224 protein-coding genes and 2 tRNA genes (1 of these 226 running past the window's edge) are annotated in these 224,759 nt (G+C 64.7%); 115 read left to right on the top strand and 111 right to left on the bottom strand.

Going from position 1 to position 224,759, the window contains the following annotated elements:
* Positions 1–830, top strand: the 3' portion of a protein-coding gene (locus CV102_RS09995; protein WP_148857853.1) for a YncE family protein. It extends 553 nt beyond the left edge of the window; the window shows 830 of its 1,383 coding nt (coding positions 554–1,383); the start codon falls outside the window, past its left edge; its stop codon occupies positions 828–830.
* 30 nt (positions 831–860) lie between these two features.
* Here the strand turns inward: CV102_RS09995 and CV102_RS25890 are convergent, their stop codons facing one another.
* The 3 genes from CV102_RS25890 to mobA all read right to left on the bottom strand — a co-directional run bounded on the left by CV102_RS25890 (position 861) and on the right by mobA (position 3,608).
* Positions 861–1,016: a hypothetical protein gene (locus CV102_RS25890; protein ID WP_187432919.1), complete on the bottom strand. Its 156-nt coding sequence runs from the start codon at positions 1,014–1,016 to the stop codon at positions 861–863.
* 133 nt (positions 1,017–1,149) lie between these two features.
* Entirely contained in the window at positions 1,150–2,877 is a 1,728-nt protein-coding gene (ilvD, locus tag CV102_RS09990; protein ID WP_148857982.1) for a dihydroxy-acid dehydratase, read from the bottom strand.
* A gap of 104 nt (positions 2,878–2,981) precedes the next feature.
* Entirely contained in the window at positions 2,982–3,608 is a 627-nt protein-coding gene (mobA, locus tag CV102_RS09985) for a molybdenum cofactor guanylyltransferase (protein ID WP_148857852.1), read from the bottom strand.
* A 298-nt stretch (positions 3,609–3,906) separates the two neighbouring features.
* On the opposite strand from mobA, the gene CV102_RS09980 reads away from it, so the two are divergent.
* The 5 genes from CV102_RS09980 to CV102_RS09960 all read left to right on the top strand — a co-directional run bounded on the left by CV102_RS09980 (position 3,907) and on the right by CV102_RS09960 (position 8,918).
* A complete protein-coding gene (locus tag CV102_RS09980; protein WP_148857851.1) occupies positions 3,907–5,067 on the top strand; it encodes a glutathione-independent formaldehyde dehydrogenase in 1,161 nt (386 codons plus the stop codon).
* A 94-nt stretch (positions 5,068–5,161) separates the two neighbouring features.
* Positions 5,162–6,853 (top strand): ATP-dependent DNA ligase, encoded by a 1,692-nt coding sequence (locus tag CV102_RS09975; protein ID WP_148857850.1) that lies wholly within the window; start codon positions 5,162–5,164, stop codon positions 6,851–6,853.
* 390 nt (positions 6,854–7,243) lie between these two features.
* Complete coding sequence (locus CV102_RS09970; protein WP_148857849.1) at positions 7,244–7,543, top strand: hypothetical protein; 300 nt, start codon at positions 7,244–7,246, stop codon at positions 7,541–7,543.
* Positions 7,544–7,600: 57 nt separating this feature from the next.
* On the top strand, positions 7,601–7,732 hold the full coding sequence (locus CV102_RS26995) for a hypothetical protein (RefSeq protein WP_267903118.1): 132 nt from the start codon (positions 7,601–7,603) through the stop codon (positions 7,730–7,732).
* 196 nt (positions 7,733–7,928) lie between these two features.
* Complete coding sequence (locus tag CV102_RS09960; RefSeq protein ID WP_148857847.1) at positions 7,929–8,918, top strand: mRNA 3'-end processing factor; 990 nt, start codon at positions 7,929–7,931, stop codon at positions 8,916–8,918.
* Between the two features lie 34 nt (positions 8,919–8,952).
* Here CV102_RS09960 and CV102_RS25885 read toward each other — a convergent pair whose 3' ends face one another.
* Complete coding sequence (locus CV102_RS25885; protein ID WP_187432918.1) at positions 8,953–9,120, bottom strand: hypothetical protein; 168 nt, start codon at positions 9,118–9,120, stop codon at positions 8,953–8,955.
* Between the two features lie 157 nt (positions 9,121–9,277).
* Here CV102_RS25885 and CV102_RS25880 point away from each other — a divergent pair, with 157 nt between their 5' ends.
* A complete protein-coding gene (locus CV102_RS25880; protein WP_187432917.1) occupies positions 9,278–9,436 on the top strand; it encodes a hypothetical protein in 159 nt (52 codons plus the stop codon).
* Here CV102_RS25880 and CV102_RS09955 read toward each other — a convergent pair.
* A complete protein-coding gene (locus CV102_RS09955) occupies positions 9,431–10,585 on the bottom strand; it encodes a CobW family GTP-binding protein (RefSeq protein ID WP_148857846.1) in 1,155 nt (384 codons plus the stop codon). The two genes, CV102_RS25880 and CV102_RS09955, sit on opposite strands and share 6 nt — an antisense overlap.
* A 131-nt stretch (positions 10,586–10,716) precedes the next feature.
* Between CV102_RS09955 and CV102_RS09950 the strand changes: the two genes are divergently transcribed.
* Together CV102_RS09950 and CV102_RS09945 are read left to right on the top strand one after the other, a co-directional pair.
* Positions 10,717–11,700 (top strand): beta-ribofuranosylaminobenzene 5'-phosphate synthase family protein, encoded by a 984-nt coding sequence (locus CV102_RS09950; RefSeq protein WP_148857845.1) that lies wholly within the window; start codon positions 10,717–10,719, stop codon positions 11,698–11,700.
* Positions 11,701–11,839: 139 nt separating this feature from the next.
* The gene (locus tag CV102_RS09945) at positions 11,840–12,169 is read left to right on the top strand and encodes a transcription factor S (RefSeq protein WP_148857844.1); all 330 of its coding nucleotides are present in this window, start codon (positions 11,840–11,842) and stop codon (positions 12,167–12,169) included.
* 21 nt (positions 12,170–12,190) lie between these two features.
* On the opposite strand, the gene CV102_RS09940 is transcribed toward CV102_RS09945, so the two are convergent.
* Complete coding sequence (locus CV102_RS09940) at positions 12,191–12,589, bottom strand: MaoC/PaaZ C-terminal domain-containing protein (RefSeq protein ID WP_148857843.1); 399 nt, start codon at positions 12,587–12,589, stop codon at positions 12,191–12,193.
* 104 nt (positions 12,590–12,693) lie between these two features.
* Here CV102_RS09940 and CV102_RS09935 point away from each other — a divergent pair, with 104 nt between their 5' ends.
* From CV102_RS09935 to CV102_RS09925, 3 genes are all read left to right on the top strand, one after another.
* On the top strand, positions 12,694–13,242 hold the full coding sequence (locus tag CV102_RS09935) for a hypothetical protein (protein ID WP_148857842.1): 549 nt from the start codon (positions 12,694–12,696) through the stop codon (positions 13,240–13,242).
* 63 nt (positions 13,243–13,305) lie between these two features.
* Positions 13,306–14,916 (top strand): DNA polymerase Y family protein, encoded by a 1,611-nt coding sequence (locus tag CV102_RS09930; RefSeq protein ID WP_148857841.1) that lies wholly within the window; start codon positions 13,306–13,308, stop codon positions 14,914–14,916.
* Positions 14,917–15,037: 121 nt separating this feature from the next.
* Positions 15,038–16,360, top strand: coding sequence for a J domain-containing protein (locus CV102_RS09925; RefSeq protein WP_148857840.1), 1,323 nt, complete (start codon positions 15,038–15,040; stop codon positions 16,358–16,360).
* On the opposite strand, the gene CV102_RS09920 is transcribed toward CV102_RS09925, so the two are convergent.
* The gene (locus CV102_RS09920; RefSeq protein ID WP_187432916.1) at positions 16,357–16,989 is read right to left on the bottom strand and encodes a uracil-DNA glycosylase family protein; all 633 of its coding nucleotides are present in this window, start codon (positions 16,987–16,989) and stop codon (positions 16,357–16,359) included. The two genes, CV102_RS09925 and CV102_RS09920, sit on opposite strands and share 4 nt — an antisense overlap.
* Positions 16,990–17,251: 262 nt before the next feature.
* Between CV102_RS09920 and CV102_RS09915 the strand changes: the two genes are divergently transcribed.
* A complete protein-coding gene (locus CV102_RS09915; RefSeq protein ID WP_148857838.1) occupies positions 17,252–17,743 on the top strand; it encodes a metal-dependent hydrolase in 492 nt (163 codons plus the stop codon).
* Between the two features lie 39 nt (positions 17,744–17,782).
* Here the strand turns inward: CV102_RS09915 and CV102_RS09910 are convergent, their stop codons facing one another.
* A complete protein-coding gene (locus CV102_RS09910) occupies positions 17,783–18,667 on the bottom strand; it encodes a COX15/CtaA family protein (RefSeq protein WP_148857837.1) in 885 nt (294 codons plus the stop codon).
* Positions 18,668–18,806: 139 nt separating this feature from the next.
* Between CV102_RS09910 and CV102_RS09905 the strand changes: the two genes are divergently transcribed.
* On the top strand, positions 18,807–19,910 hold the full coding sequence (locus tag CV102_RS09905; protein WP_148857836.1) for a M24 family metallopeptidase: 1,104 nt from the start codon (positions 18,807–18,809) through the stop codon (positions 19,908–19,910).
* Positions 19,911–19,940: 30 nt separating this feature from the next.
* On the opposite strand, the gene CV102_RS09900 is transcribed toward CV102_RS09905, so the two are convergent.
* The 5 genes from CV102_RS09900 to CV102_RS09880 form a co-directional block, all read right to left on the bottom strand.
* Entirely contained in the window at positions 19,941–20,585 is a 645-nt protein-coding gene (locus CV102_RS09900; protein WP_148857835.1) for a helix-turn-helix domain-containing protein, read from the bottom strand.
* Positions 20,586–20,783: 198 nt separating this feature from the next.
* A complete protein-coding gene (locus tag CV102_RS09895) occupies positions 20,784–21,929 on the bottom strand; it encodes an ABC transporter ATP-binding protein (RefSeq protein WP_148857834.1) in 1,146 nt (381 codons plus the stop codon).
* A gap of 36 nt (positions 21,930–21,965) precedes the next feature.
* The gene (locus CV102_RS09890) at positions 21,966–22,877 is read right to left on the bottom strand and encodes a carbohydrate ABC transporter permease (RefSeq protein WP_148857833.1); all 912 of its coding nucleotides are present in this window, start codon (positions 22,875–22,877) and stop codon (positions 21,966–21,968) included.
* 53 nt (positions 22,878–22,930) lie between these two features.
* The gene (locus CV102_RS09885) at positions 22,931–23,938 is read right to left on the bottom strand and encodes a carbohydrate ABC transporter permease (RefSeq protein ID WP_148857832.1); all 1,008 of its coding nucleotides are present in this window, start codon (positions 23,936–23,938) and stop codon (positions 22,931–22,933) included.
* Between the two features lie 20 nt (positions 23,939–23,958).
* Positions 23,959–25,245: an ABC transporter substrate-binding protein gene (locus CV102_RS09880; protein WP_148857831.1), complete on the bottom strand. Its 1,287-nt coding sequence runs from the start codon at positions 25,243–25,245 to the stop codon at positions 23,959–23,961.
* 207 nt (positions 25,246–25,452) lie between these two features.
* Here CV102_RS09880 and CV102_RS09875 point away from each other — a divergent pair, with 207 nt between their 5' ends.
* A complete protein-coding gene (locus CV102_RS09875) occupies positions 25,453–26,088 on the top strand; it encodes a DUF4013 domain-containing protein (protein ID WP_187432915.1) in 636 nt (211 codons plus the stop codon).
* Between the two features lie 59 nt (positions 26,089–26,147).
* Here CV102_RS09875 and CV102_RS09870 read toward each other — a convergent pair whose 3' ends face one another.
* Positions 26,148–27,341, bottom strand: coding sequence for an AGE family epimerase/isomerase (locus CV102_RS09870; protein ID WP_148857829.1), 1,194 nt, complete (start codon positions 27,339–27,341; stop codon positions 26,148–26,150).
* Between the two features lie 123 nt (positions 27,342–27,464).
* Here CV102_RS09870 and CV102_RS09865 point away from each other — a divergent pair, with 123 nt between their 5' ends.
* Positions 27,465–28,439 (top strand): Gfo/Idh/MocA family protein, encoded by a 975-nt coding sequence (locus tag CV102_RS09865; RefSeq protein WP_148857828.1) that lies wholly within the window; start codon positions 27,465–27,467, stop codon positions 28,437–28,439.
* A 67-nt stretch (positions 28,440–28,506) separates the two neighbouring features.
* Here the strand turns inward: CV102_RS09865 and CV102_RS09860 are convergent, their stop codons facing one another.
* The 7 genes from CV102_RS09860 to CV102_RS09830 all read right to left on the bottom strand — a co-directional run bounded on the left by CV102_RS09860 (position 28,507) and on the right by CV102_RS09830 (position 35,467).
* Positions 28,507–29,589: a glutamate--cysteine ligase gene (locus CV102_RS09860; RefSeq protein WP_148857827.1), complete on the bottom strand. Its 1,083-nt coding sequence runs from the start codon at positions 29,587–29,589 to the stop codon at positions 28,507–28,509.
* Positions 29,590–29,667: 78 nt separating this feature from the next.
* Positions 29,668–30,978 (bottom strand): hydroxylamine reductase, encoded by a 1,311-nt coding sequence (hcp, locus tag CV102_RS09855; RefSeq protein ID WP_148857826.1) that lies wholly within the window; start codon positions 30,976–30,978, stop codon positions 29,668–29,670.
* A 128-nt stretch (positions 30,979–31,106) separates the two neighbouring features.
* Positions 31,107–31,751: a fibrillarin-like rRNA/tRNA 2'-O-methyltransferase gene (locus tag CV102_RS09850; RefSeq protein ID WP_148857825.1), complete on the bottom strand. Its 645-nt coding sequence runs from the start codon at positions 31,749–31,751 to the stop codon at positions 31,107–31,109.
* A complete protein-coding gene (locus CV102_RS09845; protein WP_148857824.1) occupies positions 31,744–32,628 on the bottom strand; it encodes an NOP5/NOP56 family protein in 885 nt (294 codons plus the stop codon). The genes CV102_RS09850 and CV102_RS09845 overlap by 8 nt, the downstream gene beginning before the upstream one ends.
* 71 nt (positions 32,629–32,699) lie before the next feature.
* On the bottom strand, positions 32,700–33,383 hold the full coding sequence (locus tag CV102_RS09840) for a DUF2391 domain-containing protein (RefSeq protein ID WP_148857823.1): 684 nt from the start codon (positions 33,381–33,383) through the stop codon (positions 32,700–32,702).
* A 76-nt stretch (positions 33,384–33,459) separates the two neighbouring features.
* On the bottom strand, positions 33,460–34,587 hold the full coding sequence (locus tag CV102_RS09835) for a DUF63 family protein (protein WP_148857822.1): 1,128 nt from the start codon (positions 34,585–34,587) through the stop codon (positions 33,460–33,462).
* A 76-nt stretch (positions 34,588–34,663) separates the two neighbouring features.
* Complete coding sequence (locus CV102_RS09830; protein WP_148857821.1) at positions 34,664–35,467, bottom strand: inositol monophosphatase family protein; 804 nt, start codon at positions 35,465–35,467, stop codon at positions 34,664–34,666.
* Positions 35,468–35,722: 255 nt separating this feature from the next.
* Here CV102_RS09830 and CV102_RS27210 point away from each other — a divergent pair, with 255 nt between their 5' ends.
* The gene (locus CV102_RS27210) at positions 35,723–36,403 is read left to right on the top strand and encodes a site-specific integrase (RefSeq protein ID WP_148857820.1); all 681 of its coding nucleotides are present in this window, start codon (positions 35,723–35,725) and stop codon (positions 36,401–36,403) included.
* Between the two features lie 30 nt (positions 36,404–36,433).
* Here CV102_RS27210 and CV102_RS09820 read toward each other — a convergent pair whose 3' ends face one another.
* The 3 genes from CV102_RS09820 to CV102_RS09810 all read right to left on the bottom strand — a co-directional run bounded on the left by CV102_RS09820 (position 36,434) and on the right by CV102_RS09810 (position 38,307).
* On the bottom strand, positions 36,434–37,420 hold the full coding sequence (locus CV102_RS09820) for a hypothetical protein (RefSeq protein ID WP_148857819.1): 987 nt from the start codon (positions 37,418–37,420) through the stop codon (positions 36,434–36,436).
* Between the two features lie 434 nt (positions 37,421–37,854).
* A complete protein-coding gene (locus CV102_RS09815) occupies positions 37,855–38,034 on the bottom strand; it encodes a hypothetical protein (protein WP_148857818.1) in 180 nt (59 codons plus the stop codon).
* A 190-nt stretch (positions 38,035–38,224) separates the two neighbouring features.
* Positions 38,225–38,307: transfer RNA gene (locus CV102_RS09810), tRNA-Leu, on the bottom strand.
* A gap of 533 nt (positions 38,308–38,840) precedes the next feature.
* Here CV102_RS09810 and CV102_RS09805 point away from each other — a divergent pair.
* The 7 genes from CV102_RS09805 to CV102_RS09775 all read left to right on the top strand — a co-directional run bounded on the left by CV102_RS09805 (position 38,841) and on the right by CV102_RS09775 (position 43,191).
* Positions 38,841–39,335, top strand: coding sequence for a DUF309 domain-containing protein (locus CV102_RS09805; RefSeq protein ID WP_148857817.1), 495 nt, complete (start codon positions 38,841–38,843; stop codon positions 39,333–39,335).
* 132 nt (positions 39,336–39,467) lie between these two features.
* Positions 39,468–40,265, top strand: coding sequence for a succinylglutamate desuccinylase/aspartoacylase domain-containing protein (locus CV102_RS09800; protein ID WP_148857816.1), 798 nt, complete (start codon positions 39,468–39,470; stop codon positions 40,263–40,265).
* Positions 40,266–40,366: 101 nt separating this feature from the next.
* Complete coding sequence (locus tag CV102_RS09795) at positions 40,367–40,924, top strand: YeeE/YedE family protein (protein ID WP_148857815.1); 558 nt, start codon at positions 40,367–40,369, stop codon at positions 40,922–40,924.
* Between the two features lie 157 nt (positions 40,925–41,081).
* Positions 41,082–41,549, top strand: coding sequence for a DUF6691 family protein (locus CV102_RS09790; RefSeq protein ID WP_148857814.1), 468 nt, complete (start codon positions 41,082–41,084; stop codon positions 41,547–41,549).
* A 179-nt stretch (positions 41,550–41,728) separates the two neighbouring features.
* A complete protein-coding gene (locus tag CV102_RS09785; RefSeq protein ID WP_148857813.1) occupies positions 41,729–42,076 on the top strand; it encodes a glutaredoxin family protein in 348 nt (115 codons plus the stop codon).
* A gap of 118 nt (positions 42,077–42,194) precedes the next feature.
* On the top strand, positions 42,195–42,773 hold the full coding sequence (locus CV102_RS09780; RefSeq protein WP_148857812.1) for a DUF7110 family protein: 579 nt from the start codon (positions 42,195–42,197) through the stop codon (positions 42,771–42,773).
* Between the two features lie 100 nt (positions 42,774–42,873).
* Positions 42,874–43,191 (top strand): DUF7577 domain-containing protein, encoded by a 318-nt coding sequence (locus tag CV102_RS09775; protein WP_148857811.1) that lies wholly within the window; start codon positions 42,874–42,876, stop codon positions 43,189–43,191.
* Between the two features lie 292 nt (positions 43,192–43,483).
* On the opposite strand, the gene CV102_RS09770 is transcribed toward CV102_RS09775, so the two are convergent.
* A complete protein-coding gene (locus CV102_RS09770) occupies positions 43,484–44,701 on the bottom strand; it encodes a metal-dependent hydrolase family protein (RefSeq protein WP_148857810.1) in 1,218 nt (405 codons plus the stop codon).
* A gap of 184 nt (positions 44,702–44,885) precedes the next feature.
* Positions 44,886–45,638, bottom strand: a complete 753-nt coding sequence (locus tag CV102_RS09765) for a hypothetical protein (RefSeq protein WP_148857809.1) — start codon at positions 45,636–45,638, stop codon at positions 44,886–44,888.
* A gap of 384 nt (positions 45,639–46,022) precedes the next feature.
* Between CV102_RS09765 and CV102_RS09760 the strand changes: the two genes are divergently transcribed.
* Positions 46,023–46,274 (top strand): hypothetical protein, encoded by a 252-nt coding sequence (locus tag CV102_RS09760; protein ID WP_148857808.1) that lies wholly within the window; start codon positions 46,023–46,025, stop codon positions 46,272–46,274.
* A 62-nt stretch (positions 46,275–46,336) separates the two neighbouring features.
* Here the strand turns inward: CV102_RS09760 and CV102_RS09755 are convergent, their stop codons facing one another.
* Positions 46,337–47,002 (bottom strand): phosphate ABC transporter permease, encoded by a 666-nt coding sequence (locus CV102_RS09755; protein WP_148857807.1) that lies wholly within the window; start codon positions 47,000–47,002, stop codon positions 46,337–46,339.
* 221 nt (positions 47,003–47,223) lie between these two features.
* Between CV102_RS09755 and CV102_RS09750 the strand changes: the two genes are divergently transcribed.
* Positions 47,224–48,195, top strand: a complete 972-nt coding sequence (locus CV102_RS09750) for a phosphoadenosine phosphosulfate reductase family protein (RefSeq protein WP_148857806.1) — start codon at positions 47,224–47,226, stop codon at positions 48,193–48,195.
* 132 nt (positions 48,196–48,327) lie between these two features.
* Here the strand turns inward: CV102_RS09750 and CV102_RS09745 are convergent, their stop codons facing one another.
* From CV102_RS09745 to CV102_RS09725, 5 genes are all read right to left on the bottom strand, one after another.
* Entirely contained in the window at positions 48,328–48,519 is a 192-nt protein-coding gene (locus tag CV102_RS09745) for a DUF7333 family protein (protein WP_148857805.1), read from the bottom strand.
* 98 nt (positions 48,520–48,617) lie between these two features.
* Positions 48,618–49,367, bottom strand: a complete 750-nt coding sequence (locus tag CV102_RS09740; RefSeq protein WP_148857804.1) for a hypothetical protein — start codon at positions 49,365–49,367, stop codon at positions 48,618–48,620.
* A 72-nt stretch (positions 49,368–49,439) separates the two neighbouring features.
* Positions 49,440–50,282, bottom strand: coding sequence for an aldo/keto reductase (locus tag CV102_RS09735; protein WP_148857803.1), 843 nt, complete (start codon positions 50,280–50,282; stop codon positions 49,440–49,442).
* A gap of 68 nt (positions 50,283–50,350) precedes the next feature.
* Positions 50,351–51,775: an amidase gene (locus CV102_RS09730; protein WP_148857802.1), complete on the bottom strand. Its 1,425-nt coding sequence runs from the start codon at positions 51,773–51,775 to the stop codon at positions 50,351–50,353.
* A gap of 96 nt (positions 51,776–51,871) precedes the next feature.
* A complete protein-coding gene (locus tag CV102_RS09725) occupies positions 51,872–52,618 on the bottom strand; it encodes a proteasome assembly chaperone family protein (protein WP_148857801.1) in 747 nt (248 codons plus the stop codon).
* A 114-nt stretch (positions 52,619–52,732) separates the two neighbouring features.
* Here CV102_RS09725 and CV102_RS09720 point away from each other — a divergent pair, with 114 nt between their 5' ends.
* The 4 genes from CV102_RS09720 to CV102_RS09705 all read left to right on the top strand — a co-directional run bounded on the left by CV102_RS09720 (position 52,733) and on the right by CV102_RS09705 (position 56,824).
* On the top strand, positions 52,733–53,641 hold the full coding sequence (locus CV102_RS09720; protein WP_148857800.1) for an RsmB/NOP family class I SAM-dependent RNA methyltransferase: 909 nt from the start codon (positions 52,733–52,735) through the stop codon (positions 53,639–53,641).
* The gene (locus CV102_RS09715; protein ID WP_148857799.1) at positions 53,641–54,186 is read left to right on the top strand and encodes a DUF7122 family protein; all 546 of its coding nucleotides are present in this window, start codon (positions 53,641–53,643) and stop codon (positions 54,184–54,186) included. The genes CV102_RS09720 and CV102_RS09715 overlap by 1 nt, the downstream gene beginning before the upstream one ends.
* Positions 54,187–54,242: 56 nt before the next feature.
* The gene (locus CV102_RS09710) at positions 54,243–55,559 is read left to right on the top strand and encodes a PQQ-dependent sugar dehydrogenase (protein WP_148857798.1); all 1,317 of its coding nucleotides are present in this window, start codon (positions 54,243–54,245) and stop codon (positions 55,557–55,559) included.
* A gap of 95 nt (positions 55,560–55,654) precedes the next feature.
* Positions 55,655–56,824: a zinc-dependent alcohol dehydrogenase gene (locus tag CV102_RS09705; protein WP_148857981.1), complete on the top strand. Its 1,170-nt coding sequence runs from the start codon at positions 55,655–55,657 to the stop codon at positions 56,822–56,824.
* Between the two features lie 30 nt (positions 56,825–56,854).
* On the opposite strand, the gene CV102_RS09700 is transcribed toward CV102_RS09705, so the two are convergent.
* Both CV102_RS09700 and CV102_RS09695 read right to left on the bottom strand, forming a co-directional pair.
* Positions 56,855–58,429 (bottom strand): DUF790 family protein, encoded by a 1,575-nt coding sequence (locus CV102_RS09700; protein WP_148857797.1) that lies wholly within the window; start codon positions 58,427–58,429, stop codon positions 56,855–56,857.
* 77 nt (positions 58,430–58,506) lie between these two features.
* Complete coding sequence (locus CV102_RS09695) at positions 58,507–59,979, bottom strand: sodium/proline symporter (protein ID WP_148857980.1); 1,473 nt, start codon at positions 59,977–59,979, stop codon at positions 58,507–58,509.
* A gap of 410 nt (positions 59,980–60,389) precedes the next feature.
* Between CV102_RS09695 and CV102_RS09690 the strand changes: the two genes are divergently transcribed.
* The 4 genes from CV102_RS09690 (at position 60,390) to CV102_RS25875 (ending at position 62,761) form a co-directional block, all read left to right on the top strand.
* Positions 60,390–60,758, top strand: a complete 369-nt coding sequence (locus CV102_RS09690) for a sensory rhodopsin transducer (protein ID WP_148857796.1) — start codon at positions 60,390–60,392, stop codon at positions 60,756–60,758.
* Between the two features lie 2 nt (positions 60,759–60,760).
* Positions 60,761–62,059, top strand: coding sequence for a D-arabinono-1,4-lactone oxidase (locus CV102_RS09685; RefSeq protein ID WP_148857795.1), 1,299 nt, complete (start codon positions 60,761–60,763; stop codon positions 62,057–62,059).
* Complete coding sequence (locus CV102_RS09680; protein ID WP_148857794.1) at positions 62,056–62,454, top strand: sensory rhodopsin transducer; 399 nt, start codon at positions 62,056–62,058, stop codon at positions 62,452–62,454. Before CV102_RS09685 ends, CV102_RS09680 begins: the two co-directional genes overlap by 4 nt.
* Positions 62,455–62,623: 169 nt before the next feature.
* Positions 62,624–62,761 (top strand): hypothetical protein, encoded by a 138-nt coding sequence (locus CV102_RS25875; RefSeq protein ID WP_187432913.1) that lies wholly within the window; start codon positions 62,624–62,626, stop codon positions 62,759–62,761.
* A 63-nt stretch (positions 62,762–62,824) separates the two neighbouring features.
* Here CV102_RS25875 and CV102_RS09675 read toward each other — a convergent pair whose 3' ends face one another.
* The 3 genes from CV102_RS09675 to CV102_RS09665 all read right to left on the bottom strand — a co-directional run bounded on the left by CV102_RS09675 (position 62,825) and on the right by CV102_RS09665 (position 66,070).
* Positions 62,825–63,529 (bottom strand): DUF4336 domain-containing protein, encoded by a 705-nt coding sequence (locus CV102_RS09675; RefSeq protein ID WP_148857793.1) that lies wholly within the window; start codon positions 63,527–63,529, stop codon positions 62,825–62,827.
* Between the two features lie 78 nt (positions 63,530–63,607).
* Entirely contained in the window at positions 63,608–64,516 is a 909-nt protein-coding gene (locus CV102_RS09670; RefSeq protein WP_148857792.1) for an AEC family transporter, read from the bottom strand.
* Positions 64,517–64,603: 87 nt separating this feature from the next.
* Positions 64,604–66,070, bottom strand: a complete 1,467-nt coding sequence (locus CV102_RS09665; protein ID WP_148857791.1) for a DEAD/DEAH box helicase — start codon at positions 66,068–66,070, stop codon at positions 64,604–64,606.
* Between the two features lie 151 nt (positions 66,071–66,221).
* On the opposite strand from CV102_RS09665, the gene grpE reads away from it, so the two are divergent.
* From grpE to CV102_RS09625, 8 genes are all read left to right on the top strand, one after another.
* The gene (gene grpE / locus CV102_RS09660; protein ID WP_148857790.1) at positions 66,222–67,118 is read left to right on the top strand and encodes a nucleotide exchange factor GrpE; all 897 of its coding nucleotides are present in this window, start codon (positions 66,222–66,224) and stop codon (positions 67,116–67,118) included.
* 439 nt (positions 67,119–67,557) lie between these two features.
* Positions 67,558–69,498 (top strand): molecular chaperone DnaK, encoded by a 1,941-nt coding sequence (gene dnaK, locus CV102_RS09655; protein WP_148857789.1) that lies wholly within the window; start codon positions 67,558–67,560, stop codon positions 69,496–69,498.
* Between the two features lie 323 nt (positions 69,499–69,821).
* The gene (gene dnaJ, locus CV102_RS09650; protein WP_148857788.1) at positions 69,822–70,985 is read left to right on the top strand and encodes a molecular chaperone DnaJ; all 1,164 of its coding nucleotides are present in this window, start codon (positions 69,822–69,824) and stop codon (positions 70,983–70,985) included.
* Positions 70,986–71,101: 116 nt separating this feature from the next.
* Entirely contained in the window at positions 71,102–72,232 is a 1,131-nt protein-coding gene (locus tag CV102_RS09645; RefSeq protein ID WP_148857787.1) for a sugar-transfer associated ATP-grasp domain-containing protein, read from the top strand.
* Between the two features lie 157 nt (positions 72,233–72,389).
* Positions 72,390–73,142, top strand: coding sequence for a hypothetical protein (locus tag CV102_RS09640; RefSeq protein WP_148857786.1), 753 nt, complete (start codon positions 72,390–72,392; stop codon positions 73,140–73,142).
* A gap of 112 nt (positions 73,143–73,254) precedes the next feature.
* Positions 73,255–73,824: an NAD(P)/FAD-dependent oxidoreductase gene (locus CV102_RS09635; RefSeq protein WP_148857785.1), complete on the top strand. Its 570-nt coding sequence runs from the start codon at positions 73,255–73,257 to the stop codon at positions 73,822–73,824.
* A 100-nt stretch (positions 73,825–73,924) separates the two neighbouring features.
* A complete protein-coding gene (locus CV102_RS09630; protein ID WP_148857784.1) occupies positions 73,925–74,434 on the top strand; it encodes a YciE/YciF ferroxidase family protein in 510 nt (169 codons plus the stop codon).
* Positions 74,410–75,261, top strand: coding sequence for an alpha/beta fold hydrolase (locus tag CV102_RS09625; protein WP_148857783.1), 852 nt, complete (start codon positions 74,410–74,412; stop codon positions 75,259–75,261). Before CV102_RS09630 ends, CV102_RS09625 begins: the two co-directional genes overlap by 25 nt.
* Positions 75,262–75,303: 42 nt before the next feature.
* Here CV102_RS09625 and CV102_RS09620 read toward each other — a convergent pair whose 3' ends face one another.
* Positions 75,304–76,374, bottom strand: coding sequence for an alpha/beta fold hydrolase (locus CV102_RS09620; protein ID WP_148857782.1), 1,071 nt, complete (start codon positions 76,372–76,374; stop codon positions 75,304–75,306).
* 122 nt (positions 76,375–76,496) lie between these two features.
* Here CV102_RS09620 and CV102_RS09615 point away from each other — a divergent pair, with 122 nt between their 5' ends.
* Positions 76,497–76,865: a hypothetical protein gene (locus tag CV102_RS09615; protein WP_187432912.1), complete on the top strand. Its 369-nt coding sequence runs from the start codon at positions 76,497–76,499 to the stop codon at positions 76,863–76,865.
* Positions 76,866–76,905: 40 nt separating this feature from the next.
* On the opposite strand, the gene CV102_RS09610 is transcribed toward CV102_RS09615, so the two are convergent.
* Positions 76,906–77,838, bottom strand: a complete 933-nt coding sequence (locus CV102_RS09610; protein ID WP_148857781.1) for a formyltransferase family protein — start codon at positions 77,836–77,838, stop codon at positions 76,906–76,908.
* Positions 77,839–78,104: 266 nt separating this feature from the next.
* Here CV102_RS09610 and CV102_RS09605 point away from each other — a divergent pair, with 266 nt between their 5' ends.
* The 3 genes from CV102_RS09605 to CV102_RS09595 all read left to right on the top strand — a co-directional run bounded on the left by CV102_RS09605 (position 78,105) and on the right by CV102_RS09595 (position 80,367).
* Positions 78,105–78,386 (top strand): ubiquitin-like small modifier protein 1, encoded by a 282-nt coding sequence (locus CV102_RS09605; protein WP_148857780.1) that lies wholly within the window; start codon positions 78,105–78,107, stop codon positions 78,384–78,386.
* Between the two features lie 83 nt (positions 78,387–78,469).
* Positions 78,470–79,399 (top strand): hypothetical protein, encoded by a 930-nt coding sequence (locus CV102_RS09600; protein ID WP_148857779.1) that lies wholly within the window; start codon positions 78,470–78,472, stop codon positions 79,397–79,399.
* A gap of 242 nt (positions 79,400–79,641) precedes the next feature.
* Positions 79,642–80,367 (top strand): alanyl-tRNA editing protein, encoded by a 726-nt coding sequence (locus CV102_RS09595; protein WP_148857778.1) that lies wholly within the window; start codon positions 79,642–79,644, stop codon positions 80,365–80,367.
* 136 nt (positions 80,368–80,503) lie between these two features.
* Here the strand turns inward: CV102_RS09595 and CV102_RS09590 are convergent, their stop codons facing one another.
* From CV102_RS09590 to CV102_RS09575, 5 genes are all read right to left on the bottom strand, one after another.
* A complete protein-coding gene (locus CV102_RS09590) occupies positions 80,504–82,087 on the bottom strand; it encodes a S1C family serine protease (RefSeq protein ID WP_148857777.1) in 1,584 nt (527 codons plus the stop codon).
* Positions 82,088–82,356: 269 nt separating this feature from the next.
* Positions 82,357–84,309 carry a S9 family peptidase gene (locus CV102_RS09585; protein ID WP_148857776.1) on the bottom strand — a complete coding sequence of 651 codons (1,953 nt, stop codon included), beginning with the start codon at positions 84,307–84,309 and terminating at the stop codon, positions 82,357–82,359.
* A 360-nt stretch (positions 84,310–84,669) separates the two neighbouring features.
* The gene (locus CV102_RS09580) at positions 84,670–84,960 is read right to left on the bottom strand and encodes a PadR family transcriptional regulator (protein ID WP_148857775.1); all 291 of its coding nucleotides are present in this window, start codon (positions 84,958–84,960) and stop codon (positions 84,670–84,672) included.
* Positions 84,961–85,384: 424 nt separating this feature from the next.
* A complete protein-coding gene (locus CV102_RS25870; protein WP_187432911.1) occupies positions 85,385–85,522 on the bottom strand; it encodes a hypothetical protein in 138 nt (45 codons plus the stop codon).
* 916 nt (positions 85,523–86,438) lie between these two features.
* Positions 86,439–88,103 (bottom strand): aldehyde ferredoxin oxidoreductase C-terminal domain-containing protein, encoded by a 1,665-nt coding sequence (locus CV102_RS09575; RefSeq protein WP_148857774.1) that lies wholly within the window; start codon positions 88,101–88,103, stop codon positions 86,439–86,441.
* 312 nt (positions 88,104–88,415) lie between these two features.
* On the opposite strand from CV102_RS09575, the gene CV102_RS09570 reads away from it, so the two are divergent.
* Positions 88,416–89,015, top strand: a complete 600-nt coding sequence (locus tag CV102_RS09570) for a GNAT family N-acetyltransferase (RefSeq protein WP_148857773.1) — start codon at positions 88,416–88,418, stop codon at positions 89,013–89,015.
* A 16-nt stretch (positions 89,016–89,031) separates the two neighbouring features.
* Here CV102_RS09570 and CV102_RS09565 read toward each other — a convergent pair whose 3' ends face one another.
* Positions 89,032–89,274 carry a hypothetical protein gene (locus CV102_RS09565; RefSeq protein WP_148857772.1) on the bottom strand — a complete coding sequence of 81 codons (243 nt, stop codon included), beginning with the start codon at positions 89,272–89,274 and terminating at the stop codon, positions 89,032–89,034.
* A gap of 56 nt (positions 89,275–89,330) precedes the next feature.
* On the opposite strand from CV102_RS09565, the gene CV102_RS09560 reads away from it, so the two are divergent.
* The 5 genes from CV102_RS09560 (at position 89,331) to mce (ending at position 96,429) form a co-directional block, all read left to right on the top strand.
* Complete coding sequence (locus CV102_RS09560; protein WP_148857771.1) at positions 89,331–89,657, top strand: hypothetical protein; 327 nt, start codon at positions 89,331–89,333, stop codon at positions 89,655–89,657.
* A gap of 94 nt (positions 89,658–89,751) precedes the next feature.
* Positions 89,752–91,431 (top strand): acyl-CoA mutase large subunit family protein, encoded by a 1,680-nt coding sequence (locus CV102_RS09555; protein ID WP_148857770.1) that lies wholly within the window; start codon positions 89,752–89,754, stop codon positions 91,429–91,431.
* Between the two features lie 860 nt (positions 91,432–92,291).
* Positions 92,292–93,131, top strand: a complete 840-nt coding sequence (locus CV102_RS09550) for an aldo/keto reductase (protein ID WP_148857769.1) — start codon at positions 92,292–92,294, stop codon at positions 93,129–93,131.
* An 83-nt stretch (positions 93,132–93,214) separates the two neighbouring features.
* Positions 93,215–95,911, top strand: a complete 2,697-nt coding sequence (locus CV102_RS09545) for a PAS domain S-box protein (RefSeq protein ID WP_148857768.1) — start codon at positions 93,215–93,217, stop codon at positions 95,909–95,911.
* A gap of 134 nt (positions 95,912–96,045) precedes the next feature.
* Positions 96,046–96,429 (top strand): methylmalonyl-CoA epimerase, encoded by a 384-nt coding sequence (mce, locus tag CV102_RS09540; protein WP_148857767.1) that lies wholly within the window; start codon positions 96,046–96,048, stop codon positions 96,427–96,429.
* Between the two features lie 27 nt (positions 96,430–96,456).
* On the opposite strand, the gene CV102_RS09535 is transcribed toward mce, so the two are convergent.
* On the bottom strand, positions 96,457–96,915 hold the full coding sequence (locus tag CV102_RS09535) for a hypothetical protein (RefSeq protein WP_148857766.1): 459 nt from the start codon (positions 96,913–96,915) through the stop codon (positions 96,457–96,459).
* Positions 96,916–96,976: 61 nt separating this feature from the next.
* A complete protein-coding gene (locus CV102_RS09530) occupies positions 96,977–97,189 on the bottom strand; it encodes a hypothetical protein (RefSeq protein ID WP_148857765.1) in 213 nt (70 codons plus the stop codon).
* A 180-nt stretch (positions 97,190–97,369) separates the two neighbouring features.
* On the opposite strand from CV102_RS09530, the gene CV102_RS09525 reads away from it, so the two are divergent.
* Positions 97,370–99,544 (top strand): GH32 C-terminal domain-containing protein, encoded by a 2,175-nt coding sequence (locus tag CV102_RS09525; RefSeq protein WP_148857764.1) that lies wholly within the window; start codon positions 97,370–97,372, stop codon positions 99,542–99,544.
* Positions 99,545–99,578: 34 nt separating this feature from the next.
* Here the strand turns inward: CV102_RS09525 and CV102_RS09520 are convergent, their stop codons facing one another.
* From CV102_RS09520 to CV102_RS09505, 4 genes are all read right to left on the bottom strand, one after another.
* Entirely contained in the window at positions 99,579–100,931 is a 1,353-nt protein-coding gene (locus CV102_RS09520; protein ID WP_148857763.1) for a glycoside hydrolase family 68 protein, read from the bottom strand.
* A gap of 89 nt (positions 100,932–101,020) precedes the next feature.
* On the bottom strand, positions 101,021–102,175 hold the full coding sequence (locus CV102_RS09515) for an SPFH domain-containing protein (protein ID WP_148857762.1): 1,155 nt from the start codon (positions 102,173–102,175) through the stop codon (positions 101,021–101,023).
* A 123-nt stretch (positions 102,176–102,298) separates the two neighbouring features.
* Positions 102,299–103,099, bottom strand: a complete 801-nt coding sequence (locus CV102_RS09510) for an alpha/beta fold hydrolase (RefSeq protein WP_148857761.1) — start codon at positions 103,097–103,099, stop codon at positions 102,299–102,301.
* Positions 103,100–103,157: 58 nt separating this feature from the next.
* Positions 103,158–103,826, bottom strand: a complete 669-nt coding sequence (locus tag CV102_RS09505; protein ID WP_148857760.1) for an FAD-dependent oxidoreductase — start codon at positions 103,824–103,826, stop codon at positions 103,158–103,160.
* A gap of 158 nt (positions 103,827–103,984) precedes the next feature.
* Between CV102_RS09505 and CV102_RS09500 the strand changes: the two genes are divergently transcribed.
* From CV102_RS09500 to CV102_RS09485, 4 genes are all read left to right on the top strand, one after another.
* Positions 103,985–105,739 (top strand): 2-oxoacid:acceptor oxidoreductase subunit alpha, encoded by a 1,755-nt coding sequence (locus CV102_RS09500; RefSeq protein ID WP_148857759.1) that lies wholly within the window; start codon positions 103,985–103,987, stop codon positions 105,737–105,739.
* The gene (locus CV102_RS09495; RefSeq protein ID WP_148857758.1) at positions 105,739–106,605 is read left to right on the top strand and encodes a 2-oxoacid:ferredoxin oxidoreductase subunit beta; all 867 of its coding nucleotides are present in this window, start codon (positions 105,739–105,741) and stop codon (positions 106,603–106,605) included. The genes CV102_RS09500 and CV102_RS09495 overlap by 1 nt, the downstream gene beginning before the upstream one ends.
* 817 nt (positions 106,606–107,422) lie before the next feature.
* The gene (locus tag CV102_RS09490) at positions 107,423–107,800 is read left to right on the top strand and encodes a helix-turn-helix domain-containing protein (RefSeq protein WP_148857757.1); all 378 of its coding nucleotides are present in this window, start codon (positions 107,423–107,425) and stop codon (positions 107,798–107,800) included.
* 181 nt (positions 107,801–107,981) lie between these two features.
* A complete protein-coding gene (locus tag CV102_RS09485) occupies positions 107,982–108,305 on the top strand; it encodes a hypothetical protein (protein WP_148857756.1) in 324 nt (107 codons plus the stop codon).
* A 178-nt stretch (positions 108,306–108,483) separates the two neighbouring features.
* Here CV102_RS09485 and CV102_RS09480 read toward each other — a convergent pair whose 3' ends face one another.
* From CV102_RS09480 to CV102_RS09470, 3 genes are read right to left on the bottom strand one after another with little or no spacing between them, the layout of a single operon-like run.
* Positions 108,484–108,693, bottom strand: a complete 210-nt coding sequence (locus CV102_RS09480; RefSeq protein WP_148857755.1) for a hypothetical protein — start codon at positions 108,691–108,693, stop codon at positions 108,484–108,486.
* Positions 108,693–110,081 carry an NrfD/PsrC family molybdoenzyme membrane anchor subunit gene (gene nrfD, locus CV102_RS09475; protein ID WP_233710660.1) on the bottom strand — a complete coding sequence of 463 codons (1,389 nt, stop codon included), beginning with the start codon at positions 110,079–110,081 and terminating at the stop codon, positions 108,693–108,695. Before nrfD ends, CV102_RS09480 begins: the two co-directional genes overlap by 1 nt.
* Positions 110,078–111,388, bottom strand: a complete 1,311-nt coding sequence (locus CV102_RS09470) for a 4Fe-4S ferredoxin N-terminal domain-containing protein (protein WP_148857754.1) — start codon at positions 111,386–111,388, stop codon at positions 110,078–110,080. The genes nrfD and CV102_RS09470 overlap by 4 nt, the downstream gene beginning before the upstream one ends.
* Positions 111,389–111,585: 197 nt before the next feature.
* Here CV102_RS09470 and CV102_RS09465 point away from each other — a divergent pair, with 197 nt between their 5' ends.
* Genes CV102_RS09465 through CV102_RS09455 form a run of 3 tightly spaced genes read left to right on the top strand, consistent with a single transcriptional unit; the run spans position 111,586 to position 114,266 of the window.
* Entirely contained in the window at positions 111,586–113,160 is a 1,575-nt protein-coding gene (locus CV102_RS09465; protein WP_233710659.1) for an ethylbenzene dehydrogenase-related protein, read from the top strand.
* 6 nt (positions 113,161–113,166) lie between these two features.
* Positions 113,167–113,619 (top strand): hypothetical protein, encoded by a 453-nt coding sequence (locus CV102_RS09460; protein WP_148857753.1) that lies wholly within the window; start codon positions 113,167–113,169, stop codon positions 113,617–113,619.
* Positions 113,616–114,266, top strand: coding sequence for a hypothetical protein (locus CV102_RS09455; protein WP_148857752.1), 651 nt, complete (start codon positions 113,616–113,618; stop codon positions 114,264–114,266). Before CV102_RS09460 ends, CV102_RS09455 begins: the two co-directional genes overlap by 4 nt.
* A 47-nt stretch (positions 114,267–114,313) precedes the next feature.
* Here the strand turns inward: CV102_RS09455 and CV102_RS09450 are convergent, their stop codons facing one another.
* Both CV102_RS09450 and CV102_RS09445 read right to left on the bottom strand, forming a co-directional pair.
* Positions 114,314–114,970, bottom strand: a complete 657-nt coding sequence (locus CV102_RS09450) for a helix-turn-helix domain-containing protein (protein WP_148857751.1) — start codon at positions 114,968–114,970, stop codon at positions 114,314–114,316.
* Positions 114,971–115,070: 100 nt separating this feature from the next.
* The gene (locus tag CV102_RS09445) at positions 115,071–115,694 is read right to left on the bottom strand and encodes a helix-turn-helix domain-containing protein (RefSeq protein WP_148857750.1); all 624 of its coding nucleotides are present in this window, start codon (positions 115,692–115,694) and stop codon (positions 115,071–115,073) included.
* Between the two features lie 164 nt (positions 115,695–115,858).
* Between CV102_RS09445 and CV102_RS09440 the strand changes: the two genes are divergently transcribed.
* The 6 genes from CV102_RS09440 to CV102_RS09415 all read left to right on the top strand — a co-directional run bounded on the left by CV102_RS09440 (position 115,859) and on the right by CV102_RS09415 (position 120,833).
* A complete protein-coding gene (locus tag CV102_RS09440; protein ID WP_148857749.1) occupies positions 115,859–116,875 on the top strand; it encodes a P-loop NTPase in 1,017 nt (338 codons plus the stop codon).
* 147 nt (positions 116,876–117,022) lie between these two features.
* Entirely contained in the window at positions 117,023–117,799 is a 777-nt protein-coding gene (locus tag CV102_RS09435) for an electron transfer flavoprotein subunit beta/FixA family protein (RefSeq protein ID WP_148857748.1), read from the top strand.
* A complete protein-coding gene (locus CV102_RS09430) occupies positions 117,796–118,821 on the top strand; it encodes an electron transfer flavoprotein subunit alpha/FixB family protein (protein WP_148857747.1) in 1,026 nt (341 codons plus the stop codon). Before CV102_RS09435 ends, CV102_RS09430 begins: the two co-directional genes overlap by 4 nt.
* Positions 118,818–120,173: an FAD-dependent oxidoreductase gene (locus tag CV102_RS09425; RefSeq protein WP_148857746.1), complete on the top strand. Its 1,356-nt coding sequence runs from the start codon at positions 118,818–118,820 to the stop codon at positions 120,171–120,173. The genes CV102_RS09430 and CV102_RS09425 overlap by 4 nt, the downstream gene beginning before the upstream one ends.
* 1 nt (position 120,174) lies before the next feature.
* A complete protein-coding gene (locus CV102_RS09420) occupies positions 120,175–120,486 on the top strand; it encodes a ferredoxin family protein (protein ID WP_148857745.1) in 312 nt (103 codons plus the stop codon).
* A 113-nt stretch (positions 120,487–120,599) separates the two neighbouring features.
* Positions 120,600–120,833 carry a hypothetical protein gene (locus tag CV102_RS09415; RefSeq protein WP_148857744.1) on the top strand — a complete coding sequence of 78 codons (234 nt, stop codon included), beginning with the start codon at positions 120,600–120,602 and terminating at the stop codon, positions 120,831–120,833.
* A 140-nt stretch (positions 120,834–120,973) separates the two neighbouring features.
* Here CV102_RS09415 and CV102_RS09410 read toward each other — a convergent pair whose 3' ends face one another.
* Complete coding sequence (locus CV102_RS09410; protein ID WP_148857743.1) at positions 120,974–121,630, bottom strand: DUF6517 family protein; 657 nt, start codon at positions 121,628–121,630, stop codon at positions 120,974–120,976.
* 152 nt (positions 121,631–121,782) lie between these two features.
* On the opposite strand from CV102_RS09410, the gene CV102_RS09405 reads away from it, so the two are divergent.
* Positions 121,783–122,904, top strand: coding sequence for a pyridoxal phosphate-dependent aminotransferase (locus tag CV102_RS09405; RefSeq protein WP_148857742.1), 1,122 nt, complete (start codon positions 121,783–121,785; stop codon positions 122,902–122,904).
* Positions 122,905–122,965: 61 nt separating this feature from the next.
* Here CV102_RS09405 and CV102_RS09400 read toward each other — a convergent pair whose 3' ends face one another.
* The 4 genes from CV102_RS09400 to CV102_RS09385 form a co-directional block, all read right to left on the bottom strand.
* Complete coding sequence (locus CV102_RS09400) at positions 122,966–123,376, bottom strand: DUF7475 family protein (protein WP_148857741.1); 411 nt, start codon at positions 123,374–123,376, stop codon at positions 122,966–122,968.
* A 94-nt stretch (positions 123,377–123,470) separates the two neighbouring features.
* A complete protein-coding gene (locus CV102_RS09395; protein WP_148857739.1) occupies positions 123,471–125,252 on the bottom strand; it encodes a proton-conducting transporter transmembrane domain-containing protein in 1,782 nt (593 codons plus the stop codon).
* Positions 125,249–126,892 (bottom strand): proton-conducting transporter transmembrane domain-containing protein, encoded by a 1,644-nt coding sequence (locus CV102_RS09390; protein WP_148857737.1) that lies wholly within the window; start codon positions 126,890–126,892, stop codon positions 125,249–125,251. The genes CV102_RS09395 and CV102_RS09390 overlap by 4 nt, the downstream gene beginning before the upstream one ends.
* Before the next feature lie 48 nt (positions 126,893–126,940).
* On the bottom strand, positions 126,941–128,407 hold the full coding sequence (locus tag CV102_RS09385; RefSeq protein ID WP_148857735.1) for a proton-conducting transporter transmembrane domain-containing protein: 1,467 nt from the start codon (positions 128,405–128,407) through the stop codon (positions 126,941–126,943).
* A gap of 183 nt (positions 128,408–128,590) precedes the next feature.
* On the opposite strand from CV102_RS09385, the gene CV102_RS09380 reads away from it, so the two are divergent.
* From CV102_RS09380 to CV102_RS09365, 4 genes are all read left to right on the top strand, one after another.
* Complete coding sequence (locus tag CV102_RS09380) at positions 128,591–129,556, top strand: NADPH:quinone reductase (protein ID WP_148857733.1); 966 nt, start codon at positions 128,591–128,593, stop codon at positions 129,554–129,556.
* A 119-nt stretch (positions 129,557–129,675) separates the two neighbouring features.
* A complete protein-coding gene (locus tag CV102_RS09375; RefSeq protein ID WP_148857731.1) occupies positions 129,676–130,530 on the top strand; it encodes a helix-turn-helix transcriptional regulator in 855 nt (284 codons plus the stop codon).
* 273 nt (positions 130,531–130,803) lie between these two features.
* Positions 130,804–131,352: an OsmC family protein gene (locus CV102_RS09370; protein WP_148857729.1), complete on the top strand. Its 549-nt coding sequence runs from the start codon at positions 130,804–130,806 to the stop codon at positions 131,350–131,352.
* Positions 131,353–131,365: 13 nt separating this feature from the next.
* Positions 131,366–132,136 carry a methyltransferase domain-containing protein gene (locus CV102_RS09365; RefSeq protein ID WP_148857727.1) on the top strand — a complete coding sequence of 257 codons (771 nt, stop codon included), beginning with the start codon at positions 131,366–131,368 and terminating at the stop codon, positions 132,134–132,136.
* Between the two features lie 16 nt (positions 132,137–132,152).
* Here the strand turns inward: CV102_RS09365 and CV102_RS09360 are convergent, their stop codons facing one another.
* On the bottom strand, positions 132,153–133,160 hold the full coding sequence (locus tag CV102_RS09360; protein ID WP_148857725.1) for a TIGR04024 family LLM class F420-dependent oxidoreductase: 1,008 nt from the start codon (positions 133,158–133,160) through the stop codon (positions 132,153–132,155).
* A gap of 165 nt (positions 133,161–133,325) precedes the next feature.
* Here CV102_RS09360 and CV102_RS09355 point away from each other — a divergent pair, with 165 nt between their 5' ends.
* Positions 133,326–134,672 (top strand): sulfatase family protein, encoded by a 1,347-nt coding sequence (locus CV102_RS09355; protein ID WP_148857723.1) that lies wholly within the window; start codon positions 133,326–133,328, stop codon positions 134,670–134,672.
* 50 nt (positions 134,673–134,722) lie between these two features.
* Here CV102_RS09355 and CV102_RS09350 read toward each other — a convergent pair whose 3' ends face one another.
* Positions 134,723–135,172 (bottom strand): ester cyclase, encoded by a 450-nt coding sequence (locus CV102_RS09350; protein WP_187432910.1) that lies wholly within the window; start codon positions 135,170–135,172, stop codon positions 134,723–134,725.
* 112 nt (positions 135,173–135,284) lie between these two features.
* A complete protein-coding gene (locus tag CV102_RS09345) occupies positions 135,285–135,584 on the bottom strand; it encodes a hypothetical protein (protein WP_148857719.1) in 300 nt (99 codons plus the stop codon).
* A 467-nt stretch (positions 135,585–136,051) separates the two neighbouring features.
* Here CV102_RS09345 and CV102_RS09340 point away from each other — a divergent pair, with 467 nt between their 5' ends.
* Both CV102_RS09340 and CV102_RS26560 read left to right on the top strand, forming a co-directional pair.
* Positions 136,052–137,455, top strand: coding sequence for an FAD-binding oxidoreductase (locus CV102_RS09340; RefSeq protein ID WP_148857717.1), 1,404 nt, complete (start codon positions 136,052–136,054; stop codon positions 137,453–137,455).
* A gap of 93 nt (positions 137,456–137,548) precedes the next feature.
* Positions 137,549–138,520: a plastocyanin/azurin family copper-binding protein gene (locus CV102_RS26560; RefSeq protein WP_233710658.1), complete on the top strand. Its 972-nt coding sequence runs from the start codon at positions 137,549–137,551 to the stop codon at positions 138,518–138,520.
* A 125-nt stretch (positions 138,521–138,645) separates the two neighbouring features.
* On the opposite strand, the gene CV102_RS09330 is transcribed toward CV102_RS26560, so the two are convergent.
* A complete protein-coding gene (locus CV102_RS09330; protein WP_148857715.1) occupies positions 138,646–140,337 on the bottom strand; it encodes a thiamine pyrophosphate-binding protein in 1,692 nt (563 codons plus the stop codon).
* Between the two features lie 110 nt (positions 140,338–140,447).
* Between CV102_RS09330 and CV102_RS09325 the strand changes: the two genes are divergently transcribed.
* From CV102_RS09325 to CV102_RS09295, 8 genes are all read left to right on the top strand, one after another.
* Entirely contained in the window at positions 140,448–141,362 is a 915-nt protein-coding gene (locus tag CV102_RS09325; protein ID WP_148857713.1) for a YncE family protein, read from the top strand.
* A gap of 77 nt (positions 141,363–141,439) precedes the next feature.
* Complete coding sequence (locus CV102_RS09320) at positions 141,440–142,300, top strand: UbiA family prenyltransferase (protein ID WP_148857712.1); 861 nt, start codon at positions 141,440–141,442, stop codon at positions 142,298–142,300.
* 197 nt (positions 142,301–142,497) lie between these two features.
* The gene (locus CV102_RS09315) at positions 142,498–143,142 is read left to right on the top strand and encodes a LysE family translocator (protein ID WP_148857710.1); all 645 of its coding nucleotides are present in this window, start codon (positions 142,498–142,500) and stop codon (positions 143,140–143,142) included.
* A gap of 763 nt (positions 143,143–143,905) precedes the next feature.
* Positions 143,906–144,373, top strand: coding sequence for a GNAT family N-acetyltransferase (locus tag CV102_RS09310; protein ID WP_148857708.1), 468 nt, complete (start codon positions 143,906–143,908; stop codon positions 144,371–144,373).
* Between the two features lie 201 nt (positions 144,374–144,574).
* Entirely contained in the window at positions 144,575–145,063 is a 489-nt protein-coding gene (locus CV102_RS09305) for a type II toxin-antitoxin system death-on-curing family toxin (protein WP_148857707.1), read from the top strand.
* A 25-nt stretch (positions 145,064–145,088) separates the two neighbouring features.
* On the top strand, positions 145,089–145,229 hold the full coding sequence (locus CV102_RS25865; RefSeq protein ID WP_187432908.1) for a hypothetical protein: 141 nt from the start codon (positions 145,089–145,091) through the stop codon (positions 145,227–145,229).
* A 784-nt stretch (positions 145,230–146,013) separates the two neighbouring features.
* A complete protein-coding gene (locus CV102_RS26555; protein ID WP_233710657.1) occupies positions 146,014–146,280 on the top strand; it encodes a hypothetical protein in 267 nt (88 codons plus the stop codon).
* A gap of 255 nt (positions 146,281–146,535) precedes the next feature.
* On the top strand, positions 146,536–146,862 hold the full coding sequence (locus CV102_RS09295) for a hypothetical protein (protein WP_148857705.1): 327 nt from the start codon (positions 146,536–146,538) through the stop codon (positions 146,860–146,862).
* Positions 146,863–146,986: 124 nt separating this feature from the next.
* Here CV102_RS09295 and CV102_RS09290 read toward each other — a convergent pair whose 3' ends face one another.
* The gene (locus CV102_RS09290) at positions 146,987–148,165 is read right to left on the bottom strand and encodes a redox-regulated ATPase YchF (RefSeq protein ID WP_148857974.1); all 1,179 of its coding nucleotides are present in this window, start codon (positions 148,163–148,165) and stop codon (positions 146,987–146,989) included.
* Positions 148,166–148,326: 161 nt separating this feature from the next.
* On the opposite strand from CV102_RS09290, the gene CV102_RS09285 reads away from it, so the two are divergent.
* On the top strand, positions 148,327–148,737 hold the full coding sequence (locus tag CV102_RS09285) for a DUF2267 domain-containing protein (RefSeq protein ID WP_148857703.1): 411 nt from the start codon (positions 148,327–148,329) through the stop codon (positions 148,735–148,737).
* 43 nt (positions 148,738–148,780) lie between these two features.
* On the opposite strand, the gene CV102_RS09280 is transcribed toward CV102_RS09285, so the two are convergent.
* A complete protein-coding gene (locus CV102_RS09280) occupies positions 148,781–149,512 on the bottom strand; it encodes a GNAT family N-acetyltransferase (RefSeq protein ID WP_148857702.1) in 732 nt (243 codons plus the stop codon).
* Between the two features lie 248 nt (positions 149,513–149,760).
* Here CV102_RS09280 and CV102_RS09275 point away from each other — a divergent pair, with 248 nt between their 5' ends.
* Entirely contained in the window at positions 149,761–150,213 is a 453-nt protein-coding gene (locus CV102_RS09275; protein ID WP_148857700.1) for a hypothetical protein, read from the top strand.
* 429 nt (positions 150,214–150,642) lie between these two features.
* Here CV102_RS09275 and CV102_RS09270 read toward each other — a convergent pair whose 3' ends face one another.
* The 3 genes from CV102_RS09270 to CV102_RS09260 all read right to left on the bottom strand — a co-directional run bounded on the left by CV102_RS09270 (position 150,643) and on the right by CV102_RS09260 (position 154,772).
* Positions 150,643–151,332 carry a helix-turn-helix domain-containing protein gene (locus tag CV102_RS09270; RefSeq protein ID WP_148857698.1) on the bottom strand — a complete coding sequence of 230 codons (690 nt, stop codon included), beginning with the start codon at positions 151,330–151,332 and terminating at the stop codon, positions 150,643–150,645.
* Positions 151,333–151,522: 190 nt separating this feature from the next.
* Positions 151,523–153,811 (bottom strand): catalase, encoded by a 2,289-nt coding sequence (locus CV102_RS09265; protein WP_148857696.1) that lies wholly within the window; start codon positions 153,809–153,811, stop codon positions 151,523–151,525.
* 187 nt (positions 153,812–153,998) lie between these two features.
* A complete protein-coding gene (locus CV102_RS09260) occupies positions 153,999–154,772 on the bottom strand; it encodes an enoyl-CoA hydratase/isomerase family protein (RefSeq protein WP_148857694.1) in 774 nt (257 codons plus the stop codon).
* Positions 154,773–155,148: 376 nt separating this feature from the next.
* Between CV102_RS09260 and CV102_RS09255 the strand changes: the two genes are divergently transcribed.
* The gene (locus CV102_RS09255) at positions 155,149–156,354 is read left to right on the top strand and encodes an outer membrane protein assembly factor BamB family protein (RefSeq protein ID WP_233710656.1); all 1,206 of its coding nucleotides are present in this window, start codon (positions 155,149–155,151) and stop codon (positions 156,352–156,354) included.
* 737 nt (positions 156,355–157,091) lie between these two features.
* On the opposite strand, the gene CV102_RS09245 is transcribed toward CV102_RS09255, so the two are convergent.
* On the bottom strand, positions 157,092–159,569 hold the full coding sequence (locus tag CV102_RS09245) for an ATP-binding protein (protein WP_148857688.1): 2,478 nt from the start codon (positions 159,567–159,569) through the stop codon (positions 157,092–157,094).
* A gap of 220 nt (positions 159,570–159,789) precedes the next feature.
* On the opposite strand from CV102_RS09245, the gene CV102_RS25860 reads away from it, so the two are divergent.
* Positions 159,790–159,948 (top strand): hypothetical protein, encoded by a 159-nt coding sequence (locus tag CV102_RS25860; protein WP_187432907.1) that lies wholly within the window; start codon positions 159,790–159,792, stop codon positions 159,946–159,948.
* Between the two features lie 305 nt (positions 159,949–160,253).
* Here the strand turns inward: CV102_RS25860 and CV102_RS09240 are convergent, their stop codons facing one another.
* The 4 genes from CV102_RS09240 to CV102_RS09225 all read right to left on the bottom strand — a co-directional run bounded on the left by CV102_RS09240 (position 160,254) and on the right by CV102_RS09225 (position 163,800).
* The gene (locus CV102_RS09240; RefSeq protein ID WP_233710655.1) at positions 160,254–160,769 is read right to left on the bottom strand and encodes an FxLYD domain-containing protein; all 516 of its coding nucleotides are present in this window, start codon (positions 160,767–160,769) and stop codon (positions 160,254–160,256) included.
* A gap of 155 nt (positions 160,770–160,924) precedes the next feature.
* The gene (locus CV102_RS09235; RefSeq protein WP_233710654.1) at positions 160,925–161,464 is read right to left on the bottom strand and encodes a zinc-dependent metalloprotease family protein; all 540 of its coding nucleotides are present in this window, start codon (positions 161,462–161,464) and stop codon (positions 160,925–160,927) included.
* A 563-nt stretch (positions 161,465–162,027) separates the two neighbouring features.
* The gene (locus tag CV102_RS09230; protein ID WP_148857682.1) at positions 162,028–163,356 is read right to left on the bottom strand and encodes an MFS transporter; all 1,329 of its coding nucleotides are present in this window, start codon (positions 163,354–163,356) and stop codon (positions 162,028–162,030) included.
* 21 nt (positions 163,357–163,377) lie between these two features.
* Positions 163,378–163,800, bottom strand: coding sequence for an arsenate-mycothiol transferase ArsC (locus tag CV102_RS09225; RefSeq protein ID WP_148857680.1), 423 nt, complete (start codon positions 163,798–163,800; stop codon positions 163,378–163,380).
* 105 nt (positions 163,801–163,905) lie between these two features.
* On the opposite strand from CV102_RS09225, the gene CV102_RS09220 reads away from it, so the two are divergent.
* Genes CV102_RS09220 through CV102_RS09210 form a run of 3 tightly spaced genes read left to right on the top strand, consistent with a single transcriptional unit; the run spans position 163,906 to position 166,275 of the window.
* A complete protein-coding gene (locus tag CV102_RS09220) occupies positions 163,906–164,478 on the top strand; it encodes a hypothetical protein (protein ID WP_148857678.1) in 573 nt (190 codons plus the stop codon).
* Positions 164,479–164,509: 31 nt separating this feature from the next.
* On the top strand, positions 164,510–164,992 hold the full coding sequence (locus CV102_RS09215; protein WP_148857675.1) for a DUF892 family protein: 483 nt from the start codon (positions 164,510–164,512) through the stop codon (positions 164,990–164,992).
* Entirely contained in the window at positions 164,989–166,275 is a 1,287-nt protein-coding gene (locus tag CV102_RS09210) for an ethylbenzene dehydrogenase-related protein (protein ID WP_148857674.1), read from the top strand. The genes CV102_RS09215 and CV102_RS09210 overlap by 4 nt, the downstream gene beginning before the upstream one ends.
* A 397-nt stretch (positions 166,276–166,672) precedes the next feature.
* Here the strand turns inward: CV102_RS09210 and CV102_RS25855 are convergent, their stop codons facing one another.
* The 4 genes from CV102_RS25855 to CV102_RS09195 all read right to left on the bottom strand — a co-directional run bounded on the left by CV102_RS25855 (position 166,673) and on the right by CV102_RS09195 (position 168,666).
* A complete protein-coding gene (locus CV102_RS25855; RefSeq protein ID WP_187432934.1) occupies positions 166,673–166,834 on the bottom strand; it encodes a hypothetical protein in 162 nt (53 codons plus the stop codon).
* Positions 166,824–166,994, bottom strand: a complete 171-nt coding sequence (locus tag CV102_RS09205; RefSeq protein WP_148857673.1) for a DUF1059 domain-containing protein — start codon at positions 166,992–166,994, stop codon at positions 166,824–166,826. The genes CV102_RS25855 and CV102_RS09205 overlap by 11 nt, the downstream gene beginning before the upstream one ends.
* 428 nt (positions 166,995–167,422) lie before the next feature.
* Positions 167,423–167,597: transfer RNA gene (locus tag CV102_RS09200), tRNA-Trp, on the bottom strand.
* A gap of 46 nt (positions 167,598–167,643) precedes the next feature.
* Positions 167,644–168,666 (bottom strand): DUF5794 domain-containing protein, encoded by a 1,023-nt coding sequence (locus CV102_RS09195; RefSeq protein WP_148857672.1) that lies wholly within the window; start codon positions 168,664–168,666, stop codon positions 167,644–167,646.
* Positions 168,667–169,082: 416 nt separating this feature from the next.
* On the opposite strand from CV102_RS09195, the gene guaB reads away from it, so the two are divergent.
* Complete coding sequence (gene guaB, locus CV102_RS09190) at positions 169,083–170,582, top strand: IMP dehydrogenase (RefSeq protein WP_148857671.1); 1,500 nt, start codon at positions 169,083–169,085, stop codon at positions 170,580–170,582.
* A gap of 81 nt (positions 170,583–170,663) precedes the next feature.
* On the opposite strand, the gene CV102_RS09185 is transcribed toward guaB, so the two are convergent.
* The 6 genes from CV102_RS09185 to CV102_RS09160 all read right to left on the bottom strand — a co-directional run bounded on the left by CV102_RS09185 (position 170,664) and on the right by CV102_RS09160 (position 176,407).
* Positions 170,664–172,328: an AMP-binding protein gene (locus CV102_RS09185; protein ID WP_148857670.1), complete on the bottom strand. Its 1,665-nt coding sequence runs from the start codon at positions 172,326–172,328 to the stop codon at positions 170,664–170,666.
* A 58-nt stretch (positions 172,329–172,386) separates the two neighbouring features.
* On the bottom strand, positions 172,387–172,998 hold the full coding sequence (cmk, locus tag CV102_RS09180) for a (d)CMP kinase (RefSeq protein ID WP_148857669.1): 612 nt from the start codon (positions 172,996–172,998) through the stop codon (positions 172,387–172,389).
* A gap of 63 nt (positions 172,999–173,061) precedes the next feature.
* Positions 173,062–173,529: a hypothetical protein gene (locus CV102_RS09175; protein WP_148857668.1), complete on the bottom strand. Its 468-nt coding sequence runs from the start codon at positions 173,527–173,529 to the stop codon at positions 173,062–173,064.
* Positions 173,526–175,121 (bottom strand): sodium:solute symporter family transporter, encoded by a 1,596-nt coding sequence (locus CV102_RS09170; RefSeq protein ID WP_148857666.1) that lies wholly within the window; start codon positions 175,119–175,121, stop codon positions 173,526–173,528. The genes CV102_RS09175 and CV102_RS09170 overlap by 4 nt, the downstream gene beginning before the upstream one ends.
* The gene (locus tag CV102_RS09165) at positions 175,114–175,614 is read right to left on the bottom strand and encodes a hypothetical protein (protein WP_148857664.1); all 501 of its coding nucleotides are present in this window, start codon (positions 175,612–175,614) and stop codon (positions 175,114–175,116) included. The genes CV102_RS09170 and CV102_RS09165 overlap by 8 nt, the downstream gene beginning before the upstream one ends.
* A 262-nt stretch (positions 175,615–175,876) precedes the next feature.
* Entirely contained in the window at positions 175,877–176,407 is a 531-nt protein-coding gene (locus tag CV102_RS09160) for a cupin domain-containing protein (RefSeq protein WP_148857662.1), read from the bottom strand.
* 142 nt (positions 176,408–176,549) lie between these two features.
* On the opposite strand from CV102_RS09160, the gene CV102_RS09155 reads away from it, so the two are divergent.
* Positions 176,550–177,035, top strand: coding sequence for a twin-arginine translocation signal domain-containing protein (locus tag CV102_RS09155; RefSeq protein WP_148857660.1), 486 nt, complete (start codon positions 176,550–176,552; stop codon positions 177,033–177,035).
* Between the two features lie 278 nt (positions 177,036–177,313).
* On the opposite strand, the gene CV102_RS09150 is transcribed toward CV102_RS09155, so the two are convergent.
* The 5 genes from CV102_RS09150 to CV102_RS09135 form a co-directional block, all read right to left on the bottom strand.
* Positions 177,314–179,053 carry a YcaO-like family protein gene (locus tag CV102_RS09150; RefSeq protein WP_148857658.1) on the bottom strand — a complete coding sequence of 580 codons (1,740 nt, stop codon included), beginning with the start codon at positions 179,051–179,053 and terminating at the stop codon, positions 177,314–177,316.
* A 50-nt stretch (positions 179,054–179,103) separates the two neighbouring features.
* Entirely contained in the window at positions 179,104–179,547 is a 444-nt protein-coding gene (locus tag CV102_RS09145; protein WP_148857656.1) for an RNA-binding protein, read from the bottom strand.
* Positions 179,548–179,619: 72 nt separating this feature from the next.
* Entirely contained in the window at positions 179,620–179,832 is a 213-nt protein-coding gene (locus CV102_RS09140; RefSeq protein WP_148857654.1) for a DUF1918 domain-containing protein, read from the bottom strand.
* Positions 179,833–179,924: 92 nt separating this feature from the next.
* Complete coding sequence (locus CV102_RS25850; protein ID WP_187432906.1) at positions 179,925–180,101, bottom strand: hypothetical protein; 177 nt, start codon at positions 180,099–180,101, stop codon at positions 179,925–179,927.
* Between the two features lie 107 nt (positions 180,102–180,208).
* Complete coding sequence (locus CV102_RS09135) at positions 180,209–180,889, bottom strand: type 1 glutamine amidotransferase domain-containing protein (RefSeq protein WP_148857652.1); 681 nt, start codon at positions 180,887–180,889, stop codon at positions 180,209–180,211.
* 149 nt (positions 180,890–181,038) lie between these two features.
* Here CV102_RS09135 and CV102_RS09130 point away from each other — a divergent pair, with 149 nt between their 5' ends.
* Positions 181,039–181,494, top strand: coding sequence for an Hsp20/alpha crystallin family protein (locus CV102_RS09130; RefSeq protein ID WP_148857650.1), 456 nt, complete (start codon positions 181,039–181,041; stop codon positions 181,492–181,494).
* A 27-nt stretch (positions 181,495–181,521) separates the two neighbouring features.
* Here CV102_RS09130 and CV102_RS09125 read toward each other — a convergent pair whose 3' ends face one another.
* Complete coding sequence (locus tag CV102_RS09125; RefSeq protein WP_148857648.1) at positions 181,522–182,526, bottom strand: DHH family phosphoesterase; 1,005 nt, start codon at positions 182,524–182,526, stop codon at positions 181,522–181,524.
* 310 nt (positions 182,527–182,836) lie between these two features.
* Between CV102_RS09125 and CV102_RS09120 the strand changes: the two genes are divergently transcribed.
* Positions 182,837–184,018 (top strand): thiolase domain-containing protein, encoded by a 1,182-nt coding sequence (locus tag CV102_RS09120; RefSeq protein WP_148857646.1) that lies wholly within the window; start codon positions 182,837–182,839, stop codon positions 184,016–184,018.
* Positions 184,015–185,445, top strand: coding sequence for a zinc ribbon domain-containing protein (locus CV102_RS09115; RefSeq protein WP_148857644.1), 1,431 nt, complete (start codon positions 184,015–184,017; stop codon positions 185,443–185,445). The genes CV102_RS09120 and CV102_RS09115 overlap by 4 nt, the downstream gene beginning before the upstream one ends.
* 10 nt (positions 185,446–185,455) lie before the next feature.
* Here the strand turns inward: CV102_RS09115 and CV102_RS09110 are convergent, their stop codons facing one another.
* From CV102_RS09110 to CV102_RS09100, 3 genes are all read right to left on the bottom strand, one after another.
* Complete coding sequence (locus CV102_RS09110; protein ID WP_148857642.1) at positions 185,456–186,454, bottom strand: ornithine cyclodeaminase family protein; 999 nt, start codon at positions 186,452–186,454, stop codon at positions 185,456–185,458.
* 61 nt (positions 186,455–186,515) lie between these two features.
* Positions 186,516–186,731 (bottom strand): hypothetical protein, encoded by a 216-nt coding sequence (locus CV102_RS09105; protein ID WP_148857640.1) that lies wholly within the window; start codon positions 186,729–186,731, stop codon positions 186,516–186,518.
* A 389-nt stretch (positions 186,732–187,120) separates the two neighbouring features.
* Entirely contained in the window at positions 187,121–187,549 is a 429-nt protein-coding gene (locus CV102_RS09100; protein ID WP_148857638.1) for a DUF3054 domain-containing protein, read from the bottom strand.
* Between the two features lie 370 nt (positions 187,550–187,919).
* Between CV102_RS09100 and CV102_RS09095 the strand changes: the two genes are divergently transcribed.
* Positions 187,920–188,573, top strand: coding sequence for a J domain-containing protein (locus tag CV102_RS09095; protein ID WP_148857636.1), 654 nt, complete (start codon positions 187,920–187,922; stop codon positions 188,571–188,573).
* Here the strand turns inward: CV102_RS09095 and CV102_RS09090 are convergent.
* The 7 genes from CV102_RS09090 to hisC form a co-directional block, all read right to left on the bottom strand.
* Positions 188,567–189,178 (bottom strand): toll/interleukin-1 receptor domain-containing protein, encoded by a 612-nt coding sequence (locus CV102_RS09090; protein WP_148857634.1) that lies wholly within the window; start codon positions 189,176–189,178, stop codon positions 188,567–188,569. The genes CV102_RS09095 and CV102_RS09090 overlap by 7 nt on opposite strands.
* A gap of 63 nt (positions 189,179–189,241) precedes the next feature.
* A complete protein-coding gene (locus CV102_RS09085) occupies positions 189,242–189,640 on the bottom strand; it encodes a hypothetical protein (protein ID WP_148857632.1) in 399 nt (132 codons plus the stop codon).
* A 47-nt stretch (positions 189,641–189,687) separates the two neighbouring features.
* Complete coding sequence (tpiA, locus tag CV102_RS09080) at positions 189,688–190,332, bottom strand: triose-phosphate isomerase (RefSeq protein WP_148857630.1); 645 nt, start codon at positions 190,330–190,332, stop codon at positions 189,688–189,690.
* A gap of 70 nt (positions 190,333–190,402) precedes the next feature.
* Entirely contained in the window at positions 190,403–190,954 is a 552-nt protein-coding gene (locus CV102_RS09075) for a multiprotein bridging factor aMBF1 (protein WP_148857628.1), read from the bottom strand.
* Between the two features lie 63 nt (positions 190,955–191,017).
* Positions 191,018–191,629 (bottom strand): CDP-alcohol phosphatidyltransferase family protein, encoded by a 612-nt coding sequence (locus CV102_RS09070; protein ID WP_148857626.1) that lies wholly within the window; start codon positions 191,627–191,629, stop codon positions 191,018–191,020.
* On the bottom strand, positions 191,626–192,150 hold the full coding sequence (locus CV102_RS09065) for an adenylate kinase family protein (protein WP_148857624.1): 525 nt from the start codon (positions 192,148–192,150) through the stop codon (positions 191,626–191,628). The genes CV102_RS09070 and CV102_RS09065 overlap by 4 nt, the downstream gene beginning before the upstream one ends.
* Positions 192,147–193,271: a histidinol-phosphate transaminase gene (hisC, locus tag CV102_RS09060; protein ID WP_148857622.1), complete on the bottom strand. Its 1,125-nt coding sequence runs from the start codon at positions 193,269–193,271 to the stop codon at positions 192,147–192,149. Before hisC ends, CV102_RS09065 begins: the two co-directional genes overlap by 4 nt.
* Positions 193,272–193,615: 344 nt before the next feature.
* On the opposite strand from hisC, the gene CV102_RS09055 reads away from it, so the two are divergent.
* Entirely contained in the window at positions 193,616–194,209 is a 594-nt protein-coding gene (locus tag CV102_RS09055) for a GNAT family N-acetyltransferase (RefSeq protein ID WP_148857620.1), read from the top strand.
* Between the two features lie 93 nt (positions 194,210–194,302).
* Here the strand turns inward: CV102_RS09055 and ligA are convergent, their stop codons facing one another.
* Positions 194,303–196,075: an ATP-dependent DNA ligase LigA gene (ligA, locus tag CV102_RS09050; RefSeq protein ID WP_148857618.1), complete on the bottom strand. Its 1,773-nt coding sequence runs from the start codon at positions 196,073–196,075 to the stop codon at positions 194,303–194,305.
* Positions 196,076–196,189: 114 nt separating this feature from the next.
* On the opposite strand from ligA, the gene CV102_RS09045 reads away from it, so the two are divergent.
* From CV102_RS09045 to CV102_RS09015, 7 genes are all read left to right on the top strand, one after another.
* Complete coding sequence (locus CV102_RS09045; RefSeq protein WP_148857617.1) at positions 196,190–197,752, top strand: hypothetical protein; 1,563 nt, start codon at positions 196,190–196,192, stop codon at positions 197,750–197,752.
* A gap of 209 nt (positions 197,753–197,961) precedes the next feature.
* Positions 197,962–198,762, top strand: a complete 801-nt coding sequence (locus CV102_RS09040; protein ID WP_148857615.1) for an aldo/keto reductase — start codon at positions 197,962–197,964, stop codon at positions 198,760–198,762.
* 90 nt (positions 198,763–198,852) lie between these two features.
* Positions 198,853–199,845 (top strand): 2-phospho-L-lactate transferase, encoded by a 993-nt coding sequence (cofD, locus tag CV102_RS09035; protein ID WP_148857613.1) that lies wholly within the window; start codon positions 198,853–198,855, stop codon positions 199,843–199,845.
* A 1-nt stretch (position 199,846) separates the two neighbouring features.
* Positions 199,847–200,605, top strand: a complete 759-nt coding sequence (locus CV102_RS09030; protein ID WP_148857611.1) for a tRNA-dihydrouridine synthase — start codon at positions 199,847–199,849, stop codon at positions 200,603–200,605.
* 57 nt (positions 200,606–200,662) lie between these two features.
* Positions 200,663–201,358 carry a nitrile hydratase subunit beta gene (nthB, locus tag CV102_RS09025; RefSeq protein WP_148857609.1) on the top strand — a complete coding sequence of 232 codons (696 nt, stop codon included), beginning with the start codon at positions 200,663–200,665 and terminating at the stop codon, positions 201,356–201,358.
* Positions 201,355–201,984, top strand: a complete 630-nt coding sequence (gene nthA, locus CV102_RS09020; protein ID WP_148857607.1) for a nitrile hydratase subunit alpha — start codon at positions 201,355–201,357, stop codon at positions 201,982–201,984. The genes nthB and nthA overlap by 4 nt, the downstream gene beginning before the upstream one ends.
* A complete protein-coding gene (locus CV102_RS09015) occupies positions 201,981–202,382 on the top strand; it encodes a nitrile hydratase accessory protein (RefSeq protein ID WP_148857605.1) in 402 nt (133 codons plus the stop codon). Before nthA ends, CV102_RS09015 begins: the two co-directional genes overlap by 4 nt.
* 50 nt (positions 202,383–202,432) lie before the next feature.
* Here CV102_RS09015 and CV102_RS09010 read toward each other — a convergent pair whose 3' ends face one another.
* On the bottom strand, positions 202,433–203,647 hold the full coding sequence (locus CV102_RS09010) for a sensor histidine kinase (RefSeq protein ID WP_148857603.1): 1,215 nt from the start codon (positions 203,645–203,647) through the stop codon (positions 202,433–202,435).
* A 579-nt stretch (positions 203,648–204,226) separates the two neighbouring features.
* On the opposite strand from CV102_RS09010, the gene CV102_RS09005 reads away from it, so the two are divergent.
* From CV102_RS09005 to CV102_RS08970, 7 genes are all read left to right on the top strand, one after another.
* Entirely contained in the window at positions 204,227–206,113 is a 1,887-nt protein-coding gene (locus tag CV102_RS09005) for an outer membrane protein assembly factor BamB family protein (protein ID WP_187432905.1), read from the top strand.
* A 163-nt stretch (positions 206,114–206,276) separates the two neighbouring features.
* Positions 206,277–206,747, top strand: a complete 471-nt coding sequence (locus CV102_RS09000; RefSeq protein WP_148857598.1) for a hypothetical protein — start codon at positions 206,277–206,279, stop codon at positions 206,745–206,747.
* A gap of 175 nt (positions 206,748–206,922) precedes the next feature.
* Positions 206,923–208,434 carry an outer membrane protein assembly factor BamB family protein gene (locus CV102_RS08995; RefSeq protein WP_233710653.1) on the top strand — a complete coding sequence of 504 codons (1,512 nt, stop codon included), beginning with the start codon at positions 206,923–206,925 and terminating at the stop codon, positions 208,432–208,434.
* Positions 208,435–208,658: 224 nt separating this feature from the next.
* On the top strand, positions 208,659–210,599 hold the full coding sequence (locus CV102_RS08985) for an outer membrane protein assembly factor BamB family protein (protein WP_148857596.1): 1,941 nt from the start codon (positions 208,659–208,661) through the stop codon (positions 210,597–210,599).
* A 117-nt stretch (positions 210,600–210,716) separates the two neighbouring features.
* Positions 210,717–211,568, top strand: coding sequence for a triphosphoribosyl-dephospho-CoA synthase (locus CV102_RS08980; protein ID WP_148857594.1), 852 nt, complete (start codon positions 210,717–210,719; stop codon positions 211,566–211,568).
* A complete protein-coding gene (locus CV102_RS08975) occupies positions 211,565–212,197 on the top strand; it encodes a DUF447 domain-containing protein (RefSeq protein ID WP_148857592.1) in 633 nt (210 codons plus the stop codon). The genes CV102_RS08980 and CV102_RS08975 overlap by 4 nt, the downstream gene beginning before the upstream one ends.
* Positions 212,198–212,299: 102 nt before the next feature.
* A complete protein-coding gene (locus CV102_RS08970; RefSeq protein WP_148857590.1) occupies positions 212,300–212,491 on the top strand; it encodes a 30S ribosomal protein S17e in 192 nt (63 codons plus the stop codon).
* 125 nt (positions 212,492–212,616) lie between these two features.
* Here the strand turns inward: CV102_RS08970 and CV102_RS08965 are convergent, their stop codons facing one another.
* A complete protein-coding gene (locus CV102_RS08965) occupies positions 212,617–212,880 on the bottom strand; it encodes a hypothetical protein (RefSeq protein WP_233710652.1) in 264 nt (87 codons plus the stop codon).
* A gap of 270 nt (positions 212,881–213,150) precedes the next feature.
* On the opposite strand from CV102_RS08965, the gene asd reads away from it, so the two are divergent.
* Together asd and CV102_RS08955 are read left to right on the top strand one after the other, a co-directional pair.
* On the top strand, positions 213,151–214,185 hold the full coding sequence (asd, locus tag CV102_RS08960; RefSeq protein ID WP_148857586.1) for an aspartate-semialdehyde dehydrogenase: 1,035 nt from the start codon (positions 213,151–213,153) through the stop codon (positions 214,183–214,185).
* A gap of 177 nt (positions 214,186–214,362) precedes the next feature.
* A complete protein-coding gene (locus CV102_RS08955) occupies positions 214,363–214,761 on the top strand; it encodes a DUF7344 domain-containing protein (protein ID WP_148857584.1) in 399 nt (132 codons plus the stop codon).
* 35 nt (positions 214,762–214,796) lie between these two features.
* Here the strand turns inward: CV102_RS08955 and CV102_RS08950 are convergent, their stop codons facing one another.
* Positions 214,797–215,228 (bottom strand): universal stress protein, encoded by a 432-nt coding sequence (locus CV102_RS08950; protein WP_148857583.1) that lies wholly within the window; start codon positions 215,226–215,228, stop codon positions 214,797–214,799.
* 161 nt (positions 215,229–215,389) lie between these two features.
* Complete coding sequence (locus CV102_RS08945; protein ID WP_148857581.1) at positions 215,390–216,391, bottom strand: D-2-hydroxyacid dehydrogenase; 1,002 nt, start codon at positions 216,389–216,391, stop codon at positions 215,390–215,392.
* A gap of 124 nt (positions 216,392–216,515) precedes the next feature.
* Here CV102_RS08945 and CV102_RS08940 point away from each other — a divergent pair, with 124 nt between their 5' ends.
* Both CV102_RS08940 and CV102_RS08935 read left to right on the top strand, forming a co-directional pair.
* A complete protein-coding gene (locus tag CV102_RS08940) occupies positions 216,516–217,901 on the top strand; it encodes an NAD(P)/FAD-dependent oxidoreductase (protein ID WP_148857579.1) in 1,386 nt (461 codons plus the stop codon).
* A gap of 39 nt (positions 217,902–217,940) precedes the next feature.
* The gene (locus CV102_RS08935) at positions 217,941–218,822 is read left to right on the top strand and encodes a cytochrome c oxidase subunit 3 (RefSeq protein ID WP_148857578.1); all 882 of its coding nucleotides are present in this window, start codon (positions 217,941–217,943) and stop codon (positions 218,820–218,822) included.
* Positions 218,823–218,843: 21 nt separating this feature from the next.
* Here CV102_RS08935 and CV102_RS08930 read toward each other — a convergent pair whose 3' ends face one another.
* The 3 genes from CV102_RS08930 to CV102_RS08920 form a co-directional block, all read right to left on the bottom strand.
* A complete protein-coding gene (locus CV102_RS08930; protein WP_148857576.1) occupies positions 218,844–219,026 on the bottom strand; it encodes a hypothetical protein in 183 nt (60 codons plus the stop codon).
* A 258-nt stretch (positions 219,027–219,284) separates the two neighbouring features.
* Positions 219,285–219,851, bottom strand: coding sequence for a hypothetical protein (locus CV102_RS08925; RefSeq protein WP_148857574.1), 567 nt, complete (start codon positions 219,849–219,851; stop codon positions 219,285–219,287).
* Complete coding sequence (locus CV102_RS08920) at positions 219,848–222,130, bottom strand: DUF6789 family protein (protein WP_148857573.1); 2,283 nt, start codon at positions 222,128–222,130, stop codon at positions 219,848–219,850. The genes CV102_RS08925 and CV102_RS08920 overlap by 4 nt, the downstream gene beginning before the upstream one ends.
* Positions 222,131–222,346: 216 nt before the next feature.
* On the opposite strand from CV102_RS08920, the gene coxB reads away from it, so the two are divergent.
* On the top strand, positions 222,347–223,123 hold the full coding sequence (gene coxB, locus CV102_RS08915) for a cytochrome c oxidase subunit II (RefSeq protein WP_148857571.1): 777 nt from the start codon (positions 222,347–222,349) through the stop codon (positions 223,121–223,123).
* Between the two features lie 483 nt (positions 223,124–223,606).
* On the opposite strand, the gene CV102_RS08910 is transcribed toward coxB, so the two are convergent.
* Together CV102_RS08910 and CV102_RS08905 are read right to left on the bottom strand one after the other, a co-directional pair.
* A complete protein-coding gene (locus tag CV102_RS08910; RefSeq protein ID WP_148857570.1) occupies positions 223,607–223,864 on the bottom strand; it encodes a HalOD1 output domain-containing protein in 258 nt (85 codons plus the stop codon).
* 128 nt (positions 223,865–223,992) lie between these two features.
* Positions 223,993–224,415, bottom strand: coding sequence for a DUF7344 domain-containing protein (locus CV102_RS08905; RefSeq protein ID WP_148857568.1), 423 nt, complete (start codon positions 224,413–224,415; stop codon positions 223,993–223,995).
* Between the last annotated feature and the right edge of the window lie 344 nt (positions 224,416–224,759).

Genomic DNA, 224,759 nt, shown 5'->3' with positions numbered 1-224,759 from the left:
ACGAGATCGTCGTCGACGGGGAGATCGAGGGCCTCACCGGCGAGGAAGGTGCCCCGATCTGTCACCAGTTCGACCACAACGGGCGGTCGATCCACACGCTCGGTCCGAGCTACCACGACGGCGGGCTCGTCATCGTCGACCACGACGAGTTCACGGTCGACGCGGCCTTCTCCAACGAGGAGCTGCCGACCAACTGTGGGACCATGCCCCACCCCGAGGAGAACAAGTTCTACCTCACCGCCGGCCTCCCCTCGGACCCCGAGGCCGACGAAGAGCCCGCCGCCTCCGGCGTCGGCGCGTACTACGTCCTCGACGCCGACGAAGACGAGATCATCGTCGAAGAAGAAAGCACCGAGGGCGTCGACGCGCACGGCTTCTGGTTCACCCCCGACGGCGAGGAGCTGTGGGTCCTGAACCGCGAGACCAACGACGGCGTCGTCGTCGATCCCGAGACCGACGAGGTCATCGAGGAGATCGACGCCTACGGCGAGAACCAGTCCGACGACCCCGCAGAGAGCGACGCGCCCGACATCATGTGGTCCTCGCCCGACGGCGAGTACATGTTCGTCAGCCTGCGCGGTCCCGCGCCGCTCTCGGGCGACCCACACGCCGCGACCGGCGTCATCCCCGGCTTCTCGGTGCTCGACGTCGAGAGCCGCGAGATCGTCGCAACTGTCGAACCTGATCCGATCGGCGAGTACGACGAGGAAGAGATTCAGGCCGCACAGGACGAAGAAGAGGACGCACCGTCGATTCCGGACTTCCACGGACTCGGTGTGCGCCCGGTCGGCGACGTCGACTCCGAGATTCCGAACTCGCCACCGTTCTAACGCGATTCAGCACTCGGTACGACCGCGGGCTCAGTTTTTGATGACGACAGGCGGTGGCAGGTGCAGGGAGTCGACCGTATGACCGGTTTCGACGAAGTGTTCGATCGCCTGCTTCGAGACCTCCTCTTCCGTATAGCCGTCCGCCGTACTCAGTTGCCAGTCACAGTCGAGGCAGTACTTACACATTGCTCGTGTTCACGTGTGAGTCAGTGACCAGCTATGGAAAACCCGTTGCAAGCCAGCGAAAGCCACGTTGGCAACGGGGCGTGTCACGAAAACAATTACAACGGCGGTGCCGGCCACTCGCAGGACGACCGCCCTACTCCCGTTTGACGCCGGGGTTCGTCACCGCTCCGTTCGACGCCGAGTCGAAGTCGCGAGCGAACTTCGCGAGGACACCCGCGTCGTAGGCCGGCTCCGGTCGGGTCCACTCCTCGCGGCGGTTGGCGAGTTCGGCGTCGTCCACGTCGACCTCGAGGGTGCGATCGGGGATGTCGACGGTGATCTCGTCGCCCTCCTCGAGCAAGCCGATCGGACCGCCGACGAACGCCTCGGGCGCGACGTGGCCGATCATCGGGCCGCGGGTGCCGCCGGAGAACCGGCCGTCAGTAATGAGCGCGACGTCATCCTCGTGACCGGCGCCGACGACGGCCGCAGTCACGCCGAGCATCTCCCGCATGCCGGGTCCGCCGCGGGGCCCCTCGTTGCGGATCACGATCACGTCGCCGCTCTCGATGTCGCCCTCCTGGACGTACCGCATGGCGCCCTCCTCGTTCTCGAAGATGCGGGCCGGACCCTGGTGGTAGAACTCGTCGTCGCCGGTAACCTTGAGCACCGCACCGTCGGGCGCGAGATTCCCCGTCAGGATCTTGATCGCGCCCTCCGCTTCCTTCGGGTCGTCGACGGGGTAGAGGAAGTCGGACACAATTTCGTCGTCGGCCGGCATGTCGAGCGTCTCGAGTTCCTCCGCGATCGTCCGTCCCGTCACGGTCATGGCGTCGCCGTGGAACAGGTCGGCCTCGAGTAGCCGTCGGACGACGACCGGAACGCCGCCGAGTTCGTGGAGGTCGTTCATCACGCTGTCGCCGCCGGGCTGGAGGTCGGCGATCTTCGGCGTCCGCCGCGAGATCTCGTCGAAGTCCTCGATCTCGAGGTCGACGTCGGCCTCGCGAGCGAGCGCCAGCAGGTGAAGGACGCCGTTGGTCGAGCCGCCGATAGCGGTCTGCAGGGCGATTGCGTTCTCGAACGACTTCCGCGAGAGGATGTCGGAGGGACGACGATCCTCCTCGACGACCTCGACGGCGAGTTCGCCGGCGCGCCGGGCGACCTCGTAGCGCTCTTCGTCCTCGGCCGGGGGCGACGCGCTGCCGAGCGGGGCGAGGCCGAGCGCCTCGGAGATCGAAGCCATCGTGTTCGCGGTGAACATCCCGCCGCAGGAGCCCGCGCCGGGGCAGGCGTGGCGCTCGAGGTCGTCGAGTTCCTCGGCGTCCATCTCACCGGTCGCGTAGGCGCCGACGCCCTCGAAGACCTGGACGATAGTGACGTCCCGGCCGTCGTGCTCGCCGGGCATGATCGAGCCGCCGTAGAGGAAGACCGAGGGGAGATCCGTTCGAATCGCAGCCATCATCATCCCGGGAAGGTTCTTGTCACAGCCCGCCACGGTGACGAGACCGTCCATGCGCTCGCCGAAACTGACGAGTTCGACGCTGTCCGCGATGAGTTCCCGGGAGATCAGCGACGCCTTCATCCCTTCCGTTCCCATCGAGATGGCGTCCGAAATCGTGATCGTCCCGAACTCGATCGGCATCCCGTCGGCGTCGTCGACGCCCTCGAGCGCCGACTCGGCGACGTCGTCGAGGTGAACGTTACACGGCGTGATATCTGCGGCGGGGTTCGGGACGCCGATCATCGGCGACCCCAGGTCGTCGTCGTCGAACCCCATAGCCCGAAACATCGCCCGGTGGGGGGCGCGGTCGGCCCCTTCGGTCACGTCCCGGCTCTGCAACCGCTCGTCCTTTCCGTGGTCGAACTGATCCTCGCTGCTCATGGTCGGTTCTTGCATCGAGGAGGCATAAGTCACCCTTTTTTCTCAATCGTTGCTGGCAGAGGGCCCGATCCCGTCGGCGGTTTCGTCGCGCCGGGAGAGACCGTCTACTCCTCGAGCCTCGATTCGGCCTCTCGAAGCGCCTCCTGCGTGTCGATACTCTCGAACGTCTCGCCGGAGATCCCCTCGAGATCGTCCTCGTCGACGACGGCGTAGTCGAGTTTCTCGAGCGCGGCGAGGATCCGTCCGTCCCCGTCCTCGAGCGCCTCTGCGCAGGCGTCGGCCATCGCATCCGCCCGGTAGACGGCCTGGGTCGTCTGATACCACTCGTCCTCGAGCTGGACGACCGCGCCGTCGCGGCCGCGCGCACGGTCGTAAAGCAGTTCGAAGAGAGCAGGGTCGACGAACGGCATGTCACAGGCGACGACGGCGGCGTACTCCCGGTCGACGGTCTCGAGGCCGACCCGGATACCGGCCAGCGGCCCCTGGTCGGGGACCGGATCGGTCGCGATACGGGTAGACGCCTCACAGCCGGCCAGCGCGTCTCGGATCGCGTCGACCTGGTCCTCTCGGCAGTTGACCACGATCTCGTCGGTTACGCTGGCAAGCCGATCGACGACCCGTCGGATCATCGGTGTCCCGGCGAGATCCGCGACCGCCTTGTCGGCTTCGCCGAACCGCGTCGAGTAGCCGCCCGCGAGGACGACCCCGCCAAGTGAGTCGGTTGTCGTCACGTCGCTAGCTACGGCAGGACGATAGTAAGAGGGTCCGGTTCGTTTTCGGGCCGGGATCGCTCGAGCCCGTCGACGGCCGAGCACGATGAGTTTCGTCCGTCGGCCCGCGCCTTCCACGGAATGTGTCGTCCCTGATCCACCCTGCGTGACCTCTTCGGTGACGTTCGTCGTCGCCTATCCGTTCTATCACGGAAAACGGTTCGCCCTGCAATTTTCATAAGCCGTGGCCATTGCTTCACAATAACCTTTACGAGCGAGATGGTGGTGGGTAGTTTGCGAGGGTTGATACCACATGTCAATGAACGCTGTCGTATACCAGGGCCCGCACGACGTGGCTATCGAAGAAGTAGACGAACCAGAACTCGAGCATCCGAACGACGTCATCGTCGACATCACGACGTCGGCGATCTGTGGGTCGGATCTCCACATGTACGAGGGTCGAACCGCCGCCGAAGAGGGGATCGTCTTCGGCCACGAGAACATGGGGACCGTCAGCGAGGTCGGCGACGCTGTCACGACGCTCGAGGAGGGCGACCGCGTCGTCATGCCGTTCAACGTCGCCTGTGGCTTCTGTCAGAACTGCGAGGACGGCTACACCGGCTTCTGTACCAACGTCAACCCCGGCTTTGCCGGTGGTGCCTACGGCTATGTCGCGATGGGGCCGTACAAGGGTGGACAGGCCGAGAAACTCCGCGTCCCGTACGCCGATTTCAACGCGCTGAAACTGCCCGAGGGTGACGAACACGAGGATTCCTTCGCGCTGCTCGCGGACATCTTCCCGACTGGCTGGCACGGCACCCGGCTGGCGAACCTCAAACCCGGCGAGTCGATCGCCATCTACGGCGCCGGCCCCGTCGGCCTGATGGCTGCCTACAGCGCGAAGATCCAGGGCGCCTCCGAGATCTACGTCGTCGACCGCGTCCCGAGTCGACTCGAGATGGCCGAGGACCACTGCGACGCCCACGCGATCAACTTCGAAGACAACGATCCGGTCGACCAGATCGTCGAACAACACGGCGACGAGGTCGACAAGGGCGTCGACGCCGTCGGCTACCAGGCGATCGATCCCGAGACGGATCCGGGCGACGACGCCTACGACCCCGCCCGTGAGAACCCGGCGGTCGTGCTCAATCAGTTGATCCAGACGGTTCGCCCAACCGGCGAGATCGGCGTCCCGGGGCTGTACGTTCCCTCGGACCCCGGCGCACCCGACGAGATGGCCGCACAGGGCCGACTCGGCATCGACTTCGGGAAACTCTTCGAGAAGGGCCACAAGTTCGGTACCGGCCAGTGTAACGTCAAGGAGTACAACCGCCAGCTCCGCGACATGATCATCGAGGGCCGGGCGGATCCGAGCTGGGTCGTCTCCCACCGGGTCGACCTCGACGAGGCCCCCGAGATGTACGAGCGCTTCGACGACCGCGAAGAGGGCGTCGTGAAGGTGCTGCTCGAGCCCTGAATCCGACGATCGACGACGACTTTTTTCGGCGACTCCCGCCCGCGAGCGTGCCGGCTGCGAAGTTTTACGTCTCGCCTTCGTACTTCAGTCGTTCATGCAGTACGCCGACCTCGTCGAGTCCTACTGCCGGATCGAAGCGACAGCGTCGACCGACGAGAAGACCGCGATCGTCGCTGCGACGCTCGAGGATGCGACGACCGGCGAGTTCGAACTGCTGCTTCCGCTGTTCCGAGGGGAGGTGACGCCGGCGTACGAGCAGGCCGAACTCGGCATCTCCTCGAGTCTCACCCTGGAGGCGATCGGCAAGGCGACCGGCGTTCCCGAAGCCGAGATCGAGACGACCTGGCGCGAGACCGGCGATCTCGGCACCGCCGCGGCCGAGGCCGTCGCGAACCAGACCCAGCAGACGCTCGTCTCGACCGAGCTGACCGTCGAGTCCGTCTTCGAGACGCTTCGGGAACTCCTCGAGTACGCGGGCGAAGGCAGCCAGCAGGACCGGATCGACGCCGTCGCGAGTCTGCTGTCGAACGCGGATCCCGAGGAAGCGCGCTACGTCGTCCGCACCGTCCTGGGCCACCTCCGGATCGGCATCGGCGAGGGGACGATCCGGGACGCGATCGCCCAGGCGTCTCTCGACGGGAGCGACGAGGCGATCGAGAGCGTCGAGTACGCCTACCAGCTCACGAACGACTACCCGCTGGTCGCCCGAACGGCCCGAGAGGCGGGCGTAGACGGCCTTCGTGACCTCGAAATCGAGCTGTTCCGACCGCTGCAGGTGATGCTCGCCGATTCGGCTGCCGACGTCGAGGACGGGATCGAGACCGTCGCGTCGAGCGACGGGCCGCTGCTGGCCGAGTACAAGTACGACGGCGTCAGGATCCAGCTCCACAAGGATGGCGAGGAGGTGCGGGCGTTCACCCGCCGCCTCGAGGAGGTTACCGCACAGTTCCCCGACATCGTCGAGAACGTTCGAACGCACGTCGCAGCCGACAGCTGCGTGCTCGAGGGAGAAGTCGTCGGTTACGATCCCGACTCGGGCGATCTGACGCCGTTCCAGGAGCTCTCGACACGGATCAAGCGCAAACACGATATCGAGGCGGCGGCCGAGGAGACGCCGGTCATCGTCTACCTGTTCGACCTGCTCTCGATCGAGGGTGAGTCGCTGCTCGAGCGCTCGCTCGACGAACGGCTCGAGCGTCTCGACGCCTGTTTCGATCCCGAGACGTGGGAGATCGAACCCGCACAGCGCGTTCGGTTCGATCCGGCGGATCCCGACCCGGCCCGTGAGCTCTACGCGGACGCCCTCGCCGCCGGCCACGAGGGGCTGATGGTCAAGAACCTCGAGGTCCCCTACCAGCCGGGTCGGCGCGTCGGTTACATGTTAAAGATCAAGCCAACGATGGACCCCCTCGACGTCGTCGTTACTCGAGCGAAGTACAGCGAGGGGCGCCGGAAGGGGCAACTCGGTCGACTCTACCTCGCCTGTCGCGACGCCGAAGCCGACGAACTACGCGAAGTCGGCCGGCTGGCGACGGGGTACACTGACGAGCAACTCGCCGCCCTCACCGACGACCTCGAGCCGCTGATCACCGAGACCGACGGTCGGGCCGTGACGCTCCGGCCCGAGGTCGTCCTCGAGGTCGAGTACGAGGAGATCCAGTCCTCGCCGACGTACGACTCGGGGTACGCGCTGCGATTCCCTCGGTTCGTGCGTCGACGGGAGGACCTCTCCGCGGCGGACGTCGACACGCTCGAGCGGGTCGAAACGCTCTTCGAGCAGCAGTAGCGTTTCGCCCGATTTCCAGGCGACACTGTTTCACTTTCACCGCGGCTGGCGACGGTTTATCCGGCTGCCACTCGTGACTAGAGATGCCCGATTCCGACGGCAAACGACTGGTTTTGCCGCGGAGTACCGGATAGCCGTACCGTCGGACGGAGTGGCAACGCTCGCGATACTCACGGTCACGAGCGGCGACCGTCACGACCCCCTATCGGGTGGAACGATCGACGCTCTGGAACCACCGAATGCGACGGATGAACCCCCCGTCCAGCCGAATCTCACGGATCTCGGTACGGCGGAGCGGTTCGAACACAGATCGGCGACGACGGCGTCGAAGAATCGATCGAAGCGACAGCTAGCTCGCGTTGCGCCGCAGCGAACCCCTGAAGATACTCCATGAACGAGTTCGACCCTGATACCGACGGACGCACCGACAACGCCGCCTCGAGCGACCGACCGCGCACCGACGGCGAAGCGCTGATCCGCGAGGCGGACGCGCAGACCGATATTTGCGAGGAAGACGACGACCCGTGGACCGGTCCATACATCGAGTACGGGAGAGACGGCACCCCCACGGGGACGTGCTACTCCAGGTGTCGCGGCTGCGGGCGCGAGGTCCTCGCGGGAATCGACAAGCGCACCGTTTCACACCGAGACGAGTGCCGATTCGGAGCTGAGCGCTATAGTAACAACTGAAACGATTTACACACTGATCGCACGACAGCTGTGCGATCAGGTGTGCATTGATTTTCAGTGGCTACTATAGTGTCCGACCTCGGAATCGTCATGATCGTCGTCGGGCTATCGCTGATGGCCCTCTCCGGCCTGCTCGTTCCCGTCGTCAGGTCCGGCCTCGAGTACGGGTCCGGAGGGATCGACCGATGACCGTCGGCTGGCGCTCGCCGTTGGGTGGTCCTCGATACGACGGTCCGGTGGGCGGCGAGCGAGTACGTGACGACCGCCGCGCCGAGCGACTCGAGCGAGAATCGACGCCGAGCCGACGATCGGGTGCGGATACGAACGCCGCGACCGACCGCAAGCACGCAACCCATGGCCGTCTCAACCGTACCACGGGGTAGCGATGCGTCGAGTACGCCTCGGTGACGGTATCCGGTTCGACCTGACGAGCGGTGAGACCGTCGTCTGCGACGGAGAGCGCTCTGCCGACGGCGTTCGTGTGCTGAGTCACGCCCACGGCGACCACCTCTACCGGGAGGATCCGGGCGCGGTGATCTGTTCGGACGTGACCGCGGCGCTCGCACGGACTCGGCGCGAGGAGACGCCGCTCGAGCGGACGACCCACCCCGCCGTCGATCTCCATAACGCCGGCCACGTCCCGGGCTCGCGTGCGGTTGAAATTACGGATTCCGACGGAACGACCTATCTCTACACCGGCGACTGCTCGACGCGGGACCGGTTCTACCTCGAGGGGTTCGACCCCGACGTCCTCGACGTCGACGTCCTCGTCGTCGAGGCAACCTACGGCGAACCGGAGTACGTTCTGCCGCCCCAGGAGACCGTCGAGACTGATATCGTCGACTGGCTCGACGACACGGACGAACAGCCGGTGCTCATGTTCGGCTACACGCTCGGGCGGGCCCAGGAGATCCAGGTGCTTGCGAACCGGTCCTCGCGGGATCGGCTGTTCGTCACGCGAGCCACGGAACGGATCAACGAAGTCGTCGAAGACCACTACGACGTCGAGTTCGACGCGCGCCGGTACCGCGAGGACACGGATCTCGGCGCCGGCGACGTGCTGGTCCTGCCCTCCCAGACGAGCAAACTCTCCTTCGTCGACGCGCTCGTCCGGGAGTACGACGCCATCAAGGCGGGCTTCTCGGGGTGGGCGATCGACGATAGCTTCCAGTATCGCGGGGACTACGACGTGACGTTCCCGCTCTCCGACCACTGCGATTTCACCGAACTCGTCGATGTCGTCCGCGGCGTCGATCCCGACCTGGTCTACACCCAGCACGGCTCCGCCGCGGAACTGGCGACGCACCTCGAGATTGTCGAGGACTACGAGGCGTACCCGCTGGTCCGCAACCAGCGGTCGCTCGGCGACTTCTGAGTCGGTCGGAAAACTGGCTTCGGTCTCGGACGCGCTACCGTCGAAGCCAGACTCGGGGGTGCTCCTCGCGGAGGTGGTCTTGGTATCGTTCGATCAGGGCGGGATAGGTATCGTCGACTGCGTGCCAGTCGCAACGGTCGCAGAATCGTTCGACGACGTCGGTCGTACTGCCAACGTAGGCGCCGTTTCGCTTCGTGTTCATAATCGGTCTCTCGGCGGAGTGCCGTCAGGTAGGCGCCCTCGGTAGCGTACCGTTATGGACCTTTGGATCGGCGGTCGAACCGATTCCCTCGGCGACCGAGTGCTCGACCGACACGGCGACAGAAAGGCGTATATCGGCCTCTGTGTTATCCTCTCGTGTGTGCCAGTACTGTAACTACTCGTTCACCGACGGCTGGGGGCAACTGCTCGAGTACGACGACACCTACCAGAACGCTATCGCGGAGACGGCGACGACCCAGTCGACTCACGGCTTCCACGAGTCCTGGGACGAACTCAGCGACGAACTCGAGTCATAACGGGAACGGGTCGGCCCAGTTTTCGTCGTCGACCCGCTCGTCTGTATCCACGAGCATCGCCTCGAGTTCTTCTCGGATCCGTTCTTCGTCGATTCCGCTGCCGATGAACACCAGTTGCGTCCGCCGGTCGTCGTCGGGTCGCCACTCGCCGATCGGACCCGCCTGCACTGCGGGTCCGGCCTGACTGAGGCCGATCACCTCGTCGTGGCCGGCGACGTGGCAGACGCCCTTCGCCCGGATGATCGAACCGTCCCACTCCTCGAACCAATCGCCCAGTTCGTCGGGCCGAAACGGCTCGTCGGCCCGGAAGACGAACGAGGAGACGCCGTGGAGGTCGGCGGCGCGCTGGGCGGGATCGTGACCGTGGCTGTGTGCACCGTGGTCGTGCGCTTCTCCGTCGTCTTCGTGATCGTGGCTTTCGCCACGCAGTTCGCGTTTCCACCCCTGCGACCGCTTCGCCTCCTCGAAGTCGAACCGACCGGTTCCGAGGACGAGGTCGGGGTCGACCTCGCTGTAGCTCGTGCGGACCCGCTCGGCCCTGGGCTGGAGCCGGTCGACGACGGCTTCGATCTCCTCGAGGACGTCGTCGGGGACCATATCCGTCTTGTTCAACAGGAGGACGTCACAGAACTCGATACTCTCGACCAGAACCTCGCTCAGCGGCCGCTGCTCGTCCGGCTGGGCGTGTTCCGGCAGAGATTCGCCGGCGTCGAACTCCTTCCAGAAGCCGTAGGTATCGAGGACGGTGACCATCGTATCCAGTTCGAACAGCTCCGTCGGATCGATCTCGCTCGCCTCGGTTCCCTCGGTGAACACCTGCGCCACCGGGATCGGTTCGCTGATTCCGGAGGACTCGACGAGCAAGTATTCGAACTCCCGGCTCTCCGCGAGTCGCCGGGCTTCGGCGAGGAGATCCCCCTGTAACCGACAGCAGATACAGCCGTTCGAGAGATCGATTATTCCCTCGTCTTCGTTCTCGCGAGCGATCAGGTCCGCGTCGATGTTGACCTCGCCCATGTCGTTGACGATGACCGCGATCTCGCGCCCCCCGGCGTTCGTCAGCAGGTGATTGACCAGCGTCGTCTTGCCGGCGCCGAGATAGCCGCTCACGACGGTCACTGGGATTCGATCGGCTTCGGAGATCGTCATGTGGTATCACGACCCACGACAGGCTAGCTACTAAATTGGGCGGGTGGATTCGGTATCGGGACGCGATCGTCGTCAGGCGTTGCCAGCGTCGAAATCCCCTTGCCCGGCCGGTCCCTAGCGCGGGAACAGAGATGGCGACGGCAACCGTCAGCGCCGGTGCGCGACTCCACGTCGGCTTCCAGAACCTCTCGCTCGCCCGCAGACGCCTCTACGGCGGGATCGGCGTCGGCCTCGAGGAGCCGCGGGTCACCGTCAGCGCCGAGCCAGCCTCGAGCGTCGACGCCGACGACGCGCTCGTCCGCGAGTACGCCGAGCGGGCCGTCGAGGTGCTCGGCGTCTCCGGCGTCGCCGTCGCGCTCGAGGAGCGACTCCCCCGCCACGTCGGCCTCGGCAGCGGCACCCAGCTCGCGCTCTCCGTGCTCGCCGCGACGGCGGCGGCGCACGACCTCGAGCCCCGGATCCGCGAGCACGCGCCGGCGATGGGTCGTGGCGGCCGCAGCGGGGTCGGCGTCGGGACCTTCGAAGACGGCGGGTTCGTCGTCGACGCCGGCCACCCAACCAGCAGGTTCACGACCGAGCCACCCGCGGAGGGCGACTGGACGGTCCCGCCGGTCGTCGCCCGCCACCGGCTCCCCGACGACTGGCGGTTCCTCGTCGTCGTTCCGGACGCCGATCCCGGCCGCAGCGGCGAGAACGAGGACGCGAGCATGCGGGCCGTCGTCGAGCGCGCCGACCCGGCCGTCGCGGACGAGATCGCCGGCGTCGTCACCCGGAAGCTGCTGCCGGCGGCCGCGGAGGGGCGACTCGAGGCGTTCGGCGACGCCGTCAGCGAGATCGGCCACAAGAACGGCGCCTGGTACGCGGACGCCCAGGGCGGCGTCTTCCGGCCGCCCGCCGGCGAACTCGTCGAAACGCTCGAGGACTGCCCCGTCCTCTCCGGCGTCGGCCAGTCGTCGTGGGGCCCGGTCGTCTACGGTCTGACGGACGTTCGCCACGCCAGGGAGGCGAAGGGCGCTGCGCGAGACGCGCTCGAAGAGCGCGGACTTGGGGGAGAAATCGTCCTCTCGGCGCCGGCGACCGACGGCGCGGAAATCGATCCCGCTGATCGGCGGTAGTCGGGATTCGACGGCGCGTCGACCGGGCGCTAAGCTGTCATAAGATATTCAAAATCGAGAGTGTCGGTAGCTGACGTGCGTCGACGAAAGCTGCTGGCGAGCGAGGGAGTTTTGTCGCTGTACGTCCGTACGTGCCGGTATGCAGTTTTGCGACGACTGCGGCTCGATGATGAAAGCGGACGGCGACCGCATGGTCTGTACGAACGAGGACTGCGGCGCCTCGAACGAGCGAGACCGCGAGAGCGAAAGCGAGTTCGTCACGACCGAGTCACAGATCGACGACGACGTGATCGAATCCAGCGAAGACGCGAACTTCGAGGGGAAGCCGAAGGCGACCGACGTCGTCTGCGACGAGTGTGGCAACCAGGAAGCCTGGTACACGCTCAAGCAGACCGCCTCGGCCGACGAGCCGCCGACGCGCTTTTTCAAGTGCACCGAGTGCGGAAAGCGCTGGCGCGGCTACAACTGAGGACGCGTTCTCGAGGCGTTATCAACCGTCGTTCGACCCGTCGTCCCAGACGACCCCCTCGATGGTCGCCGTGAGAACGGTGTCTCCGTGGGCGTTCTCGCAGACGACGTCCGCGGTCAGGTCGTAGCGGTCCTCGCGCCTCACGACGTCCTCGTACAGCCACCTGCACGTGATCGACTGCCCGGTGTAGACCGGCTGGCGAAACTCGAACGTCATCGACGAGGCCAGGACCTCGAGGTCACCCCCGATCTTCGTCGGCAGCGTCGCCGTCAATAGTCCGTGTACCAGCAGTCGTCCCTCCGGATCGGGGTCGGTGTGTCGGGACTGGGTGTCCTTCGAGAGGGCCGCGAACTGCCGGACCTCCTCGGTCGTGAACGTTCGCTCGAACGTGTGCGTCTCGCCCTCAGTCGGTTTCGTCATAGAGTCGTTCTGTAGACGTCTTCACGGCGACCCATATAGTCTCGTCCGCGGCGTGGGTCGCGGCGAGGACAACACACTTGTCAATCGAGGAGAAACGACGACCGATGAACCGTCGTGTCCTCCTCGCCGCCCTCGGAACGGTTCCCCTCGCCGGCTGTTCGCTGCCGGCGCTCTGTGCACGTCCCTCCTTCCGAGACGACCGCCTCGAGTTCGACACGCGGCAGTTCGCGTCCGTCGGTCGGTGGTGGCACGACCAGGGAGCGATCCTGGCGACGCGACCCGAGCACGTCGACCGGTTCGAACCGCCACCGGAGGTCGACGAGCAGCTCGACGCGGAACTCGAGGCGGACGAACGGGCGTTTCTCGGGGAAACGGACTTCGACGAGTCGATCGTCGTGGGACTGCTCGTCGCCTCATCCGGGCAGTCCTCGGACGCCAGCGTCACGCACGTCGTCCGCGACGACGACCGCGTCCACTGCTACGTCTGCATCCGCCGGAAGGGGCGAACCGACGATCTGGCCCCGCAGGGTCGGCTGGTTCGGATCGACGAGTCGTGGAATCCGGAGACCGTGCGCGTGACGTTCACCGACGGGCGCGACTCGACCGAGACGTTCGACGCGGACGGAACGGGAGCGGAGATCGCCGGTCGGTGATTCCAGAACTCCCCCACGCCGACGGCGCAACGTTCACAACCGTGCGGTCGAACCCTCACACGAATGCCAGACGGGCCGCGACTCCCCGGCGTCGAACGCGACGAGGACGAAGAGGATCCCATCATCCTGCACGTCGACGCCGACTGCTTCTACGCCGCCTGCGAGCGACTGCGCGAGCCCGAACTCGAGGGCGAACCCCTCGTCGTCGGGATGGGGTACGAGCCGGGCGAGACCGTCGGCGCCGTCGCCACCGCCAGCTACGAGGCGCGCGAGTTCGGCGTCGAGAGCGCGCAGGCGATCTCGAGCGCGCTCGAGCGACTTCCCCGTCGCGCAGCCCTGGAGGACGAGGCGCAACGCGCCTCGGAAAACTCGAGCGGTGCGAGGCCCGAACGAAGTGAAGGCCTCGACGAGGCGAGTAGCGCGGAACGACGTTCCGCGGACCGTTCGAGCGGGCAGCGAGGCGGCGGAGCCGCCTCGAACGGGACGGCAAAGCCGTCCCCCGGCCCGCGAGAAGACGGGGAGGAACGACCCGCGAGCAGGTCACCGCCAGAGCCCGAGGAAACCGGCCACTACCGACCCGTGGACATGGACTACTACGAGTCCGTCGCCGAGGAGGTACAGACCATCCTCCACGAGTGTGCCGACGTCGTCCGCGAAGTGAGCATCGACGAGGCGTACCTCGACGTCACTGACCGGACGGCGTGGGAGGTCGCCGACGGCTTCGCCCGCCACGTCAAAGACCGCATCCGCCGGGAGGTCGGCATCGTCGTCAGCGTCGGCGCGGCGCCCACGATGAGCGCGGCCAAAATCGCGAGCGACTACGACAAGCCCGACGGGCTGACCGTCGTTCGCCCCGGCGAACTCCGGGAGTTTCTCGCCCCGCTCGAGGTCGACCTGCTCCACGGCGTCGGCCCCGTGACGGCCCGCGAGTTGCGGGAGATGGGCCTCGAGACGGCCGGCGACGTCGCGGCGGCCGATCCGGAGCCGCTGGTCGAACGGTTCGGCGAGCGCGGCCGAGAACTCTACGACCGCGCCCGTGGAGACGACGACCGGCGCGTCGAGCCGAAAGGCGACCCCAAGAGCTTCTCGCGGGAGTCGGCGTTTTCCGAACCCGTCGAGGATCCAGAGCCGAAATACGAGCAGATCGAGACGCTCGCGGCGGCCGTCGCCGACCGCGCCCAGCGGGAAGGGGCGCTGTACCGGACCGTCGGCGTCAAGGCGGTCACGCCGCCGTACGACGTCAACACGCGCGAGCGGTCGTTGCCCGGACCGATCGACGACCCCGCGCTCGTCGACAGAATCGCTCAGGGCCTCTTCGCCGAGTTCGAGACCGAACCGGTCCGGAAAGTCGGCGTCAGGGTCGCGAACCTCGAGTTTTCCGCGGCCGATCAGGCCAGTCTCGACGGCTGGGAACGAACTGGAAGTGACGGTGATCCGGACGAACAGCGGCGGCCGGACGATGGCGGAACGGACGGCGACGGAACGAACGACCGCGAGACGAACGAACGAACGGCGACGAACGAGCAGGCATCGACAGACAAACAGGCACCGGCGGACGAGCAGGCACCGGCGGACGAACAGGCACCGGCGGACGAACAGGCACCGGCGGACGAACAGGCGCCGATGGACGGGGGTCGCCCCGCTGGCCAGTCCTCGCTCGAGGACTTCTCCTGAATCGTCGTTGCCGGCGAAAACGGGTTGGTCGCGAATATAGCCGAAAATGAATATCGGTAACACTGAAATTATAACCCCCCAGTCACAACTACGGTGTAAACGGTACCGTCCCCGAATTCACATGACAGAGGACTTCTACGATCTGCTCGAGATCTCGTCCGACGCCTCCCAGGACGAGATCAAGGATGCCTATCGGGAACAGGTCCGCGTCTATCACCCGGACCACAACGACGACTCGCGAGCACGGGCGCAGTTTACGGCGATCAAGAAGGCCTACGACATCCTCGGCGATCCGGTCGAGCGCAAGGCCTACGACCGACTCGGTCACGAGACCTACGTCGCGAAGCGAACCAGCGGACTTCCCTCGCCCGACGTCTGGCGGAGCGACGACTCGAGCGACGAGGACGACGAGGACGACGATGCGGACGCCGAGGCGACCGCGACGGCGGGCGCGTCGGCGGCCGGTAGTTCGGCGACCGGTGGCTCGACGACGTCGACGGGATCGGGGTCGGCGGCCGGTTCCGGCGCCGGATCGGCGAGCGGAACGACGACCTCGAGCGGATCCACCTCGAGCGGGTCCACCTCGAGCGGATCGACGGCGAGTAGCTCCTCGCAGACTGCGGGGGCCGCCGGAGCCGCCGGGACCGCTGCGGGTTCGACATCGAAGCGTCGAGAGTCGAGAACGAGCGACGGAACGGACACCGAGGCAGCGCGCGAACGTACGGCCGGGACGACCGGCGCGACCGCGACGAGCGCCGATTCGACGGCCGACAACGCGGTCGTCCGCTGGTGGCGACGCCAGAACTTCGGACTGCCGCTTCTCTGGCTCTCGCTCGTCGTCTACGTCGCGGGGCTCGGTCAGTTCGCCAGCGCGAACACTGGTGCCCTCGAGACCCTCCGAAACGAAGTAACCGCCGTCGGCGCCGACCCTGGAGAGCTCCTGGCGGTGCTCGAGAGCGGGCGATACGGTCTCGAGACGACCGTCGGCTTCGTGACCGGCGCCGAACTCGTGGCGCCCCCGCTCGAGCCGATCCAGTGGTACGGCGGACTGGCGGGCGTCGTCGTCGCCACGCTCGCGGCGGTGCTCGTCGCACGGTTCGTTCGCGAGGGCGACACCTGGCGTTCGGTGACGATCGACGAAACCATCGTTGTCGCCCTCGCCGTGGGGACGACGACGGCGCTGGTCGGCGGACCGCTGCTCGCCGGAACGGTACTGCTGCCGCTGCTGTTCGGCGTGATCGTCTTCAAGACGAGACAGGGGCCCGGCTGGACGCCCACCTACCTGTACGTGCTCCCCGTCCTGGCACCCACAGCCGGATTCGCCGCTGCAATGGCGGGACACGCCACGCTCGTCGTCGATCTCGTCGCGTTCGTGCTCGTCCCGGTCGTCGGTGCGCTGTGTCTGCCGATCCGGGCGACGATCCGGACGCGGTTCGGTCGCTAGCCGACCGTCGTCGCGACGCCCTTCGTCTGGCGGTAGTCACGGCCCAGGATCGCCTCGAGTCGCGCGACGAGCGCCTCCCGCTCCGTATCCTCCCACTCGGTCGGCTCCCTGATCGGCACGATCAGGAACCCCCGGCCGCGAATCTCGGTCGCGTGGAGGGCCGCCATATCGAGGTCGATCCGGTGTCGCTGAGTCGTGTACTCCCGAAGGACGTGATCCGTCGCCTGCTCGCCGACCGGCATGAGGATGTGGGCGTTGATCGCCCGCAGTTCGGCGTCGAAGTACCGCTCGAGGTCGTCGTACTCCTCGTCGGTCGGCGTTCGGCCGTCCGGCAGACGGCACATGTGGATATAACTACAGAACAGGTTCTCACAGATCGGTTTAGCTGGCGGACCGCTCACGAAGCCGACCGCTCTGAAGACGTCCTGGAGGGCGCGGCCCGAGTCGGTTCCGGTGAACGGAACGCCGGTTTCGGCACCGCCGTGGCGGCCGGGGTAATCGCCGATCAGGTGAAAGTCCGCGTTGGCGTCCCCGTAGCCGAAGACGGCGGTCCGGTCACCAGGCGGGGTCCGGTCGAAGGGCGGTCGCATGCCGAACGGATTGCTGGTCCTGTCGGTGACGTTCTGCACGGGTATAGGGAGGGAATCGATGCCCATAACCGCCGCGGTTAATCGTCGTCACCCCGCTTCGATGCAGGGTTCGCCGACTCGGTACCTGGATCAATCGCGGTGTCATCGGGTCGTGTCTCGGTGCGGACGGTCGAACCGACGACCAGCGAATCGAGCGGTTAGATCGCTACGGCTGGTAAGTTCACGTCGACGATACGGCCGTACTGTCCCGGCTACACCGCGGGCGGTGGACTTATAATCCAACGCCGAGTATCTGTCGAAGATGTATCAGGTTGGCCATTACGGTGCGTCTCTGGCTGCGTACGCGCCACTCGGTGCCAGCGTCGCCATCGCCGGTCACGAGGCGGCCGCTATCGTCGGCGGTCTCCTCTGCGTCGCCCTCTCGACGCTCCCCGACGTCGACCATCAGGTGCCGTTTCTCGAGCACCGCGGGCCGACTCACACCGTCCTGTTCGCGCTCCTCGTCGGCGCCGCACTCGCCGCCGCTGCGGCTATCCTCATCGATGCGGCGTCGCCGCTCGTGGACGTTGCGTTCGTCGCGTTCGCGTTCGCCGTCGGCGTGCTCTCGATCGTCTCACACCTCCTCGCGGACGCGCTGACGCCCATGGGGATCCGTCCGTTCTGGCCGGTCTCCCGGCGGCGATACACCGTGAACGTGACGCCGGCAAAGAGCCCGGTTGCCAACTACACGCTGTTCGTGGTCGGCGTCGGTGCCGTCCTGGCTGCCGGTGCGGTCGTTATCGCGACCGGCTGACCGAACCGCGAGTCGAAAACGAGAGTCGGTAGCGTAATCCTACGGCGAAGGTGCGTCTCGAGACGCTTCTGCGGTCGATCGGCTCCGCCAGATTCCGATGACGAACGCGACGAGGAGGGCGAACGCGACGACGAGATAGAGCTGGTCGAGGGCGGGGCTGAACGTCATCACGGCGCGTCGTCCGAGGTAGGTGACCGCAAGCGCCAGCACGGTCGTGCCGGCCAGCAGGCCGAGCAGCGGCCGGTCGTCGAGCCGCCACCGGCCGACCATCGTGGCGACGATGACCGACGTGATCAGCGCGAGCGTCACGCCGTACTGGAGCAGCTGGATCGTCGGGGTGTAGTCCGTCACGACGCCGAGGTCGGTCGGGCTGAGTGCGACGTGCAGCGGTAGTGCGACGAGTCCGAGTCCGAGCGCGCCGGCGACGTGACCGGCGCGGAGTTTCGCCTTCCAGACGAGGACGGTCGCGACGACGAACATCGAAAAGATAAGCACCGCCGTCCAGAAGTGCAGCGAGAGGATCTCCATCTCGTACTGGAGGACCGTCTCGCGGCCGAGGTAGACCTGGATCGGCGTCAGGACCATCCCGCCGACGACCAGCGCCGTCACGCGCTTGTCTATCGACGGCGAGCGCCAGGCTGCGAGTGCGGAGCCGATAATCGCGAAGCCGGCGAACATCGCGACGAAGCGGTGGAACCACTCGTAGAAGCTGGGGAGGTTCGCGGGCAGCAGGTTGTACGGCCCCGCGTCGCACTGAGGCCAGTTCGCTTCGCAGGCCAGTCCGGCGCCGGTTGCTTTCGCCGCGACGCCGAGCAGGATCGTCGCCGCGACCAGCGCGAGCGTCGCTGCCAGCAGATGCGGGAAGCCGAACCGGGCGATCAGCGGGCGGAGTCTGTGACCGGAAGTGTGGCTATGAGTCGACACGAACGTTCTGGCGGGGGTTAGGACCACCCGTATTTAGATTGCCCGAGTCGAAGCCGGCTCCGCCCGGATTCGCCTCCCCTGTCCGGCAGAGACCGAACCGGTTCGTCGGATTCAAGAACCACCCACGCCAGCACCCGACATGGACAAGCGCGCGCGACTCGAGCGCTACCTCAAGGCGCACGAACTCGAGTCGGTCTGGTTCGCCCGGCCGAACTCCTTCGCCTGGCTCACGGGCGGCAACAACGTCGTCGACCGCGAGGGTGACGCCGGCGTCGCGGCCGTCGGCTACGACGGAGCCACCGCTCGGATACTGACGAACAACATCGAGGCCGACCGAATCGCGGCTGAAGAACTGCCGGACCTCGATGCGGACGCCGTGTCGATCGAACGGTTCCCCTGGCACGCGTCGTCGCTGCACGAGGAGATCGCGGCCCGGACCGACGAGGGGCGGGCGGCCGCCGACATCGACGTCCCCGGGCTCGAGCGCGTCGACCCGACGGGACTGCGCCAACCCCTAACCGAGCGCGATCGCGAGCGCTACCGCGAGTTGGGGCGAGAGACGGCCGCGGCCGTCGAATCGGTCTGTCGAGAACTCCAGCCCGAGGACACCGAACACGAGGTTGCGTCGGCGCTCAAAGTCGCGCTCTCGGCGCGCGACATCGAGGCGCCAGTCGCGCTCGTCGGCGGGAGCGACCGCGCGACGCGGTACCGCCACTACACGCCGACGGAGGCCGAACTCGGCGACTACGTCCTCGTCTCGGTCACGGCCGAACGCGCGGGGCTGCACGCGAGCTGTACCCGTACCGTCGCCTTCGATCCGCCGGAGTGGCTGGAGGACAGACACCGCGCCGCGGCCCGCGTCGAGGCGACGGCGCTCGCAGCGACGCAGACGGCGGCGACCGACGACGGGACGGCCGGCGACGTCTTCGGCGAGATCCAGGACGCCTACGCGGCGGTCGGCTACGAGGGCGAGTGGGAACACCATCACCAGGGCGGTGCCGCCGGCTTCGCCGGTCGTGAGTGGATCGCGACGCCGGACCACGACGCGACGGTCGAGTCGCCGATGGCGTACGCCTGGAACCCGACGGTACAGGGCGCGAAAAGTGAGGATACCGCACTCGTCACCGACGACGAGATCGAGGTGTTGACGGCGACCGGCCGGTGGCCGACGGTGACCGCCTCGGCGGTCGACCGCGACGCGACACTCGAGCGGCCGGCCGTCCTCGGCCTCGAGGACGACTGACGGCGTTGGGCGACTGAGGGCGTTATTCCTCTATTCCTCGACCGGATCGTCGGTCTCGTCCTCGTCCAGCGGCTCTTCGGCGTCCGGATCGACCGTTTCGATCTCGACGTCGTCCTCGAGCGAGATGGGGTCTGTCTCGTTCCCTTCGGTTGCCGTCGGCGTCGTGTCGTCGACGGTGATCTTGACGGGTTCGAGGTCCTCCTCGAGTGCGGGCGGTTCCTCCGACTGGCGATCGAGGACGCGATCGAGCGTGAAGATCGTGTTCAGTTCCCGCTGTACCTGGTCGACGACGCCGCCGACGAGTTCGCTCGGCTGGATCGCCGTGTACTCGTAGGGATTGTTTCCGGCCCCTTCGCTCGCCCGTTTCTCTCGGCTGACACGGTCCTCTTCGTGAAGTTCGGCGAGCGCCTCGCGAACGGTGCTGGGGTAGAGTCCGGTTCCCTGTGCAACTTCCTCGGAGGTACTGCCGGGCTCCGCCAGCAGGTGGACGTATATTTTTGCGCGCGTTTCTGTGTCGAGAATCCACGACAGCAGATCGACGATCCGCTGGTCGACTTCCTCGACGGCCGCGCTCCGCCCGTCAGCCGTGTCGCCGACGAGGTCGTCCACCTCGAGCGGTTCGTCGTCTCCGACTCGCTCCTCTCCCGGGTGTTCCTCGGTGTCATCTGAAGCCATGTCTCCTCCCGTGGATGACGAAGCTTCGTGCGGGGTTAAACCTTTGTGGGGGCGTTCACCCCGTTGCCGATAACAGCTGTATCGACGACGAGACTGGTTTGCGGGCGGATCGAACCACCGTCGCGAGCCGAGTACGAGTCCGCGTTCGCGGTCAGCAGACGTTCGTCCCGAACCGTCGACTCCCGTCTTTCGGTCGTATCAGATGTGTGGCTCGAGCAGCTTCTCTTCCTCGTCGATCTGACGGTTGTGCAGTGCACGTCCGCTCTTCCGATCGAAGAGGTGAACCGCGGACTCCGGGAGACGAGCCGTGTACTGCTCGCCGGAGCGAACGTGTCGCATGCCGCCGACGATCGCGTTGATCGTTCGATCGCTCGCCTCGAAGGTGGCGAGAAGGTTGTTCTCGTTCCCCATCGGTTCGACGACGTCGACCTGGATCGGAAAGTCGTGCTCTCCGCCGCCTCCCTCGACGATTTCGACGTCTTCCGGACGAATGCCGAGGACGAGATCGGTTACGTCGTCGAGGTCCTCGCGGATCGAGGCCGAAATCGGGTACTCGAGGCCGGTTCCGTCCAGGAGGAGGCGGTCGTCCTCGCGGGTCACGTCGAAGAAGTTCATCGAGGGTTCGCCGATAAAGCCGGCGACGAAGAGGTTCTTCGGCCGGTGGTAACACTCCAGTGGCGTTGCCACCTGCTGGAGAATACCGTCGTTGAGGATCGCGATGCGGTCGCCCATCGTCATCGCCTCGGTCTGATCGTGGGTGACGTAGACCGTCGTCACGCCGAGTTCGTCCTGGAGCCGCTGGAGTTCCATGCGCATCCCCGCCCGAAGCTTGGCGTCCAGGTTCGAGAGGGGTTCGTCCATCAGGAACACCGCGGGATCCCGGACGATCGCACGACCGAGGGCGACCCGCTGTTGCTGTCCGCCCGAAAGCTCGCTCGGCTTGCGATCGAGCAGCTCGTCAATTTCGAGGAGGGTCGCGGTGTCGTCGACGTACTCGTTCATCGCATCCGCGCTGAGATCCGTCGACTCCTCGAGTCCGAATCGCATGTTCTCTCGGACGGTCATGTGGGGGTACAGCGCGTAGTTCTGGAACACCATCGCGATGTCCCGCCGCTGGACCGGGACGTCGTTGATGACGTCGTCTCCGATCGCGATGTCGCCGTCCGAGACGGTCTCGAGGCCGGCGATCATCCGCAGCGTCGTCGACTTTCCACAGCCGGAGGGGCCGACGAGAACGAGGAACTCGCCGTCGTCGATGTCGACCGACACCTCGTCGACCGCGACGATCTCGTCGTCGCCGTCGTCGAAGCGTTTCGTTACGTTATCGAGTGTAAGTCGTGCCATTGGTATCTATAGTGATAGTTGGAGTATCGTACTCGTTCACGATGCGCCGGAGATTCCCTGGGCGAACTGTCGTCCGAAGACGATGTAAATGATGATCGTCGGCAGGGCAGCGATGAACGCGCCGGCCATCTGGATGTTGTACTGCTGGGCCATCGACCCCTGCAGTTCGTTCAGCGACTGCGTGACCACGTAGTTCGACCGCGCGGTGACGAGCACCAGCGCGAACAGCAGGTCGTTCCAGACCTGCGTGAACTGGTAGATCAGCGTCACCGCGAACATCGGCATCGACAGCGGCAGAACGATCCGTTTGTAGATCCCGAATGCGCTCGCACCGTCGATCTTCGCGGCTTCGATCATCTCGTCGTCCATCGTCTTGTAGTACGACCGAAAGAGGATCGTACAGATCGGGATCCCGTAGGCCGTATGGGTGATCGTCAGTTCGATCAGGTCCGCCCGATTCGCGAGGAACGGGGCGAACGCGAGCAGTCCCGCGAGGTCGACCGCCGACCAGAACTGCCGGAGCGGCACCAGTACCGACTGGTAGGGCAGGAAGACGCCCGCGAGGAAGATCACGAGAATGCCCACCTGGCCGCGCCAGGACAGCTTCGTCAGCCCGTACGCCGCGAGGCTGCCCAGCGTCGCCGACAGGATCGTCGCCGGAACGACGAACAGCATACTGTTGACCAGTCCGCCCTGCATCGTCGCCAACGCCAGTTCCCAGGGCTCGAGGGTGAACCACTCCGGTGTCGGTGGTATCAGCGGTGTCGTCTGAAGGAAACCCGTGTCCGTTTTGAACGCCGTCGTCAGTCCACCCCACAGCGGCGAGAGGTAGAAGGCGATCAACCCAAGCAAGACGGTGTAGAGGGCGGCCCGTTGCGTGTCGAACCCCTTGAGGGCACTCGTCTCCTGTTCCCTGCTCGTCGTCTCCGCGGATTCAGCCGCGGTCATCGGTGTTCGCCTCCGTCGTGCGTTGCGTCGGTCGTCTCGATCGATCGTTCCATTCAGAGATCACCTCGTTTGTACTGCATGTACAGGTACGGGCCGACGACGGCGAGCGCCATCAGGAAGAGGATGGTCGCGACCGCCGCGCCGTAGGCCCACTGGGTCCGCGAGAAGGCCACCCGGAACATCATCACCGCGAGAATGTCCGCGGATCGACCGGGAGTGTCCCCGAACATCACGAAGATGAAGTCGAAAGCCTTCAGCGCGAAGACCATCAGCACGACCGCTGCCGACGTCGTCGCCGTGCTGAGTTGCGGGACGATGACCCGCCAGTACATCTTGAACGAACTCGCGCCGTCGACTTTTGCCGCCTCGTAGTGTTCGTCCGGAATCGCGCGCAGTCCGGCCAGGTAGACGACCATCGCGTAGCCGCTGAACTGCCAGGTGAGCGCGAAGATGATCGCCGCGAGTCTGGTCCGGGGATCGCCGATCCAGTTCATCGTGAGGAAATCGAGGCCGAGTCCGCTGAGGACGACGTTGATCGTCCCCGTGCTCGGATTATACATCCACGACCAGAAGATAGCCGTGACGACGAACGACAACGCCATCGGCAGCAGGTAGATCGTTCGGAACGTGTTCTCGAAGCGGATGTTCTGGTCGACCAGGATCGCGAGCACGAGGCCGATGAGCAGCGAGACCACGGTGAACGCGACCAACAGGACGACCGTGTTCCGAAACGCGGCGACGAACGACGGATCGTTCGGCATCTGCGTGTACATCTCGAGCGAGAGATCCGTGTACACCGGCTGCTCGAGGCCGCTCCAGTCGGTCAGCGAGATGAGCAGGTTCCAGCTGATCGCGCCGTAGACGAACAGCCCCATCAGGAGCGCCGGCGGGAGCCAGAACGGCAGCGCCTGAACGGCGTCGCTGTGGCGCATCTTCGAAAACCGACCGCTCCGCTCCGTCGTCGTTCCGCCGTCCGTCCGCACGCTCCGCTCACCGTTTTGCTCCGTATCGGTACGTCTCCGGCGAATACGGTCGAGTAACCGCCGTATGTCAAAGTCCATGAAACGTTTGCCCGTGTCCTCTAGAAGATTCCGACGAGGTCCTGCGTCGTCTCGTCAGGGTCCCAGTTGTCGGTAAACACGGCGAAGGCTTCCTCGACTTCGCTGGCCTGGGCGGGCTCGAGTCCGCTGCCGTGAGAGACCGACGTAACCTGCTCGTCGGACGCTTCGAAGTCCTCCATCTGATCCTGCAGGAACGGCGGGAACTCGTCCGTCGGGACGTCGGTCCGCGGCGGGATGGACCCCTTGGGCGGGTTGAATCGCTCCTGGGCGTCGACGGTCGAACAGTACTCGACGAACGCCTCGGTCGCCTCGGGCGAGGGGTTGTTCGCCGGCATGACGAACGAGTCCATCACCAGCGTGTAGACGCCGTCAGTTCCTGGGAACGCCGCGTAGTCCCACTCCTCGCCGTACTCGAAGTCCTCGGCACCCTGGTACTCGCCGGCCGCCCAGTCGCCGTTGTGGTGGAACGCCGCGTCGCCGGTGATCACGCCGGCGTTGGCCTCGTCCCACGAGACCGTGCCCGCGTCCTCGTTGAAGTACTCGCTGTACTCCTCGAGGAGCGACAGCGACTCGTTGATCTCCTCTTCGAGATCCGCCGCCTCTCCGTCCAGGAACTGCTGGAACGTATCGACGCCGTGCTGTCCGGTGAAGACGACCTCCCAGAGCTGGAGCGTCCCCCAGGGCTCCTGGGTCTGCTGGGCCAGCCCGACGTAGCCCGCATCGTCGGCCGTCTCGAACGCTTCGAGGAGATCTTCGGGGCTCTCGATGCCGTCGATGTCGACGCCCGCGTCGTCGAGCACCTCGGTGTTGTAGAAGATGTTGTTCAGTCGGTGGATGTTGATCGGTACCGCGACGATTTCACCCTCCGGGCTGGACGCCTCGACGACGCTCTCGAGGTAGGCGTCCTCGGCACCGTCCTCCCAGTGGTCGCCGACGGGCTCGAGCGCGTCGGCGTCGGTGTAGGTCCGAAGCGCCTCCCCGGGCCAGATCTGGAACGTTCCCGGCGGATCCTCGTCCAGGACGCGGGTCTGAACCTCGGTGTCGATCGCCGTTCCAGCTCCACCGGGAGCCGGGTTGGGATTGGCCTCGTAATCCGTTTCCTCCTCGAACCCATCGACCAGCGCGTTGAACGCCTCTTCCTCCCCACCTGCGGTCCACCAGTGGACGATCTCGAGTCCGTCGCCGTCCCCGTTCCCTTCGACGTCCTCGGGATCCTCGTCGTCCACGCACCCTGCGAGAGCCGCGGCTCCCGCTGCGCCGGTCGCCAGTAGATACTGTCGACGTGTGGCTGAGCGTCTATTTGCCATAATCTACCACAGGCTGAGTAGCCGCCCATAATAAAGTTAAGCATCTTTACTCAATGTTGAGTATTTATTGATACACTCGACCGATGAACTAACGACCACGTTGGCCCGTGTCGCGGGTCCTGGCGAAGCGCGCAGCGTCTCGAGACGTCGGATGCGATGGAATCTGCTCCCGGAAGACACAATGCGAGGTACGCACGAGACGACCGTATGGACGACGCACTGCGGTATCCGCTGCGCGGCGAGCACGCCGAGAAGGCGCTGCTGGCCGCATGGATCTGCGTGTTCGTTCACGCGATCGTTCTTCCGTTCGTCGCCCTCGTCCCCCTCGCCGGCTACGCCGCGTCGGTGCTCGCGACGGCGCCGCAATCGGATCCGCCGCCGTTTCTCGACCGTCGCGTCCTGTCCCGAAGCGTCGGGGCGATCGGGCTGGGAGTCGGCTACCTCGCCGTTCCGCTCGCCACCGCGCTGGTGACCGTTCGGCTGCTTCTCGGCACGGGCCGGGCACCGACCGGCGGTGACGCTATCGTCGTTCTCGTCGGTTCGACGGCGGTTCTGTTCGTCCTCGCGGTGGCCGTCTACCTGTTGCCCATCGCCCTCGCGAACTACGCCCGATCGGGATCGATTCGCGCCGGATTCTCTGGTCTCGGAACTGTTGCGGGCCACACCGCCTACTTCGTCGGCTGGTGCTCGGGAATCGTTCTGCTGTTGCTCGGAGTCGCCGTCTCGAGCGCGCTCGTCGACCTCGGCGGTTTCGCGCTCGTCGCTGGCTCGTTCGTCGGTGCGTACGCGACCGTCGCCGCGGCGCGACGAATCGGCCGAGGCTACGCCGCCGCGACGCGGTAACGGCCAGGTACCGAATCGACCGAAACCCGAATGTAGAGCGGCTTACTCTTGCACACACTCTACTCGAAGGCGGTCGGCTCGGCCTCGAGCGCCCGCATCGCGAGCCAGCAGTTCGTCAGCGGGTGGTAGCCCGGTTCGACCGCCGGACCGTGATTCGGCCCGTCGCGCTCGTGCTCTCGAGTCAGTCGCTCGTACCAGTTTCCGTACCGGGGATTGCGCAGGTGCTCGAGCGAGTACTCCCAGAGCCGGTCGTACCACGAGCCGTAGCTCTCGTCGTGGCGACTCAGCAGCGCGCTGGCACCGATGGCCTCCGTGTGGACCCAGCCGTACTTGTCGGCGACGATCGGCTCCCCGTCGGCGTCGACCGTGTAGTAGAGCCCACCGTGCTCGTCGTCCCAGCCGAGTTCGACGGCCGCGTCGAACAGGTCGCGGGCTCGCTCGAGCAGCCACTCCTCCGATCGATGATCGGCGAGTACGGCGAGCAGTTTCGCCCACTCGGCGTGGTGGCCGGGCTGGTATCCCGGCGGACGGAACTGGTGGCGCGGGCTGTCCTCGTTGTAGGAGAGATCCGGCTCCCACTCCGCTGTGTAGTGTTCCCAGAGGAGGCCGTCGGTCGCCGCCGTGACCTCGCGGGTGAATCGGTCGGCGATGGTATAGGATCGCTCGAGATACCGCTCGTCGCCGGTGGCCTCGTACGCCGCGAGCAGGGCCTCGCAGGCGTGCATGTTGGCGTTCTGTCCGCGGTAGGCTGACAGCTCCCAGTCCGGGGTGGCCTGGTCCGCGTACAGTTCGTGATCCGGTTCCCAGAAGCGTTCCTCGAGGACGTCGAACGCGCGCTCGAGTTCCGCACGCCCACCGGGAATCCCGGCCTGCGTGGCCCGCGCTCCCGCGAGCAGGACGAACGCGTGCCCGTAGCAGTGTCGCGTCCGGTCTCTCGTCTGACGCCCCTCGAGCAGCCAGTCGTACCCCTCGCGGTCGTCGTCCCAGTGTTCGTTCGACAGAAAGCGCAGGCCGTGTTCGGCGGCGTACCGACACCAGTCGGGGCCGTCGGCGAGAACGCCCAGGCTGAAGTTGTGGACGCCCCGCGCCGTCGCGACGAGGTGTTTCGTTCGCGCGTCGTAGACGTGGCCGTCGCGTTCGTCGAGTTGCGCGACGTAGCCGCCGACGGCGGTGTCGATACAGTCCGGGTAGTAGAAGTTCAGGACGTCTCGGAACTGGTGACGAAGTCCCGCTCGAGTCCGGTAGATCGTCATGCGAACCGGTACCGAGTGCGATCACATAGTGATTCTGGGTGGGCGAGTACGGCTCCCCGGGGTCGGCGCCAGCGCGCGTCGAACATCCTCCGACTTTTTCCGGTCGGAAGCGGTGGCCACGGTATGGAGTTTGGCATTCTCAGCACGGCAGGAATCGCCCGGAAGTCGGTGCTCCCTGCGATTCGAGCGAGCGAGCACGACGTTGGCGCGATAGCTTCTCGGGACGGCGACCGGGCTCGGGCCCTCGCGGACGAGTTCGACGTCCCCCGAAGCTACGATTCGTACGACGACCTCCTGGGCGATTCGCAACTCGACGCGGTTTACGTCCCGGTCCCGAACGCGCTTCACGCCGAGTGGACGAAACGAGCGGCCGACGCGGGCGTAGATATCCTCTGCGAGAAGCCGCTGGCGGTCGACGCGGACGAGGCTCGCGACGTCGCCGCGTACTGCGAGGAGCGAGACGCGACGCTCATGGAGGCGTTCATGTACCGCTACCACCCTCGAACCGAACGCGCGATCGAACTCGCACGCGAGGGACTGGACGACGTTCGATCGGTCTCCGCCTCGTTCAAATTCGCGCTGTACGGCGATCCGGAGAACGTCCGCCTCGACGAAGCCCTCGCCGGCGGATCGCTGATGGACGTGGGCTGCTACGCCGTTTCGGCTGCGCGCCAGTTCCTCGGAGAGCCGGACCGAGCGTACGCCCACACCCACGACTCGCGGAACGCTGGCGTCGACACGGAGCTCGCGGGTATTCTCGAGTACGACGACGGCTCGTCCGCCCGGATCGCTTCGGGCCTCGACACCCCGAAGGTGCAGCGGTACCGCGTCGAGGGACCCAACGGCTGGATCGAGGTCGAGGACGCCTTCGACGCGCCGCTCGAGGAGCCACTCGAACTGGAGTACCGGATCGGCGGTCGGCACGCCGTCGAGACCTTCGATCCCGTCGACCACTACCGGCTGGAGGTCGAGCACTTCGCTCGCTGCGTCGAGGAGGGCGTTCGACCGCGAACCGACGCCGAGGAAGCGATCGCGAACATGCGAGTGATCGACGCGCTGTCCGAGAGCGCCGAGCGCGGCGAGCCGACGGAGCTCTGAGTACCGCTCGCTCGATCTGACGTCGGTTCAGCACCTTCGCGAACGGGTCGAACGTCGGCGGAAAAGTCTACGACGCCTCGAGAAGCAGCGACTCACAGAGGGCGTCGGGCCCCTCGCTCTCGAGCAGCCGGCGCTGTCTCTCGGCACCGCTCTCGCCCTCGTAGACGCGCTTGATGCCGTCGATCCCCAGTCGCTCGCACTCGCGGTCGACGAGTTCGCCGAGGTCGACGGTGCCCTCGAGATCGCGGTCGATAAACGCGACGTCACGACCGTGGCGGATCGCGCGCCACTTGTTTTCGTCGAGTAGCTCCCGCCGGTGTCGGTGGCCTGGCGTCCCGTCCTCGTACTCCTCGGCGAGCGTCTCGACGAGCGCGTGGGCGTACTCGACGAACGCCATTACGACGTCGGGATCGGCCTGTCCGTCCGGTGTGCGGAGTTCGACCGTGCCGTGAGCCGTGTGCGGGCGCACGTCGTACCAGAGTTCGCCGCGGTCCTCGATCGCCTTCGTCTCGAGCATCCGTCGCTCGAACCGATCGAAGGCGTCGAAATCCTCGAACGCGGTCGGCATCCCCGTGTTCGGCAGCCCCTCGAAGATCTTCGCGCGCGCGGACTGGAGCCCGGTGTCGAACCCGTTCCAGTAGGGCGAATTTGCCGACAGTGCGAGCATGACCGGCATGAACCAGCGCAGTTCGTTGGCGATCCAGACCGCCTTATCGGCGTCGTCGACGCCGACGTGGACGTGGACGCCGGCGGTCGTGTTGCGGTGCTGTGGATACTGGATCCGGTCGAGTTGGGAGCGGTAGCGAGGCTTCTCGGCGTGCTCGAGTTCGCGCCACTTCGCCAGCGGGTGCAGGCCCGCCGCCGCGATGTCGTAGCCGTGACGGGTGGCATACTCGACTAAGGCCCGGCGGACCTCGAGCAACCGCTCGCGGGCGTCGCCGGGCGTTTCGATCAGGGGTGTCTGGGTCTCGATGACGCACTTGAACAGTTCGTGATCGAGCCGATCCGCGAGGATCTCCGGCGGCTCGTGTTCGTAGACGAGTTCGTCGGTGCCGCTCGTCGGGCGGCCGCGCTCGTCGACGACGTAGAACTCCTCCTCGATCCCCAGTGTGCCCATGCGCGTGAACGATTCCGGCGACCCGCGTTCCATCGGTTCTCCGTTTCGGCCCCGGTAGTAAATACGGTTTGGAGTCGGCTCGAGCCGCCGGCTTCGTCGCCGAAACCGGACTCAGTCGGCCGCAGCCGGCTGTTCAGCCCCGAGCATCGCCCGCAGGTCGCGCTCGGGCTCGTCGATCGGCCGCAAGCCGAACTCCTCGTGGAGCAGGTCGACGTTCTCGGCGGTGAGGAACTCCGGCACCGTCGGACCGATCCGGATGTCCTCGACGCCGAGGTTGAGCAGGCCGAGCAGGACGGCGATCGCCTTCTGCTCGAACCACGAGAGCACGACGGAGAGCGGCAGGTCGTTGACGCCGCAGTCGAACGCGTCGGCGAGTTCGGCCGCGATCTTCACCGTCGAAATCGAGTTGTTACACTGCCCCAGGTCGATGTACCGCGGGATCTCGGTGCCGGGAACCGTCCCCATCTCGAGGTCGTTGAACCGGAACTTGCCACACGAGGTCGTGAGGACGACGCAGTCCTCGGGAATCTGGCGGACCAGTTCGCGGTAGTAATCCCGTCCCGGCGTGGGGCCGTCACAGCCCGCGACGACGAAGAAGCGCCGGAGTTTGCCGGACTCGACCGCGTCGACGATTTCGTCGAGTTGGTCGAGTACGGGCTCGTGGTGGAAGCCGGTCGTGACGGTCTCGTCGCTCGCCCAGTCGGCCGCCGGCAGCGCCTTCGCCTTCTCGATCACCGGGCCGAACTCGTAGTCGTCGATCGAGTCGACGCCCTCGAGGCCCGTCAGTCCCGTCGTGAAGAAGCGGTCGCGGTACTCGTCTTTCGGTGGCTGGACGCAGTTCGTCGTGCCGACGATCGCGCCCGGGAACTCCGCGAAGAGGAGGCGCTGGTCGTGCCACGCGCCGCCGACGTTCCCCTCGAGGTGGTCGAATTTCGCGAGTTCGGGGTAGCCGTGGGCGGGGAGCATCTCCGAGTGGGTGTAGACGGAGATCGGCTCGTCTTCGGTCTGCTCGAGCAGTTCTTTCAGCCCGTAGAGATCGTGGCCCGTGACCAGGATCGCCTTCCCGTCGACCTCGTTTTGCGGCACCTCGGTTGGCTCGGGGACGCCGAGTTCGGTCGTGTGCGCCTCGTCGAGCAGTTCCATCACGTCGACGGCCGCCCCGCCGGCTCGCATCGCGAGGTCGACGTGATCCTCGACGCTGAAGTTGACGTTCGTCAGCGTCGAGTACAGCGCCTCGTGGACGACGGCGTCGACCTCGGGGTCGCGGTAGCCCATGTCTCGAGCGTGGGTCGCGTACGCCGAGATGCCCTTGAGCCCGTAGACAACGAGTTCCTGGAGCCCGTTGATCTCGGGTTCCTTGCCGCAGACGCCGCGGACCGTACAGCCGCCGTCGGGAGTCTGCTCACACTGGTTGCAATCCATGTTCGTCACTCGAACCGACAGCAGAATAAGGGCCACAGCAATTCCCACGGCGTCGTAATTGGTCCAAAGACGTTCGCTCCATAGTTTATACGACCGCGACGAGCCGAACGTCCTCGGATGAACAGTCGTTAGCGCGGCCGCGCGACGATCCCAAGGTGGTCCGTGTGGTACTCGTCGAGGCGTTGCGTCTCGAGCAACTCGTACCCCTCCGCCAACTCCTCGCGAACGTCGTCGAACACGTCGTTCGGATCGCGCGTCACGTCCTCGCTCCTGGCCTTGACGGCGAGCAGGAGTCGGCCGTCCTCGGCGAGGAAGCGCCGGTTCTCGAGGGCGACGCGGGCCTGTCCGCGGGTCGCGACGTCCTGGACGATCACGTCGACGTCGGACTCGACGACGTGGGCGTAGGTTTCCGGCTTTCGCGCGTCCTTGAGCAGCGGGAAGAGCCGCGGTCGGGTGTCGACCGCCTCGAGCAGGTCCCGCACGGGACGGGCCGCGAACTCGACGGCGTAGGTCGGGCCGGCGAAGTCGGCGACGTGGCTCACCGTCGTCCCGCTGGCGGCGCCGAGGTAGAGTACGGTCTCCTCGTCGCCGCCCTCGAGTCCGGTATCCATCTCGAGGTCGAGCATCGCACCGAGCTTCGACCGGGTGGGGTTCCAGGCGCGCCACTCCCCCTCGGTCGGTTCGCCGTACACCGACTCTCCGCGCGTCGCGAGGCGGGTCGTTCCGTCGAACTCGCGGCGTTCGACGCCGGCGGGCAGTTCTCGGTCACTCATCGGCGTCACCCCCGGTCTCGTCGGCGTCGTCGTCGACCGTCCGGGACTGGATCGTCTCGATGCGCTCGGTCAGTTCGGCCTCGAGTTCGGGCTTGCGCTCGCCCGAATAGTGATCGACGCGAGCCCCGATAGAAAGCTTGCCAGCGAGTGCGCGAGCCGCCGACCCCCGGTTCTCGGGGTGGGTTCCGCGCACCGCGTCGTGCGTGTAGATGATGCCGTGCTTCGGCGAGGGGGCGTGTCCCCGCAGGTGGGCGAACAGAGCGTCTTCGGCGCCCAGCACCTGGACCGTGCCGCTCGGCTTCTTCGCCAGGTTCTCGAGACCGCCCGCAAGCGAGATCAGTCTGGCCCCGAGCACCGGTCCGGCGAGGGCGGCGAGGTTCGGCGCGACGGTCGGCGTCTCCCGTTCGACGTACTCCCGGAGTTCCTCGGCCTCCTCGGCGAGCGAGACGACGCGCTCGGCCAGCGAGCGGACGCGAGGGTGATCGACCTCGCGATCGGTCTCGGTTACCAGCTCTCGAGCGTAGGCGACGCCGGTTCCCGCCTCGGGATCGATCGTGCCGCCCCACTCGGCCAGCCGCTCGGCGAGTTCGTTCGCCGTCCGATGACAGTCGTCCATCGCCCGGATCGCGTGGACGAGCTGGCGGTCGTCGGCCCGTTCTCGCCGTTCGACGGCGGCGCGAGTCGCGGCCGTCGTCGCCTCGTGAAGCCGATCGTAGTACTCGTCCTCGTCGCTCGCGAATCCCGCCTCGAGCGCACGGCTCGGCCAGTCCGCCGGCTCCGAAGCCGTCCCCTCGGCGATCGCGGTAGCGCCGGCCTTGAGATCGTCGGGCTCGAGTCCCGCGAACCAGCCCGTGTCCGCGGCTGAATCCTCTGTCATACGTTGCTCTTGCATCTCGCGGCCGTAAGTCGTTCCCGATCCGGTGGCGAACCAGCGGGCGCGCGGGTCGGCTACCGATCCGGGCTGACGATGTCGTCGAGGTTGTCGATCGTGACGTCGTGGCCCTCGCTTTCACCCGGCAGAATGTCCCCGAGCGCGGCGCCGAAGGCGCCGGCCGTCCAGATGACCGTGATTCGCGCGAACGCCTCCGCGGTCGTCGGCCCCTCCTCGAAGATCCGGCCCCACATGACCATCAGTCCGGCCGCGGTGAGAAACGAGATCCCCAGTACGCCGACCAACCGCCGGGGAACGAAGCCGAACAGCGGTTTCGTCACGCCCACCTTCCGAATATCGGTCCAGTAAATCAGGCTGGTCGTAAGCAGAAGGATAAAGAAGATGTTCGAGAGCAGAAAGATCGGCACCCCCGAGACGGTGAACGCCACGAAGTGCTCGGCGATCTCGAAGACGCCGTCCTCGACGAGCAGCGGAAGTGCGAGAAGGATGCTTCCCACGAACGCTTCCGCCATATCGCGGGCGGTGTACTTTCTGATCCCGTTTTCGACAGCGTCCAGGCCAGGGATGCGACGAGCCACGTGCATCGTCTTCTGAACCTGCTCGCGCTCGGCCGGATCGTCGACGAGTCCCTCGAGTTCCTCGAGGTGCTCGAGCAAGTGATCGACGTCGGGGTCGGACGGACGGTCGTCCCACTCGAGAGGTGGGTCGTCGTTCTCGGTTCGCGAGTTCGTACTGGACATCCAGCAACGATATCCGCGACCGACGGGAAAAACACGTCGACTGCGCTCGAGGAGAAGAGGGGGCGGCGCGGTCGGTTCAGACCCCGAAGGTGGCCCGCAGCATGTCGCGGGTGCCCGGTCCGAGGCCGACGGCGACGACGGCGATCATGAGCAGGTAGGCGAACCGGGGGCTCTCGTCGAATATCTCGTCGTTGAAGAGCGCGATCACGACGACCGCGGCGCCGAGTTTCACGAACAGGAACGGCCAGGCGGCGCCGGTAACGCTGACGATGCTCTCGGGGAGAAGCGCGCCGGTGTAGTCGACGATTGCGGCGTTGATCGGATGTTTCGGGACGAGGTTACGCGGGAGACCGAAGACGGTCGCCCAGTCGAGGCCGATGACGTTCGCGACCCCGTCGACGGCGTGGGCCCAGATGACGACGGCCCCCATGAACCGGGTGCCACTGTTGATCTCCGGAGCCAGTTTCTCGATCGCGAACCAGGTGACCGCGGTCGCGATCGTCGCGCCGACGAGCGTCGTCGCCAGCAGGCTCCCGTAGAACGACGCGTACGGCTCCGCGTACGCGAGGTAGCCGAGATAGCCGACCGTGATCGTCAGTGCGGCGGTCCCGATGCCGAACAGCGGATACTCGTATCCCGAGACGTAGTCGTTTCTGTCGAGCCAGACGGACGATACGACCGCGGCGAGGGCGATCAGGAAGACCGTGAAGTAGATCAGCGGGCTGATGAGGAAGCCCGACCACGGGAGCTGGATCGCCAGTTCGCCGGTTTCGCGGTAGGCCGCGACGTTCGCGTCCTCGACGACGCGCAGGGCTCCGCCGAACAGCATGAACGGGAACAGGCCGTAAAAGCCGGCGCGGTAGCGCTCGATCTCGAGCCACTCGATGATGAACCCGATCCCGATCAACAACAACAGCAGCGTCGGGATGTAGCCGGCGTAGGAGACGAACGTGTACCCTGGTTCGGCGGTCGGTCCGGCGTCAGCCGGTGCGTCGCCACACGGGACCTCGGCGCCACCAGCCCACGCGACGCAGTTCCAGCCGTGGGCGTCGGCGACGACCGGTCCCCAGTAGTACTGCCAGATGAGATCGACGTACACCCGCTGTGGAAACAGCAGCGCCAGGGCTGCGACGCCGACAGCGAGAGTCACGACGGTTGCGGCCCAGACTCGCTGGGCCCCGTACCGTTCGATGTACTCGTCCATACCCGATATCCGTTGGAGCGACCGCTTACCGTTTCCGGTTTTCAGTCCGAGAAAATGCGGCCCTGTACGTCGATCCTTACGCGTCGATCCTGCGAGCGGCCTCGAGCAGTTCGTCGTGGATCTCGCCGTTCGAGGCGACCAGTCCGGTGCTGTCGTGGCGCCAGCGGTCGCCCTCGAGATCCGTGACTCGCCCGCCGGCTTCCCGGACGAGATGGACGCCGGCGACGGTATCCCACGGGTTCGCCTGCAGGTTCGTCGTGATCCCCTCGAGAGCTCCCGAGGCGACCATCGCGAGTCCGAGCTGGGCGCAGCCAAACCGGCGCATGTCGCCGAAGCGGGTGACGATCTCTCGGTTCGCAGCGGCGTACTGGTCGCGGTGGTCGAAGTCCCACCAGATCGTCGGCGAGACGGTCGCCGCCTCGGGATCGTCGCAGTCGCTGACCGAGATCGGCTCGTCGTTCCGGACGACGCCGTCGGGACCGCTCAGGTAGCTGTCCGAGAGGGCCGGGCAGATCGTCGCGGCGCCGACCGGTTCGCCGTCGACGACCGCCGCGACGGCGGTCCCGAACGAGCGGATCCCCCTGACGAAGTTGTTCGTGCCGTCGATCGGATCGACGATCCACGCCGGACCCGAGTCCGGGACCTCCTTCAGTTCGTCCTCTTCTTCGCCGACGATGGGGTCGTCCGGAAACTCCTCTCGGACGACGTCGATCACGGCCACCTGGGCGTCGCGATCCGCCTGCGTGACGACGTCGGTCTTGCCGTCTTTCTGTTCGACCTCGAGCGTCGTGCGAAACGCGTCGCCGGCGATCGCTGCGCCCGCTCTGGCCGCACGAGCGGCGACCTCGGCTCGGCGAGCGGCCTCGTCGGAATCACTCATTGCCCAGTCTGAGGGGGCCGGCGTGAAAAGGTATCACGTTTCGTGATGACCGTCGTCCAGGTCGACGATCGCACGAGTTCGGCGCCGTGGCTCGAGAGTCGTCGTTTCGGAGAAGTTTGCAAGGGCAAGAGGTGCTCTCTTGCCGCACTGGTTGCCAGTGCGAGGGGAGGGAATCGAATCGATATTGACAGATTAGTTTTATTTCTATATTTATGAAGGTCTATCAGAGATACATTTTAATTATTGTTGAGGCCCATGATGGGTATGGTCAGACACAGCCACCAAGACGCCGTCTCTGAATCCGAGTTTGACCAACTCGTGAAAGCGACTGACGAACTCGAGAAGCCATACGACGCCGAGTGTCTTTTTATTCTCGTTGCAGCGGGTCGGCTTGGGCTGCGTGCAGGCGAAATCGTACACCTTCGCGAGGGGTGGGTTGATTGGAATACGAAGCAGATCCACATTCCGCGGTTCGATCCGTGCGATCACGGTAATAACGGATCGGTTTGCGGGTACTGTAGGAGCCAAGCACAACTCGCTGTTGAAAATGGAACGTACGAAACACTCGAAGAAGCGCTCAATAATTGCTGGGAGCCCAAATGCGAGAATTCGGCGAGAATAGTCCCGTTCGACTTCGATCTGTTTGTCGAGTCTGTTATAGAGAAATTCTTCGCTGATCGTGACCGATACCCACACTCGCGTGCATCCGTCAATCGGCGTGTCGATCGGGTCCTCGAGGCTGCTGGTTTCCCGTCTGAGTGCTGCTATCCACATTCGCTAAGGGCGACTGCGGCGAGCTGGCACGCATATCGTGGATTACCAGCACCGGCACTCCAATCCCTCTTTGGGTGGTCGAACATCCAGTCTGCGCAAAAGTATATTCGGCTCTCTGGCGGCCCAACAGCAAAGGCGCTAAAAGAAACCCACTCAGATTAAATTCGATCAGTAGGTTGTCGTCGTTTAGTATTAGGAATTCCCCCATAGCAGGACGATTATAAATAATACTACAGGAATCAGATATCCTGCCGAGAAGCCGGTTGAATTGCTCTGTGCCGGGACTGCGGCTCCCCCCATCGGAGCATCTACGGATTCGTTGGCTGGTTCTGTGGACCCATTGATAAATTCTGCTGAGCGATTGTATACCTCTGTAGATTTATTGAAATCGCCTACCGATTCGTAGAAAGTCTCTGGGTCAATATTAATCTCAACATCGTACTCGAGGTCGTTGGCAGTAGCCCGGAGATGTTCGAGTTCACCAACGACGAATTCGACTCTATCTTCCGAAGCCAAACCATACGGCACGGCACGGAGTGCCCAATGAAGCTCGCTCATCGCGAGAGCGATACAGCCGTTGCACCCGTGATTGGCATACCGGAGAAACGTGCGGTTCGATACGAATCGCGTGCCGTTCCACGCCATCTGATAAGGGGCAGTGGATTGCCAGAGTGCGACTTCTAATCCGAACGCTAAGGTGGCATAGAGAAAACTCTCGATGTCGTCTGAATCCGGATCGTCTTCGATTGCGCATGCTCCCGCTTGGAGGTTATTGAGGCTCCCGACGAGCGGTGTGAACCTGGTTAGTCTGTCTACTTCGTTTCCTATTTCCTGAACCTGAGATTCGGTAATTGCAGTCGTGATGTTGTGCTCGTTAAGAATACGAATCCCAAATTGGACTCGCCGGATGTGGTGGTTTATCCGATCGACCTCAGTAACGATCTCGTCTGTCGTTTCGTCGGACACTCTCTCCTCGACACAGAGTGCGTCAGCACATTCAGCGATAACCTGCTTGCGGTCCGTTCGGTCCACTTTACGAAAACTGTCGAAGTAGATCTCAGCTATAGAATCCTGGGAAGAGGCTTCGGCGGTTGACGCAGACCCGACTGCTGCAACGGGTGCTGCGCCTACAGAACGCATGAAATGACGTCGGCCTATCGACTGCTCTTCTGTCCCCATATACTGAAAGTCTGTTTAGTTGTTATAACTGAAGAAACAAGAATCTATGCTTCGAATAGATGGAGGAATCGTCTCGCTATCGATTGTTCAGAGGTTTCAGAGAGGGAAACACGTTCCGGCGAAAAAGAAGGGGAGTTATCTCAAATATCACAGGCGAATTTTTTACACCCCCTTCCCAGACACCTACAGACCGGCGGTACAGCGTCTCTACCTTAATCGGTTTGCGTGACTCCTACCCCTACGCAATATAGACAGGGTAGATTTAGGGTCTCCACTCGACACCAGAACGGAATTCGTAGGGTTCGGAGCCCAAGACCGCGCCCGCTGTACTCGTCGCTCTTCGCCAAGTGCATTATGCAATCGTCGGCGTGATCGTGGGTGACGATCGTCGTGAAGCCTTCTCGGTCCCAGATGAATCGCTCGAAGACACCGATCTAATACATGGTTCGTTTGACGGTGTCCTCGGCATAGCCGTCTACTCGATCAGGATTCTTTCCGAAGATGCTCAGCCACTCTGCGAAGTCCCGTCGGTAGGTCTCGTAGATGACTCGACGCTTGTCGTTGAGATAGTCTTCAGTGGCCTTGGGGATGAGCTGGAAGCCAAACTCGGTCATGGTGGGACCTTCCGAGAGTACATCCAACCGAGTCGGACGTTAGTCCACTTCCAAAGTCGCCGCTGTACAGTGGTTTGCGTATTATATTGAATCGACGCGGACGTCGTGGATACGTCTCCACGGACAGTGATCATCGGCGCGCAGAAGTTTGCGAGGGCAAGAGGTGCTCTCTTGCCGCACTGATTGCCAGTGCGAGGGGAGGGAATCGAACCCACGAACTCCTACGAGAGCGGATCTTGAGTCCGCCGCCGTTGGCCGCTTGGCTACCCTCGCACGCATGTGATCGTTCGAGAGAACCGTATGAATAGTCTACGGTTTGGCTTACGCCTGTGGGGGTAATTCGAGTTCCTGCCCGCTCGAGAAACTATCGCTAACCGGTTCGGAGTGATACCGCGTTTCGCAGTTGTGGCACACGTACCCGCCGTCGACGTGTCCAAAGAGTCGCTCACCACAGCCCTGGCACGCCCCGTATGGATATTTCATCTAGTCGAATACATTCACGGTATAGATAAATACTTTTCTTATGATATATTATTTTTCGTGACTGTGTACTCAGGCTGCGGGACGCTCTCTCAGTTCGTCCGCCAGGTGGAAGAAGACGAGTTTTCGCCACCATATCGGGCAGTTCCGAACGGCGAGCCCACTTGGCTCTATAGGTAGCAACCGGAGTAATACTCTAACTTCCTATATGTCGTACTGCGCTCCGAGGCGACGAGCGAAAGTCACCCTACGCTCGAGAACGGAACTAACAGTGAGATGCGAGTCGTATCGTCCACACGCGCCGTCCGATCCACCACCGATCACCGATGACCGACCACACGAGAGATCACAGCGTTGCGCCGCCGATTGCGGGTAATCCGACCGGCTGGGATCCCGACCGCGTCGAGTCCAACGGCTGGGAGCACGGGACGCTTCGACGCGCCGTCGTCCACGGCGTTCGCCTGTTCAACGACGGCGCGTTCCACGAGTCTCACGACTGCTTCGAGGCCGAGTGGTACAACTACGGCCGCGGCACGACCGAGAGCGCGTTTCTCCACGGGATGGTCCAGGTCGCCGCCGGCGCGTACAAACGGACCGATTTCGAGGACGACGGCGGAATGCGGAGTCTCTTCGAGACGGCACTACAGTACCTGGAGAACGTGCCGAGTGACTACTACGGCGTCGACGTGATCGAGGTCCGGACGACGTTGGCGAACGCCCTCGAGGACCCGTCGCGGATCGACGACTGGCAGATTCCACTCGACGACGACCGGCCGACCGCGCGCCCGATAGAGTACGAGTTCGTCGAGTCGCTCGAGTAGGACGAACGCCTACGCGTCGCGTGCCGCGTCTCATCTCCGTTCTCCCGCGGTGGCCGAACCCGTTCGTCGTCGTTTCAGTAACTGGTATTCTGGACCGAATCGCATTTGAGGCCGAAGTTCGTATATTTGGTAATGAAAGTTGCACAGCTCGGGTCGGGAACGCCGGAAATCGCAGTTGTCGGAGGGATTCACGGAGACGAACCCTGCGGCGTTCGCGCTATCGAGCGGCTTCTCGACGAGAACCCGACCGTCGAACGCCCCGTGAAACTCGTCGTCGTGAACGAGGAGGCACTCGAGCGACAGGTGCGGTTCGTCGACGAGGATCTCAACCGAGCGTTCCCCGGCGCTCCGAACGCGAAGACCCACGAAGGACGACTCGCCGACCGGCTCGTCGAGGAACTCGAGGGCTGTCTCTCGTTCTCGATGCACTCCACGCAGAGCCACGCAGAACCGTTTGCCATCGTCAACGAGGTGACAGAGACGGCAAAGGAGATCTGTCCACAGCTTCCCGTCCAGGCGATGGTCGAGACGAGTAACTTCGCGGAAGGACGGCTCTTCTCCGAGATCCAGACCATCGAGGTCGAGTGTGGCCTCCAGGGATCGGAGACCGCCGCACAGAACGCGGATCGACTCACTCGAGCCTTTCTGACTGCCGTCGGCGCGCTTCCGGGCGATACGGTCGGCCGCGATCTGCCGGTCTACCGGCTCGTCGAGTGTATCCACAAGGATCGGGCCGACACCTACGAGGTCTTCGTCGAGAACTTCACGGAGGTCGATCCCGGCGACGCGTTCGCCGCGGCCGACGGCCAGAAACAGGTCGCGAACGAGCCGTTCTACCCCGTTCTCATGTCCTCGAACGGCTATCAGGACGTCTTCGGCTACGCCGCAGAGAAGCTCGACGTCCTCACCGACTCGAGTACGGCGGACTGACGGTCGTCAGTTCGTGCCACCAGCACGGATGCCGTCGGAGAAAACGGACAGTGTTCCCCGCGACGGAGGATTGATACGCCGACACCCCATTCTCCGGAATGATGACAGCAACAGCACTCTTCGTCGCCCTCCTCGCGGAGCTGTTCCCGAACGGGATCAGCCACTACGCGATCGGTGGGCTGCTGGTCGGCGTCGGAACTGCCGTGATCTATCTCGGCACCGGGATTCCGGCCGGGGCGAGCACGTTCCTCGAGTCGACGCTCTCCTACGGCTCGAGCCTCTCGCGGTTCCAGCAGTATCGGCCCTCTCGAGACTGGCGCGTCGTCTTCACGTTCGGAATCGTCGCCGGAGCGGCGATCTACGCCGCCACGTTCCAGAGCGGACTCGTCGGGAGTTCGCTCCACCAGCCCGCGACTACGGGAGAGCTCCGGGATGTCGGCGGCTTCACGATCTGGCTGACGGACGTCCAGCCCTGGCGGCTGTTCCTCGGCGGCATCCTCATCGGGATCGGGACCCGCCTCGGGAAGGGCTGTACCTCCGGCCACGGCGTCTGTGGCGTCGGCTCCGCCTCGAGCGCGTCGTTCGTCGGCGTCGCGACCTTCCTGCTGATCGCGATCGGAGTGGCACAGTTGGTGCAGGCCCTGGGGGTGAGCCCGTGATGAGCGAGAGTCTCGTGCGAGACTCTCGGAGAAGCGAGCGGAGAGCGGAGCGAGCCGCGGGATTTGCGCAGCGCGAAACTCTCGGACCGGTGAGCGGTGAGCGAAGCGAACCGCGAGCCGCGAGACGCGAACACCGGCGGTACCGGAGGTGTGAGCGATGAGCGCCGAACACGAACAACACCCGCTGTTCATGCCGCTGGTCTTCGTCGGCGGGCTGATCTTCGGGTTCGGACTCGGCTTCAGCCACATGGCTCAGCCGGAGGTCGTCCTGAACTTCCTGCAGCTTTCGGATCTCGGTCTGCTGTTCGTGATGCTCGGCGCAGCGGTCGTGACGGGGATCACTTTCTTCGGCGTCAAGCAGTTCCGAAGTAAGGCACCGCTGACCGGCGCGGTCTACGGCCGTCGGCTGAAGACGCTCGACAAAAATGTCGTCGTCGGCGGCGGCATCTTCGGCGTCGGCTGGGGACTCTCGGGAATCTGTCCCGGCGCGGCCTACGCCAGCCTCGGCGTCGGTAACATCTTCATCCTCTACGGCATCGCCGGCATGTTCGTCGGAGCCTACGTGCAGGGCTTCTGGCGCTCGGCGCGCGCCGACAGCAGTGCTCCGGCGACGACCGCCGACTGATCCCAAACGAGTCCGCCGGTCGTCACCCTCGCTCGAGCCGTCCTTGACTGACGTTCGTACCCCTATCGACCGATCTGGAACGTTCGAAGCGGTCTCGAGGGGGTTGGTACCGCCGTGACGGATCGTCGACAGAACTGCAACGACGCAAGGCCTATCCCCCTTACGGACATACGGCCGGTATGGACTTCCCACCGAACCAGGGTCTCGATCAGGAAGAAGTCGACGAGCAGGTCGCGGAGACCATCGAGGAGAACGATGTCGTTCTCTTCATGAAGGGAACGGAACTGATGCCACAGTGTGGCTACTCCCGGAAAGCGCTCGGTCTCATCGACCAGTACCGCGACGACTACGAGACCGTCGACGTCCTCGAATCACTCGACGAGTATCGCGCGGCGCTGTCGGATCACAGCGACTGGGAGACGATCCCCCAGACGTTCGTCGACGGCGAGTTCGTCGGCGGTTCGGACATCCTCGAGGAGTTCGAGGAACGCGGCGAGCTGGCCGAAACGCTCGGTCAATCGGAATAGCTTACCCGCCATTTGAGTTAAATTTATTCGTGTGGATGGTTTTCGGAGTTAATAGCAGATCATATAAGCCACGCGTACGTACTAGAGGGTAGCGACCGTCCCGCACACCTTCCCACCTATGCCCACAGAGGAATCCAGACACGTTTATCGGCTGCACTCGACCCTCGAATTGCCCCTCGAAGACCTTCACGACCACATCGACGAAGCAACGTTCCCGGAGGGAATCACGGATGTAGAGATTACCCGACGGAACAACACACTCATCCTGAAGGCCGTCTCCGAGGACGACTCGGTAAGCAAGTACACACCCACCGCACAACTCAAGGCGAGCGTCACCGAGAACCGCGTCTACGAGGAGGATCCCGACGAGCGCCGGAACACCTTCCGCTGGGACGAGGAAGAGGAAGAGATCGAATCCGAACTCGTCGAGTTCGCCGCGTTCAAGGGCGACCGCGAGACGGTACTGCAGAACTCGCTGTTGCAGTACGAGATGTTCCTCGTCCTCTGTGAGATCGCCGAAGCCGCCGAGAAGGGGACGCTGACCGCGATCTCCGAGCGCGACGGCGACCTCGACGCGACGCGAATCGTCGAGGGCGAGCCGCGTCCGGCCGACATCGAAGTCGTCGAAGGACCGCGAGACGGCGGTTCGGGCCAGGGCGGCGTCAACTGGCGCGACAACAAGTTCATTACGGACTGAGCGCACCCAGCGTACCAGTTCAACTGGTCGGTGAGAAAATCGGTGTCAGTATCGGTACCTGACGATAGACGTATCGCCATCGTTGCCGTACCGAGTCCACATGGACGATCCGAGTACGTACGGGATCGTCGGCCGACTTGCGCTCGCGGTGTTCGTGATTATCGCCCCGACGATCCTCTTTTTAGGACTGGTCCGCGGACTCGAGCGACTGCGAGACGACGACCTCATCAACGAGTGGGCCCGGAGCCGGGGCGCCGAGAACGAGATCACGACGAACGACGACGTCCTCGCGGTTCTGGCTGGAGGACTCGAGTTCGAACGCGCCGATGCCTCGAGCGTTCACTGTCCCGCGTGTGGCGTTACGAACCGAACCAGTATGCGGTACTGCCGCGAGTGCCTCACTCGCCTCCCCTCGTAGCCCGAGGAGACGACTCAGCGCAACACACGATCCCAATTTAGCTTACGACACGCGGCGAAAATCACCGTCACCGCACGTACAGTCCGCAGCGACGCCGATCGGACGGATCGTCCCGTCTGGCTTCTGCTCCGAGACGTAGACCGAGTCACAGACCTGACACACTGCCACAACCTTCGAAGCGGATTTTGCTCGGCTCATACCCAGACAAAAGACCTCTTCTCGCTTCACCATTGCTCCAACGTAATTTGGGCGGAGAACGAACGATCGCGTTCCAGGTAGCCAAAACGGATGCTCAGATTTCGGCGGGGTTACCGCCACAGTACACCGCTTCGACCGCACGAACGGCGGTGATATCCTCGAGCGGATCGCGGCCGAGTGCGAGCAGGTCGCCGCGGTTGCCGGCCTCGAGGGTCCCAATGTCGTCGGCGGGAACGGTTTCGGCGGCGACCCGGGTCGCGGACTGGAGCGCCTCGTGCTCGTCCATGCCGATCTCGTCGACGAACAGCTCGAGTTCGAGGGCGTTCTCGCCGTGCGGGACGAGGTCGGGGCCGAGGAAGTCCGTTCCCGTCGCGATGGGGACGCCGGCCTCGTAGGCGCGCTCGACGGAGGCAAAGTGGGCTTCGCTGGCTCTTCGGGCCTTCTCGAGACCGTACTCGGGGACACCGTGGTCGCTTCCCTTCTCGATCAGGCGGTGCATGATCGAGAGCGTCGGGACGAAGATACCGCCAGTCTCGTGGAAGAGGTCGATGCACTCCTCGTCGAGCGAGAAGCCGTGTTCGATGGTGTCGACGCCGTTTCGCAGCGCGGCCTTGATTCCGGGCGCACCCTGGGCGTGGGAGGCGACCGGGATGCCGACGCGGTGGGCTTCCTCGACGAAGGCACGGATCTCGGCGTCGGTGAACTGACTCTGGTCGGGAGTGTCCTTCTCGCTCAAAACGCCGCCGGTCGTCATGATCTTGAGCACGTCGACGCCGTCGCGGATGCGTTTGCGGGCCTCCTTCCGACACTCGTCGGCGCCGTCCGCGAGCGTCGCGAGTGACTCGTCGGTGTTCGTCATCCACTCGTAGGGCAGGAAGTGAGCGTCGCCGTGGCCTCCGGTCTGGCTGATGCTCTGTCCGCTTGTGAAGATCCGAGGACCAGGAATGGTTCCTTCGTCGACGGCGTCGCGGAGGCCGATTCCGGTGGTCGAACCGACGTCCCGAACGGCGGTGAACCCCGCCGCGAGGAGGTCCCGGAGGTCGGCTGTCGCCCGGGCAGTCCCCAGTTCCGACGACTCCGTGATCCACGAGAGCGGGTCCATCTCGCGCATCCCCTGGAGGTGGAGGTGTGCGTCGATGAGCCCCGGCATGACCGCCGGATACTCCTCGTGTTCGGCTCCACCCGGCGCGCTGACGTCCTCTTGCGTGCCGACGGCGTCGATCGTCCCCTCGTCGTCGAAGACGACCCGTCCGTCCTCGATCGGTCGCTCGTCCCGGCCCGTGATGAGCACGTCCGCGTCAACAACTCGCATAGGGTGGGGTTGTGAGAGGAATCTCATATCTCTTGTGAGTCACAGAGGACGGGCCGTTCCAGCCACGACAGTACGCGGACCGCCGGCGGCAATCTCGATCAACCGTTGTCACTGCTCGGGGTTCGTGACGACGGAACGACGAAGCACGTTACGGATAGATACTTCCAGCGAGACGAGACTCGGCTTAGCTCGAGGGGGAACGGCTCAGCGGAACGCTCGGCGAAGGCGAGTCGCTTCGAGAGAGCGAGGCGCTGAGTTCGCGGTCCAGTTCCGCGTCGGTGTCGGTGACGAGCTGTATCGACTGCCCGTCGACAGTGGTGATCGTGATCCGTGTCTCCCGGCGACGGTGCAGTCCGATCCCGTCGAACGCTGTGGCGTACCGGGGACCGTACGCGGAGAGCACCACCCCACACCCCGTCGCGAGGGCGAACAGCGGCAGAGAGACGCTCGAGGAGGCGACCGCGGCGGCGACGAACGCGCCGAGTGTGAGGAGGCCGACCCCGACGAACAGCTGGCGATTCGCCTGCCCGTTCCCAGTGGCCCTGCGAACGCGCTGGGTCGACACGACGGCTACGGCGGTTACGGCTGCGAGAGCGACCGTGAGCGAGCCATCGACCAGGCCGGTGCCCGAGGCGGTTCCGACGGCGACGAAGAGGAAGACGAGTGCGAGGAACCCACCGACCAGCCCCGCCAGAACGGCGTCGCCGGTCCGGTACTGGTACTCCCACCTGGTTTGCGGGCGACTCCGGACCGAACTCATGTACTCGTATCTGACGTCGGTAAATGCACCCGTCTCCGAGACGCACAGCAGTCGTCGATCGGTGAGGCCGATGGTCAGCCGTCCCGGCGTGAATCCCTCGAGGAGTCTCCCGGTCGTGAGAACCCGCACTGATTCGTCGTCGACCACGTGACTCGCGAACCGATCTTCCGCGGGCATCGTTGTTCGTTCCTGGACCGGCAATCTACAAAGTAAGCCACACCATTCGCGGGGGCGAGCGCGCGACAGCCCAACGGATAACACAGCGCTGGCGTCTCGACGAATCGAAACGTCCGTCGAAGACGGGTAGCCGCCCCGACGCGGTTTTCTGACGTTAGACCGCCATTATATAATCCGTTCCACGATATTCAGTACGCCAATATTGTAGCGACAGCCAATACAAACGAGCCGTTGAAGTATCCATGTCAATCCGCGTGGCTGGCTGGTCATTCATCAAACAGCGATCCCGACGGACGTTCGTGGTGAGTATCGCTGCAACAGCTCGTCGACGGTGGCTACCGGAACGGCGCGTGGACGGCCAACATTACGGATCCGCGGAACCCGGTGACGACCGAACGGGACGCGACCACCGAGGGTGCAGAGATCGCCACCGACCACGAGGACGTCGGCGTCGTCCCCTCGACGCCGCCGTTCGCCTGGGGCGCCGTCTACAACGAGGCGCGTGACTTCGTCTTCGTCAGCGACAGCGTAACCGGCGCGTTCACGTTCCGGCCGTCCGCGAAACCGGCCCGGGGTGAAGACGGCGGTGGGCCGGGGAACTACTACGACGTCGACGAGGGACAGACGGACGACTAGCCGTTCGTCGGCGATCTCTGTTTACTTCACAGAAGGCCGATAGCTGATCGGTCGCGACCGCGTTACCCTGCCGGCTCTGGCTCCTGTTCGTTGTGGCGGCCTGGGAGCACCGTTGCACCCGGCAGCAGCCGTGCGATCCGCGTCACGTAGCCGAACGTGAACAGGCCGAACTGCGAGAGGACGCCGAGCGCGACCAGCCCCAGAAACAGCGGAGAGGCGACCTCGAACAGCAACGGATCGAGCGTCAGCGACTGCCGTGCGGCGGCGAACTGCTCGAGCGTGAGCGATCGAGAGGCGAACGCGGCCCCGACGACTGCAGTGATCCCGACCATCGTCCACTTCGTGAGGAGCATGCCCAGGAACGCGGCGACGAGGCCGGCGACGAGCGCGACGCCCCACTCGAGGTACCACTGGTGGTCAAGGACGGCCGGTGCGACCAGGGCCATCGTGAGCAGCGTGCCGACGACGAAACTCATCAGGGCGACTGCGGCCGACAGCAGCAGGTAGCCGAGGAGGCCACCCGCGAGCGCTCCGAGGAGGATCGGTGCCCCGGCGGCCACGGCTCCCTCGAGACCGATCGCAGCGCCGACCGACGGGCCGACGAGGTAGCCACCGCTGCCGCCGAGGAAGAGTCCCAGGACAACGACACCGTACACCGAGAGCGCGGCGCCGGAGAACAGGAGGACGACGCCGCCGAGAACGAGGCCGAGCGCAACACCGTCTATCATAGACTGACAGTAATCATAAGAAATAGATAAATTCTTTGTTTCTTGAATTACGGAGTGGGTTCGGATCGATACCCGAGTCTCGAGTGCCGAAGCGACGAAATCCCAACCGGGATCGTCGACGAGAGTGGGCGTGACGGTGAGACGACCCGTCCGAAATTCCGTCAGAGGTTTCCGGTCCCAAAAACGGTTTAACCGTCCTAATTATATCTAATTACAGCACGATGACCGAGAACTTCCCTGATTACGTCGACGTCGACTACGAGGACGGTGAGGGCGAAAATCCCGAGGATTATCCGCACATCAACGACAAGATCGAGAAGGCCGTCGAAGTGACCCGACAGGGTCTCGAGCAGTACGAGAACCCCGCCGTCATGTGGACCGGCGGAAAGGACTCGACGCTCGTCCTCTACTTCGTCAAGGAGGTCGCCGACCGCTACGACCTCGAAGTACCGCCGGCGATCTTCATCGACCACTACCAGCACTTCGACCAGATCCACGACTTCGTCGACGACTGGGCCGAGAAGTGGGATCTCGAGGTCATCTACGCGCGCAACGAGGACATCGGCGAGTACGTCGAGGCGAACGATCTCACGCCCGGCGACGACATTCCCGTCGACGAGCTCTCTGAGCACAACCAGCACCATATCGACGACATCCTCGAGTACGAGGAAGACACCTTCCCGTTCCTGCTCGACACCTACGCCGGCAACCACCTGCTGAAGACGGTGGCGCTCAACGACGCACTCGAGGAGCACGACGTCGACGGCGTCATCTCCGGCGTCCGCTGGGACGAACAGGAGGCCCGCGCCGACGAGACGTTCTTCTCGCCGCGCCACGACCCCGACATCTATCCGCCCCACGACCGCATCCAGTCCATCCTGCACTTCGAGGAGGCGGCCGTCTGGGAAGCGTTCTGGAACTTCGTCGTCCCGGACACCGTCGAGGAGTTCCCGGACGAGGGCTACGTCCCCGAGAGCAAAGACGACCTGCCGGACGATCTCGAACCCGAGGACACGCCGGTCTCGCCGAAGTACTGGGAAGGGTTCCGCTCGCTGGGCAGCGAGATCAGCACCGAGAAGACCGAGGACGAGCCTGCCTGGCTACAGGACCTCGAGGGAACGACCGAGCGCGCGGGCCGCGCCCAGGACAAGGAGGACCTGATGGAGCGCCTGCGCGACCTCGGCTACATGTGAGCTAGCGGACGATCTTCTGGACGGTGTCCCCTCTTTTTCCGGTCGTGTACCGGTGAACGAGACGAACGGTGCCTGACGTCGAGTGCGTTCGGCGCCCGCTCGCTCGGGAAAACGAAGTTACTGCTCGGCGATTTACGGCGTCGCCCGATGCTCGCCGTATTTCATGCCGATCGCGAACATGAGCGCACCGAAGATCACCATCGACGGCACGACCATCATCAGAACGGTGTCCGTCGCCATCATGTTCGAAACGAGCATACCGACGGTGGCGATCGCGATCACTGCGATGAACGTGGCCGCCGTCGTTGGGAGATCGAATTCCATGCACGACGGTACAACGCGGAGTCTCAAATGGTATCGGGAACCGGCAGTGCGATCAGGCGGAATGTCGGGTACCAGAGAACAGTCAGCCAGCGATGTTCTCAGCCGGACGGCCGCACGAGGTTCGCCAGCGCGACGACCAGTCCGAAGAACCAGCCGAGTGGGAACGAGATCCCGACCCACATTGCGGCGTAGGCGGCACCCTCGAGTTCGTAGTTGGCACGGAGGAACTCGTTGAGTCCGCCGACGACCAGGACGTTGTCGAGCGCCCAGACGGCGAACTCGTAGCTGGGTTCGAGGACGACTCCCTCGAGCGACGGCGTGACGAGCGCGGCGACGACCGGCGGCAGGAACAGTGCCGTCATCGCGAAGGGATACGCGAGCACGACCGAGACGGCGCGGCCGCCCACTTTCGAAAAGACTGCGGCGAGCGTCGTCGAGACTGTCGCGACCCCACTCGCTGCGGCGATCGCGAGGAACGGCCCGAACTCGAGTTGAATATGTGCGATAACTGTTAGTGTTCCCCAGCCGAGAAGCGCAATCGCGGTGACGCCAGCAACGCCGAGTCTGGTCCTGGTCGAGTCGAGTTTCGACGCGTAGTACCGGGTCGCGAGACCGATGACAGTGAGCGGATACAGCAGGACGAGACCGAGTGCGCCGAGCGTACTCCAGCAGTAGTAACCGATCTTCTGTACGAGCGTTTCGGGTTTCCATTTCCCCATGACGGAGTGGCCGCGGCCACGCTGTCTGGGGAAGACGAGTTCCATCCAGGCACCGTGTAACCGCTGGACGTCGGTCCTGACCGCACCGACGACCCCACCACCGCCGCTACGCCGTGAGCGGGTTGACATATGGAACGCAAAAAACTACTGAACCGTAAGTTTTCCTGCTTATTCTCTATTTCCGAGATATAGACCGACGTCTCAGTTCCAGGGACCGAAATCGGGATCGACCTCGCGTTTGGTCTCGTCGATCGAGTCGATCGTGTCGATATCGTCTCGATCGAGTTCCAGCGCGAGCGACTGCCAGTTGTCGCGGAGGTGCTCCTCGCCCGTCGCCTTCGGAATCGCGGTGACACTCTTCTCGCGCAGCCAGGCGAGGCTCACCTGTGCTTCGCTGACGTCGTGTCTCGCCGCGACGTCCTGAATTTCCGGCTGGTCGAACACCGCACCACGGGCCAGCGGCGAGTAGGCGACGACGTCGACGTCGTAGTTCGCACAGGCCTCGCGAAGCTCCGGCTGCTGGAGCAGCGGGTGCAGTTCGACCTGGTTCGCCACGATAGGCGCGTCACAGATGTCGATGGCCGCCTCGAGTTGCTCCGGGAGGAAGTTGCTCACGCCGACGTTCTCGATCAGCCCCTCGTCGTAGAGCTCCGAGAACGCCGCGAGCGTCTCCTCGGCGTCGTACGTCCTCGCCGGCCAGTGGACGTACAGCAGGTCGACGCTCTCGACCCCGAGTCGGTCGAGACTCTCTCTGGCCGTCTCGAGGACGTCGTCGTACGCCAGGTTCGAGATCCAGATCTTCGTCGCGAGGAACACGTCCTCCCGGTCGACGTCGGCGCTGGCGATTCCCTCACCGACGCTCTCCTCGTTGTCGTACGCCTGCGCCGTGTCGATGTGACGGTACCCCACGTCGAGAGCGTTCCGAACGCTCTCGGCACACTGATCGGGGTCCTCGTTCTGCCAGGTGCCGAGGCCGAGCATCGGCATTCCGTTCGCCGTCGGACAGGTACCCGGCGCAATCGTCTCTGCATCTTCGATTCCCATGCACGGAGCGAGGGCCAGCGCGCGAAAATGGGTTTGGGTTGCGGTCGATGACGGGGGACGACGGGCCGTTACTTGGACACCCGATCCCAGGGACGTTCGCGCTCGAGTGCGCTGCTTCCTGCGAGGACGGCGTCGTCCTCGAAGCGTCGACCGACGAACTGGATGCCGACGGGATGACCTCGATCCGTGAGTCCCGCCGGTGCGGAGGCCGCCGGATGGCCGGTCCAGTTGAACGGCCAGGTGAGCGGCCACTCCCAGGCGTCGGTTGCGAGATCCTCGTCTAGCTCCACGTCGACTCTCGAGAGCGTCGGCGTCACCAGCAGATCGTACTCCGCGAAGACGTCAGCTACGGCCTCGAAGACGTCCGTTCTGACGAGGGTCGACCGGGCGACGTCTTCGGTTCCGACCGTCTCGCCGCCGCGGATCATCGCGAGTAGACTGTCGGCCACCTCGTCCGGATGGTCGCGGAGATCGATTCCGTGGACCTCCTCGACGAGCGTCGCGCTCTCGAGCATCGCCGTCGCGTACGTCGACGTCACGGTGTCCGTGAGTTCCGCCATCGAGTAGCCGTGATCGATCGACACCCTCTCGACGGTCGCACCCGCGGCCTCGAACGCGCCGAGCGCGTCCTCGACGACCGCGCGCACGTCGTCCGCAACCGGGAAGACCTCGAGATCCGGACTGTAGGCGATGCGGTAGTCGTCGATCGACCGACCGACTGCATCGCGGTAGTCGATCTCGACGGGAACGCTCGCGGGATCCGCCGAGTGCGGTCCGCTCAGCACGGAAAGGAGGAGGGCAGCGTCCTCGACGGTACGGGTTATCGGCCCCGTCGTGATGTGATGGGTCTGGCGTCCGAACGTATGCGGTCTCCCGCCGCCCGGAATCAACCCGAACGTCGGCTTGAACCCGTACACTCCGCAGGCGGAAGCCGGGATCCGGAGGGAACCGCCCGCATCGCTGCCCGTCGCGATCGGTACCATTCCCGCGGCCACCGCCGCGGCGGACCCTCCTGACGATCCACCGGCGTTGAGATCCGTATCGATCGGCGACGCCGTCGGCCCGACGAGTTCGTTGTCGGTCGTCCCCTTGTGCCCGAACGCCGGCGTGTTCGTCTTCCCGATCACGATCGCTCCGGCGTCCTCGAGTCGCTCGACGATCGCCGACGTCTCCGGGGCGACGTAATCGTCGAAGAGCACCGATCCGAAGGTGTGTCGGACGCCCGCTTTCAACGCCCCGAGGTCTTTCAGCGCCAGCGGGACGCCGTGGAGCGGTCCGACGTCCTCGCCGGCCTCGAGCGCGCGGTCCGCTTCGGCAGCGGCCTCACGCGCGTCCGCCGCACAGACCGTGACGAACGCGTTGATCTCCTCGTCGCGGTCGTCGATCCGCTCGAGCGACGCTTCCACGGCTTCGGTCGCCGTGACGTCTCCGTCCCGGACCCGGGCCGCGAGTTCGGTCGCAGAGACGCGGGTGAGGGCCGTCTCGTGTGACATGCAACTAACCGAACAGGTCGCACACGATCAGCGTATCGGATCCGTTCTACGGAGCAGTGGACGGACGGCGGGTGCAGTGGACGGACGACAGGCTCGTTACTGGTACATCCGCAGCGGCTGGGCCTGGGAACTCTCGTCCTGACTCATCTCCTGCATCTGTCGGGCGAACTGCTCTCGTTTCTCCCGGATCTCCTCCGCGCGGTCGACGAGATCGGAGACGTCGATCGAGACGTCGGCGATCGGCGCGATCCCCTCCTCGAGCAGGACGCTCGCGGCCTCCGGATCGGGGAACTGCCGGCTGGAGCCGACGATGAGTCCGACGCTGTCGTGTCCGTACTGTGCGGCACGATTGAGCAGGGCCCCCGTCGGACCGCTGACGACGCCGTCCTCGGGCGGGACGTCGATATCGTGCTCCTCGAGCGTCTCGGTCTCGTCGCCGGTAGCGATGCCGTACAGCGACGGGCGCCCCTCCCCGTCCCGTTCGGTCGGGAGCCCGCTGAGGTAGATCGGGCGAACCTCCCGCTCGGTGATCCAGCCACTCACGCAGTTGGCGACGCTCTCGACGGCGTCGGAACCGATCGGCGCGTCGCTCTGGAGGGCGAACAGGTCGTGTTCCTCGCTGACGTACATCCGAACGGGTGGACGCGCCTGCCCATCGCCACCGCGGTAGACCCCGATCCGCGGCAGCCCCTCGCAGTCGAGACTGGCGTAGTACTCCATCTCGAGTTCCCGAACGAGGTGGTCGGTCGCGATCTTGCCGACGAGCCCGACCCCCGGAAAGCCCTCGACGAGCGTGGGGTTCTCGAGCGTTACCTCGGGTCCCTGGAGCTGAATCCCGGTCATACGAAGACAGTTGTGAGAGAGTAGCATAAAGACGACGCCGGCGACTCACACGGGACTGCCGTCGCTGCTGGCGCTTCGAAACCCACAAGCGACGGGCGATCGAACTCGGACGCAATGGAGCCACTCGAGCGGTATCGACCGATCATCGACGATTTCGAGGCGTTTCTCGCGGCCTGTGAGCGGCCGCTTGGCAACGCGGTCCGCGTGAACACGATCAAATCCTCGGTCGAGCGAGCGACGGCCGCCCTCGAGGAGGAGGGCGCCGAGTACGAACAGGCCGACTGGAACCCTCGCGTCCTGCGGCTCGAGACCGACTCGCCGGGGTCGACGTGGACGTCGTTCCACGGCTTCACCCACGGTCAGGAGGAGGTGTCGGCGGTGCCGCCGGTCGTCCTCGACCCCGAACCCGGCGAGCGCGTCTGGGACTGCTGTGCCGCACCCGGCGGGAAGGCGACCCAGCTCGCGGCGCTGATGGACGACCGCGGAACCGTCGTCGCGAACGACAACAACCTCGGCCGGATTTCGGCGCTGCGGTTCAACGCCGAACGGCTGGGCGCGACGAGCCTCGCTGTCACGAACGACGACGCCCGCAACTACTCGCTCGAGCGCTTCGACTTCGACGAGTTCGACCGAACGCTCGTGGACGCCCCCTGTTCCTGCGAGGGGACGATCCGAAAGAACCCGGACGCGCTCGACAACTGGTCCGAGGGCCACATCTCCTCCGTCGCGGGCATCCAGAAGGGCATTCTTCGACGCGCGATCCAGGCCACCCGCGAGGGCGGCACCGTCGTCTACTCGACGTGTACGTTCGCGCCAGAGGAGAACGAGGCTGTCGTCCAGCACGCCCTGAATCGCGAGGACTGCCGGGTCGTCGACTTCGACCTCGGCCTCGAACACTCGCCGGGGCTCACCGAGTGGGAGGACGACAGCTACGACGAGAGCCTCGAGCAGGCGGCGCGGATCTACCCCCACCAGAACGACACCGGCGGCTTCTTCGTCGCGAAACTGGAGGTGACCGCCTGATGGCGGACGAACGCGCGGACGGCGCAAGCGAGGGCGAACTCGAGCAGAACGACGGCCAGCAGTTCGGCCGCCTGCCGGAAACGGCGGCCGAACGGACCGTCGAAGGCCGGGCCAGCCGCGAGGCGGTCGTCGACTACTTCGCGGATCGCTTCGGCATTCCGCCGGAGACGTTCGACGACTACACGTTCTGGGAGAAGGGTGCCGGCAAGATCTGGATCTACGGCGGCGACGCTCCCTCGCCGATCTCGATCGAGGCGATCGGGATGACCTGCTTGCGCACCCGCCAGGAGCACTGGAAGCCGACGACGGACTTCGTCCAGCGGTTCGGCCGCCACGCCAGCGACTGTGTGATCGACCTCGAGCGCGAGGAGGCCCGCCGGTTCGCCGCCGGCGAGGATCAGGACCTCGAGTGGTGGAACGGCGACTGGGGGTACCTGATCGCCGCCCACGAAATCGCGGGCGAGCGCGAACCCCTCGGTATCGGGCTGTACGTCCACGGCGAACTGCGCTCGATGGTCCCCAAGGGGCGACAGCGGGACCTGTAACGGGTCGGTCGTCGCTCGGCGACTTCTTTTTCCGAACGGTCGGCGAACGAGTAGCTGTGCCAGCGTACGTCGAGAACTCCTCGAGAAGAGCGCTACTCGCCGCGGTCGGCGCGACCGTACTCGGCGGGTGTACGTCGGTGTTCGACGACGAGGGATCGGACTCGAGCGACGAGAACGACGTACCGTCGAACGACGGTGCGGCGGATCTCGACTGGGAACTCCCGGAGGGGTCGCCGCTCGAGCCCGCCGTCGAACCCGAACCCCTCGTCACCGACCTGGCGGTCCCGTGGGACCTCGCGTTCGCCCCGACGGACGAACTCTACGTCACCGAACGCGAGGGGCGCCTGCTGCGATTCGAGACCGAGGCGGTGCTCGAGGCCGGCGGCGATCCGCTCGACGCGACGGACGTGGCGGACGAGAATCGGTGGGAACTGCCGGGCGACCACGCGCAGGGCGTCGCCGTCCATCCCGACTATCCCGACCCAGCGTTCGTCTACGTCTACTACGGCTCGAGCGAGGACAACCGCGTCGGCCGGTTCGACGCGAGCGCGGCCGAGCCACTCGAGACGCTCGAGGTGCTCGTCGAGGGGATGGAGGGTCACCACACGATCGGCGGGCGTATCGCGTTCGGTCCGGAGGGCGACCTCTGGATCACGGACGGGACCTCCGAGGAGGATCCCGCGCAGGACCCGGGTCGGCTCGGCGGGACGATTCTACGGCTGACACCCGACGGCGACCCGTCAGACGAGAATCCGGATCTCGAGGACGCCGATCCGCGGCTGTTCACCTCCGGCCACCGCAATCCCCAGGGGCTCGCCTGGCTGCCCGACGGGACGCCGCTCTGTACCGATCACGGGCCGACCGGCCGGGACGAGATCCAGCGGCTGCGGCCAGGCGCGAACTTCGGCTGGCCGGTCGCCCAGGGCGGCCCCGACGACGAGGAGTACGAGAGCTACGACGACCACGAAGAGTACGAGCCGCCGCTGGTGAACACGGGGCCGGAACTGACCTGGGCGCCCGCCGGCTGCGTCTTCTACGAGGGCGACGCGATCTCCGCCTGGCGCCACCGGTTGCTGGTCGCGACCCTCTACGGGACGCACCTGAACGTCGTCACGCTACTGCCGCCCGACGCCGAACAGCCGCCGCTGGACGGGGAGTCCCGGCGGCACGACGCCGCGTGGCTCGACGAGAGCTACACCGCGACCACCCACCGCGTGCTGGACGACGACCTGGGTCGGATTCGACACGTAACGCAAGCGCCGAACGGCGACGTGCTGGCGGTCACCTCGAACCGCGACGGCGGGGCAGGGTTCGACGAGGATCGATTTCCCCGTGATCGGGACGACGTACTGGTTCGGATTCGAACGGCGTAAGTCGTCGAATTCGGCGGTCTGCTGCACAAACAGGGGTTCTCTTTAATTGAAAGCTTGGCGACGGTTGCTAGCGTAGATATACAATGGATGGCACGATGCAAGCGCTCACCTGGCACGGCGAACAGGACGTCCGCGTCAGCGAGGTTCCGAAGCCCGAGATCGTCAACCCGAACGACGCGATAATCGAGATCACGGCGACCGCCATCTGCGGCTCCGATCTCCACCTCTACAACGGCTACATGCCGTCGATGCGAGAGGGGGACATCATCGGTCACGAGCCGATGGGCGAGGTCGTCGAAGTCGGCGACGAGGTCGAAACCCTCGAAGTGGGCGACCGCGTCGTCGTCCCCTTCACCATCAGCTGTGGCTCCTGCTGGTTCTGCGGAAGCGATATGTACTCCCTCTGTGACAACTCGAACCCGAACGCCGAAATCGCCCGGAAGGTGATGGGCCACTCGCCGGCGGCCCTGTTCGGATACTCCCACATGTTGGGTGGTTACGCCGGCGGGCAGGCCGAGTACCTGCGAATCCCGTACGCCGACGTCGGGCCGGTGACCGTCGACTCCGGCCTGCCGGACGAGCAGGTGCTTTTCCTCTCGGACGTCTTCCCGACGGGATACATGGCCGCCGAAAACGCCGATATCGAGGAGAACGACACGGTCGCGGTCTGGGGCTGCGGAGCGGTCGGTCAGTTCGCCATCCAGAGCGCCTGGATGCTCGGCGCCGAACGAGTGATCGCCATCGACCGGATCCCCGAGCGCCTCGAGATGGCGCGAGAACACGGCGACGCGGAGACGATCGATTTCGAGGAGGACGACGTCTACGACCGGCTCATGGAGATGACCGGGGACCGCGGGCCGGACCGGTGCATCGACGCGGTCGGAACGGAGGCTCACGGTACGGGCCTCGTCGGCTTCGCCGATCAGGCCAAACAGGAGATGCACCTCCAGGAGGACCGTCCCCACGTGCTCCGGCAGGCGATCAAGTGCTGTCGGAAAGGTGGCACGCTCTCGGTTCCCGGCGTCTACCTCGGGCGTTCCGACAACCTCCCGTTCGGCCCGGTGATGAACAAGTCGCTGACGGTGAAGACGGGACAGACGCACGTCCAGCGCTATCTCGATCCACTGCTCGAGAAGATCGAGGAGGGCGAGATCGACCCCTCGTTCGTCATCAGCCACCAGGCGTCGCTCGAGGACGGACCGGAGATGTACGAGACGTTCAACGAGAAGGAAGACGAGTGCATCAAGACCGTGCTGACGCCCTGAGGGCGCTACGCCGGGGATGCACGCTCGAGGTCAGTCACGTTCGACCAGCGTCCCCCCGGCGAGCCCCTCCCACTCGACGCGGTAGCCGAGTTCGGCGAGGATCGCACTCGAGTCACTGATTTCGTACGCCTCGAGCGTCGCTTCGGCCGCCGAGAGCGAGATTCCGGTCTCGATCTCGTCGGCGAGCGACTCGAGCACCGCCGGCCGTACCAGGGTCCGTCCCACCAGTTCGTGCTCGGGGAACGAGACGTCCGCCAGCGCGTCCTCGCTCACGCCGCGGCGGGCGGCGAGGGCCTCGAGCGAGACGACGTCCTCGTCGGGACACAGTTCGTCTGGAAGCGCGGCCGCGCTCTCGGCGACGAGCTGGCGTTCGTACTCCCGGAGCACGTCCGCGACGTCTTTCAGTCGGACCGTCCCCGTGTAGGGGATCGCCCGGAAGTCCCGCGCGGCAATCTCCTCTCCGACGCCGAGGGACTCGTCGACGGCGACGATCAGTTCGACGTCCTCGAGCCCCGCGAGCTGTCCGAGCTTCTTCTCGACGTACTCGGGCGTCCAGAAGCCCATAATTTCGAAGAACACGCGGAACTCGCCGTGCTCACCGTCGGACGAGTCCGACGAGCCGCTGCGGGCACCGCCCGCAGGACGGTAGTCGAACGCGAAGTCGGGGATCATCACCCGCGTTCCCGTCGCGAGCGGCTCCGGTTCGCGCACGAGGTCCCAGTCGAGATCAAGATTCGAGAACCGGGCGGCGAAATCTGCCTCGACGCCGCTGTCGAAGGAGACGTCGGCGACGGGTTCGGCGTTCGGCACCCGGACGGGGTCCTCGTCGGAGAGGGTGAGCGTGCGCTCGGTGCCGCGGTCGTCGATCGTCGCCTCGAGGGACCACTCGTCGGCTTTCGCGACCGTCCGCAGCAGTCGGGCGAAGCGCGTTCCGTACCGGCGGGTCGCCCGAAAGAGGTGGGTCGGGCCGGTGACGATGACTTCGCGGTCGCTTAGCGCAGTCCCGTCGGTCTCGCCGGTCCGCCGGATCTCGTACATCAGCCGCAGCCGCTTGATCGCCGACACCAGCGCCTTCGGATCGCTCGAGCGGACCCGCAGTTCGGTCGCGTCGAACAGCGCCGTCTGGGCCATCGAGAGGTTGTACTGGGCGACCAGTCCGTCGGGGTCCCACCGCGGCTCGACCGCGGTGAGCACCTGACGTTCCTCGAGGTCGGCGTACAGCGTCCGCTCGAGATCGTCAGCGGAGAGGTCGAGACCCTCGGCGCCGCGTTCGAGCGCCATCGCCCGCTCGTCTTCCGTGACGACGCCGACGGCTTCGGCCGCCTCGAACGTGGCTTTTCGGGCGCGTTCGGGCTCGACCGCCGCGTCGGTCTCGAAGATCGCGTCGCGCTCGAGCAGCGCCGAGAAGCCGCGCACGAGTTTGAAGTGCTCCGCATCGCGCTCGAGATCGGTAAGTGCGGTCTCGAGGTCCTCGCGCGGCTTCTCGACGTGGCCCTGGTACGTGCCGATGACGCGGGCGGCGAGCGGACGGTGCTCGCGGCCCGCGAACTGGGGGTGATAGCCGCCGCCAGCCCGCGAGACGCGAAGCAGGTCCTTCGTCAGCATCTACGTCTGCGTCCGCGCGGCGAACGCAAAAGTGAACCGGCATCGCGGGACGCCTTCCGAAACCAGGGTCGATGGGGTCAGTCGTCCGCAGGTTGTCTCCCGCCCGACGTCGGTTCCGGAACGCCGGCGACGTCGGCGCCGGTGCTCGAGGTCGCGAACGTAACGACGACGATCACCGCGATGCAGACAGGCCAGACGAGGATCGGGAAGTAGTCCCCGGCGAAGTACAGGTTACCGATCGACGCTACGAGCCCGGCGACGATGCCGGCCAGGATCGCCTCGCCGGTCGTCCGCTCCCAGAACAGCATGAACAGCAACGGCAGTCCGAACGTCGCGCCGAGGCCGACGTAGGCGAACTCGATGATCTCGAAGATGGTCCCGGGCCGAACGAAGGCGAGGGCGACCCCGCCGAGCGCCAGGACGCCGACCGTTCCTCGGCCGAGCAGAATGAGTTTCGACTGGCTCGCGTCCGGATCGATCTGTTCCTCGTAGAACCGCGTGAAGTCCGACGACGCGACGAGCAGCATCGAGTCCGATGTCGAGAGGATCGCGGAGACGATCGCCGCCAGCAGAATTCCGGCGATGACCGCGGGGAAGAAGTCGACGATCGCCATCATTGCGACGTTCTCCGGGTTGTCGACGGAGCCGTAGAGCACGCGACCGGCCGCGCCGATGAACAGCGGAACCGTGAGTCGGAGCGACTGGAAAGCGACCGCGATGGTCGCCGCAGGACTGAGCAGTCGTTCGGACCGGATCGCCTGGAGACGCATCAGCGAGTGGGGCTGACCGATAGTGCCGAACGCGAACGTCACCCACGCGAGCGTCCCGACGAGCAGGGCCTGTCCGGCGAGACCGCCGGTCATGTCGAACAGCGCCCCGTTGTCGACCGCCGCCGCCTCGGTGACGAACGCCGACCAGCCGCCGATTTCGGCGATCATCAGTACCGGCAGCGTCACCGCAGCGACGAAGATGAGGATCCCCTGAAAGACGTCGGTCCAGATGGAGGCGTTGAATCCGCCGAGCATCGTGTACAGGCCGACGACGACGCCGCCGACGGCGATCGCGATCCCGTAGTTGATCCCGATACCGGTGTCCATCGCTTCGCCGACTGCGATGACCTGCGCACCGATGTACGCGCCCATGAACACGAGGATCGAGAGCGTCGCGACGACGCGAATGTACGTGCTGAGTCGCTCGTCCGTGACCGCCAGCGAGAGGTGGTCGGCGATCGTGATGCTACCGAGGTCCTCGGACTGACGGCGGAACCGAGAGCCGACGTACCGGTACATGAAGATGACGAGGAGGATCATCGTTATCGAGAACCACAGCCCGTTGAGACCGACCGTGAACCCGACGCTGACCCAGGCGAAAAAGGTCCACCCGCTGGCGACCGAGGAGACTTCGGAAATGGCCACCGGCCACGTTCCGACGTCCCGACCCGCGAGCAGGTAATCCGAGAGTCGGTTCGTCTCCGTCGTGAGGAAAAAGTACGCGCCGATGACGAGCAGGATGAGCAGGTACACGCCGAACGTGAGCTGTATCGTCGACAGCACGTTATCGCCTCCCGAGTACCGACACGTAGCCGTCGTTTCGCGTTCGGTCGATCCAGTACAATGCGAGCGTCAGTAGCGGAAGGAGTATCATCGTGAGAACTGCCACGGCACTCCCCGTTGTCAATCCCAGAACCATGACTGGAACTGGCACACACCTTCGACATATACTTACCGACTTTATACACTACACCGGGCTAACACGATCGTATACCGGGTTTCATCGATAACCTCGAGTGGATCGCGACGGATCTCGAACTCGGCGTCAGCGGGTCGTTCATCTGTGACGGCAACACGAATCGGGAGGATTCGTCGATGCGCCCGTTCCACGGGGTTCGCTCACCACACTTGAGGCTACAGGCCGATGCGTTATCCGCACGTTCGTCGGACGGTACACTGAGTGAGAATCGATGACCGGCAAGCAAACGTGGGCGATCCCGGAGGGGTACATCCCCGAAGGGAGCACCGGCCCCGAACCCGAGATGACCAGCCACGAAACGGTCTGCATCCTGAACACGAACGACGAGGACGCGACCGTCGAGATCACCGTCTACTTCACCGACCGCGAACCCATCGGCCCGTTCGAGCGAACCGTCCCCGCGGAACGAACCGCACACTTCCGGTTCAACGAGTTCGAGGACCCCGAGGAGATCCCGAAGGGCGAGGACTTCGCGAGCGTGATCGAGTCGGACGTGCCGGTCGTCTGCCAGCACACGCGACTCGACTCGCGCCAGGCCGAAAACGCGCTGCTCACGACGATCGCACACCCGGGTGAGTGACCGTGGATCCGGAATCGCCGGACGAGGCGGACATCGAGGAGTGGACCAACTGGTCGGGAAGCGTCTCCTTCGAACCCGATCGGATCCTCGAGCCCGAAAGCGAGGACGAACTCCAGGAGATCGTCCGGCAGTGCGCCGAGGAGGACAGGACTGTCCGCGTCGCCGGTGCAGGACACTCCTGGACCCCCGTCGTCAGAACCGACGACATCGTGGTCTCGCTGACGAACATGACCGGGGTCGTCGACCACGACCCCGAGGCGAAGACGGCGACGCTGTACGCCGGGACGACCCTCGAGGAGGCCGGGACGAAACTGCACGACCGGGATCTGGCCCTGCCGAACCTCGGCGACGTCACGATGCAGACCGTCGCCGGGGCGTTCGGAACGGGCACGCACGGCACGGGTCCCGAATTTGAAAACCTCGCCGGGTCGCTCGTCGGCGGTCGGATGGTCACCGGATCGGGCGAGATCCGGGAATTCAGCGCCGAGGACGATCCCGACCTGCTGCGGGCCGCCCAGGTCTCGCTCGGAACGCTCGGGATCTTCACCGAGGTGCAACTGGACTTGCAGACGACCTACAAGATCCAGCGACGCGAGTACTGTACGACCTGGCGGGAGTGCCGGGATCACATCCCGGAGCTGATCGAGGAGAACCGCAACTTCGACTTCTACTGGTACCCCCGGTCGGACGAGGTGAAACTTCGCCTGCTCAACGGGCCGGGCGGCGGCACCGATCACGACGACCTCTCGTACGCGACGCTCGTCGAGACCCAGACCGGTTGGTGGCAGGGGGTCATCCCGGAACACGACGACATCGGTCGCGAGTTCGACGAGATGGAGTACGCCCTGCCAGTCGAGGACGGCCTCGACTGCTTCGAGCGGGTGCGCGAACGCGTGCGCGAGAACTGGCGGGCCGACGTCGGCTGGCGGCTGCTCGTCCGCACCGTGGCGGCCGACGACGCCATGCTCTCGACCGAGTACGAGCGCGACGTGATGACGATCTCGTGCATCCAGAACGCCGAACTCGACCACTGGGAGTACTTCGAAGACATCGAACCGATCTTCCGCGAGTACGACGGCCGCCCGCACTGGGGGAAGAAACACACGCTCCGCGCGCCCGAACTGCGCGAACTGTACCCCGAGTGGGATCGGTTCCAGGAGATCCGCCGCGAGCTGGATCCCGACGGCACGTTCATGACCGACTACCTCGAGGACCTGCTGGCGAACGACGACGAATCGAACGCCGACGACGCGGACGGAGAAGCAGTACCCGACGATCGCACGGAGGCACGACAGAGATGACTGACTCGACGAACGAAAACGACGAGCGACCGATCGGAAAGACGCGCTGGGAGCTCCCCGGCGGACACGTCCCCGTGGACAGCATCGGTCCGGAACCGGAGATGGTCAGCCACGAGCAGCTGTGTCTGCTGAACGCCGGCGACGAGATGGCGACGCTCGAGGTGACGCTGCTGTACGCCGACGGGCACGAAGCGGGGCCGTACCCGCTCACCGTCGCTCCCCGACGCGTACGGCACGTCCGTATCAACGACCTGATCGACCCGTACGCGCCGCCGCTCGGCGAGGAGTACGGGATCGTGCTCGAGTCGAACGTCCCGGTCGTCGTCCAGTGGAGCCGGCAGGACACGCGCCAGACGGAGAACGCGGCGCTCTCGACGATCGCGTACGGAGAGTGAGTTCTCCCTCCTTCTCGGAACAGTCCCGAGCCAGGCGGTCGGTGAACGTTGGTAACCCGTCGCCGGTGGCTCTCACTACCATGCGTGCCTTGTACAATAATGATTGTTAGTTCGTAATGTGCAAACTAAATTTGCGAATGCGTAAATAGCCCTGGCCCGAAACTCGAGTATGGACGAAATCGAACCGCGAGATCCGATCACCGGTGTGCCGATCGAACAGGACGACCCCCAGGTCTACCTCCCCGGGACGCCGACCGTCTCGTTCACGAGGTACCTCGAGCTGGCCATCAACAGGCTGTTTCGCTGAGACGGGACCGTCGAAATCGACAATTGGTGTCGTAGTGCGCCCGTCGTCGACGCGGCTCACCTGCTATCGCCATCCGCTCACGGAGGGGTCCAGTATCCAGTCGAAGCCGTCGATCACGGCCTGTTTTCCGCCGGTCTCGACGATCTCCCCGTGCCCTGGAATCACCCGGTCGAAATCCCACGCCAGGAGATCCCGAATCGACCGGCGGAGTGTCGCCTCGTTTTTCACCGTCAGCCGATAGTCGAGGGTGGGTCGAACGCGCTGGTACACCCCTGCAATCCGCGCCATGAGTCGCGTTTTCAGCGGACTATCTGCCCCGATAGGATACCCGACGTCGCCGAGAATGACCGTCCCGCTCGGCCGGTGGAAGAACGCGATCTCGGTGAGCCACCGATTCCCGAGGATCGCGACCTGATCGATGTCGGGGGCCCAGCGCGGATCGGGCGTGTCCCCGAGCAGCTGATCGAACGTCAGGTCGGAGCGGCGGACCTCGAGTCCCGGCGCGGCGAGCAGTTCGGCTCGAGGGTACGCCTCCCGGTACTGCTCCATGTAGAGATGGCCGTGAAGCTTGCTCGCCGGGGCCACGAAGCGAACCTCCCCCAGGTCGTCGAGCGCCGACCGGAGCGCCGGCGTCAACTCGGCGGGCGACTGGACGAAGAGCCCGCCGCTCGAGAGCCGGATGACGGTCATGATCCGACCGATCTCGAACCCGAGAAACCGAAGCGGTTCTTCGTACGTCCAGAGCTGGTGCCCTCTGTGTTCGAGCATACTGCATCCACGACGGAGCGGCTCGTAAAGCTGCGTCCGAGTAGCTCGCCCGCGAAGGACGAGTGCATCCGCGAGCGCTCACGTGATCAACGTGATCAGGACGAACAGCGTCACGATCGAGACCAGCGTCGTGGCGAAGACGTTCAGCGACGCGAACTCCTCGTCGCCCTCGAGTTCGGCGGCGAAAACGTACGTCGAGACGGCGGTCGGCGTCCCTAGCATTACGACGGAGGCGACGAACGTCGCGGTGTCGACGGCCAGCGCCGAGAAGACGATCCACGCGAGCACGGGCATGGCGACGATCTTCAGCGCGACGACGGAGCCGGTCGCGCCGTAGTCGACCGACGGGAGGTCGATCTCGAGTGATGCGCCCACGCAGAGGAGGGCAAGCGGGAGCGCGAGCGATCCGACGGCGTCGAGGCCGAGCACGACGGCTCCCGGGAACGTGACGCCGATCGATCCGATCGCGAGGCCGGCGATCAGCGACAGCAAAACGGGGTTCGCCGCCAGCCCGCGTATCTCCTCGGCGAGTTCCGCGTCGGCGCCGTTGACCGTCGACAGGACGAGAATCGTCAGCGGCACCTGTACGAGGGTCACGACCCCGAGAATCACGCTCGCGATCGCGGTTACGTGGTCGGCGAACGTCGCCGCAACCAGGGGCAGTCCGAGATAGCCCAGGTTCGAGTGGTACGACTGAACGATCGCGACGCTCTGTCGGCCGCTCGTCTCCTGATTACGGTGGACGACCCACGCGAGTCCCGCCGTCGTGAACAGCACGAGCAGCAACCCCCCGACCAGCGCCAGCGACAGCAACTCGCCGATCGCCTGATCGTAGGTGGAGACGAAGATGAGCGCCGGGAGCGCGACGTAGTAGGCGACGGCATTCAGTTTGTCGGTCCGTCCAGCGTCGAGAATACCGGATGCTCGGAGCCCGGTCCCGACGAGGAGGACGACGAGCAACGCCAGCAACCGGACGAGAATCTCCATGTTCGTCCGGAGTCGACTCGGACTTTTCTACCGTGGGGCTGGCTATGACGGCGTGGTGGCGACGACGGTAGAACGGTTCGCCAGCAGTTAGTCCCGCCTGCGGTTCGCCGTCCGCTCTTCGCTGGTGTCCGCGGCGACGATCTCGTACAACATCGCTCGACTTCCGTCTTCCTTCGGCCGCAGAATGCGTCCGAGTCGCTGGGTGAACTCCCGCTCGCTGCCGCTTCCCGAGAGCACCACCGCGACGTTCGCGTCGGGGACGTCGACCCCCTCGTCGAGAACGTTCGACGTTCCGATTCGGGTGTACGTTCCCTCGCGGAAGCGCTCCAGGATCTCCCGCCGTTCCGCGGCACCCGTCTGATGGGTGATCGTCGGGACGAGGAATCGCTCGCTGACGTCGTACGCGAGGTCGTTGTACGCCGTGAAGACGATGATCCGCTCGTCGCGGTGGTCGTCGAGGATCTCCTCGAGCGCGTCGACCTTGGCCCGACTGCCGTAGACGATCTCGCGGGCACGCTGGCGCGCGAGCAGCGCCTCGCGGGCCTCGGGATCCGAGCCCGAGCGCTTGACGAGTTCCTGGTAGTCCGAGCCGCTCGAAAACTGGATGTTGGACCTCGCGAGGTAGTCCGCGAAGACCTCCTGATTCCGGTCGTACGCCTCGCGTTCGTCCGGGGTGAGCGACACCTCGAGTCGCTTCACGTCGTAGGGGGCCAGGTGGTCGCCCGCCAGTTCGTCGGGCGCGATGCGGTAGACGCGCGGGCCGACGATCGTTTCGATTACCTCGTGAGCACCGTCGGGACGTTCGAACGTCGCGGTGAGCCCCAGCCGTGCGGGAGCGGCGAGCAGGCGCGCAATCTCGCGGTACCCCTCGCCGCCGAGGTGGTGGACCTCGTCGAAGACGACGAGTCCGAAGCGGTCGCCCACCGAGTCGGCTTTGAGGTACGCCGAGTCGTACGTCGACACCGTGATCGGCTCGAGTCGCTGCTCGCCGCCGCCGAAGCGGCCGATCTCGCACCCGAACTCGCGCTCGAGTTCCCGCTGCCACTGCTCGAGCAGATCGATCGTCGGAACGACCACGAGCGTCGGCACGGCGAGGCGTTCGATCGCCTTCAGCGCGATGACGGTCTTCCCGCTCCCCGTGGGGAGTTCGAGGATGCCCGCGGGAGCGCGCTCAGCGGGTGTCGTTCCGTCGCGGTCGATGTCGCTCCACCGATCGGTCTCGAGCCACGCCGAGAGCGCCTCGCGCTGGTACTCGCGGAGTTCGTACGCGGACCGAAGGTCCGAGAGTGGTTCGGCGTCGAGCACGCGATCCTCGAAGGCGACACCGTGCTGAGAGAGCGCCACACGGCAGGCCGCGTAGCGAAACGCGGGCACTCGCCAGCCGTCCGTCCGTGGATCGGGCTCGAGTTCGGGGACTCGCTCTCGGATCGTCGACGCGAGTGCGGACTCGAGCCCGTCGAGGCGGACGGTCCCGTCCTCGTACCGGAGTTCGACCGCGGGATCACCCCTCGTCTCTGGCGACGTCACGCCCGGTACTCCGCACGGGACCCACATATACTGTCGGCCGTGGATCGGCGAGATGGAGTCGCCGGCCGATTTCGGCGATTCCCACGGACAGCGACGGCCGATCGTCTCCCTCGTCGGATCGATTCCGCAGCGAGGGTGGACCTCAACCCTTTTATTACCGCTGTTCGTTGACTGGGACATGAGCGAAGACGAGGGCACGAACGCGTCCGCCCAGGGTGTCCCGTCCGAGGACCGATCCGACGACGGCGAACCGGCCGACGTCGAGGCCGAGGGGACGACAGGGGAATCGGAGTCGGAATCAGCGGCCGAGTCGACGGCCGCCGAGTCGGACGCGAGCCAGGACGAGACGGCGGTTCCCGAAACGAGCGAGGACGTCCAGGAACTCTTGGACCGGATCACCGAGCACGACGACGACCTCGCCCACCAGGTGAACGGGATCGTCGACGAAGCGCGCCAGCTCAACGAGACCGTCGCCCAGCAGCGCGAGGAACTCGAGGATCTCGACGAACGAGTCGAGGAACAGGCCGAAACGATTGACGAACTTCGGACCGAACTCGAGGAGTCCGAAGCCGAGGTCGACGACCTGAAGAACCGCCTCAAGCGCAAGCAGGCCGACTTCCAGAACTACAAGAAACGCGCCAAAAAGCGTCAACAGCAGATGAAAGACCGCGCGACGGAGGACCTCGTCGAGCGACTCGTCGGCGTTCGTGACAACCTGAAACGCGCCCTCGAGGAAGAGAGCGGCGACGCCGAGAGCCTGCGCGACGGCGTCGAGATGACGCTCCGGGAGTTCGACCGCGTGCTCGAGGACGAGAACGTCTCGGAGATCACTCCCGACCCGGGGACCGAGGTCGATCCCCAGCGCCACGAAGTGATGATGCAGGTCGACAGCTCCGAGCCCGAAGGGTCGGTCGCCGACGTCTACACGCCCGGCTACGAGATGGGTGAGAAAGTGATCCAGAACGCCCAGGTGACCGTCTCCAACGGCACCCTCGAGGCGACCGGTGAAGACGAAGCGTCCGATTCGGAGAACGGATCGGCAGACGACGGATCCGAGACGACCGACGCCGAGTAAGTTTTCGAAGCGGAACCCCCGTTCCGGACCACTGTCGACGCAGTCTCGTTTCCATAGCGAGCACAGTTCTCCGGCGGTGTTCTACAGTACACCAACAGTGACCACGGTTTTCCAGAAGTGACCACGGTTCTCTAGCGGTCACTCCACATGCAGGTGCGCCCACCTGTAGTTGGTCCTATCGTCACCATCAGTTGGTCCCGCCGTCACTGTCAGTCGGTTCCGTCATCACTGGTCTCGCGCCGGCGAGTGGCTACCGACCGCTGGAGCGAACTCGAGCGAACGGGAGAACGGATTTGAACTGTCGACGCCAGAAATCGAAATCCCCTCAGAACCGACAGGGGACCCTCTCCGACATCCTAAGACGTTAAATTCTATAATCCAAAGTGCGCCGATCTTCTGTGACAAGCTTTAAACCAAAGTGAGCACAACCCCTCTCGTGATGGCGAGCAACAAGATTCTCGGAGTCGACCTTGGGACGACGAACAGCGCGTTCGCGGTGATGGAAGGTGGCGATCCGGAGATCATCGTCAACGGCGAAGGCGAACGGACGACACCCTCCGTCGTCGCGTTCACCGACGACGACGAACGGCTCGTCGGCAAACCCGCCAAGAACCAGGCTGTTCAGAACCCCGATCGGACGATTCAGTCGATCAAGCGCCACATGGGCGAGGACGATTATGCGGTCGAGATCGAGGGCGAGGAGTACACGCCCGAAGAGATCTCGGCGATGATCCTCCAGAAGATCAAACACGACGCCGAGGAGTATCTCGGCGACGACGTCGAAAAGGCCGTCATTACGGTTCCCGCCTACTTCAACGACAAACAGCGCCAGGCGACCAAAGACGCCGGCGAGATCGCCGGCTTCGAGGTCGAGCGCATCGTCAACGAGCCGACGGCTGCGTCGATGGCCTACGGCCTCGACGACGAGTCCGACCAGACCGTGCTCGTCTACGACCTCGGTGGCGGTACTTTCGACGTCTCTCTTCTCGATCTCGGCGGCGGCGTCTACGAGGTCGTCGCAACCAACGGTGACAACGACCTCGGTGGCGACGACTGGGACGAGGCGATCATGGATTACCTCGCCGAGGAGTTCGAGGCCGAACACGGCGTCGATCTCCGCGAGGACCGGCAGGCGCTCCAGCGCCTGAAAGACGCGGCCGAGGAAGCCAAGATCGAACTCTCCTCGCGCAAGGAGACCGAGATCAACCTGCCGTTCATCACGGCGACCGACGACGGTCCGATCCACCTCGAGGAGTCCATGACGCGGGCCAAGTTCGAGTCGCTAACCCAGGACCTGATCGAGCGCACGGTCGAGCCAACCGAGCAGGCGCTCGAGGACGCCGGCTACGAGAAGGACGACATCGACGAGGTTCTCCTGGTCGGCGGTTCGACCCGGATGCCCCAGGTCGCGGAGAAGGTCGAGGAGCTGACGGGTCAGGAGCCCCAGAAGAACGTCAACCCCGACGAGGCCGTCGCGCTCGGCGCGGCGATCCAGGGCGGCGTTCTCGGCGGCGAGGTCGACGACATCGTGCTGCTCGACGTCACGCCGCTCTCGCTCGGTATCGAGGTCAAGGGCGGCCTCTTCGAGCGACTCATCGAGAAGAACACGACGATTCCGACCGAGGAGTCGAAGATCTTCACCACCGCGGCGGACAACCAGACCTCGGTGCAGGTCCGGGTCTTCCAGGGCGAGCGCGAACTCGCCGAAAAGAACGAGATGCTGGGCGAGTTCCACCTGAGCGGCATCCCGCCGGCCCCCGCCGGAACGCCCCAGATCGAGGTCACGTTCTCCATCGACGAGAACGGGATCGTCAACGTCTCCGCCGAGGACAAGGGCACCGGTACCAGCGAGGAGATCACCATCGAGGGTGGTGCCGGCCTCTCCGACGACGAGATCGAGCAGATGCAGGAGGAAGCCGAGAAACACGCCGAGGAAGACGAGAAGAAGCGCCAGCGCATCGAGGCGCGCAACACCGCCGAGGCGACGATCCAGCGCGCCGAGACGCTGCTCGAGGAGAACGAAGAGGAGGTCGACGACGACCTGCGCGCGGACATCGAATCGGCCGTCGAGGACTTAGAGGAGACGATCGACGACGACGATGCCGACGCCGAGGACATCGAGGAGGCGACCGAGACCCTGAGCACGGAGCTTCAGGAGATCGGCAAGCAGATGTACCAGCAGGAAGCCGGCGCCGCAGGTGCCGGCGGCGCTGCAGGTGCTGGTGGCGCCGCAGGCGGTGCGGCCGGTGCCGGCCCCGGCGGAATGGGCGGCATGGGCGGCGGCCCGAACCCGGGTCCGGGCGGTGCGGCTGCTGACGGCGAGGACGAGGAGTTCGTCGACGCCGACTTCGAGGACGTCGACGAAGACGACGACGAGTAACGCGAGGGGTCGTTTTCTTCGTCGTCAACTAACCGCTGCGGTCGAGTCGCAAGCGCTGCACCCGCGAGCGACCAGCGGGAGCGAGCGGATTTTTCATCGAAGTTTTTGCGCCCAGCGCGGGATCAAAGGTCCCGCGAGCCGTGCGAATAGTGCGAGACCGAAGTCTCGCATACCGTGCGAACGGACGCTATGCGTCCGTGAGCAGAGGGCACTTCGTGCCCGTGAGCAGAGAGAGGTGAGCGAGCAACGCGAGCGAACCCGAGGCGGAAAAACTTCGGAACGGTCGTTTCAAGTGTCTCAACCGAGTACCGGTGGAACAACGAATGAGCGAGGACTTCTACGACGTTCTCGGCGTGAGTCGCGACGCCTCTGCCGAGGAGATCAAGCAGGCGTACCGGAAGAAGGCCACCGAGTACCATCCGGACGTCAGCGACGATCCTGACGCCGAGGAGAAATTCAAGAAGATCCAGAAGGCGAAGCAGGTCCTCACGGACGAGGAGAAGCGCGACGCCTACGATCAGATGGGACACGACCGCTACGAGCAGGCCGAAAAGCACGGCTACGACGCCAGCGACGCCGGTCCCGGCGGGATGGGTGGCGGCCCGTTCGGCGGGATGGGCGGTGGCGGCGGGATGGGTGGCGGCGGTCTCGGCGACATCTTCGAACAGGTCTTCGGCGGCGGTGGCGGCCGCGGTCGACGGCGGCCGCGGAAGGGTCGCGACCTGCGAACCGGACTCGAGATCACGCTCGAGGAGGCCTACGAAGGTGTCGAGAAGCAGTTCACGGTCGAGCGGCCGGAGGAGTGTGACGTCTGTGACGGCGAGGGTCATCCGCCGGAGGCGGACGCCCAGACCTGCCCGGAGTGTCAGGGTCGCGGGCAGGTGACCCAGGTTCAGCAGACGCCGCTCGGGCGCGTCCAGCAGACGACGTCCTGTCCCCGCTGTGAGGGCGAGGGGACGCTGTACTCCGAAACCTGCGGCGAGTGTCGCGGCGAGGGCTACGTCCGCGGCGAGGCGACGCTCACGGTCGAAGTGCCGGCGGGAATTCAGGACGGGCAGACGCTTCGCATGGAGCGCGAGGGGGCGCCGAGCCCCGAGGGTGGTCCCCGCGGCGACCTGCTGATCGACGTCGCCATCGCCGAGCACGAGCAGTTCGAGCGGGAAGGCGACGATCTGCGCTACCGACTCCCCATCTCGTTCCCGCAGGCGACGTTCGGGGACACGGTCGAGGTGCCGACCCTCGAGGGGAGCGTCGAGTTCGAGGTTCCGGACGGGACCCAGAGCGGCGAAACGTTCCGACTCAAGGGGAAAGGGATGCCGCGTCTTCGCGGCCGCGGACAGGGCAACCTCTACGTAAAGGTCCAGATCGTGACGCCCGACTCGCTCAACGAGGAGCAACGCGAGGCGCTCGAGGCCTTCGCCGAGGCCGGCGGCGACGAGATCGACGTCAACGACGGCTTCTTCGAGAGAATCAAGCGAGCGTTTTAACAACTTCCCAACATCGCGACGCGGCGGTAAGGGGGTAACGACGGACTGTTTCGATCGTGTAACCACGGTCGCTACCCAGTGTATAAGTATATGGTAACGGCTGATAGCTGTCCTCGATGAACATCCGCGAGGCATATCAGACCGCAAACCGGGTGCGCAATCTGGTCCGCGACGAGCGACAGGACGGGCAGATGTTCGACTTCACGCCCAGAGAGCGTCTCTGGCTCTACAGACGGCGGTTTTTGAGCAAGTCGGGTGTGCTCTACGATTTCGACACTTACGAGCCGACGACGTATCTCGACGATTATCAGCGGTACATCCGCTCGGGTCGGATCAACGGCCACTGGGGCGCGCTGATCGACAACAAACTCGCCTTTCACCAGATCCTCCGCGAGTTCCCGTCCTACCGGTCGACGGTGTACGGGCTGCTCAAGGACGGTCAGTTCCACGTGTTCGAGTCGGACGACGACGGAGCGATCGCGAGTGACGGCGGTATCGAACTCGAACATCCGTCCGACCCCGAGTCCTCGCGGCCGTCTGTGGATCCGGTCGAGTGGCTCGACGGGACCCTCTCGGACGGAGATCGCCTCGTGCTGAAGTGGTTCAGCGGCGGCGGCGGAAACAACGTTCACTTTCTCGAGCGCGAGGACGGACGATACCTGTACGACGGCACGCCGGTGAGTGACGCCGAACTCGCCGAGGCGCTCGCGGATCTCGAGGACTATCTCGTCTGTGAGTTCGTCGAACAGGACGAGTACGCCGACGAGTTGTATCCCGACACGGTAAACACGATCCGGGTTCTCACGATGTACGACGAGACTGCACAGGAGGCGTTCATTCCGATCGCAGTCCAGCGAATCGGCACCAGCAACTCCGTCCCCGTGGACAACTTTTCGAAGGGTGGGTTGAGCGCGGAAGTCGACCGAGAAGCTGGAGAACTCAGCGCCGGTGCGCACTACTACCACGAGGACTCCGTTAGCTGGCACGAAACGCATCCCGAAACGGGCGCTCGTATCGAGGGAACCGAGATTCCCGGCTGGGAAGAGATCCGTGACAAACTGCTCGAGATCGCCAACACGCTCTCACACATGCCCTACGTCGGCTGGGACATCGTCGTCACGGGCGACGGCGAATTCAAGATCATCGAGGGGAACAGCCGGACGGGCGTCGCCGCGATGCAGGTCCACCGCCCGCTCCTGGCCGACGATCGGACCCGGCGATTTTACCAGCGACACGACGTCGTCTGATCGGCGACGTCACCCTCCCCCGTCAGAAAATCCACGGCCTCGACGAGTCGAGGGGGAGGCGCGACGGACGGTTCGAAATGTCGCCACCGACGACGGGGCGGGGTGATCTCGACGACGAACTCGGCGGACTTTTGAGTCAGTGCACGAATCTCCTCGTATGGAGACGGTCGACGGTCTACTGACGCGCGATCGACGCGACGACCGGACGGCGTTGGTCGACGCGACCGGCCGCGAGTTCGACGTCCACTGGCTCTGTACGACCTCCTGGAAGGCCGGCAACTTCCTCCGCCACTCGGGCGTTCGGGAGGGTGTCACCGTCGGGGTCGTCGGCAGCGGCCCGCTCGCACTGCTCGCATTTTTCGGAACGACGTTGCTCGAGGGCACCACGCGGTTCGATCCGCCGACGGATCTCACTGACGACGCCGACTTCCGAACCCTCGTCGCACCGACCGAGGACATCGGATCGTACGAGCTGCCGCCCGGGGCACAGCGAGTCTGCTACGGTGACGATCCCGACGAACCCGGCGTGCATCACTTCGACGCCGGCCTCTGGAGCGAGAATCCGTCGTTCCCACCGCTCTCGATCGATCCCGAGACGGCGCTCCTGACCGACGGCAACCGGTGGGTGACTCACGAGGAGGCGCTCGAGGCGGCCCGCGAAGTAGTCGACGCGCACGGACTCGAGACGGGAGACCGCGTCGTCGTCAGAGCGTCGCTCTCGGACCCGCGGGCCGTGGTCGCCGGCGTGATCGCGCCGTTGCTCGCCGAGAGTGTCATCGTCCTCACTGAGGGCGAGCACGCGGACGAAGACGTAGTAACCGAGGACGGCGACGGACGAGGCGAGATCGCCGTCTCGAGCGAACCGGTTCCCGAACCGGACCGAATCGATCTGAACGCCGTCGATCTCTGAAACGGGCGGGGACCTCGAACTTGCGTCGTCCGTGGGGGAGAGCTGTTTTGCTCGAGAAACGTCTGTTCTGACGACAGAATCGTTTACCACGGCTCTCGTGGTGGCTTCCGGTATGCCAGACGTTGCCATCGTCGGCGGCGGAACCGCCGGGTTGAGTGCAGCACTGTTCACCGCGAAGAACGGCCTCGAGACCGTCGTCTTCGACACCGACGAGACGTGGATGCACAAGGCTCACCTGTTCAACTACCTCGGCATTCGAAGCATCAGCGGCGACGAGTTCCTGACCCTCGCCCGAGGGCAGATCCAGGACCGCGGCGCTGACCTGCATATGAACGAAGAAGTGACCGACGTCGAGGAGACGGCCGACGGGTTCCGGATTGAGACTATGGACAGCGAGTACGAGGCGACGTACGTCGTGCTCGCGACTGGCGCGGATCGATCAATCGCGGAAGAGATGGGGTGTGCGTTCGACGGCGATACCGTCGACGTGAGCCTCAGCATGGGAACGAGCGTCGAGAACTGCTACGCGACGGGCGCGATGGTTCGAGCCGAAGAGTGGCAGGCCGTCATCGCCGCGGGCGACGGCGCCACGGCGGCGCTCGACATCCTCAGCACGGAGAAGGGCGAACACTTCCACGACTTCGACACGCCGGCGGACGTTCCCAGGTTCGAGTCGGGGTAACGACGAGCGACAACGGACGAGTGCAGACCGAGGATCGGCCGACGAACCTGCGTGTTCGGGGCAGAAGATTATCCACGTGGCCGGTGGTGAACACAATGATATGAGTATCGACACACTCCACGAACTGTTCGTTCACAAACTCCGCCAGCAGTACTACATCGAACAGGAACTCGTCGAGACGCTCGACGAGATGGCGATCAATGCGACGAACGATCGGATGAGCCAGGGGTTCGCCGACCATCGCGACGAAACCCGGACCCAGGTACAGCGCCTCGAGGAAGTGTTCGATGCGCTTGGCGAGCGGCCGGAAACCCAAGACGTCCCGGTTCTCGACGCGCTGGAGGAAGAGCGCCAGACGTACGAACGCCAGATCGAGGACGACGACCTGCTCGACATGGTCTACCTCAATGCGGGCATGATGACGGAGCGGATCGAGATGACGGCGTACGAGGGGCTGTCGATGATGGCAACCGAACTCGAACTCGACGACGAGGTCCACAAGCCACTCGAGTCGAACTACGACGAGGAGAAATCGGCCTACCGCGAACTCGACACGCTGGCGACGGCCTCGGAGATGAAATCCATATGGGATCGTCTGACACCCTCCTGAAGCCGTTGACGCTCGGAACCGATACCGGGGAGCTTCCCGGCGGTCACCCGTACGTCAAAACCGGCAGCGGATCGCGATCGCTCGTCATCATGCCGGGGTTCGGTGACGCGATGTTCGCCGGTAGCTATCCGCCGTTCGCGGGAATGGCGCTCGCGCCCTACGTCGCCCGCTATCTCGACGAGTACACGGTCTACGTGCTCAGCCGCCCCCGGGGACTTCCGGCGGGATACGACGCCGACGACGCCGTCGCGACGCACGCGCGAGCCCTCGAGGCGATCGGTGACTCGAGCGACGCCGTCGACGTTATCGGTATCTCGATGGGCGGGCTGATCGGCCAGGCGCTCGCCCGGAAGGAGCCCGACCTGGTCGACCGACTCGTCGTCGCGAACAGCGCCTGCCGACTCGACGACGACGCGCGATCGACCGTCCGACAGTTCGAACGCGACGCCCGCGAGCACGACTGGGCCTCGATCCGATCGAAGCTCGCCACCGCGATGTTCACCGACGGTCGCGCGATGGTCTATCCTCTCGTGCTCCAGACCGCCGGACGCATGTTCCAGCCGCGTCCGGCGGACCCCGCTGACGTCTGGCGCTCCCTCGAGTTCATCCTCGAGTTCGACGGCTGTGACGAACTCGCGGCGATCGACCAACCGACACTCGTCTTCGGCGGCGAGCGTGACCCGTTCTTTACGGCGCCACTCGCACGGAAAACCGCCGCCGAGTTACCGAACGGAGAACTCGAACTCGTTGCAGGCGCGAAACACGGCGCGTTCCACGAGCGCAAGTGGCGGTTCGACTCGCGCGTGCGATCGTTCCTCGAGCGGTAACGCAGTCCGAACGGTGGACGCGGTGAGCGCGATCGGTCGCGCTCAAGAACTTCGTTCCTCGAGCCAGTCGGCGATCCGCGGCCACCCCTGTTCGTGGGCTACCTCCGCGACCGAGAGCCCGACGTGACCGGTCGGGAGCTCGACGATTGCCGTATCGTCGCTCTCGATCTCGTCGAGGAACGGCACACTCGCCTCACGGGGGACGAACTTGTCCTCCTCCCCGAGGACGAGCAACACCGGCATCTCGATCGCCGAGAGGTCGACGCGACGACCGCAGAGCCGCCACTCGTTTTCGAGCAGTCGGTTCTCGACGAGCAACTCCTCGACGAACTCTCGGTACGTCGTCGCCGGGAGGTTCGGGCCGCCCATGGTCCACTCGAGTTTCCGGCCCTGTTCCTCGACGAACTCGTCGTCGTCCAGCTGATCCCAGAGCCGAAGCGGCGTCGTCACGGTGTACTCGACCGGCTTCCGGAGCGCGAACGCGACCTCGAGCAGCGGCGTCGGAACGGCATCGAAGGCGTCGGCGACCTGTTCGGGATCGTGCTCGGCAGCGAGGGCCCGAAACAGGTCCATCCCCGCTTCGGTGTCGAAATCCAGCGGCGGCCCCTGCAGCACCAGCGTCCGGACGCGATCCGGAAACAGCGCGGCGTAGGCGGCCGCAAGCGGAGCCGAAGTCGAGTACCCCAGCAGGTGAACCGACTCGGTAGCGTGCGTCTCGCAGACGACGTCGACGCAGTTCGCGAGAAATCGCGTGACGTAGTCCCCAAGAGTGAGTGACCGATCGATCGGGGAGGGGTCACCCCAGTCGACGACGTAGACGGGAAAGCCACGCTCGAGGAACGTCCCGACGACGGTTCGCTCCGGCGAGAAATCGAGGATCGACGGATCGTTGATGAACGCGTAGGCGATCAGTACCGGGACGTCACGGGTCTGTTCTCCCTCCGGTTCGTACCGTCTGAGTCGAACCGGAGACTCTTCGTAGATCACGTCGTACGGCGTCTCACCCGGTTCGGCGGCGGTTAGCTGGAGCGTCCGGTACGGCGCCTGCCCGAGCTTTCGCGGCGTTCGTGCAGTCCGGTTAGCGACCTGGCGTGAGAACTCGCAGGGATCCATGCAGTGGTTGATTCCAAAGACGTGCCCGTCGTTCTTCAGGCGCGTCCTTGCACAGTGACGTGTCGTGTAGGTTGCAAGCACAGTGGCTATACCCAGCAGTGTCCAACCGCCGATGAAAATCCATGACGAGAGACTCATCGGAACCTGCCGGACTGGACCCCGACCGGAGACGCGCGATCAAACTATCCGGCCTCGCGGCGGTCGGATCGATCACAGCGCTTGCGGGCTGTGGAGATGACACGCCCGGCGAGGAGCAAGAACCGGACGAAGATCCCGACTCGGAGGAACCCGACGACGAACCGGCGGAGCCGGAGGGTGACGATCCCGAAGACGATCCGACGGAGGAGGAGACGGCCGAAGACGATGAGAACGAAAACGGCGGCCTCGAAGAGGACGAGAACGGCGAGGACGTCGAAGACGAGGCGAACGGTGTCGACGGTGAAGACGACGAGAACGGCGAGGACGACGAAGATGACGAGGCAAACGGGTGAGAACGGCGGCGTGAACGGTTATAGCCGACTGGACCGATCCTCAGTCTCCGCGCGGTGACGATGGCGTCGAGCTAATCGGCGTCTCGGTCGACTCGCGTTTTTTCCCGAGTCGTCGCTGCACCCGTCCGACGAGATTCTTTAGCAGGATCCGTCCCGAAAACGACAGTTTGTGTCGCCGTTTCTTGTAATAGATCTCCCCTAACTCCTCTTCGGGGACGGTCGCCGGTTCGAACGTCGGGTCGTGTAGGTTACTGACCCCTTCGGTCAGAAGATCGATCTGCAGTGTCGCGGCTCGATCGAACACGTCCCACAGCGTGGCGCAGTCGTCGATAGCGGTATCGTCGTACGCGACGATTTCCCCGCCGTCGATCGACTCGTTCAGTCGCTGGAGCGTCGCACCGCACCGACGTCGTCCGTCGTGGAATATCGGCGGCGGGCCCATGCCGCGGTACGAGCGAATGTCGGCGGGGTGGAAGCTCAACACACCGTGTTCCGGCGCGTCGAGGATCGGCCCTCGGATGAGTCCGAAGCCGAAGAGAACCAGCACGTCACACTCCGCCGCGACGCGGTCGACGACCTCCTCGGGGAACTCGTACCAGGCGCCGTCCGTCTGTGGATCGCATCGAACGTGATCGGCATCGGCGAGGCAGTCGATGCTCTCGATCGAGTGACGCCGCCAGAGCGGTCGTTCGCCGTCGATCAGTTTGGCGAGGTTTCGCTCCGCGAGGACGAGCGACCACGCCTTCTGTTCCCTGCAGAGGTCGAAAAACTGCCGTGCGTCGTCCAGGGAAATTCGATCGCGCGTGTTCCACGATTCGGGTTCCTCGATCCGCTCTGCCTTCTGTGCGTTGCTGACGACCAGCGGGAACGTGACGTCCCGTTCGGCCTGTAGTCGCTCGAGTGCGTGCACCTGCCACTCGTTGAGGTACGGATCGGCCAGGATACCGACCCGCTTCGGTCCGGTTCGTGTCATACCAACGAACATCTGAGTCGCCCCTCTTAGTTACCGCCTGCATGCGGCCCAGTTTCGTAGTTGAGCGAACGTATCGCGACAATCGGCCCTCGACGGTACGAACTACCTAGCACCGGTAAGGAGACCGTATCACGAACGTGGTGGATCCCTACGAAGCGACAACCGTCGGCGGTCGCGGGTGCTCGCCGGGTACAGATACTCGAGGAGAAAACCGTGCTGTACCCCTGGGAGAAGTCATAAGATCGATCGCGACGAACACTCGAGGCGTGCAAATCGAGTGTCTGTTCTTCGGCCCGTTCCGAGAGGACGTCGGCGAGAAGACGGTCCATTACGAGACGACGGCCGACACCGTCGGCGAACTACTCCGCGAACTCGAGGCCGAATTTCCGTCACTCGAGGGTCGACTGGTGAACGACGAGGGAACCGGTCTCGCGGGACGGACGGTCGTCACGAAGGATACGAAGAACGTGACTCACCTCGAGGGGCTCGAGACGCCCCTGGAGGAGGACTCCGTCATTCGACTGGTTCCATCGGTGTACGGCGGGTGAGTGGAGGGACGAGCCAACTCAGTACGGCCCACGGTGGCAGCCTCGTGGACCTGATTTTTCATCGCGCGCGTCGAAGGTGCGGTATGGAAACTGAATCGTTCTGGGACGATCTTCAGGCACAGTGTGAACGCCTCGAGCCGGGTGTAGCGCTACTGACCCCAGTCTCCGAGCGCGCGTTCGGGATCGAGTCGATCGAACGCGACCGGATCGTCGTCCAGTTCGGCGACAGCGGCGAGGAGCGACCGCTCTGGCGGGAGCAGTTCGAGGTCTTCCTCGAGCGACTCGCGGGCGGTTCGGTCCCCGTCGACGACCTTCCGCCGAGCGTCGAACCGTACGCCAGCGTGGTGACCCTGTCGGCGGAGTACGCCGTCGAGGACGACGCCATCACGAACGACCCCGAGGGGGCCGCCGCCGGCGAGAGTCCGTACCTGATCCCCGCTGCCGAGGCGCGGACGCCGCCGGAGCGCGTCCGCGACGACGCGCTGTTGCTCGCCGATCACCTCGAGCGATTCGGGATGGACGATCCGACGTCGCTGGACACCGAGTCGCTAACGGACCGGTACGTGCTCCTTTCGGACGTCCAGCGCGGCGCCGACAGACTGCGCCGCGAGGTCCGGGAGCCGCTGCTCGAGCGACTCGGCCCCGACCAGCAGCTTCACGGCCACTTCGGAAGCGTTCGCCGAACGACGCGCGAGCGGCGTCGAACGAAAGACGAGGAGGACGTGTTCGACGCCCTCGACGAGCGGGGCATTCCGCGCGAGTGGGTGCTCGGCATCGATCGGGACAAACTGGACGTCGTGCTGGCCGTGACAGACCTCGAGGAGGACGAGGTGTACGACGTCGACGAGCAGGTGTACGCCCAGAAGACGACGACCGACGAGAGCGAGAAGTACTCGCGGCTCGAGGGGCTCGCGAACCGCCTGGCCGAACTCGAGGGTGAGGACGGCGAGGAGCTGCGCGACGAGTTGGCAGAGATCGAAGATCGGCTCGAGGAAGCGCTTTCGGCCGGGTAACGATGCTATCGCTTCCTGTCGGCCATCTATGAAGAAAGCAGGCCGAGTGCCCTTCCGCGCGCCGCTGTTGGCATAATTTATCACCGGTGCGACAGTCCCCTCGGTGTACAGAACGCATCTCACCCTCGTTGGACCTCCGCGAGTGAGGGGTCCGCCCGACAGACCGAAAATCGGACACCCGCGTCACAGCGGCCGGCGGACGACCGGTAGCGTCTTTACACTGCCGCGTGCAACGCCGACCCATGACCGACCTCCGCTATCTTCCCGACGCGGACGACGTGACGACGTTTACCGCCACCGTCACCGGAACGACCCAGGACAGCGTGATCCTCGACGGGACGTACTTCTATCCGGAGGGAGGCGGGCAACCCGCCGACTGCGGCAGCCTCGAGTGGGACGGCGGTTCCGCCGAGGTGACCGACGTCAGAAAGGATCACGGCGAGGTGCGCCACGAAATCGACCTTCGGGAGGGTGACCTCCCTGCCGAGGGAGCGACGGTCGAGGGCCGGATCGACGAGACGCGTCGCCGTCAGTTGCGCCGGATGCACACCGCCCAGCACGTCGTTTCCCGCGTCGTGCTCGAGGAGTACGGCGCACGCACCGCCGGAAACCGGATCTATCCCGACCGGTCGCGAATCGACTTCGAACCCGCCTCGTTCGACGACGACGATCTCGCGCGCATCGAGCGTCGCTCTAACGAGGCCATCGACCGTGACCTCGCAGTCGTAAAGGAAAACCGTCCGCGGGCGACCGTCGAGGCGGCAGTCGACGAGGGTCGTGCGCTCCTCGATCTGATCCCCGAATCCGTCGATCCGCTTCGCGTCGTCGAGATCGAAGGGTTCGATCTGTGTCCGTGCGGCGGCACGCACGTCTCTCGGCTCGGTGAAATCGGCCGCGTGAACGTCACGGACCACGCGTCGAAAGGCGAAGACGTGGACCGAATCGAATTCGAACTCGCGGACGCGTAGCGGACGGAGTCACCACCGCGGTAACGGGACGGAACAGAACCGATTGTTCGCTCCTCCGTTCACGGGAACGATAGTCGATACAGAACCCGTCTGAACGCTTCGCGTTCCGCGAACGGCGTTAGCCGCGGGGGTTCATTCAGTCTCGGTGGTGAAACGCAGCCAGGATGCGGTCGAGGGCAACTCGGTCGCGTTCGTCGACGAGATGGACGAACAACACGAGCACGAACGACCGGCCTCGCGGCTCAGCGACGAGGGTGACGGTCGCCGATCCGGTATCGCCGCAGCCGCCTTGCAGTTGTGAGACGCCCGTATAGAGCCCGTCGTCGTAGGGGGCCAACTGGGTGACCGGGCAGTGCTGATTCCGCAGTTCGGCCAGAATCCGCTCGGCGTCGCGGTCGAGCGCCGACGAGAGCAGGATCCAGAGGCCCGGCGTCCGGAACGTTCCCTGGAATCGCTCGAGGTCGGGTGCGGCGACCAGGCTCGGGCCGAGGTCGGTTCGCCCGTAGGTGCGGTCGGTCCACTCGGTCGGCACGTCGAGCCAGATCGTTCCGGTTTCGTCGGTGACCGTCGCGTACTCCGCGTACGGATCGTCAGAGCGCTCGAGCACCGGGGTGGCCAGGTCGACGGCCGGCTCGAGCGCGTCGCCGTTGAGCGCGCCGGTGAGGAGCGTTCCGTCGCGGTAGACCTGCAACGGTAGTTCGTCGGTGAGATCGGCCGCGTCTAACGCGGCGCAGTACTCGCGAACGGTGCCGTCTCGCCCAACGTGCGCGTTCGCGACCGCGGTGAGCACGTCTCCAGGCTGAATACCGACGGCGCTGGCCAGACTGTCGGACATGACCGACGACACCCGGATCCCGGCCGGGAAGCGGTCGTCGGTAGGAACGGCGACGCCGTGGATACCGATCGAGGTCGGCGCCGTCCCGCGACGGACTGTCTCGACAACCTCCCTCGCGACCGTCGCTCCGATCGCGAACTGCTCCGTCTCGTCGACCGTCGCGAACGGGTTGGTGGCCGCGTAGTTGACGCCGACGACACGGCCGTCGGCGGTGACCAGCGGGCCGCCCGAGTTCCCGCCGCGAAGCTCGGCCGTATGTTCGATCTCGGCGTCGATGGCGACCCAGGCGTTCGCCGTCTTGGTGGTCCTCGAGATCGTTCCGTCGGTCGGTGCGTACGAGTCCCCGTCCGGAAAGCCCAGCGCCCACACGTCGAGTCCGCGTTCGGGCAGGTCACCGTACCACGCGAGGTGTGCGTACTCCTCGCCCGCCAGTTCGAGGACCGCCAGATCGGCACACTCCGCGACACCGAGCACGGTTACGTCGGGCGACGCCTGCGTTCGACCGACGGAAACGTCGAGCGAGTCGACGCCGGTCACGACGTGGCTGTTCGTCACGACGATACCCGACGGATCGATCACGAAGCCGGATCCAAAAACGGGGATCGGTTCGCCGCCCTCCTCCGCGACCGCTCGATCCGTACTGATCCGCACGACCGCCTCTCGAGCCTCGTCGACGCTCCTCACTTGTTGGCTGCCGTCCTCACTCCTGAACGTCGTCTCGTCGGTCCGGGCTCCATCGGCGCGCCGACCGCCTGTCGTCCCGAGACAGCCGGCGGCGGCGACCGTACTACCGACCGCGAACCGCCTCAACACGTGTCGCCGATAGCTCGACGCGGCATCGCGTCCGTCTGATGCTGTCCGATCGGGTTGGCCTGCGTCCGTCATACTCTCGGTTTCGGTGATCGGTCTCACATCGGGTCGCGCGGCGCGTACCGGTTCGGTAGCCGGTGCGACTAGAGGATCCCACGAGGACAAATGTAGTTTCGGGGGGACCTCGAACGCGAAAACCGGGTCGTTCGACTCCGCTCGGGGAGTCGGTCGAAACCTGTGATATCTCCTGCAGAACCATCATCGATCGAAAAATCCGCACGGTCCGGAGCGGAACACGACGACTCTCGAGTCGATCAGTCGACGATCGATACGCGCTCTCGACTTCAGTCGTCCGACCGTCGACCACGTACCATCTCGAGGTCGACGCGCCGCTCGAGGAAGTCGGTGAGCAGCCGGAACAGCCGGAGTTTCTGGTCCTGATCGGAGGAGGCGTGGCCCTCCTCGCCGAGTTCGCGGTACTCGAACGTGCCGTCCTCGCCGGCCTCGAGGCCGCGCGCCTCGAGGGCCTCGCGGAAGATGCGGGCCTGCGAGACGGGGACCCGCCGGTCGTTGACGCCGTGGACGATGCAGATGGGCGCGTCGAGGTTCTCGACGTGCGTGACGGGCGAGCGTTCCGCGTACAGGTCGGGGTTGTCCTCGGGCGTTCCGAGGTACTTCTCCATGAGTTCGGTCCGGAAGTGGGGCATCGTGTTCTCGAACATGTCTTCGAGGTCGGTGAGCCCGATCCAGGCGATGCCGGCCTCGTAGAGTTCGGGGTACTGGACGAGTTGCCAGTACGTCGAGTACCCCCCGTAGGAGCCGCCGAAGACGACCACGCGGTCCTCGTCGAGCCAGTCGTAGCGCTCGAGGGCGTACTCGACGGCCGTCGCGACGTCGCCCTGCTCGGCGCCGCCCCAGTCGTCGATCAGTTCCTCGACGAACTCCCGGCCGCGCCCGGACGAGCCCCGGTAGTTGACCTGCAGTACCGAGAAGCCGTGAGCGGCGAGCACCTGCGTGTAGAGGTCGAACGACTTCGTATCGCGGGCGCGGGGCCCGCCGTGGGGGTTGACGATCAGCGGTGAGCGACCGGAACGGTCGCGATCCTCGTCGGAGCTGCGCTCCGACTGCGGCGACGGTCGCTCGCCGGAGTCGTACAGCAGCGCGCCGATCTCGAGTTCCTCGTAGGGATCGTGCTCGACCGCCGTCGCGGGCGTCTCGGGAACGCCGTCGGACGAGAACGTAAAGTACTCCGCGTCGGCGAACTCCTCGGGTTCGAACGGGCCGTGTTCGGCCTCGACCAGCGTCTCGTACTCGTCGGTACGAAGGTCGTAGACGAGCAGTTCGGTTCGCCGGGTCGGACTGGTGTGCTCGAGGAGGATCCGATCCTCGTCGATGCTGATGCCCGCCGGCCCCATCCCGCCAACCGACGTGACGCCCTCGGGAACGTCGAGTTCTCGCCGCTCGCCGGTCTCACAGTCGTAGACGACCGGGATGGAGACGGCGTCGCGAGCGCGCGACGCGACGAACCGATCTCCGTCGGGGAGGAACGCGACGGCCTGTTCCTCGTACGTCCCGTCGCCGTACCAGGTGACGTCGTCGCTCTCGAAGTTGTAAACGCCGATTCGACCGAGATCCTCGGTATTGTCGCCGACCAGTAGCCGTCCGCCGTTGGGGCTCCAGTCGGCCGGCGTCGCTTCCGCGCCGACCTCGCCGATCTCGAGGTTTCGCGACTCCGAGCCGTCGGCGTTCGCGACGTAGACGTCTTCGTTGTCGTAGTCGTCGGTCTCGTTGGTCGCGTACGCGATCCGCTCGCCGTCCGGAGAGAGCCGTGCGGCCCCCGCCGCCCGCTCGTAGTCGGTCACCTTGGTCGTCTCTCCCGTCGCACGGTCGTGACGGTAGACGTTGAACTGCCCGTCGCGGGTCGAGCCGAGCAGCAGCGTCTCGCCGTCGTCGCCGACGTCCTGGATGACGACCTGGCCGTCCATCTCGACGATCGGTTCGACCGTCCCGTCGCGCGAGAGCGCGTAGACGTCGTTCTGTTCGTCGCCGTCCTCGTCGAGGTGGAAGAAAACGCGGTCGCCGTCTGCACCCCAGGACACGAACCATCGCGCGTTCCGCGGCACCTCGCCGTCGGACCACCGCGTTAGCTCGCCGGAGTCGACGTCAACGACGTGTAGTTCGTTTCGGCCGGTGATATCGTAGTAGAGTGCGACCTCGCCACCGGCCGGGGAGACGGTCGGGTGGGCGATCGTCGGGAGCCGTGCGAGTTTCTCGAGAACGTCGTCGTGGTCGTTCATCGTTCGTTCGTCTCGTCGACTCGACTTAGTTATGGGTCGAGTCCGTCCCAGTCGACGAGTGATCTGTAACCGACAGTACAACTCCGAGTACGGCGCCGGCTACGGGCAGAAAATGGAAACAGAAACGGAACCACAGAGGTGCGGGACGAGCGAGAGCGACTCGAGCGGGTCGCGACGAACGAGGTTCGTCGTCGGGAGCGTCTCGAGTTCGGCCGCAGTGAGTAGCCCGGTGTGAGCCGGCTGTAACTCACGATACGGCCGTGAGTTGTGAGCCGGCTACGGGTCACGATGGGGCTGCGATGTGTCTGTTCTGACTGTGATCCGCGACCGATCGATACCCATCAGTGCGGGGCGTGACAGCTACGACTCCGAGAGCAACTCACCGACGTACTGCTGTTCCCAGTCGTAGCGGGCCTCGAGTTCGCGCTGTCCGCGTCGCGTCACGGTGTAGAAGTTCGTCCGGCGATCGACCTGTCCCTTCTCGACGAGCCCTTTGTCGACGAGAGTGTCGAGGTTCGGGTACAGCCGGCCGTGGTGAATCTCCTTCTCGTAGTACTTTTCCAGTTCGTCCTGGATCGCCAGTCCGTGCGGTTCGTCCTGGCCAACGATCACGTACAGCAGGTCGCGCTGAAAGCCGGTCAGATCATACATGTCTGGTTAATTGAGCTGTCGGTATAATACAATATCGGAATCGTGTGAGAACGATCGTCTTCAGACGGCTTCCGAAGGGAGTTCTCCGGCAGCCGTTTTCGAAACGCGTTCTCGACGGAGAGCCACTGCAGTTCTCGAGAGACCCACTTCGCGGAGTCGGCCGCTTCGGTCGCGGTTGCGTTCGCTACGACCGAAAGTCAGTTTACACTCAATCGTTCGACGGTTGGACGATCGGTGTGTAACTCGTTTCAGTTGTCACTCCTCGAGAACGAGGGCAACTGTCGAAGAACGGGGCGTATCGTACGGAAAACGGGGGTCGGAACGGATCGTCGAACCTCCTCTCACAACGTCGGCTGGAAGCCATTTCCGGGACGACCGCCGGATGGTTCGCGGTCGTCTCAGTAACCCGCTACAGCCGACGGTATCAGGCGAGAATCACGACGTCCGCGTTCCGACACTCCGGGCAGACGCGCGCCCCACCGACTCCGTCGTTCTCGAGGATCATCCAGTTCAGTTCGTTCGCCTCACCGTGCCAGCCACAGTTTCGACACTCGGAGTTCATCGGACGGAGTACACCGTGCGAGAGGATAGCACTTTTTCAGCGAGAGCGGACGATCAGGCGTTGCGACAGTGGCTGCGGTGTTACCGCTCCAGCACGCGAAACGACGTCGAACCACAGGAACACGCGGCGGTACCGATCGGGCGTACCGCTCCGTTCGTCGACTGGCGGACCGCAAACATATTGCCACACTGTTCACACGTGCCTGCGCCTCTCGTCTTCGACTCAGATGCCATACCATAGTTACGACCGTCGAACGGGATAAACGAACTGTGAACACGAAAGGAGTAGCCGGCGGATTGCTACTGACGTGACAACGCGGTCGGCGCAGTTTCCCGAATCGAGTACCGAAGGACAGCTGTGTTCGACGTCTGACGATCGCTCCACCGTAACGATGGACGGAACGGAGCGAAGGACGGAGACGGAACAGAGACGAACCACGAACCGGTCTCGAGCGCCATCGTTTCTCGCCCCGATCGCACTCGAGATGGCTCTCCGCGCTCGTATCGTCCGCGTTCGAGAAGATGCCACCGTCGGTTCGAAGAACTGCAGCGGGGTACAGTAGTCGACCGTTCAGGGCCGTGGTGACGACCGAAGCGGTCAGTCGAGGCCACAGCCACGTCCCAACTGCGAGTTCGTATAACCCTGCTCGAGCAGCCCTGCTCGAAGCAACCTAGAGGTGGGTCGGCACGATGATTAATCTTTGGGCCAAAATAGTTGCTAATTATGACTGTATGGGAGATTCGACGGACGAACTCCTGGGTGGAACCGATCGCAACTCGAGAACTCATACGCTGAGTTCCTGCCTCCCCAACTCCACAGCACCAGACGGGCGAGGACGAGTGTAAGCAGGGTCGATCACTCCACCCAGCAGGGCGTCTCTTGACCCGCAACCGGGCAACCGCTCTTGAGCGCCGAATCAGTCGGCAGACGGGGCGTTCGGCTCGATCGTCTCGTCCGGAACGGTACCCTCCGGCCAGCCTCGAGCCGCGTAGTACTCCTCGATCGCGTCCTCGAGGTCAGGGATCTCGTACGGCAGATCGTCCGCGTCCCGGCCGAACCCGCGCTGGTTGTTGAAGTGGCGCTCGAGGCGGACGGTCTCCGCGCCGACGTCCATGAGTTTCTCGTGGTCGGCGTCGAACAGGGCCTCGAGGCGGTCGTCGGTGACGTAGTCGCCTCCGAACGCGCAGACGACGCCCGTATCCCGGAACGCGGCCGCGTTCTCCTCCTCGACGAGTGTTTCGGCCTTCCCGAGCGTCCCTTCGGGGTCGAGTTCGCCGCTGTACTCGAGGCTCAGCATTCCGGCGTACATGTGATCTGCGCCGCGATTTGCGACGGCGTAGGAGAGCCCCTGTCCGTGGAGCACCCGTCCGTCGTGGGCGGCGAACTCCATCCCCTTGACGGTGTAGTTGTCGACGCCGAGTTCGTCGTGGACCCGGTCGACGCCCTCGGCGAGCGCGTCGCCGACGCCCTCGCGGTAGGCGATCCGTTCGGTGATCTCCTGGGCGAGTTCCGCGTTACCGAACTCGTCCTCGCTTTTGAGGTAGGCCGCGACGGTGACGCCGGCCGAGATGGTATCCATTCCGAGCGTGTCACAGAGTTCGTTCGCCTTCATGACGTCCACGATATCCCCGACGCCCTGGCACGAGCCGAACGAGTAGACGGTCTCGAACTCGGGCCCCTCGGTCTCGACACCGCTCTCCTCGTCTCTGGTCGGGAGTTTGCAGGCGTAGGCGCAGGCCGAACACGCGCCCTTCTTGTACTTCTTTTCCTCGACGGCGTCGCCACCGATGTCGGCGGCGTGTTCGAACTCGTACTCCTCGAAGTATCTGGTGGGAAGCGAGAAGTTCTCGTTGATGAACTCCGTACCGCCGGTCGTCCCCTGCCGTCGCATCTGGTCGTCGGACTGGGCGGCCTCCCGGTGGACGTCCATCTCCGGCGGGTTCGGGATCTCGAGTGGCGGTTCGACGTCCCCGTCGAAAGTGACGCACTTGACGTTCTTCGCCCCCAGTACCGCGCCGAGGCCGCCGCGGCCGAACGCCCGCGAGTCGAACGTCATCACCGACGCGAACCGGACCAGGTTCTCACCTGCAGGACCGACCGCGATACAGTGCTCGGCGCCGAGGTCGTGCTCGGCTGCGACGTAGTCGGACGTTTCGGGGACGGTTGCCCCTTCGAGTTCCGGCACTTCCTCGAACTCGACGCCCTGGTCCGTGACGTGAACGGCGAGCAGTTCGTCGCTCTCGCCGGCGATCTCGAGGACGCTGATCCCCGTCGAGACGAAGTTCCGCGAGAGGTAGCCGCCCGCGTTGGTCGAGACTAAGCCGTCGGTGAGCGGCGAGAGCCCGGTCATGTTCATCCGACCGGTAAAGGACATCTGGGACTGCTGGAGCGGGCCGGTAGAGAGATACGCCCGATTCTCCGGACCGAAGGGGTCGGCGTCGAACGGGATGCGTTCGTGGGCGAGAGCGGTCGCCGCCGCTCGCCCGCCGACGTAGCTCTCGAGCAGGTCGTCGATGGTCGTCTCCGTGGCGGTCCGCTCACCGACGTCGACGGTGAGCAGTGGGCCTGTCGCGTGAAGCATACCCAGAGGTTACGGACGAGAGACCTTAGCTGTAGGTCACGCGACAGGCGGAGTCGTCGACGCAGTCACGGCGTTGCGGTCGGCGTCGAGAGATCGTATGGGCTGACTGCAACTCGGCGATTCACTGCGCCGATAGCGTCGAAATCCGGGTTTACTCTACTGTCCGTCCGATACGCGCGTAAGCACGACGGAAAGGACGATGCCGATTCAACCAGATGGACGGCACAGTACCTGCTCCGGAACACGCTGTGCCGCAGGGTCGGTTCTGGAGCCCCACAAACGCTTTTGGTGGCAGATAGCCTAGATCCACTCATGTACGTGCGGGACGCGAAAAACAGGGAGGAGGTCTGGCTGCTCGATCACATCGAGTCGATGGGGCTCGACGACACGGCGTTCCGCTCTCGTGACTACGTCGTCGCGATCGACGAAGTGTCCGGCGAGAAGGCGGGCTTCGGACGGATCCGCGTCCACAAGGTCGACGCCGAACACGAGGACGAGCGCGCCGAAGTCTGTGAACTCACCAGCATCGGCGTCCTCGAGGGCTGGCGCGGCCAGGGCGTCGGTGCACACATCATCGAGCGCCTCGTCGAGTACGCCGGCGACGAGGGGTTCGACACCGTCTACTCGCTGACCGGCGAGAGCGCCTACCTCGCGCAGTTCGGCTTCCGACGGATCAACGAAAAACAGCTTCCGGAGCCGCTTCAGGAGCGGCTCTCGGAGAAGCGCGACCGAACCGATCCGGACGCGGTGCCACTCGAGGTAGAGATCGATCGGTTCCAGATGCCCAATCGGCTCCGGGAGGCGTTCAAGCAGGCCTCGGAGCAGCGTGAGGAAGACGGGACCGACGAGACGGCCGAGGACTTCGGGATCGATCCCGATACCGCGACCTACAAGTACGATACGGGCCGCTGAGGGCAGTCACAACGGCTTACGGCTGGCCCCCGGGATCGTGCGGCTGTCGGTCGAACCCGTGGCGGAACGCGATCCAGGCGACCGCAGTGATAAAGAGGATTGGGGGCACGATCGCGAACGCCCAGAGCGGATCCAGCCCCCACCGGAGCAGGATGACGAGGTTGAACAGGCCGACTGCGAGAAACGGAGCGACGTAGAGGGCTGCTCGGCGGCGATTGCGCGATCCCTCGCTCGTCGGCAGCGCCGTCTCCGAGTCCATGATCGGCCCCACGACGGCACGAAAGAAAAAGGCCGCGGCGATCCAATCGAGGGGTGATGGCCTCCGACGATCGATCCGGTGTGCGGTCAGCGGCCGACGACGACGACGGCACCGACGGCGTCCGCGTCTGGCTCGTCGAGCGTACCTACTCCGACGACGAACTCAATCTCGTCATCCTCGTTTACGCGACCGAGGACGGTCGCCGTTATCACCGCCGAGAGCGCGCGTTGACGAGTTTTACCGGGCCCGCCAGGGAGACGAAATCGAGCCTCGAGGTCTCGCCGGACGAACTGGGCACCGTCGACGATCCCGCTGAGCGGGACCGGTACGCCAACGAGGCCTCGAGGATGGCCGAGCGGTACGAGCCCGACGACGCCGTCTGAGCCGGGTTTTCGCTCACAGCCGGTGGGTATCGAATCCCACAGAATTGGTCGCGTACATTAACCTTGAAGCCCTCTCCGACCATCGGTAACTATAATGTTCGATTCCGAGGAACTCGAGGAGATCCGCGAGGGCCACGAGGAGTGGCACGAGGAGGAGGTCGAACCGGTGCTCGAGCGGTTCGGTGAGCGCAAGGAGACGTTCACGACCGACACGGGGGGCCAGGAGGTCGACCGCCTCTACACGCCGGCCGACGTCGACGACCTGGACTACCGGGAGGACCTCGGCTATCCCGGCGAGCCGCCGTACACGCGCGGCGTCTACTCGACGGGCTACCGCGGCCGGCTGTGGACGATGCGCCAGTACGCCGGCTTCTCGACCCCCGAGGACACCAACGAGCGCTACCACTACCTGCTCGATCAGGGCCAGACAGGGCTCTCGATGGCGTTCGACCTGCCGACGCAGATGGGGTACGACTCGGACGCCGCCATGGCGGCCGGCGAGGTGGGGAAAGCCGGCGTCGCGATCGACTCGCTCGCGGACATGGAGACCGTCTTCGACAGCATCCCCCTGGACGAGGTCTCGACCTCGATGACGATCAACGCGCCCGCCTCCGTGCTGCTCGCGATGTACATCGCGGTCGGCGACAAGCAGGGCGTCGACCGCGAGGAGCTACGGGGAACGATTCAGAACGACCTCCTGAAGGAGTACATCGCCCGCAACACCTACATCTACCCGCCCGGGCCCTCGATGCGGATCATCACGGACATCTTCGAGTTCTGCGCCGCCGAGACGCCGAAGTTCAACACGATTTCCATCTCTGGCTACCACATCCGCGAGGCCGGTTCCACCGCGGCCCAGGAGCTTGCGTTCACGCTCGGCAACGGCATCGAGTACGTCGAGGCAGCCATCGAGGCCGGACTGGACGTCGACGACTTTGCGCCCCAGCTGTCGTTCTTCTTCAACGGCCACAACAATATCTTCGAGGAGGTCGCCAAGTTCCGCGCGGCCCGTCGGATGTGGCACGACATCATGGAGGAGCGCTTCGACGCGGAGAACCCCAAGTCGAAACAGCTGAAGTTCCACACCCAGACCGCGGGCTCGATGCTCACCGCCCAGCAGATCGAGAACAACGTCGTCCGCGTGGCCTATCAGGCCCTCGCGGCGGTGCTCGGCGGAACCCAGAGTCTCCACACGAACGGGAAGGACGAGGCGCTCGCCCTGCCGACTGAGGAGTCCGTCCGGACCGCCCTGCGAACCCAGCAGATCCTCGCCCACGAATCCGGCGCGGCCGACACGATCGACCCACTCGCGGGCAGCTACTACGTCGAGTCCCTGACAGACGAGGTCGAGGAAGACGCCTACGAGATCATCGACGAGGTCGACGAGCGCGGCGGGATGCTCGAGGCCGTCGAGCAGCAGTGGGTCCAGCGACAGATCCAGGACACCGCCTTCGATCGCCAGAAGGAGATCGAAGAGAAAGAACGGATCATCGTCGGTGTCAACGAGTTCGAGGTCGACGAGGATCCCCAGATGGACGTCGAAGAGGTCACCGAGGAGGACGAACAGCGCCAGATCGATAGCCTCCAGTCGATTCGCGCGGAGCGCGACGACGAGGCCGTCGACGCGACGCTCGAGGCCCTTCGCGACGCTGCAGCGGGAGACGAGAACGTCATGCCGTACATCGTCGACGCGGTGAAGGCGTACGCGACGGTCGGCGAGATCTGTGACGTGATGCGCGACGAGTTCGGCGAGTACCAGCCGGGAGCCGTCTGAAGACGGAGTACGAACGCATCGAGGGCGGCGGACGCACTGAGGGCGGCAAGAACACAAGCGGTCACCGCGAGATCGATCGCTCGACGAGGTGGACGGAGTCGTCGAGCGCCATCGTGAAGTCCCGTCTCGAGGGCCGTCGGCCCTCACGACACGTAAACAGTAGTTGGTACCACGGTTATTGGTAGCACGGTTTGTTTATTCAGTGGGTCACGTGAAACTCACGTTACGTGCACGGGAACGACGTCTCACTTCGGTCCGGCCCCCCCTCCTGCGGTGGCGCGCGCTGTCGACCAGCCGAACGCCAGTGAGGGCGGTCGACGACAGTGTGCGAGGGGCGAACGAGCGGAACGCGGCGTCCTCAGAAGTGTGGTACACTTCTGATGGGCTGCGAGAATCGCTGTGCGATTCTCGAACGCTACGCGCCGCGGAGCGGCGAACGGCCAGCGGCCGTGAGCCCGGCAGCGAGTGAGTCGGCTGGGGAGGGTGTGGCCATCCCGTGTGTTCGTGCGAGCAGGACCTGTTCCCGGAGCGAGTACCCCGAAAGCCCCTGGCCCCTTTCAGTCCTACCCGATAGCGGCTGATCGGCACTACAGACTCAACGCCGGACGTTCTATGCGCATCTGTCGGTACCGAATCGACCAATTTAGTTTCAGGCCCGATTCTGAACGACGAAATCGCGCTACTATCGACTGTAAAGGAAAGGCGCCTGTAGAATCGCAGAGGTCGACCATCACTGCACAACGTGTACTCGAGTACTCGAGTACGGTTTCGTCGGCGCGTTCAGACTGCCGGGACCGGGGAAAAGACATCCGGGACGTCTCAACCGAATACTCAATAGCGACAGCGGCGAACGACCTTCCGTGCGTACCGATACCACAACCGAGACCGTAACCGCACAGGGGGTCGACGTTCCGGCGCTCGGCTTCGGCACCGCCCGGATGACCGGCGACGAGTGTCGCCGCGCGGTCGAGACCGCCCTCTCGGCCGGCTACCGACACGTCGACACCGCCCAGATGTACGACAACGAGGACGCGGTCGGCGACGCGCTCGAGGCGAGCGACGTTCCCCGTGAGGACGTCTTCGTCGTGACCAAGGTCAACACCAGCAACCTCGCGTACGACGACGTCCTCGAGTCGACCCGCGCGAGTCTCGACCGCCTCGGCGTCGACGCGGTCGACCTCCTGTTGATCCACGCGCCGCGAGATCACACGCCGCTCGAGGAGACGCTCGGCGCGATGAACGAACTACAGGAGGAGGGTGCTGTCGACCACATCGGCGTCAGCAACTTCTCGGTCGAGCAACTCGAGCGCGCCCGGGAGCGTTCGGAGACCCCGATCGTCACAAACCAGGTGAAGTACCACCCCTACCACCGGCAGGACGACCTCCTGTCGTACTGCGTCGACGAGGAGATCCTGCTGACCGCGTACAGTCCACTCGCGGAGGGTGCCGTGGTCGGCGACGAGCGCCTCGAAGAGATCGGCGACCGTTACGACAAATCCGCCGCCCAGGTGGCCCTGCGGTGGCTGGTCCAGCAGCCGTCCGTTGCCGCGATTCCGAAGGCCGCGAGTCGCGAGCACATCGAGGCGAACGCGGACGTCTTCGACTTCGAACTCTCGGCCGCCGAGATGCGGACGGTGTTCGAACTGACCGAACGGAGCCTCGCGTCGAAAATCGCGAACAGAATCGGACTGACGAAGTGAGGGACGCCTCGGGACGAGATTTTTTGTTGTCCCTACGACATCTGGACAGAGAACTTATCCGGATCACGAGGCACGATACTGGTATGGACGACCGCGGGGGGTCTGCTAAGGAGGCGTTCTGGGGTGAAGAGGACGAAACAGAGGCGCTGAAACGATATCGAACGCTGGTGAACACGGTCGACGACGGAATTTTTCAACTCGACGCCGAAGGCCGGTTCGTCGCGGTCAACGATGTCGTCCTCGAGACGACGGGATACGCGCGCGACGACCTTCTCGGCGAGCACGTCTCGATCATCGTCGACGAGGAGCAGGCAGAGCAACTGGGGCGCGAAGTCCGAAGACGGCTCGAAACCGGCGTGGACGACGACACCACGTTCGACCTCGCAATCGAGACCGCAGACGGCGACACCGTTCCCTGTGAGTTGCGGTTCAGCCTCCTCGAGACCGACGGCGAGTTCGAGGGAACCGTCGGCGTCGTTCGAGACGTCGACGACCGTGATCGCAGTCACGATGCGTTCACGTCGATCTGGGAGAGCTACAAGTCGATCTCCGCCGTCATCGACGAAGCCGAGGTCGGCGTGTTCATCCTCGACGAGACGTTCGACGTCGTGTGGATCGACAAAACCATCGAAGAGTACTTCGGCGTGGATCGAACCGAGATCATCGGTCGAAACAAACGCGCGGTCATCGAGGACACGATTCGAGACCGCCTCGCCGATCCAGACAAATTCGCGGATACCCTCTCGGCGACCTACGACGACAACACGTATATCGAACAGTTCGAGTGTCGAATCACACCCGGTCCCGATCGAGCGGAGCGCTGGCTCGAACACCGGAGCAAACCCATCGAGTTCGGCCAGTACGGCGGCGGTCGCGTCGAACTGTACTACGATATAACCGACCAGAAGGCGTCGGAACAGGCCCAACAGGCGAGCGAACAGCGGTTTCAGTCGCTGGTCGATGCGGTCGAAGAGTACGCGATATTCATGCTCGACCCCGACGGGCAGGTCGTCAGCTGGAACGAAGGGGCTGCACAGATCAAGGGCTACGATTCGGCGGAGATCCTCGGGGAGCACTTTTCGGTTTTTTACACCGACGACGATCGGGCGAACGGCATTCCCGAGCGGAATCTCACGCAGGCGAGAGAACGCGGCTCCTTCGAGGACGAAGGCTGGCGCGTCCGCTCCGACGGCTCGGAGTTCTGGGCGAACGTGACGATTACGGCCATCCGGGACGAGGGCGAGCTACAGGGGTACGCGAAGGTCACTCGAGACATGACCGATCGGCGGGCGCGGGAGCAGCAACTCCAGCGCGAACGCGACCTGACCGAGCAGATTCTGGAGACGAGCCCGGTCGGCATCGCAGTCGTAAACCCGGACGGGTCGACCAGCCGGGCAAACGAACGGATGACGGAACTGCTCGGAATTCCGTCGGCTGAGGCCCTGGAGTACACTTCGGGCCAGCGGGACATGTTCGACGCGAGCGGCAACCTGCTCCCGATCGAGGAACGGCCCGCGGCCCAGGTCTTCGAGACAGGTGAGCCCCTGTACGATCGAGAACTGGTAGTCGATCCGCCGGACCACCAGCAGACGTGGCTGTCGATAAACGCGACGCCGATCACCGACGACGGTGGAGAGCCCGAGCAGGTCGTCGTGACCGCGACGGACATCACCGAACTGAAAGAGCTGGCACAGCGCCACAAACAGGAGCTAGAGGAGCGCGAGAAGGAGCTCACCGCCGTCCAGCTCGCCACGAGCTTGCTCGAGACCGGCGACCAGCCGGTCGACGAGTTGCTCCAGGAGTTCGTCGCGGAACTCCCACGATCCTTCCGGTATCCGGAGCGGACCGCCGCACGCGTCTCGATCGGCGAGCACGAGGCAACCACCGACGCGTACGAGCCCCTCGAGCGGAAGATCACCACCCACACCAGTACGGCGAACGGCACGCCGATCAGAATCGACGTCGTCTACCTCGAGGAGCCGCCGGAGAACGAGACGGAGACGTTTGTCGACGAAGAGCGGGAGCTGATCGGCACGCTCGCGACGCTCGTGAAGTTTCATTTCGAACGACGGGAGTACATCGACGAGCTACAGGCCGAGACCCGACGCCTCGAGCAGTTCGCCTACGCCGCCAGCCACGACTTACAGGAGCCGCTGCGGATGGTCTCGAGCTACCTCCAGCTCCTCGAGCGACGGTACGACGACGCACTCGACGAGGACGGCGAGGAGTTCCTCGAGTTCGCCCTCGACGGCGCCGAGCGAATGCGGGCGATGATCGACGGGCTGCTCGCGTACTCCCGGGTCAAGACGCAAGGCGATCCGTTCGAGCCGGTCGATCTCGAGGTGGTCCTCGACGACGTCGTCTCGGATCTCGAGATGCGGATCGCGGAGAGCAACGCCGAGATCACTGCCGAGGATCTCCCGTCCGTCTCGGGAGACGCCAGCCAGCTCCGGCAGGTGTTCCAGAACCTGCTGAGCAACGCGATCGACTACAGCGATGACGTCCCGCGAATTCACGTCTCGGCCGAACGACGGGGGCCGGAGTGGGTCGTTTCCGTTCGCGACGAGGGAATCGGTATCGAGCCCGACGAGCAAGACCGTATCTTCGAGATGTTCAAGCGCCTCCACAGCCGCGACGAACACGGCGGAACCGGCATCGGACTCGCACTCTGTGAACGCATCGTCGAGCGCCACGACGGCGACATCTGGGTCGACTCCGAGCCCGGCGAAGGATCGACGTTCTCGGTTACGCTTCCGGCCGTGGACGAAGACGGGGAGTGAGCCCGGCTGAGCGGGCCGTTCGATCACGCGTCCGAATCTCGATTTCGCGTTCGAATACCCGCGCCGCGACGTACGTGTCGCGGGATTGTCCGAACAGTAACACTCTCACCGCAGTAGCTCGAACTCCTTCCTCGATGCACTTCGACCACGCAGGGATCGCGACCGACGACGCACGGAGTCTCGCGGAACTGTACGCGGACCTCTTCGGCCTCGAGATCGCACACGAGGAGGAGTTCGACGGGATGCGTGTGGTCTTTCTCGACTGCGACAACGGCTACTTCGAGTTACTCGAGCCGCTCGAGGACGGAACGATCTCGCGCTACCTGGAGAACGACGGCCCGGGGATCCACCACCTCGCGCTCGCGACCGACGATATCGAGGCCGCACTCGAGACCGTCCGAGAGCACGGCGTCGAACTCGTCGACGAGGAGCCGCGACCCGGGGCGTGGGGCCACACCGTCGCGTTCCTGCACCCGAGGGACACCGGCGGCATCCTGATCGAGTTCGTCGAACACTGATCGTTGCCGCCCGTCCGATAGCGTGACCTATCGGTCGGCGGCCACGACGTCGACCGTCTCCTCACTTCGGTCGTAGACGACTTCGACGCGGTCGGGCTGGTGACCGTCGAGGTCGAGCCTGGCCTCGTACTCGACGACACCCAGACACTGGACGCAGATCGCCTCCTCCTGGCGGCCGACCTCGATCCAGACCTCGAGCGTGTCGCAGTCCGAGTCGGCCACCACCGGCACGAGTTCGAGTTCGTGACACGGCGTCGGCGTTCTGATCAGCCCTTCGACGATCACTCCCTCGTCCGTGAACCGGATCGTCGCCTCGTCTTCCTCGTCGCTGGCACAGCGCTGGTCGCGGCGCTCGAGCGGGTGCTCGTCGCACTCCAACTCGCCGGCAAATCGGCGGATCGGGGCACGTTCGACCCCACAACCCCCGAGCGTGGCGATTCCGCCGAACCCGCTGGCCGTGCAGGCGAGTAGCTCGCGCCGCCTCATACTAGATCTCGCCACCTCGCAGCATAAACTCCTTTGCCGCGAGTTCCGTTTCGCGGTCGGATTACCGGAGCCGGCGAGCCAGTCTGAGGAGCAGCGAGACGGCCGTTCCGATGCCGGGGATGCGCGACGAGAGCGCCGCGGCCGCGAGCAGCAGTAGGCCGCTCTTCGGTCGGCCTCGAGCGAACGCGATCGCCGCGTCGATCACCGTCGAGACGATGCTGAGCTTGTTTATAGACGATCCGTCGGTGCCCGAACTGGTGGCGTGGATGGTCATCATCTCTCGTCCAAATAGAGGGACTCGACGATCAAATAGCACGTCCTTGCTTGGTCCACCAGGAATCTCTCTGGGTGCGGATATCGGTGGCGAGTGGGCGTGTAGGAGGCGAAGAGACTCGGCGCCGTCACCGGTCCACGTCGGCACTCCTATAACTGTCCAACGCTGCGTTGCGTGTAGATGAGTGATCTAGCAGCGACCGTCGGGTTCCTGGTCGACGGCGACCGTTCACCGGAGCAGCACGCGGCACTCGAGTGGTGTGCCGAGGCTGGGATCGACGCGGATACTGTCTCACTCGCCACCGTCGCGACGGACGGCACCGTCCCGTCGGGGTACGATGCCCTCTGGTGGCACCGCGCCGAACCGGTCGCGGACGCCGCTGCACTGCCGGACGCAAGCGAGCCGATCAGGACGTACGTCGAGGAGGGTGGCGGGCTGTTGCTCACCCTGCGGGCGCTCGAGGCCGTCCCGACGCTCGATATCGACCCCGTCGGCCCCGACGTCTCGTCGCTCGAAGAGCCGACGACGACGACCGGTCTCCTCTGGAAGTCCCTCTACGACGATCATCCCGCCGTCGACGGACTGGAGGGGCTTCGCATTCGGACGCGAGCGCCGGAGGGAGTGCAGCCGTCGACGCGGTACGAGCGCGTGCTTCCGGAGCGCGGGACCGTCCTCGCGAGTACCCTCCACGAGGACCGTGAGGCTCCCCACGAAGTTGCGCTGGTCGGCTGGCGAGTTGGAACGGGCGACGTCGCCGGCCTCGGAACCGGGATCCAGTTCGACGGGCCGGCATCCGACGCGGCCGCGCAAAACCGAACGCGCCTGCTGTCGAATCTCCTCGCGGTCCTCGGCGACGGCGAGCGACGACTCCTCGAGCGAGAACCGAGGTCGGTCGAATCGCTGAGGTCGAACCGGGAGAAACTCGTCGGCGATCATCACCGGCCGCAGTATCACCTCTCGCCGCCCGGAGACTGGCTCAACGATCCGAACGGCCTGATCAAGTGGAACGGGACCTACCACGCGTTCTACCAGTACAACCCCGGCGGACCGTACCACGGGACGATCCACTGGGGCCACGCGGTGAGCGACGACCTGGTGACCTGGGAGGATCGACCGATCGCGCTGACGCCCTCGCCGGACGGCCCGGACCGGGACGGCTGCTGGTCCGGCTGTGCGATGGCGGTCGACGGGACGCCGACGATCATGTACACGGGCGGTCGCGACGACGTACAACTGCCCTGTCTGGGGACCGCGACCGACGACGACCTGAACGGCTGGGAGAAGTCTGCGGAGAACCCGGTCATCAACACGATTCCCGTCGAGCCGCCGCTGCGATCGACCGAACACTGGCGAGCGGAGTTTCGCGACCACAACATCTGGTACCAGGACGGCACCTGGCACCACCTCATCGGCTCCGGCGTCGAGGACGGCGGCGGAACCGCGCTGTTGTACACGGCGGACGACGACATGACGAACTGGACCTACCACGGTCCGATCCTGGTCGGCGACCCCGACCGCGACGGCGAGATGTGGGAGTGTCCGGAACTGCTCGACCTGGGCGAGAAACAGCTCCTCCACATCTCGAACTACGAGGAGGTTCGGTACTACCTCGGCGAGTACGAAGACGGCTCGTTCGACGTCGAGCGAGACGGCCTCCTCGATCACGGCGTCTACTACGCCCCGCAGTCGCTTCGCGACGACGACGACCGCTGGCTTACGTGGGGCTGGGTGAAACCGGACAGGAGTCCCGCGGCCCAGTGGGACGCCGGCTGGTCCGGTACCCTGTCACTCCCCCGGCAGGTGGATCTCGACACTGACGGGAAGCTTCGACAGCGGCCCGCGCCCGAACTGACCGAACTCCGGGAATCGCACGCGTACGGCGGCGAGGCGGTGCTCGAGGACGAACGCCAACGGCTGCCGGTCGACAGCCGCTCGTTCGAACTCCGGGCCGAGATCCAACTCGACGACGCGTCCGAGTTCGGACTCACGGTCCGCGAGTCGCCGGACAGCGAGGAGGAGACGCTGATCCGGTACACGAGAGAAAGCGACGTCGTCGTCGATCGATCGGCGTCGACGACCGATCCGCGGGCGTCGGATACGCCCGTTTCGATGCCCGTCACGCCGGTCGACGGCGCGCTCTCGCTTCGCGTCTTCGTCGACGGCTCGGTCGTCGAACTCTTCGCGAACGAGCGCCACTGCCTCACGACCCGGATCTTCCCGACGCGCGAGGACAGCGACGGCATCTCGATCTACGCGGCCGACGGGACGGCCGTCGTCGACGAACTCGACGTCTGGCAGATGGGATCAGCCTGGCCGACGGCACAGGCGGAAGCAGAACGGACGGTTCAGCAGTAAGCGCGACGAACGGGATTCGAATTCGGATTCGGTTTTAGTACTCGCCGTCGCCACCCTCGTCTCGACGGTGCGACGAGAGCAGCGGCGGAAGATCCTCGGCCGGAAGCGGCAGGTGACCGTGCTCGAGCGCGCCGAGCACGCGACTCTCGGTGCCGTCGAGGGCCAGCCGAACCGTCGGAGCCAGCGTGCCGCCGAACCGCCGCTGCTGTTCGTTCGGCGGCAGGTGGGCCACATCGTCCAGCGAGAGGCCGCGCAGATCGTAGTAGTTGAAGAAGCTACTGACGAGGAGCTCCTCGCGGTGTGGGTAGGCGAGCCAGGAGTAGGTCTGGAACGGGGCGCTCGCCGGGTTCGTGAGGACGAGTCCGGACTCGTTCAGCGGCTCGTACTCTCCTCGCAGTGAGTCGGCGACGAAGCCGTAGAGCGCGTCGTACCCCTCGAGTCCCGCCGCGAAGGTGTGCTCGTGACTCGAGAGGAACAGGTAGTACTGGTCGTCGCGGACGACGACGTGCGGGCGCTCGAGTTCCTGGTTCGTGCCGACGCCCTCGAGGATCGGCGACTGGATTTCCCACTCCGTCGGGTCGCCAGAGGGCGAGACGGCGATACCGACGCTGCCGTTGAACTCGAGGTGTTCCGGTTCGGCGTCGAATCGCTCCTCGAGTGCGGGGTCGGGAATCGGCGTGTTTGCCTCGAACAGCAGACAGGTCTCGCCGGTCTGGGGATCCTCGAAGAACCACGGGTCGCGGAAGGTGTAGATCATTCCGCGGGACTGGTCTTCCTGCTCGTACATCGTCCCGTCCGGACGCAACAGGACCTCGTGATCGAACGGGCCCGAGATCGAGAGCCCGTTCTCGTCCGTCTCGACGGTTCCGCCAGAACCGACCGCGATCCGCTGCGTGTAGGTCAGTTCGGTCTCGTCGCGCGTGCCGGCGGCGGTGTAGTAGACGTAGAGCTGACCATCGGCGTCGTAGAGCGCCGATCCCGCCCACTGGCGCGAGCCGAGTGCGCCGCCGTCGCCGGACTGCGTCCGGCTGCTCGCGGTGCGTTGCTCTGCGCCGTCCTCGAAGACCGGTCCGCCGCAGGTCCACTCGCGGCCGTCCCGGGAGTAGAAGTAGCGAATCGTCGCCACGTCGTGGCGCTTCCCGGGGAGGAGTTCGCTCGAGGCCGTCAGCGAGAAGATGACGCGGTAGCCGTCGATTTCGGCGATCGAACCGTCGCGATTCCGGAGAAACCAGGTGTCCCAGATGTGTAGATCGGGGTCGACGTCGTTCTCCGGCGGGTAGACGACTGGCGCGATCGTCTCGTCGCTTCGCCTGATCGCCGCCGCCTGCGATCGCGTCCACTGCGAGATCGGACGCTCGTCGGGGTCGGACTGTGACTCGTTCAGCATGCACTCACATCCGCTGGTATACTGAAAAACGGTTCTGATTTCCGGTCTCGAGATCCGCCTGGCTACGCCGGAGTTCCTCGAGCGGTCTTCTAGCGGTCCGACGACTCCGACTCCTCACCCGGCATCGCGTCGACCTCGTCGGGATCGCTGACGCTGTCCGGATTCTGGCCCATGTCCTCTCCCTCCTGGATCGCCTGGGCCTCCTGTTCCATCGCCTCGACGTCCATCTCGAGATCCTCGTCGATCTCGCCGAGGATCTCGCTGATGTCGTCGAGACCGATCAGTTCGCGGGTCTCCTCGTCGAAATCGAGGCTCTCGAGGTCCGCGCCGTCCTGTCTGACGTCGCTGCCGGAGAGGTGTTTCCCGTAGCGGCCGACCATCGAGGTGAGTTCCTGGGGCATGACGAACGTCGTCGATTCGCTCTGACCGATCTCGGTCAGCGCGTCCATCCCCTTGTCGATCACTGCCCGTTCGCCCATCGACTCGGCGGAGCGAGCGCGGAGGACGGTCGAGATCGAGTCACCCTGCGCTTCCAGGATCTGGCTCTGCTTCTCACCCTGGGCGCGGATGATGTTCGACTGCTTGTCACCCTCCGCTTTCTCGACGGCGCTGCGGCGTTCACCCTGTGCCTCGAGGATCATCGCGCGGCGCTTCCGTTCGGCGGAAGTCTGTTGCTCCATCGCTCCCTTGACGTCTCGCGAGGGCGTGACCTCGCGGACCTCGACGCTCTCGACGCGGATCCCCCACTCGTCGGTGGGCTCGTCGAGTTCCTGGCGAATCCGCTCGTTGATCATCTCGCGCCGGCTGAGCGTGTCGTCGAGTTCCATGTCACCCAGCACGGCGCGCAGCGTCGTCTGGGAGAGGTTCGAGACCGCCTTCTTGTAGTTGTCGACCTCGAGGAACGCCCGTTTGGCATCCATTACGCGGATGTAAACGACGGCGTCGGCCGTCACGGGCGAGTTGTCCCGCGTGATCGCTTCCTGGGTCGGCACGTCGATCGTCTGGGTTCGCATGTCGAACGTGTAGACCCGGGAGACGAACGGCGGTACGATGTTCAGCCCCGGCTGGAGCAGTTTGCGATACTCCCCGAAGACGGTCAGTGCACCCCTGTTGTAGGCGTCGACGATCTCGACCATCTGCCAGACCGTGATGGCGGCGACCGCGACCACGAGCAGGCCGACGAGCAGTGTCGGTTCAGCGAATACCTCCTCGAGTTGCAAGGGCGTGGGTACCAGCGCGCTCATTGTTCGTTTCAGGGACTCTGGCCGAATAACTCTTCGTTCAGTTATCTGTGAATGATTGTCCAGCACACTCCCGACGAGTCCCCGTGGGCGCACCGACGGAGCGTCCGAGCGAGGACGCGTTCGTCACAGCGAGTCGACGAACCGGCTCAGCACCCGGTTGAAACGGTCGGGTTCCTCGAGCGGCGGGCAGTGTCCGCTGTCCTCGAAAAGTTCGAAGCTCCCCTCCGGAACGGTCTCTGCGACGTGTCTGACCGACGCCACGGTCCCCCGCTTTTCGTCCGCGCCAGCGCACGCCAGCAGCGGGACGTCGATTTCGGGGAGCACGCCTCGGTAATCACGTGTGAGCGCATCGAAGAGAATCGCGCTCTTGATCGGCGCCGGCGTGCGCGAGAGTTCGTCGAACTGCATGGTTCTCGTTTCGGCCGCGGGCGGTTCCTTGTACAGCTGTTCCCCGAGGCGTTCGACGAGGCTCGTACGGTCCCGCTGGGCCAGCCCGAGCGTCGTTTTGAGCCCGTCCAGGTCGGTGAGTCCGTGTTCGTAGTCGTCCCACCGAAACCGCGTGGCCTCCATGTCGACGTCCACCAGTCCTCGAACGTCCTCGGTGCCGAACTGGTCGACGTAGTCCCAGGAGACGAGCGCGCCCATCGACCATCCGACCAGAACGACGTCCTCGAGGCCGTGTCGGTCGAGGAAAGCGCGAACGTCGCGGGCGTACTGTGCGACCGTGTGCCCCAGTTCCGTCTTCTCCGACCGCCCGTGTCCCCGGAAGTCGATCCCGATCGTTCGATACTCGCTCGAGAGCGCGGTCAGTTGGGGCTCGAAGAACCTGTGACTCGCCATGACGCCGTGCAAAAAGACGATCGTGGTTCCGTCACCCGCATCTTCGTAGTAGAGATCCGCCCCGTTGGACTGGCTGTACGGCATAGTAGAGGGGTCCACGACGGCCAGGGGCAAATAGTCGACAGACCCCTTTGCGGCCTCGCTACCCGAAGTTCTCGATCAGCGCCTCGTCGGAATCGCCGCCCGCGTCGTCGATCGTCTCTGCGACGAACGTGACGAAGTCGTGGAAGCCGAAGGCGTAGACCTGGCCCTCCTCGAGGTGGGCCTCGATCGCGTCGGCCAGTTCCTCCCCGTCGTCCTCGTCGACGAAGACGACCGTGACCCCCTCGTCCTCGAGATTCTCGAGTCGGTCGACGTGAGCCGGCTCGTCGTCCTGGTAAACGACGACCGCCTCGTGACCTGCCTCGTGGGCTGCTTCGGCGATCGAAACTGCGGGGCCGACGCCCGGTCCGCCCGCGACGGCGACGATGTCCCGGTCCCGCTCGTACGTGATCTCGCCGAACGGCCCGTCGACGTGGACGGTCTCGCCGCCCTCGAGGTCCGCGAGCCACGGCGAGAGATCCCCCTCAGGGTCGATGCCGACCGTGATCTCGAAGGTGTCCCCGACCGACGGCGACGAGAGCGTGTAGTGACGCGCGACGACGTCGTCCTCGTCGGCATCCGTATCGTCTCCCGGCACGGCCCGAAGCAGGACGAACTGTCCCGGAAGCGCGTCGAACTCGTCCGGCGTCTCGAGTTCGAGTGCGACGGTGTCCGGTCCGACCTCGCGTACCGATTCGACGGCGACTGGCGTCCCCTCTATATCGACCATGTCGAAACAGTCCAGTGGCGGAGTGAAAAGCAGTTCCGTTCGCACCGGCGAGGAGCCGTGACGGCCGGCTCGAGTAACGATATACTCGGGAACGAGTCAGTAGTTCGGTGGGGGTTTCAGAAGCCTTTTCATTTACTGGGGGCAAGGTGCTTCATAACATGGCTGAGGACCTCAACTGGGCGATCGGAGGCGAAGCTGGCGACGGCATCGACTCCACCGGTAAGATCTTCGCTCAGGCACTGTCGCGTGCCGGACGACACGTATTCACCTCGAAAGACTTCGCGTCGCGGATCCGTGGCGGCTACACCGCCTACAAGATCCGTACATCAGTCGACGAGGTCCAAAGCGTCGTCGACCGACTCGACATCCTCGTTGCACTGACTCAGCGAACGATCGACGAGAACCTGGACGAACTCCACGAGGGGAGCGCCGTCATCTACGACGGCGAACGCTCCTGGGACGCTGAGATTCCCGAGCACGTCAAGGGCGTCGACGTTCCGCTGAAGTCGATCGCCGAGGACGCCGGCGGTTCGATCATGCGCAACACCGTCGCGCTCGGCGCGGCGTGTGAGATCGTCGACTTCGACGTCGAGTACCTGGACGAGGCACTCGAGAAACGCTTCGGTGGCAAAGGGACGAAGATCGTCGACAACAACAAGGAAGCCGCCCGACTCGGACAGGAGTACGTCCAGGAGAACTACGACGTCGATCATCTCGGCTACGATCTCGAGACGACCGACAGCGATTACGTCCTGCTCAACGGTGACGAGGCGATCGGGATGGGCGCGATCGCCGCCGGCTGTCGGTTCTACGCAGGCTATCCGATCACGCCGGCGACGGACGTGATGACCTATCTCACGGGCCGACTCGAGGAGTTCGGCGGCCACGTCGTTCAGGCCGAGGACGAACTGTCGGCGATCAACATGGCGCTCGGCGCCGCTCGCGGCGGTGCGCGCTCGATGACGGCGACATCAGGTCCCGGCATCGACCTCATGGCCGAGACCTTCGGACTGGTCGCGACCAGCGAGACGCCGCTGGTCATCGTCGACGTCATGCGCTCGGGCCCCTCGACCGGGATGCCGACGAAACAGGAGCAGGGCGACCTCAATATGACGCTGTACGGCGGCCACGGCGAGATTCCGCGGTTCGTCGTCGCCCCGACGACCATCTCGGAGTGTTTCTGGAAGACCGTCGAGGCGTTCAACTTCGCCGAGCAGTATCAGACGCCGGTCTACGTCGTCGCCGACCTCTCGCTCGCGGTGACCGAACAGACGTTCCCGCCGGAGGCGTTCGACATGGACGAGGTCGAGATCGATCGCGGCAAACTCGTCGACGAGGACGAGATCGACGAGTGGCTCGACGCCCAGGGTCGGTTCCGCGCCCACGCCGTCACCGAGGACGGCGTCAGTCCGCGTGCGGTCCCCGGGACGACCGACGGCGCCCACATGAGTACGGGTCTCGAACACGACGAGCTCGGTCGCCGAACCGAGGAACAGGACGAGCGCGTCCAGCAAGTCGACAAGCGAAACCGCAAGGTCGAGACGGCCAAAGAAGAGGAAGACTGGGACTACCGCGAGTTCGGAAACTCCGACGCGGAGAACCTCGTCATCTCGTGGGGATCGAACGAGGGTGCGCTCGTCGAAGCACTCGACTACCTCGAGGACGAAGGCGTCGACGTCCGCGTCATCTCGGTACCGTACATCTTCCCGCGACCGGACCTGAGCGAGGAGGTCGAGGCCGCCGACGACGTGATCGTCGCCGAGTGTAACGCGACTGGACAGTTCGCAGACCTCATCGAACACGACGTACTTACCCGCGTGAAGCGCATCAACAAGTACACCGGCGTCCGCTTCAAGGCGGACGAACTCGCCGAAGAGATTACGACCAAACTCGCGGAGGAGGTGCCAGCATAATGAGCTCCGACGTACGATTCACTGACTTCAAATCCGACAAGCAGCCCACGTGGTGTCCCGGTTGCGGCGACTTCGGGACGATGAACGGTATGATGAAAGCCCTCGCCGAGACCGGCAACGACCCCGACAACACCTTCGTGGTGGCCGGGATCGGCTGTTCCGGCAAGATCGGGACCTATATGCACAGCTACGCCCTCCACGGCGTCCACGGCCGTGCGCTCCCGGTCGGGACCGGCGTCAAGATGGCCCGCCCCGACATCGAGGTCATGGTCGCCGGCGGTGACGGCGACGGCTACTCGATCGGTGCCGGTCACTTCGTCCACGCCGTCCGCCGGAACGTCGACATGTCCTACATCGTCATGGACAACCGGATCTACGGGCTGACGAAGGGACAGGCGTCGCCGACCTCGCGCTCGGACTTCGAGACCTCGACGACCCCCGAAGGACCGAAGCAGCCGCCGGTCAACCCGCTCGCGCTCGCACTCGCCTCCGGCGCCACCTTCATCGCACAGTCGTTCGCGTCGGACGCGCTGCGCCACCAGGAGATCGTCCAGGAAGCGATCGAACACGACGGCTTCGGCTTCGTCAACGTCTTCAGTCCCTGCGTCACGTTCAACGACGTCGACACCTACGACTACTTCCGCGACTCGCTGGTCGACCTCCAGGAGGAGGAAGACCACGACGCGAACGACTACGAGGCGGCCAAGAAGGTCATCCTCGACAGCGAGAAGGAGTACCAGGGCGTGATGTACCAGAACGAGAACTCCGTGCCGTACCACGAACAGCACGGCGTCACCGAGGACATGTCCGAGATCCCGGACGGCGCGCCCGAGGACGCCATGGACCTCGTCCGCGAGTTCTACTGACGACGGACGCAGTTTCGGTGCGGTTTTTTGTCTTCTCGAGGCCATTGCTGTTGGCTAGGACCGCCTCTCGCATCGCGGGGAGGAGAACCGCACGTCGTTCAGCACGGACCGCGTCGTTCGCAGAACGATTTTCGCAACTATCCCGATACCTGACAGACCAGAGTACCGGAGGTGTTTTGTAGCGACAGGAGAGAAGACCAAGTAGACGGCACGGTCAGCAGCCACCTTTCGGCATGCGTGGTTTCCACGCGTGCTTCCCGTTGTTGACCTACCCCGTCACTTCTACTACCCACGAGCGACTGCTATTGCGCCCCCGGAAGACACCGAACTGATAACGTCAGGGAAGCGCACGTAGGTAACAGTAATTGGCAAGACGGTTTCTTTATTCAGTATTGGTACTGGTAACGCTCGCGCCAAAACACGTCCGCAAAAGAGCGGTTCGACGCTGACGCTGATCGTTTGTTCGACCGATCGCTGGTCGGTCTCGTGTGCTTCGTAGTCGGTGTCCGCGAGTGCCCCATCCGTCGAAGCGACGCGGTCGGCGTCGAACGTCCCTCGAGCGCAATATAAACGGCTGTATTATTTAGCGGGAAGCCGAGGACCGTAGCGAACCAACGACCACCTATGGGAACGAGTGTGATTATCGCCGACAGGGGGCCGTCGCGAGGAGGCCCGAGACGGGTCAACCCGTCTCGAGCCGAGCGACGCGCTCGAGGCGGACCGCCAAGATCGGAGCGGACGGGTCAACCGGACACGTGGCCGCCGGACCGCGGAAGCGAATACACGTTACAAACGGTCTCTGGACGGGGTGGGACGAATGAGTGACACGTCATCGGCGGACCAGCTCAGGGTCTCGATGGTCGTCTCGGACATCGATTCGACCCGCGAGGTCCTCTCCTGTATCGACGACGTCGGTGCGACGGTCCGGCCGGAAACGCTCGAGGTGAAAGACCCGCGACGCGGCGCTATCGGGGTCGACCTGAGCGACGTGACGCCGAAGCAGTGGGAGGCGCTCGAGCTGGCGTTCGACCGCGGCTACTACGACAGCCCACGCGCGGTGGGACTGAGCGAACTCGCGGACGACCTGTCGATCTCGAAGTCGGCGGTCTCCCAGCGGCTCCGCGCGGCCGAATCGACGCTGGTTCGGGCCGCCGTAACGGCGACCCGGTCGACGGTACCGGAAGCCAGCGAGTAGCGGCCGGTCGTGGTCGGAATCGAGGGCGGGAATCGGCGGTCGGTCACCACGAATTCTTGCGAAAGCAAAACTGTCGCGAGCATCGCGAGGGCGCAATGTCGGCAGGAGATGGGCGTATCGGTCAGCACCGGAACCCGGGAACCGGCGAAACTGCCACGGTGCTGGTGACTCATCGATCCGTATGGCCGAGCAATCGACCAGCGACACCCAGCCGGAACCGCGCGCCGTGGTCAGGTACGGGCCGGACGGCGTGGAGATCGAACGGATGAGCGAACAGCTCCAGGCCGACGGCCCTCGAGACGGAACGCTCGAGGTCATCCAGTCGGTTACCGGTCAAACACTGAGTGACGAGCCGTTCGGGTCCCACGCCGGGACGGTCCACCAGTTCGAGGACGTCACTGTCGTGCACGTGCCCGACGGCGAGGGCGGGACGGTCGCCACGTTCGAGGGGGCGGCAGCGGAGCGGGCGGTCGAGGCGCTGCTCGAGCGAGTTCGGACAGTTTGAACGTTTTTTGGGCGTCTTTCGTCGCCGCTGGCCGTCACCGTCGGTTCGTGCGTCTTCGTGGCCAACACGAGCGGAACGTCGTCTGCGGACGAACGAAAAGTGCGGGGAGGCGTTCGCTCGAGGTGAGAGCGGACACCGAACCGTCGATCTGCGCGATCGACGGTGCCGGACTCGGCGATCAGACCGTCGTGATCAACGAAATTACCAGTCCCGTAACCGCAAGTCCGGCGACGATCAGCACGGTGAAGCCGATCATGTAGCCGACGGTCAGTGCGACCGTCCGGTACTCGCGCGGTCGTCCGACGAGCCAGCCGGCGAACATCACGTACACCGGGAGCAGGACGACCCCGAAGATCACGAGCAGGCCGATGTGTGTCGTGGTGTGCATCAGTTGACCTCCGTGTCTGGTCGGGTTGCATCTTCGCTCGAGTCGTCGGTCAGGGGTGGATCACCCATCCTGGGCGTCGTCTCGTCGTCGTCGACCACCTCGAGTTCGACCATCGGAATTATCTTGCCGATGACGACGAAGCCGAGGCCGACGACGACGATGGTACCGAGGACGAGCGACCACTCCACCCAGTTAGGGAAGTAGAATCCGGCGGGGTAGAGGTTCGTCAGCGGCGGTATCGACGGGTGCATCAGTCCTTCGACGATGAACATCACCTTCTTGTTGAGAATCGAAATCGCGATGACAGCGGATGCGATGGTGAGTCGCCCCACGCTGAACAGGCTCGGACGCAGAAGCTGGGCGACGAGGTAGATGAAGGCGGCGCCGAGACCGAGGACGGCGATCCAGAAGAACGGCAGACTGACCATCGTCGCCGTGATGTCGCCGACGTGGTGGGGTGCGAGGTACGCGCCCGTGAGGACGTCGTGGACGACGAACCAGAGGGTCGCGAGCGTCAGGAGCGCGAGCACCTTCGAGAGATCCCTGAAGATGGCGTCCCGGATGAAGTCCTCCCAGCCGTAGGCGAACCGGAAAATGGCGATCGTCACGACGACGAACGCCATGGCGCTGGTCAGCGATTCGATCAGCATTGACGGCCCGGCGGCCGCGCCGAACCAGCCCGGCTGGGCGGCGATGAGGCCGAACAGCCACGGCACGACTCCGCCGGAGAGCAACGGCACCAGCGCGAGGATGGCGACGGCGAGCCACCACAGCAGCTGCTCGACTTTCTCGCTCTCCTCGGGCCTGTACCCGATCAGGATGACCGCGTAGATCGGATCGAGCCAGTACGGTAGCCGGTCTCTGATCTCGTAGATCTCGTCTCTGAGCGAGAGCGTGAGATACGTCAGCGTCAACACGAGGTAGAGCGTGATGACGGCGATGTCCCAGGCCAGCGGCGAGTGGTGGACCGTAAACGGCCACTGGACGATCGTGTTGAAGATTCGGTCAGGTCGGCCGAGGCTGAACACGATACTCGTCGCCGCCATGCCGAGCGCGAGCACCGTCAGGACCTCGGCGATCCGGGCGATCGGTGCGAACCGCTCGAGTTTGAAGACGCGGACCGCGGCGGAAATGGCGATCCCGCCGTGGGCGATGCCGATCCACCAGACGAACGCGCCGATGTACAGGCCCCAGGGGACGCCCCCAGAGACGCCCCAGTCGCCCAGGGACGTCGTGTGCATGAGCCCGCCGCGCAATTGCACGAACCAGGCGAACAGCATCCAGAGCGTCCCGAGCGCCAGCAGCGCCAGCAGCACGAAGTGCCCTTTCGTCGCGCTGGTCAGCGGCTGCAACACGCGATCCGCGCCGGTTTTTCCGTCGAGACTCACTCGCCGTCACCTCCGTTCTGGGACTCTGCGAGCGTCTCCATATCGAGATCCTCGTAAGTGTAGGGCCCGTCGACCGGTTCGGCGTCTTTCGTGGGTTCGGTACCGAGATAGACGACGTTCGGCTCGGTTCCCTGCTGGTCGAGCAGGCTGAACCGCGACTCCTCGTCGTTCTCCCGGAGGTACGCTCGAGGATCGCTCTCCGGATCGTTCATGTCCCCGAAGTGGATCGCGTCGACCGGACAGTCGTCCTCGCAGGCGGTGGTGCCGCGCTGTGCGGAGTCGTCCTGGCGGTGGACGCAGAACGTACACTTGCCCATGACGCCCGTCGGCGGCGGCCCGCCGACGGTCTCGCCGCGCTCGTCGGTCGCCGAGCCGGTAAACCCGGGCGACTTGTCGGTCGGCTCGCCCTTCCCGAGGAAGTTGACGCCATACGGGCACGCGACCTCGCAGTACTTGCAGCCGATGCAGGTGTCGTAATCCGTGAGCACGAGGCCGTCTTTGGACCGCTTGTGCCGGGCCTGGGTCGGGCAAACGTACGTACAGGACGGCTCCGAGCAGTGCTGGCACGGCCGCGGCATGTACTCTTCCGTCACGTCGCCGAACTCGTCTTCCTCGTACCGGAAGACGTGCATCCAGTGCGTTCCCCGATCCGTGTCGTTCTCCTGCTTACAGGCTTCGACGCACTTCAGGCAGGCGATACAGTGATTCATGTCGATCGCCATCCCCAGCTGGACGTCGTTGCCGTCCTCGCCGCTAGTTGCGTCCGCGGTAGTCGACTGCGCGGCGCCGTCGAGACAGCCTGCGAGTCCCGCCGTCATCCCGACCGCGGCCGCCGCACCAGCCGACTTGAGGATTCCTCGACGCGAGGGGACCGGCCTCGAGTCGGTTTCGGGAACGCTCGGGAGGGGGGACCCGTCTGCGCTCGAGGTCGCCGTTCGAGTCGAAGACTCGTACTCGATGCCGCCGGCCTCGGTCGTCGGGCGCTCGTCGACGCCGAACTCCTCGTAAACGTCGTCGTGATGTTTCTCGTTGAACTCGGCTCTCGTGAGTTCGCCCTGCGCGAGTCGCAACGCGTCCCGCGAGAGTTCGACGCCGAGTTCCGTGTCGAAGTCGACGTCCTCGAGCATCTCGACTGCTCGGCGCTCCCAGTCCTCGTCGAGGTCGTCGACCGTCCACTGGTCGCCGAGATCGGGCATCTCCGACCCCACCGCCTCCGCGTCGGCGTCACCGCCCGCCTCGAGGCCCGATCCCGCCGTCTCATCGCCGTTCGTACCGCTGCGACGCGGCGGATCACTGCCCGAACTCATCTGGATACCCTCCTCATAGGTGATACTCGAGCAGGCCACCGGGTAGGACTGCTTGTGGAATGTACAGTAGTTTAAGTGCTCGAGCGAAAACCCGAGAGATAATATCCGAGTTGTCCCGGAGAATAAAACCCAGGAGCTTAAAAATCGCTGTATACTCCAGAACAATTCGAATCCCCGACGGGTGAGAACGCTCGAGTATGACGACAGACCGTAATCAGTCGGACGGGGCGGACGACGACAGGGTCGACGTTCCGGCAGACGAAGCGGGGACGGTGCTGGACGGGAAACCGACGCTTCCCGGCGGAACCCCGAAACCGCTCCGGCGACGGTTCCTGAAAGCGATGGGTGCGACGGCAGTGATGGGAGCGAACGCGGGCTGTCTCGGACTCTTCAGCGACGACCCGGACCGGGCGGCCGCCGACGAGGACGGGATCGACTACGCCGAAATCGAGAACTTCAAACTGGACTGGGTCCCGAAACAGATCATCAAGAACCTGAACGTCAAGATGGCGTTCAACAGCGAGCAGTTCTTCTTCCGGTTCAACTGGGAGCAACCGGATCGCGGCGGCTGGCTCCACGACTACATCGTCTACGAGGACGGGGAGTGGACCCAGTACCTGAGTCCGGATCCGTGGGTCGCCGACGGTGATCACCCCGATCACAGGGGGTTCTACGAGGACCGCGTCACGTTCCTGCTGGACGACGGCTCCGTCGAGGGATTCGAGAACTTCGGCGGGTGGATGACGGTCCACATGGGGACGCGAAGCCTCCCCGGAGAAGCGAGCGCCGAGGAAGTCGAGAGCGACCCCCACTTCGGCGACGACGGACTCGGACGTAACGACATCCGGAAGTACCTTCCGCAGTCGCGCGAGGGCGAGTGGTGGGAGAGCACGCCGTGGGACGCCGTCAGGCCCCAGGAGGAACTCGATGAGTTGAAAGAAGACGGCGTCTTCGTCGACCTGCCGATGTTCCGAGCTCACCGGAGCAACCCGATGGAGTACGGTACCGACCACCACATTCTCGACTACCGCCACGGCGACGAGGGCGACAACACGTTCGGGACGCAAGACTGGGACGAAGCGGACGGCCCGGAGTACATGTTCGACCCCGAGATCGTCGAGGACGGCGCACTCGACATCGAGCGACTCCGAGAAGCCGACTACCGCCAGGACCTCTTCTACTCGGAGAGCGACGAGTGGCTGGGCGAGTACGAGCCGTACTACCTCCACGAGGACTGGATGGTCGAGTTCGACCCCGAGGTGGCCGAGCAGGAGGGGGCGGCGATTCCGCGGCGGCCGCTCCAGGAACCGGAGGGCAGCGCCGCCGACTGGCGAGCCCGCGGTATCCACGACGACGACGCGGGCGAGTGGACCGTCGAAATGTGGCGTGATCTGGAGACCGATCACCCGGAGGATACGAAACAGCTCGAGCCGGGCGAGGTCTACGACTGGATGCCCGCCATCCACCACGGCTACAACGCGCGCTGGCACTGGGTCGCCTATCCCTACAAGATGGGACTCGGTCGCGGAACGGACGCCGACTTTCACGCGATCCAAATCGAGGGCGAACCGGACTGGGACGAGATCGAGGAGTACACGATCCCGCTGATCTACCCGGGAATGGTCGACTGGACGTGGCTCACCAGCAAGGAGCACCGCGGCTACATCCCGACCCGGAACAACGAGATGTCGATCTGGGACGTCCACGAGAACCCCCGCCGGATGGCCGCGATGGTCCTAGGGAAGGAGATCGGCGAAGATCCGCGCCGGTGATCGACGATGACGATCCCGATCGAGCGACTCGAGTGCGAGCCGTCCGGATCGCAAGCGACGACACCGCGGGACGGCCGCGACGGACGGTGTGATTCGATGTGCGCGGACTGTCGCCGAGCGCTGGCGCTCGAACGGCTGCGACGGTTCGCCGCCGAAACGAGGCGGGCGGCGGTCGACCGGGCCAGACGGGAACTCGGTGACGACGGTGAACTGTCCGCCGAACAGGAGCGGATCGTCGAGGCCGTCGCGACGAGGATCACGGGCCGGCTCCTGGTGGAGCCGGCGGCGGCGCTCTGTCGGGACGACGACGTCGACGCCGAGACGGTCGCCGCGATGCTCGAACTGTTCGAGCTGGATACCGCGGCCAGTAGCGCCAGCAAGGAGCCGGAGGCGGAGCAAGGCGAGCAAACGAACGACGGGCCGTCGTCTCGATGCGACTCTCCGAGAGCCAACTCATGAAAAGGCGCGTCGACGCCGACCGCGCGATCGGACTCGCGCTCGTCGCGGCAGGGTCGGTATCACTCGCGAACCCGGCCTGGCTGGGCGCGGTCACGATCTACCCGGGGACCGGCTGGGGATTTCTCCCCCTGTTTCACGCGATGCTTTCCGCGTTCGGGCTGCTCGCGATCGCCGCCGGGCTGTTTGCGCTTCGAGCACCGCGGTGGCCACCCTCGCGTCGCCAGCTCGTCGCCCTCGCCGTCGGGACGATCGTCGCCGTCCCGCTCTACGCCCGCATACTCGCGATGACGATCGGAACCGACGGCGCGGCGATCAACGGATACGAGTACCGCCAGGCCTTCGTCGCGTCGCTTCTCGTCGCGACGTTCGTCGCCGGCTGTGCCACCGCGACGCGGCGTCGTGCGCTCATCCGACTCGCGCTCGCCGTTCCGGTCGTCCCGACCGGATTCGTACTCCTCGAGTGGCGGTCGGGCGCCCTCCTCGAGCCGGTGCTCGAGGGTCACTTCTTACTGACCGGCGCCCCGATCGGAGTGCCGTATCTCGGTCCGGCGACGTTCGTTGCGGCGTTCACGCTCGGCTTCTGGGCGGGGCAGCCGTCGTCCACAGCCGGTGGGCGCTCGCCTGCGTCCTCCGGTGACAGTGTGTGAGCGGATGGTGCCTGAGCGACCGATTCGACTCGGCTTGGCTCGCGGACTCACCGAGCGAATGCCATCCCGGACTCCCGTTCGAACAGCGACGTGATCAGGTTCGATTCGACCGCCGAGAGCCGCTGGGAGACCGCCGACTTCGAGACGTCGAGCGCGTCGGCCAAATCCTCGAGATCGGCCCGCCGCGGCGTTTCGTAGTATCCCTCTTCGACGGCGATGAGGACGGCCTCGCGCTGTTTAGCCGTGATACCGCTGGCCTCGATTTCGATCCATGATTCCTCGCTTTCTCCGCACGGGGCGGTGATCCGTCGCAGTCGGACCGTCGCTCCGGTCGCCCGCAACCCGTCCACGATCGTCTCGAGCGTTGCGCGGTCGAGGACCGTGAGTTCGACCTCGAGCGATCCGTGCTCGACACGCTCGATCGACGCGACATACTCGTGGGATCGAAAGACCGGACAGATACACCGGTCGTGAACGGGTCCGCCGACGAATCGTACGCCGGCGTCGCCCTCGAGTTGCACCGTCGATCGACACTCGCAGCCGTCGCAGTCGTCCCCCTGACAGACGATGTTCTGACTCACGTCCTCCCCCCGTGAACCGGACGCGAGCAGCGTGCAGTCGGCTTCGGGATGCGGTTCGATCGTGAATATCGCTTGAAAATGCCCCCCGATTCGTTCGTCGTTCGCCACACCTTCTTGCAACATCGTGATACGCAAACGGGAGGGGTCCATATAAAAAGAATAGCTAACTGCCACGGTCCGGGAACGTCGCTTCGCCGCGAGCGCGCCGAGCGTCGCGTCCCGGTCAGTTCGTCACAAAGGAGCGTATCAGGGTTAATTCCACGGCGTTGAGCCGCTGGGAGACCGCCGACTTCGAGATGCCGAGCGACTCCGCCAGATCGGTCAGCGTCGCGTTCCGCGGTCGGTCGTAGTAGCCGAGCTCAATCGCCAATTCCACGGCCTCGCGCTGTTTGGCCGTGATATCGGCCGCGTCGATCTCGAGCGTCGGGTTCTTGTCGTCCGACTGATATGATAGGCGTCGCAGTCGGACCGTCGCACCGGTTTCTTCGAGCGCCGAGACGATCTCGCTGAGCAGCGCCCGGTCCTCGACGACGATCGAGACGACGAGTGAGCCGTTTTTGACGCCGGTGACGTCGAACACGCAGTCGTACTGGCTGACGGTTCCACAGACACAGGCCGTCGTGGTCTGTGACGACACGTAGGACCGCTCGTACTCGCCGTCGTCGACGACCGTGACTTCGCTGTGACAGTCCCCGCCACCGGTGAGACTCTGCGTGACCGACGCGGCGTCCGGCGCCTCCGACACGACCCGGCAGTCGGCCGTTCCGGCGGGTTCGACCTCGAGGGTCACCCGGAGCGGCGACCGTTCCGGACTCCCTGCCGGTTGCTGGGCGGATGTGACTGACATACGTGTTACTCCCATGGCCACGTCGGTATAACCGGAAGCAGATTCTTACTCTGTGGGGACGGTCTGAACGTGTTCACGCCGCGTTTCATATCCTGGGAATCGTGGGCGTCGCTTTCGGCGTCTCGTGACAATCTCCACGCGAGAGGGGAGACCCTGGTGAGAGAATGGATACGACACGTCACTTGCAGGATCGACTTCGCCAGGTCGAGGATCCGGAGTTGGGCACAGATATCGTTTCACTGGGCCTCATGACGGACGTCCGCGTCGACGACGGCGTCGCCACCGTCTCGCTGGCGTTCAACGCTCCGCTGTCGCCGGCGGAGTGGACCATGTGTGACGAGATCCGTGCGCTCTGTCAAGGGATCGGCCTCGAGCCTCGAGTCTACGCTGATACGAGCACCGGCGGCGTCTTCCCCGACGTGAAAAACACGATCGCAATCGGAACGGCCGAACCCGACGCCGAAACGTCGCTCCTCACGGCGAACCTGGCCGCGGCACTCGCGTCGATCGGCGCTCGCGTGGGCGTGTTCGACGTCGGCCTCGACGCCGATCGGAAGACGTGGCTCGAGCGCGTCGCCAGGCCCGACCTCTCGGTCGACCCGATCGAACCGCCCGCCGTCGAGGGGATTTCGGTCGTTCGACTCGAACCCGCCGTTCCGACCGGCGACGCGCTGCTGAAGGGGGCGGTGGTCCTCGAACTCGTCCTCCCGGCCGTCGTCGAGTCGCTCGAGTGGGGATCGCTCGATTACCTGCTCGTCCGCCTCCCGCGGGGGACCGGCCGGAGCACGGCGGCCGTCGCCGAGCAGATCCCGATCGACGGGGCAATAGCGGTCTCACCGGTCGCGACCGACTCCTCGCTCCCCCGGACGGCCGTTCAGGAACTGAACGCGCTCGGGGCGGCGGTAATCGGCGCGGTCGAAACCGTCGACACCGGCGAGTCCGACGGCGACGAGCCTGCCAGGCGTCCCGCTGCACTCGACTGTCCACACCTCGGAACCGTCCCGCTCGATCGGAGCACGCTCCCGACGGCAAGCGACGAGCGAGCGGACGAGCCGTTCGTTCGCGAGACCGAAGGGGCGAGTGTGCTCGAGCGGTCGCCGTTTCGGGAGCTCGCGGTCTCGGTCATCGATCGCATCGGGGCCGTGAACCGCCGCTCCGTCGCCGACCGCCAGTTCGCGTGAGTCGTCGCATCGGCGCCAGCCCCGGGGCGACGGCGCGGCTCTGACCTCGTTATAATCGTATTGACGTGTGAAGGTCGTTCCCATTCGATTAGAAGGATCGCAGTAGCTCACCTGTCTGCCGCGTCAATAGCCGCATGTGATGAGAGTATGACATGGACAATCGCTGTCGGAGTCAAACAGGTGCCCGACGCCGACGAGGTCGGTATCGACCCCGACACGGGACGGCTCGACAGAGCGAGCGCACCCGCAGTGATGAACGGGCCCGATCGGCACGCGCTCGAGGCGGCCCTGACGATCCGCGATCAGGTCGGCGGCGAGGTGATCGCGATGACGATGGGGCCGCCGAACGCGACGAGCGTCCTCGAGGAGGCCGTCGCGATGGGCAGTGACGACGCGGTCCTGATCTCCGATCGGGCCTTCGCGGGCAGCGACACGTGGCCGACGAGTCTCACGCTCGCCCGCGCGGCCGAGGCGCTCGAGGCCGACGTCGTCGTCTGCGGCGAGGAGACCACAGACTCCTCGACGGGGCAGGTGCCGCCGGGAATCGCGGCGCACAACGGCTGGGCGCAGTTGACCTACGCCGAGGCGGTCGACGCCCGGCCCGAGGAGGGGCGACTCGCCGCCAGACGCGACGTCGAGGGAGGTTACGAACTCGTCGCCGCCGAGCTGCCGGTCGTCGTCGCCGTCGCGTTCGGCGAGTTCGATCCCCGGCCGGCTCCCCTCCACCGCAAGATCTACGGCGAGAACGACTTCGAGCCGACGGTCTGGGACGCCGAGGCGCTGGGAATCGAAGACGAGGTCGGACTCGACGTCTCGCCGACCTCGGTCGGCCGGATGGAGACCGTCGATCCGGTCGAGCGAAAGGGCGAGGTGGTCGACGAGGTCGACGGCTTGCTCGAGCCGATCGCGGAGGTGAGAGCATGAGCGATGACGCGGTCGACGTCGGCGAGTACGAGGACGTCTGGGTGTTCGTCGAGGAGCACGGCGGCGAAGTCATGCCCGTCTCCTGGGAGTTGCTCGCGGAGGCGGCGAAGCTGACCGAGACGACCGGCGACGACCTCGTGGCGCTGGCGATCGGGGAGGGCCTCGAGACGGTGGCCGACGAGGCGCTCGCCCGCGGCGCCGATCGGGTCCTCGTGGCCGACGACCCGGTCTTCGAGCCCTACCGGGCGGACCCGTACGGCGAACAGTTCCGCGCGATGGTCGAGGAGCGCAAACCCTCGATCGTGTTGATCGGCGGCACCCACACGGGCCGGGACTTCGCGGGCCGAGTCGCCGTCCCCGCCCATGCCGGGCTCACCGCCGACGTCACTGAACTCGACGTCGACGACGAGGGGATCCTGCAGGCTCGCCGCCCGGCGTTCGGCGGCGACGTGCTCGCGACGATCCTCTGCGAGGAGCACCGCCCGCAGATGGCGACGATCCGACCGGGCGTCTTTGAGGCAGCCGCCCCCGACCCCGAGCGGGTCGCCGACGGGGACGTCGTGAGCGTCGACGTCGTCGTCGACGAAGCCGACGCGATCAGCGAGGTGCTCGAGCGCGAGGTCGGCGACACCGCCGACATCACCGAGGCCGAGCGGATCGTCGCCGTCGGTCGCGGGGTCGAGGGCGACCTCGAGCCAGCACGGCGACTCGCCGAAGCCCTGGACGCCGAACTCGCGGCGAGTCGCGCGGCGGTCGACGAGGGGTGGGTCGACGGCGCCCGACAGGTCGGACAGACGGGCAAGACCGTCAGGCCCGACCTGTACGTCGCGGTCGGCATCAGCGGTGCGATCCAGCACGTGGAGGGGATGAACAAGAGCGGCACGGTCGTGGCGATCAACGACGACCCGAACGCACCGATCTTCGAGCACGCCGACTACGGCATCGTGGGCGACCTCTTCGAGGTCTGTCCGGCGCTGGCCGATCGGCTCGAGGGCGAACCGATCCAGGAGGTAACAGGATGACACCAGAACTCGACACTGAGACGCGAGCGGCGCCGAACTACGACGACCAGTTCGACGCGATCGTCGTCGGCGCGGGGCTGGCCGGCAGCGCCGCGGCGCTGACGATGGCCAGTCGCGGCCTCGAGGTGCTGATCGTCGAACGGGGGTCCTCGCCGGGGGCGAAGAACGTCTTCGGCGGCGTCCTCTACACGCCGACGATCCGCGAACTGACGGAGTTCGACGACGCCCCGCTCGAGCGCTACGTCGCCGAGCGCCGGTTCAGCATGCTGAGCCGGGACGACGAGACCGCCGTCTCGCTGCGGCCGGGCGAGTGGCACCGGGAGCCACACAACGACTCCTACACCGTGTTGCGCGGAGAGTTCGACGAGTGGTTCGCCGAACAGGCTGTCGAGGCGGGCGCGACGCTGGTGACGGAGACGACCGTCACCGGACTGGTCCGCGAGCGGGGTCGCATCGTCGGCGTGGAGACCGACCGACCGGACGGAACGATCAGGGCGCCCTACGTCGTCCTCGCCGAAGGCGGCAACTCGCTGGTCAGCGAGGGCGCGAACCTCAAGCCGACCGAGAGCCGGGAGAACGTCGCCGTCGCGGTGAAGGAGGTGCTCGAGTTCCCCGACCGGGAGGGCGTCATCGAGGACCGGTTCCGGTTGGTCGACGACGCCGGCGTTTCCTACCACTACTTCGGCGAGGGCGCCGTCGGCGACGCCTTCGGCGGCGGGTTCATCTACACCAACGAGGAGACGGTGAGCGTCGGCGTCGCCTACCGGATCGAGGACGCCGTCGCTGCCGACCAGTCGCCCGAGGAGACGCTGAACGCGTTCAAGACCCACCCGGCCGTCGCCCCGCTGGTCCGGGACGCCCGGACCGTCGAGTACAGCGCGAAGACCATCCCCGAGGGCGGTGCCGAGAGCGTCCCCGACCTCGTCCACGACGGCGGGGTCATCGTCGGCGACGCGGCCGGACTGGTGCTCAACAACGGCGTCCACCTCGAGGGGACGAACATGGCCGTCGAGAGCGGCTACCACGCCGCCAGGGCGATCGCCCGTGCGGCCGACCGTGGACGAACCGACGCCGCCGCGCTGCGGGCGTATCCGGAAGCGCTCGAGCAATCGTTCGTCGTGCAGAACCTGGAACGGTACGCGTGGCTGATGGACGCGGTCGAGGCCGACCGCGACCTGCTGTTCGAGGAGCTTCCGCGGGCGTTCGCCGACGCCGGGACGGAGTACTTCCGGATGGACCGACAGCCGAAAGAAGTCCACGCTGACGACGCAAAGGACGTGGTGCTCGACGCCCTCGGCGGGTGGACCGGCGCCGCGAAACTGGCCCTGCGGTACCGAAAGGTGGTGACCTGAGATGAGCGCCGACTCCCCAACCCAACAGATCGAGAACGACTCGCTCGAAGACCGACTCTACACCGTCAGGTACGACGACCCCGGCGACTCGCACCTCGACGTGAAGGTGCCTGAGGTCTGTGCCGAGTGCGAGACGAACGACTGTGTCAAAGTCTGTCCGGCAAACGTCTGGCGCGAGGGCGAGGACGGCGTCCCGCAGATCGCCTACGAGAACTGCCTCGAGTGCTCGAGTTGTCGATTCGCCTGCGGGTACGACAACGTCGTCTGGGAGTACCCGAAGACCGGAGGCGGGATGACGTTCAAACACGGCTGACGCGTGCAACGACCGGAACCCGACGGCTGTACCGATCCGCACCGTTCCCAGCCCTCGGGAACCGCCGCCCCGATTCTTGAGTGTGAGAGACTCACACTATACATAGAGGGCCCATGCCAGACCCACTCACCACCCGGGACGACACGACCGAGATCAGGACCAAAGAAGAAGCGGCGGTGCTCGCCTACGATACGCTCACGGACGCCGGTCACGAGTCGGTCGCGACGTCGATGCCCCACCGCACGCGCTCGACGTGGATCGTTCCCGCGACGAGCGACGACGGGACGTGGCGAGTGCACATCGATCCGCGAACTGGCAAGACGCGCGTCGTCGAAGCCAGAACCTAACGGTGGTTCGAGCCAGTGATCGCGTCGCCGGCGAACCGAGAGACGACGACTCGTTTTTCGAGCCCTGACCGACGGCGGGACGAAAGACCGTTCGAACGGAAAGACAGGATATCGACGGGTCTGGCGCGTGTCGAACTCGCTCACACCGGATGCTCGACGGATTCCATCAACAGTTCGAGATTCGCCGACTCCTCGGCGAGCAGGTCAGGGTGGCTCCCGACCAGGACGATGAGATCGTCCTCGTGATCGAACGACGCGATCGTGACGTCGATCTCGACGCGCTCGCCCGCGAACTCCGTCTCGCCGACGAAGACGTCTACCTCCCGGCCCGCCTCGAGGATCTCGAGTGAGAACGAGTCCTCGTGGGTGACGTTCTCGATCGAGCCGTACGTCCCGTCGACTCGCTCGAGAATCTCTTCGAGAAGCTCCTTGCTCGACATCCCGTCGAGCGGATTGAGGGAGTGACCGACGGCTTTCATCCCCGGTAACGAAATCGCGGCGAACAGGCTCGCGTCATGCATTTCTCCCTCGTATTCGCGTCGTTTCGTGTAGGTCGAACTCCAGAACGAGCCGCGGATCTGGCGGTCGACGCCGACGCTGATCGTTCGTTCGACCGATCGCTGGTCGGTCTCGTGTACTTCGTAGTCGGTGTCTGCGAGTGCTGCATCCGTCGGAGCGACGCGATCGGCGTCGAACTCGAGCGGTTCACCGCCGAATACGGCGTCCAGACAGCCGGCCGTGACCGCGAGTGCACCGGTCGCCCCCGTAGCGAGAAGCGATCGTCGAGAGGTCGTCATCACCACAGTGGTGCCGTAGCGGACGTATATTTGTTGTGACTCGTTCGGGCCGGTAGACAACCGCCGACGCGGCTCGTTCGCGGCGGCGGATCCGGGCCGTGCAAAGCGATCACACATCAAGAGTTATCGGGATCGCCCACACCCGTTTAGCTATGACGGAGTTTGCAGCCCGGGTCGAGCAGGTGTCGATCAGCGGTATTCGAGAGGTATTCGAGGCCGCGAGTGAGGACGCGATCAATCTCGGAATCGGACAGCCGGACTTTCCGACGCCCGACCACGCCCGCCGCGGCGCGATCGAAGCCATCGAGGCCGAGCGGACCGACGCGTACACGTCGAACAAGGGGACCAGATCGCTTCGCGAGGCGATCGCGAACAAGTACGACCGCGACTACGAGATCGACGTCGATCCCGCGGATATCATCGCCACGTCGGGCGGCAGCGAGGCGCTCCACCTGGTGCTCGAGGCCCACGTCGATCCAGGCCAGGAGGTTATCTTCCCGGATCCGGGCTTCGTTTCCTACGATGCGCTGACCCGGATCGCCGGCGGGACGCCGAAGCCGGTCGGACTGCGCGAGGACCTCACCCTCGATCCCGCGGCGGTCGAGGAGGCCATCACCGACGAGACGGCCGTCTTCGTCGTCAACAGCCCGGCGAATCCGACTGGAGCCGTCCAGAGCGAAGAGGACATGCGCGAGTTCGCTCGTATCGCGGACGAACACGACGTTCTCTGTCTCACCGACGAGGTGTACGAGCACATCGTCTTCGACGGCGAGCACCGCTCTCCCTTCGAGTTCGCCCAGACGGACAACGTCGTCGTCGTCAGCGCCTGCTCGAAGACCTACTCGATGACGGGCTGGCGGCTGGGGTGGGTCGTCGCCTCGAACCGCCGGATCGAGCGCATGCTTCGGGTTCACCAGTACGCCCAGGCCTGCGCCTCGGCACCTGCACAGTACGCCGCCGAGGCCGCGATAACTGGGCCGCAGGAGCCGGTTCGGGAGATGGTCGACGCCTTCGAGGAGCGACGCGACGTCGTCGTCGACGGCCTCGTCGACGCCGGTCTCGAGGTTCCGACGCCCTCCGGGGCGTTCTACGTCATGCCGAAGGTTCCCGACGGCTGGTGTGAGGAGGTCCTCGACCGGGACGTGATCGTCGTCCCCGGCGACGCCTTCGGCGCGAACGGTGAGGGCTACGCCCGCCTCTCCTACGCGACGGGGATGGACGAGTTGAAGGAGGCGCTCGAGATTATCGACGACGCGACGCGGGCGGTTCGGTAGCCGGAGAGGGAACCGAAAGTTTCGTTCCGACGGGCCGCTGTGCGACGGAACGCGTCTCCCCCTATTGTTCACCCGTCGCCGCGTACAGATAGAGTGCACAGATCGCGAGGATGGCTTCGGCGGCTTTCGTGACTACCGCGATCGGATTGAGACTGCCGTCCATGTAGAACGCTTCCATGCCCCACCCCTGTACGGGAAAGAGCGCCAGGATCGTGACGACTGCATAGAGTGCGGCAACGAGGAACAACCACCGTTTCCAGTACCGCGTGACGTACAGGATCGTTCCGCCGATGAATCCCAGTCCGTTGAGAATAAAGAGAACGGCTAGGACCAGACTCATCTCGATCGCGTTCGTCGAGGCTATCAGATGGAGGACCCCGGTGACGACTGCCATGATGATGGCAACGTAGCCGACCGGACTCGAGGGACGATCGAAAAGTGACTCTTCCCTTATTGTGCGATTTGCACACATGCCTGCAATATCAGACGAACTCTAGAAAAAGTGTTCTGGTGTGCTACTCGAAACGAGAGAGGATGGAGAAACGTCCGGCATCCGCTCGTCAGCCTTAAAACGTCAGTGCGACCACCAGCGCGACCGCAAGCGCCGCGAACGCGAGCGCGACGGTCATACCGACGCTCGTCTTCAGTCCCGACTTCCCGGGGGTTCGCTCGAGTCGATCCCGATACCGAGCCTCGAGCGAGCGAGGCAATACAGCGGCGATCATCGCGTCCGGATTTCGAACCGCAGTTACAGTCTCCCACCCGGCTCGAGCGACCCAGCTATCGGTCCGGGCGAACGCCCGCTCGAGGGCGCCCGTAAGCGCTCGCGTCCCCCAGAAGACGAACGGATCCCGGACGACGTCGACGTCGCGACCCCCGGCGACGCGGCCGAACAGCGGCTTCACGGCGACGAACGCGACGAGGCTACCGCCCGCGAGCACGACGGCCTTGTAGAGGTGGGCGTTCGAGTAGGGATCCGTGCTCCAGGCGTCGGTCGCCGGCAGGATCGCGAACAGTGCCGGGTAGTAGAGCCCGAGGAGGAGACAGGCACCGGCGATCGGCAGAGCGACGGCCGCGTCGCCGACCGACAGATCTCGGACGGCGGCGCGCTCGCCCTCGAGGAAGGCGTAGTAGCCGAACTTCATGAAGGAGACGAACGTGCCGACCGCTCCGGCGAGCAACAGGGCCTCGAGGAGGGTCGCGTCGGCTTCGGCGGCCGCGTCGAGGATCATCCCTTTCGTGACGAAGCCGTTGAAGCCGGGGACGCCGGTGATCGAGAGCGCGGCCACGAGGAAGGAAAGAAAGAGCAGGGGCGTCGCCCGCCCGAGCGCACCGAAGCCGTCGAGTTCGTTCTTGCCGGTGCGGACGACGACGAAACCGGCGATCATGAACAGCAGGCCCTTGTAGAGGACGTTGTTGAACAGGTGGCCGAACCCGCCCGCGACCCCGAGTGCCGAGCCCAGCCCGATGCCGGCGAGCATGTAGCCGACCTGGGCCTGGATGTGGTAGGCCAGCAGCTTGCGCATATCCTTCTGGGCGAGGGCGTAGGCCGCGCCGTAGACGGTCATCGCGGCGCCGACGGTCGCGAGCGCGAGGTTGCCGTCGGGAAACGCTCGGTAGGCCGCGTACACCGCGACCTTCGTCGTGTACGCCGAGAGGATCACGGAGGTCCCGACGTGGGGGGCCGCGTAGGTGCGGGGGAGCCAGACGTGGACGCCGATGAGCGCCGCGTTGACCCCGACCGCGAGGCCGACCGCGATCGCGGGCAGCCCCGCGCTAACCCCGCTCCCGTCGTACTGCAGCGCCGTCGGCGAGGGACCGACGGCCACCCAGTGTAAGGCGACGCCGACCAGCAGCAGGCCGCCGCCGACGGCGTGGACCAGCGCGTAGCGGTAGCCCGCCCGAACCGCCTCGCCGCCGCAGTACCAGACGAGCAGGGTGCTGGCGACGGCCATCAGCTCCCAGCCGAGGGCGAGCCCCAGCCAGTCGCCGACGAAGACGGTCCACAGCGAGGCCCCGACGTACGCGAGCGCGAGCAGCAGGTGGCGGTCGTCGGTCCCGACGAGGTAGGTGTAGCCGACCGCCAGCGCGCCGAAGGCCGAGAGCGCCAGCCCGACGAGCCGCGAGGCGTCGTCGACGTGGACGAGCACCACCTCGAGTCCGAGGAACGTCGTCGTCGGCCCCGTCCCGTCGGGAACGAACAGCGTCCAGACCGCGACGATCCCGAGGGTGGCCGCCGCGAGACCGTGGCCGAGCCGTCGCGAAGGGAACGGGACGAACGCGATCCCGACGAGGACGACCAGCAGCGGCGGGATCGCGAGCAACCAGTCGGGACCGGTGCCGATCACGGCTCGGTCACCCCCGCGTTCTCCGCGACCAGGCGCGCGACCTCGAGCACGAACAGCCAGTCTGCAGCGACCCCGATGGCGAGGACGAGCGCGCTCACCGCGAGGATCGGGCCGAGCAGGAGCCACGTCGTCTCCGCGCCGGTCCACGGCCGTCGTTCCCATCCCGATGAAGCGGTCCGGTCACCGCCGTCGAGTCGGGCCGCGACCGGAGTCCGTGACTTCGTCCGGGCGTCCCCGCCGTCGGCTCGAGCGCCTCCCAATGGCCCCTCGAGGACCGGTTTCGGGTCGGCGTCCTCACCCTCGAAGAAGGCAGTGTAGACGATCGGCCAAAAGTACGCGACGTTGAGCCCGCCCGAGACGACGAACAGCGCGAGGACGAGCGGCTGGCCGGCCTCGGCGCTGCCCAGCAGGAGGTGCCACTTGCTGACGAAGCCGGCAAACAGCGGAATACTCGCCAGGCTGAACGCCCCGACGGCGAAGGCGGCCATCGTCAGTGGCATCCGCCTGCCGATGCCGGCCATCTCGCTGATCTTCTTCGTGTCACACTCGACGGCGAGCGCGCCGGCACAGAAAAAGAGCGTGAGCTTTCCGACGGCGTGGGCCGGCAGGTGGACCAGCCCACCGACGACCGCCGACGGGGTCAACAGGGCGACTCCGAGGACGATGAACGAAAGCTGTGCGATCGTCGAGTATGCGAGCCGTCGCTTCAGATCGTCCTGACGCAGCGCGAGCAGGCTCCCCAGAAGAATCGTCGCGGCCGCCACGCCGGCCAGCGGGGCCGCGAGTCCGAGTGCCTCGGTCGTCACCGGGCCGTAGACCTCGAGGACGACCCGGGCGAGTGCGAACGCGCCGGACTTGACGACGGCGACGGCGTGGAGCAGTCCCGAGACCGGGGTCGGCGCAACCATGGCGCTCGGCAACCAGGCGTGCAGCGGCATGACCGCGGCCTTGACGCCGAAGCCGGCCGCGAGCAAGCCGAAAGCGATCCGGGCGAGCCACGTGTCTTCGCTCGCTGCGCTCGCGAGCGCGTCGATCCCACCCGGCGCGAAGGTAACCGAACCGGCCAAATAAAAGACCAGCAGCGTCCCCCCGACCGCGAGCGTGCCGCCGCCGAGGACGTACGCGAGGTACTTGTAGCCGACCTGCCGGGCGCGTTCGGTGCCGTCGTGGGCGACTAGCGGATAGGTGCCGACGGTCATCAGCTCGTAGAACAGGACGAGCACGAGCAGGTTCGCGGCGAACGCGACGCCCATCGCCGCGGCGATGCTCAGTGCCAGTGCGGCGAAAAAGCGGGTCTGGTGGTCCTTCTCGAGTCCGCGGAGATAGCCCGCGCTGTAGACGGCAGTGACGACCCAGAGCCCGCTCGCGACGGTCCCAAACATCAGTCCCAGCGGATCGGCCCGGAACGCGAACTCGATGTCGGTGGCGAACGTGCCCAGGTGGGTAACGTAGGTTCGACCCTCGAGTACGCCCGGGAGCATGCTCGCGACGACGGCGAAGGTGGCGAGCGAACCAACGAGGCTCACCGCCTCGCGGAGGTTCGGCCGGCGGTCGGCGAGGGCGACGGCGAAGACGACCAGCGCAGGGAGGACCACGGCCGCGAGCGGTCGGAGCGTGGCGATCTCGGCGGCGTCGCTCACGCTCGATCGCGCCCCCGTCGTTTCGGTGCGTGTTTCGTGTGCATCGGTTTACGCGGCGAGTCGCTCGATGGCCCCCTCGAGGAGGTGCTCGATCCACGCCGAACTCACCCCCATTGCGAGCGAGATTGCGGTGGCTGCGACGACGACGGCCACCATCCCGAGGGTAGTCGTCGTATCGGGGCGTCTGGTTCCCTCGAACGGATAGAAGTACAGCCGATCGATGAAGGGGACGACGTACGCCAGCGTCAACAGCGTGCTGACGACGATCAGCGCCGCGACGAACCACATCCCGTGCTGGACCGCCCCCAGCGCGATGTACCACTTGCCGACGAAGCCGACCGTCGGCGGGAGCCCGATCATCGCGATCCCCAGTAGCGCAAACGTCGCACCCAGCAGCGGCGCTTCCGAGGCGAGCCCGGCGTACTCCTCGAGCGAGCGAGCGTCGAAGCGAAGCGCGAATATCCCCGCGAGGATACAGAGCGCGCCCTTGATGACCCCGTGGCCGAACAGCTGCAGGACCGAGCCGAAGATCGCCGCCTCGTTGGCGATCGCGAAGCCCGCGACGACGAGTCCGGCCTGAGAGACCGTCGAGTAGGCGAGGACGTCCTTGATATTGCGGTGGACTGCGGCCAGCAGGTTGCCGATCAGCATCGTCGCCAGCGCGATCGCCAGGATTCCGTCGACGAGGATCGGGTTGGCCGCGAGGAAGTCGGTCGTGTAGACGGTAAAGAGAATCCGCGAGAAGGCATAGACGGCCGCAGCGGGGATCACCCCCGAGATCAGCGCGCTCAGCGCGTCGGGCGCGACGCCGTGGGCGTCCACGAGCCAGGTGTGAAAGGGAAAGAGCCCGACGCTGATTCCGAGGCCGACCCCCATCAGGAGAAACGACGAGACGACCAGCGGCTCCGCGTAGCCGATCTCGGGGAGTCGGTCGGCGATCAGTGCCATATTGCTCGTCCCCGTCGCGGCGACCGCGACGACGACGCCCGCGAGGTAGATGCCGGCCCCGACCGTTCCCAGGGTGAAGTACCGAAACGCGACGTAGCTGCCCCACCCCGTCCCCGTCGCGCCGACGAGGACGACCGTCGCCAGACTGAGCAGGAGCAAGTAGCCGTACAGCGCGAAGAGATCACCCGTGAGGGTAATCCCGATCACGCCGGCGACGATCGCGAGGTAGCCGGCATAGAACCAGTTCCCGCGGGGCCCGGCCGTCCGGGTGTACGCGAGCGCACCGAGGGCCACCAGCGAGTCCAGCAGAACGATCACACCGGAGAAGCCGTCGGCCTGGAACTCCGTGGCGTAGCCCAGGCGTGCGACCGAAAGCTGGTACTCGATCGGGTCACCGGTGACGAGGACGACGATGAGAGCCATCGACAGCAGAAACGTCAGCGACAGCGATGCGGCGGCGATCGACCAGCCGACCTCGTCGATCCGACCGTCCGCGAGCGCAGAGAGTACAGCGGCTCCGAGCGGAACGACGATCACGGCGGCGACGAGCCACTGGAGTTCGATCATTGCGATGTCGGTTCCCGGTCGATCCTTCCTCGAGGTGTGAGATTTCGACGATAGGGGGTCGGACGACCGAGACGGGAATCGAGTACCGATAGGGAGTTCGCCGGTTTCAAACTGCGGGATTCAGTCGCCAGCGTGACCGTGATCTGTATCCTTATGGTGGTACGTTCCGTGCTCTCGCGTATTATGCGAGCTGTCCGACTCTCGGAACACGGCGGTCCGGACGTACTGCAAGTCGAAGAGATCGATCGGCCCGAGCCAGCGGCGGACGAGCTGCTGCTCGAGGTCGCTGCCGCCGGCGTCAACCCCGTCGACACCTACTTCCGGGACGGCTCGTACCCGCCGGTCGACGTCCCGTTCACGCCGGGCGTCGACTTCGCCGGAACCGTCGCCGAGACGGGCTCAGCGGTCGACGGCTTCGACGAGGGCGACCGCGTCTACGGCACCGGAATCGGCAACGGCTCGTTCCAGGGAGCGTACGCCGAGTACGCGACGGTGCCGACCGATCGAGTCGTCCACCTCCCCGACGGCGTCGACGCGACCGAGGCAGGGGCGGCGGGCGTCGTCGGCGTCACCGCCTGGCGCGCACTGATCGATCACGCCGGTCTCGAGCCCGCTGAACACTGCCTCGTCCACGGTGGCTCCGGCGGCGTCGGCCACGTCGCCGTCCAGATCGGCGACGCCGTGAGCGCTCGCGTCGTGACGACCGCCGCCGAGCAGTACCACGATACCCTCGAGGAGCGCGGTGCCGATACCGTCCTCGACTACGGCCGCGACGACCTCGACGAGGCCGTCCTCGAGGCGAGCGACGGCGGCGTGGACGCGATCCTCGACCACCGGCTGGACGACTACCTCCAGTTCGACGCCGACGTCGCGGCGCAAGGGTGCAGGGTCGTCGGCATCGGCGAGAACAGCCCCGATCCCGCGTTCACGAACGACGGCGCGGCCCGCTCGAAGGACGTCAGCTACCAGTTCATGAGCATGTTCAACACGCCGGATCTCCGTGTGCCGCTGCGCGGGGTCGCACACCTCATGGAGGCCGGTCGGCTCTCGATCGACGTCGATCGGACCTACGACCTCGAGGAGGCCGCCCAGGCCCAGCGCGACGTCATGGACGAGAGCTTCCTCGGGAAACTCGTCGTCGAGCCCTGACCGGTCGAACCGACGGACCGGGCGTCCCTGAACCTGTCTCGGCCGATCGGAGACTCGGTATGGTTCGATTTGCAACCGGTTCCGCCTAACGCTATTACCTTTGCGTGCGTACGAGTACCATGGAACCGTACCTCGACGAGAGTGACGACCCTGGCGGAACCGGCGCCCAAGCAGCGGGACAGTCGACCGCGGTCGACGACGTCGCCTATCTCACGCGGGCATCACATCGCGTCACCGTACTCACCGCGCTGGCCGAACGACCCCGGAGTCGCGCGGACCTCGGTGAGTTTACCGGCGTCTCGCCGTCGACGATTAGCCGAACGCTTCGCGAGTTCGAATCCCGACACTGGGTCCGCAAGAACGGCCACCAGTACGAGGCGACGCAAACGGGCGCGTTCGTCGCGTCCGTGATGGAGGAACTGCTCGCCCGACTCGAAACCGAACGCCAGTTTCGTGACGTCTGGCAGTGGCTACCGGTCGAAGTACGCGAACTGGGGCTCGAGACGATGAGCGACGCGGTCGTGACGGTCGCCGCCGTCGACGACCCGTATCGCCCCGTGAACCGGTTCGTGTCGATGCTGCGCGAGACCGACCGGTTTCGGTTCGTCGGCTTCGACCTGGCCCTGCTCGAGCCCTGTCAGATCGAACTCTGCCAGCGGATCGTCGACGGGATGCAAACCGAGATCATCGATCCGCCGAGCGTCGCCCGCTACATCCGCTCGACCTACCCGGAGCAGTCGGCAAAAACCCTGGCAAGCGGGAATCTCACGGTCTTGCTTCACGACGACCTGCCGAACTACGGTATCTGTCTGTTCGACGATCGCGTCGGAATCTGTGGCTACAATCCCGATAGCGGAACGGTACGGGTCCTGATCGACACCGACGTCCCAGCGGTACGCGAGTGGGCGGAATCGGTCTACGAGTCCTACCGACGAGAGGCCCAACCGCTCGCGCTCGAAGCGACGACGAACTGACGGGGCGGTCGCGAGCTACGTTCGATGCTGGCCCGGAGCGAACGGAGGGCGGAAACGACTCTCGTCCGAGGACGGACTGTTCTCTTGCAGCCAGTGACCGTGGGTCACCGACTGCAATGGACCCACCAGTTGACCGAATGCCACGAGTTACGTACATCGTCCGACCTGCCGTATCGGTTCTGGCGGGAGGGTGAACTGCTGCCGACGACCGGCGATCCGGAGTCGACGTGGACTTCCTTTCCCGAGGACGGAACCAGTTGGGTGAATACTACAATGACAGTCAAGAACGGCGTCGACGTCGAACAGCTCGGCCAGGCGGTCGAAACGATCTCACAGGAACCGGACGCCGGGCGATTCAGGTTCCACGCGAAAACCGAGTGGACCGACGCCCTGAAGTGCGCAACGACGATCGACGAGTTCGATCAGGCCGGCAACCGAATCCGAACCGAAACGTTCCGAATCGAGGGCGACGAACCGGAGGAAATTCTGGGCGAGCGGACCGGACCGAACGCGGTCGAACTGCTGCTCGCCGCGCTCGGATCGTGTCTGAGCGTCGGTTACGCCGCGAACGCCGCGGCCATGGGTATCGATCTCGAGGAGCTTCGATTCGAACTGGACGGCGACATCGACCTGCGAGGATTCCTCGGCATCTCCGAGGAGGTCCGTCCAGGCTACAGCACGATGACCTGCACGACGTACATCACGACCGACGCCTCGGACGACGAGGTTATCGAACTCAAGGAACGGGTCGAGAAGACGTCGCCGCTGATGGACATGATCGCGAACGAGGCGCCGCTCGAGACCGACGTGGTCGTCACCTGACGAGGACACGCAAATGAGCACTACAGTCAACGAACAGGAACTGGAGAACAGGGTGAAAGAAATCTATCGAGACGTCGCCGATGCGCCGGACGAGGAGTTCCACTTCGAGATGGGGCGCGGGCTGGCGGAGCGACTCGGCTACTCGCCGGGAGAACTCGACCGGATCCCGCAGGACGCCGTCGACTCCTTCGCCGGCGTCGGCTATCACATGGATCTCGCCGACCTCGCGGAGGGGGACCGCGTCCTCGATCTCGGCAGCGGCTCCGGAATGGACGTTTTCGTCGCGGCGCTTCGGGTCGGCGACAGCGGCCACGTGACCGGTCTCGACATGACCGACGAACAGCTCGCGAAGTCGCGACGGCTCCGCGACGATGCAGGAATATCGAACGTCTCCTTCGAGAAAGGGTACATCGAGGAGTTGCCGTTCGAAGATGGGACGTTCGACGTCGTACTGTCGAACGGCGTGATCAACCTCTCTGCAAAGAAGGACCGCGTCTTCGAAGAGGTGAGCCGGGTTCTCGTCCCCGACGGACGGCTGGCGATCTCCGACATCATCAGCGAGCGCCGGCTGCCGGACCGAATCAAGCGCGACGCGGACCTCTGGGCGGCGTGTATCGGCGGCGCGATGCAGATCGACGACTACACCGACGTGATCGAAATGCCCGGCTTCACGGACGTCGACGTCGAGGAAAACCCGCAGTACGAGTTCGTCTCGGAGCCGGCACAGGGTGCGTGTCAGAGCTACGGCGTGAAGAGCATCTCTCTGGGCGCTCGCAACCGCTGAAACGACTCGAGGCCTTTTATACCAGATCGGCGACAGCTTCCATCGTCGCTTCCTTGTCCTCCTCGGTCATGCCGTCGACGAAACCGATGCGGACGGCGTCGACGTCGTCGGTCGCGGCGTACTCCTCGACCCACTCTCGGACCTCGTCAGGGGTGCCCGCGGGGGCCAGTTCGTCCAGCACCTGGTCGGGGAGCCGCGCGGCCATCGCGTCGGTGTCCCTCTCCTCCCAGGCGTCTCGGATATCCGTGACGACGTCGGAATAACCCTGCTCGGCGACGGAATCACCGTAGTAGGGGCCGTAGGCACCGAGCATGAACGCGACGGTTCCGCGGGCGAGGTCCCGTGCCCGCTCGCGGTCTTCGGAGGCGATCCCGCGGACGATCGGACTCACGCGCAGCTCCGAAAGCTCCCTGTCCGCGAGTTCGGCACCGCGCTCCAAGTCCTCGAGTCGCTCCTCGAGGCCGTCTTTCGTGAACAGCTGGGGCGCCCAGCCGTCGCCGAACCGACCCGCCATCTCCGTCGCCTTGGGGCCGAGCGTCCCGAGGTCGATCGGCGGCGGATTCTCGGGACGCTCTCGTTCGTAGTTGAGCCCGGCGATGTCGAAGATTTCGCCCTCGTAGGCTGGGTTCCCCTCCTCGTAGACCGCTCGAATTACCTCGATTGCCTCGCGCGTGCGCCGCAGCGGGCGGTCGAACGACTCGCCGTGCCAGCGCTCGGTGATCGCGGGTGAACTCGGGCCGAGTCCGAGCCGGAACCGGCCGTCCGACGCGTCGTGTAACGTCAACGCGGTCTGGGCGAGCAGCGCCGGCGACCGGCCGAACGGCGAGATAACGTCGTTCGAGACGCCGAGTTCGTCCGTCCGGTCGGCGATCAGCGTCAGCGGCGGGACGATGTTCCAGCCCGTCGTCTCGCCCATCGAGATGCGGTCAAAGCCCAGTTCCTCCGCCCGGACCGCGCGGTCGGCGACGTCCTGGGGCCGCTCGTAGTCGCCGAGGCGCACCAGCAGGTCCAGTTCCGCGTTCACGCGTCGTCCCTCCGCGAAGGTCGTCGAATCATACGTGTCACCATCGACCGCGTGACTGATTGACTTAACGAATCCAAACGGTGACTCCCAGGAAGGGGGACGACTCCCTACACGGGGTGTATCCCTCGCCTACTTATTTGCCGGGTCGTGGTAGCGACGGACCCTATGGACGGGACTCGACCGAACGTGCTCCTGATTCACTGCCACGATCTCGGGCGGTATCTCGGCTGTTACGGCGTCGACATCGAGACGCCGGCGATCGATCGCCTCGCGGGGGAAGGGGCACTGTTCGAGAACCACTACGTGACGGCACCGCAGTGTACGCCGAGCCGGGGCAGTCTCATGACGGGTCGATACCCTCACGTAAACGGACTGATGGGGCTCGCACACGCGGACTGGGAACTGCACGAGGACGAGCGCATCCTCCCGCACTACCTCAGCGACGCCGGCTACGAGACGCACCTGTTCGGCCTCCAGCACATCACACAGGATACGGACAAGCTGCAGTACGACCACATCCACTCGGAAGGAAACCTGTACCCGGGCGTCTCTCCGGCAGTTCACCAGGCCAACCGGGCGCGGAACGTTTCGTCGGTCGTCGCCTCGTTTCTCGAGCGGGGGGCGTTCGACGAGCCGTTCTTCGCCTCGGTCGGCTTCTTCGAGTGCCACCGTGTCGAGGAGGAGAGCGGTCGGTTCGGCTTCGACGCCGGCCAGTACGACACCGATGACCCCGACGAGGTACGGCCGCTCACCTACCTCCCCGATCGGCGGGGGATCAGACAGGACCTGGCGGACATGCGCGGCATGGTGAGGGCCATCGACGACGGAGTCGGAACGATCCTCTCGGGGCTCGAGGACGCCGACCTCGCCGACGAGACGCTCGTGCTCTTCACGACGGAGCACGGTATCGCGTTCCCCCTCGCGAAGGGGAGCTGTTACGACGCGGGACTCGAGGCGGTACTGGCACTTCGCGGTCCTGGCATCCCCGACGGACGACGCTACGACGAGCTCGTCAGCAACGTCGACGTGCTCCCGACACTGCTCGAGTACGTCGACGTCGACGTCCCGGACCGCCTCGACGGCCGTAGCTTCCGTCCGCTGTTGACCGACGACGAGTACGAGCCCCGCGAGCAGGTGTTCGCCGAGATGACCTGGCACGACATGTACAACCCCGTCCGAGCGATCCGCACGGAGCGGTACAAGTACGTCCGGAACTTCTGGCACCTTCCGAAGGCCTACCTCACGAAGGACATCTTCGCCAGCGAAGCCGGCCGCGAAGTCCGCGAAACCTACGCCGTCCCGTACCGGCCGTACGAGGAGTTGTACGATATCCGGCACGCGCCACAGGAGGACGAGAACGTCGCCCGCGAGCCGCGGTACCGGGAAGCCCGCACCGATCTGTCCCGACGGCTGTACGAGTGGATGGACGAGACCGACGATCCGCTGCTCGACGGGCCGGTGATCCCCGGCGACTACGACGAGATTCACTCGTGGCCCCACGAGTCATCCTGAGTCGAGATCGAGAGACGCGTTAAAAGAAAGGTAATCGGCCCGCCGGCGTGCTACTGTCTAGCAGGGGTATCCGTTTCGGGAATCGCTCCCAGTTGCTCGGCGAATCCGAACGAATCGTACACGAGCCACGTTTCGGCCAGTTCGCCGTCCTCGATCCGGTCGGTCTCCATGCCGGTGATCTCGAATTTCTCGCCGGTCGGCTCGAGGTCGAGATCAGGAAGCGGTCCCTCGTGCGTTCCGCCGACGGTGAAGTGGACCATAACGAGGTCGTCTTCGACCACCATGTGTTCGATCGTGGCGGAGAGGTCCGGGAACGCCGTCCGGAACGACTCGACGTGCTCCTTGAACCCCTCGCGGTCGTAGGTCTTCTCGCGGCTGGCGGGGTCGTGTAGAACGTAGTCCTCGCTCATCGCTTCGTCGATGGCGTCCACGTTCCCCTCGGTGTACGGCTCGAACGACCCGCGTACGACGAGCTCCTTCTTCTCCTCTGGCGTTGTCATTCCTTCGAGCGACATCATCGTTCACCCGGTTCTAGAGAGACTTTGCGTGGTATTAACTAACTCGCGTAGGAGCGAGTTGACTGATAGGTACGCCGATTCGCCAAATTGCGACCTACGCCGACAGCACCTTCTCGCACAGTTCGCGGGCCGCCTCGAGGTGTGCGGCCGCTTCCTCGTGATCCGGCTCGTCGGCCTCGGAAAGCAGTCGCTGCACCTGCCCTACGCGCTCGCGGGCCGTTGCCGGATCGATGTCGTTGCGCGCGGCGTCTCGAGCGACGGCTTCGGCCTCGCCGAGCCAGCGGTTCGTCTTCGGATCGATCGGAAGCTCGGCGGTCGCCTTGAGGTGGTCGTGAAGCGCCTCGAGGCGCGTCTCGAGCGAATCGTCGGTGCGGTCGTCCAGCGAGTCGGTCATGGACGGGTGAACGGGCTCGAGCACCGTCATCGTTGTTCTCAGAGCGCGACGCAGGACGCCCTGCGGCGATCGAGAGCGGCCGTGTTCGGATACTCCCGGGAGGAATCAGTGTCCGGTGAGACCACCACGAAAGCCCCTGGACCGCTCGGGTCGGGGGGCTCGCTGCGCGCTCGCTCTGCTCGCGTGCTTGCGTCGCCCGCCGTCCCCGAGCGGCCCAGCCCCTTTCAGTCCCACCCGGGTCGGTTGCCTGGCCGGCCATCGTGGGTGGGACTGAAAGGGGCTGTCGCGGTCGATCCCTCCCGGGCGACGCAAGGACCGCAGCGAAGCGAGGACCACAGCGAGCCCCGGAGGGGCGACCGCGTCAGGGGCTTTCTTGGTGTTCGATTCTCTCAGCAAGTCGGCGTCCTCTCAACAGCGTCATCGAGAGCGGGGACAACGTTGATGCCGCCAGTGGATAATGTCCACGCATGACACACGATTGCTCGTTTCTCGAGGACCTCCCCCTCGCGGACGACCAGCGCTCGTTCGCCGACGGGCAGCGCGACAGCCACGCCGCCGACTGGGGGGCCGAGCAGCTCGGCGAGGGCGTCACTCCCGACGCCGTCGTCTGGCCCGAGAGTACGGACGACGTCTCGGCGGTCCTCGCGGCGGCGACCGAACGCGGCGTTCCGGTGACGCCGTACGCGGCCGGGACGGGCCTCGAGGGAAACGCCGTGCCCGCCCACGGGGGGATCAGCCTCGATCTCACGCGCATGGACGACGTTCGAGACTACCGGCCCGACGATTTCCAGATCGACGTCGGCCCCGGGATCATCGGCTCGGACGTCGAGGAGTACGTCGCCGCCGACGGCCTCTTCTTCCCGCCGCTGCCCTCCTCGGGCGACATCTCGACGATCGGTGGCATGATCGCGACCGACGCCAGCGGGATGAAGACGGTCCGGTACGGCGAGATCGCCGACTGGGTGCTCGGCCTCGAGGCCGTCCTCGCCGACGGCACCGTCGTGCAGACGGGCTCGCGGGCGGTCAAGACCTCGAGCGGCTACAACCTCACCGAGACGATCGTCGGCAGCGAGGGCACCCTCGCGGTCGTCACCGAGGCGACGCTCGAGCTCGCGGGCCGCCCGCAACAAATTCGCGGCGGACGGGCGATCTTCGAGACGCTCGACGACGCGACCGCGGCCGTCTCCGACGCCGTGCGGACCGACGTCGACGTGGCGCGGATCGAACTCGTCGACGGGCTGAGCGCGCGGATGGCCAATGCCTACCTGGGAACCGACCTCCCCGACGCGCCGATGGTCTTCCTCGAGTTCCACGCCAACCACGGCGTCGAAGAGGAGATCGATCTCTGTCGCACGATCTTCGAGGAACACGACGTCGCCCGCTTCGAGATGAGCGCGGACGACGCCGAGATGGACGAGCTCTGGCGGGCTCGCCGGGAGCTGGCCTACGCCGTCGCGACGTACGACGCCGACCTCGAGCCGCTCCACCCCGGCGACGTGACGGTGCCGATCAGTTCCTATCCCGAGATCGTCCGCGAGACCAGGCGCCTCGCCGACGAGCACGACCTGCTGATCCCCTGTTTCGGCCACGCGGGCGACGGCAACCTTCACTACTCCGTGCTCGTCGACCGGGACGACTCCGATCAGGTCACACGGGGTAAAGAGATCTACGCGGCCATCGTCGAGCGAGCGCTCGAGATGGGCGGCACGGCGACCGGCGAACACGGCATCGGCCAGGGCAAACGCGAGTACCTCGAGGCCGAACACGGCGCCGGCGCGGTCGAAGCGATGCGCCGGATCAAGCGCGCGCTCGATCCAACTGGGACGCTGAACCCGGGGAAAATCTTCCCCGAGGGCGGCGAACTCGAGTGATCGAAACCGTTCTGGGACGAGAGGGGCTCGGGAAGGCGATCGGAAACCTATCTTCTCGGAAAACTTATCAATGATAGATTAAAATTCGCCGTCATGAGATCGAAGCGAGAGCTTTCGCGACGGCACGTCGTACGGCTGACCGGGACCGTCGGACTCGGTGTGGCGGGTGCCGGCTGTATCGACGATGTCGACGAAACGGGTGCCGGGGCAGACGAGTCGTCCGAAACCGACCCCGGATCCGACGACACCGATTCGGGATCGGAGGAGGGCGACGACGAGTCCGCTGACGATCTCGACGACGAGGCCGGTGACGCGTCCAGCGGAGACGAGGAGGTCGTCGAAGGCGCCGAATACGCCGTTCCCTCCGGAACGACGATCGTCTTCGACGTACAGTCTACCGGCTGGGTCGGGGTGGCTCCATCGAAGATCGAGGGCGAAGCGAATCCGACGCTCGTCCTCGAGGAGGGAGGAGCGTACGAGATCGGGTGGGTCGGCGACGACGGCGCGACGCACAACGTCGAACTCCGGGCAGAAGACGGTACCGTCGTCGACGATCTCGCCACCGGTGACACGAGCGAGCCCAACGACCGTCAGCGACTCGAGTTCGAAGCCAGCGAAGAGTTGGCGTCCTACGTCTGCGGGACCCACGACGGCGCGATGCGCGGGGAGATCATCGTCGACGGCGAAGCCGACGGCCGCGACGGAGACGAAGGGGAGCAGACCGACGACCGATACGAGATCGCACCCGGCGAATCGATTACTCTCGATGGAGTAACCTCCGGCTGGGTCGGGATCGCTCCGTCGGAGATCGAGGGTGAAGCGAATCCGACGCTCGTCCTCGAGGAGGGGGCGGAGTACGAGATCGGCTGGGTGGACAGCGACGGGATGTCACATAACGTCGAACTCCGGGACGAAGGGGACGAAGTGGTCGACGACTACACGACCGAGCTCACTGACGACCCGGGCGACGACCAGTTCCTCGAGTTCGAGGCGAGCCGGGAACTCGCCTATTACGTCTGTCATCCGCACGAAGCCGTAATGCGCGGCCGGATTCACGTCGAATAACGGCTCGAGATGCGAGCCTTCGGACAATTCTTGCGCGAGAGATCGCCCTCCTGTCTCCCGAACGCGGACGAACCGATGTTCGCGAACGAGAACGGCCGAGTACCAGCGCCAGTCGCACCGCCGCGTCAGTCGTGAACGAGTACGTCGAGCACGTCGGTCCCCTCTCGAGCGAGCGCCTCCTCGAGCACCCCTTCGATCTCGTCGGGCGTCTCGACGAGTTCGCCGCGGGCGCCGTGGCTCTCGGCGTTTTTGGGAATGTCGACCGGCGGCTCGAAGTCCATCCCGACGAACTCGTAGTCGTCCTCCTCGCCGCCCATGATCTTGAGCGTGTTGTCCTTCAGGATCCGGTAGTTGCGATTGTCGGGGACGACGACGGTCAGATCGAGGTCGTACCGGGCCGCGCTGTAGATCGCGTTCGGGTAGTAGAGGTAGGAGCCATCGCCGATGAAGCCGATCACGTTCCGTGGTTCCTCGCGCTGGCTCTCGGCGACGGCCGCACCGATCGACGCCGGCAGCCCGTAGCCGAGTCCGCCACCCTTGTTCGAGATGTACTGCTCGGGGGCGAGATCCCAGCGCGTGAGCATGGCGTACTTCGAGGTGACTCCCTCGTCGACGATGTAGGCGTCGCCGGCGACCCGTTCCATCGCGTCGACCAGTTGGGCCTTCGAGGCGCGTGGATCGTCGGGTGCCTCGTCCTCGCCCATCGCCGCGACCTTCGCCTCGACCATCTCCTTGATCGCGCCGACGTGCTCGAGGCGTTCCGCGACGACGTCCTCGGAGAGTCGCTCCTGAACCCGTTCGGTAAGCCCCTGCAGAGCGAGTCCCGGGTCGCCGATGACCGCGGCGTCGGCCGGCTGGTTCTTGCCGAGTTGCCAGGGGTCGTCGCCGACGTGGATGCAGGTCGTCTCCGGATCGACCAGCACCTCCTCGTGGCGGGTCAGCGTCGTGTTCGTCGAACAGCCGACGAACAGCAGCGTGTCGGTGTCCATCAGCATCGACGCGAGGTTCTCGTCCGGCGGGATGTAGGAGACCCACTGGTCGTGGTCGGTCGGGTAGTCGACCTCGCAGGCGAGGATCTCGCCGTGGACGCGGGCGCCGGACGCCTCCGCGAGTTCGACCGCCGCGGCGACGGCGTCCGCCCCCGAACGAGCGATCTGATCGCCGACGACCATCGCCGGGTTCTCGGCCTCGGCCAGCAGGTCGGCCGCCCGCTCGAGTTGGGTCGGATCGCCGCTCCCGCCGTTGGGAATCCCGCCGAGTCGCTCGGGTTCGGCGTCGGTCTCGGCGAGCATCACGTCCAGCGGGAGTCCGAGAAAGACCGGGCCGGTCGGCGGCGTCAGCGCGACCCGGAACGCCCGTCGGAGCATCGCCGGCAGCGCCTCGACGTCGAGCACCTCGTCGGACCACTTGCAGAACTGGTCGGCCATCTCGACGAGTTCGCCCGACAGGATCGGCTCCTCGTGTCGGAAGTCGGTGCTGTGGTTGCCGGCGGTGACGACGACCGGTGCGCCGGCGATCTTCGCCGCGTAGAGGTTGCCGAGTCCGTGTGCCAGTCCGGGTGCGATGTGAAGGTTCGCGACGCCGACCGGAGTGATCGACTCGTCGTGATGGGAGTGATACCGCCGCGTCTGGGCGTAGCCCGACGCCATCCCGACTGCGACGTCCTCGTGGAGACCGAGGACGTACTCGAGGTCACTCTGGCCGATCGCGTCCACGACCGGCAGTTCCGTCGTTCCCGGGTTGCCGAAGACGTAGTCGACGCCGTAGGACTCGAGGGCGTCGACGAAGAGATCGGCACCGGTGTAGCTGCCTGACATAGGCCACCATGAGTTATACTGCCACATGAATCTGTGTATCTCGGCGGGGACGAGGCCGAGCCGTTTGCCGGTTCTCGAACGTTTAGAAGGGGTCGGTGGCAGGATCCCGCATGACCGATCAGCTGCTGGTTCTCAACAAGGACTCGGACACGATGTCAGTCATCGACGCCGAGACCGGCGAGACGGAGACGGTCGTCGAGACGGAGTTCAACCCGCACGAGATTACCGTCGGTCCCGACGGAGAGACGGTGTACGTCACCTGCTCGCTGGGCGACGCGCTGCTCGCGTTCGATTCCGAGACATGGGAGCGAACGGCCGAGATCGAACACGAGGCGTTCGACTTCCCGCACGGACTGGCCGTCCGCGAGGACGCTGGCGAGCTGTGGCTGGCCTCGACCTACAGCAGCCGCGTCTACGTGATCGACTGCGAGACCGACGAGATCGTCGACCACGTCCCGACCCACCAGGACAAGTCCCACATGGTGGCGCTCACGCCCGACGAGGAGCGGGCGTTCGTCGCCAACATCGGCAGCGAGAACGTGACCGCGATCGACTGCGACGAGCGACGGATTCTCGCGGATCCGATGGTCGGCGAGGAACCGGAGGGGATCGCGGTCCACCCGGATGCCGGTCTACTCGTCGCGAATCAGGAAGACGGGATGCTCTCGGTACTCGATCCCGAGAGCTTCGAACAGACCACCCGGGCGCTGCTCGGCGAGACGCCGATCCGCGTCGTCCCCTCGCCGGACGGGCGCCACGTCCTCGTTCCGAACCGCGAGTCGAACGACGTCTCGCTGATCGACACCGAGCACGTCCGCGACGGCGAGCAGCGACCGTGGGAGATCGCCAGGATTCCGGTCGGCATCTGGCCCGGCGGAACCGTCTTCGACTCCGACGGTGAGCGCGCGTTCGTCGCCAACAACAAGACCAACGACGTGTCGGTGATCGACTGCGAGAACTGGACCGAAACCGAACGCTACGAGACCGGACTCCATCCGGACGGTATCGCGTACCTGCCACGGTAGCCGAACTCCGGGACGGGAGCCGGGCGATTCTCCCCGCTACCCACGGTATTTTACGTCGGTCCGTGGTCACACGAGCTATGTCCCTCGCGAGACACGGGGCCGGCGTCGGGGCGACACTCCGGGCGTTCTGGTCACAGGTCCACCCCATATTCATGCTCCCGCCGCTCGCCGCCTCCCTGTTCGGGGCGGTCCTCGCTCGAGAGGCCGTTCCGGTGCTCGCAGCGGTTCACGTCGTCGCGATGTTCGCGGCGGTGTACACGGCCCATATCAAGGACGGCTACGTCGACTTCTACGTCCGCGACGAGGACGACGACCACCCGCTGACCGAACGGGGCTGTCGCGTCGGACTCTCGCTGTCGACGACGGTATTCACGCTTTGCTGTCTCGTCCTCTTGGCGCTGGTCGGCTGGATCGCCGTCGCGCTGACCGTGCCGACGTGGCTGATCGCCTACTACCACGCGCCCCAGCTCGATATGAACCCCGTAACGGCGACGACTGGCTACCCGCTCGGGATCGCACTCTCGTTGTTTGCCGGGTTCTACGTGCAGGCAGAGACGATCGCGGCCGTCCCGCTGGGCTTCGCCGTCGTCTTCCTCGTCTTGCTGTCGGGGATCAAGGTGATCGACGACGCCAAAGATTACGACTACGACCGCTCGATTCGAAAACGGACCGTGGCCGTCGCTCTGGGCCCGGACAGCGCCTACACCGTCGCCTACGGACTCATGATCACGGCCCTGCTGGTCGTCGTCGCCTTCGCCGTCTTGCAGGTCTTTCCACCGACCGCCGTCCTCGCGGCGCTCGCCTTCGCCGCGGTCGCCGTCGTCGCCCAGCGCGCGCCGCCGGATCTGGCGACGATGCTGCTCATCCGGGGCTCGTACGTCTTCCTCGCCGTCCTGGTGGCGGCCGTCTGGTTCGAGCCGCTGGCTCGAGTCGGTTGAATACGATCGGCCCTCGAGTGGACCGCCGTCTCGAGAACGGGCCGATCCGCGTCATTTTTATCGACGAACGCGAACGTGGCCGATAGTGAGCGTACAGCGAACCGCCGGTCGTCTCGATACCGAGAGCCACTCCTCGTTCGGCGTCACGACGAGGGTATCCGGTCCGAACACTGGACCGGGCGAGGGGTAGCCCGCCGATGCTCGAGGTGGCTCGCTCCGCGCTGATCGATCCGGCCGTGCTCGCAGTCTACCTCCTGGCAGCGGGGGCGATGATCCTCTCTCCGGGACCGGACACGCTCTACGTGCTCACGAGAAGCATCGGCGACGGCCGCGACGCCGGCATCGCCTCTGCGGGAGGAATCAGCGTCGGCGTGCTCGTCCACACCGTCGCGGCGGTCGTCGGCCTCTCAGCGATCTTTCGCGCCTCCGAACTCGCGTTCGCCGTCGTCTCGTACGTCGGCGCGGCCTACCTCGTTTACCTCGGCGTTCGAACGGTCCGAGACGACGGGTTGCTGGTCGACGGCAGCACCGAATCCGCGGCGAACCCGTTTCGAGAAGCCGTGATGGTCAACGTCCTGAACCCCCAGGTGGCGCTGTTCTTCCTCGCCTTTCTCCCGCAGTTCGTCGACCGGGGCGGGCACGTTCCGGTACAGCTGTCGGTCCTCGGCGGGATCTACGCGCTCCTGACGATGGCCTACCTCGCGACGGTCGCGGTCGGCTCGAGCGGGGTGCGGCAACTGCTGGTCGCGCGTCCGAGAGTCGCCGCGAGCGTCCGATGGCTCTCCGGGCTGATCCTCGTGGGGCTCGGATTCCGACTGTTGATCAGTAGCGTTCTCGGATGAGCTTCGCCTGCGCTATCGACGGCGCCATCAACGAAGCGCCGTAATGAACGGGTACTGTGGAGAAACGGACCGAGAGAGCCACCGATGCCGTCGAGGCGATCTCGATCAGCGTACACAATAGACGAACCCCAGTCTAACTACGTCCGTCCGTGATGGGCAACACAGCGCAGACTGATCATCGACAAAATCTCAACAGTCACTGAGACAAAGCCCAGATATGGCGACCGAGCAAGGTTTGGAGTCCAGTTCCCTGCTCACCGGCGTAATGGACGACAGCCGACGAGAACTCGTTCAGCGGGTAGCAACGGCTGACCGGGACGCGAATCGAGATATCTACGACGCACTCGAAAACGAATAGGGTGCCACGGTTCCGATTTGACGACCGCTCTTTTCGGATTTCTGGCCCCGTTGAAAATCTCACTAGCTGACAAGAGTTGGCTGCTGAATACAGAGTGTGGATGCATTACCAGTCTCCGCGCGAGCAAAGCGAGCGCGGTTCTCGGACGGCGAGGCCGAAGGCCGAGTCGTCCGCCTTTTTCATCGAAGTTTTTGCGCCGAGAGGTTCGCCACAGGCGAACCCGAGGCGGAAAAAGTTCGCGCCCTGAATTCAGCACAACTGCTGGAACCTATCACCGAACAAGGGTTTCAACAGAGCCGGTTTTCCGTACGACGGACTCACGGAATCTCGTCGAACAGATGAGAGGCGTGCCAGAATACAACACACCGGGCGAAGCCTGACAAACGAGCGTTGAGGAGTCCACGCATGGAACTCGTGGAAGCCACCGCAGACGACCTCGATGCGCTCGTCGACCGCTGGTACGACCTCGCAAAGGGAACGGAGGAGTACTCCGAATTGAACGAAGTCGCCTACGCGGACGTTCACGAAGTTCCCGACGACGGCTTCCGCGAGCACCTCGATAACGATACCACCACAGACTACCTCGTCGTTCACGAAGGCGAGACTATCGGTTTCGTCACGCTCCACGAGGGCCGCCACCCCTCCCGGCAGTACTCGAAGTATCTTCGCATCGTGAACCTCAGTATCGACGAAGACGACCGGAGTCGGGGCCACGGCACGGCGGTCCTCGAGCGTGTGAAAGAACTCGCTCGCGAGCGGGGATGTGACCATCTCAAAGTCTCCTGCGAATGGCAGAACGAGGACGCTCGTCGGTTCTACCGGAGTACGGACTTCCATCCGAAGCAAGTCGACTACGCACAGCCACTGGAGTAGGTCGAAGTACGCCTGTCTATCTGGCCGTTCCAAGCGCTGATGAAAGCACAGATCCAGTGTGATAGGTTGTTGTTAATTAGTGCTCACGATCTTGACCAGTACTTCTGAGTGCACACAACGTACACAACGGATAAATCCAGCCAAACTCCCTGAGCTGCAATAGCAAGGATTACCTCGGGTGCAGTCTGATTGAGCGAACGAATGGCAGACTCGTTCTGGTATCCGTCAGTGGACGACGTTCTCGCCATCCACGACGACATCGTATCAGAGTATTCTGACACGCACGCTGGCGTCCAGAACCGTGGAGATATCGAGTTTGCCCTGAACTACATCGACAGTGGGAGTTTCGGAACGGCACCCAAGACAATCCACGAGAAAGCGTTTCACCTCATCCGGCTGTTGGTAGCGAACCACCCGTTCGTCGACGCAAACAAGCGTACTGCACTCAACACGACGGTCGTGTTCTACTTTCTCAACGGGTATCGGTTCGCGTACGACGACGAAATCAGGACGATCCTCAAGCAGTTCGGCACGGATCAGGCAACCGTCGATGAAACGGAGACACTCGAATACCTTCGATCTCACACCGAAGAAATCGACCTCGCAGGCGAGATCGAACAGTGGCGCGACGATCTCATCCGGTACGGACTGGACGAACTAACCGGCGACTCGTCTAACCCGAACGATTAACCGCAGCCGGGACGATACAACAACTATGGCGACCGAGGAAGGTTCTGAGTCCGGGTCTCCGCTCGATGAAGTAATGGAGGATATCCGAGGTGAGCTCGTCCGGCGGGTAGCAGCAGCTGACCGGGACACAAATCGAGACATCTACGACGCGCTCGAAAACGAGTGACGGACTACGGTTTTATTAATTAGTATTCACGATTTCGTCAGTGCGCATGTCCACTCTCGGTCAACCTTGTCATCTTTCAGTGTTTTCGGGAAGGAATTTGAAGATTGCCGCAGCACTTGCCCTATGGAACAAGCGAAACGGTTTGGGGTAGGATCAGTGCTGATGGGGTTATCAGCTCTCCTACTCGGTTCCATGACGGTTCTTGGTTCAGCAGAATCGACAGGAGTATTCGGATTTGCAGGGATCGCTGTTGGAGTCGTGTTACTCGTTACTGGCGTCGGTAGGTATCGAGGATGGGAGCGTCTCTCAACGAATCAGTAGTACAACCCGTGTGGTCAATACTTGTCCCTCCAATGCGGAACGCCGCTCTCGACGAAAGTTGGAATGGGGTAAGTGTTGGCTTTCTTTAATCAGTACTCACGATCTTGATTAGCATATCTGAGTACAGACAGTGTACACAATTCATAAATCGAACGTATCTATACGAGGGCTCATCGAACCAGAAGCGGTCTGTGGTTGCCCGGGACACCGAGGAAGTGCTGAACCAGAACGCCCAACCTTATTACATTCATATTGGATATGGTACAATATGAATCGGCGCTCGTATCTCGCACTCGGAATTACTACCGGTGTCTCTGGCTGTCTCGGGTTCTTCGATCAAGAAGTCTATCTCGGTGGGTTGCGTCTCGAAAATACCGGTGAGACGAACCAACATGTCGATATACGGGTTCAAAAAGGCGGGGAGCGAGTTCACGAAGCTACCGTGGACATCTCCGGTATGGATATGGAAGGCGACGAGAACGTGCTGAGCACGGAGTTCGTAGAGTGTACATGGCCGAACGACGAACCCGGGAAATTTGAAATCGCTGCGCGTCTGACCGGTGACGACTCGTGGGTAGAAACGACAGCAGACGATGCGGAAGGCGACGACTCCTGTCAGATGGTGTTTCTACGCATCGAAGAGACTGGAACACTCTGGTTCAACTGGGACGACTGCGAACGCTACGAAGCGGAGAATCCAGATACTGTCTGCGACTACGGAACTGAATAAGCGCGACCCTCCGATACATTCGCCCTGATCCCGACCGACGATAGCCGGCGGGATCGCTCTGATTTGAGTCCGGTGTGGTGATCAGTTCGTACTCACGATCTTGATGACTACTTATGAGTCATGACTTTGTACACAACTTATAAGCTATCTCTCGATCCGACCTGATTTCGTGGTCACTACAGATGCGAACTGAGCAGGGCTCGGATAAGACAAATACCCTACACTATTATACAACCTTCTCCTCTAAAGCAAACAATGACCAGCAATTCAGACCGAATCTTTGGGTATCCACGCAAAACAGTGATACTTGAGATATGGCGAATATCGTATGCAATAGGGATTACTGGCGTGATAATGATGATCGCAGGATTTAGTCTCTACTGGGTTGATACAGAAGTATTAGGAAGCGCAGAATCAGCCATTGGCGTTCTACTGTTTGTGGTTTTTCCGATAATGCTTGTCCTAGGTCTGTACATTTATGATCGCCGCCACGAACGAGACTTGATTATTGCTGATGCAGTGATGCATGTGATTCGTCCTATTGCCGCATTGATTCGTCTTCTCCGAGGTGCGGGACCGTAACAACTAGAGTCTACATCACTGCTACCAGATTCTAGAGAGACAGGTAGGTCACTGTGATAACTGGCTCATCTGTATTGATCACCGCGCCCGCCTAAAACGCAGAGTCTTATTTGTTGTTTTATTGTCAATTAGTGCTCACGATCTTGATTACGTCGCCCTCCTCGAGTTCGTACGTCTCACCGATCTCGCGGGAGGACTTGGCGTCGACGGCGTGGAGGTAGCCGTCGCCGATGTCGGAGTGGACGGCGTAGGCCAGGTCGACCGGCGTCGAGCCCTGCGGGAGCAAGTGGGCGTCGGGGAGGACGTTACCGCTGCCGTCAGACCACTTCGAGGCATCCTCGACGGGATAGGCAGTGAGGTGCTCGAGCAGGTCGTAGACCGCGTAGTCGAGCGCCGTCTGGACGCCCGTTCCGTCGTGCTCGGCCATCGTTTCGGCGAGTCCCTCGAGGGCCTCGCGCTGGGCGTCGTTCACGTCGTCACCGACCTCGAGTGTCTCGTCGCCCGGGTCGTAGTCGACGAGGCCGTTGTCTGCGGCCCGGCGCAGGGCGAGTTCGCCCTCCGCCGTGGTCGGGATCACGGGTTTGTCGAGTTCGAGCAGTTTCTCGACGTTCTCCTCGGGGGCGATATCGATCTTGTTCGCCGCGACGACGATCGGTTTGGTCCGCTGGCGGATCTCACGGGCGAGCGCCTCGCGGTGGTCGTCATCCCACTGGATTGGGTCCGCGGGGTAGTCGATTTCACGCAGCGTGCGGGCGACGTCGGTCGGCGAGGCACCGAAGCCGGTGAGCATCTCCGCGAGCGCGTCGTCGATGTCGAAGCCGGGCGATCGGGACTTGCGTTCGATCGACTCCCAGTTGCGGTCGACGATGCCCGCCAGCCAGAGGTCCATCTCCTCCTCCACGAAGTCGATGTCCTCGAGCGGATCGTGCTCACCGATATCGACGGGTTCGCCCTTCTCGTTGGTCCCACCGGAGGCGTCGATGACGTTGACGATCACGTCCGCGTTGGTGAGTTCGTCGAGGAACTGGTTACCCAGCCCCTTCCCCTCGTGGGCGCCGGGAACGAGTCCCGCGACGTCGAGCAGTTCGATCGGGACGTAGCGCTTGCCGTCCTCGCAGTTGTCGGCGTTGCACCGTTCGTCGCGCTCGAGGCAGGGACAGTCGGTCCGGACGTAGCTCACACCCCGGTTGGCGTCGATAGTGGTGAACGGATAGTTGGCGACGTCCACGTCGGCCATCGTCGCCGCAGTGTAGAACGTAGACTTGCCGGCGTTGGGCTTTCCGGCAAGGGCGATCGAGAGCATGCCTTCCCGTAGCATCGTCCGTTCAAACTGTCTTTCGGTTCCACCGTCACGCAAGAGTGACCACGACCGGACGCGCCGGAGTCGAACGAGTTCTCGGTGACGGATCTATCCTTTCAACTGAAGGCTGCAGGCTAATCAGAACGGCTGCTCGACACTCGGATATGCAGTACGACAACTTCATCGGCGAGGTGCAACACCGCGCACAGCTCGACTCCCGAGAGGCCGCACTGAGCATCTCCCGTGCGACCCTGACAACGCTCTCCGAGCGCGTCGATCCGGGACAGGCGGAGAACGTCGGGTCGCAGCTCCCCGAGGAGCTCGGTCGGTTCCTCGAGGACGTCGACGACGTCGAGCCTTTCGAATTCGACGAGTTCGTCGACCGCGTCGCCGACCGCGAGGAGATCGGCGAGAACGACGCCGCCGACGCCGCCTTCCACGCGCAGGTCGTCCTCGACGTCGTCGAAGAGGCGGTTACGGAAGGCGCACTCGAGGACCTCAAGGACCAGCTTCCGACCGACGAAGGGTACGACGATCTGTTCGAGATTGCAGAGAGCGAAAGTAGCCCGGCCTGATCGGTCGCGATCCGTTCGTCGATTTTTGGCCGCTGTCGAACGCTCAGAGTTCGACAGCCATCATCACTTCGTCGACGTAGTGACCGTTTAGCTTGTAGTGGTCCTCCCGGACCGCCTCGGTCTCCCAGTCGTGTTCCTCGAGGAAGGCGATCGCGTCCTCGTTCGTCGACGGGACGCTCTGGTAGACCTTCTCGTAGCCGTTCGAAGCCGCCCACTCGAGGCCTCGCGAGAGGAGGTGCGCACCGATGCCGTGCCCGCGGTAGCCCTCGAGGACGCCGACGGTGAGTTCGGCGGTGTGGGAGAGCTTCTCCAGCTCCGGCGCGTGGAGGTGGACCCAGCCGACGACCTCGTCGTTGACGGTCGCGACGAAGAACATCCGTGACTCGAGTTCGTTGTGGCGCAACAGGGTCTCCTCGTGGTCGATCTCGTCGGCGACGCTCTCGGCTTCGATGTACGTTCGCTCCTCGGCGACCTGCCGGATCGCGCCGATGATGCCCGAGAGGTCCTCCTGTCTCGCCGGCCGAATGTGGAACTCGAGGTCTTCGGAGCGGTACTCCTCTTCGGCCCCTGCGTCGATCGTTACCCGAAGGGTCCCGTCCGTTTCCTCGAGACGACCGTCTCGCTTCAGGATCGCGACGTGGTGACGAAAGCCGCCGGGATCGATGCCGAGACGGTCCTGTGCCTTCGCGGGATCGACTGCACCCTGGCGCTCTACGTACTCGTAGATTTGCTTGCGGTCCGCGTGGCCAAACTCGAGGGAATCACGAAGTGCCATGGTATGCAATACCTCCCCACGAACTTAACCGTTAGCCAGCCAGTCGATATCTGTAGTAGCCGCTGAACGTCAGTGTACACCCGATCGCACGGCGGCTCTGTAATCGGGTGCAAACCGTTTCAGTCGTCGATATAATACCTCAATATGTGAAGCCGGACAGTAATACCGTACTACTCCTACCACAGAGATGCGTGGGGTAACTCGAACGGGGTCTGCCCGACGCCGAATATAAACGGCTTGCACCTGCTATGCTCGGAACGGAACTACTGATTACTGGCGGCGCGCTCGCAGTGATCGTCGTGCTCGGATTGATCGCTCACGAGTGGTCACACGCCCTCGTGCTTCGGCTCGCTGCCATCGACTACACGATTTCGTACGCACCGGATCGGCGGGACGGCGTCCTCGGACTGGTACGGAGCTGTCCGTGGGCGGTCGTCCAGCCACACCCGACCGGTGCCGAACCGCCCTGGATCCTCCGCATCGCAGCCCTCGCCCCCCTGGTCCTCGCCGTCCCGGCCATCCTGTTCGTCACGATCGGAAGCGCGACTACCCAGTCGCCGGTCGTTACGGCAGCGCTGATCGGCTGGCTCGCCTGTGCGATCCCCAGTCCGCAGGACTTTTCGGTCGCGTTTCACGCGCACACGGCTCTCCAGGCACCGTCAGAGACGGACGGAACGAGGCGCGTCCCACACGCGGATTGACGAACGGGACTCGAGAAGCGAGACGATCGCCTGCATCGAAGGGCGCAGAGTGGTCTCTTCTTCGGAACGGATACGGGATCGCGCCTGGGCGAGGCACGACCCGAATCCCACAGTGAAGCGGTCACACAGCCACGAGTGACCGCTGAAGTTGATTGAGCATGAGTCATCCACCGGCACTTCCTGGACCGCGTAGCAAGGCCGTTGGGCGTCGGCGACCAGGCCGACACTACATTGTTACTCTATCAACTATTAAAGCTAGTTATTGGCGCGAAAACGTCCCGATTCGCAGTGGAATGGGTTGTTATTCCACCATTCCTCCTCGAAAACCAAATTATTTGCAAAACCCCCTACAGTCATATTCGGATGTTGTCATCCGTCCAGTTGGCCTAGCAGGAGAGGAACAGGACTCGCCGCAGCTCGGAGACGGCCTCACGGGTCGATCTTCGGCGGCGCGATATCGTTCGACAGTTCGGCGCTGATGAGGGCGGCGTGACTCCGGCGAAGACGCTCGGAGAGCGCCTGATGGGAGATATCCAGTTCAGCCGCGAGTTCTTTCAGCGTCACCTCCCGGGGCACGTCGAAGTACCCCAGTTCGTGGGCCTTGCAGATCGTCTCGTACTGGGTCTCGGTGAGCGGCGTCCGCGTACTCGGAAGATCGCTCATCCCGGTGACCCGGGCGACGTTCACCCGGAAGTCGTACTGGTCGAACATCGCGTGACACTCGGAGACGGCCCGACGATCGTGGAAGAGCAACTGCACCGACCAGTACTCGTCTTGCCCGCTGGCTTCCAGGATCGCTCCCTCGTTCTCCGAGACCAGTTGCTGGAACAGTTTGACCCGGCTTCCCAACTCGAGACGGTACAGCCACCGATCACGCACCCAGTCGTCGCCCTCGCGTTCGGTCCGGGGATCGTCGGTCAGATCCGCGATGATCTCCACCGACGGATCCGCCTCGAGTGCTCGTCGAACGGTTCGCTGGTCCGGACCCGATACCCAGACCAGCGGGGGAAAGTCACCGATCATCCCACCGATATGAAACTCGAGCGTCGAAACACGATCGAACGCGTGGGCAATCCCAAGCCGGTCGGCCGGAATCTCGAGATCGACGACTGTCGTCATCACCAGTACAGTCCACAAATCTGTATAGACCAGTTACGCTACCGGTAGCGTTTCCCGCCATCCAATCCTCGTGACTGACGTCGAACTATGACTCTCATTGCACGTTATCCGTTCACAGCCCCAGTGAGCAGTCGATCGGGGCACACATCCGCTGCCGGCGGATCGAACGCCGACGGCGGGCCCGCCCGGATCAGGCGGGAACTTCTTTCGGATCTCGGCCCCAGTGACGGTGCTGGGCGATCGCATCGACGAACTCCTCGACGAACGCGTCCAGTTCGCCGTCGTCGCGACAGGTCACGACGCCCTGGTCCGAGACGAGGTCGTCCCCGTCGCCGGCGAGGTCGACGTCGGGGAGTTCGACGTCCTCGAAGAGTTCGATTCCGTCGCCGAGCGCGGCGATCGGCTTGTAGTGTTTGAACGCCTCGGCGACGAACTGCTTCGGATCGCCCTGCTGGCGCATCGCGTCGACGCTCTGCTCGCCGCCGGGGACGACGATCGCGTCGAACGCGACCGAGGCCGCCGCGACGTGGTGCTTGTCGGCTTCGACCGTCTCGCCCTCGGTTCCCGATTTCTCTCCGAGGACCTTCGAGATGATCTTGACTCGTGCACCCTCTTCCTCCAGCGCCGATCGGAGCTCAGAGACGTGCTCGTCGTCGAACCCGTCGTCGAGAAGCACCGCGATCTTGCGGGTCTCGATCGTGTCCGGAGTCCGGTTTTCCATGCTGAGCGACGGATCCTCCCTGTCGTGGGTCGGCATCTCGTCGCCGGGCTCCTCGGGCGGCTCGATACCGATTCCCTCGGCGACGCGCGTGGCGAACTCGTGGTCGACGTTGTTGAACAGATCGTAAACCATCCGCTCGCGGATCTCCACGCGCTCGACCTTGCCGAGTTCGAAGTGTGCGGCGTCGACGATGTTCTGTTTCTCCGGTTCGCTCATGCTGTTCCAGAACAGCCGCGCCTGCGTGAAGTGGTCCCCGAAGCTGTCGCTGCGGTTGCGGATCTTCTTCCCATCTACCTTCTCGGCGTAGTGTTCGTAGCCGCCCTCCTCGGCGGAGGCTTCCTGCGGATCGTCGTCGCCGATCGAGTTGGGTTTGTAGGAGACCTTGCCCTCGTTGATCTCCTGGCGCATGAAGCCGGCGCGCTGGTTGTTGTGTCGCTCGGTGATCGGCCGGTTGATCGGGATCTCGTCCCAGTTGGCGCCGCCGAAGCGGTTGAGCTGGGTGTCCTGGTAGGAGAACAGTCGTCCCTGCAAGAGCGGATCGTTCGAGAAGTCGATCCCGGGGACGACGTTGCCGGGGTGGAACGCGACCTGCTCGACCTCCGCAAAGAAGTTGTCGGGAGTCTCGTTGAGCACCATCTTCCCGATCGGCCGTACCGGAACTTCGGTTTCGGGGACGATCTTCGTCGGGTCGAGGACGTCGAAGTCGAACTCCTCGGCCTGCTCCTCGTCGAAGATCTGGACGCCGAGTTCCCACTCGGGGTCGTACCCCTCCTCGATGACGTCGTAGAGGCCCTTCCGGTTGAAGTCCGATTCCTTCCCCCAGAGCTTCGTCGTCTCGTCCCAGACGAGCTGGTGGGTGCCGAGCTTGGGCGTCCAGTGGAACTTGACGAACACCGACTCGCCGTCGTCGTTGACCAGTCGGAACGTGTGAACGCCGAAGCCCTGCATCATGCGATAGGCTCGCGGGAGGGCCCGCCCCGAGAGCACCCACATGATCATGTGCGTGATCTCGGGTTTCAGCGAGGCGAAGTCCCAGAAGGTGTCGTGGGCCGCCGAAGCCTGGGGCATCCCGTCGTCGGGCTCGGGTTTGATCGCGTGCACCAGATCCGGAAACTCCATCGCGTCCTGGATGAAGAAGGGCGGCATGTTGTTCCCGACGAGGTCCCAGTTACCCTCCTCGGTGTAGAACTTGGTCGCGAAGCCGCGGACGTCCCGGACGGTGTCGGACGAGCCCCGGGAGCCGACGACCGTCGAGAACCGGGTGAACACTGGTGTCTTCTGGTCGGAATCGGTCAATACCTTCGCTTTCGTTAGCTCCTCGATGTCGTCGTACTCGTCGCCGAGGTCCGGATCGTCGTAGGGCTGGAAGTAGCCGTGGGCGCCCGTCCCGCGGGCGTGGACGACCCGCTCCGGGATCGACTCGTGGTCGAACTGCGTCATCTTCTCCCGGAAGTGGAAGTCCTCCATGATCGTCGGGCCGCGCTCGCCCGCCTTCAGGGAGTTGTCGGTGTCGCTGACCTTGACGCCGTGATCGGTCGTCAGCTTCTCCCCCTCCGGATTCTCGCGGACCTCGTCGAGTTGCTCGTGTTTGCTGTTCTCGTCTACCTGTCCGCCAGCGTCGTCGCTCGTCCCCGTCGATCCGGGGCCGGCACCCGAGCCGTCCGCTCGAGTCTCTTCTCGGCCCGAATCGCCGTCGGCAGTTGGTTCCGCATTTCGGTCTTGCTCTCGGTCGTGTTCGGTTGGATCGTCTGCTGTCATTGGTAGGTCGGCGTTCGCACACGTTGACCGAGAAGACGGGTAACGCGAGTATCGGCCCCGTTTCTCGAAGCAGTGGCTGCCGTCGCTGCGTTCAACGGACGCGGCCCTAACGTCTATCCCGTCACATGCTTGCAGACCCCGAACGGATCGAAAAACGAGTCGAAGAGACCCCGTCTGCGGCGCCCGTTCACTCGAAGGACGGCTCTCGGTCCTCGAGGAACGCCGACATCCCCTCGCGCTGGTCGTGCGATCCGAACAGGCTGGCGAACGTTCGTTTCTCGTAGTCGAGCCCGCTCGTTCGGGAGCCTTCGCCGAACTGGTTTATCGACTGCTTCGCCGCCTGGAGGGCGAACGGCGGCTTCGACGCGAGGCGGTTCGCGAGTTCGGTGACCGTCGACTCGAGGTCCTCGTCCGGAACGACCTCGCCGACCAGGCCGACCTCGGCGGCGCTCTCCGCATCGAGTCGTTCGCCGAGGAAGATCAGCCGCCTGGCCGTCTCGTCGCCGACGAGTCGAGGCAGCCGCTGGGTCGCCCCCCAGCCCGGAATGATGCCGAGATCGATCTCGGTGTTGCCGATCAGCGCGGACTCGCTCGCGACCCGGAGGTCGCAGGCGAGGGCCATCTCACAGCCGCCGCCGAACGCGTAGCCGTTGACGGCGGCGATCGTCGGCGCCGGGAACGTCTCGAGGGCGTCGGCAACCGAGTGGCCGAGTTCGCCCCACTCCTGGGCCTCTTCGGTCGAAAGCTCCTGCATGTAGCCGATGTCCGCGCCGGCGATGAACGCGTCGTCACCGGCGCCCGTGAGCACGAGCGTTCGCGCGTCGCCGTCGGCGGCCTCCGCGATCGCCTCCTCCATCGCCTCGAGGGTGGCCACATCGAGCGCGTTGAGCGCGTCGGGTCGGTCGATCGTCAGCGTCGCAACGTCGTCGTCCCAGTCCAGACGGACGGTATCCCATGCCATGGCAGACGGGTTCGACGGACGGTATTAAAAAGCCGCCGGGAATCGGCTTCGGTTTCGCGGGCGATGGTCGCCTGCGGACTGACAGCTGCAATCGTCACCGCGCAGACACCGGATTGCGAGGATCTCCTTGGCCCGCGCGATACTGCCGCCCCCGTCGGCGTCCGTCGATCAGGAACCGGCAGCGCTCGGTGATTTTATCACGGAGAAATGACTAGTCAATATGATGTTAGATAGGCGATCGAGCGGGGATGAGCGGTCGATCGGCATCTGAACCGATCGGCGACGGTTCTGTCGACTCGCAGCGGGCACTGGAATCGCGACGGTTGCCGGCGTCGGGAGCGCGGTGCCGGCGACGGCGCGGGAATCGACGGGGACCGTGCAGTGGCGCTTCGAGACCGACGACGCGGTCGAGTCGTCGCCGACGGTGGTCGACGGCACCGCGTACGTCGGTAGCTGGGACGGCGCCGTCTACGCCGTCGACGCGGCGTCCGGCGAGGAGGCCTGGCGCGTCGAGACCAGCGGACCGGTTCGGTCTTCGCCAACCGTCGCCGACGACACCGTCTTCGTCGGCACCAACGGGGGCGCCGTCCTCGCGGTCGACGCGGCGTCCGGCGAGGAGGCCTGGAGCGTCGAGACCGACGACGTCGTAGACGCGTCGCCCACGGTCGCAAACGGCACCGTCTTCGCCGGGAGTTACGACACTCACCTCTACGCGCTCGAGTCGGCCACGGGCGAAGAACGGTGGCGCTTCGAGACCGGCGACTGGATCCTGTCGTCGCCCACGGTCGCCGACGACACCGTTTACGTCGGGAGCGACGACAACCACGTCTACGCGATCGATTCGGAGTCCGGCGAGGAGGCCTGGCGCGTCGAGACCGACGACGTTGTCGAGTCGTCGCCGACTGTGGCCGACGGCACCGTCTACGTCGGAAGCGACGACAGCAACGTGTACGCGATCGACACGAGGTCGGGCGACGAAGCGTGGCGCGTCGAAACCGACGGACCGATCCGATCCTCGCCGACCGTCGCCGACGGCACCGTCTTCGTCGGGAGTCTCGACGGAAACGCGTACGCGATCGACGCGGAGTCGGACGAGGTGGTCTGGCGCTTCGAAACCGATTCCTTCGTGGAGTCGTCGCCGACGGTCGCCGACGACACCGTCTACGTCGGCAGTTACGACGCGAATGTCTACGCGATCGACGCGAAGTCGGGCGACGAAGCGTGGCGCATCGAAACCGGCGACTACGTGATTTCGTCGCCGACCGTCGTCGACGGTACGCTGTTCGTCGGCAGCCACGATCACGACCTGTACGCGGTAGACGTCGGGGATGCCTCGAGCGACTGTTCCCGAGTGCTCCTCGGCACGCTCGGTCACCACGGCGAGCCGCACGGATCGACGGACGACGCGTCGAACGGGACGAAGTCTGACGAGACTTCCGACGACGATGCGGGAACCGGCGACGACCGCGAAAACGAGACGCCGGCCGACGACGAATCCGATACCGACGACGAGGACGGCGCTGACGGACTCTCCGGTCCCGGAATCGTCGGCTCGCTCCTCGGTCTCGGCGGTGCGAGCTAGCTGCTCTCGAGACGAGCGGACCGAGACGACGGCGTTCGGTGATCGGTCGTCGGCTATCGACGGAGCCGCGCCTCGATCGCGAGACGTCTACCGCGGTGAGCGCGTCGGATCGGTCGATCGGTAGCGTCGTGATGTCGCCCAGGTCGGGTTGGGTGGTCTTCCGTTCCACGGTGGCCGATTCGAACGTGAAACCCCGACGGCTCCACGACTCGATCCCGGGCCGTCGAATCGCCGATTTCGCTCTGCGTGGACGGTGCTGAGAGTACACCGACTCGCTGAGAGAATGAACACCACGAAAGTCCCACCTGAGTCGGCTGCCTGGCCAGCCATCTCGGGTTGAATTAAAAAGGGGCTTTCGTGGTGGTCTCACCGGACGCTGATTACTCCCGGGAGTATCCGAATACGGTCTCTGCGCGGGGGAAAACCCACTTGAGCGCCGCGAGCGTAGCCTCTTCTATGCAGAGTATCTACGAGTGCTCGGACTGTGGATCCCACTTCAGAGGGACCCACCGAGGGTGTTCACTCTGCGGGAAGAGCGGAGACACGAGTCGCGGAACCTGTCGTCGCTGCGGCGGCCGACTGATCGAGTCACCCGACCAGCGCTGTCCGACCTGTGGCTCTAAAGACGTAACGCGGGTTTCGTTCGACGCCACGTAGCTGTCAGACCGGACGGGGATCGAGTTGTCGTCCCGACGTGGCCGGCTGGTAGCCTCGATCGGGCCGTCCGCCCGCCGCTTTCAGCCCTCGAGCGCCGCCGCCGGCGGCAGCGTGATCGTGAACCTCGATCCTTCGCCGGGTTCGGAGTCGACCTCGATCTCGCCGTCGTGGCGTTCGACGATGCGCTGGCAGAGCGCGAGGCCGATCCCGGTCCCCGACTCCTCGTCGTGCGTGTGCAGTCGCTGGAACAGTTCGAATATCCCATCGATCTCGTTCGATTCGATCCCGATCCCCTCGTCGCGAACCGAGACGGCCCATCCCTCGTCGGACTGCTCGGCCGAGACGTGTACACGAGGCGGCTCGTCGCCGCTGTACTTGATCGCGTTACTGAGCAGGTTCTGGAAGAGTTGGCGAAGCTGATCGGAATCTCCGGCGACGTACGGCAGCGACTCGATGGTGACGTCGGCGTCCGTCTCCTCGATTTGCATCTGGAGATCGGATTGTACCTCCGCGAGCACGTCCTCGAGGTCGACCGGTGCGAACGGATCGCCGCGCGTGTCGACCCGGGAGTAGGCGAGCAGTCCGTCGATCATCTGGCGCATCCGATCGGCGCCGTCGACGGCGAACTCCAGGAACTCCTGGCCGTCCTCGTCGAGTGCGTCGTCGTACCGACTCTCGATCAGCGTGAGGTAACTCGTTACCATCCGCAGCGGCTCCTGGAGATCGTGTGAAGCCGCGTACGCGAAGTGCTCCAGCCGTTCGTTCGACTCCTCGAGTTCCGCGACGAGTTCCTCGAGTTCCCCCTGGTACTGCTGGCGCTCGAGTTCGTAACTGAGCCACTGGGTGGCGAGTTCGACGAAGCTCCGTTCCGCAGGCGTAAACGGCGCCGTCCGGGTCGAGCTGTCGGCGAAGCAGATCGTCTTGTATTGGCCTCCGTCGAGGGAGATCCTGGACCCGACGTAGGCGTCGAAATCCCACCGTTCGTAGGATTGGTCGTCCACTCCGCCCTGGGACGGGACGTTGTCCAGGGCCAGCAGCTCGTCCGATTCGATCGTTCGCTGGCAGTAGGTTTCCGAGAGCGACGTCGTCGTTCCCGGCTGCAGTCGCTCGTCCTCGCTGATCGCGTAATCGACCTCGAACCGATCCCTGTCCGCGTCGATACTGGCGACGAAGCCGACGTCGAGACCGAGCCGTTCGCGACCGAGTTCGAGCAGGAGGTCGACCTTCTCGTCGAACCCGTGTTCCGAGTCGGCCGTGATCTCGTAGAGTCGCTGGAGCGTCCAGTTGTTCTCCCGGAGCTCTCGCTCGAAGGTCTTCTGTTCGGTCACGTCCCGGAAGTAGACCGAGAGGCCGGTCTCGGAGGGGTACGCGTTCACCTCGAACCACGCGTCGAGCGACGGCACGTACTCCTCGAACGACGCCGGCTCCTGGGTCGCCATCGCCGTCCGGAACTTCGATTCGAGCGTCGATTCGGCGTCGGGGAACGCCTCCCACAGCGACCGGCCGATCAGTTCCTGACTCTCGGCCCCGATGAGGTCGGCGGCACGGTCGTTGGCGTGAGTAAACGTCCAGTCGGGATCGAGACCGATGAACGCGTCCGTGATTCGGCTGTAGACCTCGCCGAGTTCCTCCTCGAGTCGTCGCTGTTTGGTGACGTCTCGAACGACACAGACCATGCCGCCGTCGTCCGTCATCGAGAGTGAGTGATCTTCGACGAACTGCGTGCCGTCGCTACGCAGTCCGATAGCCTCCCCAGTCCAGGTCCCTCCGGACGAGAGCCGCGGGAAGACGTCCTCGTGGATCTCGTCGACTACGTCTTCCGGACAGAGCGCTTCCCAGTGCATCCCGAGCATCTCGTCGGGGTCGTACCGGTAGAGGTCGGCGTACGCGTCGTTCACGTAGACGAACTCACCGTCCTCGTCGAGGAGGCTGATCCCCTCGCTGGCGGTTTCGAGCGTACGGACGATCCGTTCCTGTGACGGTTTCGAGACGGTTCGATCTGCCTGCTTCGTCCGAGAATCGCGGTCCGAGGCTACGTTCTCCGCCGCGGAGGAGAGGACGTCCGCGACGCGCTGGAGGAACTCGACGTCAGGGTCGTCGTACGCGTGCCGTTCGCTCGAGTAGGTCTCGAGGACACCCCACGGCTCGTCCCCGGAGCCGACGGCGACACGGATCCCGCTCGCCACATCGTGGGTCGTGAGCAGCGCCGACTCCGACCCAGTCCCGTCCGATTCGTGATCGCCGACGATCGGTCCGTCCGACCGGAGAACGTCGTCGACTCGAGATTCCTGTCCGATCGGAACCGTCCCGTTCTCGCTCGCGGCGTCGTCCCAGCCGACGCCCGCTCGGAGAACCGCCTCGTCGTCTGCGGGACGGAGCTCGAGAACGTTTGCGTACTCCGTGTTCACCGTATCGACGACGACGGTCACCGCATCGCGAACGAACTTGTCGAAATCGTCGCTTTCGAGGGCCCGGCGAGCGAGATCGGTGACCACCTCCTGTCGCCGAAGACGAGCGGCGGTCGCCGAATCCGCGTCCCGATGGGACGGTGACGTCATTGGAGTTACTGATGCTGCCAGATGCAAAAGCTCTCTGCTACCGTATGTGAAACGGACGCGCGATCTCTCAGGGTGCCGTTTTCTCCCTGTAATGGACAACTCGTTCCTGCTCGGTTCGGTCGTCGTGATCGGATTCGAACCCTCCGATCCGTTTGCGTACCGGGCCGTCGACGACCCGTTTCGACGGGATGCTTTTTTCCGTCTGCAGCCTATCTCGAGTATGTCTACCAAGTCGCCGGTGTACTGCCCCGTCTGTAACGAATCGATAGAGGATGACGAGAATCTCGAGCACCACCTGGTCTACGAGCATAAACCCCGCGAGTTAGCCAAGCGACTCGTTTCCGAGTGGGAAGCGGAGGAGTTCGGCGACGCCATGTGAGGGTTCCAAGCGATTCCTGCCGACCCGCTGTGCGGACGATCTCGCTGCGAGCAGCGGGCAGCGCTGAAACGTGAAGATACCGCGCCGCGATGTGCCACGTCGCCTGATATCGAATTTACAGTTACGACTCGGCACCCGGTACCACCTTGTCGGCGTTACTGCATCGATCGAACAGTGACCGGACGTCCGTCATCTTCTACAGCGCCACCTGTAGAGTATTTGCCAGTGACTCCGCTCCCGGGCCGACGGTATCGTCGACTCCATCGAACTCCCCGTCCACAGCGGTGCTCGCGGATCGGTGGAAACTACGTGGGAGACTGATACGACGGCGTTGCGTTCGTTATCTCGATCGTGTAGTCCACGATATCGTCTTCCACGCTCATCACCTCGAACGCCCACTCCTCTTCGTCCGCCAGTTCGGCCGTGCTCGTGACGGACTCGTCGACCTGATCGCCGTCTGCGTCGTAGAACTCGACGTGTAGTTCGACGGACTCGAGGTCCTCACCCGTATTGTTGACAAGGACTCCCGAAACCGTGGACGAGAGGTCGTCTCCGACGAGTTCGTCTTCGGTGATGTCGAGCCCTTCGATCACCGACCCGGTCTCTTCGTCCTCGGTGTCGTCGTCGCCGTCGTCGTCATCAGTGCCGGTCTCGTCGTCATCAGTGCCGTTGTCGTCGTCATCAGTGTCAGTCTCGTCGCCGTTTGCATCGTCAGCACCGGCGTCGTCAGCCTCGTCGTCGGATCCGTTTTCATCGCCGGCATCATCACTGGCGCAACCAGCGATGATCGCTGAGAGTGCGGTACCTGTCCCAAGCAGCACCTTCCGTCTATGCATGGTGACGGCAACATATACTGGTTTCAGACTTGGGTATACGCTGCCTATGCTGTGACCGAAGAGCGTTCGCGAGCGCTACGGTGATCATACTCCGGACTCGTCTCGGTTTCCTCTCTGAAACTACTATCGAGATACGGCCATCACACGCGCAAGTGGTGTTCGGATATCTCGTCGTTGAGTTCAGAGACCCTACTCCCTGCTGGGCAGATACGCTCTCCGAAGAGATTCCTGCCGACCCGCTGTGCGTACGACCTCGTTAACATCACCGATCTGTCGCTCCCGATGTTCGTTCCGTGGGAGTGATGCAACCCGATCGTATGCCCGATTTCGTGTGCAATCGTCTGTCGCACGAACTCCCTGGAAAGAGCCGACGGCTCGGCCGCCATCCACGCGATCCCATAGCGATCGACCGGCTCACAGCACGTGGGAAGTATCGCAGGGGATGCGATTCCGTTTCCAGTTCCAATCTCGGCGTGGTGGGAGAGCAGGATATGAGTGTCAACTGACGATCGCTGACGGTTGTACCCCGTCCAGTTCACCAGCGACTGCCCTGCCTCTCGAGACTCGTCGCTGAACGTCGACAGTGTCGGTGGCAGTGATGCGACGTGCTGTGGAACGGTGCGCGTCTCGTACTCCAGTTCGAGCGAACTCGAGAAATGGGGGTCGAGAATGCCGTTCACTGCTTCTTCAGCGAGTCGTTGGCCTGTATCACTGTGCTGTCCTGCTTCGCGGAACCGACTCGTGAGTTCGTCCGTCTGGTAGACTGCGACAGTTATCGTCTTCGACGTTCGAATGCGACGAACTCCCTGGTCGAGCGCAACCACGCCCCCAGCCGTGGTCCCCATCCCTTTAAGGAAGGTACGACGCTTCATGCCGCCTGACTATATACCAACCTGATAAATCTTTTCTGGTTAGAAAACAGTTCACTGCACTTGATGCGGCAGAGGTGCCCGATACGAGAAAACGAACTCAGAGACTCACGAAGACGTGTAGCGGCCGAGGACGGCACCGGCAAAGAAGAGAACTCAGGTGGCTATGGGGAGTATCGGGCTTCTATCAAAAACGGTCCGTGAGCACGTCTATAGTAACAACTGAAACGATTTACACACTGATCGCACGACAGCTGTGCGATCAGGTGTGCATTGACTTTCAGTGGCTACTATAGTGCAGCACTCCGCTGACGTCTGTCCGTTGCGTGATTGGTGCGATCGTCGTCTGTTGTCGGAATGTGCGAATAACGATTCTACTGATAGGCTTCGAACTCCTGGCCGAAGATCGCGAAGTAGACGACTCCAATCATTCCGATGATTGCCGCGATCGTAAACGAAAGCTCCGGGCTGACGAACTCCCAGAGGTATCCACCGAGCGCGCCGCTGGGAATCACGATCGCCCCGCGAACGAAGTAGTACGAGCCGGTGACCCGACCGCCGACACCTCGCTCGGCTGGACCGACGATCAGCGCCTTGTGAGCTGGGAGGCCGGCGAATCGTAGCCCCGAGAAGGCGAACAGCGCGATCAGGATCCAGACGTTCTCAGGCGCGAATATCAGCATGACCGGGAAGATCGCATACACGAAGAAACCGAGGCCGACGACGGGCTTGAGACCAGTGTACTCGGCGACTTTGGCCATCGGAGCCATCGAGAGCAACGCGATCAGCATCTCGACGCCTAGAAGAAGGCCGAAGAACGCGGCCGGCGAGAGGTCGATCGTCCCGACGACGGGAAGCGTCGCCGTGAACCCGATCTCCATCATCTGGGTGATCACCAGGATAAAGAAGACGTACACCATCCCGTTGGCGAACCGAACGAACGTGTCGGCTACCAGCAGCGGCCGCAACGGGTCGGGGAGCGCTCGCAGGTCACCGGCGATCTGGCCGAACCCCTCGAACTCCTTGCCGACGGAATCCTCGTCGGCTTCATACAGCAGGTGCTGGGCGACCGTCCCGAGGATGGCGAAGACGATGCCGATCGCGAGCACCCACAGGAAGCCGGGCATGAGTTCATCAGCGACGAGCACGGCAACGATCAGCGGCGCGATCAGGAACGCCGTCCGCCGGAACGTCTCCGTACTGGCAAACCCGCGAGCCAAACGACTGGGTTCAGTCGCCTGTTTGACGATCGCGTAGTGGCCGCCGATTCCGAACGACTTCCAGCACTGAGCGAGTAGCAGGCCGACGAAGACCCAGACCCACGGCTCGAGGACGATCACTCCAAGGTCGATCGCGGGGATGTAAGCCGCGGTCAGCCAGATTACGAATCCGAACGTCGAGAGAAACCCGAAGACGGTCAGCGCGTATCGTGATCCAACGCGGTCGGAGACGACTCCACCGTAGTAGGGATAGACAGCTCCGATAACGTTCCCGAGCGTGGCGAACAGGCCGACGATAAACCCCGTTGCACCGAGGAAGACGAGGTATTCCGGGAGGAAACGATTGGTCATCTGGAAGCCCAGACTGAACGCGAACATCGCCAGCGAGAGCACGAGGACATCTCGCTGGAGAGAGAAGAACTGGCGGAATACGTCCAGCGGACCTGTTCTCTCCGTTTCGGCAGTGACTTGCTCTTGGCTCATCTGTAGCGATCTCTCGAGTAATCACTTGCTCGACGATTCGAGTCGATCGAAACGGTCCTGGACGCGGCTCTCGATTTCGTCACGTTGAGCGCGGACGGTATCCGCGTCGTCACTACGCGGATGGGGTAACTCCCAGCGCTCAGTCGTTCCAGCCCAGTCGTCAGGCGTGAACTGAGCGGCCGAACAACCCATCGTGCTAACGTACTCGGCACCGGAAACGTCGTCGGGCGTTATCTGGCGCGGAGTGCGATCCTCGACGTCGGTTCCCTCTTCTCGCAGTGCCTCGACCACGTTGTCGTGGACAGAATCGTGAGGATCGGTGCAACCGGTGACAATTTCGACAGTAGCGTCGAGGCCCCGCTTCTCTCGTTCCCGTTCTGCGAACGCAGTCGCCATTTGACTGCGACCGGCGTTCCCGACGCAAACGAACGCGACGTTAGTCATAGTCGTAGTTCATGCCTGGGTAGTATATAGATTTGCACATACCATCAATCGATATCGATTTACCAGGGTAGCGTGTTTATTCTGGTCGAGGCTTCAAAAGGAACTATGACCGGCCGGAAAAACGCGATGCTCACGACGGAGGACCGGCGATGGCTAACAGGTGAAAAGCGCTACGAGGGAGAACACGCGAAGCAGCAGCGCTATCAGCGCCGCCGGGACATCCGGGAACGGGTCTATAACTCGTTACTCGATTTTTCCATCCTGTTCGAGCATCTCGAGGAAGACGAGCGGGAGAAACTATTCGGACGGCCGGGCACAGACCAGAAAGAACTCACTGATGATCGGCAGCTCGCCACCGGTGTTCGTGACGCCCTCGCGTTTTTGTTGTATAATACGGGAGTCACCTCGATGATGAATTCGGATACCGGTCGTGCAGATCCGGTTGCAGAATGGGTTCTCACTGAAGCGCTTCATCGGGCGGGACAGAAAGACGGGATTCTCGTCGAGGATGTCGAACTCGACATTGACGCAGTGGACTTCCCGCGCACGTCGCTTCTGGCGGATCTCGAAGCGGGGAACGAACTCTCGCCGAGAGAACTCCGACTGCTGCTCGAAAGCGAAGACGTCGATACGCGGAACGTCCAGGACAATATTCGAGAACAGCTCTTTGACGACTGACAATGACGATTCCAGAACGGAGGACTATTCGATGACAACCACGACTCCGACCGACCTGTTCGAGCGGGAACTGCAGAAGCTCTATCACGCAGAGCTGGAAATCCTCGACCTCCACGCTGATCTTGCGGAGGCCGCGGCGAGCGATGAGGTAGAAGCGCTGTTTACAGATCACGAGGCGGATACCGTCGAACAAATCCACCGCATCGAACGGATATTCGACGAATTAGGCGAAAAGCCCCAGGCCTCGGGAAGTCCGGTCATGGAGGGAATCCTCGCAGAGAAGGACCAGATCGTTTCCACGAACGCTCCTCCGGAGCTTCGCGATTTAGACGTCCTGAGCACTGGGATGATGAACGAACGATTCGAAATTACGGTGCTCGACCGCTTGTTACTGGTAGCGGCCGATCTAGATGTCACTGATGAGATCACGACGGAATTAGCGGCGAATCGGCAAGAGGCGAAGGCTGCACTCACCGAGATGAAAGCGATCGTCGAACGGAGACGACTCGAATGACACGCAGACAGGTCGCACCTGAGCATTGGCGTCCGGAACAGAAGTTGAAGCGACTTCATACGAAGATCGCGTTCGATTCGGAACGGATCTACTTCCGGTTTCGATGGACCCAGCCGAATCCTGGCGGCTGGCTCCACGATATGTTGGTCTATCGAGACGGGAAGTGGACGCAGTTCGCAAACCCGTCCCCGTGGGTCGGGGAGGGCGATACCCCAGAGCACACAGGCTTCTACGAAGACCGCGTAAGTTTTCTTCTCGACGACGGGTCAGTAAAGGGGTTCGAGGAGTTCGGCGGCTGGCTGACCGTCCACACTGGGATGCGATCGATGCCCAGCGAGGTACCCGAAGCAGCGGTTCGATCGCACGACCACTTCGGCGCGGATGGCCTCGACAAGACCGACATCCGGAAGTTCATCCCACAAGCGTGTACGGGCGACTGGTGGGAAAACGACTGGCGAACGGTTCGATCCGAAGCGGAACTCGAGGAACTCAAGCAAAACGGCGTGTTCCTCGATCTCCCGATGTGGCGGGCCCACCGGAGCAATCCGAAGGGCTACGGAACGGACCACCACGTCCTCGACTACCGACACGGCGATCAGGGGCGCAATACGTACACCACCCAGGAGTGGGATCCAGAAGACGGGCCGGAGTATATGTGGGATCCTGACGTCGTCGACGGGGGAGCACTCGACTATCACGAGATCCGAGAGGGCAACTTCCCGGATCAGCAAGACGGAACGTATGCGCTGGAGATGGAGGACGCCGTCCCGTTCGATCCCGACGTCGCAGAGCGAGAAGGGGCGATGATTCCGCGCCGCCCGCTTCGAGAACCGTACGGGAGTGCTGCAGACTGGCGTGGAACCGGCGTCTGGAACGACGGGGAGTGGATCGTCGAAATGTGGCGCGACCTGCAGACAGACCATCCGACAGATACGAAGCAACTGGAGCGCGGTGAGACGTACACGTGGACTCCAGCTGTTCACCACGGAGCCGGCAAGCGCTGGCACTGGGTCGCGTATCCGTACAAACTCGGTCTCGGGATCGAACCGGATTACACCGGCGAACAACACGCCCACGGAACGACCGAACTCATCGCCGAGGAGTTCACCGGTGACGAGCCCAACTGGGACGAGATTTCGACGTATACTGTTCCGCTCGTCTTCCCCGGAGTGATGGATTGGACTGCTCTCACGAGCGACCACTCACGAGCGGAGGCGATCCGGAACGCTGAGATCACGATGTGGGAACTCTACGAGAAGGATCCAGCATCGTTCCTCGAGTGAGCGATCTCTTTCCTGTGAGTATCGATGAGTAGTGACTACACTCCCTGTTTCGAAAAGGAGCGCTCCCTCGTACGGTACCCGTTCCCAGACTCCCAAGTACGTCTCGAGTACGATCACCGGTCACTCACTGAGTCCCGATTGTAGTGGTGGGGCGAGTCGGCAGCCTTCTCGACCGGAAGCCTGTAGAACACGATGTATCAGTGGTTGACTGTCACTGAGTAGTTCCGTCTTCAGGACGGGCTCCCAGATTCCGACCATACGCTCGCCCTCTTCTTCGTTCTTGAGCAGCGTTGGCGCAAGGCGAGAACTACAACCAGAATCGTACAGTCACGCCTGTAGTACAACCTGAGTCGCTGAAAAGAAGTCCCCGAAGAGCGTTGCCACTATCGAGGTCGCTTTAACGGTCGGCGACGGCGCCGGCGAATCCGAGTTCGGTTCCACCGCCGGGCGTCTTCCAGGTCAACTCCGCTCGCCGGAGGGCGGCCGGATCGTTCCCCGACTTCGACCACTTCTCGAGCGCTTCCGCGGCGACGGCCCACACGGTCTCTTTAGACGTCACGAATATTCGATCGAATGTTCTCGGCCGTCTCCTCGTCGAGTTCTAGTTCCGGGTGTGAGCTGTTTGCATGTTCTTCAGCCTGGGCCATAACCTCCTGTTCGGTCTCAGCTTCGATCGTCGCGTGACATCCCTCCAGGGGGCACTCGAGTTTCTTCGTCATGAGTTAGCTAGTTGCACGCCATCGTCGATCATAACAGTATCACAGGGGCGAATCGCGAACGAGAAACGAGCGGGAAGGATGAAACACGATGTGTTTGACCCCTGGTGACCGATCACGACCTCTCGTCGATCGATTTTCGGAGCGTATCGCATTCGCGCCCCCTGTTCAGCACAACTCCTGGAATCCCAATACGCATCGCTCACGACGTTGTTCACGGTGAGAAGTTGGGTCGGACTGAACCACGAGGACTTCGCTTCGCTCGTCCTCGAGGCCAAATCCTCCTCGTACATGCCTGTCGCTCGCAGACTTGCTCGCAACAGAAGCATGGGGTCGGAGAGATTTGAACCACGGTCGGAGCAAGCTCCTCCCTGATTCAAATCCTCCTCATCCAAGACTCACCGCTCACGATGTTGTTCGCGGTGAGGAAATGGGGTCGGAGGGATTTGAACCCCCGATCGACTGATATCTCCGGTGCGCCTCGGAACTCCAGAGGGTCATCACACGGACACTGATCAGGTGTCCGATCAGTATATCAGTCTGGAGTGTCGTCCCGGGCGCGGTGCCTCTGGAGTCAGTCGCCATCCCTGGCTTGGCCACGACCCCTCGAGAACACGTTGGGGGATCCGCCCTAAAGTGGTTTCGATTCGGGTTACAGCCAGGGGGCGCGTTCTTCGGGATCGCTCGAGTCGCCCCGACCGGAGTCGTCGTCCGACTCGTCGGTAGCCCCACCGTCGTCCGCCGACGGGACGGAATCCGATTCGGGCACCGTCTCACCGCCGTCGGTAGACGTGCTCGAACTCGAGTCAGCTCTGTCGAACAGTGGCCCGGTGCCGACGGCAGGTGCGGTCTCCGAGGTCACCGACGCCGGCGGAGAGGTGACGCTCGAGGGTAGTTCGTCGATCGTCTCGGACGCGGTCGTCTTCGACGTGGAGTCGTCGTCCCCGCGCTCGAGCGGGATGTCGAGCGCGAAGATGGCAGCGACGAGGAGCGCCGCGAGCGGCGCCTGCCCGAAGGCCATCCCCAGCAGGGAAAGCGGCAGCAGGCCGAGCGCGACCGCGCTCCCGAAGCGGAAGCGGTCGATGTCCATGTACTCCCGCAAGTACGACCCGCTGAGGGCGACGCCAAGGGCGAACGCGACCCCGACGACCGCCGCAAGCGTCGCGTTTGCGACGAGTGCAGGGTTGTCCATCACGGCGAACGACGCACCCGCCGGATCCAGGCTCGCGACCAGTCCGAGCCCGATGATGACGGCGGGACTGGGCAGATACTCGCCGATCGTCGCGCTCGCGGTTTTGGCCGCGATAGCGAGGATCACGACCGCCGCGAAGCGCTCGAAGATTTCGGTGTTGAGGACGCTGCCGATCGCCGGCGCCAGCGCTGCCTGGATAGCGGCCAGCAGTATCAGCGGAATTCCGACGAGCAGGACGACTTTCACCTGTTCGCGGGGCGTCCCGCTCATCTCGGCGAGGATCACCGCGACGGTCGCGCTCCCGCCGAAGATCAGGAGACCGACCTGCACGGCTCCCCACGGATCGTCTAACGCACCGGTGAGGATCAGTGCCGGGAAGATGCCGTCGACAAGCGGAAGCATCATTACCAGCGCTAACAGTCGCGTATCGCCACCCACGATGTTCTCGAGGCGAAGGGCGATCGGGTGCTGTGACGTACTCATCGCTCAGGGTCGATGGCCGTGACCCGAGGCCAAGGGGTGTTGTGACGACGAATGCCGTGCTGACTCGAGCAGCCAGCGCATCCGGTCGGGGCCTCGTGCTGTGAGTTTAAATGTAACGTTCCCGAAAAGTTTGGTGGCGACGAAGTCGAAGCTCGTCCGGCCAACGGTTCGGGGGTCGCTGGAACTCACAGCGTGCATACACGAGTGGAACACTGGCCAGTCAATAAACGTTGCGTGGGAAGTGGTTACACAACTCGGCGTATTTTCGGCAACAACGATCAAATTCTGACGAAAGTGAACGGATTTGGCTGCACAACGTGAACTCCGGAACCCGGAGACCGGGCTCGCCTCGTCAGTCGTTCCCACCCCGTCCTCCATCTCGCAATACTTTTTGCCGGCGGTTTCGGACAGTTTACATGGCGAACGAGACTCCCGAGCACGAGCCCTATTCTTCGAAGCTACAGGTACCGGAAGCGCTGACGTTCGACGACGTCCTCCTTCGACCGAAGGAGAGCCGCGTCGAACCAGACGACGCTGACCTCACCTCGCGCGTGTCGAAATCGGTCGAGGTGTCGGTCCCGATTCTCTCCGCCGCGATGGACACCGTCACCGAGAGCGGAATGGCGACCGCGATGGCTCGTCACGGCGGACTCGGTGTCATCCACCGGAACATGAACGTCGACGAGATGGTCGAGGAGATCGAGCGCGTCAAGAGCGCCGACGAACTCATCATCCCCCTCGACTCGGTCGTCACCGCCGATCCCGAGATGACGGTCCGCGAGGTCGACGAGCGGATGGCGCGCGAGGGCGTCGGCGGCGCCCCCGTCGTCAACACGAACGGCGAAGTCCTGGGCATCATCTCGAGCACCGACATCCGGCCCCACCTCGAGGTCAACGAGGACGACCTGGTCACGGAAGCGATGACCGACGAGGTCATCACGGCACCCGAGGATATCGACCCGCGAGAGGCGTTCGAACTGATGTACGAACACAAGATCGAGCGCGTCCCCGTCGTCGACGACGAGAACCTCCTCGTCGGGCTGGTGACGATGCAGGGAATCCTCCAGCGCCGCGAGTACAAGGAAGCCGTCCGCGACGAGGACGGCCGCCTCTGCTGTGGTGTCGCCGTCAGCCCGTTCGAGAGCGAGCGCGCGCTCGCCGCGGACGAGGCCGGCGCGGACGTGCTGTTCATCGACACCGCACACGCACACAACATGAACGTCATCGACGGCGCCCGCGAGATCAAGGAGTCCGTCGAGGCCGACATCGTCGTTGGTAACGTCGGTACCCGGGAGGCCGCCGAGGAACTCGTCGACTTCGCGGACGGCATCAAAGTCGGCATCGGCCCGGGCTCGATCTGTACGACTCGCGTCGTCTCGGGTGCAGGCATGCCCCAGATCACGGCCGTCGCGCAGGTGGCCGACGTCGCGAACGAACACGACGTGCCCGTGATCGCCGACGGCGGCATCCGCTACTCCGGCGACGCGATCAAGGCGGTCGCCGCAGGCGCCGACGCGGTCATGCTCGGCTCGTACTTCGCCGGCACCGACGAGGCCCCCGGCCGCGTCGTCACGATGAACGGCAAGAAGTACAAGCAGTACCGCGGCATGGGAAGCGTCGGCGCGATGAAATCCGGCGACAGCGATCGGTACCTCAAGGAAGACCCCGAGGACGACGACGAGTACGTTCCGGAAGGCGTCGAGGCCGCGACCCCGTACAAGGGCACGCTCAAGTCCGAACTCCACCAGCTTGCAGGCGGCATGCAGTCCGGGATGGGTTACGTCGGCGCGGGGACGATCCCCGAGTTCAAGCAGCGCAGCGAGTTCGTCCGCGTCTCCTCGGCCGGTCAGGCCGAGAGCCACGCCCACGACGTCGTCATCACCGACGAGGCGCCGAACTACTCGCCGAACGAGTAAGTCGAAACCGACTCGAACGAGATCGAACTCGAGTCGCTCCTACGCGACCGATCTACGCGCCGTCGATCCGCGCGCCACCCGTTACGTCTCTTTGAGCGCGGTTCGACGAATTTTTCCCGTCGTCGTCTGGGGCAGTTCGTCGCGGAACTCGATCTCGCGTGGGTACTCGTACTCGGCGAGTCGATCTCGGACCAGTTCCCGGACCTCCTCGCGCAGTACGTCGCCCGTCGACGCGGTTTCGGCGGGCTGGACGACGGCCTTGATAATCTCGCCGCGTCGCTCGTCCGGGATTCCGACGACGCCGACCTGTGCGACCGCCGGGTGCTCGAGAATCGCCTCCTCGACTTCTCGCGGGCCGACGCGGTAGCCGCTCGTGATGATGAGGTCGTCGTCGCGCGATTTGAACCAGAGGTAGCCGTCCTCGTCCCGCTCGGCGAGGTCGCCGGTCAGGTGCCAGTCGTCGCCGTCCGGCCCGTCCTCGAGCGTAACGTGCTCGGTCTTTTCGGGCGCGTTCCAGTACTCCTCGAAGATCACTGGGTCGTCGCCGCGACGGACCGCGATCTCGCCGATCTCGCCCGTCTCGACGCGCCGGCCCGTCTCGGAGTCGAGCACCGCGACGTCGTGACCGGGCACCGGCTTTCCCATGCTGCCCGCCCTCGCCGGGAACCACTCTCGGCAGTTCGTGACGAGCAGGTTCGCCTCCGTCTGGCCGTAGAGTTCGTTGACCGCGGTTCCCGCGAGTTCCTCGTCGGCCCACTCGAGGATCTCGGGCGTTAGCGGCTCCCCGCCGGAACAGATCGCGCGAATCGACAGCTCGTACCGGTCGGTGGGGTCGTCGACGTCCATCAGCATCCGAATCGCCGTCGGCGGCAGGAAGGTGCCGGTGACGTCGAACTCGGCCATGAGTTCGAACGCCGTTTCGGGATCGAACGAGCCCATCGGGTAGCCGACGACCGGCTGGCCGTAGTGCCACGCCGGAAAGACGAGGTCGCCCAGCGCGCCGATCCAGGCCCAGTCGGCGGGCGTCCAGTAGACGGCGTCGTCCCTGACGTCGCGTTCGAAGTACATCGAAAACGCCGGGCAGTGGCCGAGCCAGACGCCGTGGGTGTGGAGTACCCCCTTCGGCTCGCCGGTGCTCCCGCTCGTGTACATGACGATCGCGGGCGTGTCGACGTCGGTGTCGGCGACCTCGTACGCGGTCTCCTCCCAGTCGATCCCCGAAAACCTCGAGACCGGCGCGTCGCCGACCCGCTCCGCTTCCGGCTCTCCGTCGACGACGAGCACGTGCTCGAGCGCCGGACAGTCGGGCGCGACCTCACGGATCGTCTCCCACTGGGAGGCGTCGACGACCGCGATCCGGGCCTCGCTGTCGGTCAGCCGGTAGCGAAGCGCGTCGGTGCCGAACAGCACCGACAGCGGTAGCGAGACGGCACCCAGCTTCCAGCACGCGAGATGTGTGAGGACGTTCGCGGGCTTCTGTGGGACGACGACGGCCACGCGGTCGCCGTACTCGAGCCCGCGCGACTCGAGGGCGTTCGCGACCGCGTTCGACCGCGCGTCGATCTCGTCGAAGGTGTAGGCGTCGTGGTCGCCGTCGGGCGCGGCCTGGTAGAGCGCGACGCGTTCCCCGTCGTCGTGTTTGCCTACCAGATCCGCGGCCGCGTTGAACCCCTCCGGAACGTCCCACGAGAAACTCTCGTGGGCCCCCTCGTACGTCTCGGCGTCGATCGTGACGAAGTACGTCATTCGTGGGATGTGTGGACAGATAGCGAGAAAGAACTACCGCCGTCGGATGGAAAACAGCCTAGAGATGGACGTCCGGCGCCGAGAACGCCCCCTCGTCGATGTCGGGATCGTACTCCTCGAGTCCGGTGCGGACGAGTTCGAACACGGCCCCCTTGCTCCAGCGAGCGGTGTTGATGTGGAGATCGTAGAACTCGCGGTCGTCGATGTCGATCTCGTAGTAGGAGTTGTACCGTCCCGCCTCGCTGACTTCGCGGACCCGCATCTCGGCCTCGGTCTCGATACGATCCTCGATCCGGTCGAGGCGGACGTTCTCGGGAGCGTCGAGCCAGATCCGAAGGTCGGCGCGTTCGCCGGCAAGCCAGCCCGCGAGCCGCGACTCGAGAATGAACGGCTTGTTCGCCATCCCCCACTTCTCGGCGATCTGTTGCAGACGCTGGTCTAACGCGCGGTCGATCTCGTCGGACGCCTCCGCCTGGGCCGTCAGCTGATTCAAGTTCATATCCCGCTCCTCTGCGATCTCGCGGAAGATGTCTCCGCCCGAGACGTACGGGCATCCGATCGCGTCGGCGAGGCGCTCACAGAGCGTCGTCGCCCCACAGCCCGGCGGACCGGAGACAGTGATGAACAGTGTCGTGTCGATCTCGGTCGTCGACGGATCTCCCGTGGACATGCCTGATCGCTCGTCGTTCACCGTAAAAAACGATCCGTCTGCCGCGTCGTGGGACTCGACGACCTAGAGGAACGGCCAGCGCCGCGTTTCGATCTCGACGTCCACGTGATCGAGGCGCGGATCCTCCTCGAGTGCGGCGACGACCTCCGCCTGCGGATCGGCCTCGCTGGTGCTGACCAGCGTCATCCGGCCGTCGTACCGGGTGTCCTCCTCGTCGACCCACTCGATCTCGAGTTTCGCGCGGCGAAACCGCGTCCCCTCGACGTGGCGAATCGACTCGAGATTCTCGAGCGGGACGGCGAAGTTCTCCTCGGCGAGTCCCTCGAGTTCCTCGAGCCGACTGTCCTCGACGAGGGCTCGGTCGCGTTCGCCCATATCGGCTCGCAGCAGCATCGACCGGTAGGACTGGCCGACGTAACACCAGACGAGTCGCTCGTCGGTGACCACCAGTTCCCAGAACTCGATCGAGTTCGGGCGCTGGCGCAGCCATCGCGTGAAGCGGGCGATCGGCTCTTCGCTCGCGGTCATCATCGCTCGAACAGGGCGTGCAGGTCAGCAGGAATTTCCTGACCGTCCTGCGTCGCGATCGAGACGAAGATGAACGCGATCATCGCGACTAGCAACGCGACCGCTTCGACCGGCATCGCTTCCGCGAACGGGTAGGTCGCCATGACGGTCTCGTTGAGCGACTGGGCCCAGCCGGCCTCGAGGGCCTCGGCCATCTCGGCCGGGACGTTGTACACGATGTTGAACGCCATCCCGATAACGAGTGAGGCGATCGCACCCTCCTTCGTCGCTCCCTTCCAATTCAGCCCGAGGACGGCGATGGGAACGAACGCGGCGGCAAAGAAGCCCCAGCTGATCGCCCCCAGGATGCCGACGAGAGCCTGCGAGTAGAAGACGACGACCGTAGACAGGATCGTCAGCGTCGCGAGTGCGGCCTGAGTCACGCGAAGTTCGGTCCTGTCGTCCGTAATCGGGCGTCCCATCGCGCGCGGAATGTCCCGCGAGATGGCCGCTGCACCGATGTTGAGGAACGAGTCGCTCGTCGACATGATCGCCGCAAGCAGCGCCGCGAGGATCAGCCCGGCGATGATACTCCCCGTGTGATCGAGGACGAAGACGGGACCGACCTCCGAGGGAGCGAACGTCTCCTGTCGCTGACCGGCCTCGACCATTGCTCGCATCGAGAGTCCGGCGGAGAACGCGATCAGACTCGAGATCGCGTAGGAGATGGCGGCGATAGGTGCGCCCCACTTCAGGATCGTCATGTCCCGGCTCATGTAGAACTTCGTGATCAGGTGGGGCTGTCCGGCCGCACCGACGGAGAACAGGATCCACCACGAGATGCCGACGAAGACGGCCGTGGTCGCGGTGCCCATCGCTCCGAACGGCGAGATGAGGTTCGGATCCGCGCTCGCCAGGTTCTGGGAGATGTTCCCCATTCCGCCACCGAAGGACATCGCGTAGGCGAAGACGAACCCGGCGCCGACGATCATCGTAATCGCCTGCAGGAAGTCCGTCCAGACGCCGGCGATCATGCCGCCGAGCATGCTGTACAGCAACAGGATCAGGGCACCGCCGAGAAGTCCCCAGATCAGCGGAATGCCGAAGATGGCTCGCATGACGAACTGGAGCGCGGCCAGGTTGACCGCGAGGTAGGCGACGACACCGAGTGCGACGGCGACCCCCGAGAGTCCCCGAACCCAGTCGCTCTCGTACCGGACGTACATCGCGTCGGGAAGGGTCAACACGTTGCGGATGTCGGCGAGTATACGCATTCGCTTCGCGAGGACGACCCACGTGAGCAGGAAGCCAAGCGGTGCCGTGAAGAAGATCCACAGCGCGGTGGTGCCGAACGAGTAGACCAGTTCCGGCCCGCCGACGAAGCCGAATCCGGACTGAATCACCGAGAACGCCGTCAGCGCGAGCACCCACGTCCCGATGCTCTTGCCCGTGATCAGGAAGTCACTCGTCGTGTCGGTCTGCATCCACCCCCAGACGCCGATGAGGATGACGATCAACAGGTACGCCGCTCCGAAGCCGATGATGATCGGATCGTCCGCGATCGGGATCCCCTCCTCCTGGAGCAGGAACGGAGAGAGCGCGGCGAGGCTACTCATCGGTTACCTCACCTCCGTCGGTCGCCTCCACGGTGCGTTTCGGCTGTTCGGGGGCCAGCGGGAACGACTCCCGTCGCTGTTCTTCGCGCGCCTCCTCGAGGATGTCGTCGACGATCTCTTCGCTGGCGATCCGATCGAAGATCAGCGCGTAGTAGACCGCCACCGTAAGCGGCAACAGCCAGATGAAGCCGAAGTAGACGAGCGTCGGTATCGGAACGCCGAGCGCGTAGCTGTACTCGGTCACTCCTGGCTCCCACGTCAGCCAGATCCCGCCGAGACCGAGCAGGAAGAACACGGCCAGCGCGCCGATCAGCCCCGTGTAGGGAGCGAGATCGGGATCGCTGGCGCTTCGCTCGATAGACGCCACTGCGAACACCGAGAGGATGACCCCCGCGCCGACGAACGAGAACACTCTGTACCAGCCGAGACTCGCCGCGATCAGTGCGACGACCGAGAGCACACCGACCGTGGCCATGGTTACGTTTCGCGCCATGAATCTGTCGACCCCCTCGAGTCTGAACGTCGTTTCGTTCCGGTCACACCAGCGTTGAACTCCCCGCGACTCGATCGGCGACCCGTGACCCCGCCCAGATCGGGGTCTGGTCGATCGACTCGCATATCTTTGTTACCACTCATCATAGTACACGACTCAACAGACCGCCGAGAATGTGGTAGTTAACATGTGAACTCCATCCGGCGAACGTCGACTGACGACCGCTTTCCGGCACCGATCCGTCGACGTTTGCGAGTGCTGTCTAACTGTGGACAAACGAGTTTCCACACTCGGTACAGGTCATGCGAAATGCACCGTCGGCCGTAAGTTCGAGCCCGTGACCGGTTTCGTCCGCACAGTCCCGGCAGTACACCAGCGACTCGATCTGGTCCCAGTCGTGTTTCGCATCGGGTGCACCGAACGCGAACCCGACGACGTGCTCCTCGGAGTCGTTGTACCCCATCTGGAAGTCGCCGGGCGCGAACCGGATCACCTCGCCTGCACGGACCACCACCTCCTCGGACTCGTCGCTCCCGCCGTCGCTGCGGCTGTCGTCCGACTCCGACCGCGACTCGCGGACTTCGAACGTGGCGACACCCTCCTGGACGTAGAAGACCTCCTCCTGATCGTGATGGGTGTGCAGTCCGCCCGAAAACGACTCGCCGGGTTCGAGTTCGAAGTAGTTCATCGCGAAGTCGGTGAAGCCGAGGGCCTGCGAGACTGGCCGTCTGACCGAGTGCACGTCCATCGGGTTGCGTTCGACGTCGACGTCGTCGATCGCGGTTTTCTCCATACACAGAAATTTTCACACTGTGATAAAAATCCTCGTGCCAGAGAGGGACACTGGAGGGGTACCTCGAGAGCGTCAGCGTCCCCCCGCGAACCGTCGGTCGAGAACAGCAATACTGACGGTCGTTCGGCACTGAAAGCCGACTGTGAATCGCCGTACGGTACTGCAGTCCGCCGGCGTCGCCGCCGTCGCGAGCCTCGCGGGCTGCGTCGAGGGGGTCGAGGAGCACTTCACGGGCAGCCTCCAGCAGCCGGTCCCCATCGAGATCACGAACGAGGGGGAGCGCCCCTACAACATCCACCTCGAGGGCCGCGACCGGAACGCGGATCGCCAGACCTACGAGGAGAGCTACACGGTGATCCCGGACGAACGAGTCGGCCCCCCGCACATCGAGGGATCCGAACAGCAGTTCCGCGTGACCCGCTTCGGTGACGACCACGGCGCCGATGACCTGGTCGAAACGAGCGCGATCACCGACTCGAGCCAGCTCGTTCTGATCACCATCTACGACGACGAACTCGAACTCGAGGTTATTACTGACGAGGAGGAAGCCGAAGAGCGGGCGAACGAGACGGACGGAGAGGCCGAGGAGCGATCGAACGAGACGGACGAGGACCACGGCGACGACTGAGCCCTGCCCCGTCGACGGATCGCGAACGTCGACCTCGAGTCACGTTCCGCCCTGGTCAGACGACGGTGTTCAGAGGACACCGACTCGCTGAGAGAATCGAAGACCCGAAGCTAATTACTCACGGTAGTATTTGAACACGGCCGGTCAGACGAGACGAACCGGAAGCACAGGACGTTCGGATTGGTCGCCTCGTACTCGTAGCGGTCCGGATCGGCTCGTTCGTCATCGTCCCTGGGAAGATTCCGCGGGGAGAAAGCGATACGGATCGCGGGCGGTCGTCAGGGATACGGGTGGAACGGACGCTCGAGTCGCGGCTCGAAGCCGAGGTCGTCCGGAACCCGCTCTGCTCGCTCGCCGAAGAACGGCTCGCCGGTAAACAGCGGCTGGGCACCGGGGACGACGACCCGGACCGCCTCGAAGCCGAGCTGTTCGACATCGCGCGTCGTCAGCCGCGCCGCGTACGGCGTCAGACCGGCGTCGGCCGTTCGTGAGACGAGTTCCTCGAGCGACTCGAGCCCCGTCGGAACCGAGTCCGGGCCGACGCTCGCCGCGGGAACCGTCCGCTCCACATCGACGAAGTCGCGCGCTGCGGCCGGGAACGAGGCGTACTCGCCGATCGCGCCGGAGGCCTCGTCCGCTTCTTCCGGTCCGAGTCCGCGCAGTTCCATCCAGTTCTGGAGCGCTTCCGCCAGCGCTGACGTCGCCGCTTCGGTGGCGTCGAGCCCCGCCGCGGATCCCGCCGCGAACGCCGGCCACACCTCGTCCTCGCTCGCGTCCGGATCCCGGTGAACCGCGACGGAGACGACCGGGACGTCGACATCCTGCGTGACCAGCATCGGCGTCACGGTGAGCCCCTCGCTCGCCGCGCGGCGCTCGAGGTCGGCGAACGTCTCGTCGTCGACGGCGAGTCCGAGCGGTTCGAACGTCGAGTACCAGGCGAGCATCGTCGCGTCGCGCTCGAGCACTTCGGTCAGCCCCGACAGGAGAGCGTCGACGGGCGAGGAGCCGAGTCCGAGACCGGTCGTGATCGACGGAACGAGTCGCTCGCCGGGCTGGGGGAACTGGACCGCCGCGGCGGGCAGGTGCGCCGTCTCGCCGGTCTCGAGGTTCTCGCCCTCGACCCACCGGTGCTCCTCGCTCGGATCGACGTCGGGGGCGTCGTCGGGCCGGACGAGATCGGTCGGCGAGACCGCGCGCTCGAGGTCGGCTTCGCTCTCGTGGACGAAATCGTTCTCGCGGTAGACGCCGGCGCAGTAGCGCTCGAGCCCCTCGCCGACGGCCTTCATCAGCGCCGCGTTCCAGTCCGGATCGACGCCGGCGGCCTGCGTCGGCGCGCTGGCGTCGCTGTACCCCGACGTGTCGGCCGTCGTCGCGAGGTAGTACGGCGCGGGGAACGACTCGACCTCGCCGATGCTCTCGACGATACCGACCCGGTCGTCGATGGCCTGGTCGGCGTGCTCGACGGCGGTGGCGAGGTCGAACGCGTCGTCGTCGCGCTCGAGCGTCCGGTCTCGCTCGCTGGCCGCGCAACCACAGCCCGGAACCGGGAGGAACCGCCGCCGGTTGTGCGGTACCTCGACGACGTGGCCGATTACCGAGCGTTCCGCGCCGGAGAGGACGCGGACGCACTCCCGGCCGGCGAGCGCGCCGGCGAACCGGGCCGCGCTGCGATCTCCCGTCGGTTCGTCCGCGCGCTCCTCGAGATGCGATTCGACGCGAGCGCGAAGGCAGTCGAAACAGCCCGTGCCAGGGGCGAACCCCGACACGGCGGCGTCGACCGACGGCAGCGGCTGGCCGCCGACGCCGCCGATCTCGACGGCGATCCAGGGGGTGTTGCCCGTCCGGGCGGCTTCGTCCGCCCGGTCGAACGTCGCCGCGCCGGCGACGCCGCTCACGAGGGCAAAACGGGCCTCCTCTATATCCTCGGCTGCTGCGTCTCGAACGTCGACGTCGACGTCTTCGAGCGCGGTCGCGACGGCGTCGCGGACGGGGTCCTCACCGACGACGTGTACGTGCATACCTGAACGTTACAGGCAGGGGTGAAAAACGCCGCGCTCGGCGGGGAAAATCAGGGTTCGGTCTCGTCACGCAGTCGCTCGAGAACCTCCTGTGCGTTCTCGACGGCCTGTTCCTTCTTCGCGGGGTAGGCCTCGACCTTCGCCCGGAACGTGATACCGTCGCCGAGACGGACGTCCTCCGCGAAGGCAGCCTGCTTGTCGAGTCGCAAGAAGAGTTCGGTGTTCTCGGTGACGCGGTCGTCGAGTTCCTTCAGGAGGCTGTCGAGCGACTCGAGGTCGGCCAACCGCGAGAGGACGTGGCGGACGTCGTCGGCGTTCTCGACGCGTGCAGAGAGGACGAGGATGCGGTCGCCGTAGTGGCCCTCGCTCTCGACGCGCTCGATCTCGAACTCCTCGGGCAGGAACGTGCGAAGCGCCTCTTCGACGCGCTTCTCGTCCTCGGTGGCGTAGCAAAACGCGCGTAAGTCGACGTAGTGAAGCGGAATCTGTGGCATCTGCGGGTACAGTACGGATACGGGGGGTGGGAGCGTTCAGTGATCGGCCCGATCGGCCAACCGGAGCGCGGGTTATTCTTCGTCTTCGTCGGCATCGGCGTCGGCGTCGTCAGCCGCCTCGAGATCGTCTTCGGGGACGCCGGTCTCCTGGCCGTCCTCGAAGCTGATCGTGTAGGTGACGTCGCCGAACATCGACTCCATCGTCTGGGTGATAGTGCCGGTCTCTCCGTCGAACTCGCTGTGCTCGTCGTGCAGAACGACGTGGTCGTCTTCCTCGAAGCTCATACTGGCAGTTCCCCGGCGTCGGGTAAAAAGGGACTGATTTATCACGGGGCGTCACTGTGCAGCCGTGGTCAGAACGCACGCAACTGACCGGGTTATCGCATATTCCCGAGCGCGAGAACAGTGTCGGACATGAGCCACGCCTCGTCGTTGGCGGCGTCTTCGATGCTGAGGGCGAAAAACGAGTCCCGGCCGTCGTCGACGGTAATCCGGTAGCTGCGACTGTGGAGGCGGCCGGGTTGCTCGGCTGTGGACGGTTCGGCGGAGGTCACAGCTAGTCTCGGCAATGCGGAGGGAAAACAGATCCGGTTCGGATTTCGGCGTCGGCCGACTGATCGAGAGCTGCCGAGAGAGATGTTCTGTTGTGCGATTTCGGGAGTTAGATATCTAGTTCCTCGACCAGCGTCTCGCCCGCTGCGCTCGAGGATTCGGGACCGCGAGCGGTGATCAGGTCGCCGTCGACGGTAACGCTCGTCTCGGCGTCGAGTTCGGCATCCCAGTTACCGCCGGCGGCTTCGACCTCGTCTGCGACCCAGTAGGGAAGCTTGCGGCCGTTCGGCATGCAGTCGTTCTCGTCGACGATCTCTTCTTCCCACTCGCTGGGGAAGCCGGTTACGTCGCGACCGTTGACGACGAACGCGCCCTGGCTGTCGCGGGCGAACCCGAGGATGCCGACGGCGTGACAGACGACCAGCGCCTTCCCGTCGTCGCCCTCGACCGTATCGCGGAGCAGCCGTCGCGCGTCGCTGTCCTGATTGACGTCCCACTCGGTGCCGTGACCGCCGGGGAAGACGACCGCGTCGAACTCTTCGGCGTCCGCTCGCGCGGTCGGGACCGGATCGTTCAGCCGCTCGTCGTTCTCGTGGACCTCCTGGACGTGCTCGGCGGTTTCCTCACCGACCTCGCTGGGATCGATCGACGTCTCGTCGATCTCCGGCGGGCTTCCCGACGGCGTGGCGACCGTCACCTCGACGCCAGCCTCCGACAGCGTCTCGAGAGGTTCTACGCATTCCTCGCCCCAATAGCCTTCTTCGCTGACGACGAACAGTGCTTTCGTCATAGCCAGTGCTACGGTCGGGAGCCTAAAAACGACCAGCCCTGCCATCGATTCTGCCGCAATCTCGACCGTCGACCTGTCCGGCCCACTGACCGTCTAGACGCCGACAAATGGCTTTTTCGAGATCCGGCTCGTAGACACTGGAGAGGGCCATGGCTGACCGACCAAACCCGTTCGAGAGTCTCGAAGAACTGTTCGGCCGATTGAACCGCCAGTTCGGCGACAAAGCGCAGACGTGGGAGATGGAGACCGGCGGCGAGAGCCAGTTCGACTTCGGGGCGGCATCGACGAATCTCGATCTCGCCGATCACGGTGACGAGTTCGTGGTCACCGTCGACGTTCCGGGCTACGAAGCCGACGATCTCACCAGCAGCATCTCCGGGGAGACGCTGCTCGTCAGCGGTGAGCGCGAGCGCGAAACCGCCGACGACGAGGACGACAGATACATTCGCCGCGAGCGACAGCTACAGTCGTTCAGCCGGCAGGTTCAGCTTCCCGAACCGGTCGACGTCGACGCGGTCCACGCCACGGTCAACAACGGCGTCCTGACGATCCACCTCCCCAAACTCGAGGCGTCCGGAGCGTCCCACTCGATCGACATCGACTGAGTCGGCCGGCTCCGTTTCGCGTTCCATCTACTCTTCTTCGAGGCGGAGCGCCTCGAAGAATCGGTGCTGGAGCCGTCGTCCGACGAACCCGAGCAGTTCGTCGGCCTCCTCGTCGACGTCGTCGGCGAACAGCCCCAGTTCGATTCGACCGCCGGCCATGTCGTGGTGACCCCCTACCGACCCGAGATCGTCGTAGCCGGATATGAGCGCCTCGCCGATGTGAATTCGCGGGTCGATCGAGCGGGCGCTCAGGCGGATCGCATCGTCGACGATACCGTAGACCAGCACCGTGTCCACCCCCTCGAGGTTGAGCAGGTAGTCTGCGGCCTGCGGGAGCGCATCTGTCTCGGGGGTCTTCCCGACGTTGGCGACGAGCGACGAACTCCGCCGTTCCCGGGTGGAGATTGCCCGGCCGATGGCGTCGAGCGTCGCCGGCGAGAACGCGCTGCCGTACAGCTGTTCGAGCAGTTCGAGGTCCGCCGCCGAGTAGACGGCGAGTGCGGCCTCGTACTCGCGTCTGGTCGGCTCGCGGACGAAGTCGAGTCGCTCCCGGTGTAACGCGAAGAGCAGCGCCGAGGCGAGGCGGACGGTCAGTTCGATCTCGAGGTCCTCGAGATACTCGATAAAGATGGTTACCGTCGCACCGTAGTCGATCCGAACGTCCACGAACGTCCCGTCGGCCGGCTCGCCGGGATGATGATCGACGACGATCTCCGGCGTGACGCTCGTCGGAAGTTCGGTGTTCGCACCGGGCTGGGAGTGATCGACGAAGGCGACCGTATCGTACAACTCGAGGTCGGTCGCACTGATCGCCTGGAGCGAGACGTCGAGCATGTTGACGAACGCGCGGTTTTGCTGGTGAGAGATCTCGCCGCCGTAGGCGATCGTCACGTCGTCGACGTCCTGGTCGGTCGCGATCGTCTCGAGGGCGAGGGCGCTGGCGAGACAGTCCGGGTCGGGATTATCGTGACAGATAATCGCCAGCGACTCACTCGTCTCGAGAACGGATGCGAGCTCGGCCGCGCGGGACATGCATCCTACTATGGGGCCGAGACGTTTGAACTTCCTCCCGGTTCCAGTGAGTATACAGCGGTAAGTATACGTTTTTCGCGGGTAGCGTCGTCCTACGACAGTCGCAATACCGTCGGATCGAAGGCAACGATTCGATACCTGTCGTCGACGGTGACGGTTTCAGCCAGATCAAGCAGGTCTGATTCTGCGTCGGACAGCGGTGACCTGTCCCTCCAAGCCGAGTCACCGAGACGTGCGTCTTCCCGTCCCTCGAAACCGGACCACCGCCTGACGGCGTACACTTATGGGACGGCGTCACACTGCTTCGAGTATGCGAGATGCGTACCTCGTCGGCGCGGGACAGTCGGCGTTCGGAGCCTTTCCCGAGAAGAGCTATCGATCACTGTTTCGAACGGCGTTCGAGGCGGCCGTCGAGAGCGTTCCCGACGGCCTCGAGCCGGGAGACGTAGACGAGGCGTTCGTGGGGACCCTCGGCGTCGGCGGTCGCCAACTCGGCCTCTCGGGGCCGGCCGTCACCGAACACGTGGGCCTCGGTGGGGTGCCGTGTACCCGCGTCGAGAACGCCTGCGCGGCGAGCGGATTCGCCGTCCGCCAGGCCGTCCAGGCCGTCAAGTCGGGGATGGCCGATGTCGTCCTCGCGGGCGGGTTCGAGGTCATGTCCGATCTAAGCTCCGACGCGGCGAAGTACTGGCTCGGCGTCTCCGGCGAAACCGAGTGGGAGCGCCTCTCGGGAACCACGTTCGCCGGCGTCTACGCCCAGATGGCGAGCGTCCACATGGAGCAGTACGGAACGACCGGAGAACAGCTCTCCCGGGTCGCCGTCAAGAATCACGCAAACGGGGCGAAAAACCCTCACGCTCAGCTGGGCTTCGAGTGTTCGCTCGAGGACGCCCAGTCCGCGCCAGTGGTCGCGGACCCGCTGAACCTCTATCACTGCTGTCCGACCTCCGACGGTGCGGCCTGTGCGCTGATCGTCAGCGAAGACGTCGTCGGAGAGTACACGGACGAGCCGATTCGGGTCGCCGGCGTCGGCGCCGGGAGCGACAGCGTCGGGCTCTTCCAGCGCGACAGCTACACCGGCGTCCCCGCGAGCGAGCGGGCGGCCGAGTCGGCCTACGAGATGGCCGAAATCGAGCCCGAGGACCTCGACTTCGCGGAGGTCCACGACTGCTTTGCGATCGCCGAGCTGCTGGCCTACGAGGATCTGGGCTTCTGTGAGCGCGGCGAGGCCGGGCAGCTGATCGAGTCCGGTGCGACCGAACCCACCGGGAAACTCCCCGTCAACACCTCCGGCGGGCTCAAGTCGAAGGGCCACCCCATCGGCGCGACGGGCGCCGGACAGGTCGTCGAGGCGTTCAAACAGCTCTCCGGGACGGCGGGGCCGCGACAGCTCGAGAACCCGACGCGCGGCCTCACCCACAACGTCGGCGGCAGCGGGGGTGCGGCGGTCGTCCACGTATTCGAGCGCGAGGGCGCGGAGGTGGACGCATGAGCCCGACCGCGATCACCGGCGTCGGCGCGTACGCACCCCGGTTCCGGATCACCGCCGAGGCGTTCGAGGAGGCCTGGGGACAGTTCCAGGCGTCGGGCGTGAACGAAAAGGCCGTCCCCGCCGCTGACGAGGACTCGCTGACGATGGCCTACGAGGCGGCCGCGAAGGCGCTCGAGACCGCCGATCTCGCGCCCGGGAGCGTCGACTGGCTGGCGTTCGCCTCCTCGCGACCGCCGCTCGAGGAGGAGGAACTGACCGCCCGTCTCGGTGCGATGGTCGGGCTCCCCGAGACGACCACCGGATACAGCTTCACGGGCAGCACGCGGGCTGGCACCCGCGCGCTCTGGGCCGGGATGGACGCCCTCGAGAGCGACGCAGAGACCGCGCTCGTCGTCGCGGCCGACGCGCCTCGAGGGGCGCCCGACGAGGACGTCGATCACGCTGCGGGTGCGGGCGCCGCGGCGTTCGTCCTCGAGTCCGACGGCCCGGCAGCGATCGTCGACCGCGGGACGTACGCTGCTCCGTATCCCGGCAGTCGGTTCCGCGAGACCGGTTCGGACGAGACCCAGGGGCTCGACGTCACCGGGTACGATCGGCAGGCGTTCACCGAGACGATCCGCGGCGCCGTCGACGAACTCGAGGTCGACGCCGAACCGGACGCCGCAGCGATTCAGGCTCCCGACGGAAAACTCCCGTACCGTGCGGCGAGCGCCGCCGGCGTCGGCACCGACGCGATTCAGGCCTGCGCGACCGTCCACGACCTCGGCGACCTCGGCGCGGCAAGCGTCCCCGTCTCGCTCGCCACCGCGCTCGCGGACGGACACGACTCGATCCTCGCCGTCTCCCACGGTAGCGGCGCCGGAGCGGACGCGATCGTCCTCGAGTCAGCGGGCGAGGTTTCCGTCGAGAGCGCGCTCGAGGGCGGCGATTCCCTCTCGTACGCCGAGTACCTTCGCCAGCGCGGCGTCGTCACGAGCGGGCCGCCCTCCGGCGGGGGTGCCTACGTCAGCGTGCCGTCGTGGCGACGGTCGCTCCCGCAGCGCTATCGCCTCGAGGCCGGCCGCTGCGTCGAGTGCGACGCGCTCTCGTTCCCGCCGAGCGGCGCCTGTGACGACTGCGGCGCGCTCGCAGAGTACGAACCCGTTCCGCTCACCGGTGAGGGAACCGTCGAGGCCGTGACGACGATCTCCCAGGGCGGCGCGCCGCCCGAGTTCGCCGACCAGCAGGCTCGCTCCGGCGACTACGCGGCCGCGATCGTCGCACTCGAGTCACCGGACGGCGAGACGGTCAGCGCGCCTGCGATGGGAACCGACGCCGAACCGGCGGCGTTCGCGGTCGGCGACCGAGTCGAGACGACGATCCGTCGCATCTACACACAGGAGGGTGTGACCCGGTACGGGTTCAAAGTGCGACAGCAGACGGACTGACGCCAGACGCTCAGTCGCCAGTCAGCGCCTCGCTCGCCGGTGCGAACGAGATTTCGGTTCCGAGCCCTTCCTCGAGTGCCTTCTCGTAGAGCATGTACGCCGCGGCAACCGTCTCGATCCCGGTGCCGCCGCTGTCGAAGACGGTAATCTCCTCGTCGTCCATGCGGCCGGATGCGTTCCCGGCGACGACCTCGCCGAGTTCCGCGTGGATGTCGTCCTCGCTCACGACGCCTGCCTCGAGCGCCGCGAGGAACGATCCCGCGTCGAACGTCGCCCGCTCTCGCAGGTCCGGGACGTACGTCGCTCGCTCGATCGTGGTCGTATCCAGTTCGCGCTTGTCCTTGCTGTACTGACCCATCGCGGTGACGTGTGTTCCAGGCTCGAGGTCGTCGCCGTCGAACACGGGTTCGCTCGCCTTCGTCGCCGTTATCACCACGTCCGCGCCGGCCAGGGCGTCCGCGCTCGAGGAGACGGGACGGACGTCGGCCTCGAGTTCCGAGTCGAACGCTTCGGCGAACGCTTCGCGGTGGTCCGGCGTTGGCGAGTAGACGCGGACATCGGTGAACTCGCGGACGGTCGCCGTCGCGCGGAGTTGACCACGGGCCTGTGCACCGCTGCCGACGATCGCGAGCGTCTCCGCGTCCTCGCGTGCGAGTTCGTCGACGCCGACGGCGCCGGCGGCGCCGGTCTTGAACGGATTCATGCTCGCGCCGTCGAGCAGGGCGAGCGGTTCGCCGCTGTCGGCGTCGAAGAGCGGTGTCATAAACCAGGCGTCGCCGGCCCCAAATCCGGCGCTGTACATGTAGCCGCCCATCGCACCGGTGTCCGGCAGGATGGCGGCGTAGCTGGTGAACATCCCCTCGGGGTCGGCCCGGAAGAACTTCGACCGCGGCTCGGCGGAGGCGCCCTCACCGCGCTGGCGGTACCCCTCTCGAACGGCCGCGACGTACTCTGCGGGCGACGCGAGGCCGGCGACGTCTTCGCTTGTAAGAAACAGCGTCTCGGTCATACGAAACAACAGGACGCCGAGAGAGAAAAAGAAGGGGAACGAAAGAACGAGAGAGACTGGATCAGTCCGCGTTGAGCGGCGGCCGAGCCGACTTCGCGTCGTCGGTGACGTCCGCTGGAGTATTGACGAACATCGCGTGGCCGATAATCGTCATTGCGGCGAACGCACCGATCGGGACTGCTGTGGTCAACGACAGCCCCACGATCATCAGTGCGGCGGTGATGCCGACCAGTGCGACTGGGATCAACCCGAGAACAATGTCGTAATATCCAGTCATAATCTATTCTATAGTATGAGGAATAGCCATATAAGTGTTGTCCATAGTTTCCCCATAGTGGATTCATTTCCAATTTGAATTTGCAGTGCTGGATAGCCATAACTTATGGGACAATTATTTCAACTTGGTTTTGTAGAATATTTATTTCCGAATAGGAGTTATACTGGTAGGAAATACGATAGTAATTCCAACGCCGTTAGTATTAAACGCTATACTGAGGCGCATTCATCCGTTGTTCTCCGAAGACATTCTCCAATAGATCCATAATGATCGTATATGCTTTTTATTTCACCACAGAATTCAGCGTATACGAGTCGTGATACGTCGGTCGCAGGTGACGGCGAAGGATATCAAGAGAGGCGGGGACGGGACGGAAGAACGGTGAGCGACTACGACCGCGAGCTGGCGTACGCCGCGTAGCCGATTCGCCAACCGCCGAGCACGAGGAGTCCGAATCCGGTGATCACGAGTGGGAACAGCCCGGTCGCACCGCCGTCGAACAGCGACGACGCCCGCAGGATCAGTCCGACGTTCGCCGCCGCGACCCACGCGACCGTCGTGACGCGGGCCGTTCGAGTCACCGACGAGGAGACACCGGGTGCGTAGACGCCTGCCAGCGCCGCCATAACGAGCCAGCCGACGAGGAACGGGATCACTGTCTCGAGCGCCGCGAGTGGTTCTGCGAGCGGGGCAATGCCGTGGCTCCGCTGTCCGACGAGAATCATCCCGGTCAGCAGTGCCACGTCCACACCGCCGAGTGCGATCGTCTCCCGGTCGAGAGCACCGCCCGGATTGCTCGAGCGAACTGCGGCATCCATACGCCGAACTCGGCCCGCCGACCCTATACGATTTGCTGTCCTGTTTGCAGAACGGCGTTGGCGCTGCAGCGAGTCCAACCGGCAAAAGCGATCGAAAGCGGGCCCGTTTCGATCGACCACCACGAAAAAACCTGACAGAGGAGTCGCCGAGGAGTCACCGAGGACCTTTGGACAGACGCATCTTCGTGCGAGGGCCACCTCGCACGGCTGTTCGGACGGCTCCTTGGAACTTCGTTATCTGCTCCTTTCGCTCCGCGTAACCGGATCGGCGGATCGCGTAAGCAGTTCCTAGCCGGCGTCGGCGCCGGCCTGTCGTGACGGACCGAACGGAGACAGCACTGAAGTAGGAAGAAGATAAATCAATCGCGTGATGAGTGTGGCGGGCGAACGTCGAGCGTGTTGTGACGGCTGTGGCCGTCGAACCGCGCTGGAGCGGTTGACGACGGTGACGATGCCGAACGGAGAGCGAGTCGCCTGCTGTCCGGCATGTGAACCCCACGCTCGCAACGCTGCCAGAACGTCCGATACGCCGGACAGCCGACGCGGGACGTGCGACGGCTGTGCGGGAACGTTCCGACGCCGGGACCTCGAGGAACTCGTCCTGGACGACGGCACCGTCGTGACCTGCTGTCCATCGTGTACGGACGAGGTTCCCGGCGAAGCCGACGGGGACGAGACGGAATCGGCGGACGAACCCGACGGGGCCCTGAACCGGTGTAGCCAGTGTGCCGAGTGGGTCGCCGAGGAACTGTTTCTCGCCACGACGATCGACGACCGAACCGAGCGACTCTGCTCGTCGTGCAAGGCAGAGGCCGAGGATCGCGGGATACTCGAGCGGGTCGCGATGCAGCGCGAACGGGCCCGCGAAATCCTCGGCGTCGAACCGGGGGCCGACGCCGACGAGGTTCGAACGGCGTTCCACGAGCAGGTCAAGCGCGCCCATCCCGACCGGAAGAGCGGGAGCAAATCCGCGTTCAAGCTGGTCACGGACGCGTACGACAGGCTCCGGGAAGACGATCACTGAACGGCGTTTTTACGGCGAACGTACCCGATCGTCGCCGGATCGAAGGCGTACGTCGTTCCGCAGTCCGCACACGAGGTGGAGAGCAGTTTGCCGTGTTCGTGACGCTTCCAGAGCTTCGGCTGGGCTTCCTCGAGTTCGAGGACGACGGGGTGCGTACACCGGGCGCTCGTACACGCGAACTGGATGTACCAGTTCGGAACCGAGAGTGCGCCCAGCGGGGCGAGTTCCCGTCGGAGCCGGCAGAGAAGTTCGAAAATCGTCCGGGAGAGATCGTCTCGGTCGATCGCCACACCCTCGACATCGGTGAGAAATCCACCCCGGAGATCGGCGTCGGTGTACAGCGGCAGGACGGGGATCCCCTTGGCCAGCGCGTACCCGATCTCCTGGTCGACCCACTGGCTGTCGGCTGACTGCTCCGTCAACACCGCAACGACGACGTTGCTGTTCGCGATCCGCCCCTCGAGTCGCTTGCGCGAGCGGCCGGATTCGACCTCTTCGAGCGCGACGTGGACGCCGACGGGGAAGTTCCTGACCGTCGAGAACAGGTCCTGGACCAGGTCGAGATCGGCGGGTGCGTGCGAGACGTAGAGCTGTTCTCCGGTCATGACGAGATCTACGAAAGATAGGCTGCAGATACATATCAACGTTCGTGTTCGTTCCGCTCGGAACTATGTGTCGACCGACACGTTGTCGACCGTCTCGAGAACCCGCTGGGAGAACTCGATCTCCGAGAGCTCCGTTCCGAGCCCCGCGAACCACTCTTCCTCGACGTGCCAGCGACCGCGCAGCGCTCCGTCGGTCGTCCGAGAGGTCACCTCGAGGCGACCGGGTGTCCACTCTCGCTCCTCGGCGACCGAGAGGAGCGTCCGAACGACGGCGCTCACCTCGTCGCTCGTCACGGCCGCCGACTCGGAGACGGTTTCGTACGTGAGAGTCAACCCCGTGCCGTCTCGAGGCAGATCGTCAGCGGCCGGATCGTCGTCGAGCCACGCGACGTCCGTCACGTAGATTCCGTTGCTCATGAGACGGTTCTCGAGTGCGACGCCGACCGGTGGCTCGGATGTCATACCGACGCATTGGTTCGGCGTCGAAAAAAGTGATCGGGAGCCCGCGATCAGAGCGGTTCCACGAGATCCTCGAGGGCAGCCGTCGGATCGTCGGCCTTCGCGACGCCGCTCGCGAGCAACACGCCCTCCGCGCCGAGGTCGGCCGCGGCGACGACGTCGTCGCCGGTACTGATTCCGGCGCCGCAGAGCACCGATACGTCGGAATCGACGCTCGCAGCCGCGTCGACGGCGTCCTCGACGACGTCGGGATCGGCCTGGCTGACCGGCGTCCCGGTTCCGATGAGTTCCGGCGGTTCGACGGCGACGGCGTCGGGACCGAGCGCCGCAGCGGCGCCGATCTGGGCCGGGTTGTTCGCACAGACGACCGTCTCGAGTCCCGCGCGGTCGGCTGCACGAACCGAGCCGTCGATATCGGCGAGTTTCAGCCGCTGTTCGGAGTGGTTGATCAGCGTCCCGGCCGCACCCGCGTCGGCGACCGACTCGGCGAGCGTGTGGCCAGTGTTACTGCCGTGCTCGATCGGATCGACGTGCTGGGCCCACGTCTCGACGCCCGTCTCGGCGACGCGCTCGAGGTGAGCGGCCTGTGGAGCGACGCCCAGACGGGCGTCGGTGCGCTCGTCGACGTCGCGGACGGCTTCCGCGACTTCGATCGGATCACACGGGTACGTCTTGAGGTTTACGAGAACGAACATAGGAGAGACGCCTGCCGCAGGAAAGAAATAGCTTGCGAGTCGGGGCAGCGGCCCACCCGAACCGAGTCGGTCAGTCCTTCCGTTTGACGACGTCGCCGAGCGTGTAACTTCCCGAGGAGGAGCCGCCGGACCACTCCGAGTCGTCAGCGGAGGCGCCCTCGGCGTTCAGATCGACTTCGAGGAAGCTCTCGAGTTTCGACTGGACCCGGTCGCTCGGGAGCGTGTCCCCGCGTTCGATCTTTCGGATGAGACTTGCCTTCTCGTTGAGTTCGTTCGCGAGGTCGGACTGGCTGAGCCCCTTCTTCTCGCGGGCGGACCGGACGCGCTCGTCGTAATCGGTCGCGAGTTCGTCCATGTCGTCGAACATGTCCTGCCGGCGCGAGCCACCGGAACTCGAGGAACTCGAGCCGCCACTCGTCGAACCGCTGCTGGCACTCGAACTCGAGGACGAGGAGGAACTCGACCCGGTCGAGTACTTCGTCGACGTGCTCGAACTCGACGAGGACTGCTTGATCTCAGTACCGAAATCGGTACAGTTCGAACACACGTCCAGCTTCGCACCCTCGACCTTGATCGTCTTCGGAGACGACGTCTCGGTGCCACACATCTCGCATTGAACCATAGAGGAATCTATATCGCGGCGAGTGATAAACCATGCGGCGCAGTCCCAGAGCGTGGAACGCGCTCAGTCGAGTGCCACCCAGGCGTAGTAGAACCGCTGGAGTGCGGTGAGGTGGCCGACGACCGCCAGAAAGACCAGCAGCCAGCCGATCAGCGTCAGTCCGCCGTACTCGCCCGACAGGGGATAGGCGAGGAAGCCGACGAGGCCGATGATCGCCAGTCTGTCGGCGCGGCCGACGAGTCCGCCGTAGACCCGGTCGAGGCCGACGGCCTGGGCCTGCGTTCCCAGGTACGAGGTCATCACGACCCCCGTTACCGCGAGGAAGCCGAGAAAGTAGTCTCCAACCCCGGCGGCCAGTCCGCCGATGATGACGATGTCGGCGTAGCGGTCGATGACGTGGTCGAGGAGATCGCCACCCGCCGAGGCGACCTGCTGTTCGCGTGCGAGTGCGCCGTCGATGATGTCCAGCCAGCCGTTCAGGAAGACCAGCGTCGCGGCGGCGACGAACCAGACGGGATCCGCCCGCCCGCCGAGCAGGAACGCGAACGCAGCCAGCACCGCCATCCCGAACGCCAGCAGGCTGACGCCGTCGGGCGTCATCCCGATGCGGTCGAACCCCTTGACGAACGGGTCGAGGAATCGCGAGACGTACGGTCGAAGCTTGTCGAGGGTCATTCGAGGTACCCCACGAAGTCGACCTCGCCGGCGCTCGGCTCTCGGTCGCCCGCGACGACCGCCTCGAGTTCGGTCGCGACCGCCTCGGGGGCCAGATCGGTCGTGTCGATCTCGTACACGGACTCGAGCCCGTGCTCTTCGACCGCCTCGGCGAGGATGACGTCGAGCGCCTCGCTCTCGGCGTTCTCGCTCGCCTTGGCCTCGGTTTCACCGCGCTCGAGCAGGCGCTCCTCGAGCGTCTCGGGGTGACAGCGCAGGACGGCGACGCGGTCGACCTCGAAGTGATGTGCGAGGTGGGATTCGATCACCGCGTCCTCGGCGTCCTCGGCGTCGTCGAGCCACGCTGCCAGCCCGTCGAGGTCCGCGATCTTGCTCTCGCGATCCGCGTCGACCTCGGTGTAGAGTTCCTCCTCCTCGAGCACCTCGTTGAGGTGGATCACCTCGAGGTCAGTCTCTTCCCGGAGTCGTTCTGTTGCAGTGGTCTTGCCCGTCCCCGGGGTCCCGGTGACGGCGACCCTCACGCCTCGGACACCTCCCTGCTTTCGGGTGCGACGTCCTCGAGGACAGCGTTGATCGTCTCGACCGCCCGGTCGGTCTCCGCTTCGGTGCCGCAGGTGACGCGGATACAGCCCGGAAGCCCGAAACTCGAGCAGTCCCGGACGATGACGCCGCGCTCCCGGGTTTCCTCGGCGACGGCCGTTGCGTCGCCGACGGCCACGAGCACGAAGTTCCCCTCGCTCGGCCAGACGTGCGCGTCCAGGTGTTCGCGCATGTACTCGCGGGACGTCCGCGCCGTCTCGAGGGTTCGCTCGACGTGCTCGTCGTCGTCGATGGCGGCGAGACCCGCTCGGCAGGCGAGTTCGCTCGCGGCGAACGGCGTGTTGACGCGGGCGTAGGCGTCGGCCCACTCCTCGGGCACGATCGCGTAGCCGAGACGCAGTCCGGCGAGGCCGTAGGCCTTCGAGAACGTGCGCAAAACGGCGACGTCGTCGCGAGCCTCGAAGCCGTCGCGGCCCTCGAGCAGCGCGACGGCGCTATCGACGTCGGCGAACTCGCCGTAGGCTTCGTCGACGACCACGAGGCTGTCGTCGCCGGTCTCCTCGGCGATCCGCTCGACGTCCGCGAGGTCGACCGTCGACCCCGACGGGTTGTGCGGACTGGTCAGGTAGACGATCCGGTCGTCGTCGTACGCCGAGAGGACCGTCTCGGGCGTCTGTGCGAAGTCTTCGGCGCGCTCGAGTTCGTACTCGCGAACGTCGCCGTGGTGGAAGCGGGCACTCATCCCGTAGTAGGCGAAGCCCGGCGAGGGAACGAGAACGTCGTCGTCGGGTTCGAGCATGGCCCGAGAGAGGTAGTCGATCGCACCGTCGCCGCCGTTGGCGAGCCAGACCTGGGACGGGTCGACGTCCCAGCGGTCGGCGATCGCAGCACTGAGGTCGGTGTGAGCGGACTTCGGGTAGGAACTCACGCTCGAGGCCGCCTCGCGGATGGCCACGGCGGCGGCCGGCGAGGGGCCGTGCGGGTTCTCGTTCGAGGCGAGTTTGATGAACTCCGAGGGGTCGCGCCCGAGTTCGCGGGCGACCTCCTCGATGCCTCGACCCGCCTCGTAGGCGACGTGGTCGGACAGGTCGCGCGGTTGCATACGCCAATGCTGTTCCCGATGGCTCTTAAGGGTGCTTACATGGGGTCAGTCGCTCGTCCCAGACCGTTCATCTTGCTGTGGCGCGCGCTGTCCCGCGGTGAGCAGTGAGCGAACCGCGGGACCAAATCGTGCGAGGGACGAGCGAGGGAACGAAGTGACTGAGCGAGTCGGTTGGGGAGGACGCGGCGATCCCCCGTTGTCAGGATAGAGTCGGTTTTGCTGGATCTCGATCACCGTGTTACGTGCAGAGTGCTTTTTGATCGGATCACTCGATCGGGATCGTCTGCAACAAAACGGGGCAGTTACATACCACAATTATTGCTTCCGACAGCGGGTGATACAGTATGTTCCCTGAGCGCATCGAGACGGACCGACTCAGCCTCGACCGAATTTCGCACGATTCCGTCGATGTATTCGCTCTTCACGAACTCTACTCCGATGGAGACGATACGGAGGAGATGTTCGAGTATTGGGATTCGTCGCCTCACGAGACGGTGAAAGAGACGTATGACTACGTAGACGAAGCTGAAGAACTGTGGGACGACGTCGAGGGTGCAAAATACGTGATCCGACCGAACGAGGGGGAAGACGGGGAAGGCGTTATCGCCGGAACGACAGGACTGTATCCGCACTGGGAAAAACAGTCCGCTAACCTTGGTATCCTTCTTGACAAGCAGTTTTGGGGGCGCGGATATTCCGGTGAGCGAGCCGATGCCCTCCTCTCCGTGGCGTTCGACCGACTTGACCTCGAACTCGTCGTTGCCGCCCATATCGACGGGAACGAGAAGTCACGACGGGCAATCGACAAGTATGTCGAACGGTACGATGGCCAATACGAGGGACTTCTGCGGAATTGGCTTTCGCTGGACGACACCGTTGCGGACGTGCATAGATATACGATTTCACGAGCAGAATACTTCGAGGCGACCGAGCGTTAGGGTGCTCATCTCTACGAAACGCCCGTTTCGGGTACTATCGCGGTCAACGAATCGGATCTCAGCACTACCCGAACCGACAGTTAACAACGACCCTTACTTTCGAAGTCGCTCGAGTCGATCGAGCGTCTCCGCATCCGCCGGCCCCTTATCCGAACGCACCCCGACGAACCGCGGGAAGCGCAGGGCGTAGCCCGACGAGTACGTGGGCGAGCGCTGGATCTCCTCGTAGCCGACCTCGAAGACGACTTCGGGCTCGAGGTCCACCTCCTGACCGTCCTCGGCGGCGATGTGTGGCTCGAGCAGTTCCGTCAGCTCCGCGAGCTTTTCGTCCGTGATGCCGGTCGCGACCTTGCCGACCGTCTCGAGATCGTCTCCATTACGTACCGAGAGCTCGAAAGTACCCAAAAACGTCGCCCGCCGGCCCTCGCCCCACTCCGCACCCGTCACGACGCAGTCGAGGGTCTCGACGTCCGGTTTGCGCTTGCGCCAGTTCTTCCCACGGCGGCCCGGCGAGTACGTCGAGTCGGGGTTCTTGAGCATGATCCCCTCGTGGCCCGCCTCGAGGGCCTCGGCGTCGATCGACTCGATCACGTCGGAATCCTTTGTGCGCCACAGCAGGGAGAGACCGTCGACGTCCTCGGGCTCTTGCTCGGGATCGTCTCTCAGCACGGCCTCGAGTCGCTCGTGGCGGGTCGTCAGCGGCTCCTCGAGCAGGTCCTCGCCGCCGGCGTGCAGGCAGTCGAAGAAGACCGGGCGGACCGCGACGTCCTCGCGGGCCTTCGCGACGTCGTGTTTGCGCCGGAAGCGCTTGAGCACCTCCTGGAACGGCAGTGTACTGCCCTCGTCGTCGATGGCGACGACCTCGCCGTCGAGGATGGTCGGCTCCTCGAGGTGCTTGGCGGCGAACTCGACGACCTCGGGAAGCGCGTCGGTGACGTCCTCCATGTTGCGCGAGAAGACGCGCGTCTCGCCCGCCGCACCGTTCGTCGCGTCGGACGTCTCCGCCGCGTCCGGGGCGGGTTCGTGGTGCAACTGCACGCGAGCCCCGTCGTACTTCCACTCGACGGCGGCCTCGTCCCACTCCTCGAGCGCGTTCGTCACCGTCCCGGCCTGGGCGAGCATCGCCTGGACGGGCCGGCCGATCTCGAGGTCCATGGAGTCGAGCCCGTCCTGTCCCTCCTCGTGGGCGACTCGAGCGACCTCGCTGTAATCGTTCGAGACCTGCAGGGCGCGTTCGACGCTCTCCGTGGGGACGTCGAACGCCTCGCTAATCGCGTCCCTGACCGTCCCCTCGCCGACGCCGATGCGCATCTCCGACAGCACGAGGCGGGCGAGGTAGCGCGCTTCGTCGCTCGAGCAGCGGTTGAAGAGGCCGAACAGCAGGTCCTCCTTGCGGTCCTGACTGCCCGAACCCTCGGCCGCCGCGAGGTCGGTCAGCGTCTCGTCGACCTCGCGGACGGTGAGGTCGCCGCCGGCGCCGTTCTCGTCACCGCCGCCCGTGAACGCGCCCAGCCCCTGCTGGCCGCCGAACTCGTAGCTCGCCGCCACGTCGCCGATCTCGCCGACCTCGGCGAGTCGCTCCTCGACGTCGTCGGCGTCGACGTTGGTTCCCGCCGCGCGAGCGATCGCCTCGTAGCAGGTGTTCGGTCCGATATCGAGCGTCGTCGACTCCCAGGCCGGAAAGACCCGTCCCTGGACGAACCGGGCGACGATCTCGAGGGTCTGTGGCTCCGCCGCGGCATCTGCGGAACGATCCTCGCCGTCGGCGGCCTCCTCGAGCAGCGCCGTGACGTGGGCGATGATCTCGAGGTCGGCGGGTTCGGCTTCGATCGCAGCGGCACGGTCGGCGAACGTGGCGAACTCCATCGGCAGTGTGTAGCCGTCGGGGCAGGTAAAACGATTCGGAGACCGGGCGGAGACGCCGTCGCAACGGCGGCCGAGAGACGTGCTTTCAAGACAGTCGAGCGCGCACTCGGGAGTATGCCACCAGAAGAGGCGGAACTCGCAGCACGAGTTGCGGACGTGCTGTCGGTTGACGCCGAGGATTTCCGCGGGCGGGCCGAGGCGGACGCCGAGGTGATCAAAGAGGCCGTCGAGGACGGCGTCTTCGACAACCCGCAAGCGATCGTCGGCTTCGAGTACGAGTTCTACGCCGTCAAGTCCGACGACTGTACGCTCCGGCGAGTCCCGCGGCGGCTGCTCGAACTCATCGGCTTCGAGAAGGAACTCGGGCTCCACAACGCCGAGATGACGACCAGTCCGCAGCCCCTGAGCACGTACGGACTGGTCGCCCAGGAGGCGGAGATCAAGGCGCGCCTGCAGACCGCGCTGCGAGTCACCCAGTCCGAGCGTATGCGCCTGGTCAGCGACGGCCTCTGGACGATTCCGCCGGAAGGAGAGGACTCGGCCACCTACCTCAGCGACAGTATCGAGCAGAGGGTGACGGCCGCCGACGGGACCGAGCGGACGATTCGTATCGCGACGAACATGAGCGACTCCGCGCGTTATCACGCGATGGCGAACACGACCGGAGCGGATACGGCGGGAATGTGCATCGACGCCCCCCACGTCTCCCTCCAGGCCGACACCGTCATGCCCGAGAGCCTGATCACGTCGATCCAGCCCCACTACCAGGTGGCCCACGCGCCCGACCTTCCGATCTACTTTAATTACGCGCTGCGCGTCGCCGGGCCGCTGCTCGCACTCGGCGTCAACTCCCCGTTCTTCCCGCCCGATCTGTACGACGAGGACGCCACCGCCGAGGAGATCCTCGAGGACGCCTGGATGGAACACCGGATCAGCGTCTTCGAGACGGTTCTCAACGATCCCGCCACCGGCGAGGGGAAGGTCCGATTCCCGCGCGATCTGGAGAGCGTAGACGAGGCGATCGATCGGATCGCGTCGGACGACACCATCGTTCCGATGCCCGTCGAACCCGGCGAACGGTTCGACGACGGGTTCTCGCACTTCCGGCGCAAGCACGGCACCTACTGGCGGTGGGTTCGGCCGGTGTTCGGCGGGCCGACCCGGTCGGCCGCCAACGCCCGAATCGAGTTGCGTCCGATCCCCGCCCAGCCGACCGTCCGGGACTCGATCGCCTTCCTCGCCGCCTTCGCCGGCCTGCTCGAGAGCCTGACCCGACTCGAGCACCCGGTCCTCGAACTCGACTGGGCGGTCGCCCACGAGAACTTCTACGCTGCGATGCGCGACGGGTTCGACGCCGAACTCACCTGGATCACCAACGACGGCAAGGAGACCACCGACCGGCTCGAACTCTACGAGGACCTGCTCGCCCACGCCGAGGACGGCCTGACGAACCGCGGGCTGACCGAGGAGGACGCCGCAAAGTACCTCTACCCGCTTCGCCGCCGGGTTCGTCAGAAGACCACGCCCGCGAGCTGGAAGCGCGATCGGGTTCGCGCCGAACTCGAAGCCGGCGCCGATCTGGCGACCGCGATCGAGTCGATGCAGCAGGCGTACGTCGAGCACCAGTCCGAAACGCTGCTCGAGGGCAGCTTCGCGGACTGGATCGTCGAGCAGTAGCGGATCTCGACGGTAGAGACGGCGACGCCGTTCGACCGTGACACTCAGAGCGGTGAAAGAGACGACTCTCATTTCGCATCACGGTTAGGTACCCGTCGAATTTTCTGCCCAGTGGACCACCCGTACGGAACACGCCCATCGGATCGTTCTCCAGAACCCGTTTTGCCGGTTTCCACACCACCGAGTGTCGCGTCGCTGTACCGTCCCCCATGCCCTCGAACGACATTCCGCAACCAGGCTTCGGTACGTCGGGCCACGACCGAGACGCCTGCACCGAGGCCGTCGTCACGGCCCTCGAGACCGGCTACCGACACGTCGACACGGCCCAGATGTACGACAACGAGGAGGCCGTCGGCCGCGCCCTCGAGCGGGCCGACGTCGACCGCGAAGACGTCTTCCTCGCGACGAAGGTCCACCCGTCGAACCTCGCGCACGACGACGTGATCGAGACGGCCGAAGAGAGCCTCGAGCGCCTGGGCGTCGACGCCGTCGACCTGCTGTACGTTCACTGGCCGACCGGCGCCTACGATCCCGAAGAGACGCTGCCGGCGTTCGACGAGGTCCGCGACCGCGGGTGGGCTCGCAACGTCGGCGTCAGCAACTTCACGATCGAGTTGCTCGAGGAGGCACTGGAGATCCTCGAGTCGCCGCCCATCGCCAACCAGGTCGAACTCCACCCGCGTCTCCAGCAGGACGATCTCGTCTCCTTTTCGCGGGAGCACGACGTGCAGACGGTCGCGTACTGTCCGATCGCGAAGGCCGAGGTGAACGAGATCGACGACTTACAGGAGATCGCCGACGCCCACGACGCGACGCCGGTCCAGATCGCGCTGGCCTGGCACTACGAGCGCGACGGCGTCGTCCCGATTCCGAAGGGAAGCGGCGAGCACATTCGAGAGAACTACGACGCTCTCGAGATCGACCTGAGCGAGGACGAACGCGAGCGGATCGACGGCCTCGATCGAGGAGAGCGGCTGGTCGATCCGGACGAAGCGGCCTGGAACCGGTAGTCGTCGCTCGAGGCAACGGTCACTCGAGCCGACAGTCGTTCCGACCGACACCCGGAAGCCATTAAGGCCCCTCACTCGAGAGTGTCGCGTATGGTTACGTTCCTCTCCGGGGGCACCGGGACGCCGAAGCTGCTGGACGGTGCCGCCGTCGCGTTTTCGCCGTCGGAGACGACGGTCGTCGCCAACACCGGCGACGACGTCGAACTCGGGGGACTCCTCGTCTCGCCGGACGTCGACACCGTGCTCTTCCAGGGCGGCGACGTCCTCGATCGGGAGACCTGGTGGGGGATCGAGGGCGACACCCACGAGACAAACGAGGAGTTGATGGCGCTCGCCGACGCCGTGGACCTCCCCGGCGGGCCGCAGTACTTAGACGAGGCGAAACAGACCACGGGCCGAGAGATCGCCGCCTGGCGCCGGTTCTCGGGCGTCGCGGAGTTCATGACGATCGGCGACCGCGACCGGGCAGTCCACATCACACGGACGAGTCTGCTCGACCAGGGGTACTCGCTGAGCGAGGCGACCGAAACGCTCGCCGACGCGTTCGGCCTCGAGTTCGATCTCCTGCCGATGAGCGACGACCCCGTTGCCAGCCTCGTCCACACCCCCGACGGGACGATGCACTTTCAGGAGTACTGGGTCGCGAACCGGGGCGAGCCGACCGTCGAGACGGTCGAGTTCCGCGGCGCCGAGACCGCCGAGCCCGCGCCGGGCGTGCTCGAGGCGCTCTCCGAAACCGTCGTCCTCGGGCCATCGAACCCCGTCACCAGCATCGGGCCGATGCTCGCCGTCCCGGGGATCGCCGACGCGCTCGAGGAGACGACGGTCGTCGCCGTCTCGCCGTTCCTCGGGGACGAGGCGTTCTCGGGGCCCGCCGCCGAGCTGATGGCCGCCGTCGGCTACGAGCCGAGCACCGAGGGGCTCGCCGAGGCGTACGCGTTCGCCGACGCGTTCGTGATCGACGAGGGCGACGACGCGACCTTCGAGCGGCCGACGGTCCGAACCGACATCAGAATCGACGAGCCGACCGACGCCGAGCGCGTGATCGGCGCGGTCGACGAGGCGATCGGCCTCGTGAGCTGAGATGTTCGAGCCACCGCTCGCGCTGGCGAGTCTCAGCGGCGAGGCGGACGCCGACTGGGCCCATGCCGGTTCGGAGTACGCCGGGGCGGCGTTCCTCGGCGGCATCGCCCTCGACGCAGACGCGAGAGCGGCCGCTCGAGAGATGGTACACGACCGCGACCGCAACGAGTTCCTCCCCGACGACCCCCTCGAGTTCGTCGACAGCCAACTCGCCGCGCTCGAGGACACGCCGATCCAGCCGGCGTTCAACGTCCGGAGCACGACTATAGAACCGGTCGTCGACGTCGCTCGCGTCTGTCGCGACCGAGACGCGTTTCTCGAAATCAACGCCCACTGCCGCCAGGGCGAACTGTGCGCGGTCGGCTGTGGCGAGACGCTGCTGCAGGACGCCGACCGCCTCCGCGAATACGTCGAGCGCGCCGCCGAAACCGGCGCCACCGTCGGCGTCAAGGTCCGCGCGGAGGTACCCGGGGTCGACCTCCCCGCGCTCGCGCGAGCGCTCGAGGACGCGGGCGCGTCGTTCGTCCACGTCGACGCGATGGACACCGAGTCCGCGGTCGCGAACGTCGTCGACGCGGCCGATTGCTACGTCATCGCCAACAACGGCGTGCGCGACGAGGAGACGGTCCGCGAGTACGCCGAGTACGGCGCCGACGCGGTCAGCGTCGGCCGACCCAGCGACGATCCGGTCGTGCTCGAGCGCGTGCTGGCGGCCGCGAACCGACACCTCCGGTCCAACCTCGAGACGGCGTCTCGATGAGTCGCCGGAGCGCGGCCGGCAGCTAGGTTTATCACGATTACTGTACACGGGAGTGCCATGAACGGGATCCACGATCTCGGCGGGATGGACGGGTTCGGTCCGGTCCCGTACGACGGGGGCGAGAGCGAAACCTTCCACGAGCGCTGGGAGGGCGAGACGTACGCGACGTTCGTCGCCACGCTGGGAAACCGGTTCGCCTCGATCGACGAGTTTCGCCACAGCATCGAACGGATGCCGCCGGATTTCTACCTCGAGTCGAGCTACTACGACCGCTGGGTCACCGCACTCACGCGGTTGTTAGTCGAGAACGACGCGATCGATCCCGAGGCCTTCGCAGCCCGAGCCGAAGCGTTCGAGGCCGGAAACGCGATCGTTCCGGAGTACGAGGAACCCGACATGCTCGGACGGCTCGCCGCCGGCGTCGCCGACTCCTACGCGACCGACGCCGACGAGGAATCGCCGTCGTTTTCCGTAGGCGACGCGGTTGCGGTCCGGAACGCGCACCCGGACGGACACACCCGCTGTCCGCGCTACGCCCGCCGCGCCCGCGGCGAGGTGGTCGCTCATCGCGGAACCCACGTCCTCCCCGACGCTCGCGCCCACGGCCGGGACGGCGCCGAACCGCTCTACCAGGTGGCCTTCGACGGCGCGGAGCTGTGGGGAGAGGACGCCGAACCCGGCGTCAGCGTCACCCTCGATCTGTGGGAGTCGTACCTGAAGCCGGCCGACGCCGGGACGGAGGGGGAACGATGACCGACGCCGACGAGGACGAGTTCGATCCCGACGAGCACGCCCGCGAACACGACCCGGAGGCGCGCGTCCGCGCGCTCCAGTCGCTGCTGATCGAGAAGGAACTGCTCTCGAGCGACGCCGTCGACGACGTCATCGCCACCTATGAGGACGAGATCGGCCCGCTCAACGGCGCCCGCGTCGTCGCCCGCGCGTGGACCGACGACGCGTACCGCGAGCGACTCCTCGAGGACGGGATGGCCGCTGCATCGGAGGTCGTCGACGTCGACGGCGATGCGATCGACCTCGAGGTCGTCGCGAACGCGCCGGACGAGCACCACCTGGTGGTCTGTACGCTCTGCTCGTGTTACCCGTGGGCGCTGCTCGGGCTGCCGCCGACGTGGTACAAGACGCCTGCGTACCGGTCGCGCGCGGTGAAGGAGCCGCGGACGCTACTCGCAGAGGAGTTCGACACCGACCTTCCCTCGGACGTCGAGATCCACGTCCACGACAGCACCTCCGAACTCCGGTACATGGTGCTCCCGCAGCGGCCGCCGGGAACCGCGGGGATGGACGAGGACGAGCTGGTCGACCTCGTGAGCCGGGACGCGATGATCGGCGTCGAGCGACTCGGTGGAGGCGAGCGATGACCGCCGACGGGCCTCCGGCGTCGCGACTCGCCGCGCTCAAGGATGACGAAGATGCCCCGGTCTTTCACGCCCCGTGGCAGGCGCGGGCCTTCGCCGTTGCGGTCGCCCTCTCGGACGAGGGAACCTACGAGTGGACGGCGTTTCAGAAGCGACTCGCCGCGGAGATCGAACAGGTCGACGAAGCGGCCGTCCCCGCCGACGGGGAGGCCTCGGAGGCGGCGTACTACCGTCGATGGGTCGCCGCCCTGGAGCGTCTCCTCCTCGCCGACGGCGTGCTCGAGAACGCCGAACTGACCGAGCGCACGCGGGAGTTCGCGGAGGGCGAACGCGACGCCTCGGAGTGGATCGACGGAGAGCGGGATCACGGAGACCACAGCCACGACGGTTACGATCGCTGACTATCCCGATTCCGGCGCGGACTCGAGCCGCGGAGGGGACCCGACGCCCCTCAGAGCGCGGAGTTCGCGTCGGACGGCGCCGGCGTTTCGAGACCCGACTCGAGCGTAAAGAAGAACGTCGACCCCTCGCCGAGTTCGGAGTCGACCCAGATCTCGCCGTCGTGGCGCTCGACGATCCGCTTGCAGAGCGCGAGCCCGATGCCCGTTCCCTCGTGTTCCTCGTGGCTGTGGAGCCGATCGAAAATTTCGAAGATGCGCTCCTGGTCGTCCGGATCGATGCCGATACCGTGGTCGCGGACCGAAATCTTCCACTCGTCGCCCGCCTGTTCGGCGGAAATGTGAATTCGAGGTGGCTCGTCGCCGCTGTACTCGGTTGCGTTGCTCACGAGGTTCTGAAACAGCTGCCGGAGCTGACTCCGATCGCCCTCGACGCGGGGGAGTTCCTCGGCCGTGATCTCGGCGCTTTCCTCCTCGATACACACCTGCAAATCCGTCAGCGCGTCCTCGAGCACGTCGTCGAGGTCGACCGGTTCGAACGGATCGCCGCGCGTGTCGACCCGCGAGTACTGCAGCAGGTCGTCGACCATCACCTGCATCCGGTCGGCGCCGTCGACGGCGTACTCGAGGAACTCCTCGGCCTCGTCGTCGAGGTCGTCGTCGTGGCGATCCTCCAGCAGCTGCAGGTAGCTCGAGATCATCCGCAGCGGCTCCTGGAGGTCGTGCGAGGCTGCCGACGCGAACTGGTCCAGCCGCTCGTTCGACGCTTCCAGTTGCCGAACCGTCGATTCGAGTTCCGCCTGCGTCTCGGTTAGCTCGTCGTTTTGCCGCTCGAGTCGGTCCTGAACGCGGCGCAGCCGCTCGTTCTGCCGTTGAACGTCCTGCTCCCGCGAAATAGCCCGTGCCTCGTGGATGCCGATGCCGAGGCCGGCGATCGAACCGATCGCCAGCGCGACCGCTCTCGTCCCGAACGTGAACTCGTACGGGACGCCGGGGTGAATCACCCGCAGGAAGAGGAAGACGAGCATCACGCCCACCCCGGCGAGGCTCCAGACCGCGATCCGCGGATAGAGTTCGGGATCGAGGTCCGAACTCGAGAGCCAGTTCCCGACGTACAGGAACAGCGCTCCGGTAAAACCGAGCAATATGAAGTCGATGAGCGCCTCGAAACCCGAACCGCCGCTCGCAACTTTGAGCAGCGATTGGCCGGCCGCAACGGCGATAAGGAGAACTCCCAATACGGAGACGTAGCGTGATCGCCGCGCCATTTCACTCCTCTATGCCGTGATCGCATATGAGCAGTGCGGTCAGGCCCGTCGATGCGCGAGTCACGGACGAGAATACCGGCAATGTCGACGATACCGACGGCGCCGAACACTCGGGTAGTCTCGAGAGACGGGATCGCGATCGATAGCTACGCGGCGTTATTTTCGCCGTTCAGGAGCACGCAATTCCGAAGACGAGAAACGGGAGACGATAGACGTCGGATCGATGGCGACGACTCGCAGATAACGGTTACACCGGCGACGGAAACGACGCGATAAACGCCGACGGAAATCCCGAATTTACCACCGGTTCGGGCGCCGTCGATGGGGACCTCCGCCTCGAGTGTATCCGTCGACGAACGGCCGGTACGGAGGTCGATCGGGAGTAATGGAGTCGGAGTTCGGTTCCGGCGACGGCCCGAAACGGTCGCCATGGAACCGTCGCGGATCAGCGCCGTTCGGGTCTCCTCGCATGCACTGCTTGTGACTGTTTCTCACCGGTCAACTGTCCCTAACTCCCAGATAGCAATGACCGAAAAAAAGGTTGTCCGGTGTATGTCCGATTGGTCCCGACGATCCCTGATGACGACCGGTGCAACGCTCGCGACTGGCAGCCTGCTCGCCTCGATCGGTGCGGCTACGGAGGGCGATCGGCCGCTCCTCGAGGAGCCAGCGGGCTGGTCCTCGTACGATGGGAACGCGCGGAACACGCGCTCGCGGCCGTCGATGAGCAGCATCGAGGCTCCGGAGACGATCGCCTGGCAGTACGACGAGAACGGCTCGCCGGTGATCGTCGACGGGACCGTTTACTTGCAGACGAACGGCGAGGTGCACGCCCTCGACGCGGACGACGGGAGCCAGCTGTGGACGAGCAGCGACGTCGGCGCGAGCGAGACGCCGGCGGTCGCCAAAGACGCCGTCTACACCGCCGGGTCGAAGTTGACGGCGCTCTCGACCGAGACCGGCGGAGTGCAGTGGTCGGTCGAACTCGACGTCGAGGAGTCCGTCACCAGTCCGACGGTCGCGTTCGAGACGGTTTACGTGATCGTCGACGGAACGCTCCGCGCGTTCGACGCGGCCGACGGCACGCCCCGCTGGGAGCGCGATACCATGGACGTCGCGTACTCGCCTCCCGGCGACGACTCCTCGAGCGACTACTCCTACGGGTTCAGCACCGACGACGGAGCCATCGCTGCGTCGAACGCGACGGTCTGGGCGTTGCTCGACGAGCGGCGCAACGGGGGGATCCCGGGGACCGACGCACTGGCCGCGATCGATCCCCTGACGGGAGAGGCACAGTGGACGGAGCACCTGGAACTGGGTACCGTCGCCGACGGACTCACGGCGATCGAGGGGACGCTCTTCATCGAGAACGGTGTCGGCGAGGAAGTGGTCGTGTTCGACACCGAATCCAGGGAACGCAAGCGGACCATCTCGGACGCGTTCGTGACCGCGGCGACCGAGGACGCCGTGGTGACCCGCGGCCGGAACGGCCTCGAAGTGACGATGTCCGGTTCGTCGTGGAGCGAGGAGACCGTCGACGGCTTCGGCGCGCCGGTGATCGTCGGCGATACGATCGTCGTCGGCTACACCGCAGACACGCAGAAACCCGATATGATCCGCGGTCTCGATCTCGAGGACGGCACCGAGCGGTGGCGACTCGAGTTCGACGAGCGCCAGTGGATGAGCGGCTTCGGCGTCGAGGTTATCGTCGGGGACGATATCATCTGCATCGACCGAGCTGAAGGGCTGACCGCCCTTCGATCCGCCGACGAAGGTGACGCGAACGACGAGGAGGAAGCGGAGGAGGACGAAGACGAAGCGGACGACAACGAAACCGGCGATGAGGACGGCGACGAGACCGAGAACGACGGCGACGAGACCGAGAACGACGGCGAAGAGGGCGACGACGAGACTGGTGAGGAGGAAACTGACGACGGCGACGAGACCGAGAACGACGACGGCGGTGAGAGCGAAAACGACAACGAGGAGTCCGAGAACGACGGCGACGAGTCCGAGACTGACGATGGCGCAGGTGAGACCGACGACACGGCGGAGGAAACCAGCGACGAGCCGGACGATGAGTCCTACGAAAGCGGCGAGGAAACGGACGGTGACGAAGCGGACGAAGGCGAAGCCGCCGATGAGGACGGCGACAGCGGATCGAGCGGAGGTGACGAGCACCAGGACGACGAGTCCGGTAACGGCGGAACGGACGACGACGGAACCAGCGGCGAGGACGACAGCGAGACCGGTGGCGAGGACGACAGCGAGATCCAAGACGACGACGAAATCGAAGAGGACGACGAAGAACCCGAAACGGCCGACGAAGCGGATAACGACGGAGCAGCTGCCGACGACGGAACGGACGACCCCGACGAGATGCCCGGTTTCACCACCGGTGCAGGGATCGCCGGCGGCGCGATCGGCCTCGAGTGGCTCCGTCGACGGGCGCAGGACATCGGGTGAGAGTAACGTCCTCGAGGCGCGGTCGAGCGCGGGGGCTGAACGACCGGATAACCGTCTGCGCACAACCGGTCACCGATTCGAAAGCGGGTGAAACGATTCCGACACGAGCAACTGGGTTCTTATCAACGTGGTAATAATACGCCCGCCTCACATCGGTGCAGGCATGCCAGATTGGCATCGGCGATCCGTGCTGGCGACTGGAACAGCGCTCGTAACTGGAAGTGTCCTCGTTGCCGGGGCGAGCGGCGAAGAGGAACAGCAGCCCGACGAGAACGACGGTGACGAGCCCGACGAGAACGGTAGTGATGAGCCCGACGAGAATCTCGAACTCGAGGTCGACGCTCCCGAGGCGGTCCCGTACGAGGAGGAGGCCGACCCGACCGAAGACGCCGCCGACTTCGACATCGAGGTGACCAACCGCGGTCCCGAAACGACCGAAGTCGAGGTCTCGCTCGAGATCGGCCCGATCGACGAACCGGTCTTCCTCGAACTCGAGGCGGGCGAGTGCGATACCGCTCACTACGGGGTCATGAGCAGGGACCTCGGCGTCGGAGAACACGACTGGACGGTCACCGCCAACGACGAGACCGAGACCGGTACGCTCACCGTCTACGAGGAGGAGCAGGACTGCTGACTGGTATCGAATTTCAGATCGTGGGGTCTGGTTAGTGTCGCTGTCACGACCATTGGACCCTTCGAGTTCGGCATTTCGCGACTGTTTTTATAGGGAAACGTGAATTAGTAGAAGGATAGTAATACAATAAATCTGGATTGAGGTGTCTATGACCGACTGGTATCGACGATCGGTGGTGGCTACTGGTGCAGCACTCGCGACTGGCACCGCCCTCGCTTCGGTGGGAGCGGGGAGTACGAACGACGGACCAGCGCTCGAGGAACCCGAAGGGTGGACCTCTCACGGCGGAACGGCTGGGAACACTCGGCACGTTCCGTCGGCGGGCGGCTTCGACGAACTGACGGCGGTCGCCTGGCAGTACGAGCACAACGGACTGGCCGCAGTCGTCGACGGAACCGTCTACCTGCAGACGAGCGGCGAACTACACGCCCTCGACGCGGACGACGGCACGCTCCTGTGGGTACAACAGGAGATCAGCGCCGCCGGAACGCCGGCCGTCGACGGCGACGCGGTCTACGTCGGTGGTGCGGAACTGACGGCACTCGAGGCGTCGACGGGGGAGGTTCGATGGACGGAAGCGTTCGACGACGGGGCATCCGTCCCCGCGCCGACGGTCGCGTTCGGAGCGGTCTACGTGGCCGTGGACGGAGCACTCTACGCGTTCGACGCGGCCGACGGTTCGCTTCGCTGGGAGCGAGAGTTCGTCGGGGTGACCCATCAGCCACAGGATCGGAACGGTCCCAGGGAGTTCGCCTACGCGTTCAACAGCGGCTACGGCACGGTAGCCGCGACTCACGGGACGATCTGGGCGCTGCTCGACGAGCGGCGCAACGAGGGACTCGCGGGGACGGACGCGCTGGTCGCGCTCGATCCGCTGACGGGCGAGACGCGGTGGTCCGACCACCTGGACACGGGCCACCTCGGGAACGGACTCACGGCGACCGAGGAGCGACTCTTCATCGAGGATCCGGCGGAAGAAGGTGTGATCGTTTTCGACGTCACCTCGAGGGAGAGCGTAGGGATCGTTTCGGATGCGTTCGTGACCGCCGCAACCGACGAGACGGCGATCACGCGCGGTCGGCACGGACTCGAGGCGATTGGGCCGAGCATCTCGTGGGATGCCGCGGCGCCGTACGTGTTCGGTACCCCGACGATCGCCGGCGACACGGTCGTCCTCGCCCACGACAAAGACGACTCCTCGAGGGTCGACGAGATCGTCGGACTCGAACTCGAGGACGGGAGCGAAAAGTGGGCGTTCGAGTTCGACGAGAAGCAGTGGAGTGACGGCTTCTCCGTCGAATGTATCGTCGACGACGGAGTGGTTTACGTCAACCGCAACGAAGGGTTGACGGCTATTCGACCGGCCGGCGACGGCGAGGACGATGCGGACGACGGAAACGAAGCGGCGGACGACGAAGGCACTGAGACGGGCGAAGCGGCGGACGAGGACGGAGAGGAGGACGACGAAGGCGAGAGCGAAGAGACCGATAGTACCGCGGACGACGAACAGTCCGGTTCTGACTCCGAACCGGACGACACCGAGACGGAGGAACCAGTCGAGACGGACGACGGGGACGGAGGGGACAGCGTGCCTGGCTTCACCGGCGGTGGCGCTCTCCTCGGCGGCGCGGTCGGTCTCGAGTGGCTCCGTCGCCGAGCGAGCAGTAAGGAAACGGTCGAGAAGTAGCAGTGCTCCCTCGCTGAGAGCGACAGGCGACGCGACTGTTCGACGCCGACGGTAACGCGGCGCCCGCCTTCCTCAATACTCCCGAGGCGGGTTTTCGGAAATCTGATCGAATATCCCGACTGTTTCACGGAGTTTCGGCAGATCTCTCGTTCGAAACAGTTGTATCTGGTCCAATTCCGGCATAGCGACCTGATAGTAATGCTACTAGTCGTGGTACCGCCAGTATGTCACGCTGGCATCGCCGATCCGTACTGGCGACTGGTGCAGCGCTTACGACCGGGAGCGTGTTCGCTTCTCTCGGAGCAGGGGCAACCGAATCGGACGAAGAGCTGCCGTCGCTCGGGGAGGCCGACGGCTGGTCGTCGAGAGACGGGGGTCCACGAAACGACCGAAAGTCGGCGACCGGCCTCGAGCAGCCCGAAACTGTCGCCTGGCAGTACGAGAGAGGCGGTCGTCCGGCGATCGTCGACGGGACGGTCTACCTCCGGACGGGGTCCGAACTCCACGCACTCGACGCGGCGGACGGCTCGCTCCAGTGGGACCGGGACGGCCTCGGAACCCACTGGAGCGAACCGACCGTCGCCGGGGAGTCCGTTTACGTTGGCGGCGACCGGTTGCGAGCGCTCAACGCCGACACCGGCGAGGTTCGCTGGGAAGCGGAGTTCGACAGCGACGAGTCGGTGCCGTCGCCGTTGGTCGCCTACGGCACGGCCTATCTCCTCTTCGAGGGATCGCTCTACGCGTTCGACGCGACCGACGGATCTCGGCGGTGGAAGCGCGACTCCGTCGAGGCCGAAGGATACGACGGTGAGAAACACCCGCATTCGTTCTACAGGCGGCAAACGGGCGTCGTCGCGACGAACGGGGCGATCTGGGCGTCGCTCGACGCGCCGGGCGGGTTGGCCGAACTGGATCCGCTGACCGGAAAGACGCGGTGGACCGGGCGTATCGACGTGGGCGTGGACAGTCTTGCCGCGACGGACGAGACGCTTCTCGTCCAGAGCTCCAGCGAGGAATCGGTCCAGATCTTCGATATCGAGACCAGGGAAATCGAGAGGGGGATCAGTGACGCCTACGTGATGTCCGCCACGAACCGGGCGGCGGTCACGCAGGGGCGATACGCGATCAGACGGACTACGCTCGGCGAGGAGACGGCGGGCGACGAGTGGAGCCTCGACGGATCGTACGCCCACGGCGCGCCGGTGATCGCCGGCGATACCGTCGTCGTCGCTCACAGCCACTCGAGACCGGGAGCAGACCAGCGAGAGGGCGACAGGATCCTCGGGATCGATCTCGAGGACGGGAGCGAGAAGTGGGCGTTCGAACTCGAGGGGGATGTCTGGAGCGACGGTGCCGACGTCCCGTTCCTCGCCGTCGAGGGCGAGACGATCTACACCCAGAGAGAGGACGGAATCGTCGCCGTTCGGCCGGCCGACGACGGCGGAGACGAGGGCGAGGGCGATGACGGCGAGGACGAAGGCAAAGACGACGACGGGGACGAGAGCGAAGACGACGAGAACGGCGACGAAGAGTCGGACGAAGAAGCGGAGACGGGAGACGACGAGACCGACGAACCGGCGGAAGGCGACGAGGACGAGGAGTCGCCCGGCGACGGTGATGAGGAGCCGTCGGACGACGAGGAGACGACGGACAACACCGAGGACGGGGAGTCGGACGACGAGGGACCGACCGACGACGGTGACGAAGAGCCATCGGAAGGTGAGGAGGAACCGGCGGACGACGACCACCATGCCGACGAAGAGGATGACGGTGAGTTCGAAGGGGGTGAAGACGACGGCGAAACCGGAGCCGATGAGGACGACGGGGCCGGTGGCGATGATGCGACTGACGAAGACGACGGTGATGACTCGACTGGCGACGACGCACCGGCCGACGGAGACGGCGATGACCCAGCCGACGAGGACGATGACGAAACCGGCGCAGACGCCGAAGACGACGGCGACGACGATACGGACGTCGGCGGTGATGCGGACGACGAAGACGGCGACGGCGAGACCGACGAAGCGGACGACCCTGCGGACGAGACGGACGACTCCGAGGGGATGCCCGGCTTTACGACCGGCGCGGGCATCGTCGGCGGCGCGCTCGGCCTCGAGTGGCTCCGCCGTCGGGCCACCGAGGATGCCCCGGAGAACGCCGAGTAATCGTCGGCCGCCTCGAGCGCGTCACGGCTGAGTCTCGCGTAACTCGCGGCGATAGCACGGGACGAGGGCGCGGGGAAGACACCTACTCCTAAGCCTCGCCGGCACCCACGAGTACGCATGACCGAGCCAGATCGGAACGCCGAACTCGCGCTCCTGCTCGAGGTTGCCGGGACCCCCAAACCCGGCAACGTCGACCGTCACCGCGACCTCGACGACCTGCGCTTCGAACACTTCCTCGCGGGCGCCGTCGGCGCTCGCGACGGCCTCGACCTGGCGGCGAGCGGCGCAGCGGTCGGCCCGGCGTTCGAGCGTGCCGTCGAAGGGATGGCTGCCCAGAAGGGCGGCAACACCCAGTTCGGCGCGCTCCTGTTACTCGTGCCGCTCGTCCGGGCCGCCCGCGACGACCTCTCACAGCCCGTCGTCGAGTCGGTTCTCGAGGGAACGACCGTCTCCGACGCGGCCGCGTTCTACCGCTCGTTCGAGCACGTCGACGTCTTCGTCTCGGAGCCGCCCGAGACGATGGAACCGCTCGACGTTCGCCGCGGGGCCGACGCGATCCCGGCGCTCGAAGACCGCGGCCTGACGCTGCTCGACGTGATGGACCGGAGCGTTCCCGGCGACGACGTCGCCCGCGAGTGGGTCACTGGCTTCGATCGCTCCTTTACCGCCGCCGAACGGCTCGCCGCGGCCGACGGACCGATCCTCGAGCGAACCGCGTCGGTCTTTCTCTCCCTGCTGGCGGAGCGGCCCGACACCCTCGTGGCGAAACGCAGCGGGGAGGCCGTCGCGGCGGAGGTGACCGAACGCGCCGCCGAACTCCACGAGCGCGACGCCGTCGAGACGGACCGCGAGGCGGTCGAGGCGTTCGCCGACGAACTCGTCGACCGCGGGATCAATCCGGGGACGACGGCGGACGTCACCGCGGCCGGACTGTTCATCGCCCTCGAGCACGAAACGATCACGCTATGAGCGACGATCCGGGGTCAGAGGGGGCGAACGCGAGCGCCGAGACGGTCGAGTGGCCCGTTCCGCTCGAGGGCGTCACCGAGTCCGTCGTGACGACCCTGGGACCGAACGGCCGGTGGAACGCCGCCGCACTCGGACTGTTCGGCGACGATGACGATGACGACGATGACCGGGGTCCCGTCACCGCGACGACCTGGGGAAACACTCGGACTCGTCGGAACTTCCACCGCCAGGGAGAGGGCTACGTCCAGTTCACCGTCGACCCCATCGCCTTCGTCGACGCGGCGCTCTCGATCCACGAACTCGAGGAACCGGTCCTCGACTCGGCGAACGCCTGGGTTCGGGTACGGGTCGAGCAGGTCGATTCGGGAACCGAGGAGGAGACGGGCTGGGAGAAGTGGGAGCTTCACCCCCTCGAGTCCGAAATCGTCTCGGAAACCGTGCCGACGATCGACCGCGGCTTCGGCGCTGTGATCGAGGCGACCGTCGCCGTCTCGCGGCTCGGTGTAGAAGGGTACGACGAAGGGGAACTGCGCGAGCGCCTCGGGTACTGCGCGTCGGTCGTCGACCGTGCCGGGAGCAAACGGGAACGAGACGCACTCGAGCGCGTGCGCGAGTACTCGGAGTGGTGACAGAGTGGAGACGCCGACCGCCGTATCCCACGCCGGAAATCCGCGATACTGGACCCGCCGCAGAACGAATGGCTTTAGGGCGCGCTCGAAGAACCACCCTGTATGGCAATCAAACCGGCCTACGTCAAGAAGACCGGGAACCTGCTGCTGGAGCGGTACCCGGACGCGTTCACGACCGACTTCGAACAGAACAAGGACAGCGTGGATAAGCTCACGAACGTCGAATCCAAGGGCGTTCGCAACCGAATCGCCGGCTACGTCACGCGGAAGAAAGGCGCCGAAACTGCAGCGTAACTCGATTCTCGACTCGAACGAGGTAGTTCGAGAAGACACACTGTACTCGAATCCCGAGAGCCGTCAGTAGCCGCGAGTCGAACGCACGAGTCGAAGAACAGTCGTTCGGTATGCCGAGTGTCCAGCTAGTGTTCGTCGTCGAAGCCGGGTTCCATGTAAACCGCCGCGACGAACGCCACGAGACCGACAAATAGCCCGGCGAGAAGACCGACCATTCCCGTGAGAATCGAGAGCTCTGTTCCGACGACGGGAAGGGCCATATCCTGGTACCCCATCACCATGAAGCCGATTCCGATCAGGAGCGCGAGCGCCGAGAGGACCGTCGCGCCGGTGCTGAACGTCGTATCGAACAGGCCCAGATCGCCGGTGTTTGCGGTCGAACCCGTCATCGGGACCACCCCGAATCGCTGGCGGTGACGACGCGTCGCTGAACGGTTGTCTCGGCGTCCGCTGCCGACGCGAACCGGACCGGATCGGTACTCGAAACGCGTGGATCCTGGTAGTGCATCGGTCGATACCTCCCACTCCGTTTTCTTAATTTCTTCTATGCGGTCGTCTGCCGACGATCACCACCGCGGACAGTTCACTCGGCTGTGACGACGCCACGGCAGTCGCGGAAATCCAAACCGTTTTGCGGTCACAACTCCGAGGACGGGAAAATGGCAGTACGAGTAGGCCTACTCGGCGCAACCGGTGCCGTCGGGCAACGACTCATTCAGCTTCTCGAACCACACCCGGAGTTCGAAATCGCCGCACTGACCGCGAGCGAATCGAGCGCCGGCAAAACGTACCGACAGGCCGCGAAGTGGCGTGTCGATACCCCCATCCCGGACGACGTCGCGGGGATGACCGTCTCGGCGACCGAGCCGGACGCGGTGCCCAACGACGTCGACCTGCTGTTCTCCTCGCTCCCCTCGAGCGTCGGTGCGAAGGTCGAACCGGCGTTCTGTGAGGCGGGCTACGTCATGTCATCGAACTCCTCGAACGCGCGGATGGACGACGACGTGCCGCTCGTCATCCCGGAGGTCAACGCCGAACACCTCGACCTCCTCGAGGTCCAGCGCGACGAGCGCGGCTGGGACGGCGCGATGGTCAAGAACCCCAACTGTTCGACGATCACCTTCGTCCCTACCCTCGCCGCGCTCGCGGAGTTCGGCCTCGAGAAGGTCCACGTCGCGACCCTTCAGGCCGTCTCTGGTGCCGGCTACGACGGCGTCAGTTCGATGGAGATCATCGACAACGCCATCCCGTACATCGGCAGCGAGGAGGACAAACTCGAGACCGAGTCCCGCAAACTGCTCGGTACGTTCGACGGCGCTGAACTGAGCCACAACAGCGTCGAGGTCGGCGCCTCCTGTAACCGAATCCCGACGATCGACGGCCACCTCGAGAACGTCTGGGTCGAGACCGAAGACGATCTGACCCCTGACGAGGCCGCCGAGGCGATGCAGGAGTACCCCTCGCTCGACCTGCGCTCCTCGCCCGAACAGCTCATCCACGTCTTCGAGGAGCCAGACCGACCGCAGCCGCGACTCGACCGCACCCTCGGCGACGGAATGGCGATTGCTGCCGGCGGACTACGCGAGTCGACGTTCGGGCTGCAGTACAACTGCCTCGCGCACAACACGATCCGCGGCGCCGCCGGCGCGAGCGTCCTGAACGGCGAACTGCTGCTCGAGAACGGCTACCTCTAGGCCGCGTTCGAGTTCTTCGCCGCCGTTTTCGTCCCGTCCGTCATTTCGTTCGGCAGTTCCTCCTCGAGTCGGAACGCCGTCGTTCGCGCTCGAGAAGGGGACTCCCTGCCGAACCCGCCGTCGCCACCTTCACAGTTTGGCGGGGTGCACAAATGCGTCTGGTCGCTACACCAGGTAATGCTTCCCGCCATCTCGGATCCGGAATCCCTGACGACGCCCGCGACGGAATCTCGTGACGAGAGCGGTTCGACGTTCGATCTGCTCGCGGATCGCCGCCGCCGAATCGTCCTCCGCTACCTCGAGACGGCCGACTCGCCCGTTTCACTGGGCGAACTCGCCGACCACCTCGCGCTCGAGGAACGACCCGGCGAGAACGGTCCGGTCGCCGACCTGGGTGATGCACTCCTCGGAACGCGCCGCCGCATCCGGATCTCGCTGCGTCACGTCCACGTCCCGAAACTGGCGGAGGCCGACGCCGTCGAGTTCGACCTCGAGACGAACACCGTCTCTCTTCGCGAGGGCGGAACGGAACTTCTGTCTCGACTGAATTCGATCGACGGACCTGACGACGAGTAACAGCCCGAACTGCTGTCGGCGTTCGGTCGTCGCCTTCAGGACTCGTCCTGTGGCAGGGCGACGACCGGCACGGATCCCTCCTTGACCAGCCGTCTCGCCACGTCGCCGGTGAGCAACTCGGCGAGTCGGTTCCCTTCGCGGGCGGTGAATACGACGGCGTCGGCGCGTTCCTCCCGCGCAGCCTCGAAGATCCGTTCGACGACGTCGGTGCCGTAGATGGTCTCCGTCTCGAGCGCGCTAGGCGCGTCATCGAGCGTCGCTCTGACCCGTCTGAACATGTCGTCTGCGTGCTCCTCGCGCTGTTCCATCGGGGCCTTGTCGATCCCGCCGCCCGCTTTCTCGATGACGTTGACCGCGATTACCGTGCTGTTCGGCTCGAGGTGTGGCTTGAGCCCGGCGGCGGTTCGTTCGCCGTCCTCCGGATCGGCCACGGGAACGATCACCGTCCCGTCGAACGTGAGCGTCATCGGCTCACCTCCAGGGCCGAGTTGCAAGTAGTGAGACGATACGGGAACGTCGACCGAGCGGTCGCTCGCGCTTCCATGGTCGGAGTGTCGTTCGCCCTGATAAAAAAGATGCACGCGGAACTGGCGAGGCCCGCCGGAAAACCGACCGCGCTCGAGGCCGCTCAGAGAGTGACCTGGTTCTCGAGGTCGGCATCTGACCCCTCCGTGTCGAACCGGCGGACGTTCTGGGCGACGATATCGGCCAGTCGCTCGTAGTACTTCGGCGTGTGGCCGGCGTTGTGCGGCGTGATCTGAACGTTCCCGAGGTTCCACAGCGGGTGATCTTCGGGCAGCGGTTCGGGATCGGTGACGTCGAGGGCGGCGCCGCGGATCCAGTTCGAGCGCAGCGCGTCGACGAGCGCGTCGGTGTCGATCACCGGACCGCGGGCGACGTTGACGATCACGGCCTCGGGATCGAGCGTGGTCATGGCGTCGTGATCGATCAGGCCACGGGTGACGTCCGTGAGCGGGCACGCGAGCACGAGGTAATCCGTTCTGGCGAGCGCGTCGTGGAACGGCTCCTCGTCGAAGCCGACGACCTCGTCCGTCGGGCCGCCCTTCTCGGGCGAGTAGCGGACACCGATCGTGTCGACGCCGAACGGCTCGAGTCGCTCGCAGACCGCCTGGCCGATCGCGCCGAGGCCGACGACCGTCACGGTCGAGCCCTGGAGTTCGTGGGCCTGGTAGTGGCGCCACTCGCGCCGGCGCTGTCTGCGCTCGGCGACGTTGAACCGCCGGGTGAAGTAGAGGATCGAGCCCAGGACGTGTTCGCCGATGTTCGGGCCGTGGACGCCCGAGGCGTTCGTCACCGTGACCTCGCGCTCCTCGAGCCGGTCGAGCGGCAGATGGCCGGTACCGGCGTAGGCGCAGGCGAACACCTCGAGGTTCGTGGCGGCCTCGAGCAACTCCTCGTCGAGGACCATCCCGGTGACGAAGCGGGCGTCCTCGATCGCTTCGCGCTCTGTGCCGGGCGTACGGGCGAGTTTGACGGTTCGATCGGGGAGTCGGTCCCGGAGTGCCCCAGCGTACTGTTCGATCGGTATCCCGTGGGTTCCCTTTCGGAGGACGAGCAGATCCGGATCGTCGGTCCCACCGCGTGACGTCGTCTCGTCGGCAGCGGTCATATCAGTGGCGTCGACCGGTGTCGTGAAAAACGTTCAGTTCACGGGGCTCCGTTGCTGACAACACGATGGTTTTTCGATACGAGTTTCAGGCAGTTTAATATGGCCCGCTGAGACCCAACCGAGTATGGAACGCGTTGACGTCGCGATCGTCGGCGGCGGGCCCGCGGGTAGCTGTGCTGCGGAGCGGGCCGCCGCCCACGGCGCCGAGACGGTCCTGTTCGAACAGGGTGTGCCGCGGGAGGACCGAACGGACCTCGGCCCCGACTCGACCGACGCCGCCGGCATGCTCGACTACTGGATCGACATCATGAATTTCGACTATCGGGAGATTCCCGACGACGTCATCCTACAGGAACTCGAACTCACCGAGTTCGTCGGCCCCGAGAGTCGGCTCGAACTACGGACCACGGGAATCGACGCCGAGTATCCACACTTCGGCTACACGTTTCACCGGGCCCGCATGGACGACTGGCTCCACGAACGGGCGACCGACGCGGGTGCCGACCTCCGTGTCGGAACGGGCGTGAAATCTCTCGAGACCGACCTGCGAGCACAGGGTGGACCGACCCACACACTGACGCTCTCGAACGGCGACCAGGTCGAGGCCCAGTACGTCGTCCTCGCGGACGGCCCACAACGGCGGATCACGCTCGAGGCGCTGGACCAGTTTACCGCCCCCGGTCGGAGCGTCTCGGAGTACCTCTCGCCACCTGAGGCGAACCACATCGCCTACCAGGAGTACCGGGAGTTCCCGGAGGAGCTGTTCGCAGAGTTCGAGGACACCCTCAAATTCTGGTGGGGGTACATGCCCGGCGAGACCGCCTACCCGTGGGTGTTCCCCAACGACGGAACGGTCGCCCGCGTCGGCCTGACGATGCCCATCGGGATGGATCTCGAGGACGTCCCGAACCCCGGCTCGTACAAGCTCCTGGAACCGACCGACGAGCAGATTCCGTCGGGATCGGAGTACATCCGACGGCTGCTCGAGCGGGAGTACGGCGACGAGTACGACATCGAAGTGGACATCCCGATCGTCGAGGACCGCGGGAAGTCGAAGGGAACGGAGACGTATCCGATCTCCTCGACGCGGCCGATCGAATCTCCCGTCGGAGCGAACATCGCCGTCGCAGGCGGTGCGATGGGGACGACTTCGGCGTTCCACGAGGGGGGCTACCACGTCGCGGTTCGCACGGGGAAGATCGCCGGCCGACTCGCCGCAACCGACTCACTCGAGAGCTACAACGACGTCTGGAAGCGCGCGATCGGCGACGAGATCATCCGCAACGTGGCCTTCGCCGACATCGTCGAGGAGTACGAACCCGACGACTGGGACCGAGCGTTCGAGACCGTCAACGAGATGCAGGGCACCGAAAAGAGCGGGGCGATCATCGAGCGAGGGTACGCCGCCGGAATCGCCGCGACGAAGCTCCTCGCGGCCTACAAGAAGCGAAAGTTCTCGTACCGCGACGGCCGTTACGTACAGCTCACCGAAGACGAGTACTTCTACTGATCGGCGGTACCTTTTCGGGATCGACGTGGTATCGGGGGTATGGGAACAGGGACCGGGTCCGACTCGTCCCGAGAAGACGGGTTACAAGCCGACAGCGCCGGATACGGGCCACACAATCCGCCTCCGGAATCACACGGCGGGCACGACGATCACGAACACGTGAGCAAGTGGCCGCTCGTCGCCGCGCTCGGCGCCGGCGGGCTCTACAGCGGGGTCGCGATCGCCCTGCTCGGGGCCGCTGCCGGCGTTCTCCCCCCAGTCGTCGGCGTCGTTCTCGCCGTCCTCGGAACGATCGTCCTGCTGGCCGGCGTCGCCGGCTGGGTCGACCAGGCGTTTCTCGGCGCGGCTCGAGAGGGGCACGGAAAATCCCGCGAGTCGTACGTCTCGACGACGCTGCTCTTTCTGGCGACGGACGTCTCGACGTTCGGCGCGCTGTTCGTCTACTACTTTTTCGTCCGAGTCGGCGGCTGGCCACCACAGGAGTTGCCCCCGCTGTTGACCTCGCTGGTCCTGGTCAACACGCTGATCCTGATCGCCAGCAGCGTCACCTTCCACTACGCACACGAGGCGCTGCACGACGATAACCGGCGGCGGTTTCTCGGACTGCTCGGGACGACGCTCGTTCTGGGGATCGTCTTCCTCGGCGGCCAGGCCTACGAATACTACGAGTTCGTCGCTCACGAAGGGTTCGCGCTCTCGACGGGCGTCTTCGGGAGTGCATTCTACGGGCTGACGGGTCTGCACGGCCTGCACGTCGCGCTGGGCGTCGGTGGCATCGCCGTGGTCTTCTGGCGCGGGCTCCGGGGTCACTACGGTCCCGATCGGGACACCTCCGTCGCGACCGTCTCGCTGTACTGGCACTTCGTCGACCTCGTCTGGGTGTTCCTCGTGGTCGTCCTCTACGCCGGCGCCGCCCTGTGACGGCGAAGGGTCCGAATCACCTCACGGAAGATCGTCGCTACCGGGATCGGTCTCGAGGATGCGAAGCGTGCCGTCCGGGCAGTCACAGAGCGTCGGCTGTCCAAGCGGTTTGAGCGTCCCATTGGACTGGCGCTCGACGATTCCGATCTCACCACACTGTTCACATCTCGCCGCGGCTCGTTGTTTCTCGTCGTTATCAGCCACCGGGTTCACCTCGGGAGGAAATCACGTACGAGGTCCAGTGGAAAAAAGCCACAGTGCACAGCCACCGACCCCAGACGAGAACGGACCGGTCACTGCGCGTCGGCGTCAGTCGATTCGAGAGACTCGAGGCGCTCGAAGCACTGGATGATCCGATTTCCGCGAGCCTTCGTCAGAGGGAGAATCAGGTTTCCAACAACGGGTTCACGCCGACCCGATCGGAGCCACAGACGGCCCGAACTCGGTCGACTCCGCCGGAAGTCACCGCTGGATTCGTTCCTCGAATCCGGCCATTTTCCGGTAGATCGGCGGCGTCAATACGCCGGCCACCCCCAGGAGAATCCCGATGACACCGATCGGGAACAGCAGTGGTTCAGCCTCGAGACAGGAGTTCAGTGACGCGATACGGACGTAGTACCGGTCGTCGTTGACCTCGACGACGGCACCCTCGAGCAGGACGTCCTCGTTCGCCATCTCACCCTCGACCGTGGCTTCTTCGAGCGGGCTGTCGATGGCCTCCTCGAGCGCGCGCTGCTCGGCGTCCGAAAGCTCCTCGTACTCGAGATCCCCGACGGTCGACGACGGCCGCTCGTCCGCTCCGAGGGCACGGATCTCGATATCCGGATCGCCACAGAGGCCCAGGGTATCCTGCATGACGACGTAGCCGCCGAGAATCGCGAGCGGGATTCCTACGGCGATCAGGAGAACGCCGAGAAACGGCGCCACGTACGTGAGGAACAGCGACTCCTCGGACTCGGTCGGTTCGCCCTCGATCTCGATATCGTCCTCGGCGGGACCGTCACGCTCGGGTGGGTCGTCCGAGCTCATGATTGCTCCTCCGGCGGCGCCGGATGGCGACCACCGAGATACTCGATCGTCCCGGCGAGACCGAGCCCGTAGACCCAGTGGGAGAGCAACACGAACAGCAGGTACGCGACCAGTTCGAGCCCCGTCTGGCCGGTGTAGAACCCGATGACGAACCCCGAGGCGATGACCGTCGAGTACCAGAGGCCGGTGATCAGCGACAGTTCACCCGGCAGGTACTCACCGAGCGCCAGGAACAGCAGGGGCCAGGTCGTCATCCCACCGGCGAGAAAGACCGCGTATCCGAACGTGGCGTTCGCGGGGAGCCCGACGAGCGTGGCCAGATCGGCGAACGACTCGAGGTCGAACGCGCCGAGCAACACGGCGATGGCCAACACGCCGGTCATAAGCATCGTTCCGACGAAGCCACCGATCGCGCCCGAACTGGCGTCGTTGACGACGGTTCGAGCGACCGGCACGATCCGGCCGTAGAGCGACGGCGGCTTCTCCTCCTGGGCCGGCACGTAGGTTCGACGAACCTCCGTGGGCTCGCTCGGGGGGATCCCGCGCTCGCGCTCGAGTTTCTCCTCGAACCACTGCCACTCGCGGGTGAACTGGTTCGTCGACTTGAGATCCCAGGGGTCGGCCGTCTCGACAGGTTCGCCGCGGAAGTACGACCAGAGCATATTGTAAAACCACAGGAGAACGCTGAGTCCGATGGTGTACGAGCCGACCGTGGCGACGACGTGTAGCATCTGGAAGTCGGCCGGATAGGTCGCGTACCGACGGGGCTGCTCCAGGAATCCGAGTGCCATGAGCGTCATAAACGTGATCGCCGAGCCAACGACGAGCAGGGACGACTGGAACAGCGCCAGCCGTCGATCGTAGAGCCGTCCCGTCAGCAGCGGATACCAGTAGTAGCTCGCCGCGAACATCATCAGAGGGATGATCCCCATCACGATCAGGTGGAAGTGACCGACGACGTAGTAGGTCCCGTGGTAGACGATGTCGATCGGAATCACCGCGAGGAAGATACCAGTGACGCCGCCGACGATGAACAGTCCGATCGAACCGACACAGAGGATAGTCGGGGCGGCGAGTTTGACGTCGCCGTTCCACATCGTGGTGATCCAGTTGAACACCTTGATCGCGCTCGGAACTGCGATGGCGATCGAGGTGGCCATAAAACTCGCCCGGATGCGGGGATCGATCCCGGTCGTGAACATATGGTGGGCCCAGACGCCGAACGAAAGGACCCCGATAGCGATCGTCGAGTAGACGATAAACTTGAAGCCGAACAGTTTGCGGCCGACGAACTTCGGCAGGATGAGGCTCATCAGCCCCGTTGCGGGGAGGAAGATAATGTACACCTCCGGATGACCCCAGAACCAGAACAGGTGCTGCCAGAGGATGGGGCCGCCACCCTCGGTGGCGAAGAAAGTCGTCCCGAAGTTCCGGTCGAACAGCAGCATGAGCAGGGCGGTTCCGAGCAGCGGAAACGCGAAGAGGGCGATCCCGCTCGTGACGAGCATGGTCCACGAAAAGATGTCGAGGTTTGCCCAGCCGACGTCGTCGGCGCGCTCGTAGACGATGGTCGTCACGAAATTGATCGCTGCGATCGTGGTAGCGATGCCACTCAGGTGAAGCCCGAGCAAGAGGAAGTTGATCTGTGGATCCGGCGTCGTCGACGACAGCGGCGCGTACATGGTCCACCCGATCGCCGGCTCGCGTAACGCGAACAGGATCGAGAGCCAGCTCTCGGGGACGACCAGCGCGAGCGACTTGCCCGTCACCTCGGCGATGATCCCGAGCCTCGAGAGCAAGAGCGCGGGCGGAAGCATCCAGAATCCGACGGCGTTGAGACGCGGGAACGCCATATCGTCGGCGCCGATCAACAGCGGCAGGAAGTAGTTCCCGAGTCCGAAAAAGACCGGGGCGACGAAGAAGATGAGCATCGTCAGCCCGTGCATCGTGAACAGTTCGTTGTAGGTCTGTTCCGTCCAGATATCGGCAGCGGGCGTCAGGAGATGCGTACGGAGCATCATCGCGTCGATGCCGCCCCAGACCGCCGCAACCGTCCCGAACGCGATGTAGAGCAGTCCGATCTCTCGATGGTTCGTCGTCGTCGTCCAGCGGATAGCGGCCGCTTTCGCCTCTCCCCAGGTCAGTTGCCGCTCACCGACGACCGGGTATCCGCCGTCGGGTGAGGGGTCGGTCTGCAATCGACGTGCGACGTAGAGCGTCAGGAGACAACCGAACAGAACGATGGCGAACAGAGAGAGTTGTACCAGTGCCCGACTCATCCCCTCGGTCCTCCATCGTCGGTGCGACCCTGGCCACGTCGATCGCCGGCATGCATACCCGTTCGCTCACCACCGACTCCAATAAAAGTGAACCTCGATCGGTATCCGCCACCGGAGTTCGCCAATAATACATCTGTTTCGAGAACATTCATCAATCCCTGTATTTCCGATCATTAATAGTGGAATTATAACAACCCAGTCATTGAATCCCCGGCAATGGATAGTCGCAGATCGACGATCGCCGTCGCTGTCGCCGGGACCCTCACAGGATTGCTCACCCTGACCGGGACAGTTGCGGCCCAGTCCGAAAACCGCGACCTTATCGACGGGCTCAACTACCAGCTCCTCTACGTCGCGCTTCCGCTCACGCTGTTCGTGCTGATGATTCTCGTCTACGCCGCCGTGAAGTTCCACGACAACGACGACCCGAAGCCGACCGCCGAGGATCCCGCGCTCGAGATCACCTGGACCGCAGCGACCGCGATCATCCTGCTGTTCGTCGGTATCTCGGGGTACAGCGTGCTCGTTAGCCCCTACGTCTCTCCGTCACAGCCCGCCGATCTCGCCGCTGATGGAACCGGCGACGAGTTCGGCTCGATCGAGGACCTGCCCGAGACCGACGACGAGGAGTTGATCGTTCGAGGGTACCAGTGGGGCTGGGAGGCGACCTATCCGGAGGCGGACGTAACGACCCAGAACGAGATCGTGATACCTGCCGACGAGGACGTCACGATGTGGCTGACTGCCGACGAGGTCATCCACTCGCTGTTTATTTCGGATCTCGGTGCCAAACAGGACGCGTTCCCCGGTGAGTACACGCGACTGCGGACCAGCGTCTACGAGACCGGCCAGTACGACGCCGTCTGTACCGAATTCTGCGGTGCCGGCCACTCACGAATGTCTGCAGACGTGATCGTCGTCGACCGGGAGACCTACGACGAGTGGCTCGAGGAGAACGAAGGTGAGCAGGCGACGGCACCGGACACCCCCTGAACGAAGACTTAAACCGCTCACGTCCCTAGTTCGAGTGCGTGCCATTAGTCCCCGTCCGAGCAAACCCATTCGGGTGCGATGACAGTACGGCGAACCCAGGCACGCGACATACAGCGACGATTCCAACCGGAATCGACTTCGACGGTTTACCGCCGTCACACCCGGGAACGTGTCCCTGTTCCCCGCCCGGCACGAGGGTTAGCCAGCCGACGCGGCATGCCGCCACGGAATGACGCTGGACGTTAGTGTTCCGGGCGATATTTCTGTGCTCCGACGCCAGTCCCCGAGTGGCGACGCTCCCACGGCATCGTCTCGACGGAGTTCCCTGGCGAGAGCGACGAACTCATAAAACAGGGTGACCGCCACGTTCGCGGTCGACCGTGAGGCCCGATCGACCATACTGGAGTTGCGAGAACCCAGCCGAAACAGCCTGAGCGTCGGTATTCTTATTTGTGACTCGTTGATCGATCAGAGAGGACGACGTCACGCCTCCGCTTTCGTCTGCGGTTCGCCAGTAGGCGGGTCCGAGAGCCGAACGGACCCAGTCCCATCGACGTGAACGGTGTATCCCTGGTAGGTGAACGATACCGAAACCGCGCCGTCACTCGACTCGAGGAGTGACTCGAGGGCATCCGTATCGATCGATTCATAGAGCGGGGGATGCAGATCGATCGACGTGAGATCTTCGCGTTCCGCGATCCGTTCTGCGATCACGAGTGGGAGCTCGTTTGCGTGCGCCATAGCTTTCGAGCCATCGGTCTGATACATAAATTCCGGGGACCGTGATCGGACGCACGTCTGACAGCCGTCAGACAGCCATCGAATAGCCGAAGCGAAAAGCGAAGCGTCGATCTCGACCAGATATCGTCCTATTCGCTCGAGGAAGAGTTCGGAGACGTTTCTGTGAGTGGATCACTGTAGAGAACCGAATCGACCGACTCCTCGTCGGCGACCGGACCATCGTCGAGGGCTCGCGCACGTTCGACCGAGTCACGAACCGATTCGAATCCATCGGCAACAGCCAGGTCTCCGCTGCGGTGGTCGAATTCGATGATGCCTAAATCTGCAAGTCGTGGGAGGTGATTGTGGATCAGTGACGCCGTAACGGTCTGTTTCTTCTCTTCAGTCACTGATTGCACGGGTTTCTCTGCTTCCCATGCGGTTATCTTTTTACTAAGTTTATCGACGTTGGTATGTTGGTTTTCCAGAAGGTAGTACATAGCGTACCGACAGCGTGACCGAGACAGAAGTTCGAAAGCAGTGTCGAGGTCGGCGTGCTCCGGCTCTGGCATACACAAGCTGTTGTTACTACACCTACATAAGACCGAGTCCAAATATATTAGGGAGGGATAGATCGTTGCTGTATGTGAACTATTATCCAATTTCATGCCAAGGCGAGACACGCTCTCTTTTTCGAGGTGTAAACAGTGGTAATACGGTGTTGTCACTGATCGATAAAGTAAAACCCACACAGAGCCGCTGCTTTGTGTGAGTGATGGAACCGGGCAGTGGAAGGACCACTCCCCGGACGGTGCGACCGCTGGTCGGTCGCGTGATGAATGAAAGTATGAGTGGAGGCGGCGAATCGGATTTCCCAGAGGCTCGCGCACTCCAGTACTCGCCGAAACGCAGGCGG

The sequence above is a fragment of the Natronococcus pandeyae genome (genome assembly GCF_008122205.1).
GTDB lineage: Archaea > Halobacteriota > Halobacteria > Halobacteriales > Natrialbaceae > Natronococcus > Natronococcus pandeyae.
The sequence above is the reverse complement of the archived record's forward strand: the minus strand, read 5'-3'. Positions and strand labels throughout refer to the sequence as shown.

Excerpts from the sequence above, each read along its gene's own strand:
- CV102_RS25890 (WP_187432919.1), bottom strand. The coding sequence starts at position 1,016 with ATGTGTAAGTACTGCCTCGACTGTGACTGGCAACTGAGTACGGCGGAC.
- ilvD (WP_148857982.1), bottom strand. The coding sequence starts at position 2,877 with ATGAGCAGCGAGGATCAGTTCGACCACGGAAAGGACGAGCGGTTGCAG.
- CV102_RS09980 (WP_148857851.1), top strand. The coding sequence starts at position 3,907 with ATGAACGCTGTCGTATACCAGGGCCCGCACGACGTGGCTATCGAAGAA.
- CV102_RS09975 (WP_148857850.1), top strand. The coding sequence starts at position 5,162 with ATGCAGTACGCCGACCTCGTCGAGTCCTACTGCCGGATCGAAGCGACA.
- CV102_RS09970 (WP_148857849.1), top strand. The coding sequence starts at position 7,244 with ATGAACGAGTTCGACCCTGATACCGACGGACGCACCGACAACGCCGCC.
- CV102_RS09960 (WP_148857847.1), top strand. The coding sequence starts at position 7,929 with ATGCGTCGAGTACGCCTCGGTGACGGTATCCGGTTCGACCTGACGAGC.
- CV102_RS25885 (WP_187432918.1), bottom strand. The coding sequence starts at position 9,120 with ATGAACACGAAGCGAAACGGCGCCTACGTTGGCAGTACGACCGACGTC.
- CV102_RS09955 (WP_148857846.1), bottom strand. The coding sequence starts at position 10,585 with ATGACGATCTCCGAAGCCGATCGAATCCCAGTGACCGTCGTGAGCGGC.
- CV102_RS09950 (WP_148857845.1), top strand. The coding sequence starts at position 10,717 with ATGGCGACGGCAACCGTCAGCGCCGGTGCGCGACTCCACGTCGGCTTC.
- CV102_RS09945 (WP_148857844.1), top strand. The coding sequence starts at position 11,840 with ATGCAGTTTTGCGACGACTGCGGCTCGATGATGAAAGCGGACGGCGAC.
- CV102_RS09940 (WP_148857843.1), bottom strand. The coding sequence starts at position 12,589 with ATGACGAAACCGACTGAGGGCGAGACGCACACGTTCGAGCGAACGTTC.
- CV102_RS09935 (WP_148857842.1), top strand. The coding sequence starts at position 12,694 with ATGAACCGTCGTGTCCTCCTCGCCGCCCTCGGAACGGTTCCCCTCGCC.
- CV102_RS09930 (WP_148857841.1), top strand. The coding sequence starts at position 13,306 with ATGCCAGACGGGCCGCGACTCCCCGGCGTCGAACGCGACGAGGACGAA.
- CV102_RS09925 (WP_148857840.1), top strand. The coding sequence starts at position 15,038 with ATGACAGAGGACTTCTACGATCTGCTCGAGATCTCGTCCGACGCCTCC.
- CV102_RS09915 (WP_148857838.1), top strand. The coding sequence starts at position 17,252 with ATGTATCAGGTTGGCCATTACGGTGCGTCTCTGGCTGCGTACGCGCCA.
- CV102_RS09905 (WP_148857836.1), top strand. The coding sequence starts at position 18,807 with ATGGACAAGCGCGCGCGACTCGAGCGCTACCTCAAGGCGCACGAACTC.
- CV102_RS09900 (WP_148857835.1), bottom strand. The coding sequence starts at position 20,585 with ATGGCTTCAGATGACACCGAGGAACACCCGGGAGAGGAGCGAGTCGGA.
- CV102_RS09895 (WP_148857834.1), bottom strand. The coding sequence starts at position 21,929 with ATGGCACGACTTACACTCGATAACGTAACGAAACGCTTCGACGACGGC.
- CV102_RS09890 (WP_148857833.1), bottom strand. The coding sequence starts at position 22,877 with ATGACCGCGGCTGAATCCGCGGAGACGACGAGCAGGGAACAGGAGACG.
- CV102_RS09885 (WP_148857832.1), bottom strand. The coding sequence starts at position 23,938 with ATGGACTTTGACATACGGCGGTTACTCGACCGTATTCGCCGGAGACGT.
- CV102_RS09880 (WP_148857831.1), bottom strand. The coding sequence starts at position 25,245 with ATGGCAAATAGACGCTCAGCCACACGTCGACAGTATCTACTGGCGACC.
- CV102_RS09875 (WP_187432915.1), top strand. The coding sequence starts at position 25,453 with ATGGACGACGCACTGCGGTATCCGCTGCGCGGCGAGCACGCCGAGAAG.
- CV102_RS09870 (WP_148857829.1), bottom strand. The coding sequence starts at position 27,341 with ATGACGATCTACCGGACTCGAGCGGGACTTCGTCACCAGTTCCGAGAC.
- CV102_RS09865 (WP_148857828.1), top strand. The coding sequence starts at position 27,465 with ATGGAGTTTGGCATTCTCAGCACGGCAGGAATCGCCCGGAAGTCGGTG.
- CV102_RS09860 (WP_148857827.1), bottom strand. The coding sequence starts at position 29,589 with ATGGAACGCGGGTCGCCGGAATCGTTCACGCGCATGGGCACACTGGGG.
- hcp (WP_148857826.1), bottom strand. The coding sequence starts at position 30,978 with ATGGATTGCAACCAGTGTGAGCAGACTCCCGACGGCGGCTGTACGGTC.
- CV102_RS09850 (WP_148857825.1), bottom strand. The coding sequence starts at position 31,751 with ATGAGTGACCGAGAACTGCCCGCCGGCGTCGAACGCCGCGAGTTCGAC.
- CV102_RS09845 (WP_148857824.1), bottom strand. The coding sequence starts at position 32,628 with ATGACAGAGGATTCAGCCGCGGACACGGGCTGGTTCGCGGGACTCGAG.
- CV102_RS09840 (WP_148857823.1), bottom strand. The coding sequence starts at position 33,383 with ATGTCCAGTACGAACTCGCGAACCGAGAACGACGACCCACCTCTCGAG.
- CV102_RS09835 (WP_148857822.1), bottom strand. The coding sequence starts at position 34,587 with ATGGACGAGTACATCGAACGGTACGGGGCCCAGCGAGTCTGGGCCGCA.
- CV102_RS09830 (WP_148857821.1), bottom strand. The coding sequence starts at position 35,467 with ATGAGTGATTCCGACGAGGCCGCTCGCCGAGCCGAGGTCGCCGCTCGT.
- CV102_RS27210 (WP_148857820.1), top strand. The coding sequence starts at position 35,723 with ATGATGGGTATGGTCAGACACAGCCACCAAGACGCCGTCTCTGAATCC.
- CV102_RS09820 (WP_148857819.1), bottom strand. The coding sequence starts at position 37,420 with ATGGGGACAGAAGAGCAGTCGATAGGCCGACGTCATTTCATGCGTTCT.
- CV102_RS09815 (WP_148857818.1), bottom strand. The coding sequence starts at position 38,034 with ATGACCGAGTTTGGCTTCCAGCTCATCCCCAAGGCCACTGAAGACTAT.
- CV102_RS09805 (WP_148857817.1), top strand. The coding sequence starts at position 38,841 with ATGACCGACCACACGAGAGATCACAGCGTTGCGCCGCCGATTGCGGGT.
- CV102_RS09800 (WP_148857816.1), top strand. The coding sequence starts at position 39,468 with ATGAAAGTTGCACAGCTCGGGTCGGGAACGCCGGAAATCGCAGTTGTC.
- CV102_RS09795 (WP_148857815.1), top strand. The coding sequence starts at position 40,367 with ATGACAGCAACAGCACTCTTCGTCGCCCTCCTCGCGGAGCTGTTCCCG.
- CV102_RS09790 (WP_148857814.1), top strand. The coding sequence starts at position 41,082 with ATGAGCGCCGAACACGAACAACACCCGCTGTTCATGCCGCTGGTCTTC.
- CV102_RS09785 (WP_148857813.1), top strand. The coding sequence starts at position 41,729 with ATGGACTTCCCACCGAACCAGGGTCTCGATCAGGAAGAAGTCGACGAG.
- CV102_RS09780 (WP_148857812.1), top strand. The coding sequence starts at position 42,195 with ATGCCCACAGAGGAATCCAGACACGTTTATCGGCTGCACTCGACCCTC.
- CV102_RS09775 (WP_148857811.1), top strand. The coding sequence starts at position 42,874 with ATGGACGATCCGAGTACGTACGGGATCGTCGGCCGACTTGCGCTCGCG.
- CV102_RS09770 (WP_148857810.1), bottom strand. The coding sequence starts at position 44,701 with ATGCGAGTTGTTGACGCGGACGTGCTCATCACGGGCCGGGACGAGCGA.
- CV102_RS09765 (WP_148857809.1), bottom strand. The coding sequence starts at position 45,638 with ATGCCCGCGGAAGATCGGTTCGCGAGTCACGTGGTCGACGACGAATCA.
- CV102_RS09755 (WP_148857807.1), bottom strand. The coding sequence starts at position 47,002 with ATGATAGACGGTGTTGCGCTCGGCCTCGTTCTCGGCGGCGTCGTCCTC.
- CV102_RS09750 (WP_148857806.1), top strand. The coding sequence starts at position 47,224 with ATGACCGAGAACTTCCCTGATTACGTCGACGTCGACTACGAGGACGGT.
- CV102_RS09745 (WP_148857805.1), bottom strand. The coding sequence starts at position 48,519 with ATGGAATTCGATCTCCCAACGACGGCGGCCACGTTCATCGCAGTGATC.
- CV102_RS09740 (WP_148857804.1), bottom strand. The coding sequence starts at position 49,367 with ATGTCAACCCGCTCACGGCGTAGCGGCGGTGGTGGGGTCGTCGGTGCG.
- CV102_RS09735 (WP_148857803.1), bottom strand. The coding sequence starts at position 50,282 with ATGGGAATCGAAGATGCAGAGACGATTGCGCCGGGTACCTGTCCGACG.
- CV102_RS09730 (WP_148857802.1), bottom strand. The coding sequence starts at position 51,775 with ATGTCACACGAGACGGCCCTCACCCGCGTCTCTGCGACCGAACTCGCG.
- CV102_RS09725 (WP_148857801.1), bottom strand. The coding sequence starts at position 52,618 with ATGACCGGGATTCAGCTCCAGGGACCCGAGGTAACGCTCGAGAACCCC.
- CV102_RS09720 (WP_148857800.1), top strand. The coding sequence starts at position 52,733 with ATGGAGCCACTCGAGCGGTATCGACCGATCATCGACGATTTCGAGGCG.
- CV102_RS09715 (WP_148857799.1), top strand. The coding sequence starts at position 53,641 with ATGGCGGACGAACGCGCGGACGGCGCAAGCGAGGGCGAACTCGAGCAG.
- CV102_RS09705 (WP_148857981.1), top strand. The coding sequence starts at position 55,655 with ATGCAAGCGCTCACCTGGCACGGCGAACAGGACGTCCGCGTCAGCGAG.
- CV102_RS09700 (WP_148857797.1), bottom strand. The coding sequence starts at position 58,429 with ATGCTGACGAAGGACCTGCTTCGCGTCTCGCGGGCTGGCGGCGGCTAT.
- CV102_RS09690 (WP_148857796.1), top strand. The coding sequence starts at position 60,390 with ATGACCGGCAAGCAAACGTGGGCGATCCCGGAGGGGTACATCCCCGAA.
- CV102_RS09680 (WP_148857794.1), top strand. The coding sequence starts at position 62,056 with ATGACTGACTCGACGAACGAAAACGACGAGCGACCGATCGGAAAGACG.
- CV102_RS25875 (WP_187432913.1), top strand. The coding sequence starts at position 62,624 with ATGGACGAAATCGAACCGCGAGATCCGATCACCGGTGTGCCGATCGAA.
- CV102_RS09675 (WP_148857793.1), bottom strand. The coding sequence starts at position 63,529 with ATGCTCGAACACAGAGGGCACCAGCTCTGGACGTACGAAGAACCGCTT.
- CV102_RS09670 (WP_148857792.1), bottom strand. The coding sequence starts at position 64,516 with ATGGAGATTCTCGTCCGGTTGCTGGCGTTGCTCGTCGTCCTCCTCGTC.
- CV102_RS09665 (WP_148857791.1), bottom strand. The coding sequence starts at position 66,070 with ATGTGGGTCCCGTGCGGAGTACCGGGCGTGACGTCGCCAGAGACGAGG.
- grpE (WP_148857790.1), top strand. The coding sequence starts at position 66,222 with ATGAGCGAAGACGAGGGCACGAACGCGTCCGCCCAGGGTGTCCCGTCC.
- dnaK (WP_148857789.1), top strand. The coding sequence starts at position 67,558 with ATGGCGAGCAACAAGATTCTCGGAGTCGACCTTGGGACGACGAACAGC.
- dnaJ (WP_148857788.1), top strand. The coding sequence starts at position 69,822 with ATGAGCGAGGACTTCTACGACGTTCTCGGCGTGAGTCGCGACGCCTCT.
- CV102_RS09645 (WP_148857787.1), top strand. The coding sequence starts at position 71,102 with ATGAACATCCGCGAGGCATATCAGACCGCAAACCGGGTGCGCAATCTG.
- CV102_RS09640 (WP_148857786.1), top strand. The coding sequence starts at position 72,390 with ATGGAGACGGTCGACGGTCTACTGACGCGCGATCGACGCGACGACCGG.
- CV102_RS09635 (WP_148857785.1), top strand. The coding sequence starts at position 73,255 with ATGCCAGACGTTGCCATCGTCGGCGGCGGAACCGCCGGGTTGAGTGCA.
- CV102_RS09630 (WP_148857784.1), top strand. The coding sequence starts at position 73,925 with ATGAGTATCGACACACTCCACGAACTGTTCGTTCACAAACTCCGCCAG.
- CV102_RS09625 (WP_148857783.1), top strand. The coding sequence starts at position 74,410 with ATGGGATCGTCTGACACCCTCCTGAAGCCGTTGACGCTCGGAACCGAT.
- CV102_RS09620 (WP_148857782.1), bottom strand. The coding sequence starts at position 76,374 with ATGGATCCCTGCGAGTTCTCACGCCAGGTCGCTAACCGGACTGCACGA.
- CV102_RS09615 (WP_187432912.1), top strand. The coding sequence starts at position 76,497 with ATGACGAGAGACTCATCGGAACCTGCCGGACTGGACCCCGACCGGAGA.
- CV102_RS09610 (WP_148857781.1), bottom strand. The coding sequence starts at position 77,838 with ATGACACGAACCGGACCGAAGCGGGTCGGTATCCTGGCCGATCCGTAC.
- CV102_RS09600 (WP_148857779.1), top strand. The coding sequence starts at position 78,470 with ATGGAAACTGAATCGTTCTGGGACGATCTTCAGGCACAGTGTGAACGC.
- CV102_RS09595 (WP_148857778.1), top strand. The coding sequence starts at position 79,642 with ATGACCGACCTCCGCTATCTTCCCGACGCGGACGACGTGACGACGTTT.
- CV102_RS09590 (WP_148857777.1), bottom strand. The coding sequence starts at position 82,087 with ATGACGGACGCAGGCCAACCCGATCGGACAGCATCAGACGGACGCGAT.
- CV102_RS09585 (WP_148857776.1), bottom strand. The coding sequence starts at position 84,309 with ATGAACGACCACGACGACGTTCTCGAGAAACTCGCACGGCTCCCGACG.
- CV102_RS09580 (WP_148857775.1), bottom strand. The coding sequence starts at position 84,960 with ATGTATGATCTGACCGGCTTTCAGCGCGACCTGCTGTACGTGATCGTT.
- CV102_RS25870 (WP_187432911.1), bottom strand. The coding sequence starts at position 85,522 with ATGAACTCCGAGTGTCGAAACTGTGGCTGGCACGGTGAGGCGAACGAA.
- CV102_RS09575 (WP_148857774.1), bottom strand. The coding sequence starts at position 88,103 with ATGCTTCACGCGACAGGCCCACTGCTCACCGTCGACGTCGGTGAGCGG.
- CV102_RS09570 (WP_148857773.1), top strand. The coding sequence starts at position 88,416 with ATGTACGTGCGGGACGCGAAAAACAGGGAGGAGGTCTGGCTGCTCGAT.
- CV102_RS09565 (WP_148857772.1), bottom strand. The coding sequence starts at position 89,274 with ATGGACTCGGAGACGGCGCTGCCGACGAGCGAGGGATCGCGCAATCGC.
- CV102_RS09560 (WP_148857771.1), top strand. The coding sequence starts at position 89,331 with ATGGCCTCCGACGATCGATCCGGTGTGCGGTCAGCGGCCGACGACGAC.
- CV102_RS09555 (WP_148857770.1), top strand. The coding sequence starts at position 89,752 with ATGTTCGATTCCGAGGAACTCGAGGAGATCCGCGAGGGCCACGAGGAG.
- CV102_RS09545 (WP_148857768.1), top strand. The coding sequence starts at position 93,215 with ATGGACGACCGCGGGGGGTCTGCTAAGGAGGCGTTCTGGGGTGAAGAG.
- mce (WP_148857767.1), top strand. The coding sequence starts at position 96,046 with ATGCACTTCGACCACGCAGGGATCGCGACCGACGACGCACGGAGTCTC.
- CV102_RS09535 (WP_148857766.1), bottom strand. The coding sequence starts at position 96,915 with ATGAGGCGGCGCGAGCTACTCGCCTGCACGGCCAGCGGGTTCGGCGGA.
- CV102_RS09530 (WP_148857765.1), bottom strand. The coding sequence starts at position 97,189 with ATGACCATCCACGCCACCAGTTCGGGCACCGACGGATCGTCTATAAAC.
- CV102_RS09525 (WP_148857764.1), top strand. The coding sequence starts at position 97,370 with ATGAGTGATCTAGCAGCGACCGTCGGGTTCCTGGTCGACGGCGACCGT.
- CV102_RS09520 (WP_148857763.1), bottom strand. The coding sequence starts at position 100,931 with ATGCTGAACGAGTCACAGTCCGACCCCGACGAGCGTCCGATCTCGCAG.
- CV102_RS09515 (WP_148857762.1), bottom strand. The coding sequence starts at position 102,175 with ATGAGCGCGCTGGTACCCACGCCCTTGCAACTCGAGGAGGTATTCGCT.
- CV102_RS09510 (WP_148857761.1), bottom strand. The coding sequence starts at position 103,099 with ATGCCGTACAGCCAGTCCAACGGGGCGGATCTCTACTACGAAGATGCG.
- CV102_RS09505 (WP_148857760.1), bottom strand. The coding sequence starts at position 103,826 with ATGGTCGATATAGAGGGGACGCCAGTCGCCGTCGAATCGGTACGCGAG.
- CV102_RS09500 (WP_148857759.1), top strand. The coding sequence starts at position 103,985 with ATGGCTGAGGACCTCAACTGGGCGATCGGAGGCGAAGCTGGCGACGGC.
- CV102_RS09495 (WP_148857758.1), top strand. The coding sequence starts at position 105,739 with ATGAGCTCCGACGTACGATTCACTGACTTCAAATCCGACAAGCAGCCC.
- CV102_RS09490 (WP_148857757.1), top strand. The coding sequence starts at position 107,423 with ATGAGTGACACGTCATCGGCGGACCAGCTCAGGGTCTCGATGGTCGTC.
- CV102_RS09485 (WP_148857756.1), top strand. The coding sequence starts at position 107,982 with ATGGCCGAGCAATCGACCAGCGACACCCAGCCGGAACCGCGCGCCGTG.
- CV102_RS09480 (WP_148857755.1), bottom strand. The coding sequence starts at position 108,693 with ATGCACACCACGACACACATCGGCCTGCTCGTGATCTTCGGGGTCGTC.
- CV102_RS09470 (WP_148857754.1), bottom strand. The coding sequence starts at position 111,388 with ATGAGTTCGGGCAGTGATCCGCCGCGTCGCAGCGGTACGAACGGCGAT.
- CV102_RS09465 (WP_233710659.1), top strand. The coding sequence starts at position 111,586 with ATGACGACAGACCGTAATCAGTCGGACGGGGCGGACGACGACAGGGTC.
- CV102_RS09460 (WP_148857753.1), top strand. The coding sequence starts at position 113,167 with ATGACGATCCCGATCGAGCGACTCGAGTGCGAGCCGTCCGGATCGCAA.
- CV102_RS09455 (WP_148857752.1), top strand. The coding sequence starts at position 113,616 with ATGAAAAGGCGCGTCGACGCCGACCGCGCGATCGGACTCGCGCTCGTC.
- CV102_RS09450 (WP_148857751.1), bottom strand. The coding sequence starts at position 114,970 with ATGTTGCAAGAAGGTGTGGCGAACGACGAACGAATCGGGGGGCATTTT.
- CV102_RS09445 (WP_148857750.1), bottom strand. The coding sequence starts at position 115,694 with ATGTCAGTCACATCCGCCCAGCAACCGGCAGGGAGTCCGGAACGGTCG.
- CV102_RS09440 (WP_148857749.1), top strand. The coding sequence starts at position 115,859 with ATGGATACGACACGTCACTTGCAGGATCGACTTCGCCAGGTCGAGGAT.
- CV102_RS09435 (WP_148857748.1), top strand. The coding sequence starts at position 117,023 with ATGACATGGACAATCGCTGTCGGAGTCAAACAGGTGCCCGACGCCGAC.
- CV102_RS09430 (WP_148857747.1), top strand. The coding sequence starts at position 117,796 with ATGAGCGATGACGCGGTCGACGTCGGCGAGTACGAGGACGTCTGGGTG.
- CV102_RS09425 (WP_148857746.1), top strand. The coding sequence starts at position 118,818 with ATGACACCAGAACTCGACACTGAGACGCGAGCGGCGCCGAACTACGAC.
- CV102_RS09420 (WP_148857745.1), top strand. The coding sequence starts at position 120,175 with ATGAGCGCCGACTCCCCAACCCAACAGATCGAGAACGACTCGCTCGAA.
- CV102_RS09415 (WP_148857744.1), top strand. The coding sequence starts at position 120,600 with ATGCCAGACCCACTCACCACCCGGGACGACACGACCGAGATCAGGACC.
- CV102_RS09410 (WP_148857743.1), bottom strand. The coding sequence starts at position 121,630 with ATGACGACCTCTCGACGATCGCTTCTCGCTACGGGGGCGACCGGTGCA.
- CV102_RS09405 (WP_148857742.1), top strand. The coding sequence starts at position 121,783 with ATGACGGAGTTTGCAGCCCGGGTCGAGCAGGTGTCGATCAGCGGTATT.
- CV102_RS09400 (WP_148857741.1), bottom strand. The coding sequence starts at position 123,376 with ATGTGTGCAAATCGCACAATAAGGGAAGAGTCACTTTTCGATCGTCCC.
- CV102_RS09385 (WP_148857735.1), bottom strand. The coding sequence starts at position 128,407 with ATGATCGAACTCCAGTGGCTCGTCGCCGCCGTGATCGTCGTTCCGCTC.
- CV102_RS09380 (WP_148857733.1), top strand. The coding sequence starts at position 128,591 with ATGCGAGCTGTCCGACTCTCGGAACACGGCGGTCCGGACGTACTGCAA.
- CV102_RS09375 (WP_148857731.1), top strand. The coding sequence starts at position 129,676 with ATGGAACCGTACCTCGACGAGAGTGACGACCCTGGCGGAACCGGCGCC.
- CV102_RS09370 (WP_148857729.1), top strand. The coding sequence starts at position 130,804 with ATGACAGTCAAGAACGGCGTCGACGTCGAACAGCTCGGCCAGGCGGTC.
- CV102_RS09365 (WP_148857727.1), top strand. The coding sequence starts at position 131,366 with ATGAGCACTACAGTCAACGAACAGGAACTGGAGAACAGGGTGAAAGAA.
- CV102_RS09355 (WP_148857723.1), top strand. The coding sequence starts at position 133,326 with ATGGACGGGACTCGACCGAACGTGCTCCTGATTCACTGCCACGATCTC.
- CV102_RS09350 (WP_187432910.1), bottom strand. The coding sequence starts at position 135,172 with ATGACAACGCCAGAGGAGAAGAAGGAGCTCGTCGTACGCGGGTCGTTC.
- CV102_RS09345 (WP_148857719.1), bottom strand. The coding sequence starts at position 135,584 with ATGACCGACTCGCTGGACGACCGCACCGACGATTCGCTCGAGACGCGC.
- CV102_RS09340 (WP_148857717.1), top strand. The coding sequence starts at position 136,052 with ATGACACACGATTGCTCGTTTCTCGAGGACCTCCCCCTCGCGGACGAC.
- CV102_RS26560 (WP_233710658.1), top strand. The coding sequence starts at position 137,549 with ATGAGATCGAAGCGAGAGCTTTCGCGACGGCACGTCGTACGGCTGACC.
- CV102_RS09330 (WP_148857715.1), bottom strand. The coding sequence starts at position 140,337 with ATGTCAGGCAGCTACACCGGTGCCGATCTCTTCGTCGACGCCCTCGAG.
- CV102_RS09325 (WP_148857713.1), top strand. The coding sequence starts at position 140,448 with ATGACCGATCAGCTGCTGGTTCTCAACAAGGACTCGGACACGATGTCA.
- CV102_RS09320 (WP_148857712.1), top strand. The coding sequence starts at position 141,440 with ATGTCCCTCGCGAGACACGGGGCCGGCGTCGGGGCGACACTCCGGGCG.
- CV102_RS09315 (WP_148857710.1), top strand. The coding sequence starts at position 142,498 with ATGCTCGAGGTGGCTCGCTCCGCGCTGATCGATCCGGCCGTGCTCGCA.
- CV102_RS09310 (WP_148857708.1), top strand. The coding sequence starts at position 143,906 with ATGGAACTCGTGGAAGCCACCGCAGACGACCTCGATGCGCTCGTCGAC.
- CV102_RS09305 (WP_148857707.1), top strand. The coding sequence starts at position 144,575 with ATGGCAGACTCGTTCTGGTATCCGTCAGTGGACGACGTTCTCGCCATC.
- CV102_RS25865 (WP_187432908.1), top strand. The coding sequence starts at position 145,089 with ATGGCGACCGAGGAAGGTTCTGAGTCCGGGTCTCCGCTCGATGAAGTA.
- CV102_RS26555 (WP_233710657.1), top strand. The coding sequence starts at position 146,014 with ATGGAAGGCGACGAGAACGTGCTGAGCACGGAGTTCGTAGAGTGTACA.
- CV102_RS09295 (WP_148857705.1), top strand. The coding sequence starts at position 146,536 with ATGACCAGCAATTCAGACCGAATCTTTGGGTATCCACGCAAAACAGTG.
- CV102_RS09290 (WP_148857974.1), bottom strand. The coding sequence starts at position 148,165 with ATGCTCTCGATCGCCCTTGCCGGAAAGCCCAACGCCGGCAAGTCTACG.
- CV102_RS09285 (WP_148857703.1), top strand. The coding sequence starts at position 148,327 with ATGCAGTACGACAACTTCATCGGCGAGGTGCAACACCGCGCACAGCTC.
- CV102_RS09280 (WP_148857702.1), bottom strand. The coding sequence starts at position 149,512 with ATGGCACTTCGTGATTCCCTCGAGTTTGGCCACGCGGACCGCAAGCAA.
- CV102_RS09275 (WP_148857700.1), top strand. The coding sequence starts at position 149,761 with ATGCTCGGAACGGAACTACTGATTACTGGCGGCGCGCTCGCAGTGATC.
- CV102_RS09270 (WP_148857698.1), bottom strand. The coding sequence starts at position 151,332 with ATGACGACAGTCGTCGATCTCGAGATTCCGGCCGACCGGCTTGGGATT.
- CV102_RS09265 (WP_148857696.1), bottom strand. The coding sequence starts at position 153,811 with ATGACAGCAGACGATCCAACCGAACACGACCGAGAGCAAGACCGAAAT.
- CV102_RS09260 (WP_148857694.1), bottom strand. The coding sequence starts at position 154,772 with ATGGCATGGGATACCGTCCGTCTGGACTGGGACGACGACGTTGCGACG.
- CV102_RS09245 (WP_148857688.1), bottom strand. The coding sequence starts at position 159,569 with ATGACGTCACCGTCCCATCGGGACGCGGATTCGGCGACCGCCGCTCGT.
- CV102_RS25860 (WP_187432907.1), top strand. The coding sequence starts at position 159,790 with ATGTCTACCAAGTCGCCGGTGTACTGCCCCGTCTGTAACGAATCGATA.
- CV102_RS09230 (WP_148857682.1), bottom strand. The coding sequence starts at position 163,356 with ATGAGCCAAGAGCAAGTCACTGCCGAAACGGAGAGAACAGGTCCGCTG.
- CV102_RS09225 (WP_148857680.1), bottom strand. The coding sequence starts at position 163,800 with ATGACTAACGTCGCGTTCGTTTGCGTCGGGAACGCCGGTCGCAGTCAA.
- CV102_RS09220 (WP_148857678.1), top strand. The coding sequence starts at position 163,906 with ATGACCGGCCGGAAAAACGCGATGCTCACGACGGAGGACCGGCGATGG.
- CV102_RS09215 (WP_148857675.1), top strand. The coding sequence starts at position 164,510 with ATGACAACCACGACTCCGACCGACCTGTTCGAGCGGGAACTGCAGAAG.
- CV102_RS09210 (WP_148857674.1), top strand. The coding sequence starts at position 164,989 with ATGACACGCAGACAGGTCGCACCTGAGCATTGGCGTCCGGAACAGAAG.
- CV102_RS09205 (WP_148857673.1), bottom strand. The coding sequence starts at position 166,994 with ATGACGAAGAAACTCGAGTGCCCCCTGGAGGGATGTCACGCGACGATC.
- CV102_RS09195 (WP_148857672.1), bottom strand. The coding sequence starts at position 168,666 with ATGAGTACGTCACAGCACCCGATCGCCCTTCGCCTCGAGAACATCGTG.
- guaB (WP_148857671.1), top strand. The coding sequence starts at position 169,083 with ATGGCGAACGAGACTCCCGAGCACGAGCCCTATTCTTCGAAGCTACAG.
- CV102_RS09185 (WP_148857670.1), bottom strand. The coding sequence starts at position 172,328 with ATGACGTACTTCGTCACGATCGACGCCGAGACGTACGAGGGGGCCCAC.
- cmk (WP_148857669.1), bottom strand. The coding sequence starts at position 172,998 with ATGTCCACGGGAGATCCGTCGACGACCGAGATCGACACGACACTGTTC.
- CV102_RS09175 (WP_148857668.1), bottom strand. The coding sequence starts at position 173,529 with ATGATGACCGCGAGCGAAGAGCCGATCGCCCGCTTCACGCGATGGCTG.
- CV102_RS09170 (WP_148857666.1), bottom strand. The coding sequence starts at position 175,121 with ATGAGTAGCCTCGCCGCGCTCTCTCCGTTCCTGCTCCAGGAGGAGGGG.
- CV102_RS09165 (WP_148857664.1), bottom strand. The coding sequence starts at position 175,614 with ATGGCGCGAAACGTAACCATGGCCACGGTCGGTGTGCTCTCGGTCGTC.
- CV102_RS09160 (WP_148857662.1), bottom strand. The coding sequence starts at position 176,407 with ATGGAGAAAACCGCGATCGACGACGTCGACGTCGAACGCAACCCGATG.
- CV102_RS09150 (WP_148857658.1), bottom strand. The coding sequence starts at position 179,053 with ATGCACGTACACGTCGTCGGTGAGGACCCCGTCCGCGACGCCGTCGCG.
- CV102_RS09145 (WP_148857656.1), bottom strand. The coding sequence starts at position 179,547 with ATGCCACAGATTCCGCTTCACTACGTCGACTTACGCGCGTTTTGCTAC.
- CV102_RS09140 (WP_148857654.1), bottom strand. The coding sequence starts at position 179,832 with ATGAGCTTCGAGGAAGACGACCACGTCGTTCTGCACGACGAGCACAGC.
- CV102_RS09135 (WP_148857652.1), bottom strand. The coding sequence starts at position 180,889 with ATGACGAAAGCACTGTTCGTCGTCAGCGAAGAAGGCTATTGGGGCGAG.
- CV102_RS09130 (WP_148857650.1), top strand. The coding sequence starts at position 181,039 with ATGGCTGACCGACCAAACCCGTTCGAGAGTCTCGAAGAACTGTTCGGC.
- CV102_RS09125 (WP_148857648.1), bottom strand. The coding sequence starts at position 182,526 with ATGTCCCGCGCGGCCGAGCTCGCATCCGTTCTCGAGACGAGTGAGTCG.
- CV102_RS09120 (WP_148857646.1), top strand. The coding sequence starts at position 182,837 with ATGCGAGATGCGTACCTCGTCGGCGCGGGACAGTCGGCGTTCGGAGCC.
- CV102_RS09115 (WP_148857644.1), top strand. The coding sequence starts at position 184,015 with ATGAGCCCGACCGCGATCACCGGCGTCGGCGCGTACGCACCCCGGTTC.
- CV102_RS09110 (WP_148857642.1), bottom strand. The coding sequence starts at position 186,454 with ATGACCGAGACGCTGTTTCTTACAAGCGAAGACGTCGCCGGCCTCGCG.
- CV102_RS09105 (WP_148857640.1), bottom strand. The coding sequence starts at position 186,731 with ATGACTGGATATTACGACATTGTTCTCGGGTTGATCCCAGTCGCACTG.
- CV102_RS09100 (WP_148857638.1), bottom strand. The coding sequence starts at position 187,549 with ATGGATGCCGCAGTTCGCTCGAGCAATCCGGGCGGTGCTCTCGACCGG.
- CV102_RS09095 (WP_148857636.1), top strand. The coding sequence starts at position 187,920 with ATGAGTGTGGCGGGCGAACGTCGAGCGTGTTGTGACGGCTGTGGCCGT.
- CV102_RS09090 (WP_148857634.1), bottom strand. The coding sequence starts at position 189,178 with ATGACCGGAGAACAGCTCTACGTCTCGCACGCACCCGCCGATCTCGAC.
- CV102_RS09085 (WP_148857632.1), bottom strand. The coding sequence starts at position 189,640 with ATGACATCCGAGCCACCGGTCGGCGTCGCACTCGAGAACCGTCTCATG.
- tpiA (WP_148857630.1), bottom strand. The coding sequence starts at position 190,332 with ATGTTCGTTCTCGTAAACCTCAAGACGTACCCGTGTGATCCGATCGAA.
- CV102_RS09075 (WP_148857628.1), bottom strand. The coding sequence starts at position 190,954 with ATGGTTCAATGCGAGATGTGTGGCACCGAGACGTCGTCTCCGAAGACG.
- CV102_RS09070 (WP_148857626.1), bottom strand. The coding sequence starts at position 191,629 with ATGACCCTCGACAAGCTTCGACCGTACGTCTCGCGATTCCTCGACCCG.
- hisC (WP_148857622.1), bottom strand. The coding sequence starts at position 193,271 with ATGCAACCGCGCGACCTGTCCGACCACGTCGCCTACGAGGCGGGTCGA.
- CV102_RS09055 (WP_148857620.1), top strand. The coding sequence starts at position 193,616 with ATGTTCCCTGAGCGCATCGAGACGGACCGACTCAGCCTCGACCGAATT.
- ligA (WP_148857618.1), bottom strand. The coding sequence starts at position 196,075 with ATGGAGTTCGCCACGTTCGCCGACCGTGCCGCTGCGATCGAAGCCGAA.
- CV102_RS09045 (WP_148857617.1), top strand. The coding sequence starts at position 196,190 with ATGCCACCAGAAGAGGCGGAACTCGCAGCACGAGTTGCGGACGTGCTG.
- CV102_RS09040 (WP_148857615.1), top strand. The coding sequence starts at position 197,962 with ATGCCCTCGAACGACATTCCGCAACCAGGCTTCGGTACGTCGGGCCAC.
- cofD (WP_148857613.1), top strand. The coding sequence starts at position 198,853 with ATGGTTACGTTCCTCTCCGGGGGCACCGGGACGCCGAAGCTGCTGGAC.
- CV102_RS09030 (WP_148857611.1), top strand. The coding sequence starts at position 199,847 with ATGTTCGAGCCACCGCTCGCGCTGGCGAGTCTCAGCGGCGAGGCGGAC.
- nthB (WP_148857609.1), top strand. The coding sequence starts at position 200,663 with ATGAACGGGATCCACGATCTCGGCGGGATGGACGGGTTCGGTCCGGTC.
- nthA (WP_148857607.1), top strand. The coding sequence starts at position 201,355 with ATGACCGACGCCGACGAGGACGAGTTCGATCCCGACGAGCACGCCCGC.
- CV102_RS09015 (WP_148857605.1), top strand. The coding sequence starts at position 201,981 with ATGACCGCCGACGGGCCTCCGGCGTCGCGACTCGCCGCGCTCAAGGAT.
- CV102_RS09010 (WP_148857603.1), bottom strand. The coding sequence starts at position 203,647 with ATGGCGCGGCGATCACGCTACGTCTCCGTATTGGGAGTTCTCCTTATC.
- CV102_RS09005 (WP_187432905.1), top strand. The coding sequence starts at position 204,227 with ATGACGACCGGTGCAACGCTCGCGACTGGCAGCCTGCTCGCCTCGATC.
- CV102_RS09000 (WP_148857598.1), top strand. The coding sequence starts at position 206,277 with ATGCCAGATTGGCATCGGCGATCCGTGCTGGCGACTGGAACAGCGCTC.
- CV102_RS08985 (WP_148857596.1), top strand. The coding sequence starts at position 208,659 with ATGTCACGCTGGCATCGCCGATCCGTACTGGCGACTGGTGCAGCGCTT.
- CV102_RS08980 (WP_148857594.1), top strand. The coding sequence starts at position 210,717 with ATGACCGAGCCAGATCGGAACGCCGAACTCGCGCTCCTGCTCGAGGTT.
- CV102_RS08975 (WP_148857592.1), top strand. The coding sequence starts at position 211,565 with ATGAGCGACGATCCGGGGTCAGAGGGGGCGAACGCGAGCGCCGAGACG.
- CV102_RS08970 (WP_148857590.1), top strand. The coding sequence starts at position 212,300 with ATGGCAATCAAACCGGCCTACGTCAAGAAGACCGGGAACCTGCTGCTG.
- CV102_RS08965 (WP_233710652.1), bottom strand. The coding sequence starts at position 212,880 with ATGACGGGTTCGACCGCAAACACCGGCGATCTGGGCCTGTTCGATACG.
- asd (WP_148857586.1), top strand. The coding sequence starts at position 213,151 with ATGGCAGTACGAGTAGGCCTACTCGGCGCAACCGGTGCCGTCGGGCAA.
- CV102_RS08955 (WP_148857584.1), top strand. The coding sequence starts at position 214,363 with ATGCTTCCCGCCATCTCGGATCCGGAATCCCTGACGACGCCCGCGACG.
- CV102_RS08950 (WP_148857583.1), bottom strand. The coding sequence starts at position 215,228 with ATGACGCTCACGTTCGACGGGACGGTGATCGTTCCCGTGGCCGATCCG.
- CV102_RS08945 (WP_148857581.1), bottom strand. The coding sequence starts at position 216,391 with ATGACCGCTGCCGACGAGACGACGTCACGCGGTGGGACCGACGATCCG.
- CV102_RS08940 (WP_148857579.1), top strand. The coding sequence starts at position 216,516 with ATGGAACGCGTTGACGTCGCGATCGTCGGCGGCGGGCCCGCGGGTAGC.
- CV102_RS08935 (WP_148857578.1), top strand. The coding sequence starts at position 217,941 with ATGGGAACAGGGACCGGGTCCGACTCGTCCCGAGAAGACGGGTTACAA.
- CV102_RS08925 (WP_148857574.1), bottom strand. The coding sequence starts at position 219,851 with ATGAGCTCGGACGACCCACCCGAGCGTGACGGTCCCGCCGAGGACGAT.
- CV102_RS08920 (WP_148857573.1), bottom strand. The coding sequence starts at position 222,130 with ATGAGTCGGGCACTGGTACAACTCTCTCTGTTCGCCATCGTTCTGTTC.
- coxB (WP_148857571.1), top strand. The coding sequence starts at position 222,347 with ATGGATAGTCGCAGATCGACGATCGCCGTCGCTGTCGCCGGGACCCTC.
- CV102_RS08910 (WP_148857570.1), bottom strand. The coding sequence starts at position 223,864 with ATGGCGCACGCAAACGAGCTCCCACTCGTGATCGCAGAACGGATCGCG.
- CV102_RS08905 (WP_148857568.1), bottom strand. The coding sequence starts at position 224,415 with ATGCCAGAGCCGGAGCACGCCGACCTCGACACTGCTTTCGAACTTCTG.